The organism is Neorhizobium sp. USDA 3394, assembly GCF_056280385.1.
The window spans coordinates 683,461-905,363 of sequence record NZ_JBWCDU010000001.1 but is presented as its reverse complement, the minus strand read 5'-3'; the positions used below and the strand labels follow the sequence as shown (position 1 = coordinate 905,363).

Genomic DNA, 221,903 nt, shown 5'->3' with positions numbered 1-221,903 from the left:
CCGGCCGTGCCGCGTTCCTGCATCTCGGCGCGTTCACCGCGACGATCATGTCCGCCAACGTCTTCTTCATCATCATCCCCAACCAGAAGATCGTCGTCGCCGACCTGATCGCCGGGCGCACGCCCGACCCGAAATACGGCGCCATCGCCAAGCAGCGCTCGCTGCACAACAACTACCTGACGCTGCCCGTCATCTTCTTCATGCTCTCCAACCACTATCCGCTGGCGTTCGCGACCCATCTCAACTGGGTGATCGCCGCGCTCGTCTTCCTGATGGGCGTGACAATCCGGCACTGGTTCAACACCACCCATGCCCGCAAGGGCAAGCCGACCTGGACCTGGCTGGTAACGGTACTGCTCTTCATCGTCATCATGTGGCTCTCGACCGTGCCGAAAGTGCTGACCGGCGAAACCGAGACCTCGATGACCCCGGTTGCCCAGAAATTCGCGGCCAACGCCCATTTCGGCGCAGCCAGGGACGTCGTGCAGGCGCGCTGTTCCATGTGCCATGCGGCTGAACCCGTTTACGAGGGCGTCAATTTTACCCCCAAATCCGTCAGGCTGGAGACGGATGCCGAAATTGCCGCCCATGCGCGGGAAATCTACATCCAGTCCGGCCGCAGCCACGCCATGCCGCCGGGCAATGTCACCGCCATTTCGCCCGAGGAGCGCAAGCTGCTGGTGGCATGGTATGAAAGCGCGATATCCCAATGACAAAGTTGCTGATCCGCGGGCGGCTGCTCTCCTTCAAACGCGCACCGCTGTCGCTCACCGACACGGACAGTTACGCCTATGAGAGCGACGGCGGGCTGCTGGTGGAGGACGGCAAGATTTCGGTTGCCGGAAGTTATGGGACGGTGAAGGCGATCGCGCCCGAAGGCGTCGAGGAGATCGACCACCGTCCGCACCTGATCCTGCCGGGCTTCATCGACATGCACCTGCATTTTCCGCAGATGCAGGTGATCGCCTCCTATGCCGCCAATCTGCTCGAATGGCTGAACACCTACACATTTCCGGAGGAATGCCGCTTCGTCGAAAGCGAGCACGCGGCGCGCATCGCCACCCATTTCTACGACGAACTGCTGCGCCACGGCACGACGACCGCCGTCGCCTATTGCTCCGTGCACAAGACCTCGGCCGACGCCTTTTTTGCCGAGGCGCTGAAGCGCGGCATGTGCATGGTCGGCGGCAAGGTGATGATGGACCGCAACGCCCCGCAGGGCCTGCTCGACACGCCGCAGATGGGTTATGACGAAACGAAAGCCGTGATCGCCGACTGGCACGGCAAGGGCCGAAACCACGTCGCCATCACCCCGCGCTTCGCGATCACCTCGACGCCCGCCCAGATGAAGGCGACCCAGGCGCTGGCGGAGGAGTTTCCAGACCTGCATATCCAGACGCATCTCTCCGAAAACCACGAGGAGATCCGCTACACGGGCGAACTCTACCCGGACGCCAGGGACTATACCGACATCTACGCCCATTACGGCCTTCTCGGGCCCAGGACCCTGCTCGGCCACGCGATCCATCTCTCCGACCGCGAAGCCGACGTGCTGTCCGAGGCTGGCGCCGTCGCCGTCCACTGCCCGACCTCCAACCTCTTCCTCGGCTCCGGCCTCTTCCCGATGAAATCGCTGATGCGGCGGGAAAAACCGGTCAGGGTGGCGGTCGCAACCGATATCGGCGGCGGTTCGAGCTATTCGATGCTGCGCACCATGGACGAGGCCTACAAGATCCAGCAGCTCCTCGGCGAGCGTCTGAACCCGCTCGAAAGCTTCTACCTGATGACAAGGGGCAATGCGGAAGCGCTGTCGATGGCAGACAATATCGGCACGCTGGAGCCCGGCACAGATGCCGACCTCGTGGTGCTGAACGCCGCCCCGACGCCGGCCACGCGGCTGCGGATGGAAACGGTGAACACGCTGGCCGAGGAACTCTTCCTGCTGCAGACCATGGGCGACGACCGCACCGTGGTCGAGACCTATGTGGCGGGCAAGGCGATGAAGGGCGAGCTGGATCGACCGACCGCCTGAGAGCATTCCACCCCTTCCGGCCGGTTAGGCGCTTTCTGGCAACCTTGTAAAATTTCCGAGCGCTCGTACCTGCCGACGGCGACTACCACAACGGTAACCCTCGTTCGGCGAAAGCGCGCACGCACCGCTGTAGATCTGATCATTTCCAGTGACCGGCGCTGAAAATTTGTGCTAGTTCGTTGCCCGTCTCGTCTTCCCCGCCTTCGAAAGCCACTCCACTGATGTCCAAGCCGCTGACCATCGCAGACCTCAAAAAACTGGCCCGGCGCCGGGTGCCAAAAATGTTCTTCGACTATGCCGACAGCGGCGCCTGGACCGAGGGGACCTACCGGGCGAACGAGGAAGACTTCTCCAGGATCAAGCTGCGTCAGCGCGTGCTGGTCGACATGACCAACCGCACGCTGGAAACCACGATGATCGGCGAAAAGGCGGCCATGCCCGTGGCGCTGGCCCCAACCGGCATGACCGGCATGCAGCATGCCGACGGCGAGATGCTGGCCGCCAAGGCCGCGGAAGAATTCGGCGTGCCCTTCACGCTCTCGACCATGAGCATATGCTCGATCGAGGACGTCGCCTCGGTCACCACCAAACCCTTCTGGTTCCAACTCTACGTGATGAAGGACCGGGGCTTCGTCGAACGGCTGATCGGCCGCGCCAAGGCGGCGAAATGCTCGGCGCTGGTCGTCACCGCCGACCTGCAGATCCTCGGCCAGCGCCACAAGGACCTGCGCAACGGCCTCGCCGCTCCGCCGAAGCCGACGCTCAACGCGGCGCTGCAACTCGCGACGCGCCCGCGATGGTGCCTGGAAATGCTTGGGACCAAGCGCCGCGGCTTTGGCAATATCGTCGGCCATGCGAGCAATGTTTCGGACCTCTCCTCGCTCGGCGCCTGGACCGCGGAGCAGTTCGACCCGCGTCTTTCCTGGGACGATATCCGCTGGATCAAGGACCTCTGGGGCGGCAAGATGATCATCAAGGGTATCCTCGACGAAGAGGATGCCCGCGCCGCGGCCGACACCGGGGCGGATGCGATCATCGTCTCCAACCACGGCGGACGCCAGCTCGACGGCGCACCGTCCTCGATCAGCATGCTGCCGAGGATCGTCGAAGCGGTCGGCGACCGGATCGAAGTGCATATGGACGGCGGCATCCGCTCCGGCCAGGACGTGCTGAAGGCGGTGGCGCTCGGCGCCCGCGGCACCTATATCGGCCGGCCCTTCCTCTACGGCCTCGGCGCCATGGGCAAGCAAGGCGTCACCACGACGCTCGAGATCATCCGCAAGGAACTCGACATCACCATGGCACTCTGCGGAAAGCGCGATATCCAGCATATCGACCGCAATATTCTGGCGAACATGCCGTTCTGACGGCGGATGAGAAGGCCGCTCAGAAAAGTCACTGCAGTGTTTATCAACAATCACGTCCGTGACTGCTCTAGCGCCGTTCGATTTCGAGCGCTTCGGGACCTTCCTACCGACCGGTGAATCCGGCAACAGCTAGGTACCTTGCCGTGGCACCGGGAAGGTGACCAGGACTCTGAGGCCGGGGGAATTGTCGGATAGTTCAATCCGCGCATCGTGCAGATCGCAGATAGCCTTCACCAGGCTCAGTCCAAGACCTGAACCGACGGTGGTTCTGCTTTTTTCGAGACGATAGAAGCGTTCCAGCACGCGCCTGCGCTCCGGCTCCGGTATCCCCGGACCGTTGTCGCTGACGCTGAGAGCAACCCCTCCGGCATGAGGCGATAGTTCCAGGGATGTGCGGGTGCCGGCAGGAGTGTGACGCATGGAGTTCGCCAGCAGGTTTGCCAGCATCTGCCTGATCAGGTCCGGGTCGCAACTGATCCAGCAGTCGCCGTCCCCCAGCTTCAAATGGAGCTCGTGACCTTCTTCAGACGCGGTGACCTCGTAGATTTCGTAGATGTCGCGCACGAGGTCTCCGAAATCGACCAATCTGAAGTGCGCCGTCCTGCTTCTTGCTTCGATCTGCGCAATCCGCAGAAGCGCGTCGAAGGTGCTGGCAATCGCAGCCAGCTCCTGGAGTGCCGCGCCGACAGCGCCTTTTACTTCGTCCATATCCTCCCGGTGAAGAGCATCATCGAGGACGAGGAAGGTGCGTCCGATAGGCGTCTTGAGGTCGTGAGCAATGTCTGTCGTCACCTGCTTCAGCGCGATGACGCTCGCTTCCAGCCGTGTCAAAGCCACGTTCACCTCGCTCGACAGCACGTCGATCTCATCCATCCGCGGCGATACCGGCAAGCGTTTGGAAAGCTCTCCATGACCGATGGCGTGGGCGGTCTGCGAGAGTGCGAAGATGCGGTTGCGGGAACGATATCTCAATACTGCGGCCCCTCCGAGACCCACGGCGAACACGATGGCTGTGGTCCATCCGAAGCTTACGAGAACTATCCTCGCCAGTTGATCGGTATCTCCCTCGCTGATGCCGACGACCAGGTCATTGTCGCCGAGCTGACCCCTGAAGAGCTTGTAGCTCGTCGATGCGTCATGCTGGTCATCCGGAGCAAGGTCGGAGAACCCGCTCGGCACGCCGCTGATGGCCGCGTTTCCGGCAATGACGCCCCCCGTCCTGTCCCGGAGCGTGTATATCGTCTCCTGGCCGCGGATGGCGGGACCGTGGCTGTTGATCATGTCGATCGCCCCGGACACCCCGCGGGCGCGGAAGGTCGCCTCTATTTCGCGGTAGCGCTCCATGACGGCTGCATCGAGACGGTCGTCCAGATAGGCCAGCACCATCTGGTATGCGACGACATTCGCTCCGAGATAGGACACGACAAACAGCGAACTGTAGATGATGGCGAGTCGGACCGCCGTGCTCTTGAAGAAGCTACCGCCGCGCATGCAGGGAGTAGCCGATGTTACGGACTGTATGGAGGAGCGGAAAATCGAAAGGCTTGTCGATCTTCGCCCGGAGCCTGCTGATATGCGTCTCCACGACGGAGCTTTGTGGATCGAAGTTGAAGTTCCAGATCCTTTCGAGAAGCATCGTCTTGGTAAGCACCCTACCCTCGTTACGCATCAGGAGTTCGAGCAGCGAAAACTCTCGGGGAAGCAGGTCGAGGAGCGTCCCCGCCCGCTCGGCCGTTCGCTTGACCAGGTCCATCTCGAGATCGCCGACGCGCAGCCTCGTCTTCTCCGTGGCTATTGGCGGACGCCTGACAAGAGCATTTATCCTGGCCGTAAGCTCGGAAAAAGCGAACGGCTTTACGAGGTAATCGTCTCCACCGGACTCCAGACCCTCCACGCGGTCGTCCACGCCGCTCATGGAGGTGAGGAACAGCACGGGCGTGCGGACGGAGGCGGCGCGAAGAGTCTTGACGATGGTGAGACCATCCAGAGCCGGAACCATCCGGTCGACGACCACGATGTCATGGGACGCATCAAGCCCGGCTGCCAGTCCGTCCCGCCCGTCGCGAACCCAATCGACGACATGGCCCGCGGACGCCAGGCCTTTGACGACGTAGCCGCCCGTCTTCTCGTCGTCTTCAATGAGGAGGATTTTCATGGGGTTTCCGGGTCTGGACACGAGGGGGAGGAAGACAGGCGCCGCCGGGATTCCGAAGCCTGAGGATTGGGACTTTGTTACGGCAGGAGGCTATCTCGACTCGACGGAACGGGCCCGGGTCCAGCTTCCAGTCGCCGTTGTTCCTGCTTTCGCTTGCCATAGGGCGTGAGGCGCCGGGGTTTGTAGATCGACAGTGCAAGCGGGATGAGAAGTACGATCAGGCCAGCGGAAGCGTGGACCACCGTAGAAAGTCGGACGTGGAAGAGCTCCGGATTTTCGAGGTCCGGGGCATCCGCCAGACGGCTGATGCCCTCTAGCTGCAACAGGAGGACGCCCCCGGCGAAAGTGGTGACCATCAGCTTTGCGACAACCCACCAATGTCGGATCAAACCCCATTGGGTTGCGAGAGATTGGATTATTCCTATTGCCAGCGCAGCCAGTAACAGGGGGATGATGACGATCCACGTGATGATTTCCATTGAAGGGTAGACTGCCATCGTCACGACGGCGTCTGACGTGGCGATGCCAGTGATAGCAAGGACCAGGAACGCCGAGATCGCGCCCAGAAGCCCGACAGATGTCGCCACGTGGGTCACCAGCATCAGCCTGCGCGTCCTTGGACCTACCATAGTGTTCTCCAAACGGGTTGCACCTTACAAAAATGTAAACTGGGCGAAAGGTGGCTGACAAAGCTCCGATCTAACTTCCTCACACTGCGCCATGCAGTTGTTGAATGAGGAAACGATCATGAAGTCTAAGCTGATCATCATATCAGTCGCTCTCGCAGCCGTCGCCGGTCCAGCATTGGCGAACGGCCCCCTCGCCTCCGGCGTATCCCAGGTCGATGCGATTGTCCAAGGTCATGCCAGCCCCGGTGATGCTGCAGTCGCCACGTCGGACCGAAACGTAAAGTTCCGGGTCCTTGACAACGGTGCTGTCGAGCGCACCAACAAGCGGTTTGGCACGGTATCGGTAACGGACCCGCATGCCGAATTCCGTAAGTCCCGCGACAATCGCTGACCCCTTACGTCGCTGGCGTGGCTGACCGCACCACCTGACCGTGGACCGCGCAGCCCCGTTACCGCAGGCTATCCAACACACCCAATGATCCGTCAACCACGGTCGCAAATCACGTGGCGCGGTCAATTCTGAAGGAACACGCATTATGAACAAAGCAATCTCCGGCATCGTCGCAGCACTTATCTCGGTCGCCGGCCTGGGCACCGCTGCGCTTGCCCAGGAAGGAACTTACTACGAGGGTGCCCAGCGCGTCCCTCAGTCCGACACCGCTCGCTCCGGTGCGGAGCAGTATGGATATACAGGCTCAATCGCGCGCGGTTCCGAGTCCTACCACTCGTCCGGCGCGCAGAAGGCCCAGAATAGTGGTGATTACTACGGTGGGACCGATCGAGCCAACTAACCGCCAGATCATCGGTGATGATCATTTCACTGGCTGGCGACAGCTTTTCCGCCGTCAGCGCCGCGATGCATCTCGAAAGCTCACCCCAGATCTCGCAGATGGAGGATGATCATTCCTCTCTCCATGACCAAAATGCCATGGCCGAGACAGATCATCACGGCGACCAGGGCGATCACGGCAGCCAGGAGAAGACCAGGAACTCCTGGCTGCAAGGGTTACTGCGGCGTCGCCGCGATCACGTGTTCCGGCTCATCGTTGAGCCAGCCGCGTGTGGTTTCCATCCGCGAGTTCGTTGACGACACGGATACAGTCGGCGAAGCTCCGGGCCTTCATCGCCCACTTAACATCTGAGAACTAGACCCGCTGTGCGGGTCTTGCTGTGCCGTCGCGCAGGCTTTTGCCGCGTCGGCACAAACGCGATCTTTTCCGCAGGTTCAGGGGCCGGCTGGTCGCGGGAGCTGCCGGGCGATCAGGTGCACAATCTCGCCTTCCCGTTGGATCTTTCCGTGTATCGGCATCATCAACGCGGCTTCCGAGACGAACGTCACCTTCGCTAGGCTGCGATAGGCTGCGGTCGCCTGGTTAGCCCCGGGGGCGATCAATGTCAGACGAGGCTCCGCTGCCTCGAACCTCAGTCTCCAGTTCAACAAGGATCTCGTCGGAATCCAGGCAACTGAGGCAGATCCCGCATCCATCGTCGTCGAACTCGCTGGCCGCTTTGCGTTGCCGACAGCAGTCGCAGATGACGGTCCCTCGACACGAGGCTCGGGCAGGAGCGAGGATCTCGATCAACAGATTTTCGACAGCGTGCGCAGCAGGCTCGGGCATCGTGACCTCCCTGATATTCCTGACATTCCTGATATCAAGGAGATAGGAGTGCGCGTGGAGGTAATCCAGAGCCAAGGCGGGAAAGAAACAGATCCCGTCTTGTCAGGCACCGGACGACCGGCCCCTTTGTCCGCGCCGCGATCCCGGCGGCAAACAGCGCAGCCACCGCTCCATCGACAGTTCCGATCCACCGCCCAGGGCACACGGCCTCCATCCGAAGGGGCCGTGCTTCACCCCTGTAGATCCAGCTTGTCAATCATAAGTGGGTCGTCCGGGGACATTTCGACCGCAAGGCCGGTGGTGAATGGCTGATTGGCATGGGGTGCGGTCAGCAGCACCCATTGCGTCAGGTCGCAGCCGAACAGGGTCGGCTGGTCCGGTAGCCCCTGCTCGGCAATCTGGTGCCGGGTCAACGCCTCAAGCTCCGGAGGGCGGATCGAGATATACACGAGAGATTGCCCACGCCGTTTGAGCTCGCGCACCGTTTCAACTGCGATCGGATTGGCCTTCACCTCTTCAAAACGAGGATGGAAGAACTTCGACCCCTGTTCAAAAAGGAATCCATCCACCGCGATGAAATATTGCCGATGGGTTTTGAGGTAATCGCGCCATTCGTGGACCGTTCCCCAGTCCTGATACTGCGAGATACGCATGACCCGGAAAACATGACCGTTCATCGACAGCCAGGCAATGATCTCAGACAAGTAAAGCTCGCCCATGGACAGTCGAGACTGCCCCGTCAGCTCTTCATAGGCGCCCAGGAACGCTCGCGGACTTGTAAAAAAGTAGCCACCCACACTGAACATGTCGGAGATTACCTGTTTCTCGCGGAAATTGACGATCGCATCTTCCTGGTCGACCTGAACATAGCTCTTGTTCTGCGGGTTGACCTGACTGAAGGAGCTGAGCGACGCCACGCAGACATAGTTGTGGTTCTGGACAAGTCGATCGACCGCGAAGTAGTTGTCGCTGTCCTTGACCATAAAGGGGCCGTCTATACCCGTGCGGCGCAACGTCTCAGCGACGGTTTCCGACTGCGAGCGGGTCGGCTCATCGAGGATGACGCAATTCACATCCTGGCCGAAAGCGACGCAAAGCCCTTTGCGGGCTTGGAACTTTTCCTCGTGCTCGCGCAGTATGGTGAAAATGAACTGGTCCGCTCTCGCCCCAAGCCCGGCCACTGCCCGCCGGACCATCGGCAGCCCCTCGTGATCGGGGAGCATCCATTTCGGCGGCATGTCCGGAAAACGCGACGAACGGCCAGCGCAAGGAACAATGATATGCATGCGTCACCTCTATGAGAGCAGTTCGTTCGCGGCTCGGCCGCATTCTTCGACCCGTCTGCCAACAAAGGCTTGATCGGCATCGGTTCGGGCATAGGGCAGAATTCGCGCGAAAGTCAGCCCCAGCAGGACGTAGTGCCGTATGGGCCAGGCGGGATCGAGAGCGGTTGCCGCGGCGTAAAAGCGTTGCCGCAGCCACCAGGTCACGCCGCGGGCCAGCGGGCGGCCACGATGCGCATGCCAAAGCCCTTCGCATTCCTGAAAGAGCTTGGACCAGTCGATCCAGTAGTGGTCGAAAGGAGAGGCAATGGTGTCGATCAGCCATAATCTGCCGTGCCGGTCGACCAGAACATTTTCAAAGGTCAGATCGCCATGCACCGCGGTTGTCCTGGCCGGCTCCATCAACGTTCCCATCCGGGCGACCGCGTCCTCCAGCGGACGGAGCCTGTCAGTGAAACGACCCTGCGTTTTTGCGGCGATCTGGGCAAGCTTGTCCTCGATCAGCCCGATTGTTGGGGTCAGCGGCGATGGTGAGGACGAAGCGGTTTCCGACAGACAGGTCATCAGTCGCTCCACCCGGTCGGCAAAATCCGAAACGCAGTGAAATGGGCTGTTCGAGAGAAGGTTTATCGCATCACGCGAGGGCACATATTCCATATCGAAATAGAAGTAGCCGTCGATCTCTCCCATATCGAGGATTGCTGGCATGCGGGCACAGTCGGCGATGAGGCCAGAGAGCTGATGCTGACGCGAAGCCTGATCGCGCAATCCGGCATTGCCTTCGCGACTGTTCGCCGCCTTGCGAACGAAACTCCGTTGCCCGACAGGTACCAGCGCGACGGTGGCGCCGGAAAAGCCCGAGAGCGGTATCGCATCTTTATGGTCCTTGAGGGCCGGATGAGTTTCGACCGTCATTGCGTTCCCGCCTGGACGCTCCGACGATGGATCATACCCGGGCGGGTCACGTCGATCACATCCATCCGCGCGGCCCTTGCCGCTGAAATTCCGCTGACGGTATCCTCGAATGCAAGGCATAGCGCCGGTGAAACCTGCAGCAACTCGGCGGCCCGAAGATAGGGCGCCGGAGCAGGCTTGCCTTCGACCGTGTCATCGCCGGTTACGACCGCAGAGAGACTTGCGGTCCAACCCATGTGATCGAGAATCCGCGTCACCCCGTCGCGATTGCCCGAAGACACGACCGCCATCGCCCGCCTGCCCCGCCATTTCTCAATCAGGCTCGATGCAGGAAGCGCTCTTGCCCCATCACGGGCCAAAACCTCACCGAACCGGGCTTTTTTCAGTGCATGGATATTGGCGACCATCTGATCGTCGATCTCGCCCATGCCGGCCGCCCGGGCATAGGACCGGATCGCCACGCGGGCGGGAGGGCCGATCGCGGCAAGATAGTCCTCCATCTTCAACCGGTGTCCGAGATGCGCGAACACCTCGCCATACGCGCGACCATGGACCGTCATCGTATCGACGAGCGTACCGTCGAGATCGAAGAGAAGGGCATCGTAACCCGAGAGATCTAGGTCAGCCGGCCAGGTATCGGTGTTAAGATCAGATTCCGGCATCTCTGTTGACTTTCTAAAGACCGACACCGAATATATCTGGAATATTATACCGTTAAACACCGCATTTATACAGTCAGAGAGGCTCCAAACGTCTTACCGGCACTAATCAAAAGGAGTATACCAATGACATTCGACATTGCGTGCCAGCCGGAGGATGTCTCGGACGCAGAGCTTGCCGCCGAGCTGATCCGGACCGGCAACCATGCCGATGCATTGAAGATCCATTCGAGGCTCGTCGCTCAAGGCAGCCCCTCCAATAAGCTCCTCCAGGACGCGGCGGCGGCAGTCGTCGCAATCGTAGTCGATGACCGCCTGCCGGATCTGCCGGAAGCAGAGGAGCAAGCGCTTTTGCGGGCGCTGATCCTTCAGCCTTCAGGCGACATCGAGCCGCCTGCACTGCATTTCCAGATTATCTCGACCTATTGGGGGCGCGGCGACCGGGTGCTGGAACGGATGGCCATGATCTTGCGTCAGGCGCTGGAGCGGCTTTGGACCGAAGGTTGCCGCGAGCGAAGCTTCCTCTTGATGGTGCTCTTGCTGCGCAACCACCTCAGGCAGATGATCGACAATGCCGCGTTGCGGCAGTGGCATCAGTCGCTTCTGCCGCATTTCACCCCCGCGGAGATGACGCTCCCCTATAACTGGATGTTCGACCGCAAGGGCTTCCGCGACAATGTGGCGGATGTCCGCGCTCTGGTCCGGGAATTATCGGGCACGGAACTGACGCGCCGCTTCAAACCCTGGCAGATCGTCCAATTGCACTGGATCACCGGCGGCAAGGACATCGACCCGCTTTTGCCGCAGATGGTATTGACCGAACCCGCTGACCGTTCGCTTGCGTTGCGCGCGGCAGCGCTTGGCTTGGGTCCTGCACCGCCCGGCTGGGAAATGCAGGCCGAGCAATGGGCAGCGCTGCATGTCCCGCCGGCACAGGCATTTTCAAAAGTCTCCAAGGCCCGTGCCCTGGCGCGGCTGGAAAGTCGCCCGGTTCAGGCGCTGCAGGCCGCTCTTCAGTACGCCGCCCGAAAGGCACCAATGTTGCGTCTGAGATCGCGTCCGCGCATCGCGGTGTGCGTTTCAGGCCAGTTGCGCGGCTGGCAACGGGCGCTGCCCGGCTGGCGCAGCGGTCTGCTGCAAGGTGCCGATTGCTATTTCTTCGTGCATACGTGGGAAGATATCGGGCGTTCTGGCGCCGAGCACTTCCGAGCCCATCTTCCCTTCGACGGCGTCGCCTTCTGCGCGAGCTGGCGAGAACAAGGCCGACAGGTCGGAATGGACGAATTGGCCGCGCGCTACCCCTCCCTCTTTGCGAGACTGCGCGACAGCGGCAAGGTGACTCGTGCAGAAATCGCTGAAACCTATGGCACGGATCATGTCGTGGTCGAGGACGACAAGGCTCCGGCTTTTGCCGGATGGTCGAACAGCAAGAAGATGCACTACAAGCTGGCGGCGGCCCAGAATTTGGCGACAGAAGGCGGCGACGATTTCGATTTGATTCTCCGGATCAGGCCGGACAAGGAAACCGGCCTGGCCGCCTTTGCCTGGCGAGACCTCATCGCCGCCGCTGGTGAGCCGGCAATTTTTGCCGACCTCGCATTCGGCTTTCACTACGGAAACCCCTTGATCGGCGATCAGGTGGCAATTGGTCTGCCAAAAGCAATGACAGTCTACGCTGAAACGCTCCAGACCATAGTTAGACTCCAGTCTGAGAATTTCGATCGATCCGGAGACGGCTTCGAGGGCCACAAAAGCCTGGCGTTCACCTTGTGGCATGCCGGGATCGCGGTGCGGCGCCTGCCGGTAAAGATGGGTCGGCTCCTGGAAGCGAAGACCATGGGCTTGCAGGAAATCGCCGACTGCCTCTCCCAGGATGCCAGCGGACGACAGGACGCCATCGATCTGATCTTGCTGGAGGCCATTCGTCGCGATCTTGCTGGCAGATCCTCCCCCCATGAGGCAGATCCTCCCCATGAGAAGGTGATGTCAGCTTAACCTGGTGGAGCAGTCAAGTTCCGCTGGCTGTCATCGATATCGTCGAACCGATGTCCTGACGGAAAGATGTTTCCGCCGCCAGACGATTAGTCTTGACCTTCCCATGGTGGGAATCCCCATCTGTGTATCCCGAAACGTCTGCAGCTCGGCATCCCTGATCACCACTTGATGAAGATCAACGTGAGCCTGTCGTGCCGTGCTAGGTTGTTCCCGAGGAAACTAGGCTGAGCAAGATGAACCCGCGGAAGCTGTCACCGCTGATATTGAGTATATGCGTCGCGCTGGCCGCCGTCGCTGTTCTCTTCAGCGCGCCTGCCTCCCATGCCGCGCATCAGCGATGCTCCACAGAGATCAGCGCATCCGTCGGTCATTCTCAGCAGGACGACCACCATTCGAAATCCAAGGCGGCGCTTGGCGACGAGGCATGCTGCAGCAGCATATGTGCCATGGGCCTGCTGGTCATTCCCTTGCCGCCCGCGTCGGGGGGCGTCTCTATGCTGCTGCCCCGTGCCTTGCATCTGCAGGATCATCTCACCGGGAGAGCCCCCTCACCCGGTCTCAAGCCTCCGCAATCCGCTGCCTGATGAATCCGTCCCCGCTCCAGCGGGAATCCATCATCAGCACTGTCGGCATGCCGACAAGGACCAAGAGGCATATCATGTATCGCCGTCAATTCCTGAAGACGCTGGCCGCGGGTGCGGCAGCCGTCTCGCCCGTCCTCAATTCAACGCACGCGTTTGCAAACCCTGCCCCTGTCGATCTCATCATCGGAAAGAGAACCCTGGACGTGAACGGCAAGGCCGCCACCGTCTTCGGTCTAGCCGACCGCAGCGGCAGGCCGGGTCTCGTCCTCGATGCGGGTTCGAACTTCGATGTTCGCCTTCTCAACGAGTCCTCGGAGGACACGCTCATCCACTGGCATGGCCTGACACCGCCATGGAACATGGATGGCGTGCCGGAAAATCCCGCCGCCCTGCTTACCGCCAGGGAGAGCCGGGACTACACCTTCCCCGTCGGTCCCGGCGGCACCCACTGGATGCACGCCCACACCCTGCAGGAACAGAGCCTGCTTGCAGCACCGCTGATCGTCCGGACGGCCGAAGACCGCGCCCGCGACGAACAGGAGGTTGTGATCCTGCTGCATGATTTCTCGTTCAAATCCCCCGAGGAATTGCTCGATGCCTTGAAGAACGGGAACTCCGGCCATGGCGCGGATGCAGTCAGGCCATCAGAGCATGATGCAGATGATGACGAACATGCAGGGCCATCAGATGCCGATGACAGGAATGTCGACAATGAGCATGCCGATGAAGGGGATGTCGTCGACGGATCTCAACGACATCGAATACGATGCGTATCTCGCGAATGACCGGACTTTGGACGATCCCGAAGTCGTCAGGGTCGAGAAAAGCGGTCGCATACGCTTGCGGATCATCAACGGAGCGACCGCGACAGCCTTCACCATAGACATCGGGCAGATTTCCGGCAGCCTCATCGCAGTCGACGGCAACGATATCGTCCCTCTCTCGGCCAGCCGCTTCCCGATCTCGATGGGTCAGCGCATCGACATCAGGCTGCAGCTTCCAGCACACACCGGATCCTATCCGATACTCGCGCTCCGAGAAGGCGCGAGGGAGCGGACGGGCATCATCCTGGCGACCAGCGATGCGGCCGTGGAGAAGCTTGCCGCCAAAGCCTCCGAGGCCGGTCCTGTTCTCGACCTCGGCATGGAGCGGCAGTTCAGGGCCGCCGCGCCTCTCCCCGCGAGATCACCCGACCATCAATACACGGTAACGCTGACTGGTGACATGGCCGCCTACGCGTGGGGCATCGACCCATCCGCGCCATTGCGTGTCTCGCAGAACAAGCGGGTCCGGCTGACCATGCGCAACATGTCGATGATGGCGCACCCGATGCATCTGCACGGGCATCATTTCCAGGTCGTGCGCGCCAACGGCCAGGATATCGGCGGGGCCGTCCGCGACACCGTTCTTCTGACGCCGATGGCCGAGGTCGCGGTGGAGTTCGACACGGTCAATCCCGGCCGCTGGCCGCTTCACTGCCACCACCTGTACCACATGGCCACGGGGATGATGACGTACATCACCTACGGCGAGGCCAGACGGGGAGAATGACATGACACATGAGTATCACAATCACCCCCATCACCACGATCACGGTCATCCCGGCGAAACGGACAAGGCGGCTTCTCTCGGGGCCTCAACGCCGCCTTCCGCCGCAGAGGGAACCATCTACACGTGTGCGATGCACCCGCAGGTCAGGCAGATCGGACCGGGCAACTGCCCGATTTGCGGAATGACGCTCGAACCGGAGTCACCAACGGTCCAGTCCGGGCCGAGCGCCGAGTCGCTGGATATGCAGCGCCGCTTCTGGATCGGCCTCGTCCTATCGCTTCCGGTGCTTGCCCTTGAGATGGGCGGCCACCTGACGAACCTGCACATGCTCGTCGGACCACAGATGTCCAACTGGATCCAGATGGTCCTCGCAACGCCAGTTGTCCTCTGGGCAGGATGGCCTTTCTTCGAACGCGGCTGGCGTTCCGTGGTCACACGGCACCTCAACATGTTTACCCTGATCGCCATGGGCACTGGGGTCGCCTGGATCTACAGTGTCGTCGGCACGGTCCTGCCGGGCGCCTTCCCTGAAACGCTTCGCTCGGCCGAAGGCACGGTCGCGATCTATTTCGAGGCGGCGGCAGTGATCACCGTCCTGGTTCTGCTGGGACAGGTGCTCGAGCTGCGGGCGCGCGAACAGACCGGGGGAGCAATCCGCGCCCTGCTGGATCTGGCGCCTAAGACAGCCCGACTGGTTTCGGCTGACGGTTCGGACCAGGATATCGCGCTCGACGCGGTTGCCGTCGGAAACAGGTTGCGCGTTCGCCCGGGAGAGAAGGTCCCCGTCGATGGCACGCTCCTTGAAGGCAGAAGCTCCATCGACGAGTCCATGATCACCGGGGAGTCGATGCCGGTCACGAAGGAGGTCGGCTCCAAGCTGATCGGGGGAACGATGAACCAGACGGGCGGCTTCGTGATGGAGGCCGGGAAGGTCGGACGCGACACCATGCTGTCGCAGATCGTCCGGATGGTAGCCGAGGCGCAAAGATCCCGCGCACCGATACAGCGACTGGCGGACGAGGTGTCCGGCTGGTTCGTCCCGGTGGTGATTGCGATCGCATTCCTGTCCTTCATCGCATGGATGCTGTTCGGACCCGAGCCGCGTTTCGCCCATGGACTTGTAGCGGCCGTCGCTGTCCTGATCATTGCCTGCCCCTGCGCCCTCGGACTTGCTACCCCCATGTCCATAATGGTGGGTGTCGGACGGGGAGCAAGGATCGGCGTACTGATAAAGAATGCCGAAGCGTTGGAACGCTTCGAAAAGATCGACACGCTGGTCGTCGACAAGACCGGGACACTGACGGAAGGAAGACCCAAGGTCACCGTGATCGCTCCGCGCGAAGGCATCTCGGAGGCCGAACTGCTCCGGCTTGCGGCAACGCTGGAACGGTCGAGCGAGCACCCGCTCGCACTTGCCATCGTCAATGCCGCGAACGAAAGGAACGTGCCCCTGGGCGAGGCTTCGGAGTTCGACAGCCCGGTGGGCAAGGGCGTGACCGGGACGGTCGAAGGCAGGAAGCTGATCCTTGGCAGTCATCGTATCATGGGCGAAGCCAACGTCGATGTGTCTGTAATGGCATCGAAGGCCGAGGAACTGCGCGGCGAAGGTGCGACCGTGATCTTCATGGCAGCCGACGGTGTTTTGGCCGGTCTTTTCGCGATCGCGGATCCGATAAAGGCGACCACGCCGGAAGCCGTCCGGGCGCTGGTCGCAGAAGGCGTGCGGGTGGTGATGCTGACCGGCGACAACAGGACAACGGCCCAGGCGGTGGCGCGAAAGCTCGGCATTAGCGAAGTCGAGGCCGAGGTCCTGCCCGAAGACAAGAGCAAGATCGTCGCCCGCCTTCGGGACGAGGGGCGGATTGTCGCCATGGCTGGAGATGGCGTGAACGACGCTCCCGCACTGGCGGCGGCGGATGTCGGCATAGCGATGGGGACCGGCACCGACGTTGCGATCGAAAGCGCAGGGGTGACGCTTCTGAAAGGCGATCTCCAGGGCATTGCCCGCGCCCGGCAGTTGAGTCGGATGACGATGCGGAACATTCGCCAGAACCTGTTCTTCGCGTTCATCTACAACGCTGCAGGCATCCCCGTCGCCGCAGGCGTCCTCTATCCGACTTTCGGGCTTCTTCTCTCGCCGATCATCGCCGCAGCCGCAATGGCTCTTTCGTCGGTGAGCGTGATCGCCAACTCACTCAGGCTCAGGAGGATCGACCTATGAACTTGTCCCGCACAGGGCTGCTGATGGCGGCCTCGCTCATCATCGTGATCGCCTTCTTCATCCTCCGTGAGCACTGGGCGCACGCGCTGGGGCTGGCACCATACCTTCTGCTGCTCGCCTGCCCGCTGATGCACCTGTTCCATGGTCATGGCGGCCACGATCACAAGGATCGTTCCGACTAGCCCTGGAGCGCCTCGTCCGGCGCGGCAACGCTGCGCCGGACGATGAAGTCAGTAGATTTGCACGCCGGAACACGGATCAGCATCGAAACACCGGCCAGTTCCGGGGCTTTTTTGCATCTCACTCTATCAAATCACAGGAGTGGTCGGTGCTGCGATCAGCACCAGCCGCCCTTGCCGGCGCCCGGCCGCCTGGCCAGGCCCTCGTTGACAAGGATATCGGCGAGCGAGCGGCCGTTGCGCGTCACTTCGCGCAGCTTGTGTCCTTCGACCTCGTCTTCATTGCCCTGCCAGGTGACCAGCTCGAACGGCCCGGAATCGAGGAAGGCGCGCACCCGCAGTTCCGCATCGCTCGCCTTGATCCGCTCCGCCTCGCAACGCGGCTTCTTGATATCGGGCACCTCGATGCCGACCAGCCGGATCTTCTGGCCATGGAACATGAAACGGTCGGCGGCCACGACGCAGTCGTCCTGCTTGGCCGAGCCGCATAGATAAAATTTCGCCTCATAGGCGCCGGCAAGGCTCTCATTGCTCTTCGGCGGTTCGGCAGGTTTCTGGATCTCGTCGAGGACCGGCTTGCCGATCGGCGCCGGCGGGATGATCGCGGCGGTATGGCTCTGGTCCGGAGCGACCGCGGGCTTCGGCGTCACCGGCCGATGAGACGGCCCGGAACTCGCCTGGACAGGCTTTGCCGGCACCGGTTTTACCGCGACCTGGACCGGTCGACCGGACGTCAGGCCTTTGACAAACCGCCTCGCCTCCGCGGAATTCTCATAAAGCGCGATGCCGCCGGCCACCACCGCCAGCGCTCCGAGCCAGGGCCAGATCGTCGAGCCGGAGCCCGACGACCGCTTGGGCGCGCTTCTGCGCCGAGAACCGGATTTGCCGCGCGTTTGAGCCATGACGATCTCTCCTGTCGAATCGGAAAGAAGTATCGGAGGGAAGGATTGCCGAAAGGTTTCAGGAGGAGCGGTTCAGTAGTGGAAACGGCATTGGAGGATGATGAGCCGCGACTGATCATTGCCGGTCTCCACGCGGTAGACGAGCCGGTGTTCCTGGGATATCCGGCGGGACCAATGCCCTTTGAGCTGATTGCGCAAGGGCTCGGGCTTGCCGATGCCTTCGAACGGATGACGCAATGTGTCCCTGATCAACTCGTTGATCCGGACAACCATTTTGGGATCGGTCTCCTGCCAGAAAATATACTCGCGCCAACCATCCGGCTCCCAGACGAGCAGGTAGGCTTTCCCGGGGGGCATCAATCAGCCTTCTTGTTGGGGATATAGTCCTCAGGTTCGATCAGGTCGTGAACGATCAACTTGGAGCCGTCGTTGACATTGGCGATCGCCTCCATCAGCCGCGTCGCATTGGCGGGCGTCGACATCAGGTGCAACGTCTCGAGCATGCCTTCATACTCGTCCTTGTCGATCAGGATGGCCGACGGCTTGTCGCGGCGCATGATCTCGATTGGCGCGCGGTCGTTCGAGACCTCGTCCAGAAGGCTGGCAAGTTCCTGCCGAGCTTGGGAAAACATGACGGTGCGCATGATGGCCTCCAAATGACTTGTACGATAAATAGTACATGTCATAACCAAAATCAATCTACCCTACCCCGCCCTGCCCGTGGCGAGCGCCACCGCCCAGTCGGCGCGGCCGTTTTCGGCGGCGAGGCGCGACATCGCCAGATGATCGTAGGCCACGTTGCGGAACTGCGGTATCCAGCCCGCGGACGTCTTTTCCAGGATCGCGTAGGACGCCATCGTGTGGCCGGTCTCCACTTTGTGGAAGCAAGGCGTGTCGTCATCATAGGCCGGGCAGCCGACGCTGCCGGGATTGACGATCAGACGGCCGTCGGAGAGCTGCACCGCCCGCGGAATATGGCTGTGTCCGCAGAGGATCAGCGGCTGCTCGATGCCTTCCGCCAGCGCCTCGATCTCTTCCAGCGGCTTCAGGAAGACATGGCCTTCGCTGGATACCTGCTCCAGCCAATAGACGTTGTCCGATTGCGGCGTCGCATGGCAGAGATAGGCCTCGCTCCGATAGACGGCGCTGAACGGCAGCTTACGCAGCCATTGCAGGTGGCGCGGCGCGAGCTCGGAAAAGGCATGTACTTCCCAGGACGGCATGGCATCCGCCGGGTTCTCGATCAGATAGCGGTCGTGATTGCCGCGCACCGTCAGCGTCGCCATCGTATCGAGAAGCAGCAGCAGGTCGGCGGTGCGCCCGGCTTCGAGCGGGCCGCTCAGGCAATCGCCGAGATTGACGATGTCAGTGATGTCCTGCGCGTGAATATCGGCGAGCACCGCCTCGAGCGCTGCGCAGTTGCCATGGATATCGGCGATCGCGGCAAAGCGCATCAGCTCCCCCGATAGGTGGAATAACCGTAGGGCGAGAGCAGCAGCGGCACATGGTAATGCGCCGTCGTGTCGGCAATGCCGAAACGGATGGGGATCACGTCGAGAAAGGCCGGCTCGTCGAGCGCGATGCCGCGGGCACGAAGATAGTCTCCGGCGCGGAAGAGCAATTCGTATTCGCCGGCAAGAAACGTCTCGCCGATCAGGATCGGCCCGCCATCGACACGGCCGTCGCTATTGGTGACGACAGTCTTGAGTTTTTCGCGTGTCTCGCCGTTCAGCCGGTAGAGTTCGATCGACAACCCCTCGGCCGGTTTGCCGCTCGCAGTGTCGAGGACATGGGTGGTGAGGCCCGTCATAGGCTCGGCTCCGAGATCAGATAGGGGGTGTCGAAAAAGGCCTCCTCGTAGTTCGCGGAGGTATTATCCCTGTCCACCACCAGGAAATCGCTAACGACGCCGATCGCCATCAGCGGATGGTGCCAGGCCTTTGGGAAATAATTGACGCCCTGGTGCGGCTGCACGAGGAAGACCTGCGGCTTGCCCGGCCGGCCGTCTTCGTCATGGGAAACCGCGATCAGGAACGGCTGGCCCGATATCGGCGAAAAGCTTTGGCTGGCGAAAGGATGCCGCTCCATCATGGTGATCGCGTAAGGGAACTGCCGCGGCTTGCTGCGGAAGATGCTGAAGATCAGCCGCTCGGGCTCGCCGATCACCGCGGGCTCGGCGAGCGCGTGATAGCGCTCCGTCGTGCCGCCGTTGATCAGCCGCATGGTCGCCGGATCAGCCTCGATGACATCGCCGAAGGGAGCGAAGGCTTGCTTGGTGAGGGGCCGGATTTCCAGATATTCGGTCAATTTATTCGCCTTCAGTCATTCGGCTTCATTCATTCGCCCTGGGCACGCCAGTTGCGCAGGGAGTCGAGCTGGGAGAGAAGTTCGGGGATCATCCGGTCGACGGTCAGCCAGACCGTATCGATATCCAGGTGAAAATATTGATGCGCAATGCGGTTGCGCATGTCGCGGATGTCTTTCCACGGGATCTGCGGATGCTCCACGACGAAATCCGGGAAGCGCTCCATGATCTTGGTTGCACATTCGCCGATCGCCATGATGTTGGCGATCACGGCATCCTGTTTGATTTCATCAAGGCGGAAAGCCTCGCGATCCAGGCCCGAGACATATCTTACGGCCTTGCTTCCGGTTACGATCATCCGATCGAGATAGGCTTCGAGACGCTCTACACTCATATTGCCAAGGCTTCCGCCACGATGCGTTCGCGGATCTTGGGCGGAAAATCGCCCGGAACCTTGACATCCACCGGCACACCGAGCGCTTCTTCGAGATCTCCCTGAAGTCCGCCGAGCGTGAACAGCGACGTCGTCGGCGAGGGATCGACCAGGATATCGAGATCGCTGTCGGGCCTGTCCTCGCCGCGCAGCACTGAACCATAGACGCGGGGATTTGAGACTTCCCGGCGGGCAACGATCTCGCGAATTATATCCCGGTTCTTTTCCAGCGCTTCCGACGGTCTCATGACGGCGTCACTCCTGATGTCGCCAATATAAGCGACGGCGGGGATTGAGGAAAGCAGCGTCCAAGGCCTCAATGTCCCGGAAGCAGCGATTGCAGGCGCAGGAGCGCGATCTTTTCCACCTGGGCGGTGGCGGTGTCGAACTCCTCTTCGAGCGAGTTGTGGATACGTTTCTCGAAGGCTGCGAGAATGTCGTCCTTGGTCAGGCCCTTGACCGCGATGATGAAGGGGAAGCCGAATTTTTCCGTATAGGCGGTGTTGAGCTCGGTGAAGCGGGCGTGTTCGGCAGGGCTCAGGCGGTCCAGCCCGGCGCCGGCCTGTTCCTTTTTGCTGTCCTCGGTGAGTTCGCCGGCAATGGCGAGCTTTCCGGCGAGATCCGGGTGGGCGCGCAGCACGCCGAGGCGTTCCTCGCGGCTTGCCTTGCGGAAGATCGAGGTGAGCGCGTCATGCACGCTCTTGGACGTCAGCGGCACCAGCATCAGCCCGGAATCATAGGCCCGCTCGGCGATGAAGGGAGAATGTTCGAACACGCCGCCGAACATCTGGATGAAGTCGCCGCGGGCGGTCATAGAGCGCCCGCCGGCTTGTGGTGTTCGTGCCAATGCCTGGCAATCTCGATGCGTTGCGGGATCCAGACCTTGTCGTGGCTGAGCACGTATTCGATGAAGCGCTTCAGTGCCGCAGCGCGGCCTGGCCGCCCGACGAGGCGGCAGTGGAGGCCGACCGACATCATCTTCGGCGCGCCCTCCTTCCCTTCCTGGTAGAGCACGTCGAAGGCGTCCTTGAGATAGGTGAAGAACTGATCGCCGGCGTTAAAACCCTGCGGCGTGGCAAACCGCATGTCGTTGGTCTCCAGCGTATAGGGGATGATCAGGAACGGCTTGCCGCCGAGGCCCTTGACCCAATAGGGCAGATCGTCCGCGTAACTGTCTGAGGAATAGAGGAAACCGCCCTCCTCCATGACCAGTTTCAGCGTGTTGTCGGAAGGCTTGCCCTGGTACATGCCGTAAGGGCGCTCGCCGACGAGCTCGGTATGCAGGCACACGGCTTCGAGAATGTGTTCGCGCTCCTTCGCCTCCGGGAAATCCTTGTATTCCAGCCAGCGGTAACCGTGGCTGGCGATTTCCCAGCCGGCTTCCTTCATGGCCGCGACGGCTTCCGGGTTGCGGGCCATGGCGAGCGTCACGCCATAGACGGTGGTCTGCACCTTGAGATCGGTGAACATCCGGAAGAGCCGCCAGAAGCCGGCGCGCGAGCCGTATTCGTAGATCGACTCCATGTTGAGGTTGCGCTGGCCCGGCCAGGGCGCAGCACCGACGATTTCCGACAGCAGGTTTTCCGAGGCCGGATCACCGTCCATGATCGAGCTCTCGCCGCCCTCCTCGTAATTGATCACGAACTGGACCGCGACATGGGCGCCGCCGGGCCACTTCGGATCGGGAGTGGAACGGCCGTAGCCGACGAGTTCGCGCGGATAGTCTTTTGCCTGCATGGATCACCTTCGACGAATGAGGCCGGACGGTAGCGCACCCGTTCCGGCCATGTCGAGATGGAAACGTCGTCTCAGAGGCCGAGCGCGCGAAGGATCGCGACTGAGGCGACACCGAGTGCCACGGAAACAAGCATCGGCAGTCGAAGTGCCGCAAAAGCAGTCACGGCGCAGGCCAAGGTTTCGGCAATCCCGGTGGCAAAGGCGGTCGGCGCGACGACCGCCATCAGCACGGCGGGCGGGATCGATTCGATCGCCTTGCGGCGGCTGCCTTCGAGCGAGACATGGCGGATGAGGACGAGGCCGCTCAACCGGGTGAGCACGGTAGCGGCGGCCATGGCGAGGATCGCGACGAGCGTGGCGAGATCGACGGTCACGGCGTCACCTCCACGTCTTGAGATTTGCCGGTCAGCATGGCGGCGGCAAGGCCGGCGACGGCACCGGCGGCGATATACCAGACGCCCGGCACGAAATGCTGGGTGGCAACAGCGGCAGCACCGCTCGCCAGCAGCACGGCGCCGGTTTCCGCACCCTTCCAGAAGCCCATGACCAGAACGATGAAGACAGCCGGGAAGGCGAAATCGAGCCCGAGCACCACCGGGTCGCCGAGAAAGGCGCCGAGGGCCGCGCCGGCAAGTCCCGAAAACACCCAGGCGAGGTAGAAGGGCGCGACGAGGCCGGCGAACCAGGCGGGGGTGAGCTTTGCTACCTTTGCCCGGAACTCGGCCATCGCCCAGATCTCGTCGGCGAGGAACAGCATCGACAGATAGCGCGCCGGCTGGCTGAAACCGCCCATTCTGGTGCCCAGCGAGGCGCTCATCAGCACGTGGCGGATGTTGACGAGCAGGGCTGCGAACCCGACGCCGGTCCAGGAGGCCGGATGGGTCCAGATATCCATCGCCACGAATTGCGAGCCACCGGCAAAGACCAGCGCGCTCATCAGCCCCGCTTCGGCCGGCGACAGGCCCTTGGTGGCCGCAACCGCTCCGAAGACGAGGCCGATCGGGATGACGGCGGCGATTAGCGGCGAGATCGCCCGCATGCCGCCGAGGAAGTCCTGTAGTTTTGTGTTGTTGTTCATTCAATAACCTTGATCTGATGTCGGCGTACGTCACCCCCTCACCCGGCCTCCGCTTCGCTCGGCCACCCTCTCCCCAAGGGGAGAGGAGGAACGGCGACGGCGCGGCATCTCTCTTCTCCCCTCGGGGAGAAGGTGCCGGCAGGCGGATGAGGGGGAGGCTTAGAACGGACAACATCAGCCGTCTTGAACGAAAGTGATCAGCGCGCCCGATACTGGCCCGGCGTCAGCCCGGTGCGGGCCTTGAAATGGCGGGTGAAATGCGCCTGGTCGGCAAAGCCGCATTCGAACGCGATTTCGGCCGGCTGGCCGCCGTCCCTCAAGCGTTTGCGCGCTGCGCGGATGCGGATGTCGGTGAGGAAGGAATGCGGGGTGATGTGGAATTCCTTGCGGAAGGCACGGATGAGATGGGCACGGCTGAGGCCCGCGACCGTTGCCAACTCCTCCAGCCCCACATCGGACGCAAAATTCTCGACCAGGTAGTCGCGCGCCTCACGGACGGCGGTGCGCTCGGTGGTATCGACCGGCACGATGATCGAGCTGCCGTGGCGGCGAAACACCGCATCCAACACCAGGAACATCGCCTGGCTGGTCTCGAGCGCGCCGGAGCCCTCTTCCAGCGTCCGGTGCGCCGCGTGGAAAGCGTCGGCGAGCGCCTGATCGTGGAGGAGCTGGATGCCGAAGGCGGGCGTGCCCTCAAAGGATTTGCCGGTGACGTCTTCGAGGATCTCGCGAAACAGCGCGACATCCGGATAGATCATCCGGTAGCGATAACCGCCGTCGCCGGGCGCGCCGTCGTGGATCTCGCCGGGATTGATGAGATAGATATCACCCGGCCCCGAACTTTCGCGCAGGCCGCGGATGGTCGCCACCTGCGCGCCGCGTTCGATGGCGCCAATGCTGAACGTGTCATGCGCATGCGGCGCGAATTCATGGGTGAGGAACGTGGCGGCCAGGCATTCCATGCCCCCGAAACGGCTGTCGCGCCAGAAGCGGGTTGTTTCCGCCTGGGCGAGCGGCATGTGGTCGGCTGCCTGTTCCTGGGAGACGTTCTGCATCGCGCGGATATAGCAGATTTCTCCGACGGCCTCTTGAACAAAAGTGACCGTTTGCGCTCTTTCAGGCGATCTTGCGCGCCGCCACGCGGCCCATCGGGTGCAGCGAATGCACCTGGAAGGGCGCGCCCGGCTCTTCCTCGATGAACAGCGCCAGATTGGCGATCTCGACCGGCTTTTTGAGATAGGGCTCGAAATAATCGCGCAACGCCAGATCGAAACGCGGCATCTCGATCGCCGACAGCGGGCCGGTCAGCGTCATGTGAAAACGGAACTCGTCCATCACGTAAGGATGGCCCCAGCGATAAAGGTTGGCGAACTGAGGCGCAGAGAGATCGCCCGAATCGCTGCGTTCCAGTTCGGCCTCGGTCAGCGGCGTGCGGAAATTGTCGAATTCCTGGACGACGGAGGCGGCGAGGAACCGGGCGGTGTCGCAAGGGACGACCGGCGCAAGGCCGAAGAAATTGCCGAGCCGGACGACTTCGAGCTTCGGCAGTTCGAACGGGCTGTGGGTACCGGCGAAGCGCATCAGGTGGCGCAGCAGCATCGGTTCGGTGACGTCGGGCGCCAGCCGGAACGGCGCCTTCAGCGTCGCATGGAAACCGTAGCGACGCGGCAGCGCGGTATTGAAGGCGATGTCGTGGATGCCGATGCCGCGGATGGCCGGCGGCTCCATCGCCTCGCCCGAAAAGGCGTTGCGGCCGAGCCACTGGGCCGCGGCAAGCGTCAGCGGATCATGCGCCGGAGGCGTGAAATGAATGGCATAGCGCATGCGTCACCTTCTGAACGTCCTTTTCAGCAACCCCGTGTTTTACGCATTGCTCAACAATCCCTGCGGTGGGGGTTAAGTGATTTGCGTGACAGAATAACGACGCGAAGGACTGAAAGTTCGCGTTTAACGGGAGGCGACGGTAAGGTGACTGGCGAGCGTGAATGACGCCGGGAGCCGCATTTCCCGGCCGTTCAGGGCGTTGAGGGCTGCATCGGCCAACCTGTGGGCGATCCCGAAACTCACCTTGAAACCACCTGTGAGCGCAATCACTCGGGCGTGATCAGGATGCGGGCCGACCATCGGATCACGGTCGATCGCCTTCGGCCGCAGCCCCGCCCAGCCCTCGACGACGGGAGCCTGGGCCAGTGCCGGCACCAGCACGCGGGCGCGCGCGATCAGCTCATCCAGCTGAGAATCGGTCGAGGACGGGTCGTCGAACACATCCTCGCTGGTGCTGCCGACCGCCACATGGCCGCCCTCATGGGCGACGACATAGAGGCCGTTCAGGAAGATCACCGGCAGAGACGGATCGACATCCGCCTTGAGCAGTGCCGCCTGACCCTTGACCGGCTGGCCGAGCGGTCGCTTCAGCGGCGGCGAAATGCCTTGAAGCAGCGGGAAGGACCCGTGGCCGGCCGAGACGATGCAATGTCCGAAGGTGACGCTGTCACCGCCACGGAATATAATCCTATTTACCACGGGATCGATCGTCTCGGCCTCGATACCCTCGACGACCTGCACATGACCGGCCGAGCGCAGAAAGGCGACGAGCGCCGAGACGAGACCGCGCGGCGAAACCCGTGCGGCAAACGTGTCGTGCACCAGCCCGGCGGCAGCGAAGGAGGCATCCGGCCAGCCTTTTTGAGGCGGACGGTCGAGCACATGCCATTGGAAACGGCGGTCGCCGCGCCGCCAGCAGGCTTCCGCATCGGCGGAATGGCCAAGCGCGATCTTCCGCAAATGCGGCTTCGGCAGCGGGATCAGCCGACCGGAGCGGCGATAGCCGCAGGCCATGCCGGTCTCGGCTTCGATTTCCGCGATCTCGTCTTCCAGCGACAGAAGCGCATCGAACTGAAACTGCTTCTTGTCGTTCCACTTGTCCGGCATATGCGGCATCAGTGCGCCGAGCAGCCCGCCGCTCGCCCCCTGCCCCAACGGGCCGGCATCGACGAGCAGGGTGCGAATACCGAGCCGCTCGGCCTTGACCGCCGCCCAGAGGCCCATGATACCGCCACCGAGAATGACGAGATCGGCGGAGGATGGGAGAGCATGAGATTGACCGCCGAAGCCGGCAGGATTATCCGCATGTCCCATGAGTGACCGTGATCCTGAAATTCGTGCGACCGAAGGCCAGACTTTGGACTGGCATGACGGCGATATGCCTTATTCGCAAAAGTTTGGCGACCACTTTTATTGCCGCACCGACGGTCGGCTGGAATGCGGCCACACGTTTCTGGCGGGCAACGGCCTGCCGGAGCGCTGGGAAAAGCACCGGAACTTCCGGATCGGCGAACTCGGCTTCGGCACCGGCCTGAATTTCTGCGAGACCTGGCGGCAATGGAAGCTTTCCCGCCCCGCGGGTGGGAAGCTGCACTTCACGTCGTTCGAACTCTACCCGATGCAGCGCGACGAGATCGACCGGGCGCTCGCCCGCTGGCCGGAGATCGATGCGGAACGGCAGGCGCTGGTTGAAGCGTGGCCGGACGAGCCGGGCGGCCATGTCGTCATCGACGCCGATGCCCAAACCCGGCTGACGGTCGTCTGCGGCCCGGCGCTCGAAGGCGTCTGCGCGGCCGAGGCGGATTTCGACGCCTGGTTCCTCGACGGTTTTGCACCTTCCCGCAATCCCGACATGTGGTCGCCCGAAATCATGCAGGCAATCCACGACAAGACCTTGCCCGGCGGCACGTTCGGCACCTATGCGGCAGCCGGTTTCGTGCGGCGGAACCTGCAGGCGGCCGGCTTTACGGTGGAGCGACGTCCGGGCTTTGCGGGCAAGCGCGAGATGCTATGCGGGATCAAGCCGGCGTCCTGATCCAAGGCAGCCCAACGCAAAACAGCCGGTCCTGAGACCGGCTGCCATCCATTACATCGCACGGCCACTATTGGCAGACGCGCAGGCTTTCCATGTGCCAGCCGCCGTCATAGGCGTTGCGCACGCGGCGGTCCTCATACCAGCAGCGCGGACGGGGCGGAGGTGGCGGATCGATGTAGCGCGGCCCGCCGTCATTGGCGAGCGCGCCGCCAATCAGCCCGCCGATGACGCCCGCAGCCAGGCCGCCGGCGATTATGGCGCCGTCATTGTTATGACGCCTGCGCGGCGGAGGCGGAGGACCACGGCGATCGTATCGATCATATCGATCGTATCGGTCGTGGTGTCTGCCCCATTCCTGGGCCGCCGCTTCACCGGCCGGCACCAAGATGCTGCTGCAGGCAGCGGCCAGGATCAGCGCCGAGACAATTATCTTCTTCATCACAAGCGTCTCCGTTTCCACCGGGCCAACTGCGAACGGCAGGAAAAGGCCCGATATTCCCGAACAATGCACATCCCCTGCTTAACGGTCCCTGAACGGAAAAGCCGCTCGCGGCAGAAAGCACCTGTGACGATCGACCGGGAGGTCCCGGCCGGCTCTGCGAAAGCAGGGGGACCCAGGCGAGGCCTCGATCCACCCAACCCCGGTCCCTCGAATTACGAAATACGTACCAGCCAGTATTTTTCGTCACTCATTGTTGGGCCTTCCCGTTCGCGTAGCGCCTTCATACTTTTGCGAGAATGTGATCGCCGCATGCACGGGATCGGAGCATTAGATGAACTTCATAGACTCTCACCATATTCATATCCTGGGCGGTCAATATGCGGTGTCCGCCGATCCCGATACGATACTGATGACCGTTCTCGGCTCCTGCGTCTCGGCCTGCATCTATGATCCGGTCACCAATATCGGGGGCATGAACCATTTCATCCTGCCGACGAGTGGCGGGCAGGATATCGACGAACGTCCGGAACGATACGGCGATCTCGCCATGCGCACTCTGGTCGACGATCTTTATGGCTTCGGTGCCGAACGCCGAAATCTCAGGGCCAAGCTCTTTGGCGGCCGCACGCGAAAATCGAGCGGCTACGATCCGGGATCGCTCAATTCCGCATTCGCCAGACGGTTCCTTCTGGAAGAGGGCGTCAAGCTTGTCGATACCAGCCTCGGCGAGGATCTCGCACGCTGGATCACCTTTCACCCGACGACAGGCAGAGTGCAGATGAGGATTACCGACGCCATGCCCGCCCCCTCGATTGGCGGCACGGTGCGGGTAGCAGCGCCGGAGAGGCGATATTGACCGGCTTGGCCACGTCGTGCCCGCTCAGTTCGAAACGGAACTCACGATCGCACCGCCGAGCCAGTTGCGGACCTTGGCTTCCAGTGCCTCCGGGCTGATCGGCTTGGAAAGATAATCGTCCATGCCCACCTGGAAGCAGAGTTCGCGGTCGCTTTCGAGCGCATGCGCCGTGACGCCGATGATCGGCGTATGGGTGCCCGTCTCCTGTTCGAGCTCGCGGATCTTCTGGGTCGCCTGATGCCCGTTCATGACTGGCATCGACACGTCCATGATGATGACCGCCGGATCGTGCTTTTTCCACGCCTCGACGGCTTCCGCACCGTTCTTGACGATCTGGAACAGCCAGCCGGTGGTCTGCAGGATCTGGGTGAAGACGATCTGGTTGACCTCGTTGTCCTCGGCGACCAGCACGTCAAGCGTCGGCGCCGCCTGCATGGGCGGCGTGGAGACCGGCGCCGCCGGCTGTTCGGCAATCGCCGGCGTCGAAGCAACCAGCGTGGGTGCGGCAACCGGAGCGAGGGGCCGCGCCGTCGCCGGAGGCTGAACAGCCGCCTGCCCCGCTTCGACTGCCCGCCGCTTGGTGCGGATCGAGCGGACGACGTCGATGATCGTGCTGCGCAGCAGATTGGCGCGCGCCGGCTTCATCAGATGGGCCTGGACGTTGAGGGCGGCAAACATGCTGTCGTCGCCGGCCATGTCCATGGAGGTCAGGAAAACCACGCCGGTGCCGTCGAAACGCGCATCGCGCCTGAGATGTTTTGCGAAATCGAGGCCGTTCATCTCCGGCATGTGATAGTCGAGCACGATCGCGTCGACCGTGACGCCGATCCGCGCGGCTTCGCGGAGGATTGCCAGACCCTCGGCCCCGCTGTCGGCTGCGACCGTGTCAAAGCCCCACATGGTGAGCTGCTCGGTAAGGATACGACGATTGACCGCATTGTCGTCGACGACGAGGATGCGAGCACCGCTGGTGTTGATCGGCAGGGTGGTGAGCACATTGCGCTCGCTGACCACCTGGAACGGCAGATGCACGGTAAAGACCGAGCCGCGACCGACTTCGCTCGTCACGTCGATATAGCCGCCGAAGAGTTCGGTGAGGCCAGCGGTGATCGCCAGCCCGAGACCCGTGCCTTCGTGGCGGCGCGTCGAGGAGGTATCGACCTGCGAGAATTTATCGAAGACCGACTTCAGTTTTTCTTCCGGAATGCCGAGCCCGGTATCCTCGATGCGGATCGACAGCATCATCTCGCGGGGACCTTTTGCTTCCGACCTCAGGTCGATGAAGACATGTCCCTTTTCGGTGAATTTCACCGCGTTGCCGACGAGGTTGGTGATGATCTGGCGGAAGCGCCCCGCATCGCCCATCACCGTCTCGCGGATCGAGGCGTCGCCGCGCACGATGAGCTCGATATCCTTCTCGGCGGCCGATGAGGACAAAAGCGTCGCCACGTCCTCGATCGCCTCGACCGGATCGAACGGCGCCTTGCGCAGCTTCATCTGGCCGGCATCGATCTTGGAGAAGTCGAGAATGTCGTTGATGATCGTCAGAAGGGCGTTGCCCGATTTGACGATGATGTCGATGAAAGTCTTCTGGCGGGTGTCGAGATTGGACTTGGCGAGCAATTCCGCCATGCCGAGCACGCCGTTCATCGGCGTACGGATCTCGTGGCTCATGTTGGCGAGGAATTCCGACTTCGCGCGGTCGGCGGCCTCGGCGCGCTGCAGGAGGCGCGTCAGCTCCTCCTCGCGGCTCTTCATCTCGGTCACGTCTGTAAATACCGCCAGCCAATGGTCGCTGCCGGTAAGCTTGGCCTCGACATGGATCCACTTGCGGCCCTCGATGCGGAAAGCGGCAAAGACCGGCTTGCCGGCTGCGACATTGTCTTCCCAGGCATGGAGCGTCGCCGCCGCTTCCTCGGGCGTGCCGAGATCGCCGCGCTCGACGCAATAGCGGAAGAGATCGCGCCAGAGACCTCCGGCGCGCACCATCTCGGCCGGCATGTCGAGCATGGCCGGCAGCGCATCGTTGGAGAAGATGATCTCGCCGTCATGCAGGATGAGCAGCCCTTGCGACATGGCGCTCGTCGCGTCGCGCATCAGCGCGCCGTGGGTTTCGAGCGCCGCACGGGCCTCCTGGATCTCCTGCTCGCGCTTGCGGACAGCCGTGATGTCCATGTAGCTCAGCAGGATCTTTCCGCCGGAAAGCTGGGTGCCGGAAATGACGATCACCAGACCGTTGCGGCTTTTCACCTCGATCGGCGGCCGCTCCTGGCCATCGGTCAGGGCGGCGATGCGCTCCTGGTAGATTTCCTCAAAGCTGCTCGTCGAGCCGCTATAGATCCCGTGGTCGAAATTGACCTTGAGGAAGTCCCGGTAGGAACGCCCGGGCAGATCGAACTGCTCCCCGGCATCCCAGAAGGAATAGAAAGCCGGGTTGGCGTATTCGAACAGGAAACGCTCGTCGAGGATCGCAACGCCGACGGGCATGGCGTTCAGGATCGTCTGCAGATCCTTGCCCATCTTCTCCGCTTTGTTCTGCGCCTCCTTGATACGGGAGACGTCCATGCGCGAGCCGACGAGGTTGTGTGCGCCGTCATTAGTGGTCACCCGGCGCAGATGCGTGATGACCGGGACGACCGTTCCGTCGGGGAAGGTGATTTCCTCCGACTTCTCGATGTCCTCGCCCGTCATCACCCGATCGTTCTCGATACGGAAGCGATCGGCCGCGTCCGGGAACATCTCGATTTCGGTCTTGCCGAGAAAATGGCTTCTGGGCTTGCCCAGCATCGCCTCGTAGGCGGCATTGGCATAGGTGAGCTGGCGGTCGCCGTTGCGCACGAACACGGGCACCGGCAAATCTTCGAGGACTGCGCGAAACAGGTCCGTCTCCGAGACGTGGGCGCGCAGGAGCATTTCCTGCTCCTTGAATTCGGTCACGTCGTGGCGGATGGCGATCAACAGGCCGTTTTCGAGGCGCTTGTTGATGCTCCGCAGCCAGCGCCCGTCGGAAAGCTGGTCGACACTCTCGGAATAGGGAAGCTCGAAAGGCTTCATCCGCTCGGCGATCCACGCGTCCTTCTTCGGCGCATCGGGACCGAAACTCGCCGGAGACACCCGCTGGCGGCGATCATAGGCAAATCCGAGGATATCGTTGAGGGTGATACCCGGCTGGATATCGATCGAGATCGACGCAAAATGGTTGATGAGCTGGGAATTGCAGTAGATCAGAACGTTGTGCTTGTCGTAGATGCCGATGCCCATTTCGAGCATGTCGAGGGCATCGTCGAGAAGAGCGTTGTTGAACGGCGAAAACGGCGCGATGGGCTTTGCAGCGGTAATCGAGGGACCGGCAGCGGGGGCAACATTGTTCGGTTCGACGAGGGCATCGATGCCCGGAACCGCCGCAAACGTGCCGAAGAGATAGGTATGGTCGTCTTCCGTGAGGAAGCGCTCGATATGGATCTCGTGGCGGACAACGCCAGAACGGTCGAAGCAGAGCGACGTCTCGTCGGTGCCGAATACGATCGCCCGGCATTCCTTTTCCTTGCGATCGGCGTCTTCAGAGGCGCCTGCAAGACCGCGGCTGGTATTGCCGGCAAATTCGCTGGGATGCATACCGAAAAGGCGTGCATAGGCGGCGTTCACCGCCACGTAGATGAGGGCGCTGTCCTTGATGAAGGCGGGCTCGGCGAGATCGTTGATCCGCTCGCACGCCGTTTTCAAGAGTTCGCTTTCCGTGTCCACCTTCCCCCGCTCCTTATGCCGGCCGATATCCGGCTCGATTCGTTTGTCTCCCAATCGACTGATAACACCATAGCGAGTGTTAATATCGTGTTGTTGAAACGGTATGAGTTATCATTTCTGGCATTTGTCAAACGGAAGCACCTGCGCAGCACGGAAAATACATCCCCAGGTCGAATTCCGGTATCGGTCGAGCGCGGCCAGGATGAAGGTTGGCGCCGAGCGATCAAAAGCAAGTATCGACGGCTTGCTCGATTTGGACCGACAAATCTTTTCCATGCTATCGCCACGATCTCGCCATGATCTCCATTGGCGATTGCTCAGGCTTGACGAAAATCAACCAAAAGCGGCATGAACCTGAACGTCCGTTCAGACTATCGGGAAATCGCCTTCATCAATCCGCCGCCTTTGCGCGCCACGATTTCTGCACCCCTTGAGGACAAAAAGGGAAAGGAAAAAACATGTCGGCACTGAAGAAGACGATATCACTTGGCCTCGTCGCACTGTCCGTAGCGGGCGCCCTGACGGTGACCGCTCCTGCGGCTGAAGCCCGCGACCGCCATCGCGACGTCTGGCCGGGCGTGGCGGCTGGACTTGCCGGCGGCATCATCGGCGGCGCGATCGTCGCCGGGTCACAGCGGCCGGCCTATGCCGAGCCTGAATATGTGGAGCCGGAATACGACTATGCTCCCCCGCCCCCGCCGCCCGTTTATTACCGCCGCGCCTATTACCGCGACTACCCGCCGGTCTGCGAACTCGAATGGCGCCGCAACCGCTACGGCGAACCCTATCGCGTCGAAGTCTGCTCGCGCTGATCCGCAAGACTGATCGCGTACCTACAGAGCCTGTTTCCGCTGCCGGCGGACGCAGGCTCTTTGCTGTGGTGGAGACGTTCCGGGCAGGGTTGCGGTCGGTAGCGGGCAAGCCGCGGCATTTCGCGATTGCGAAACATCTGCTTGACTTTTGCCCGGAAAACCACCAAATGCGCTTCAGCTTTCACCTTCCGGCCGCCGCGTGAGTTGGCCCCGCGTCATTAAAGACACCGCGAAGAAGGAACAAGGCGCACAGATAGATCGCCCTCGATCCCGGAGGGTTTAAGCGCTGGAGAGCAATTTCCAACTTGCAAGTTCCCACTTCACGCGGGGTTCTTGACGCCAAAGGCAGACCGGACGGCATGGTGCCAGTCCGGCGGCACGCTTTTGGCGCCCCGAAAAGGTATTCGACTTGACGAATTTCCACGAGCTTGGTCTGTCCAAGCAGACCGTAGCCACTCTCTTTGCGCTCGGTTACGAAACGCCGACCCCGATCCAGGCCCAGGCAATCCCCCAGCTTCTCGAAGGCCGCGACATGATCGGCCTCGCCCAGACCGGCACCGGCAAGACCGCCGCATTCGGTCTCCCGATCATCGAAATGCTTGCCAAGGACCCGAAGCGTCCTGACAACCGCACCACCCGCACGCTCATCCTCGCTCCGACCCGCGAACTGGTCAACCAGATCGCCGCCAGCCTGAAGAGCTACGTGCGCGGCACGCCGATGAAGATTAACGCCGTCGTCGGCGGCGCCTCGATCAACAAGCAGCAGCTGCAGCTCGAAAAGGGCACCGACATTCTCGTCGCCACCCCGGGCCGCCTGCTCGACCTGATCGCCCGCCGTGCCATCGGCCTGACCGCGGTTCGTTACCTCGTTCTCGACGAAGCCGACCAGATGCTCGATCTCGGCTTCATCCACGATCTGCGCAAGATTTCCAAGATGGTGCCGAACAAGCGCCAGACCCTGCTCTTCTCGGCCACCATGCCGAAGGCGATCGCCGATCTTGCATCCGACTTCCTCAAGGATCCGGTCCAGGTCTCGGTCACGCCTCCGGGCAAGGCTGCCGACAAGGTCGAACAGTTCGTCCACTTCGTGGTCGGCAAGAACGACAAGACCGATCTTCTGAAGAAGTCGCTCGAAGAAAACCCGACCGGCCGCGCCATGGTCTTCCTGCGCACCAAGCACGGCGCCGAAAAGCTCTCCAAGCATCTCGAGCATATCGGCTTCAAGGTCGCATCGATCCACGGCAACAAGAGCCAGGGCCAGCGCGAACGCGCCCTCAAGGCCTTCCGTGACAACGAGATCCGCGTCCTGGTCGCTACCGACGTTGCTGCCCGCGGCATCGACATTCCCGGCGTCACCCACGTCTTCAACTACGATCTCCCGGAAGTACCGGACGCCTACGTTCACCGCATCGGCCGTACCGCGCGTGCCGGTCGTGACGGCATCGCGATCGCCTTCTGCGCTCCCGACGAAGCGCGTCTGCTACGCGACATCGAGCGCCTGATGAACATCGAGATCACCACCGCATCCGGCGAACGCCCCGAAGGCGGCCGCCAGGCACGCGGCGGTGCCGGCAACAACAACCGTGGCGGCGCAGCCAATCGCGGCCGTGGCGGCAACGGCCAGGCACGCGGTGCCGGCGAAGGCCGTCCCGAGCGCCGCGAACGTCCGGCGCGCAAGCCGTTCTTCGCAGCGGAAGGCGCAGAGGGCGGCGACCGTCCCCAGCGTCCGGCCCGACCCAATGGTGACCGCCAGCAGCGCGACAACCGCCGCAACGACGATTTTCGCGGCCAGCGCCGCGGTGAGGACGCCCCGCGCCTGGAAGTCGACAACGACCTGACGACCACGTCGGATTTCCGCCCGGCCAAGAAGCAGTTCGGCTCCCAGAACGGCGAAGGCCGCCCGGCGCGCACCGAGCCCCGCAAGGAACACCGCAAGGGCGGCAACGGGGCTCAGAACCCCCATGCCGCACACGGCGCCCATGAACTCGCTGCCCAGCGCAACAACCGCGGCCCGCGCGTCGAAGCCGCCCGGCCGGCCACTGGCGGCAACGGAGGCCCGGTAAAGTTCGGCAACGACAACCGCTCCGGCCAGCAGGGCCGCACGCGCCGCCCGGCGTAACGAGGCCCTGCATAGGGAACAAGACAAAGAGGCCGCTCGCGCGGCCTCTTTTTTTGTCATTTGACGGCCGCGTTTCCGCCGTCCGCATAGAGCGCGGACCCTGCCACGAAGCTCGCCATCGGGCTCGCCAGGAACAGTGCGGCCCGGGCGATTTCCTCGGGCTGAGCGATGCGCTTGAGGGCATGCAGGCCCGCCGCCCATTCCTTTTGTGCCGGATCGCCCGCCATAGGTGTGTCCGTGCCGCCGGGCAGCAGCGCATTGGCGCGTATGCCGCGCGCTCCGTAGTCGGCGGTGATCCCTTTCACCAGCCCCATGATCCCGGCCTTGGACGCGCCATAGGCCCCCATGCCGGGGATGCCGACGCTGGTACCGACGAAGGTGGAGGTGAAGATGATCGAGCCGCCGCCGCGTTCGAGCATGGCCGGGATCTGCGCGCGGGCGCCGAGAAAGGCGCTCGTGAGGTTCATGGCTACTGTATGCTGCCACTCCTCCAGCGTCACCTCGCCTAACGGCTTGTAGGGTCCGACCGTACCGGCATTGTTCAGTGCGATGTCGAGCCCGCCGAACCGGTCAAGCGCGGCTTCAAGCAATGCCCGGTGGGTCTCCTCGTCCGCGACGTCGCCTGCCACGGCGACCGCACGGCCACCGGCCGCCTCGATCTCGGAAACAAGTTTTTGCAATTCCGCCTCGCCGCGCGCGTTGACAACGACGGCAGCCCCTTCCCGGGCGAAGAGAAGGGCGGCGGCCCGGCCGATGCCGCTTGATGCGCCGGTGACGATGGCAACTTTGTTGGTCAGCATGATGTACCTCCTGTTGGGTTACATCCGCTGTCTAAGGCTGCCCGGCTCGCATCGACACCCGTTTCCTGACCGAATGAAAAACGCCCTCAAGCCTTCCGGTTCACCATGTAGACGCCTGCGACCACGATCACCGTGCCGACGATCATCGGCCAGGTCAGCGGCTCCCCGAAAATGATGGCCGCCTCGATCGCCACCACCGGCGGCATCAGGTAGATGAGCGAGGCGGCGCGGGACACCTGGCCCCGGCGGATGAGGTAGAGCAGCAGGCCGACGGCACCCATGGACAGGCCGAGGACGGACCAGGCCATGGCGAAGATCGCCTCATGCGTCCAGTCGAAGCGCAGGTTTTCAAGGCTGAGCGCCAGCGGGATCGTGACGATCAGCGCACCGACGAACTGCAGCGTGGCGATCGAGAACAGGTCACCTTCCTGCAGGTGCCGCTTCTGATAGAGCGTGCCGTAGGTGACCGAGGTCATGGCGACGAGATTGATCAGCACAGGCACCGCAAGTCCGGCTAGTCCGCGCTCGAAGAGATCGACAAGCTGCGGCGAGATCGCGATCAGAATGCCGGCAAACCCAAGCGCCAGGCCGACCTTCTGCAGGGGCTTGAGGCGCTCGCCGAGGAAAAGCGGCGCGACCATGGCGGTCAGCAGCGGCTGCAGCCCGGCGATGATGCCGGAAAGGCCGGCCGGCACGCCCTGCCCGATCGCATACCAGACGCCGGCGAGATAGAGCCCGTGCAGGAAAACGCCGGAGAACATCGCATGGCCGATCTGGGCCCTGCTCTTCGGCCATTTTGCCCGCGTGATCAGGCAGACCGCGAAAAACGCCACGGCGGCGAGTGCGTGCCGCCCGGCCAGGAACGTCAGGGGATCGGCGTGCACCGCCGCATATTTCGCGACGATCCAGCCCGTGGACCAGAGGAGGACGAAGAGGGCCGGAGCCAGGCGGTCGAGCATGATGGGGATGTCCGGCGGAGATTTCGGCAGCGGCCGTTTTCGTGGAAGCCGCCTGCTTATTCCCACCCCGTTTCATCGTCAAAGCAGAAAAACTGATGATTGCGATGAGCGGCGCTTGACCACTGCCTGAGCAGGACTTGGGCAGCTGATGTTTTTCAAGGCAGGAGACTTATTCATGTCCTCCTAAAGTAGGGAGCTTGCCGAGCGCCAGAATCAGCGCATTTACTGGTGGGGGGAGCGTCGAAACTGTATTTTTTTGACGCGCGGAATTCTTTTCCGCCAATTGCGCACAGTTCTTGCATTGCCTTCACTGTTGTACTCTTATGGCCAAAAAAAGGGGAATGCGTCTTTGGCATTTGATGAAATGTTGACTGCGGAAAACCTTCCGCGACCGCCATACAAGACCTACCACGAATGGTATGCCAGTCAGGATGCTGCGCACCTGATCCGCAAGACCCAGGATGCGGAAAACATATTCAGAAAGACCGGCATCACATTCGCGGTCTATGGACACGCAGACAGTTCCGAAAAACTCATCCCCTTCGACATCATTCCCCGCATCATCTCGGCTCGTGAATGGCGCAAGCTTGCGCAGGGCATCGAGCAGCGGGTTCTGGCGCTCAACGCCTTCCTCGACGACATCTACCACAAGCAGGAGATCATCAAGGCCGGCCGCATTCCCCGCGCGCTGATCGAGAGGAACGTCACCTTCCTTCCCGAGATGATTGGCTTCAAGCCGCCCGGCGGCGTCTACACCCATATCGTCGGCACCGACATCGTGCGCACCGGCGAGGACCAGTTCTACGTGCTGGAAGACAATGCCCGCACGCCGTCCGGAGTTTCCTACATGCTGGAAAACCGGGAAACCATGATGCAGATGTTCCCCGAACTGTTTACGCTGAACAAGGTGCAGCGGGTCGAGGACTATCCGCGGCTGCTGCGCCAGTCGCTCGCCTCGCTTGCCCCTCCCGGCTGCAAGGGCCGGCCACGCGTCGCGGTGCTGACGCCCGGTATCTTCAATTCGGCCTATTACGAACACTCGTTCCTCGCCGACCAGATGGGCGTCGAGCTCGTCGAAGGTGCCGATCTGAGGGTCATCGACGGACGCGTCAAGATGCGCACCACCCGCGGCTACGAGGCGATCGACGTGCTCTACCGCCGCGTCGATGACGACTTCCTCGATCCGATGACCTTCCGCGCGGATTCGGCGCTCGGCATTCCAGGCATCATGGACGTCTACCGGGCCGGCAACATCACCATCGCCAATGCGCCCGGCACCGGCATCTGCGACGACAAGGCGATCTATTCCTACATGCCCGAGATCGTCGAGTTCTATACGGGCCGCAAGGCGCTGCTCGAAAACGTGCCGACCTGGCGCTGCTCCGAGCCCGACAGCCTCAAATACGTGCTGGAGCACATCGAGGAACTGGTGGTCAAGGAGGTGCACGGTTCGGGCGGCTACGGCATGCTGGTCGGCCCGACGGCGAGCAAGAAGGAGCGCACCGACTTCGCCGAAAAACTCGCAGCCCGGCCCGACAACTACATCGCCCAGCCGACGCTGGCGCTGTCCACCGTGCCCATCTTCGTCAACAAGGGGATCGCTCCCCGCCACGTCGACCTGCGCCCCTATGTGCTCGTTTCCGACAAGGTGAAGATCATCCCCGGCGGCTTGACCCGCGTGGCCCTGAAACAGGGTTCGCTGGTGGTCAATTCCAGCCAGGGCGGCGGCACCAAGGACACCTGGGTACTGGAAGATTGAGGTCGTAGACACATGCTCGGAAGAACTGCAAACGGCCTTTACTGGATGTTCCGCTACATCGAGCGGGCGGAAAATATCGCCCGTCTCGTCGACGCGGGCCTGCGCGTATCGCTGACCCGCGCCGGCTCCTCCGACGAGGACTGGCACGGCGTACTCGAAAGCGCCGGCGTGCGCGAAGCCTATTCGGAAGTGCATGCGGAACTGACGGCGGCGGACGCCATCGACTACCTGCTGCGCGACACGTCGAACCCGTCGAGCGTCATGTCCTGCATCGAATTCGGGCGCAACAACGCCCGCATGGTGCGTACCGCACTGACTCGCGAAACCTGGGAGGCGACCAACGAATGCTGGATCGACCTTAAGGCCCGGCTTTCCCGCAAGCTGAAGCAGACCGACCTGCCGGAACTGATCGACGTCATCAAGCACCGCTGCGGCCTGATCCGCGGCGCCTTCCACGGCTCGATGCTGAGAAATGACCTCTACAACTTCTCGCGCATCGGCACTTTCATCGAGCGCGCCGACAACACCAGCCGCATTCTCGACGTGAAATATTACGTGCTTCTGCCGGCGATCAGCCAGGTCGGATCGAAACTCGACAACTACCAATGGGAATCGATTCTGCGCTCGGTCTCGGCCCACCGTTCCTACGGCTGGGTCTATGACGGCGAATATCAATCCGCCAACATCGCCGACTTCCTCATCCTGAAAGTCCAGATGCCGCGCTCGCTCGCCTATTGTTACGAGAAGATCGTCAGCAATCTCGGCTATCTTGGGGAAACCTATGGGGAGCAGGTGAAGGCCCACGAGACAGCGGCAGCGATCCACTCGACGCTGAAGCGCGGCTCCATCTCCGACATCATGGATCACGGCCTGCACGAATTCCTCGAGGATTTCGTCAGCCGCAACAACCAGCTCAGCGCCGAAATCTCCGAAGGCTACCGCTTTTATCAGTAGGCCCAACAGGCACAGGATTACCGCACATGCGGCTGAAGATCTCCCATACGACCGAATATCTCTATGACGAGCCGGTGCCCTATTCGCTGCAGCGCCTCAGGCTGACGCCGACCGACGGCCCCGGCCAGAAGGTCATCAACTGGTCGATCACCGTCGATGGCGCCAAGATCGAGGCGGGTTATGCCGACCAGTTCGGCAACCGCGTCGAGCTGGTCTCCACCGAAGGCACCGAGCACACGATCCGCATCACCGCATCCGGCGAGGTGGAGACCCAGGACCGCGCCGGCGTCTTCGGCCCGCACCAGGGGTTCTGCCCGCTCTGGCTTTTCCTGCGCGACACGGCGCTGACCAAGCCAGGCAAGCTCATCCGCGAACTCGCCAAAAGCCTCAAGGGCGACAGCGAGCTTGCCAAGATGCACGCGCTGATGGAAACGATCCACGAGACCGTAGCCTATACGCCAGGTTCGACCGGCACCGCGACCACCGCCGAACAGGCCCTGGAAGCAAAGACCGGCGTCTGCCAGGACCATACCCATATCTTCATCGCTGCCGCCCGCCTGCTGGGTATCCCGGCGCGCTATATTTCCGGTTACCTGCTGATGGAGGGCGCGACCGAACAGGCCGCTACCCATGCGTGGGCGGAAGTGCATCTGCCGGGCCTCGGCTGGGTCGGCTTCGACACGTCGAACAAGATCTGCCCGAACGACAGTTACGTGCGGGTCGCCTCCGGCCTCTGCTATCGCGACTGCGCCCCCGTCTCCGGCATGCGCCTCGGTCCCGCCGGCGAAGACCTCAAGGTTTCGCTGACTGTGGCGCAAAGCCAAAGCCAGCAGGGCCAGACGCAGTCCCAGGGGTGACAGACGTGCGCTAAGACCGGCGCACGCCGTCCGGCATGGCAGGCGTTCTCTACAAGCCGTAAAATCACCTGCTCAGGCGGCCATTGCTGCGCAATGGATCGTTAACCATAGACGGCGATCCCCGATTTCCTAACCAATTCAAGGGTTGAAAGATCGCTCCAAGGCGGATCTTTATGCTGCATTGCGACATGGATCATGCCGCAATGCGCGGGGCTGCGGGTTACCGAAACGCATGGCAATGCCATGCCTGAATGAGGATACCAGATGCTTGAGACGTCCAAGACCAAGCCGCAGGATCTCGAATCCATCGCTCGTCATGGCGGAACGTTCCGGCGAATGGCTGCACGCCTGCCAACTTATCTTACCGACCTGCGGGAAAACCCGGCTTGGCTTCCCATGTTCCTTCTGGCCCGGACAATTACGTTCAGGCGGGCGCATTGGCTGACGGCCAGGCGCGTCTCGAAATCCGCGCCGGCGGAACCATCGATGTTCGGCGATATCGAAGCCGACAAGGTCGCCGACGAACTCAGACGGAACGGGATCTTCACCGGCCTCGTCCTCCCCGATGCGGTTCGGCAGGAGATCGCCCGTTTTGCATCCGAAACCCCTTGCTTCGGCAATTTCGAGCGGAAACTCGAATTCCGTGCGGGCGAACACGCGGACGCGGAACGCCGATTCGGTCGGGCGATCTTGAGCGGCCACCATTTCGAAAGGATCGCCGGTTGCGAGGCGGCGGTCGCGGTGCAGCAGGATCCTCTGCTTCTCGATATCGCAAGGCACTATCTCGGGGGTGAAGCCAGGCTCATCACCACCCGGACGTGGTGGAGTTTTCCCACTCAGTCCGCTTCGGAGGCGGATCTCAGCCGTGCCTCCTTCAAGTTTCATTTCGACCTCGACGACTGGCGGATGCTGAAGTTCTTTTTCTACCTGTCGAACGTCGATGAGGACGCGGGACCGCACGTCTATATGCGCGGCAGCCACAAGAAGCGGCGGCTTAAGCACCAGTTCACCCTGCTCGTGGGTCATCCGGCAGAAGAAGTGCTCGAATTCTACGGAGAGGAAAGCGCCGTCACCCTGACGGGCGAGGCAGGCTACGGGTTCGTCGAAGACCCCTTCGGCTTCCACATGGGGACGGTCGCCAAACATCACCCGAGGCTCATGATGGAAGTCGGGTTCGGCGTGTCGAAACCCTCAAAGCGCAGATATCACGGCGAGCCCGTGGTACGCTGAAATGAACCTGACGGCTCGATGAGCCCTCCGACGGGGCTCATCCGACAGCCGCTCATCTGCCCGCACAAGCTCGACGCCATCTTCGCATGTTCTGGTCCCGCCCCATAAAAGAGGTGGCGCATGCTGTTTGGGCAATCGGTCTTCCAGTCGGTTCTGACGCGACTGAGGCAGGAGCACAGCGAAGACGAGGCCGAAGAGGCAGGCACGGGTTTCCGCATCAAGGGGCTCGGCATGGGTTTCGTCGCGCCGCAGGATGACGGCCCGGTGGTGACGGCCACCGGGACCGAAGCCTATTTCGCTTTCCTTCCCGACGTTGCCGAGATCGCGATCGAATCGGTGCTGGCGCAAGAGGCGCCGCATGAGCCCCCACCGGCGCCGGTCATTCCCGCCCACTTGCTGCGGCTGACGACCGAGGAGATTGCCGCGGAGCTGGACATCACGGCTGCCGACACGGAGGCGACGCTCGGCGAAAAACGCCGGCATTTCGCCAAGGCCAACCATCCCGACGGGGTCGCGCCGGAATTCCGGGAGAATGCCAATACCCGCATGAAGACCGCCAACCTGCTGATCGATACCGCGATCAAAGACCTGTTCTGGCGCTAGCTCAAATCCTGGTCCTGTGGCTCGTCGGCAGGTCTCTCCGCCGGCGTTTTTTTCCTTTCGATGAACAGCTTGTAGGCGGCGTAGGCACCCAGGGCGCCGACGATGATCGCCCAGAAGGGCTCTCCGGCAACCAGTTCGAATATCGCCCACGCGGCGCAGACCGCAGGGATCAGCACCCGGCGCCAGAGCGGCTCGTAGAAGGGATGGTTCGGATCGATCATAGTCTTAAACTCCCGGCCAGTCGTTTGCTGCCAGTCGCTCGCCATAGGTCATTCCCCGGCGGCCTGCATGCTCTGGCGTGAACCGATGATATCCTGGTCGACGATCGAAAATGCAAGGTTGAGATGCCCCTCGAATACCAGGGAAGGCTCGTCCGGCACCACGGTCAGGCCCGGCATGCCGCCGAGCCGCACCACATGCGTCTGCGCCAGCCCCTCCTCTATACCCGCCTGCAGCAGGTCCTGATAGCGGGTGCCGGGACCGGTGATGAAGACCGGCATGTGGCCATGCAGGCTGAGCAGCCGCGACAGGCCATAGCCCAACGCGGCGCCCGCATTGCGGAAGGCGAGCTGCGCCATCCGATTGCCCTGCCGGGCACGGGCGGCGATCTTGTCGATTTCGGCGACCGGCACGAATTTCGCGGGGATCGTGTCCACCGGCACCTCGAAGGCGGCGCGCAGGATGGCGTAGAAACCGGCATAGGCCTCGACGCAGCCGCGCGCACCGCAGCGACAAAGCCCGCCGCTCGGCATATGCAGCATGTGCCCGAAATTGGGCGCCGAGATTTCCGGAACCCCGCCGGCGACCCGGCGCGCGATCCCGAGCCCGATGCTGTGGCCGAGCGAAAGCGCCGCCAGAACCGGCTCGCCGCCGCCCTGCGTCTTGACCTCCCGCTCGAGCAGCGCGCCTGCCACCAGCAGCGTCTCGTTGTTGAGGATGACCTTGGCGTGCCAGCCGTCTTTCAACGCCGCAGCAAAATCGACGGGCTGGGAACCGAAGACCGGTGACCAGACGAGCACCGGCTCGCTCGGATGCGCGATTCCCTTGCTGCTGACCGAGACGAGCAGCACGCTGCCGCGATCGATGCGGGAGCGTTCGACCGCCCGTTCCAGGCCCGCCGAGATCGTTGCCAGGAAAGCTGCCGTGCCGCCCTCGCCGCGCGGTTCGCTGAACCGGTCGAGCAGCGTGCCGGCATAGTCGACCAGTGAATACTGGATCAGGTCCGACGAGATGATGACGGTGATGAGATAACCGCAATTGCGGCGCTGGCTGAACAGCACGCGGGGCCGCCCGCGGCCGACGGTCGCCTGCTGCTCGCTCTTTTCGATGATGCGGGCGCGCTCCAGGTCGGCGGTGATCGAGGAGATCGTGGCCGACGCCAGCCCGGTCGCATCCGAGATTTCCGTATGCGCGAGCCGGCCGTGGCGACGCAGCGCAGACAGCACGAGCGCGCTGTTCTGCTGCCGGACCAGTTCCGTGCTCGATTTCGCCAGCATTCCGCCTGCCGCCTCCCTCACTCCGTCTGTCGATACGGCAGTGCCTTCCCCTCCACAAGTGCCGATTGACAGCCCTCGGAATCTCTGACATCTAATTTCTCGACTGTCGAGAAAAAAGCTGAATGCTTTCTCCGGCAGATTATCTGGCGGGGGGAGAGCACGGAGGCTAGCGCCCATCCGCCGTCACTCGGGAGGACACTATGAGATCATTCGTAAAGCTGATGGCCGGCGCGGCCATCCTCGTTTCCATGCATTCCGCCGCCATGGCGGCCGATCTCGTCGTCGGCGTTTCGTGGTCCAACTTCCAGGAAGAGCGTTGGAAGACCGACGAAGCCGCCATCAAGAAAGCGCTTGCAGCTGCCGGCGCCAAGTATATTTCCGCTGATGCCCAGTCGTCCGCCGCAAAGCAGCTCACCGACGTCGAGTCGCTGATCTCCCAGGGCGCCAAAGCCCTGATCGTCCTGGCGCAGGATTCGAGCGCCATCGGCCCGGCCGTTGAAAAGGCAGCAGCCGAAGGCATTCCGGTCGTCGGTTACGACCGCCTGATCGAAAATCCGGCCGCCTTCTACATCACCTTCGACAACAAGGAAGTCGGCCGCCTGCAGGCACAGGGCGTCTTCAAGGCAAAGCCTGAAGGCAACTACGTCTTCATCAAGGGCTCCTCTTCCGATCCGAACGCGGACTTCCTGTTCGCCGGCCAGATGGAAGTGCTGAAGGCTGCGATCGACGGCGGCAAGATCAAGAATGTCGGCGAAGCCTATACCGACGGCTGGAAGCCGGAGAACGCCCAGAAGAACATGGAGCAGTTCCTGACCAAGAACAACAACAAGGTCGACGCGGTCGTCGCATCCAACGACGGCACTGCCGGCGGTGCGATCGCGGCGCTCGACGCTCAGGGCTTGGCAGGTTCGGTTCCGGTCTCCGGCCAGGACGCCGACAAGGCGGCTCTGAACCGCGTTGCTCTCGGCACCCAGACCGTATCCGTCTGGAAGGACTCGCGCGAACTCGGCAAGAACGCCGCTGAAATCGCTCTGGCGCTGGCCGGCGGCAAGAAGCTGACCGAGATCAAGGGCGTCCAGACCTTCGAAGGCGGTCCGAAGAAGGTGAAGATGCAGTCGGTCTTCCTGAAGCCACAGGCAATCACCAAGGACAACCTGAACGTCGTCATCGAGGCGGGCTGGATCAGCAAGGCTGAAGCCTGCCAGGGCGTCAAGGCCGGCGCAGTGGCTGCCTGCAAGTAACGCATGGCTTTGCGCAGACGATAAACTCACCGACGCCGCAGCACTTCTGCCGCGGCGTCGGTTTTCGGCGTAAGAGGGCGCGGCCGCGTAAAAGGGACCCCCGGCGGGTTACTCGGCGGCTGAACGTCGCGCAGGCGCGATCCGGCTCGACATCGTCGAGCTGCAGCGCCTCGCTAAAGTGGGGAACGGCGAATCATGGCCGAGACAATACAGTCCACAACGAATTCCAAGACATCGGGAGCGGCAGGACAGGCGGAAGGCAATATCGTTGCCCGCTTCTTCCGCGCGACCGAGATCGACACACGCATGCTCGGCATGATCGGCGCGCTGCTGATCATCTGGGTCGGGTTCCATATCCTGACCGGTGGCCTCTTCCTGACGCCGCGCAACCTCTGGAACCTCTCGGTGCAGACCGCCTCGGTCGCCGTCATGGCGACCGGCATGGTGCTCGTCATCGTCACCCGCAACATCGACCTTTCGGTCGGCTCGATCCTCGGTTTCACCGGCATGATCATGGGCGTTCTGCAGGCACGGCTTCTGCCGGAACTGTTCGGCTTCAACCACCCGGCCATCTGGATCATTGCGCTGGCCGGCGGACTGGTCGTCGGCGCTCTGATCGGTACGCTGCATGGCCTCATCATCGCCTTCCTCGGCGTGCCCTCCTTTATCGTCACGCTCGGCGGCCTGCTCATCTGGCGAGGCGCCACCTGGTTCGTGACGAGCGGCCAGACGGTTGCGCCGATGGACGTCAACTTCCGCCTGATGGGCGGCGGCACGGAAGGCTCGATCGGCGCCACCTGGAGCTGGGTCCTCGGCGTTATCGCCTGTCTCGCCATCATCGCGGCAATCGTCAATGCCCGCCATCAGCGCAAGCGTTTCCACTTCCCGCGCCGCCCGGTCTGGGCCGAATACGTGCTGGTCGCGCTCGGCTGCATCGTCGTGCTCGGCGCGGTTTATATCGCCAACAACTATTACTGGCCGATCGCCATTGCCCGCCGTTACGCCGAGGCGAACAACATCGCCTGGCCGGAAGGCGGGCTGCTGATCTCGCAAGGCATCGCCATCCCTGTGCTGATGGCAATCGCCGTCGGCATTGTCATGACCTTCATCGCCACCCGACTGCGCTTCGGCCGCTATGTCTTCGCGATCGGCGGCAATCCGGAGGCAGCCGAACTCGCCGGCATCAAGACGCGCTGGGTGACGGTCAAGATCTTCGCGCTGATGGGCATGCTCTGCGCCATCGCCGCGGCGATCTCCACCGCCCGCCTCAACGCCGCCACCAATGCGCAAGGCGAGCTCGACGAACTCTACACGATCGCCGCAGCAGTCATCGGCGGCACCTCGCTTGCCGGCGGCATGGGGTCGATCGCCGGCGCCATGCTCGGCGCGCTCGTCATGCAGTCGCTTCAATCCGGCATGGTGCTGCTCGGCATCGATTCGCCGTTCCAGCGCATTGTCGTCGGCATGGTGCTCGTCACGGCCGTCTGGCTCGACACCGTCTATCGTTCTCGCGCCAAATAACAGGAGTTTTCATCGTGACGGAACAAAACACTCCGCTCGTGGAAATGAAGAACATTTCCATCTCCTTCGGCGGGATCCACGCTGTCGAGAATGCATCGGTCGATCTCTTCCCCGGCGAGGTCGTGGCGCTGCTCGGCCATAACGGCGCCGGCAAATCGACGCTGATCAAGGTCCTGTCGGGCGCCTACAAGCGCGACAACGGCGAGATCATGATAAACGGCGAGACCGTCGATATCCGCAACCCGCGCGACGCCAAGAAATACGGCATCGAGACGATCTACCAGACGCTCGCCGTTGCCGACAATGTCGATGCCGCCGCCAATCTCTATCTCGGCCGCGAGTTGCAGACCAAGTGGGGCACGCTCGACGACGTCGCCATGGAGGCCAGCACCCGCGAGGTGATGGGTCGTTTGAACCCCAACTTCAAGCGCTTCAAGGAGCCGGTGAAGGCGCTGTCCGGCGGCCAGCGGCAATCGGTGGCGATCGCCCGCGCGATCCTGTTCGACGCCCGCATCCTGATCATGGACGAGCCGACCGCAGCGCTCGGACCCCAGGAGACGGCGCAGGTGGGCGATCTCATCAAGCAGCTGAAGCGCGAAGGCATCGGCATCTTCCTGATCAGCCACGACATCCACGATGTCTTCGACCTCGCCGACCGCGTCTTCGTGATGAAGAACGGCAAGGTGGTCGGCCATGCCCGCACCGAAGACGTTACCAAGGACGAAGTGCTCGGCATGATCATCCTCGGCAAGGTGCCCCCCGGCGCCACGCCCGGCCCCGGCGCCATGAAAGTGGCATGACTGCCAGACCGAATTGCGCCGCCCTTTGAAGCCCGCCGCTGACGAAGGGTAGTGCAGTGGCGGAACCGGGCTCTCTCCCGGTTCCGCTTATCTCCCGTCACGGCAGGCCGCGTCCCGCTGCTAGATCGGCAAGCTGTTGTCAGTCCTGCATCTGGGAACTCCTTTCCTCCCCCAACGTTGGTTTTCTGAGACCCCAACAAGGAGGACCAAAATGCCTGAAGAACGGACTGCACAGGAAGTCATCGAGCACAGGGGAAAACCGGTGAAAACGGCAAGACATTCGCCGGCCGGCCCGTATGCCAAGGAGCATCTGATCGACAGGGAGAAGACGCCCGGCGCCGGCTCGCTGGCCGAACCCAATGCCAAGGAAGTGGAGACAGGGTCGGATTGACCGGGTCCCTCGTCGAGCGAACCTGAACGCTTGCATGAGTTGACTGAGACCCGGTGGCCCTGATCTGCGACGCCTTGGCGCTTGCCCGCTCCGGCACGGATCGGTAACACCGTTCGGAACGATCAGAACGAACGGGCCGAACGGCATGGCGGACGACACCATCACACTTTACGAGGCGATCGGCGGTGATCCCACGGTGCGGGCGCTGGTGAAGCGCTTCTACGAGCTAATGGATACGCTGCCGGAAGCAGTCCATTGCCGCGCGGTTCATCCGCCGAGCCTCGCAGGCAGCGAAGCGAAACTCTACGATTATCTGACCGGCTATCTCGGCGGCCCGCCGGTCTATGTGGAAAAACACGGCCACCCGCGGCTGCGCTCGCGCCATTTCGGCGCGGCGATCGGGCCTCTCGAGCGCGACGAATGGATGCTCTGCTTCCGCCGCGCCATGGACGAGACGATCGAAAATCCAAAGCTTCGCGAGATCATCTGGCCGCCGATCGAACGGCTTGCCTTCCATATGCAGAACAAGGAATAGGCCGTTGGAAAGACTCCATAAACTGCGGCCGTTGATTCTGTTTGTGAGCGGCCTGATGGGCGCCGCCGGCGTTGCCCTGGCGGCGGCGGCAAGCCATGGCGGCGATACTGTCTTCCTCGGCTCCGCCTCGACCATGTGCCTGGCGCATGCGCCAGTCCTGCTGGGGCTCTATCTAGGTTACCGGTATTTTCGCACGGCGACGCTTGCCGCGCTGGTGCTGGGTCTCGGCACGATCGTCTTCGCCGGCGACCTCGTCTCGCGCCACTATCTCGGCGACCGGCTGTTTCCGATGGCCGCACCGGTCGGCGGGACGGGGATGATGCTGGGCTGGCTGATCGTCGCGGCGGGAGCGTTTTTGAGGGTGCGGGAGGTTTAAGGCCTCTCGGGTCTCTTCTCCACGGAGAGAAGAAAAGAGGAGGAACGCCACCGCGTATTCCCTCTTCTCCCCAGCGGGGAGAAGTGCCGAGCGCATGCGAGGCGGCCACGCGTTCGATGCTTACGATATGGCGGCGCCCCCCTCATCCGACCCTTCGGGCCCTCTTCTCCCCGCTGGGGAGAAGAGGGAGCTCCAATCGTCCCTACCGCTTAAACGCCAGCACCCGAGCGCTCTCGGCCGGAGCGGCTTCCACCACCGTCCCCCGCACAGCCCTCGGCATCGTCACCACATTGGTCATATCCGCCGCAGCCTCGGCGCGGGCCGTCAGCAGCGCGTAAAGTTCCGGCACCAACCCGTCGCCATTCTGTGCGGCGAGCTTGTGCAGGCCGATGAAAAGGCTGGTGTCACGACGTTCTTCGTTCATCATTGCGTTCCTTCATGGTCTGGAGCGCCCGCTCCAGACTGGATTTGGAGCCGTTGCGGAGCGGCACGAAGGTGACACCGAACTTCTTGCAGCCGGTCTTCACCCTCAGGCACGCATCGTGGCTGATACAGTCGATGGGGCAGAAGACGCAGTCGACCGACGGCAGCACCGTGTCGATACGGGAGACCGCCTCGCGAAGCCCGCCGTCGTGGTGGATCAGTTCGGCGCCGAAATTGCTGGCGATCTCCCTCAGGTGCGCCACCTGACAGTCACGGCCGCCGACATAGAGAAAACTGCGGACGTCGGTCACTGCCGGTCCCCGCGTTTCGGCGCTCTTCGCCTCCGCGCCGGAATTGCCGTTTTTCTGCTTCTGCTTCTTGGCCATACGCCCCTCGCCGCCGATTCCGCTCACGCTTCGGTTCCTCGATGGCCGGCACCATATTAAAGTTGATTTTCGGAGTAAAGATTAAAGTGGACTCTTTTTATCATGATATGTCGGGCGACCTGATGAAGCCCCGCTCTTTTCAAAAATTTACCGTTTGATAAATTTTTATGCTGTGGTACCTTTTGCCCAATAGTTGTCCATGAATCCATAAAAGAGGGAACTTAGGATGGAACGACTGGGAAACGGTCCGCAGGCCGGCATTGAAGCCGGTCGTCTTTCATCGGCGGAGTATGAGACGAATTTCGCCGATCTCCACCCGCGTCTCGACAGGCACGAGGCGCTGGTCGAATCCGATCGCTGTTATTTCTGCTACGACGCGCCGTGCATGACGGCCTGTCCCACCTCCATCGATATCCCGCTGTTCATAAGACAGATACAGACGGGCAATCCGATTGGGTCGGCGAAGACCATCTTCGACCAGAATATTCTGGGCGGCATGTGCGCCCGCGTCTGTCCCACCGAAACGCTGTGCGAACAGGCCTGCGTGCGCAATACGGCCGAAGATAAGCCGGTCGAGATCGGCAAGCTGCAGCGTTATGCGACCGACATCGCCATGGAACAGGGCCGGCAGTTCTATAGCCGCAAGGCCCCGACCGGCAAGACGATAGCCGTCGTCGGCGCAGGCCCTGCCGGCCTTGCCGCCGCGCACCGGCTCGCCATGCACGGCCATTCGGTCGTCGTTCTCGAAGCCCGCGAAAAGGCCGGCGGCCTCAACGAATACGGCATCGCCACCTACAAGGCGGTCGACGACTTCGCCGCCCGCGAAGTGGACTACGTTACCGCGATCGGCGGCATCGAGATCAGGAACGGCCAGGCGCTCGGCCGGGATTTCTCGCTCTCCGACCTGACCGCCCAGTATGACGCCGTCTTCCTCGGCATGGGCCTTGCCGGCGTCAACGGCCTCGGCATCGAGGGCGAGAGCCTCACCGGCGTCGAGGATGCGGTGGATTTCATCGCCGCCCTTCGCCAGGCAACGGACAAGAGCGTGCTGCCGATCGGCCGGCGCGTCGTCGTGCTCGGCGGCGGCATGACCGCCATCGACGCCGCGATCCAGTCAAAGCTGCTCGGCGCCGAAGAGGTGACGATCTGCTATCGCCGCGGCAAGGACAACATGAACGCCTCCCCTTACGAGCAGGATCTGGCGACCGCCAACGGCGTCATCATCCGCCACTGGCTGGCGCCGAAATCGATCATCGGCAAGGACGGCCCCAATGGCGCTCATGTCGCCGGCATCGAGGTGGAATATACCGCGATGCGTGACGGCAAGCTGATCGGCACCGGCGAGACCGGCGTCATCGCCGCCGACCAGATCTTCAAGGCAATCGGCCAGACCTTCTCCGCCTCGGGCCTCGGCGCGCTGCAGTTCGAGAAGGGCAAGATCGTCGTCGATGCCGAGGGCCGCACCTCGATCGAGGGCGTCTGGGCCGGTGGTGACTGCATCGGGTCAGGCGAGGACCTGACTGTGTCGGCCGTCGCGCAAGGGCGCGACGCCGCAGAAAGCATCGCAAAAGCCCTGGCTGCCGAAGCGCAGCCGGCAACCGCAGTGGCTTGAGGGGAGAACGATCATGGCTGATATCCGCAACAATTTCGTCGGCATCAAATCCCCCAACCCGTTCTGGCTGGCGTCCGCGCCGCCGACCGACAAGGCCTACAATGTCGAGCGCGCCTTCAAGGCGGGCTGGGGCGGCGTGGTCTGGAAGACGCTCGGCGAGGAAGGCCCGCCGGTCGTCAACGTCAACGGCCCGCGCTACGGCGCCATCTGGGGCGCCGACCGTCGCCTGCTCGGCTTGAACAATATCGAGCTGATCACCGACCGCGACCTCTACACCAACCTTCGCGAAATGAAGGAAGTGAAGAAGAACTGGCCGGATCGGGCGATCGTCGCCTCGATCATGGTCCCTTGCGAGGAACAGGCCTGGAAGGCGATCCTGCCGCTGGTCGAAGAGACCGAAGTCGACGGCATCGAGCTCAATTTCGGCTGTCCGCACGGCATGTCCGAGCGCGGCATGGGTTCCGCGGTCGGCCAGGTACCGGAATATATCGAAATGGTGGTGCGCTGGTGCAAGCAGTATACCCGCATGCCGGTCATCACCAAGCTGACGCCTAATATCACCGACATCCGCCACCCTGCCCGTGCCGCCAAGCGCGGCGGCACGGATGCGGTCTCGCTGATCAACACGATCTCGTCGATCGTCTCGGTCGATCTCGACACGTTCTCGCCCAACCCGTCGGTCGGCGGCAAGGGCAGCCATGGCGGTTATTGCGGCCCGGCGGTCAAGCCGATCGCGCTGAACATGGTGGCCGAGATCGCCCGCGATCCGGAAACCTACGGCCTGCCGATCTCCGGCATCGGCGGCATCACCACCTGGCGCGATGCGGCGGAATTCCTGGCGCTCGGCGCCGGCAACGTGCAGGTCTGCACCGCGGCGATGACCTACGGCTTCAAGATCGTCCAGGAAATGATCACCGGTCTATCCGACTGGATGGACGAGAAGGGCCACCGCTCGCTCGACGACGTCATCTGTCGCGCGGTCCCCAACGTCACCGACTGGCAGTACCTGAACCTCAACTACATCGCCAAGGCGCATATCGACCAGGACGCCTGCATCAAGTGCGGCCGCTGCCACATCGCCTGCGAGGACACGTCCCACCAGGCGATCACCAGCATGGTCGATGGCGTGCGCCATTTCGAGGTGATGGAAGAGGAATGCGTCGGCTGCAATCTGTGCGTCAACGTCTGTCCCGTCGAGAACTGCATCACCATGGAAGCCCTCCCCGCCGGCGATCTCGACAAGCGCACCGGCAAGGTGGTCGACCCGACCTACGCCAACTGGACCCAGCATCCGAACAACCCGATGGCACGGCAGGCCGCGGAATAAAATGGCATGGAGAAAGGAAGGCGGCCGGACCGCCTTCCCTTTCACGCCACTTCTGAAAACTGATCCCAGGCGCGCAACGTATCTGCTGCATACATCAGTGCAGGACCGCCGCCCATATAGGCGCCCATCGCCGCAACTTCGGCAATCTCCTGTCGCGTAGCGCCGAGCCCGTGTAACGCCTTGGCATGAAAGCCGATACAGCCGTCGCACCGCTGGGTGATGCCGATCGCGAGCGCAATCAGTTCCTTCGTCTTCCTGTCCAGCGCCCCATCGGCGCTGGCCCCCTTCGACAGAGCGTAAAATCCCTGCATCGCGTCGGGCGTCAGCTTCCGCATCTCGGCGGTATAGGTGGATATGTCCCTGGTGATCTGGCGATAGTCTTTCGTCATTCCGGCCTCCTGCCATCTTTACAATTCATAATTTCATGATATAAGGAAAACATGAATTGTAAAGAGACCTCCCATGGACCTGACAGACGAAATGCCCGTAAAGGCCGAGGAAGTAGCGAACTTCCTCAAGGGCCTCGCCAATTCCCACAGGCTGCTGGTTCTTTGTGCCTTGGCGGAAGGGGAACGCAATGTCTCCGAGCTCATAGAGGCGACAGGGATAGCCCCGACCTCGATGTCGCAGCATCTGGCGAAGTTGAAGGAGGAAGGCATCGTCGACTTCCGACGGGAACACCGCACGCTTTTTTACTTCATCGCCCATCCGGCCGTCAGCGAACTGATGGGCATCCTCTACCAACATTTCTGCAAGGGAAATTGAGATGAGCACGGAAACCACGAGAACCGTATCCGCGACGCAGGCGGCCGACTGGCTGGCTGCAGGCGATGCGATCCTGATCGATGTGCGCGAGCCGGACGAGTTCCGGGAGGAGCATATCGGCGCCGCCGCCTCGCTGCCCCTTGGTTCCGTGGCCGGCCTGCGGCAGAATTTCACCATCCCGGAAAACCGGAAGATCGTCGTGCATTGCCTGAAGGGCGGGCGCGGCGAACAGGCCTGCCGTAAACTCGAGGATATTCTGCCGGCTCACCAGATCTACAATCTCGAAGGCGGCATCACCGCATGGAAACAGGCAGGCTTGCCTGTCGTCGGACTTGCCACAGGTGGGCCGTCGATCTTTCGCCAAGTGCAGATGATCGTCGGGAGCCTGGTGCTGCTTTTCGTCGCTCTCGGCTTTGTCGGCCTGACGCCTGCCTTCGCGCTCGCCGGTTTCTTCGGCTTCATGCTCGCTTTTGCCGGCTTCAGCGGCTGGTGCGGCCTCGCCCTCCTGCTTCAGCGCATGCCTTGGAACCGGACGGCCTAGCGCGAACCTGGAAGCGGCGGAGGGCTTTTCGCCGTCCTGGTTCTGGCGCTCCTGATCAGCGATGCCATGCGATCACGGGCGAGTGCGGCCTTGTCGAGCTTGAGGTGTTCGCTGAATTCCACGGAACCGTGTTCCGGCGTCTTCAGAAGACAGCGGTAGTGCATGCCGCCCTCCCCGTCGCTTTCCGCCTCCACCGTTGGCGGCGGCAGGCGATCGGGATCAATGCGCTCCTCGTCATGGGTCCAGAGCCAACGACGAGTGACGATCCAGCTGCCGTCGCCTTCCTGCCGGACAGAGACGATCGGCCGGCCAAGGGATCCGGACGCCAGCCAGCCTCCCAGCCCCCAGAAGAAGGCGAGGATGAGCGCCCTGAACGGCTCTTGCGCAATGCCGCTGTTGCGGAAAAACACCCAGGTCATCAATCCGAGAATGGCGAACCAGGCGACGATGAAAAACCAGCCGTAGAGCGGCCGCAGGTTCCTAAAAAGCAGTCTCTCCATGGCTTTTGCCTCCCAAGACTTCTTTCGATGCAGCGATTATATCACGACCCGGAACACATGCGAATTGCCTGAAGAACGAGTACAAAAACAAAGAGGCCCGGCGGTTGCCGGGCCTTCTTCGTTTCAGTCATGCGATGCACGTTAGCTCGGGCGATTTGCGCCGTCGAAATAATCGCCGCTATTGACGTCGGCCTGGATGTTGGCCTTCTGAGCGTCGGCCTTCTGGCCGATGCTGCCGGTCTGGACCTGGTCGATGGTGGCGGAAGCCTTGGAGGCGCCGTCATAATAATCGCCTTCAGCGAGAGCTGCGGTGGCGAACGAAGCCGAAGCGATGAAGGCTGCGGCGATGGCGGAAGTGATCTTGGTCATTGTGGTAGTCCCTTCAGAGTTACCCGCGGCTTCAAAGTTTGCGACCTGGCCTGCGGAGATTGTTTCGGTATCTTGAGTGAGCTGCAGTTAGTTCGGGCGGTTGGCGCCTTCAAAGTAGTCGCCACGGCCGATCGGAGCGGGGATCTGGTTGGCGTTCTGCTGGTCCTTGGCAATGCTGCCGGTCTGCATCTGGTCGACCATGGCAGAAGCCTTGGAAACGCCCTGGAAATAGTCGCCTTCGTCAGCGAAAGCTGCGCCGGCAAACGAAACCGAAGCGAAGAAAGCTGCGGCAATTGCGGAAGTGATCTTGGTCATTGTCTTTGTCCTTTTAGGTTTGGAAGTCCGGTCTGCGTTACGTTCGGTGTGGGATACGGAGCCGGATGGATTTCAGTTTCACGGCGCGCACGATTTTTAGTTCGGGCGGTTGGCGCCGTCGAAATAGTCACCGCTGTTGACGTCGTCCTGGATGTTGGCCTTCTGAGCGTCGGCCTTCTGGCCGATGCTGCCGGTCTGAACGTGGTCGACGGTAGCGGAAGCCTTGGAGGCGCCTTCATAATAATCGCCTTCGGCGAGGGCGACGGAAGCGAACGAAGCCGAAGCGATCAGGGCTGCGGCGATAGCGGAAGTGATCTTGGTCATGATGGTAGTTCCTTCAGAGTTACCCGCGGCTTTCAGTTTGCGACCTGGCCTGCGGAGATTGTTTCGGTGTCTTGAATGAGCTGCGGTTAGTTCGGACGGTTTGCGCCGTCGAAATAGTCGCCGCTGCTGACGTCGGCCTGGACCTTGTCGTTCTGGCTGATGCTGCCGGTGCTGATGCGGTCAACGGCGGCCGAAGCAGCAGGAGCGTTCTGGACGCCCTGGTAATAGTCGCCTTCGGCAAGAGCGGCAGTGCCGAATGAGGCCGAAGCGATGAGGGCTGCAGCGATAGCGGAGGAAATTCTGGTCATTGTCTTGTTCCTTGCATGGGGTGGAGCCGAGTTTCTCGAAGCCCCTCTCTGTGTTTGATCTTGTCTTCGAAGCTCGTTGCCGCGCTTCTGATGCTCAAGATGGTGCAAGTCGGCCGCCGCGAATAGGCAGCAAGTTGCAGACGTATCGTTCGATAATATTGAACGACTTAAATTTTATCGTTCACACATAGGATATGTAAATCTGGGGCGGATCCGGCCGGAGATCAGCGGGAGCCGTCTTTCGCCGGCTCGTTCAGCAGGTCGAGCATGGCGCGCAGCGCCCGGGTGACGTGGCGTTCGCCATGAAAGATCGCCGAGAACTGACGGAGCGGCATCGGGAAATCGGCAATGTGAAACCGGCCGGAGAAGGAGTGGGACGATGCTGCCCGGCTTGAAAGCACCGTTGCGCTCAAACCCGCCTCCACCGCCGCCATCGCCGCTTCGTTCGACGGCATTTCAAGCACAACGGACAATGACTGCGGCTCGATGCCGAGATTGATGAGCTGTGCCTCGAAGGCCGAACGGGTGCCGGATCCCCGTTCGCGCATGATCCAGTTGGTTTCAAGAAGATCGCTGGAGCGGATCTTGCGGCCGTCCGCCCAGGGGTGGCGGCTGCCCACGACCAGGACCAGCCTGTCCTCCGCCACCTTGCGGCGTTTGAGCCCCACCAGAAACACCTCGCCCTCGACGACCGCGAGTTCCGCCGCCCCCGTCAGCACCGCTTCGGCCGCGCTCTGGGTATTGCCGACGGTGAGCCGCAGATCGACGCGCGGAAACCGCTCGTGATAGCTGACAAGGCGAGCCGGCAGCCAATAGCTCGCCACCGTCTGGCTGGCATGGACGCGCAGGATGCCCGAGGCCGAGCCGCCGAGATCGGCAAGCACGTGCTCGGCAGTCTGTGCCCGTTCCAAAACGGCGCGCGCCTCCGGCACGAAGAGTTTTCCCGCTTCGGTAAGCTCGATCCGCCGCCCGACCCGGTTGAACAGGATCACGGCATGCCGCGCCTCCAGCGCCGAGATCGCCGCGCTCACCGCCGACTGCGTCAGGTTCAACGCCTCGGCCGCGCGGGTCACATGTTCGCGTGCGGCGACTTCCAGAAAAATTCGGAGCTGATCAAGAGTCATCGTCCAAAACCATTCGCTTTTAGCGAACGATATCAGAAAACTTATCGATTGGATTTGTGTTTCTGTAAAAGAGAGAATGGTTTTCGACGAATAGAGACTATCGTGGAAAAATCATGAAGCCGATCCAACCAACTGCGGAACAGCGCGCCCACCTCTCCTCGCCCCATTGGCCGGCTTTCACCCAGCTTCTTCCCGGACTTCTGCTGACCGCCGCGATCGCCACGGCCTCCCTCACCATCCGCAACCTGACCGGATGGATGACGCTGAGCCCGCTGATCCTGTCGATCGTTTTCGGCATGCTGATCCGCAATCTGGCGCCGGTCCCGGCAGCCGTCGAACCCGGCATCGGCTTTTCGCTGAAGCGCATCCTGCGATTCGGCATCGTGCTGCTCGGCCTGCAGGTGACGGCAGGCCAGATCCTCTCGCTCGGCAGCGCCGGCCTTGCGATGGTGGCATTGACGCTCGTGGCCACCTTCGTGGCAATCCGCGTGGTCGGCCGGGCGATGGGGGTCGATCGCTCGCTGACCGACCTGATCGCCGCCGGCACCTCGGTCTGCGGCGCCTCGGCCGTCATCGCTGCCAATACGGTGGTGCGCGGCAAGCAGGAGCATGTGGCCTATGCGGTCGCCTGCGTGACGCTGTTCGGGTCGCTGTCGATGCTCGCCTATCCGCTGCTGGCCGCCCCGCTCGGGCTCGACGCCCGCGGTTATGGCCTATGGACCGGCTCGACCATCCATGAAGTCGCCCAGGTGGTGGCCGCTTCCTTTCAGGGCGGCGATGTCGCCGGCCAGTACGGCACCATCTCCAAGCTCGCCCGCGTCGTCATGCTGGCGCCGCTGATCATGACGCTGGCGCTCGCCATGCGCTCCGGCGCGGAAGGCGCATCGAAGGCCTCGGCGCCGATGCCGTGGTTCGTTCTCGGCTTCATCGGGATGATGCTGGTCAACAGCGCGATCGCCATTCCCGCAGGGGTGAGCCAGACGCTCGTGACCTTTACAAGCTTCCTGCTGTCGATGGCGCTGGCCGCCATGGGCCTGCAGACCGATATACGCAAATTGAAGGCGGAAGGCTGGCGGCCGCTGGCGCTCGGCGCGTTCGGCTGGCTGTTCATCGCGGTTTTCGGCTACGCAATGCTGAAGCTGTTCGCATTCTGAGGAAAAACAGATCGAAGAGACAGGGGCCGCGTCATCATTGGCGCGGCCTTTTATCATCTATGGGTCAGCAGGGCTTCGGCTGGTCGTTCTTCGGCTCCGAATCCCGCACTGCCTCGTCGTGGTACCAGCAATTGGTATCGACGACGCTCAGTGCAACATCATGGATTCCGGTCGGCACGGTCCGGCCGTTATCCAACCGCCGTCTCGGACGAACCGGAAACTGGTAGATGGTTGCTGACTCACGATGGATGTGAATTGTCATCCTATCGTCTCCTAACTTCAAAAGTGCATTCAAACACGCACAGAGCACAAATCTGCACATTTTTTGTGCTTATTGCATGATTTTATATCATTTTATCGACCAGCGCTAGGCGCTAATTTAGCGGCATGGCTATCCCTGCGGTCTATTTTGCTCGCAGGAACCTGCGACGGGGAAACGTGTGCCAACCGACCCCGGTTCCGGGCAATCGTCACAGAGCCGTCAAAACCCGTGGATTTTTATGAGAGCGTCCTCATTTACGGGACTGCTGCCCTCTTTCGGCGCTCCGGCGACCGGCGGTCATTCACACTTTTTTAACCCAGAACCGCCTCTTGCGCGTAAACTGGCACGGGAAATGCGTTCTCTCAGATACCCCGGAGGCACGGTATCCTGTCGATGCCGCTCCTCAGGATGGCTCAACCATGAACGTCACGGCCTGAGAGATAAAATATGACCAAGTATAAGCTCGAGTACATCTGGCTCGACGGGTATACCCCGGTACCGAACCTGCGTGGCAAGACGCAGATCAAGGAATTCGACACCTTCCCGACGCTCGAACAGCTGCCGCTGTGGGGCTTCGACGGTTCGTCGACCATGCAGGCCGAAGGCCGCTCGTCCGATTGCGTGCTGAAGCCGGTTGCGCTTTATCCGGATCCGGCCCGCACCAACGGCGCGCTGGTCATGTGCGAAGTCATGATGCCGGATGGCGTCACGCCGCATGCTTCGAACGCCCGTGCGACCATTCTCGACGATGAGGATGCATGGTTCGGCTTCGAACAGGAATACTTCTTCTACCAGAACGGCCGTCCGCTCGGCTTCCCTGAACAGGGTTATCCGGCCCCGCAGGGCCCGTATTACACCGGCGTCGGCTACTCGAACGTTGGTGACGTCGCCCGCGAAATCGTCGAAGAGCATCTCGACCTTTGCCTCGCTGCCGGCATCAACCACGAAGGCATCAATGCCGAAGTGGCCAAGGGCCAGTGGGAATTCCAGATTTTCGGCAAGGGCTCCAAGAAGGCCGCCGACCAGATCTGGATGGCACGCTACCTGCTGCAGCGCCTGACTGAAAAGTACGGCATCGATATCGAATATCACTGCAAGCCGCTCGGCGACACCGACTGGAACGGCTCGGGCATGCACTGCAACTTCTCGACCAAGTACATGCGCGAAGTTGGCGGCAAGGACTATTTCGAAGCGCTCATGGCTGCCTTCGACAAGAACATGATGGACCACATCGCCGTCTACGGCCCGGACAACGACAAGCGCCTGACCGGCAAGCACGAGACCGCTCCGTGGAACAAGTTCTCCTACGGCGTTGCCGACCGCGGTGCCTCGATCCGCGTGCCGCACTCGTTCATCAAGAACGACTACAAGGGCTATCTGGAAGACCGCCGTCCGAACTCCCAGGGCGACCCCTACCAGATCGCTTCCCAGGTTCTGAAGACGATCGCCGAAGTCCCGACCAACCGGGCTTCCGCTGCCGCCTGATAAAGGCCGCACGCGACAATACGGAAACGCCGGCCTTGCGCCGGCGTTTTTCGTTTCCGGCTTTGAGGTGAAGATCAGGCTTTGCGCGCCCGCAGCCCGTCGATGAAGAGCTGTTCGAGAAACCGGGCCGCATCCTCGAAACGCCCCTCGCCTGCATAGTCCTGGCCGAGCACGGCGCGCACCTGCACGTCGAAGTCGGCATAATGCTGGGTGGTCGACCAGATCGAGAAGATCAGGTGATAGGGATCGCATCTGGCGATCTTCCCCGATCGCGCCCAGGCGCGGATCACCTCCGCCTTTTCATCGACCAGCGCCTTCAAGGGGCCTTTCAGCTCGTCCTCGATATGCGGTGCGCCCTGCAGCACTTCGTTGGCGAACAGCCGGCTTTCGCGCGGGAAATCGCGGGCCATTTCGAGCTTGCGGCGGATATAGGAGCGGATCTCCGATTCCGGATTGCCCTCTGCATCGAAGGCGCGCAACGGCTCCAGCCAGGTGGACAGGACCCGGTCGATCAACTGGCGGTGGATCGCCTCCTTGGTGCGGAAATAATAGAGGAGGTTCGGTTTCGACATGCCGGCTGCCTCGGCGATCTGGTCGATCGTGGCGCCGCGGAAACCGTTCTGGGAAAACACGTCGAGCGCCGCTTCGAGGATGCGCTCCTCCTTCTCCTCCTGGATGCGCGTGCGTCTCTGCGTCTTCGCCGCCCTCGGGATGGCCATGCCTGTCCTTGTCCTCTTCCGCGTCCACCCGGCGCTTTCGAAATTCCTCTGGATTTTTCGTGATTTTCGTCTTGAGTGGAGCCGAGGAAATTGTAATGTTTTACCAAGCGGTCAAATTATCGGCGACAAGCGGAATAAACGCAATGCCGATCTTCGCATGCCTCTTTTCAAAACGGGCGCGCGGAGGATCGATGGGAACGAAAAGCATGCCGCCCGCTCGGGTGGCCGTAAAAACAGGCGAGGACTGAAAAATGGTGGCAGCACCCGGCGAGAACTTGCGCATCAACGGCGATCGTCTGTGGGACATGCTCATGGACATGGCGAAGATCGGCCCCGGCATTGCCGGCGGCAACAATCGCCAGACGCTGACGGATGCGGACGGCGAAGGCCGCCACCTCTTCAAGACATGGTGCGAGGCCGAAGGAATGACGGTCGGCGTCGACAGGATGGGCACGATGTTCGCCACCCGCGCCGGCACCGATCCGGACGCACTGCCCGTCTATGTCGGCAGCCATCTCGACACCCAGCCGACCGGCGGCAAATATGACGGCGTTCTCGGCGTGCTCGGCGCGCTGGAAGTGGTGCGCACCATGAACGACCTCGGCATCAGGACCAAGCACCCGATCGTCGTCACCAACTGGGCGAACGAGGAAGGCGCGCGGTTTGCGCCGGCCATGCTGGCATCCGGCGTCTTCGCCGGCGTGCATTCGATCGACTATGCCTATGGCCGCAAGGATCCCGAAGGCAAGACCTATGGCGACGAGCTGAAGCGCATCGGCTGGCTCGGCGACGAGGAGGTCGGCGCGCGAAAAATGCATGCCTATTTCGAATATCATATCGAGCAGGGGCCGATCCTCGAAGCCGAGAACAAGCAGATCGGCGTCGTCACCCACTGTCAGGGCCTGTGGTGGCTGGAATTCACGCTCACCGGACGCGAGGCGCATACCGGCTCGACGCCGATGAACCTGCGCGTCAATGCCGGCCTTGCCTTCGGCCGCATCCTGGAAATGGTGCAGGCGGTGGCGATGTCCGAACAGCCGGGCGCCGTCGGCGGCGTCGGCCAGGTGTTCTTCTCGCCGAACTCCCGCAACGTGCTGCCGGGCAGGGTGGTGTTCACCGTCGACATCCGCACGCCCTCCCAGGAAAAGCTCGACCGCATGCGGGCGGTGATCGAGAAACAGGCGGCTGAAATCTGCGAGCCGCTCGGTGTCGGCTGTTCGGTCGAGGCTGTCGGCCATTTCGACCCGGTGACCTTCGATCCGGTCCTGGTCGGCCGTGTTCGCGAAGCTGCCGAAAAGCTCGGCTACAGCCATATGAACATCATCTCCGGCGCCGGCCACGACGCCTGCTGGGCCGCCAGGGTTGCGCCCGCGACGATGATCATGTGCCCCTGCGTCGGCGGGCTCAGCCACAACGAGGCCGAGGAGATTTCCAAGGAATGGGCGGCGGCCGGAGCGGACGTGCTGTTCCATGCCGTGCTGGAGACGGCGGAGATTGTGGAGTGAGCTGATGCGTTTGTCGGAGAACACGTCCGCATCTTTGATGGACAGTGGCTCATCTTCGATGAGCACCCCCTCATCCGACCCTTCGGGCCACCTTCTCCCCGCTGGGGAGAAGAGGAAGTGCGCCGCGCTGGCGCCTTTAAATCCACATCGTCGCATGCGAGGTTCAGGCCGGTTCGGAAACGGTTCGGCAAGAAATATCTTCTCCCCAGCGGGGAGAAGATGGCCCGAAGGGTCGGATGAGGGGGTGCTCAGCATGCCAGCTGATGACATTACAAAACGACGCCCCGGAAAAACAACGCAGGCACGCCGGCTCCGCCGGAACGAAACAGAAGAAGAGTACCGTCTCTGGAGTGATCTCCGGAACCGCCTTCTCAATGGCTACAAATTTTCGCGGCAGGTTCCATTGGGACCGTATGTCGTCGATTTCATCTGTCGCGAAGAACGCCTGATAGTCGAAATAGACGGCTTCCATCACGCGGAAAACCAATCCGATATAGCGAGGACACAATGGCTCAACGCCCAAGGCTATTCCGTCCTGCGCTTCTGGAACCACGAGATCACCCGTGAACGACACGCCGTGCTGGACACGACACTGGCCGCATTGAATGGTCAAATGACCGAGCGCTGCGACACCACGCGCTTTTATCCCTCAAATCTCACCGACATTGAAAAGACAGGGGAACAACAATGACCACAGTCATCAAGGGTGGAACCATCGTCACGGCCGACCTGACCTACAAGGCGGACGTGAAGATCGATGGCGGCAAAATCATCGAGATCGGACCTAACCTTTCCGGCGACACCACGCTGGACGCGGCGGGCTGTTATGTCATGCCGGGCGGCATCGATCCGCATGTGCATCTCGAAATGCCGTTCATGGGCACCTATTCCTCCGACGATTTCGAGAGCGGCACGCGGGCAGCGCTTGCCGGCGGCACGACCATGGTGGTCGATTTCTGCCTGCCCGAGCCCGGCCAGTCGCTGCTCGATGCGCTGAAGCGCTGGGACAACAAGGCGACCCGCGCCAATTGCGACTATTCCTTCCACATGTCGGTCACCTGGTGGGGCGAGCAGGTCTTCAACGAGATGAAGGCGGTCGTTTCCCATCACGGCATCAACACCTTCAAGCATTTCATGGCCTACAAGGGCGCGCTGATGGTGAACGACGACGAGATGTTCGCCTCCTTCCAGCGCTGCGCCGAGCTCGGCGCCCTGCCTCTGGTGCATGCGGAAAACGGCGACGTCGTCGCCGCCATGCAGACCAAGCTGATGGACGAGGGCAATAACGGCCCCGAGGCGCATGCCTATTCGCGCCCAGCCTCCGTCGAGGGCGAGGCGACCAACCGCGCCATCATCATCGCCGACATGGCAGGCGTCCCCCTCTATGTCGTCCACACCTCCTGCGAACAGGCCCATGAAGCGATCCGCCGCGCCCGCCAGAACGGCATGCGCGTTTATGGCGAGCCGCTGATCCAGCACCTGACGCTCGACGAAACGGAATATTTCAACAAGGACTGGGACCATTCGGCCCGCCGGGTCATGTCACCGCCCTTCCGCAGCAAGCAGCATCAGGACAGCCTCTGGGCAGGCCTTGCCTCCGGCTCGCTGCAGGTGGTGGCGACCGACCACTGCGCCTTCACGACCGACCAGAAGCGCACCGGTCTCGGCGATTTCCGCAAGATCCCGAACGGCACCGGCGGCCTCGAAGACCGCCTGCCGATGCTCTGGACCTATGGCGTCGCAACCGGCCGCATCACCATGAACGAGTTCGTGGCGGTCACCTCCACCAACATTGCCAAGATTCTCAACGTGTATCCGAGGAAAGGCGCCATCCTGGTCGGCGCCGATGCCGATATCGTCGTCTGGGACCCGAAGCGCTCCAAGACCATCACCGCCAAGAGCCAGCAGTCGGCGATCGACTACAACGTCTTCGAGGGTAAGGAAGTGACCGGCCTGCCGCGTTACACATTGACCCGCGGCGTGGTCGCAATCGAGGACGGGGCGGTCAAGACGCAGGAAGGCCATGGCCAGTTCGTCAAGCGCGAACCTTATCCTGCGGTCAACAAGGCGCTGTCGACCTGGAAGGAGCTGACCTCGCCGCGCAAGGTGGAACGCACGGGCATTCCGGCCAGCGGGGTTTGAACGGAAACGATGTGTCCCAGGAATACCCCCCTCTGCCCTGCCGGGCATCTCCCCCTCAAGGGGGGAGATCGATATGCCGCGCCGGTTTCGCCAATTGTCGAACGAATTCGAATTGGTTCCGGCAGGCTCCAGATTTTGTGGAGAGCGAGGCCTCGCTGCTATCCGATCTCCCCCCTTGAGGGGGAGATGCCCGGCAGGGCAGAGGGGGGTGAAGCGACGGGGCCGTTACCCCTTCACCAGCCCGTCAAGCTCCGGCAGCAGCACGACGCTTTCCTGTTCGTTCGGGTCGGTGCGGGCGATCACCGCCGAACAGGGCGCGTCGGAAAGGTTGGCCGGCAGGTGCGGCACGCCGGCGGGGATATACATCATCTCGCCGGCCGAGAGTTCGGCGCATTCCTCCAGCCGGTCGCCATACCAGGTGACAGCGGAGCCGGAGAGGACGTAGATGGCCGTCTCGTGGGTTTCATGCAGGTGGGCCTTCGCCCGCGCGCCCGGCGGAATGGTAATGAGATGCATGCAGATGCCCTTGGAGCCGACCGTTTCCGCCGCGATCCCCTCGAAATAGCTCAGGCCCTGCTTGCCGTCATAAGCAGCGCCGGGCTTCACCACACGGCAGGTAGGTTTTGATGCACTGTCCATTGCAAAATTCCTCTGTCGAACGGGATCTGCCGCCAGCATATCATGGCGGTTCGAGGACGGGAGCCGGGGGGACCGAAAAGCGAGGGCTCCCGCACGCGGCAATGATCGATATCCTGCGCAGCGGCGATGTCTATGCTGTACGCTTCGCAGACGGACTTGAATGGGGGGCTTTCGAGACATGTCATTGAATACGATCGCATCGGCGGTCCTCGCGGCGATATCGATCGCCGCTCCGGCCCAGGCCGCAACCTTCCTCGACGGCGCCTATGGCAGCAAGGAAGGCTGCACCTACGCCAGGACCGGCGAATCGTCCGGCGCCGACGACTTCCTGCTGCTCAACGACGAGGGCGTCACCACCTCCGTTTCCGCCTGCGAATTCAAGGGCGCGGCGAAAAAGACAGCAAACGGCTTTACCATCAAGGCGCAATGCGACGCCGAAGGGGAAAAGGGGCCGGAAGACACGGCGACGCTCACCAAATCCGCCAAAGGCTACACCGTCGGCTTCACGGACGGCACCAGACTGGGACCCATGCCGAAATGCCGATGAACAATCCTCCATCCTCCGTCGTCTCGGCCAGCAAGCTCGGCCTCACCTTCGAGACCAGTGACGGGCCAGTCCATGCGCTGTCGAATGTCGACCTCACAGTGAACAAGGGCGATTTCGTCTCCTTCATCGGCCCGTCCGGCTGCGGCAAGACGACGTTCCTTCGCGTCATCGCCGATCTCGAAAAGGCGACGGCCGGCGAGATCACCGTCAACGGCATGACGCCGGAAGAGGCGCGCAAGTCGCGCTCCTACGGTTACGTCTTCCAGGCGCCGGCGCTCTATCCGTGGCGGACGATCGAGAAGAACATCGCCCTGCCGCTCGAAATCATGGGCTATTCGGCAGCCGACCGCAAAGCCCGCATCGAGCGCACCCTCGATCTCGTCAACCTCTCCGGCTTCGGCAAGAAATACCCCTGGCAGCTGTCCGGCGGCATGCAGCAGCGCGCCTCGATCGCCCGCGCACTCGCCTTCGACGCCGACCTGCTGTTGATGGACGAACCCTTCGGCGCACTGGACGAGATCGTCCGCGACCACCTGAACGAACAGCTTCTGAAACTCTGGGCGCGCACCGAAAAGACCATCTGTTTCGTCACCCACTCCATTCCGGAGGCGGTCTACCTCTCGACCCGCATCGTCGTCATGTCGCCGCGGCCGGGCCGAGTAACGGATGTGATCGAATCGACCCTGCCCAAGGAACGCCCGCTCGAAATCCGCGAGACACCAGAGTTCCTGGAGATTGCCCATCGGGTGCGCGAGGGGTTGAGGGCGGGGCATAGTTATGAGGAGTAGAGCTTCCCATTCCGCGGTTACCCCCCTCTGTCCTGCCGGACATCTCCCCCTCAAGGGGGGAGATCGGCTGGGCGTGCCGGCTTCGCAAAGCATCGAACGCCACCGGCGCGGCAAATTCAAATCCGAATTGAGGGCAAGGCAATGCTACTATTCGATCTCCCCCCTTGAGGGGGAGATGTCCGGCAGGACAGAGGGGGGTGGCCACGCCCCGAAACCTTGGAGGACAGCGGCATGAAACCCGACTCCCTCACGCAACGCATCATCCCCGTCCTCACCATCCTCGTCGCCATCGTCGCCATCTGGTACGTTGCCGCCTATTTCATGAACGCGCCGTTCCAGCGCGATCTCGACCGACGGGCTGACGTCACCTCCACCACCATGGAATTCATCGGCAAGACCATGGCGCAGCCGAAGCCGATTTTGCCGGCGCCGCATCAGGTGGTCAGCAACGTCCTCGAGAACACGTTTCTGCGCAGCGTCACCTCCAACCGCAGCCTTGTCTACCATGCCTGGGTGACGCTCTCCTCGACCGTCCTCGGCTTCACCATGGGCACGCTGACCGGCATCCTGATCGCGGTCGGCATCGTGCATCTGAAGGCGCTCGACCGCAGCCTGATGCCGTGGATCATCGCTTCGCAGACCGTGCCGATCCTGGCGGTCGCGCCGATGGTGATCGTCGTACTCGGCGCGATCAACATTACCGGCCTCCTCCCCAAGGCGCTGATTTCGACCTACCTCTCCTTCTTCCCCGTCGCGGTCGGCATGGTGAAGGGACTGCGCTCGCCCGAGATCATCCAGCTCGACCTGATGCGCACCTATTATGCCAGCGGCGCCCAGACCTTCTGGAAACTGCGCGTGCCCGCCTCCATCCCGTTCCTGTTCACCTCGATGAAGGTGGCGATCGCCGCAAGCCTGGTCGGCGCCATCGTCGGCGAGCTGCCGACAGGAGCCGTCGCCGGCATTGGCTCGAAACTGCTGGCCGCGGCCTATTACAGCCAGACGATCGATATCTGGGCGGCGCTGATCGCCGGTTCGGTGCTGGCAGCACTTCTGGTCACCATCGTCGGCATCATTGCTAAGATCGTCGATCGCTCGATGGGCGGGAGACCGGCATGACCCTGGTTCTTCGCTCCTGGCAGGGCGCCGTTGCCCTGATCCTCTGCCTCGTCGCCCTTGCCTCCCTACCGTTGATGGCGGCGGATGCCCCCGCCCCCTTCGGCGCCGGCGCCGTCACTGTGATCTTCCTGGTCGTCGCCAGCGCAGCAGTGGTGTCGTTCACGACGCTCTCCCCACCCCTCCTCGCCACGATCCTGTTCGTCGCGGCCCATCTTGCCGTCTGGCTGCTGCTCGCCGGCATTACCGGCAACGAGGGCAAGGCGACGCTTGCCTTCTTCCTGCTGGTCGCGGCCTCATGGCTGCTCGCCTGGCGCTGCGTCTCGGTACTCTCCGGCATCCGCGCAAAATCCCAGGCGGGCGACACGTTCCTGCGGCTGCTGATCCCGGCCATCTTCGGCGCCTGGATCCTGATCCTCTGGGAGGCGGCGACTCGCGGTGCCGGCATTCCCTTCATCATCCTGCCGCCGCCGTCCTCGATCGGTGCAAGGCTCGCCTCCTCGGTGCCGATCCTCTGGGCCGACGTGCAGCAGACGATCTTCAAGGCGGTGCTCTTCGGTTACGTGGTCGGCTGCGCCTCCGGCTTCGTCGTCGCGATCCTTGCCGACCGCATCGCCTTCCTGCGCCGAGGGCTGCTGCCGATCGGCAATCTGATGTCGGCGCTGCCGATCATCGGCGTCGCGCCGATCATGGTCATGTGGTTCGGTTTCGACTGGCAGTCCAAGGCGGCCGTCGTCATCATCATGACCTTCTTCCCGATGCTGGTGAACACGGTGGCGGGGCTCGGCGCCTCGGGCGCCATGGAACGCGACCTGATGCGCTCCTACGCGTCCGACTACTGGCAGACGCTGATCAAGCTGCGCCTGCCGGCCGCCATGCCCTTCATCTTCAACGCGCTGAAGATCAACTCGACTTTGGCGCTGATCGGCGCGATCGTCGCGGAATTCTTCGGCACGCCGATCGTCGGCATGGGGTTCCGGATCTCGACCGAGATCGGCCGCATGAATGTCGACATGGTCTGGGCCGAAATCGCTGTTGCAGCGCTCATCGGATCGGTTTTTTATGGTGTCGTGGCGCTTGGCGAAAGAGCGACGACGTTCTGGCATCCGTCTAACCGCGGTGGTTAAACGCGAAAAATCCGGCCCGTTTCGGCGGAGCCGGCAAACCTCAGAGGGAAGGATAAAAAACATGAGAAAAATTCTCGTTGCGCTGATGGCAGGCGCCATGTCGCTTGCAGCAGCCCAGGCGGCGATGGCCGCCGACAAGGTGACCCTGCAGCTGAAATGGGTCGCACAGGGCCAGTTCGGCGGCTATTACGTCGCCAAGGACAAGGGCTTCTACAAGGATGAAGGCCTCGACGTCACCATCAAGCCGGGTGGCCCGGATATCGCGCCCGAACAGGTGATCGCCGGCGGCGGCGCCGACGTGATCGTCGACTGGATGGGCGGCGCGCTGGTTGCCCGCGAAAAGGGCGTCCCGCTGATCAACATCGCCCAGCCCTACCAGAAATCCGGCCTGCAGATGATCTGCCCCAAGGACGGCCCGGTAAAGACCGAGGCCGACTTCAAGGGCCGCACGCTCGGCGTCTGGTTCTTCGGCAACGAATATCCGTTCTTCGCCTGGATGAACAAGCTCGGCCTGAAGACCGACGGCGGCAAGGACGGCGTCACCGTCCTGAAGCAAAGTTTCGACGTGCAGCCGCTCATCCAGAAGCAGGCGGACTGCATCTCAGTCATGACCTATAACGAATACTGGCAGGCGATCGATGCCGGCTTCAAGCCGGAACAACTCGTCGTCTTCAACTTCTCCGCCATGGGCAACGACCTGCTTGAGGACGGCCTCTACGTGATGGACACCAAGCTCAAGGACCCGAAGTTCAAGGAGACCATGGTGAAATTCGTCCGCGCTTCGATGAAGGGCTGGAAATACGCCATCGCCAATCCGGCTGAAGCCGCCGAAATCGTCATGGACAATGGCGGCCAGGACGAGAACCACCAGAAGCGGATGATGGGCGAAGTGGCCAAGCTGATCGGCACCGGAACCGGCAAGCTGGACACCGCCACCTACGACCGCACGGTCAAGGCTCTGCTCGACCAGAAGATCATCACCAAGAAGCCGGAAGGCGCCTATACGAGCGAGATCACCGACGCGGCATTGAAATAATAATCGCCGCTGGGTCCCAAAAGGAGAACGCGCGGCTACTCACCGCGCGTTTTTGAAATTTTTCTTATTCAAAACATAACTAAAACTCATTCGTCTCATAAGGGCGACGGATTGATTTGCGCAACGCAAACACGTAAAAGTGCAGCGTTGATGAATCTTTCGCTGTCGGTCTTGTAACCGTTTTGCGCGGTTACCACCTTGATCCGGGTTATCGTACGCTGAGGGGGCGTTACGTGACCGGAGCGGTTCCCAGCGGAATATTTGCCCCTTACCTTCAGTTTGAAAGTAATCGCATGTTTCGCAAGTCTACCAAGTCTGCCGGTATCCCGGCTCTTCGCCTTGCACTCGGCGTCAGCATCGCGCTTGCAGCGGGCTCCTCATTGATCCCCAATTCTGCCGTTGCGCAGGACGCGGCCACGCAGGCCCCCGCGCAGACCGAAATCAAGCTGCCCTCGATCATTGTGACGGAAGCGGTCGAAAAGCCGCTCGTCGATCGCGTCATCGCGACCGGCACCGTCAGGCCCGTCGAGGAAGTCTATGTCCAGCCCCTCGTCGAGGCCCTGTCGATCAAGACGCTGAATGCCGATGTCGGCGACGAGGTAAAGGCAGACAGCGTGCTCGCCACGTTGAACGACGACGCGCTGCTTCTGGAGAAGAGCCAGCTCCAGGCCAACAAGGCGAAAGCCCAGGCTGCCGTTGCGCAATATCAGGCGCAGGTGATCGAGGCCCAGGCCAATGTCGCCGATACGATCCGCCAGCGCGACCGCCTCCAGAAACTCAGCCAGAGCGGCACCGGCACGGTGTCGCAGCTCGAACAGGCATCCGCTGCCGTCGAGGTCGCCCAGGCGCGGCTCAACGCCGCCAAACAGGCCGTGACGGTCGGAGAATCCGACACCAAGGTCGTCGAGGCACAGATCGAGGACGTCAACCTGAAGCTCGCCCGCACCGGCGTGAAGACGCCTGTCGCGGGCGTGATCTCGGTGCGCAATGCCAAGGTTGGGGCGATCGCCAGCGGCACCGGCAATCCGCTCTTCACGATCATCAAGGACGGCGCGATCGAACTCGTCGCCGACCTTTCCGAGACCGACATCCAGAAGATCAAGGCCGGTCAGAAGTCGATCGTCACGGTTGCCGGCGGCAAGGTGAAGATCGAGGGCAAGGTTCGGCTCGTCTCCCCGACGGTCGATCCGGTCACCCGCCTCGGCGCCGTGCATATCGTCATCGACGACGACAGCGGCGCCCGCGCGGGCATGTATGGCAGCGCCGAGATAGTCATCGCCGAGACCAATGCTCTCGCGCTGCCGCTTTCTGCCGTCACCACCGGGCGGAACGGTTCCACCGCCCGCAAGGTCGAGGATAATGTCGTCAAACAGGTGAAGATCGAGACCGGCATCCAGGATGGCGGTTTCGTGCAGGTCGTCAGCGGTCTCGACGCCGGTGACATTGTCGTTGCGAAGGCCGGCGCCTTCGTTCGGGACGGCGACAAGATCGCCCCGGTCCCGGCCGAACCCGCCGCTATTGCGAACTGAGGTTGAGCCGCATGAACTTCTCCGCCTGGTCGATCCGCAATCCGATTGCGCCGCTGCTCGGTTTTGCCCTGCTGCTTGTTGTCGGCATCCAGTCGTTTTACGCGCTGCCGATCACCCGTTTCCCGAATATCGACGTGCCGGTCGTGTCGATCACCGTCACCCAGAGCGGAGCCGCGCCCGCCGAACTGGAAATGCAGGTGACGAAGGAGATCGAGGACGCTGTCGCCTCGATCAGCGGCATTGACGAAATCCAGTCGACGGTAACGGACGGCCAGTCTCAGACGGTCGTCGTGTTCCGCATCGAAAAGCCGACCGCAGAGGCCGTTCAGGACACCAAGGACGCGATCGACAAGATCCGCAGCGACCTGCCCGCCGGCATCGAGGAGCCCGTCGTCACCAAGGTCGACGTCGAAGGCCAGGCGATCCAGACATTCGCCGTCTCCTCGCCGAACATGACCCTCGAGGAACTCTCCTGGTTTGTCGATGACACGGTCAAGCGCGCCCTGCAGGGCCAGGCCGGTATCGGCCGTATCGACCGTTACGGCGGTTCCGACCGCGAAGTCCGGGTGTCCTTGAACCCCGCCAAGCTCGACGCCTATGGCATTACCGCTGCCGATGTCAGCACCCAGCTGCGTGGCACCAACGTCGACCTCGGCTCCGGCCGCGGCCAGGTGGCCGGCAACGAACAGACGATCCGCACGCTGGGCGACGCGCGCAGCGTCGCCCAGCTTGCCGACACGACGATCACACTGCCCAACGGCCAGTTCGTCAAGCTGACCGAACTCGGCGACATCACCGACACCTACGAGGAGCCGAAATCCTTCTCGCGCTTCAACGGCACGCCGTCGGTCACTTTCGCCGTGTTCCGCGCCAAGGGTGCGAGCGAAGTCTCGGTCGCCGAAACCGTCGCCGCCAGCCTCGACGACGTGCGCAAGGCCAATCCGAACGTCGCGATCGAAATGGTCGACGACTCGGTCTACTTCACCTACGGCAATTACGAGGCCGCCCTCCACACGCTGGTGGAAGGCTCGGTCCTCGCGGTCATCGTGGTGTTCCTGTTCTTGAGGAACTGGCGCGCCACCCTGATCGCCGCGGTCGCCCTGCCGCTGTCGGCGATCCCGACCTTCTGGATCATGGACCTCATGGGGTTCTCGCTGAACCTCGTAAGCTTCCTGGCGCTGACGCTCGCGACCGGGATTCTCGTCGATGACGCGATCGTCGAGATCGAGAACATCGCGCGGCATATCAAGATGGGTAAATCGCCCTACCGCGCCGCGATCGAAGCTGCCGATGAAATCGGCCTCGCCGTCATCGCCACCAGCTTCACGATCATCGCCGTGTTCGTGCCGGTCTCGTTCATGCCGGGCGTTCCGGGCCAGTACTTCATCCAGTTCGGCCTGACGGTCGCCTTCTCGGTGTTCTTCTCGCTCGCGGTAGCGCGACTGATCACGCCGCTGATGGCCGCCTATCTGATGAGCCCCGAAGACGGGATGGAAGACGATCACGACAACGACGGCTGGATCATGAAGGCCTATACGCTGACCGTTAGAGCGACGACCGGCGGATGGGCTCCCCGGTTTGCTGCCGCTTGGGCGGAACGCGTGAAGCGTAGCACCGAAAATTCGGCACATATTGTCGCGAAACTAATACACTACGTATTCGCGCATATCGGTTTCAGATGGCTTCCGCGGCTTTTAACACTCGCTGCGGCAATAGCGTTTCTCTACTATTCGGTCGAGTTGCTTAAGCAGGTCCCCGGCAGCTTCCTGCCGCCGGACGACAACTCGCGCGTCGTGCTGTCGGTCGAACTGCCGCCGAATGCGACGCTCGAAGAGACGGCTGCGAGCACCGACGTCATCTATGACGCGGTGCGCCATATCGACGGTGTCGAGAGCGTCTTCATTCTCGGCGGCGCTTCGCCGAAGGGCGACCTCGAACTGCGCCGCGCAACCGTGCGCGTCATCCTGCAGAACATCGACCATTCGCTGGTAAAGACCCTGGTCAACAAGGGCCTGGGAGCGATCCCCTTGATCCGCGACGTCGTGCCGAGGATCAAGGAAAACGGCCGCACGCGCCCGCAATGGGATGTCGAAAAGGACATTTTCGCCGCCATTCGCTCCATTCCGGACGTGCGGATCTCCAAGGTCAACGACCGCGCCGAGCGTGACCTTTCGTTCAACTTCCTCTCCACCAACGAGGCGGACCTGAACGAAGCCGTCAGCGTGCTGGAATCGAAGCTGCGGGCCTCGCCGGTGCTTTTCAACGTCTCCTCGGAAGGCGCCCTGCCCCGTCCGGAACTGCAGATCCGGCCGCGCATGGCGGAGGCCTCGCGCCTCGGCATCACCCCGCAGCAGATCGCCCAGACCGTCCGCGTCGCGACGATCGGCGACGTCGATGCCAACCTTGCCAAGATCTCGCTCGACGACCGGCAGATCCCGATCCGCGTCCAGGCCTCGCTCGACGTCCGCCGCGATCTGGCCTCGATCCGGGCGCTCAAGATCAAGACCGCGGCCGGCGCCAGCGTGCCGCTCTACAGCGTTGCCGACGTCGACTATTCGGAAGGCCCGAGCTCGATCAAGCGCAACGACCGCAACCGCGTCGTGGCAATCGGTTCCGACGTACCCTTCGGCACGGCGCTCGACACCGCATCGGCCGAATTCAAACGCATCGTCGGTGAAACCGAATTCCCGAAGACGGTTCGTCTGGCCGAAAGCGGCGACGCGAAGGTGCAGGCCGAAATGCAGCAGAGCTTCGGCAATGCGATGCTGATGGGTCTGATGCTGGTGCTCGTGGTGCTGATCCTGCTCTTCAAGGACGTCATCCAGCCCTTCACCATCCTGTTCTCGCTTCCGCTGGCAATCGGCGGCGTGGCGGTGGCGCTGATTATCACCCAGAACGCGCTGTCGATGCCGGTCCTGATCGGTATCCTGATGCTGATGGGCATCGTCACGAAGAACGCCATCCTTCTGGTGGACTTCGCGATCGAGATGAAGCGGCAAGGCCTGGAACGGGTCCATGCCATGGTCGAGGCCGGCCGCAAGCGCGCCCGTCCGATCATCATGACCTCGATCGCCATGTCGGCGGGCATGCTGCCCTCGGCGCTCGGCGTCGGCGAAGGCGGCTCCTTCCGCGCGCCGATGGCGATCGCGGTGATAGGCGGCATCATCGTCTCGACGGTGCTCTCGCTTCTCGTCGTGCCGTCCTTCTTCCTGATCATGGACGACCTGTCGCGCCTGCTCGGCAAGATCTTCGGCCGCATGGTCGGCAAGAAGGAAGAGGAGGATTTCGGTCTCTCCAGCGAGGAGCTCAGCCAGGAGGCTCGCAAGAACGCCCAGTCGATCGCGTCCCTGGAAGAACGCCTCAACCAGATGGAACGGCAGACGAGCGCGAACGACGATCGTTCTCCCGGCGCTCAAGCCAGCAGCAAGGTGTTGCGCCTGCCGCCGCTGGCCGCCGAATAACCGCAGTTCCGGAACCGGATCTTCGACAACGCCGGGCCCTTGGGCCCGGCGTTTTTCGTTGGAACAGCCCAACTCGCGGAGATTGTAGAAAAAAATCGCAGATTTGATCGATGTCAAATTCAGATTTCACGAACCTGTTATTTTAGCGATATCGGGAATGCGCGGCGGTTCAGGTTATGGAAGAGACGGCGGACATGATGAACAGCAATTTCAAGCTCAACAACAGGGATCGGGCCGTCCTGATGAAGACGCCTTTCCTGTCCAGCCTGACCGGCAATTCTCTCGTCCGGATGATGTCGACCATGAGTGTCATCAGTCTGGCGAACCGCAAGTCGATCTTCCGCGAGGGCGAGAATGCCGACGCTTTTTACTGCGTTCTCAGCGGCTACGTACGGCTCTACCAGCTCAATCGGGACGGTCGCGAGGCTGACATCCGCATCTGCAGCCCTGGGGACACTTTCGCCGAATGTCTTCTCTATGGCGGCACCAAGTACCGCCATCATGCCCAGACGGCCGAAGCCACGACGCTTGCCCGCTTCGACATGCAGGCGGTGCGGGATCTGGCCGAGCAGGAACGGGATATCGCCAAGGCGGTGATCACCTCGCTATCGAAACACCTCATAACCACGATGGACTGCGTCGCCAACGACAGGTTGCATACCGCGCCGCAACGGGTGGCAAATTATATCCTGACGCGGTGCCCGGTGGACGGCGGCCCGGCTTCCATTCGCCTGCCTTTCCAGAAGAACCTGCTCGCAGGCATGCTGGGCCTCGCTCCCGAGGCGCTTTCCCGAGCATTCTCCACTCTCCGGCGGACCGGAGTGACGGTGCGCGGGCGTGTGATCCAGGTCGGCGACGTGCAGGCCCTGCGCGAGATATGACGTTAAACGAAGCGAGACCGGACAGGCGGGTCCGGACTTTCTTTGCATGCATGTTGCGACACTGGCGGCGGGACCGCGACATGCAGATAAGGCCGGTGGCTTCGGGGGGCCACCGGCCTCAATTTTTTAAAGCATGTCGCGCAAAAGTGTGCGGCGGTTTTGCGATAACGACATGCGTAAAACAAGGAGTTAAAGCGTGTCGAGCGAATCCGAAGGATCGCGACACGCTTTAGAGACCGCCCTGCTCCTTCAGGAACCGGACCACATGGTCCACGCCGACGCCGCGCTTCAGATCGGTAAACAGATGCGGCTTGGCCTCGCGCATGCGGTAGGCGTCGCGGTCCATCACATCGAGATCGACGTCGACGTAAGGAGCGAGATCCTTCTTGTTGATGATCAGCAGGTCGGAGCGGGTGATGCCCGGGCCGCCCTTGCGCGGGATTTCCTCGCCCTGGCAGGTGGAGATCACATAGATGGTGAGGTCGGCAAGATCGGGCGAAAAGGTCGCCGCGAGATTGTCGCCGCCGGATTCGATGAAGACCACGTCGAGCTCCGGGAAACGCTCGTTCAGGCCCGCGATCGCCTGCAGATTGATCGTCGCGTCCTCGCGGATGGCGGTGTGCGGGCAACCGCCGGTCTCGACGCCGACGATGCGGTCCGAAGACAGAGCCTGCATACGCACCAGTGCCTCGGCATCTTCCTTGGTGTAGATGTCATTGGTGACGACCGCGACGGAATAGTCCGCGCGCATCGCCTTGCAGAGCTTCTCGGTCAATGCCGTCTTGCCCGAGCCGACAGGGCCGCCGATGCCGACGCGCAAGGGTCCGTTCGCCGATTTCATATGTCGTCCTTTCATTCTTTCAGATCCCAGCTTAGGCCCGCTTTTACGAGCGGAAAAGCCGCGAGTGCTGTGTTTCATGCCGCAGAGAAGCAATTTCCGCCTGCACTGCCGCGCCGCCCAGATCGTCGAGCGTCGTCCGGCTGGCCTGTTCCGCAACCTGGCTGATCAGGTTCTCGATGTCAGCGAGCACGGCCACCCCTTCCACCTGGCCGGAAACCCCAAGCCTGATACCGGCAGACACCGATTGCGACACGGCGGCATGCAGATAGGCGGCAAGCGCCTGGGCTGCCGGCACGCCATGCCCTGCCGCAATCGCACCGACAGCGACGGGGAACGGCACGGCCGGCGGCAGGCGTTCCAGAACCGGATGAGGCCACGCGGACGCAGCAGCGGCGAATGCCTTGCCGAGCGACAATGTCTCCGTATGACGCTCTGCGGAGCCGGCAAGCGCCAGCCCCAGTTCGGCTACCTCTTTCAACGCGGCCTCGTTTTCATACCGCCGCCAGGCTTCGCCGAACAGCACGGCGTCGTTCCACAGGGAGCCGTACCGCAGCAGGCTCGTCAGCCAGGCGATCAGGCTTGCCGCATCCTTGACGAGGCCATCGTGCACCGCCCGTTCGAGCCCGCCCGAATAGGCGAAACCGCCGATCGGAAAGGCCGGCGAGAGCCAGGCCATCAGCCTCAGAAGTACCTTGGTATCGAGGTTTTCGCTCACCGAGACTCAGTGTCCGTGATGGTCGTGGCCGTGGGAACCATGCGCATGATAGGCGCCGCGGGCCGGCTGAAACCCTTCCTCGACCTCGGCAACCGCGGCACCAAGGCCTTCCAGCATGGCGCGGATCACGTGGTCGCGCAGGATGAGGATACGCCCCTCCTCGATCTGCGCCGGAAGATGCCGATTGCCGAGATGCCAGGCGAGTTCGATCAGGTGCAGCGTATCGCGCGCCTTGATCTCGAAGAGCTTTTCCGGAGCCGCCTGCACTTCGATCGTGTCGCCGTTGTCGAGCACCAGCCGGTCGCCATGATGGAAAAGCACCGCCTCCTTGAGATCAAGCATCACCATCTCGCCATTGGAGAGATGCAACAACTTGCGGCGCAGATGCCGCAGATCATGGGGCAGCGTGACGATATCGATCGGCGGATCGGAGACCACACCGGCGGGTTGATAGGAATGGATGTGCTGCATGGAATGCTCCGGGATCAATTGAAAAGCTTGAGGGATAGCGTAAGCGTCTGCGGCAGCGGATTCCAGAGGCCGGTGCGCAATCCGGCGGCGCGAAGTGCCGCAGCGGTCCAGGTGTTGCAGCCGGCAAACGCGTTGAAATAGCCGTTCGCCTCGAAGAACCGGTCGTAGTCGCCATAACCCGCATCCGGCACCACAGCCACCTCGCCTGCCTGACGGATGAAACTCGTCTGGATGAACGTCAAAAGCCGCTGGAATTCCAGCGGGCCCAAGTCGAACGGCATCACCGCCGGGTGGCCTTCATCGATCCCGCCGGCGATATCCACATGCATGACCGAACTGTCGATCGTCAGCGCACGAAACACCGGCAGCGGCTTTAAGTCTGCCCAGGTCGGCGTTTCCAGATAGAAGGCCCGCCCGCCCCAGCCGAGCACCAGCCATTGCGCACCCGGATCCGTTACCGGAACGCCCGAGCGTCCCAGGAATGCGAAGGCAGCGCGGGTGTCTTCGGAAAGCGGAATGGCGATATCCGTGTGGATGGGGTTGGAGAGCAGCAGGACGCGCCTCTGCGCCGCCGGTTCCGCCGCGCGGCTCGGACTGAACAGCGGCCGTGGAACCAATGTTCCGACGGCCACGGCGAGGACCACAAGCAGCACCGCGGCGATGAGCCTGCGAAAAACCTTCTTCATTCAGGGGCTCCGAGGCGCCAGCGCCTCAGAACAGGAAATAGCGCTGCGCCATCGGCAGCACGGTCGCTGGCTCGCAGGTGAGCAACTCGCCATCGGCGCGCACTTCATAGGTCTCCGGGTTGACCTCCACATGCGGCGTCAGCGAATTGTGGATCATTGAGGCCTTGGAAATACCGCCGCGGGTGTTTTTGACCGCCACCAGCCTCTTGGCGACGCCCAGGCGTTGCGTCAGGCCGGCATCGAGCGAGGCCTGGCTGACGAAGGTAACCGAGGAATTGGTCCTGAGCTTGCCGTAGGCGGCGAACATGGGGCGATAATGCATCGGCTGCGGGGTCGGGATCGAGGCGTTCGGATCGCCCATCGGGGCGGCCGCGATCGAGCCGCCGAGCAGCACCATTTCCGGCTTCACGCCGAAAAAGGCCGGGTTCCACAGCACGAGGTCGGCCCGCTTGCCGACTTCGACCGAACCGATCTCATGGGAAACGCCATGGGCGATGGCCGGGTTGATCGTATATTTGGCGATATAGCGCTTGACGCGGAAATTGTCGTTGTTGCCCGTCTCCTCCTTCAGGCTGCCGCGCTGGCGCTTCATCTTGTCGGCGGTCTGCCAGGTGCGGATCGCCACTTCCCCGACCCGGCCCATGGCCTGGCTGTCGGAGGAGATGATCGAGAAGGCGCCGAGATCGTGGAGGATGTCTTCGGCGGCGATCGTCTCCTTGCGGATGCGGCTTTCGGCAAAGGCGATGTCTTCCGGGATCGACGGCGACAGATGATGGCAGACCATCAGCATGTCGAGATGTTCAGCAAGCGTATTGATCGTGTAGGGCCGGGTCGGGTTGGTCGACGACGGGATGACGTTCGGATTGCCGCAGACCTTGATGATGTCGGGCGCATGACCGCCGCCCGCCCCTTCCGTGTGGAAGGCATGGATGGTGCGGCCCTTGATGGCCGCGACCGTATCCTCGACGAAGCCGCTTTCGTTCAGCGTATCGGTGTGGATCATCACCTGCACGTCGAAGGCATCGGCGACCGTCAGGCAATTGTCGATCGCGGCAGGCGTCGTCCCCCAATCCTCGTGCAGCTTCAGCGACGAGGCACCGGCGAGGATCATTTCTTCCAGCGGTGCGGGAAGCGACGCATTGCCCTTGCCGGCGAGCGCGAGGTTCATCGGGAAGGCGTCGAAGCTCTCGATCATCCGCTCGATATGCCAGGCGCCGGTGCAGGTGGTGGCAAGCGTGCCATGTGCCGGACCCGAGCCGCCGCCGAGCATGCAGGTGACGCCCGACATCAGCGCTTCCTCGATCTGCTGCGGGCAGATGAAATGGATATGCGCGTCCATGCCGCCGGCCGTCAGGATCTTGCCTTCGCCGGCAATCGCCTCCGTGGACGGACCGACGATGATCGTCACGCCCGGCTGCGTATCCGGATTGCCGGCCTTGCCGATCGCATGGATGCGGCCGTTCCTCAGACCGACGTCCGCCTTGTATATGCCCGAATGGTCGACGATCAGCGCATTGGTGATGACCGTATCGACCGCACCTTCCGCCCGCGTCGCCTGGCTCTGGCCCATTCCGTCACGAATGACCTTGCCGCCGCCGAACTTCACCTCTTCGCCATAGATGGTGAAATCCTTCTCCACCTCGATGAAGAGTTCGGTATCGGCAAGCCGCACCCGATCGCCCGTGGTCGGACCGAACATGCTGGCATAGGAGGCGCGGGACATCTTGTGGGGCATGGGCGGTCTACCTCGTAAGCTCGGTAAAATGGGAGGATTTCGATGCGGCTTTGTCGAATGTCATCGTGGTGCGGCAACCGTTGCGGCTGTTGATTTCACCGATCAGGTGATCGGAGAAGTCGCCGGGAAACTCGGAATAGGCTTGAAGCGCAGCGCTCAATATGTCGCGGTCCTTCACGACCGCATTCTCCAGATTCAGCAGACCCCAGATGATCTCGGCGATCCGGGCCTTTGGCAGGCGGACGCGCTGTTTCAGGACCCAGGCAATTTCGACGACGACAATCTCGTTGATGAAGAATGCTTCCTCGCTCTTGTCGAAGAGCGCAGAAAGCGCCTCGCTCTGCGCCGATGCCGGCTCCCCGATCAGTTGATCACGCACAAGCCAACGAAGGAGGACATTGGTGTCGATTCCGATCATAGATCGTTGCCGCCTTCCGGAATCCGGCCGCGCGCCTCGGCAACCCATTCATCCAGTTCGCCGGCGGTAATCGGCCTGTCCAGCTTTACGATCCCTTTCAGGTCCGCGAATGTCCAACGTTTGGGCCGGATTTCCAGATGGCCGTCCTGACTGGGTACGATATCCACCTGATCTCCAGCTTTGACGCCAAGCAAAGCGAGCGCTTCGGCAGATAGGGTTATCTGGTTTTCAGGGCTGATCTTGACTGTTTCGGTCATATCGCTCTCCTTCCCGCCCCCATAACTACCACAAACACGCGCAACGTTCAGTTCCCCATCGCCTCGGTCAACTCCTTCAATTCCGCGGTGCGCTTGCGGGTGAGGTCCGCCTGGCATCCCGAAATCAGCATCGGCTCCATGGAGCCGCCATGGGCCTGGAAACCATAGGAGACGCACTGCGCATCGCGATAGGCGACCCAGGCGCGCTGGGCTTTCACGAGCGCATCCTCGGCCCCTTTGAGGTCGGCCGAACTATCCGTGTCCCAGTTTTTCATCGCCTTGCGCGTTGTCTGATACTGGGCATTGAGCGCCTTGTCGGCCGCATCAAAATCCCGTTGCGAGCAGATGTTCATCTCGATCTGCGTCTGCGGGTTCTTGCAATTGGCCTTCGGCTCCTGCGCCCCTGCCGGCAAGGCGAAGAAGCCCAGGCAGACCGCAGCAGCCGCGAAAACGGATTTCACAGCGCACCCATGATCTTCTGCTGGAATCCGTAGACCTCGCGCTTGCCCGACAGCGGGATCAGCGTCACCGAGCGGGTCTGGCCGGGTTCGAAACGAACAGCCGTTCCGGCCGGAATATCCAGCCGCATGCCGCGCGCCTTGTCGCGGTCGAAGGAAAGCCCGTTATTGGTCTCGAAGAAATGGTAATGGCTACCCACCTGCACCGGCCGGTCGCCGGTATTGGAGACCTCGATGGTCACGATCGGAGCACCGGAATTGAGCTCGATTTCGCCTTCTGCGGCAATCACTTCACCCGGAATCATGAATCTCTCCTTCAAGCCGCCTTGGGCGCACAGCCCTCGGCCTTGAGAACACGTTTGGTGGATGCCGGATGGCGTGCGAGTGCGGCCGCCGGACGCACCGGCCGGCGCACCAGTTCACCTGAACAATTCGGGCAGATGCCCTTCAGCACCGCGGTGGCGCAATCGCCGCAGAACGTGCACTCGAAAGTGCAGATCATCGCCTCGCGGCTCTCCGGGGCAAGGTCCTTATCGCAGCATTCGCAATTGGGGCGCAGTTCCAGCATGGGCCGCCTCCTCAGCGGATCGGTTCGTGCACGGTGACGAGCTTGGTCCCGTCCGGAAAGGTCGCCTCCACCTGCACGTCGTGGATCATCTCGGCAATGCCTTCCATCACCTGATCGCGGGTGACGACATGCGCACCGGCCTCCATCAGGTCGGCGACCGAGCGGCCGTCGCGCGCGCCTTCCACCACATAGTCGGTGATGAGAGCGATCGCTTCCGGGTAATTGAGCTTGACCCCGCGTTCCAGCCGGCGGCGGGCGACGATCGCCGCCATGGAAATCAGCAGTTTGTCTTTTTCTCTGGGCGTCAGGTTCATGGGAATCCCGCAGTATGATCAGATGTTCCAGACTTTCGGCACTGGCGCGCCGTTACGCAATACGGAAATTGCCGGTGTCAGGATTTTTCTCAAGTCAAATCCTGTCGGCGCCACCAGCCGGGCGATCAGCTTGCCGTTCCAGTGGCTGGCGCCGCCGTTCCACAGGCCGGCTTCGCCGGGCGCGTCGTCGAGAATCTGGCGAAGTTTCGGGAAGAGCATTTCGGCGAGCGGGCCGGTGTAAAACAGCGTCGCAAAGGCGACCTGGCCGGAGAGCACGGCGGTAGCCTGGGAAAGCTGCTCGATCTCACCCTCGAACTTCATCTCTTCCGCATGGATCAACTGGCCCGACCGGCGCACCCGCCAGCGGTCGCGGAAGAAGCCGTTCGCGACCGCCTCGCCCATCGCCTTGCGGCCGAGCAGGACCGCTTCGACGGCCAGGAATTCGGAGGTTTCGGAGAGATCGACGTCGAGCCGTCGGGTCAGCGAGGACTGGTCGAAAAGGATGGTTTCCTGGGGAAGCCAGTGGACCGAAGCGTCTTCGCCGACCGTGACATGGGTAGAGACGGAGGCCGTGCCGGACGAGGCCTTGTAGATCTTCTCGTTCGCCTGGGTGGTGACCGACAGCCTTGTGGAAGCGGCAGCGGCGACGGACCATTCGATCACGTCGCCGCCCGTCAGCCCCCCCGACGTATTGATTAAAATCGCCTCCATTTCAGGCGAAAATGTTTCCGGAAGGCGAATTTTTGCGCAGCCTTCCTGGTAGAATTCGGCGAGCCGTGTTCGCCCGCCGAAAGCCTTGGTTACAAGGCGTCCTGCACCCCTTGCCCGCTGCGGCGCATGTCGATCGGCTGGTTGCTGCTGCACGTCGTCCCCTGAAGATCAGCTTCGGTTCCGCAGTCCAAAGCAACGCCCGTGCCAGACTTGCCCCCGGAACCGATCTTGGCCGGGGCGGCGGTCGCGATCACGTCGGTGCTGTCGGCCTTGCCGAAGAAGTCCCACATCCGCGAGGCCGGATCAATATTGGCGTCGAATGCGGGTTTGGCAACGTTGACCGCAGCCACCTTGGTGACGCTCGCGGCACCGTCCTTGGCGGCAGCGATCACGGCTTCCGTGGCGGCTACCGGTTTCGGCCAGTCATGCGTGCCGTTGGCGAAGACGTAGGATGCGACACGCGCACCGTTCTTGCAGGTACCGTAGAGGCTGAAGGTCACGCCGTCGACCGTCTTTACGTCGCCATTACCCTTGCAGCCATCGAGTTCGGACCAGCGCTGGATCGCGGTTTTGAAGCCGTACTGCCAATAGGCACTGCCGCCGCCCGCGTAAGGGTTGGCTGCATCCTTGACGCCGGCAAACGCCACGATCGAGATGGGCTTGGCAGGATTGCAGCCTTGCGTATCGGGACCCCATTTGCCGTCGGTCTCGACCGGGCGTCCGGCGCGCAGCGAATGCACGAAGCCGGCGGCGGCGAAATCATCATGTCCGGAGCAGAGGTAGGCCGACAACATGCGGCCGCCGCCGGAATAACCCGAGGCATAGATGCGGGCCGGATCGACGCAGAATTGCTGCTTTGCGGTGTCCAGGGCCTGCTTGATATAGGCAATCTCATCGAGACCGCCCTGCTGCACGGTAACGAAGGGCACGTTCCAGGCATAGGTTCCCGCGGAGCTTCCCGGCAGGCTGCCCTGCAGCGCCAGAACGATGAAGCCGTTTTTCTCCGCGACCTTGTCCCATGAGCTCCTGTTCAGCTGCCCTTCAGGGTTGCTGTGGCTACCATGGAGATCGAAAACCAGCGGAACCTTGTCCTTGCCGGTATAGGACGATGGAATGAAATAGATGGCCGAACGGGCAATACCGCCGGTCTCGATGGTGATCCGGTGGCGACCGGCTTCCATCGGCTGGCCGCAGCCTGCGGCAAGAGCGCTGCCGGTCATTGACCCCAGGAAGGTCGTGGCGCCCAAAAAAACAGCTCCTACAGCAACCATGCGTGTAAGAGCGGAACGAGAGAAGAAACCAGCAACGCGTACAAAGACCATCAGCGCCTCATCATGGGGTGCGGGGGTTTTCAACAAAGATGCGGAATGCCCTGAAAACGCAGTGTTGTTAACATATATTAGCGGCCTTTGAAACGCACGAAGTGCTGCAACGCGATACAAACATTCACCAGTAAAAATACTAGTCTCACACGGTCAGATGCCGCCTTGCTTCTGCCGTATCCAGAGTCTCGGCCGCTCCTTCGTGCACAATCTCGCCACGATCCATGATGTAGACCTGGTCGGCAAGCTCCCGGCAGAAGTCCAGATACTGTTCCACCAGAAGAATGGCCATGCCGGTTGAATCCCGCAGGTAGCGGATCGCCCGGCCGATATCCTTGATGATTGACGGCTGGATGCCTTCGGTCGGCTCGTCGAGCACGAGGATCTTCGGACGGGTGACCATGGCGCGGCCGATCGCCAATTGCTGCTGTTGGCCACCGGACAGGTCGCCGCCGCGCCGGCCGAGCATGGATTTCAGCACCGGAAACAGCGAGAAGATCTCGTCGGGAATGAACTTGTCCTTGCGGGCGAGCGGCGCATATCCGCTTTCGAGGTTTTCCTGGACGGTGAGCAGCGGGAAGATTTCGCGGCCCTGCGGCACGTAGCCGATGCCGTGCTTGGCGCGGTTATAGGGCGCAAGCCCGTTCAGCACCTCCCCCTGAAAGCTGATCGTGCCGGCGCTGACCGGATGCTGGCCGGTGACGGCGCGGAGAAGAGAACTCTTCCCCACGCCGTTCCGCCCCAGCACGCAAGTGATCTTGCCCATATCCGCATGAATCGAGACACCCCGCAGCGCCTGCGCTGCGCCATAGTGAAGATTGACGTTGTTGACTGTCAGCATGGCAGTTCTCCCAAATCTTCCAGCGCGCGCGGCTCACCCCCCTCTGTCACTTCGTGACATCTCCCCCTCAAGGGGGGAGATTGGTGGCAACCGGCAGCGCCCCAGCCGATCTCCCCCCTTGAGGGGGAGATGCCCGGCAGGGCAGAGGGGGGTAACATTGGCGCAACGTTCATCATCGTCCCCTCACCGCCCCAGATAGTTCTCGATCACCTTCGGATCGTTCGAGACGAAATCGATCGAGCCTTCGGCGAGCACCGACCCTTCCGCCAGACACGTCACCTTGACGCCGAGCTCGCGGATGAAGCCCATGTCGTGTTCGACGACCACGACCGAGCGTGTCTTGGCGATTTCCTTCAAGAGCACTGCCGTCTCCGCCGTTTCCGCATCGGTCATGCCGGCGACGGGTTCGTCGACCAGAAGGAGCTTCGGCTCCTGGGCGAGCAGCATGCCGATCTCCAGCCACTGTTTCTGGCCATGGCTGAGATTGGCGGCGTATTCGTCCTTGCGGTGGGTCATGCGGATCGTCTCGAGGATCTCCTCGATGCGCGCCTTGTCTTCCGGCGACAGCGTGTAGAACAGCGTCGCGAACACGCCGCGCGACCGGTTGAGCGCCAGTTCCAGGTTGTCCCAGACGGTATGGCTTTCGAACACGGTCGGCTTCTGGAATTTGCGGCCGATGCCGAGCTGGGCGATATCGGCCTCGTCCTTCTTGGTCAGATCTATGGTGTCCTCGAACAGGACCGTGCCGGTATCGGGCCGCGTCTTGCCGGTGATGATGTCCATCATCGTCGTCTTGCCGGCGCCGTTCGGGCCGATGATCGCCCTCAGTTCCCCGGGTTCGACGACGAAGGACAGCGAGTTCAGCGCCTTGAAGCCGTCGAAGGAGACCGAGACGTTTTCGAGATAGAGCAGGCTTTTCTGCCGGGTTTCGGAAATCGTGTTCATGGTGTCGTCTCCCCGCCTATTCCGCCGCCTGGGCCTGGGTCTGAGCCGCCGCTACAGCGTCGCCCCTGCCCTTTTCCGCATCCGCTGCAGCCTTCATCGCTTGCCGAGCCTTGAAGCCGTGCTGGATGGTTCCGACGATGCCCTTCGGCAGGAAGAGCGTGACCGCGATGAACAGGCCGCCGAGCGCAAACAGCCAGATTTCCGGGAAGGCGCCGGTAAAGAAGCTCTTGCCGCCATTGACGAGGATCGCGCCGATGATCGGGCCGATCAGCGTGCCGCGGCCGCCGACGGCCGTCCAGACGACCACTTCGATCGAGTTGGCCGGCGCGAATTCGCCCGGATTGATAATGCCCACCTGCGGCACGAACAGCGCGCCGGCAATCCCCGCCATCATGGCGGAGACGACGAAGGTGAAGAGCTTGATGTTCTCGACCCGGAAGCCGAGGAAACGTACCCGGCTTTCCGCATCACGGACGCCAACCAGCACCTTGCCGAATTTCGAACGGACAATGGCAGAGGCGAGGATCAGGCAGAGCGACAACATCAGCGCCGACATGAAGAACAGCACCGCACGCGTGCCGTCCGCCTGGACGGAGAAGCCGAGGATGTCCTTGAAGTCGGTCAGGCCGTTATTGCCGCCGAAACCCATGTCGTTGCGGAAGAAGGCGAGCAGCAATGCGTAGGTCATCGCCTGGGTGATGATCGACAGATAGACGCCGTTGACGCGGGAGCGGAAGGCGAACCAGCCGAACACGAAGGCGAGCAGGCCAGGCACCACGAGCACCATGACCATGGCGAAGACGAACCAGTCGAAACCGTGCCAGAACCAGGGTAGTTCCTTCCAGTTGAGGAAGACCATGAAGTCCGGCAGGATCGGGTTGCCGTAGACGCCGCGGCTGCCGATCTGGCGCATCAGGTACATGCCCATCGCATAACCGCCGAGCGCGAAGAAGGCGCCGTGGCCGAGCGAGAGGATGCCGCAATAGCCCCAGACGAGATCGAGCGCCAGCGCCAGCAGCGCGTAGCAGAGATACTTGCCGAACAGCGACATAGCATAGGTCGGGATGTGCAGGGCGCTGTCGGGCGGCGTCAGCAGGTTGAGCGCCGGCACCAGGATGCCGATGCCGAGAAGGATGCCGACGGCGACGACGATACGGCCTTCGAGGGCGCGGAAAACAAAGCCGGAAATCATGCTTCCACCGCCCTTCCCTTGAGCGCGAAGAGACCGCGCGGACGTTTCTGGATGAAGAGGATGATCAGCACCAGGACCAGGATCTTGCCGAGCACGGCGCCGACCGAAGGCTCGAGGAACTTGTTGAGCACCCCGAGCGACAGCGCGCCGACCAGCGTGCCCCAGAGATTGCCGACGCCGCCGAACACCACGACCATGAAACTGTCGATGATGTAGCTCTGGCCGAGGTTCGGCGAGACGTTGTCGATCTGGGAAAGCGCCACACCCGCGATGCCGGCAATGCCGGAGCCGAGCGCGAACGTGAAGGCGTCCACCCAGGGCGTCTTGATGCCCATCGAGGACGCCATGCGGCGGTTCTGGGTGACGGCGCGCATGTTGAGGCCGAAGGAGGACTTCTTCATCACCACCAAGAGCGCCACGAAGATCGACAGCGAGAAGGCGATGATCCACATGCGGTTCCAGGTGATCGTCATGCCGCCGACCGGGAACGAGCCGGACATCCAGGACGGGTTGCCGACTTCCTGGTTGGTGGGGCCGAAGATCGAGCGGATGGTCTGCTGCAGGATGAGAGAGACGCCCCAGGTGGCGAGCAGCGTTTCGAGCGGCCGGCCGTAGAGGAAGCGGATGACACCGCGTTCGATGACGAAGCCAACCGCGCCGGTGACGAGGAAGGCGACCGGAAGCGCAATTGCCAGCGACCAGTCGAACAGGCCGGGCGCATTGTCGCGGATGAGCTGCTGCACCACGAAGGTGGAATAGGCGCCGAGCATGACCATTTCGCCATGCGCCATGTTGATGATGCCCATGACGCCGAAGGTGATCGCAAGCCCGATCGCCGCCAAAAGCAGGACCGAACCGAGCGAGACGCCGTACCAGACGTTCTGGCCGATATCCCAGAGCCGCTGGCCGCTTTCGATGCTGGCGATCGCCGCATCGACATCCGCCTTGAGGCTCGGGTCGAGCGCGGCGGACGCGCCCATCAGGATGCCGATCGCGTTGCGGCCACCATAATTCTTGATCGTCTGGATCGCGGCCCGCTTTTCGTCGATGGAGCGATCGGAGGAGAGCAGCGACACGGCGCGCGCCTCTTCCATGCGGGCTTTGACCTCGCCGTCCGTCTCCTTGGAGATTGCGGTTTCGAGGAGTTCGAGGTTTTCGGCGCTCGGCGAGCGGAGCACCGCATCGGCCGCCTGCAGCCGCACGCCGCGATCCGGGCTCAATAGCGTCAGGCCGCCCATGGCCGAGCGGATGACGCGGCGCAGGCTGTTGTTGATCTTGATCTTGGTGACCGCGTTCTTCGCGGCCTGTCCGGCGGAGGCGCCGGTGACCGGATCGATCAGCTCGTAATTCGAGCCGGCCGCCTTGCCGATGAACACCAGGTTGTCGGACTTGCGGAAATAGAGGTCGCCCTCGGAAAAGGCATTCAGCGCCGGCACGAGCCGGGCATCGCCGGTGGCGGCAAGCTGGCCGATCAGCTTTTCAGCTTCGCCGAAATCGGCTTTGGAAAGCGCGTCGATCAGCGGCCTGGGATCGGCGCCTGCACTCGACTGTGCATAAGACGGCGAAGCCAGCGCGGACACCACGCAAAGAAAAAATACGCGAAGAAAAAATCTTATCATCATAACATCGCCCCTCATCCGCCTGCCGGCACCGTCTCCCCGCAAGCGGGGCGAAGGAGATCCGTGGCGACCTCCTGCCCGTCAGTGGACGTTCAGGAAATGTTGTGCCGAAAGGCACTCCCCTCTCCCCGCGAGCGGGGAGAGGGTTAGGGTGAGGGGCAATGACTGCCCCATCAAATCAGCAGAGACTGGGATCAGCTGCCCTTGCCGCCGCACTTGCCGGAAGCAACGTTGAAGTTGCCGCAGGACATCGGCTTGCGCCAATCGGAGATCAGGTTCTTGCTGTCCGGCAGGTAATCGGACCACTCGTCGCCGACCACAGGTGCGGTTTCCTGAACGATGTCGAACTGGCCGTCAGCCTGGATTTCACCGATCAGCACCGGCTTGGTGATGTGGTGGTTCGGCATGACGGTGGACGTGCCACCCGACAGGTTCGGAACGGAGACGCCGATGATGCTGTCCAGCACGGCGTCGGTGTTGGTGGTGCCGGCGGCTTCGACGGCCTTTACCCAGGCGTTGAAGCCGATATAGGCGGCTTCCATCGGATCGTTGGTGACGCGCTTGTCGTTCTTGGTGAATGCCTTCCATTCCTTGATGAATTCGGCATTCACATCGGCATCGACGGACTGGAAGTAGTTCCAGGCAGCCAGATGGCCGACGAGCGGCTTGGTGTCGAGACCGGCGAGCTCTTCTTCGCCGACCGAGAAGGCGACGACCGGGATGTCTTCAGCCTTGATGCCCTGGTTGCCGAGTTCCTTGTAGAAAGGAACGTTGGCATCGCCGTTGATGGTCGAGACGACGGCGGTCTTCTTGCCGGCCGAGCCGAACTTCTTGATGTCGGAGACGATCGTCTGCCAGTCGGAATGACCGAACGGCGTGTAGTTGATCATGATGTCGGATTCGGCAACGCCCTTCGACATCAGATAGGCTTTGAGGATCTTGTTGGTCGTCTGCGGATAGACGTAGTCGGTACCGGCCAGAACCCAGCGCTTGACGCCTTCTTCCTTGGCCAGGTAGTCGACGGCCGGGATGGCCTGCTGGTTCGGGGCGGCGCCCGTGTAGAAGATGTTGCGCGAGGATTCTTCACCCTCGTACTGGACCGGGTAGAACAGGATCGAGTTCAGCTCTTCGAAGACCGGCAGGACCGACTTGCGCGAAGACGAGGTCCAGCAACCGAAAACGGCGGCAACCTTGTCCTTGGAAATCAGCTGGCGGGCCTTTTCGGCGAACAGCGGCCAGTCGGAAGCCGGATCGACGACGACGGCTTCGAGCTTCTTGCCGAGCACGCCGCCCTTCTTGTTCTGCTCGGCGATGAGCATCAGCATGACATCCTTGAGGGTGGTCTCAGAGATGGCCATGGTGCCCGAAAGCGAGTGGAGAACACCGATCTTGATGGTGTCGTCAGCGGCGAAAGCACCCTGCAGCGCCGTCGTCGACATTACGGCGGCGAGCAGCGCGCCACCCAGTTTGGATTTGAATGTCATTGGTTCGAACCCCTCTTCTCGTTCGTCCGCAACGAAGAACTTAACCGTTGCTTAAGCGACTATCGGTTGCTGCATCGCAAAACCGTATACGTCGAATGACGTACCGGAGGGGGAGAAGGGGGAAGACCGCGCTCTTGGCGGGATCTTCGGGGTGAAACAGCATCGGCACGGCCAGTGTCGCGTGCTCATTATATATTAACTATATATGATATATTAACCATATTTCGATTGTATAGTCCGACGCTTAAATAGGGCGTGAGGAGTTGTTTCCGGTGTAGAGTACGATGAGTAGCATCCTCACAAATACTGGAGCTACTTCTGCGCTCCAAATGCTTCGCTCCCTCGACAGCCAGATGTTCGGGGTGGAGCGGCAGGCCGCGACCGGCTTGCGTATCGAACAGGCCTCCGACAACGCCGCCTACTGGTCGATCGCCACCACGATGCGATCGGACAGTGGTGCGCTCTCGGCCGTGCAGGACGCCCTTGGCCTCGGTGCCGCAAAGGTCGACACGGCCTATGAAGGCATCGCCGCGACCACCGATATCCTGGCTGCGTTCATGGCCAGGCTCGTTTCCGCCCAGCAGGACGGAATAGACAAGAACAAGATCCAGGAAGAACTGGAGCAGTTGAAGCAGCAGATCGTCTCGATATCCAACTCCGCGACCTTCGCAGGTCAGAACTGGTTGCAGTCGGACATGCGGGGCCAGGCCGGCGAAACAGGCGCGAAGACGTCTGTCCTATCATCGTTCAATCGCAGCGAGGATGGAACCGTCTCCCTCGAGACCATCGACGTCGATCTGTCGAAAATCGCGCTGTTCAAGGATAGCGGCGGCGGAATTCTGCAGAAGGAACCTGATCCGGATCTCGGTTATGGCCTCGGCACGCTCGGTGGATTGCTCGGATTTTCGACATCGGGGTATGGCGACGTGCCGGGCCCGGCATTCGACCAACCCTTTACGATCACGAAATTCGACGTCATCACGGTCGACTTTTCGGTCGGTACGTCCAACGATACGTTCGTCATCACCAAGAATGTCGTCGACCAGGCGCTCGGAGGCCAGTTAGGATACGGCTTCGACGGAGATATCGAAAGCGCGGCCGATTGGACGAAAGTCCTCCTTCAGGCAACGTTTCTCAACAAGGCGCCCTCCGACGCCTTGTTGACGGCTGAGGGCGGGACGCCGAATATCTTCTTTCGGGCCATCATTCCTCTCGCCGCGGAACTGATCACCATTCAGCCGCCTGTCCACACCCGGACGCTGCCGCCGGAGGGTATCGATATTCTCGATATCGACGTCACCGATCCCGACATCGATTTCCCGACCATTACCCTCGTTCTCGACGAGATGCAGCAGAAGGTCATATCGGCCGGCGCCTACCTTGGCTCGCTCAGGTCGAGGATCGCGATGCAGGACGCCTTTGCAAACAGGCTCACGGACAGTCTCGACAGAGGCATCGGACGCCTCGTCGACGCGAATATGACCGAGGCATCGAGCAGGCTGAAAGCACTACAAGTCCAGCAGCAACTGGCGATCCAGTCGCTTTCCATCGCCAATTCGGACTCGCGGAACATCCTGTCTCTCTTCCAGCCGTGACACCGTCAACGGCAGGACAGAAACGGCGGGTCGATTACCCCGGAGGTGATTGAACGCAGCGATGATCGGTTCAGCCGTTACCTAGCGGACTTCGTATCCAGTAGCTTGATGGCGGGAAAACTCAGGCGTGCATGATTTCGGCCTTCGTGCCGGGGTTAAGGCTTTGAAGAATGAATCTCGCATCGAGCTGCTTTGCCATGGCTTCGACAATCCCCGTACCAAGTCCGGGCTGCGAATGCGCCGGATCATCTGGAATGCCGACGCCGTCGTCGCCCACCGAAAGCGACCAAGCCCCGTTGTCGGAATGGTAATCGACCACGATCTTGCCATTTCGCTGGTCGGGAAATGCGTGCTTCAGCGCGTTGATGACAAGTTCCGTGACGATAAGGCCGAGACTGGCCGACACATTCGCCGACGCAACGCTGTCGTCCACATTCACTTTGATGGATATTTCCTCCGGATCAAAAATCATCGATGCGGCGAGGCTTTTGCAAAGTTGCGTGAAGTAGGTCCGCAGTTCAACATCGCCGGCATTTGCTGCCGCGAGCTGTCGCTGAACGGCAGCAATCGACATGACGCGTCCATGCGCGAGCGTTAAGTGCGAACGGGTTTCTTCCGACTGAACCCTGCGGGCGCTTTGCAACAGGATGCTCGCGATGATCTGGAGACTGTTGGCGACCCGATGCTGGACCTCCCGCAGCAGGATTTCCTTTTCCCGGAGAAGGTCGTCCCTGAGCTTCTCGGCGAGGCGCACGTCGGTCACATCGGCGATGGAAAGGAGCACGCGGACCCCTTCAACGTCGCCGTAATCGAGTTTCTGGGCACTCAATACCAATTGTCGGGAGGGGCGGTCTTTTCGTTTCAGGTCCATTTCATAAGCGTGGACATCTGCACTCCCCGACGCCGTGGCCTCCAGCAGCGACAAAAGGCTTCGTACATTCCACTCACCATCACCAAGATCGGAAAACGGTCGGTTGGAAACTGTTGCAGGATCGATCTCAAATTCGCGGCAGAACGAAGAACTACCGGCAAGCACCATCAACGCCCCGTCCAGCAGCAAAAGCGGCGCGGCGGAGGTGGAAACGATTGCGATGCCAAGGCTCATCGCACCTGTTGGCGGAAGAGGAGCGGCGATACTCATGGATAGTGTCCCTTTGGGGGACCGGAGGCTCGCGCAGCGAAAGCCTTCCCCGGCATGGAATTCGCTCAAGCGAGCGTCTGCCTTTTTATAGTTCTACCGACATTACCACAGATGGGTGAAATGCGTAGAGAAATCGACCTATGGGAGCAATCCTAAGGTGTCAGGCATTCGCCAGTGCGAATTGGCGTATTGCGACCACGCTCCCGAGGAGCATCCAGCGCGCGATATATGACCTCCAACGTAATCGACCGGACGACCGATGGGATCTATCAGGAGATCCAGCTTTGCAGCGCGAAAGGATCAGCCCATGCCCGTCACCTATGTCATTCGGTTCGATATCCTCCCAGCCCAGCGCGAGCGCTTCATGACCCTGCTCAACGGCGTGCTCGATGCGATGCGGCACGAGCCGATGTTCCACAATGCCGTGCTTCACGCCGATCCCGAGAACGAGAACCACATGATGCTCTACGAGACATGGGAGGATCATCAGGACGTCCTGGAGGTGCAGTTGCAGCGCCCCTATCGCCAGGCATGGCACGCGGCCCTTGCCGATCTCCTCGCCGGGCCTCGCGACATTTCGGTCTGGCATCCGATCCGCGGCGACCGCTCGGCATCACCTCGCTCCTGACGGGGAGCTGTCGCAGGCCTGTCTGGCAGATTGATGTCCCTGCCCCTTTGGTTCATTGTTCGGGATCATCCTTGGCTTCGAGGACTTCACAATGAAGCGCGGTCTATTTTTCGGCATGATCGCCGCCGCCGGCCTCTTCGCCGGAGCGGCATTCGTCTTGGTCGGCCAGACAAAGGTCCCGCCGGAAGCGATCCAGTCGTCCGTCATCCGTTCTCCCCAATTGATGGACCGGGCCTGGACACTGCCCGTGGCGGCAACATTTGGCCGGAACGTGACCTTTCAATCGAATGGCTCGCGATGCGGTCCCGCAAGCATTGCCAATGCGCTTCGCTCCGTCGGCGAGGAGGAAACGACCGAGGCCGAGGTTCTGGACGGAACCGGCATGTGCTGGACCGGGTTCTGCATCATCGGCCTGACGCTGGATGAACTTGCCGACCTCGCCCGCATGAAAACCGAGCGAAAAATTTCGGTTCTGCGCGACCTGACCGCCGATGAGTTCCGCGAGCATATGAAGCACGCCAACGACCCGGGTCGCCGCTACATCGTCAACTTCACGCGCGAAAAGATCTTTGGAGCAGGCGCCGGTCACCATTCTCCGATCGGGGGATATCTGGAAGCCGAGGATCTGGTGCTCGTCCTCGATGTCAACGAGGACTACAAGCCCTGGCTTGTCGAGCGGCAACGGTTGTTCTCGGCGATGGACACGCTCGATGGAGACAGGAAGCGCGGCCTGCTGCTGATCGAATGACCGCGTCAACCTCGGCGCCTTGCGACGAGGTGACGGTCGCGCCTGTCCGCTTTGGGTCGTGACCGTTCCCGTGTCCTGAATTCGTTCCTTGCAGGGAACATTTCCCCGCCTCACGCAATTGCCTCCCCGGACCGCCAACCACCCGAGGAGCTCAAACCCGTGATCAACGACCTCTGGTACAAGAACGCCGTCGTCTATTGCCTCTCCGTCGAGACCTTCATGGATGCCAATGGCGACGGGATCGGGGATTTCCAGGGGCTGCAGCGGCGGCTGGATTATCTCTCCGGCCTCGGCGTCAGCGCCATCTGGCTGATGCCGTTCCAAACCTCGCCCGGCCGCGACGATGGTTACGACGTCTCGGATTATTACAATGTCGATCCCCGCTACGGCACGCTCGGCGATTTCGTAGAATTCACCCATGGCGCCAAGCAGCGCGGTATCCGGGTGCTGATCGACCTTGTGGTCAACCACACGTCCAACGAACATCCCTGGTTCCAGGACGCCCGCAGCGATCCGAAATCCCCCTATCGCGACTGGTATGTCTGGTCCGACAAGAAGCCGGCCAATGCGAATGAGGGCATGGTGTTTCCGGGCGTCCAGAAGACCACCTGGACCCATGACGAGAAGGCCAAGCAGTATTATTTCCACCGCTTCTACGAGTTCCAGCCGGACCTCAACACCTCCAACCCGCATGTCCAGGCGGAGATCCTGAAGATCATGGGGTTCTGGATCCAGCTCGGCGTGTCCGGTTTCCGCATGGATGCGGTGCCCTTCGTGATCGCCGAAAAGGGCGCCGAGGTGAAAAAGCCGAAGGAGCAGTTCGAGATGCTCCGGACGTTTCGCGAATTCCTGCAATGGCGGCTCGGCGAAAGCATCATCCTTGCCGAGGCCAATGTCGTGCCCAAGGAAAACCTCGCCTATTTCGGCGAGGACGGCGACCGCATGCAGATGATGTTCAACTTCCACGTCAACCAGGCGCTCTTCTATGCGCTGGCCTCGGCCGACAGCCGGCCGCTCGTCAAAGCGATCCACGACACCTACGAGCGTCCCGCCACCGCCCAATGGGGCCTGTTCCTGCGCAATCACGACGAACTCGATCTCGGCCGGCTGACCGAAAAGCAGCGCCAGAAAGTGTTTTCGGAATTCGGCCCGGACAAGCACATGCAGCTTTACGACCGCGGCATCCGCAGGCGGCTGGCGCCGATGCTGCAGGGCGACCGCCGCCGGCTGGAGCTTGCCTACAGCCTGATGTTCTCGCTGCCCGGCACGCCGGTCATCCGCTATGGCGACGAGATCGGCATGGGCGACGACCTGTCGCTGCCGGAGCGCAATTGCGCCCGCACGCCGATGCAATGGTCGACCGAGCCGCATGGCGGCTTCACCAAGAACGACAAGCCGGTACTGCCGGTCATCAGTGGCGGCCCGTTCGGTTTCGAGCACCTGAACGTCGCCCACCAGCGGCGCGATCCCAACTCGATGCTGAACTGGATGGAACGGCTGATCCGCATGCGCAAGGAAGCGCCGGAGATCGGCTGGGGCGAATGCGTGCCGCTGCAGACCAGCGACCCAGGCGTGCTGGCGCTGCGCTACGACTGGCGCAACAATTCCGTGCTGGTCGTCCATAACCTGCATTCGACGCCGGTGGAGGTGGAGTTCTCCGTGGGTCTCGGCGACCATGGCGAGCGGCTGATCGACATCGCCGACAGCGGCAACAGCAAGGCCGAGAAAAACGGCAAGCACACGCTCCTGCTCGATGCCTATGCCTATCGCTGGTATCGCGTCGGTGGCCTGGATTATCTGCTGAAGCGCAAGGAGGTCTGACCTATCCCCCCGCCCTCACCTCGCGCACGCCCCGCCCGGTCTTCTGCCGCAGCAAGGCCCGCAGCGTGACGCCGTCGGCATAACCGACGAGGGCGGCGATCTCGTCCGGGCTCTTGTCGCTGGTCTTCAGGAGATGCACGGCGCGTTCGACCCTCAGATCCTGGAAATAGGAGAGCGGCGTCTTGCCGAGCACCTGCTGCATGCGCCGCGCCAGCGTCCGCTTGCTGGCGCCCACCGTACCGGCAGCATCGTCGAGCGAGAACCCTTCCGAAAGCCTGCCGCGTGCCCAGCGCTCGAAACGCTGCACCAGCGGATCGGCATGCGAAAGATGGTCGGTGATCACGTAAGCGGACTGGGACGGCCGGTTGTCGACGATGAGGTAGCGCGCCACGAGGCCAGCCAGCTCCGGGCTCACCTGCCGTACCAGCCAGAGCGCCATGTCCATGTGGCCGAGCGCGGCACCCGCCGTCACCAGCGCGCCGGATTTCACCAGCATGCGGCCTTCTTCCAGCTGCACGGACGGATATCGCTGGCGGAAGAGCGGTGCGAGCCACCAGCTCGTTGTCGATTTCTCCCCGTCGAGAAGACCGGATTCGGCGAGAACGAACGTGCCGACGCAGGCAGCCGCGATGTTCATTCCGGCCGCCTTCGCCTCGCGCAGCAGCGCCCCGGCGTCCCGGATTTCGGGACGGTCAAGCGCCGGCACCAGCACGTCCGGCATCTGGCAGGCGATCGCCGGCACGACCAGCCAGCCGCCGGCCTTCGGATCGAAGCTTCCCGAGATCGGCACGGCAAGTCCGTGCGCCGTCCTGACCCGCTTGCGCACGCCGACGACGGACACGTCAAAGGCCGGCACCCCGAGCGACAGCATAGCCGACAGCGCGTTCGCCATCGAGAACACGTCGAGCATCGTGGAGAGGCCGGTATCGAAGACGGGGTCGAGGGCGAGGACTTGCAGCTTCATGGCAAGAACACTATCAACAATGTCAATATTGACAATAGGCAAGCGGGCCTGCGTGGGGGAATATCGGGCCCTGAAAACGTCGCCCGAGCGACACCGCTGCGGTAAGAAGAGACACATGAACATGGATGTCACCACGATCGGCTTCACCAAGACGACCGCCGAGGATTTCTTCGGCCGCATCAAGGCGGCCGGCGTCAAACGGGTCCTGGACGTGCGCCTCCACAACACCTCGCAGCTTGCCGGTTTTGCAAAGTCCGACGACCTCGCCTTCTTCCTGAAGACGATCTGCGGCGCCGGTTATGTGCACGAACCGCTGCTGGCGCCGACCGAGGAGATCATGACCGCCTTCAAGAAGCAGAAGGGCGACTGGACGATTTTCCAGAACGATTTCATGGGCCTGATGGCGGAACGTCAGGTGGAAAGTCACCTGAAGCCGGAAGCCTTCCACGGGTCCTGCCTGCTCTGTTCCGAAGACACGCCGCATCATTGCCACCGCCGGCTCGTCTGCGACTACCTGAACGGCAAATGGGGCGGCAAGCTCAGCGTCCGCCATCTCTGAACCAGTCCGATCAACCTGATCCTATGCAACGCCGGGTGACAGCCTCCCCGCGCGGGGAGCGCCTTGCCATGACCTACGACACCATCCTTGCCATCGTCCTCTTCTCGCTTGTCGGTTCCGTATCGCCGGGGCCGAGCAATTTCATGCTGCTCGCCTCGGGCACCAATTTCGGCTTCCGGCGCACCGTGCCGCAGATCCTCGGCATCACCATCGGCTTTTCATCGGTGCTGCTGGCGGTCGGCTTCGGTCTCGGCGCGCTTCTGACGGCCTATCCGCCGCTTGGATTGGCGCTGAAGATCGCCGGCGGCGCCTACCTGCTCTACCTCGCCTGGCGGATTTCCATGTCCCGCTCCGTCTCCCACGATAGCGCGAGCGCCGGCCGCCCCCTCACTTTCCTCGAATCCGCCGCTTTCCAATGGGTGAACCCGAAGGCCTGGGTCGGCGCGCTGACCGCCATGGCAGCCTATGCCAGCGCCGAGAACCCGTTCGTCTCGGTGGTGCTGATCACGCTCATCGTCGCCGTCGTCAACCTGCCGACCGTCGCCGTCTGGGCCGGCTTCGGCGTGGCACTGCGGCAGTTCCTGTCCGATCCGGTGCGGCTCAAATGGTTCAACATCGTCATGGCGCTGCTGCTGGTCGCAACGCTCTGGCCGCTTTTGAAATAGCGGCGGTTGGAAAAGTCTCCCCATTTAGGCAGCGCTATCGCCTATGGGGCGCGAAACGGTGCGGCATCCCTAACCCTCCCCCCTGTGGGGAGGGTGGCCGGCAGGCGGGAGGGGTTTTGATGCGGAGTGAAGACCCCTCCCCAACCCCTCCCCACAATGGGGAGGGGCTCCCCGCACCGCTACACACTCTCATATGCGATTACCCTTTCCGCTGCCTTGAAAAGCAGGCTCGGACGATCGTGCAAGAACTGCGGAGGACCTTGATACCGGTCGGCCGGGCATCCGTTGCATAGATCCCGTGCCTGCAGCGGCATGCCGCCGCTGCCTCGTACAGAGGATCAGCAATATGACTCAAATCACTGAAAAAGTGGTTCTTATCACCGGCGCCAGCAGCGGCATCGGCGAAGGTACGGCGCGTACCCTCGCTGCCGCCGGCGCCAAACTCGTGCTCGGCGCCCGCCGCACCGACCGGCTGGAAGCGCTGGCCGAAGAGATCGCCGCCCAGGGCGGCACCGTCCGCATCCGCGGCCTCGACGTCACCGACCGCAAGGACTTTCAGGCCTTCGCCGATTTTGCGCTGGCCGAATTCGGCCGCATCGACGTCATCATCAACAATGCCGGCCTGATGCCGCTGTCGCTGATGTCGTCGCTGAAGGTCGAGGAATGGGACCGGATGATCGACGTGAACATCCGCGGCGTGCTTTACGGCATCGCTGCCGTCCTGCCGGTCATGAACGGCCAGGGTTTTGGCCAGATCATCAACATCTCGTCCGTCGGCGGCCTCGGCGTGGTGCCGACCGCGGCGGTCTATTGCGCCACCAAATACGCGGTGCGGGCGATCTCCGACGGGCTGCGCCAGGAGAACGACAAGATCCGCGTCACCTGCGTCTATCCGGGCGTGGTGGAATCGGAACTCGCCGGCACGATCACCGATCCGGTAGCAGCGGACGCGATGAAGACCTATCGCAGCATCGCGATCACCCCCGATGCGATCGGCCGCGCCATCCTGCATGTCATCGACCAGCCGGAAGACGTGGATACAAACGAGATCGTCATCCGCCCGACCCGCACGGTGTAAGCAGGCGCATAGATGCGGTGGGGATTTACCGCACCGCATCATACTTTGCTTGCAAAACGCCGCGCCACAGCCGAAAGTGCACAATTGACGGTCTTTCCTCAAAGGGTGCTAGAAATTAGGCATGGCAGCGCGGCAACGCATCATTCCCGTCCGGCGTGAATACAATCGTTGGGTCGCCAACCAGACGCTGGAAGACTACGCGCTCCGTTTTACCGCCAAGAGCGCCCGCCGGTTTTCGTCCAGCCGCATTTCCCAGACCGCCATCGGCGCAATCTCCTTCCTCGCGCTGGAGGCGATCGGCGGCACGATCACGCTCTCCTACGGCACCACCAACGCCTTTTTCGCGATCGTCGCCGCCGCCATCGCCATGCTGGTGATCGGCTGGCCGATCAGCCGCTATGCGATCCGCCACGGCGTCGATATCGACCTGCTCACCCGCGGCGCGAGCTTCGGTTACATAGGCTCGACCATCACCTCGCTGATCTATGCGAGCTTCACCTTCATGCTGTTTGCGATCGAAGCCTCGATCATGACCGGCGCACTGGACCTCGCCTTCGGCATTCCGCCCTGGATCGGCTATATCATCAGCGCCGTGGTGGTGATCCCACTGGTCATCTACGGCGTGCAACTGATCTCCCGCTTCCAGCTCCTCACCCAGCCGTTCTGGATCATCCTGAACATCCTGCCCTTCGTGTTCATCGCCTTCATGGACTGGGAGAAGTTCGATCTCTGGCGTGCCTTCGCCGGCATCGGCCATTCGAACGCCCAGGTCGGCGGCCCGGCGCCCTTCAACCTCGTCGAGTTCGGCGCGGCGTCGGCCGTCATCCTGGCGCTGATGCCGCAGATCGGCGAACAGGTCGACTTCCTGCGCTTCCTGCCCCCGGAGGGCCTGCAGAAATGGCGGCACCGGTTCGCAGTCTTCCTCGCCGGTCCCGGCTGGGTGGTGGTCGGCGTGCCGAAGCTTCTGGCGGGTTCTTTCCTGGCGGTGCTCACGCTCTCGACCGCCGTGCCGATCCGCGAGGCGGCCGACCCGGCGCATATGTATTTCGCGGCCTTCGGCTACATGATCCCGAACGATACGGCCGCCCTGCTGCTGATGGCGGCCTTCGTGGTCGTCTCGCAGCTGAAGATCAACGTGATGAATGCCTATGCGGGCTCACTCGCCTGGTCGAACTTCTTCTCGCGCCTCACCCACAGCCATCCCGGCCGCGTCGTCTGGCTGGTCTTCAACGTGGTGATCGCGCTGCTGCTGATGGAGCTCGGCATCTACCGGCTGCTCGAGGCGACGCTCGGCATCTTCTCGATCATCGCCATGGCCTGGCTCTGCACCATCTCGGCCGATCTGATGATCAACAAGCCGCTCGGCCTGTCGCCCGAGGGCATCGAGTTCAAGCGCGCCCATCTCTACGATATCAACCCGGTGGGCTTGGGCTCGATGTTCGGCTCGGCAGCGGTGGCGCTCGCCGCTCATTTCGGCCTGTTCGGCCCTCTGATGGCCTCGCTCGCCACCTATGTGACGCTGATCGCCTTCCTGATCTCTCCGGCGCTCGCCTTTGCCACCAAGGGCAAGTTCTATCTCGCCCGCAAACCGCGCCAGAGCTGGAAAAGCGTCGGCTCGATCACCTGCTCGATCTGCGAGCACCCGTTCGAGCACGAGGACATGGCCTGGTGCCCGGCCTATGCCGCGCCGATCTGCTCGCTCTGCTGCTCGCTCGACAGCCGCTGCCACGACATGTGCAAGCCGCATGCGCGGCTGAACACGCAAGTCGGCGCCGTCGCCCGCTCCTTCCTGCCGGAGAGCGTCATCACCCGCCTGACGACGCGTCTCGGCCGTTATGCGACGACGGCGGTGCTGTCGATCTCGGCAATCGGGGCGATCCTCGGCATGATCGCCTATCAGGTCAGCCAGGCGACGCCGGTCAATGCCGAGGTGATCTATGGCACGGTGCTGATCGTCTTTTTCGTGTTCGCCATCATCGCCGGCATCGTCTCGTGGTTCTATGTGCTCGCCCATGACAGCCGGGTGGTGGCGGAAGAGGAATCCTCCCGCCAGAACACCCTGCTCTTGAAGGAAATCGCCGCCCACAAGAAAACCGACGCCGCCCTTCAGGATGCCAAGGAAACCGCCGAGGCCGCCAACCGCGCCAAGAGCCGTTATGTCGTCGGCCTCTCCCACGAACTGCGCACGCCGCTCAACGCCGTGCTCGGCTACGCCCAGATCCTCGAGCGCGACGAGACCATCCCTGCACCGCGCCAGTCGGCGATCAAGGTGATCAAACGCTCCGCCGACCATCTCTCGGGCCTGATCGACGGGCTGCTCGACATTTCCAAGATCGAGGCCGGCCGGCTGCAGGTCTATTCCAACGAGATCAACATCCAGGATTTCCTCGACCAGATCGTCGAGATGTTCGGCCTGCAGGCGCAGGCCAAGGGCCTGACCTTCGAGCACGAACGCGCTCGCTCCCTGCCGCAATATGTTCGTACCGACGAGAAACGGCTGCGCCAGATCCTCGTCAACCTGCTCTCCAATGCGATCAAGTTCACCGACGAGGGCACGGTGAAATTCGATGTCGCCTATCGCAGCCAGGTCGCGACCTTCACCATTTCCGATACCGGCCGGGGCATTGCCGAAAAGGATCTCGGCCGCATCTACGAACCCTTCCAGCGCGGCGAAGCGGAGAGCATCAGACCGATGCCCGGCCTCGGCCTCGGCCTCACCATCACCCAGCTGCTGACCAACACGCTCGGCGGCGAGATCGCGGTCGCCAGCACCAAGGGCGAAGGTTCGATCTTCAAGGTGCGGCTGATGCTGTCCGCCATCGAGCGGCCGAACACGGCGCCGGCTGCCGAAAAGAAGATCGTTTCCTATACCGGCCCGCGCCGCACCATCGTCGTCGTCGACGACAACGAGGACCACCGCGACCTGATGCGCGAAGTGCTCTCGCCGATGGATTTTGTCGTGCTGACGGCAAACAGCGGCCCGGACTGCCTGACGCTGATCGAGGGCGTCAAGCCGGACCTCTTCCTGGTCGACATTTCCATGCCCGGCATGAGCGGCTGGCAGCTCGTGGCCAAGCTGCGCGAGAACGGCCAGGTGGCGCCGATCGTCATGCTTTCAGCCAATATCGGCGACGGGATTGCGGTGCATTCCGGCGACGAAGGCCATAGTGACGCGATCGCCAAGCCGGTGGACATCCGCAGCCTCGCCGACAAGCTCGCCGCCCATCTCGGCCTCGTCTGGGTCTATGAGAACGAAACCTTGCTTCCCGCCGTGGTCGGCCCGAAGAAACCGATCAGAAGTCCGGGGACGAACCATGTCCAGGACCTTTTGCGGCTCGGCGAAATCGGCTACGTGCGCGGTATCGAAGCAAAACTTGCCGATCTCGCCCGGGAGGAGGAACACCGCCCCTTCGCGGAAGAACTCGGCACCTACGTGCAGGCCTTCGATCTTGCCGGCTATATGAAATTCCTGAGCCGCCTTGAGGCAGAAAGGACGAGTGATGGCTGAAACTGCTCTGCCGCGCGACATCGTCCTTCTGGTGGACGACAGCCCAGAAACGCTGGGCTTCCTCACCGAGGCGCTCGAAAAATCCGGCTTCTCCGTGCTGATCGCCACGACCGGCCACTCGGCGCTCAATATCGTCGAACGGATCACGCCCGACCTCATCCTGCTCGACGCGGTGATGCCCGGCATGGACGGGTTCGAGACCTGCCGGAAGCTCAAGACCAATGGCGGCGTGACGCAGGTGCCGGTCATCTTCATGACCGGCCTCACCGAGACCGAACATGTGGTCAACGCGCTCGATTCCGGCGGCGTCGACTACCTCACCAAGCCGATCAATATCGACGAACTGCGCGCCCGCATCCGCGTGCACCTCTCCAATGCCCGTTCGGCCCAGAGCGCCCGCGTAGCGCTCGATGCCGCCGGCCGCCACCTGCTGGCCGTCAAGGCGAGTGGCGCCATCCACTGGTCGACACCGCAGGCGACACGGCTGATCAATGCGGCGACCAACAGCGACGACGGGCTCGACATCGTCTCCCGCCGGATTTCCGCCTGGATGGCCGAGCGCGACAAGCCCGGCTTTGCCCGCGACGCCGCCTTCGCCCTCTTCCAGAACGGCCAGGCAAGCCTGCAGTTCTCGTTCCTTGGCGCGATCGGCGCCGACGAACATCTCTTCCGCCTGACAGCCGCCAACAAACGCCCGGACGACGAGGTGCTGCGCCAGCATTTCCCGCTGACCCAGCGCGAATCCGAAGTGCTGCTGTGGATCGCCAAGGGCAAATCGAACCGCGACATCGGCGATATCCTCGGACTGTCCGCGCGCACGGTGAACAAGCATCTGGAACAGATCTATGTGAAGCTCGGCGTCGAGAACCGCGCCTCGGCAGCGGTCAAGGCCGCGCATGTGCTGCACGAAATGTGAGCTCACCCTCCATAGTAGGGCCAGAGCGCTTCAGCTCGCTCTTCTTCTCCCCGATGGGAGGAGAAGAGCTTTCCAAACGCAAAGAAGCCCGGCTTTTGACCGGGCTCCCTTTTAAAACGCGGCTTGGCCGATAACGGCTCAGCCCTGCGGGAAGTAGCTGTACTTGCCGTCCGGGCCCTTCTTCCACTCGTACATGATGTAGCCGGGAAGCTTCGGGTCGCCCTTGGCGTCGAAGGCCATGTCGCCGAGAACGGTCTTGAACGGACCCTTTTCGTGCAGCGTCTTGGCAACGGCTTCTGCGTCGTCAGCCTTGCCGGTTGCCTTGATGCCGGCAGCGATGACCTGCACGGCTGCGTAGGAATACAGCGTGTAGGCTTCCGGGTTGAAGCCGGCGGCCTTGAACTTGGCAACCAGATCCTTGTTTTCCGGACGCAGCGTCGGGTCCGGGCCGAAGGTGTTGAGCGTGCCTGCGACGGCGTCGCCGGCGATCGAGGCAAGTTCGTTGGAGACGATGCCGTCACCCGAAACGAGGGTCGCCTTGAGGCCCTGGTCCTTGGCCTGGCGGATGATCAGGCCGGCTTCGGTGTGGAGACCGCCCCAGTAGATGATCGTGACGCCGGCTTCCTTCATCTTGGAGATGAGCGCCGAGAAGTCCTTGTCGCCGACGTTGACGCCTTCGCGGATGACTTCCTTGAGGCCCTTGGCGTTCATAGCCTTCTTGGTTTCTTCGGCAAGGCCCTGGCCGTAAGGCGTCTTGTCGTCGATGATGGCGATCTTGGCAGTCTTGAACTTGTCGGCGAGGTAGGCGCCGGCAACGCCGCCCTGCTGGTCGTCACGACCGCAGGTACGGAACACGTTCCACAGGCCACGCTCGGTGAAGACCGGGTTGGTCGCAGCCGGGGTGATTTCCAGCATGCCGTTTTCGGCATAGACTTCCTTGGAAGCCGGGATGGAAACGCCCGAGTTGAAGTGGCCGACCACGTACTTGACGCCGTCGGAAGCAAACTTGTTGGCAACCGAGATGCCCTGCTTGGGGTCCGACACGTCGTCGCCGAGGACGATTTTGATCTTTTCGCCGTTGATGCCGCCAGCGGCATTGATATCGGCTGCAGCCTGTTCGGCACCCTTCTGGAGCTGTGCACCGAAGGCGGCGTTCGGACCCGTGAGCGGACCGCCGACGCCAATAACGATGTCGGCCCATGCGCTACCGCTGAAGGCGACCATGGCCGTCAGCGCAACCGCGGAAAGAAGAGACTTCTTCATCGAGTTACTCCCAATTTTTTAGGTGAGCTGATTTTTCGAAACCGGGCGCAATACCCACCATCACTGCGCCGGAAATGTTCCACTCTAGGTTACTTATGGTTTCAACCCGAGCTAATCTGAGGGCAGAAAAGTTCGGCTGTCAATCTTTCTTCTTGAAGGAGAAAGCGGAAGTCGGCTCGTAGAGCCAATAGTAATTCTGCACCATCTGGCGCGTCCGGCGAATGCGGAATCCGGCGCTCGAAAAGACGAGCAGGATGGCCACGTCGAGGATGTAGTAGAACGGGCTGATGAACGGCCCCTGGAACAGCGCGAAGTGCAGAAAACGCATCGCGACGCCGAGCAGAAGCGTATAGACGACCACCGTCGGATAGCCGTTCCAGCCCTCGGCGGCGGCCCTGCCCGAGCGCCAGGCAGTCCAGAAACCGATGATCAGCACGAGGAAACGCAAGAGGTACCGCACGCCGCTGTCGCTTTCGAAAAACAGTCCCTGCATCCTAAATTCCTCCGGCTGCCATTAACACAACCTTAGCGATCAATGCCGTCCACCTTCAAGGTAGGCGGCGCGCACTTCCGGATTGGCGAGAAGCTCTTTTCCGGAACCGCTCATCGTCACCTTGCCGTTGACCATCACATAGCCACGGTCGGAGAGTTTCAGTGCCGCGAACGCGTTCTGCTCGACGAGGAAGACGGTCAACCCCTCTTCCTGGTTCAGCTTCTTGATCGCCTCGAAAATGCCCTTGACGATCAGCGGCGCCAAGCCCAGCGAGGGCTCGTCCAGCAGGAGCAGCTTCGGCCGCGCCATCAGCGCGCGCCCGATCGACAGCATCTGCTGCTCGCCGCCCGAAAGCGTGCCGCCGCGCTGGCTCTGGCGTTCCTTGAGGCGCGGGAAGAGCGTGAAGATCTTCTCGACGTCCTCGCTGAAATATTTGAGGTTGTCGAGACCGGCGCCCATCTGCAGGTTTTCGTAGACGGTCATGCGCGGAAAGATGCGCCGGCCTTCGGGAGACTGCGCGATGCGGCGCCGCGCAATCAGGTGCGTCGGCAGCTTGGTGATGTCCTCGCCGTCGAAGATGATCGAGCCGGTTCGGGCCTGCGGGCTGCCGCAGATGGTCATCATCAGGGTCGACTTTCCGGCGCCGTTGGCGCCGATCAGGCTGACGATCTCACCCTTGTTGACTTCGATATCGACGCCTGCGAGCGCACGGATATTGCCGTAGTAGGTCTCGACAGACTCGACTTTCAGGAGGGATTCGGCCGCCATCAGTGATTGCCTCCCTCGAGTTCTACCGCAATCACCTCTTCCACCTCGTCATCCTCGACGCCGAGATACGCGGCGATCACTCGTGGGTCGTTCTTCACATGGTCCGGCGAGCCGTCGGATATCTTCTGGCCGTATTCCAGCACCACGACATGGTCGGAAATCTCCATGACCACCGACATGTCGTGCTCGATCAGCAGGATCGAAGCGCCCTCGTCGCGGATCAGATGCAACAGCGCGTTGAGCGCCGCAGATTCACGCGGGTTGAGGCCGGCAGCCGGTTCGTCGAGGCACAGCAGTTCCGGGTTGGTGCACATCGCGCGGGCGATTTCCAGGCGCCGCTGGGCACCGTAGGGGAGGTCGCCGGCAGGGTCGTCGGCACGATCCGTCAGATCTGCCTTGTCGAGCCAGTATTTCGCCTTCTCGATCGAGGCATCGACGGCCTTGTTATAGGCCGGCAGACCGAGAAGCCCGAGGATCGTGTAGCCCGACGCCTTCATCAGCGCATTATGCTGCGCGACCAGCAGATTTTCGAGAACGGTCAGGCCCGAGAACAGGCGGATGTTCTGAAAGGTGCGGGCGACGCCGGCGAGCTTCGGGATTTCGAAATCGCGCAGCCGTTCCAGCAGGAATTCCTTGCCGTCCCTGCGCTGCAGGGTGAGCATGCCCATGGTCGGCTTGTAGAAGCCGGTGATGCAGTTGAACACCGTGGTCTTGCCAGCGCCGTTCGGCCCGATCAGCGCGGTGATCTCGCCGCGCCGTACCTCCAGCGAGAGATCGTTGATGGCCATCAGGCCGCCGAACTTCATCGACAGGTGTTCGACCTTGAGGATCGTATCGTTCGTCATTGTCGTCGTTCCGAGAGCCATCAGCCGTGGCCCTCCTTGGTAAAGCTTCCGGAGACCGCCCTGCGTTCCTTGAGGAAGGCCGTCGGTTCTCGCGATCCGACGAAGCCGCGCGGCTTGAACAGCATGACGATGATCATCGCCAAGCCGAAGAGCAGCATGCGGTAGAGTTCAGGCGTGAAGTCAGGCCCGAATACGGCCTTGAGGAAGGACATTTCGCGCAGCACCTCGGTACCGCCCACCATCACCACCGCGGCGATCGCGATGCCGGTCAGCGAGCCCATGCCGCCGAGGACGACGATTGCCAGGATCACGGCCGATTCCAGAAAGACGAAACTCTCCGGCGACACGAAACCCTGGCGCGCGGCGAAGAAGGAGCCCGCGAAACCGCCGAACATCGCGCCGGTCGCAAAGGCGGTCAGCTTGGTGGTAACGGTGTTGATGCCGAGCGAACGGCAGGCGATCTCGTCCTCGCGCAGCGCTTCCCAGGCCCGACCGATCGGCATGCGCCGAAGCCGGATGGTGACGTAGGCGGTGAGCATGCAGAGCGCCAGGATGATGTAGAACAGGAAAATCTTGTAATAGACCGAGGAAGCCGACAGGCCCCAGGCCTTGACGAAACTGTTCGCGCTGCCGGTATCGAAGGACCAGATACCGAAGAACGAGGCCTTGGCGATACCCGATATCCCGAATGTTCCCTTGGTCACCTCGGTCCAGTTGATCAGCACCAGGCGGATGATTTCCCCGAAGGCGAGCGTCACGATGGCGAGATAGTCGCCCCTGAGCCTCAGAACCGGGAAGCCGAGGATGATGCCCCAGAGCGCCGCGAGAATGCCCGACATCGGCAGCAGCAGCCAGAAGGAAAAGCCGAAATAGGAGGACAGCAGCGCGTAGGAATAGGCGCCGACCGCATAGAAGGCGACATAACCTAGGTCGAGCAATCCGGCGAGGCCGACAACGATGTTCAGGCCCCAGGCGAGCATCACGTAGATGAGGATCTGGATGCCGAAATTGTCGACATATTTCAGCGAACCCTGCTTGCCGACGATGAGCAGCGACAGGAAGGGATAGACCAGCAGGAAGATCAGCGCGATCTTCAGGAAATGCCGGTGGAAGAAGTTCTTCTGCTCGGAAACTTCCAGAACGCCGCTTTTTGCCTTGGCGAGCTTGCGACGGTCGATATGCGGTTTGATGAACGCGACGGTGAGGAAGCGGCTGACCGCCGCAACCAGCACGAAGATCGCCAGAAGACCCCAGCGGGTGCGCCAGACGAGCGCGTTGTTGATGTCCTGATAGGTCTCGACCCCGACGAACAGCAGGAACATGAAGAAGGAGATGACGCCGGCGAAAATCCCTTCCCGTACCGCCTTGGCAAGTACGTTCGGATGACCGGTTTCGGTTGCAGCTGTCATGTTACACCTTCTCCACTTCCGGCCGGCCGAGAATGCCGGTCGGCTTGAAGATCAGCACGAAAGCGAGGATCGCGAACGTGGCGACGTCCTTGTAGGCGATGGAGAAATAGGCCGACCACAGCGACTCGATGAGGCCGATCAGCAGCCCGCCGAGAACCGCGCCCGGCAGCGAACCGATGCCGCCGAGAACCGCCGCCGTGAACGCCTTGACGCCCGGGATGAAGCCGTCGTTGAACGAGGCGACGCCGTAATACATCAGGTACATCGCACCGGCGACGGCCGCGAGTGCCGCACCCATGATGAAGGTGATCGAGATCGTCCGGTCGACGTCGACGCCGAGCAGCGCCGCCATCTTGCGGTCCTGTTCGGTCGCCCGCTGGGCGCGTCCGAGCGGCGTCTTGTTGACGATGTACCAGAAGGCGAACAGCAGCACCGCCGTGATGATGACGATGAGCACCTGCTTCAGCGATACGGTGATGCCACCGATATGGAAGACGTCGGTCACCATCGGCGGGATCGGCTTGTTGCGCGGTCCCTGCGTCACCTGGATGAAGTTGGACAGCACGATCGACATGCCGATCGCGGTGATCAGCGGCGCAAGCCGGAACGAACCGCGCAACGGCCGGTAGGCGACCCGCTCGATAGTCCAGTTCCACAACCCCGTCATCAGCATGCCGACGAGCAACATCAGCAGCAGAAGCAACGCCACCGGAATGCCGGCGAAGAAGGAGGTTGCGATCAGGAAGACGACGAGAGCGGCAAAACCGCCGAGCATGAAAATATCGCCATGGGCGAAGTTGATCATGCCGATGATGCCGTAAACCATCGTATAGCCGATTGCCACAAGGCCATAGATGGATCCAAGAGTCAGCCCGTTGATGAGCTGCTGGATAAAATACTCCATATATTTTCCCCTGGATGCGATCCCGGAAGGGCCGCATCTCGTTTATTTGCCCCTTGCGGGATCTTACGTTCTTTGGCGCATTCCATAACGTTTTCGCAAGGAATGTGAAGACAAAAAGGCGCGAGATCGACAAAATCGCGGCATTTCTCAACAGCGTGGCAACACAAAGATCAGAAATTCCAAAAAACCGGCAACTTCTGTCGAAAAATTAGCCAAGCTGCTGGGTTTTCGAAATTAAAGATCGTCCCGCGGTTAACGTCAAATCCAGATCGACCCGTCGCCCCGCAGGTTCCGCGTTCAGCCAGCGAAGCCGCGGGTCAGCGCATGCTCCCGGCCCATTTCCATCAGCAGTTCGAAGACCGAGCCGGCAAGCGAGCGCGGCACGATGATCTCGAACGTGTCGGCTCCGGTGCGGGCGACATTCGCCTCCGCGTGGCAGCACAGCATCGAGGCTGAATGGCCCTCCTCGAAGACCTCCGGATGCAGGTCGATCGCCACGCATTTGGCCAGAATCGTTCGCACGCTCGGACCGGAGATTTCCATGAGCACGCGGCCGTCGCTCTGGTCGACGACGGACGCTCCGGCGATTTCGGACAGCGTGCCGGCGACCGTCCCGGCTCCGAGCGTCCGCGATACGGCGAACCATTCGGACGGGCTGCAGAAGCGCGGCGCCACATCCTCGGCATTCCACAAGGCCTCGGCGACGGCTGTCTCCTGGCCCGCGTGGGCGAGAACCGAGAAGATCACCGGCCGGCGGATGACGCAGAGGTGGTTCGGATTGGGATCCGTCTCGAAACCGGAGATATGATCCTCGAGGGCATGCCGGTGGAGAAGATTGATCGACATCACGCAGCCCTCAGAGATGCAGTTTGCTGTTTTCGGGATCGACGAACACCGGCGAGCAGACTTCGCTGAGCACTTCCGAGCCGCGCAACCCATCCCAGACCATGACCCGTTCGCCGATCCGCTCGCGCCCGGATTTCAGCATGGCGAGCCCGATGAAATGCCCGAGCGTCGGCGAAAAGCAGGCCGAGGAGACGAAACCCTGGTCGTTCGCCGTCGACGGTTTTGCGCCGTCTTTGAGCAGATGCGCACCGGCCTTGATCTCCTTGTCGGCCTCGACCGGCTTCAATCCGACGAGTTGCAGACGGTCGGCGGCTGTCAGCCCGAATCGCATCGAGAGCCGCTTGCCGATGAAATCCGGCTTCTGCATCGCCATCATTCGGCCAAGCCCGACATCGTCCGCGGTGGTGCGGCCGTCGAGCTCGCTGTGGGTGACATGCCCCTTCTCGAGGCGCAGCACGTTCAAGGCCTCGACGCCATAGGCGCAGATGCCCTCCTCGCGGCCCGCATCCATGATCGCATCGGCGACCGCCTCGCCGTAACCGGCCGGAACCGCGAGTTCGTAGGCGAGTTCGCCGGAGAAGGAGATGCGGAAGAGCCGCGCCTTCAGCCCGCCGCGCAGCACCACCTCCCTGGCGGCGAGGAAGGGGAAGGCCGCATCGGAAATATCGTCCTGCACGACGCGGCTCATGATGATTCGCGCCTTCGGTCCGGCAAGCGACATCTGCGCCCACTGATCCGTCGAGGAGACGAAGCGCACGTCGAGTTCCGGCCAGAAGGTCTGGGCCGAAAATTCGAGATGAGTGAGAACTTCAACGGCATAGCCCGTCGTCGTGGTCATCACATAGTGGTTTTCGGAAAGCCGGCTCGCAGTGCCGTCGTCGAAGACGATGCCATCCTCGCGCAGCATCAGCCCGTAACGCGCCCTTCCGACCGGCAGTTTCAGAAAACTGTTCGAATAGATCCGGTCGAGGAATTCCGCCGCACCTCGACCGAAGATTTCGATCTTGCCGAGGGTGGAGACATCGCAGAGCCCGGCATTGGCGCGAACGTTCAGGACCTCGCGATCGACGCTTTCCCGCCAGGTCTTTTCGCCATCCTTCGGGAACCAGGCGGAACGGTACCAGAGGCCGGATTCCACGAAGGTCGCGCCGTTCTTCCTTGCCCAGCCATGCAGTGGCGAGGTGCGCACCGGAGCTGCATGTTCGGCCCGAGCCGTGCCGGCGAGAGCGCCGAAGGAGACCGGCGTGTAGAACGGCCGGAATGTCGTGGTGCCGATCTCGGCCGGCGACACGCCACGCATCCCGGCGACGATACCGGCCGTGTTGACATTGCCGAGCTTGCCCTGGTCGGTCGCCATGCCGGCGGTCGTATAACGCTTGGTGTGCTCGATATGGCGGAAACCTTCCCGCTGGGCGAGGCCGAGATCGCCGACATGCACGTCGTTCTGGAAATCGACGAAGGCCTTGTCCCGGGCGCCCGGCACGTACCAGAGCGGCGCGAAGGACGGATCGTATTCGCCCTCGACCTCGGGCGTTTCGAGCGTGCCGACCAGCCTGCCCAGTGCATCGAGCGCCGCATGCGCCTTGGCCGAACCATCCTTAAGGCAATCCCCAAGCGACGCATGGCCGGCAGCCGCACCGGCAGCCACGAAAGCGCCACCCACGTCGGGCGCCAAAAATGCCTGCTTCTCGTCGGACCAAAAGGGTTTGGCGCCGCGCTGGCACATCAGATGCACGATCGGAGACCAGCCGCCGGACATCGCCAGCGCATCGCAGCCGATCACTTCCTCGAAGCCGGAACGCTCGGCGATCAGCCCCTCGATGCGATAGCGCCCCTTGGTGGCGATGACCGAGCCGTTGCGGATGACGCGAACACTCTCCGGCACCGGATCGGCCGAGTGAGGCCGCGCGTCGATGATCGCGGTGACGTCGAGGCCATGCGCAAGGAGATCGGCGGCCGTGCGGTACCCGGAGCCGCCATTGGTGAAGATCGCGACCTTGCCGCCGACAGCGACGCCGTAGCGGTTGAGATAGGTGCGCGCAGCCCCTGCCATCATCACTCCCGGCTTGTCATTGCCGCCAAAGACGAGAGGTCGTTCCTCCGCCCCGGTGGCGAGGATCGCGCGTTTGGCAACGATGCGCCACAGCCGCTCCATCGGCAGGTCCGGCGATGGCGAGGCCACATGTTTCTGCACCCGCTCGACCGCACCGAACACCATGTCGTCATACCAGCCGAACACGGTCGTGCGCGGCATCAGCGTCACGTTCGGCAGCGACGCCAGTTCCTCGACGACCTCAGCGGCGAATTCCGCCGCCGGCTGGCCGCCGACCGCAGCGCTTTCCGACAGCAGCGAACCGCCGAACCTGAACCCCTCGTCGGCCAGAATGACCCGAACCCCGGCCCGGCCGGCAGTAAGCGCCGCCATCAGGCCGCTCGGCCCCGCGCCGATCACCAGCAGGTCGCAATGCGCCCAGGACTTTTCGTAACGGTCGGGATCGGCCTGCATCGTGGCCTTGCCGAGCCCCGCGGCATGGCGGATCAGCGGCTCGTAGAGTTTTTCCCACAGCACGCCCGGCCACATGAAGGTCTTGTAGTAGAAACCGGCGCCGAGAAACGGCGAGAAGAGATCGTTCACCGCGCCGAAATCATGCTTCAGCGACGGCCAGCGGTTCTGGCTGGCAGCAGTGAGGCCATTGTAGAGCTCCACCACGGTGGCTCGGGCGTTCGGCTCGGCCCGCGCGCCGGACCCGATCGTCATCAGCGCATTGGGTTCGGCGGAACCTGCCGTCACCACGCCGCGCGGACGGTGGTACTTGAAGCTGCGGGCCATCAGCATCTGATCGTTGGCAAGCAGCGCCGAGGCGAGCGTATCGCCGTCGAAACCCTTGTAGCTACGGCCGTCGAAGGTGAAAGTGAGCGACTGGCCGCGATTGATCGCGCCGCCGGACCCAAGACGATAGGAGGTCATTCGTCAGCTCCCGCGCGCTCTAATTCGGCGGCATCGGTCACGCCGAATACCTCGTGGGTGAAGTTGTCCCGCTCGACCACCAGAAAACGGCGGCAGCCTGCGACGTGATGCCAATACTCCTGATATCGTCCTTTGGGATTGTCCCGTACATAGACATAAACGTGCCAGGCCTCGTCCTTGGCGGTCGGCGAAGGACGCTTCGGCGCGGCTGCGCCGCGGATCGAAAACTCTTCCTTGGGTCTGGTGCCGCAATGCGGACAGGTGATCAGGCTTGCCATGGGGGATCTTGCTCAGTGGAGGTTCGGCTGGGGGCCGCGGCCCGCTTCGTCGATCGTGTAGCCGCGCTCGAACCGGTCGAGCCGCATGAAGCGGGTGACGTGATGCGTCTCGTTTTTGGCGATCAGGTGGGCGAAACAGAAACCGGAGGCCGGCGTCGCCTTGAAGCCGCCGTAACACCAGCCGCAGTTCAGATAGAGATTGTCGATCGGCGTGCGGTCGATGATCGGCGATCCGTCCATCGACATGTCCATGACACCGCCCCAGCTTCTCAAGACCTTGGCGCGCGACAGGCCGGGGATCAGCGACACCCCCTCCTCCATCGTGTGCTCGACGGTCGCCAGATTGCCGCGCTGCGCATAGGAGGAATAGAAGTCGATCTCGGCGCCGAACACCAATCCGCCCTTGTCCGACTGCGATATGTAGAAATGACCGGCGCCATAGGTGATCACATGGTCGACCACCGGCTTCAGTCCTTCCGAAACGAAGGCCTGCAGCACATGCGTCTCGATCGGCAGTTCAAGATCGGCCATCCGCCCGACGGTGGTCGTATTGCCGGCAGCGGCGAGCGCCAGCTTGCTGCAGCCGATGAAGCCCTTGGTCGTCTCGACCCCGACGACGAGACCGTTCTCGCGGCGGATGCCGGTCACCTCGCAATGCTGGATCAGATCGACGCCCCGGGCGTCCGCCCCGCGGCCGTAACCCCAGGCGACCGCATCGTGCCGCACCGTGCCGGCGCGCTTCTGGTAGAGCGCACCCATGATCGGGAACCGGGCGTGGTCGAAATTGAGATAGGGCGCTTTCCGGCGCACCTGCTCGCGGTCGAGCAGTTCGGCATCGACGCCATGCAGGCGCATGCCGTTGCCCTTGCGGGCATAGGCGTCCCGCTGGCCGTCGGAATGAAAGAGATTGAGCATGCCGCGCTGCGAGACCATGGCGTTGTAGTTGAAATCCCGCTCCAGCCCTTCCCAGAGCTTCAGCGAAAATTCGTAGAACGGGTTGTTGCCTTCGAGCAGGTAGTTGGAGCGGATGATCGTCGTGTTGCGTCCCACATTGCCCGATCCCAGATAGCCCTTTTCGAGCACCGCGACATTGGTGATGCCGAACTCCTTGGCGAGGTAATAGGCAGTCGCCAGCCCGTGCCCGCCGCCGCCGACGATGATCACGTCGTAATGAGGTTTCGGCTGCGGTTCGCGCCAGGCCGGCTTCCACATCCGGTTGCCGGACAGCGCTTCCTTGAAGATCGAATAGGCCGAATAACGCATGCTCTTCCCTGTCTCTCGCCGCGCTCACATTCGCATATGCGAGACAAAGGACAAGCGCAATCAGGACATCGAAAAGCCCGCATGCGACGAAACGCCCAGGCGTTGCGCCAAAGGCACGGCGCGTCGAAACGAGCATGTTTCTCAAGGGCCGCTCCAGGCTTTTCAAAGGCTTGGCCGCTTCCGCCTCCCCGTCTCCGCCACCGGCCTTAGACTTGGGGCGACCGAACGGAGACAGCCATGGCCGATACGACCGCAAATCTGAACATGCCCTTCATCCTGCCTTCGCAGGCGCAGAAACACGTGACCCACAACGAGGCGCTGCTGCGGCTCGATGCGCTGGTGCATCTGACGATCATCGCGGAACTCGCGGACCCGCCCGGCGCATCCGAGGAAGGCGCCTGCTACCTGGTGGCGACCGGAGCGACCGGCGCCTGGGCCGGCAAGACGGGACGTGTCGCCTCCTGGCAGGACGGCTATTGGGCATTCCTGGCCCCACGCGTCGGCTGGCGGGCCTGGTTCGCCGCTCCCGAGAAGCTCAAGGTGTTCTCCGGCACGCTCTGGCAGGAGATCCCCCTGCCCGCCATCGGCCGCGTCGACGAACTCGGCATCAATGCGACGCCCGACAGCACCAACCGGCTCACGCTCGCCTCGCCGGCAAGCCTGTTCAACCACGCCGGCAACGGCCACCAGATCAAGGTCAACAAGGCCGCGTCGACCGACACGGCCTCGCTGCTCTTCCAGTCGAACTGGACGGGTCATGCGGAAATGGGCCTGGCCGGCAACACCGAGTTCTCCGTCAAGGTCAGCGACGGGACCACATGGAAGACCGGGCTGTCGATCTCGCCCAGCGGCCGTGTCTCGCAACCCAACCAGCCGGCTGCCCGCGCTTACCGCACCGGCACGAGTTTCACCCCGACCGCCGGCCAGCAGAGCGGCTTCACCACGCTCGCCCTCGATCGCGGCGGCGTTTCGCTGGGCGGCGCGGTCGGTGGCGGCGGCAACCGTGTCGTGGTGCCGGCCGATGGCGTTTATCTCGTCGCCCTCAATCTCGCGGTGCTCTCGTCGTCCGGCCATGCGACCAGCCTGATGCTCAATGCAACGCAGACACTTATTCTGATGAATGGCGCCGCCGGTGGAGCACAAATGCAGTCCGCAACGGGAATTTTTTCCTTTTCCGCGGGAGATTACGTGACGCTCGGGCATGCAGGAACGGCACAACTGGAACTGGGCGCCGGAAAAACGGAATTATCTTTGGCGATGCTGCAATAACAGCAATCGCTAAAATTCTATTCATCCTTAATAGACGGTTAACTTGGCTGATGACTCCGGACTGGAGGTATTCTATTAAGAGCGACCGCCGCCCTCAGGGCTTCGGGCGTAGGGTGGGGTGGCTGGTTTTGAGTGTTCCTGATCTGCATGACGACGCCACCGACGGATCGATGGGCTGGCGCCACATCGAGCCGCCAATCCTCATCAGGCATTCGGTTTTACCCCGTCAATCCGGCGGCAGCCTTCGGGCGCAGCTCGCGGCAAAGCGGGCGATCGACATCGGCGCCTCGCTCTCCGCACTGATCCTGCTCCTCCCCCTGATGTTGCTCGTCGCGCTGGCGATCCGCATCGACAGCGACGGGCCGGCGCTCTTCACCCAGATGCGCTGGGGCAAGGATGGCCGCAGGTTCCGGGTCTACAAGTTCCGTTCGATGCGCACCAATCTCGGAGATGCCCGTGGGATAACCCAGACGATCAGAGACGATCCGCGCATCACCCGCGTCGGCGCCCTCATCCGCAAGGCCAATGTCGATGAACTGCCGCAACTCCTGAATGTCCTGAAAGGCGACATGTCTTTGGTTGGGCCGCGTTGTCACGCGATCGACATGCTGGCGGCCGGCATTCCTTACGAGGACCTGGTTCCGGACTATCATCGCCGCCATTCGATGCGGCCGGGCATGACTGGTCTTGCACAGATGCGCGGTCTTCGCGGCCCGACGGACCGTCCCGGCAAGGCGCGCGCCCGTATCGCATGCGACCTGCACTACATCGACAATTTTTCCGTTTTCCTCGATCTGCGTATCATGCTCGGCACGCTGCTTGCCGAATTTCGGGGCGGCAAAGGCTTCTGACCCGCCACATTCAAGCGACCGCCCAATCGCCGAAACGCCTTCTTTTCCCGGACAATCGGCCCCTTTTCGTCTTGCCTTAGGACACGCGGCGCGATTGTTGCCACAGTCGGAACAAATGCTGCTGCCTGTTTAGTCAAATATTAAAACTGGGCAGATAGGCTCACCGACGTGGTCTTGCGTTGTGTAGAGAGTCCAATGACCGAATTGATACGTCCCCGAGTGAAATATGTCATCGGCCCCGATGGCAGCCCCCTGACGATCGCCGATCTGCCGCCGGCCAATACGCGCCGCTGGGTCATCCGGCGCAAGGCAGAGGTGGTAGCCGCGGTTCGCGGCGGCCTGTTGAGCTTGGAAGAAGCCTGCGAGCGTTACACGCTTACCGTCGAGGAATTCCTGTCCTGGCAATCCTCCATCAACGACCATGGCCTGGCCGGCCTGCGCACCACACGTATCCAGCAATATCGCCACTGACGCCGAAATCGCGGGCGTCAAACCCGCACCGGAAACCAAAAGGTGCCGCTGCAACGAACGCAACGGCACCTTTCGGTTTCTGAAAGACGGCTCAATGCTGCCCGGATCCGATCCGGGACAGCGACGGCAGCAGCCCGGCGATGATGGCCGAGGCGGCGTAGAACCAGAGGCCCGGCTGCGAGACCGCAACAGCCAGGCCACTGCTCTTTGCCGCAAACACCACGATTGCCACCAGCATCACGTCCATCATCGACCACTTCGAAAGATGCGGCATCGCGCGGCGGAAGAATCCTGCCTCCGCCGCCCGTCCGGAGAACTGCATCGCCAGCCCGGCGAGCTTGACGATCGGAAAGACGATCGAAAACAGGCCGACCACCAGCGATAGCGCCAGATCTCCCTCCCGGAACAGCACCGCGACAAGCTCCAGCAGAGACGGTGTTTCGCTGAAGAAATACAGCCGCTCGAATCGGATGATCGGCAGGAAAAGCCCGAGCGCTAGGAAGATTGCAGCCAGCACGAGAAGAAGCGGCCGTAGCCAGTTCATCGCTCTCTCCGTTGACGATGTGTCACCCTTGGGTCGGCCGCGCGCCTATTTCCCTTCGGCCCTTCCCGTATTACATCATCGGCGGAAGCACAAAAGCGGGGTCATCATGAATATCACCCACGAAGAATCGCGATCGGGCGGCCGTTATCTGGCCGAAGTGGAAGGTCACCTTGCCGAAATGACCTATTCGCGCGCATCGCCACAACTTGTGATCGTCGATCATACCGGCGTTCCCGGCGAACTCCGCGGCAAGGGTGTCGGCCAGGCCCTGGCGTTGCATGCGGTCGAGGAAGCCCGCAAGGGTGGCTGGAAGATCATACCGCTCTGCCCGTTCTTCAAGGCGCAAGCGGAACGCCACCCCGACTGGCAGGACATTCTTCGTTAACACGGGATGCCGAGCCCGAATCAAAAACGCTAACGAGAGCCGAAAAATACGGAAATGGGGGCCCGGCGCCGCGGCACCGCCCCAGATTATGGCATTTCCGTCGATGATGCCGCCCGACTTTGTTAAGCCCGGGCGCGCATTCCGCCATCGCGCTCTTCGAGCGCCGAAGCCTTGGCGAATTCCGCTTCCGCTTCCTCAAGCGCCAGTTCGGCACTTTCCTCCTGGACCTTCAGCTCGCGAATCGAGACCTGAAGATTGTCCGCACGCTGGCGGGCTGCCTTTGCAAAGGTCGGATAAGCGAAGTGATTCCGGTCGGTAATGCCGGATTTCTTCTCTTCCAGAGTGATCTGATGCTCGAGTTCTTTAGACATTCTCTCGAATTCGGCCATCATCATCTGCAATTGCTGCAGTTGACGGCGCTTTTCGGTGACCTGAAAGCTTTTCAGGCGAACCATGCTGTCACGCGACTTCATACGCAATACTCCGTGGATAGCGAGACCCAGGCCCGTGTATCCGGATTGGTACACTCCGGATCAAAAAATTCTCGCGACGTTAATAAATTGGGCGTCGCGTTAACCTTTCGTTTACGGGCATCATTAATGATAAACCGGATCGTTTAAGGGTCGGTAAATGCCAGGGCCTAAATTGGCCGCGACAATGTATGAGTCGAATGAATCACTTAGCGGAATTTCCTCATCCGCTGATTCAATCCTGGTGATGGCCAAACTTGAAGGGAAAACAGGTTGCTACTAATCTTGCTTAACGAAATCATGAACCTTGCCAGGTTGAATCATAATTTGTTAACCATTTAGTGGCAGCTTCCAAATCAGGCTCAGTCTGGATCCGTATCGAGTAAGGGGGCAAAAATACCTTACGCGGCGGTAAAGGGGAAAAATATGCGGGTTCTACTCATCGAAGATGACAGCGCGACTGCCCAGAGCATCGAGCTAATGCTGAAATCGGAAAGCTTCAACGTCTATACGACCGACCTCGGTGAGGAAGGCGTCGACCTCGGCAAGCTCTACGACTATGACATCATTCTCCTCGACCTTAACCTGCCCGACATGTCGGGTTATGAAGTGCTTCGCACTCTGAGGCTTTCGAAGGTCAAAACACCGATCCTTATCCTGTCCGGCATGGCCGGCATCGAAGACAAGGTCCGTGGTCTCGGTTTCGGCGCCGACGACTACATGACCAAGCCCTTCCACAAGGATGAACTGGTCGCTCGCATCCACGCGATCGTCCGCCGTTCCAAGGGTCATGCACAGTCGATCATCGTCACCGGCGAACTGATCGTCAATCTCGACGCCAAGACCGTCGAAGTCGGCGGCCAGCGCGTTCACCTGACGGGCAAGGAATACCAGATGCTGGAGCTGCTCTCGCTCCGCAAGGGTACCACGCTCACCAAGGAAATGTTCCTGAACCACCTTTACGGCGGCATGGACGAGCCGGAACTGAAGATCATCGACGTCTTTATCTGCAAGCTGCGCAAGAAGCTCGCCAACGCCGCCGGCGGCGCAAACTATATCGAAACCGTCTGGGGCCGCGGCTACGTGCTGCGCGAACCGGAGGCGGAATACGCCGAAACCGCCTGAGCTGCCTGAAAATCCCCTTTCGAAACGTCCGCCTGGTCTACCCGGCGGACGTTTTGTTTTGAGCCGCCTACGGACCCAAAACGAAACGTGACGGGAACGGAAAAGCGGCCGCGGGGCGGGCCACCATGGGTCGAACGGATGTCGCGGAGCGGGAATCAGGCGGCCTGCGCCAGCGCCGAGAAGACGGACGTCAGGATCTTGCGATCGAATGGCTTCAGCAGAAAATCGTCCGCACCGGCGCGCTTGCCGGCCATCATCTTCTTCAGGTCCGCTTCGATGACGCAATAGAAGATGCGGATGTTCTTGCCGTTCGGCATCGCCCGGATGGTGCCAATGAGTTCAAGCGCGCCTTCAAGCGCTGCATCGACGATCAGGAAATTGGGAAGCTCGGCATTGCAGCGCGTCGTCGCCTCGCGCGCTGTGGCTGCCTCGACCACGAGGAAGCCCAGTTCCGACAGGATTCGCTTTCCGACCGTGCGTACGATGTCCGATCCGTCGGCAATCATTAAACGCTGCATCGTATCCCCTTGACGCTGAGCCCGCTCTGGTTCCGAGCATCTATCATTAAGGGGATGGCACTAATGAATGGTTACCCTCGGGCACCAAACAACTACAGATCGTCTCAAGCAGCCACGGTTTCGGCGATGAAAACGATCTTGTCTTCAGAAACCACATGGCTCAGTTCCATGCCGGATTCTTCCGCGAGCAGCACCGTGTAATAGGGCTGGATCGAATGAGCATCGATCGGCTCTTCGAGCGTACCGCTGGCGATCTCGACGAACTTGGCCGGCACGCGCATCATCCGTCCCTTGATGGTCAGGATGAATTTCGCGTCGTATTCCGGATTTTCCAGCGTCACGTCGATCGAGCCGCCGCGGGGAATGCCGGCATAGGCGACCAGGAAGAGGTTGAGGAGCAGCTTGACCCGGTTCTTGGCGATGATCGCCCGCGGACCGTTCCAGGTGACCTCGGTCTTCTTTTCGGCGATGGCAAAGTCCTTGGCGGCCTTCTCGGCCTCGCCCGTATCGATCGAGGCGCCGACCGAACCGGAAGCACCGAAGGCGAGCCGCGCGAACTTGAGGCGTACCGAGGCATTCAAGGCGGAGGTGCGGATGAGGTCGAGCGCGTCGCTATCGGCCGCACCTTCGTCGAGAAGCTCGAGGCCGTTGTTGATCGCGCCGACCGGGGAGATCACGTCATGGCAGACACGGCTGCACAGAAGTGCCGCGAGATCTGGCCCGGCAAGGGTAAGATTCGGATTCTTCGGCATGTAGGTCTCCTGTTTGGGAATGCTCCGCCCGTGTTCGCCTTGCCATCTGAAGGTTGCGCGAGGGTGTAGCACTGTTCCTGGTCATAATGACACCATATTTGGTAAACCGATTATTAAGATCATGGCTTCAAAATGTCCCGGCCTTAAGCATGACGCAAAAGGCGTGCCCCTGGATGATACAATCATGGATCTGACAATGCGCATCCACACCCATTCCGCCCTCGCCCGTTTCGCAGCGACGGTGTTTGCCGTGATCGCAGCCGTGGCGGTCTTTGCAGGCCCGGCATCCGCCCAGCAGGGCTCCAACCAATATTCGGCCCAGGAAATCGTCGATGCCGGCCACGGCTTCTTCGGCTCCACCAGCGGCGGCCTTGCCAAGGTCGTTGAGAACGCCTTTTCCCAATACGGCCTGCCGAACGGCTATATTCTCGGCCAGGAAGGCTCGGGCGCGTTCATCGCCGGCCTGACCTATGGCGAGGGCGAGCTTTATACAAAGAACGCCGGCCAGCACCCGGTCTTCTGGCAGGGCCCTTCGCTCGGCATCGACTACGGCGGCCAAGGCACCCGCGCGATGATGCTGGTCTACGACCTTCCTTCGGTGAACAGCCTCTATGCCCGCTTCGGCGGCGTGTCGGGCTCCGCCTTCGTGGTCGCCGGCGTCGGCATGACGGTCCTGCGCAACAACAACATGATTCTCGTGCCGATTCGCACCGGTCTCGGTGCTCGCCTCGGCATCAACGTCGGTTATCTGAAGCTCACCCAGTCACCGACCTGGAACCCTTTCTGAAATTCGCCATTTTCCCCTCGGGACACCGGAGGGAAATTCATGTTTTGCGCCACAGCGGCCGGTAATCCGGCCTTCAGCCTGAAGGGCGCTTGCCGGGTGAATGTGACCATGCTTAAACAGCCTGCGCATTCCCATCCAGACCGCGAAACGGCCTCATCGTGATCCAGTTTGCTCTTCTGTTCGGCTTGGGTTTCCTGAGCGCCGCGCTTGCGGTGATGCTGGTCGCACCGGCAGTCCACAATCGCATCGTGCGCTACACCGAAAACCGCATCAAGGCGACGCTGCCCATCAGCCCGCAGGAAGTCCGCGCCCAGCGGGACATGGCCCGTGCCGTCTATGCGGCAGAGAATGCCCGCACCAAGCAGGAACTGGTCCAGGAAAGGGACAAGGCGGTCGCGCTGCAGATCAAGAGCGACAGGCTGGCCGAGGAAGCCGCCCAATTGCTGTCCGAGATCACCGACCTGCGCGCCCAGATCGACACAATGGATGTCGAGGCTGCCGACGCCCGTTCGCGCCTGCGTCAGGAGGACAGTTATATCCAGCAGTTGAAGGCGGCGCTCGAAACCGCCGAGAAAACTGTCGCAGCCAAGGAACTGGAGATCGAGAAGCTCCAGCAGCGTCAGCTTCTGATGATCGCCGACGCCGACAATTTCCGGATCGATCTGTCCACCCGCGATACGGAGGTCGAGAACCTCAAATTCCGCGTCACCGCCTTGCGCGACGAACGGGATACGCTGCGCAACGACGTCCGGCAACAGACTGCCCGCGCCAAGGACGCCGAAACACGGCTCGCCCAGGAAGAGCACCGCGTCCAACGGCTCGAGGACAAGCTTGCCAAGGAAATCGCCGACCGTGCCGACAGGGAGACGGCGCTGGAACGCCGGCTTGCCGAGATCGGGCGGCTGCGGGACAAGCTGAAAGGCGCGAGTGCCGAAGCCCGCGATTCCAGCCGCGCCCTTCGCGATGCGGTGGCTGTCCGCCCGGTGATAAAAGCAACGCCGAAAAAGAAGATCACTCCGGAGGACATCAACCTGCGCGAAATTCCGCATGCTCCGCCTCCCAGACAGGCTCGAGTTTCCGGACAGCCGGACGTCGATCCCGTGGTGGCCGAATTGGCTGATGATGCCCGCAACCGGGCAGCGGCGCTCTCCGAACGCCTGCAGAAGGGCAGCGGCAGCGACGACGCCATCCGCCAGGAACTGGCCTCCATAGCCGCCAGCATGGTGGCCATGACGGCGGCATCCGAAGGATCGGTCTCGCCGATCCACAAGATCCTGTCGGGCAAATCCGGAAACGGCAACCGGGAGAGCCTGGCCGCGAGGTCGAAGAAGACGCTCGCAACCCGTCAGGACGCAAACACCTGAGATCTTTATAGACGACCCTGGGATAGGCGACCTTGGGCCATGGCGATCTCGTAGAGCGCGATGCCGGTCGCGGTTGCCGCATTGAGGCTGTCGAGGCCCGGCGCCTGGGCGATCCGCGCCGACTGGATGCGGGCAAGCACCTCAGCGGGCAGTCCCTCGCCTTCCGTGCCGGTGATCAACACCATGCGGTCGCAGGCTGGCACATCGCGGATTTCCACCGAACCCGCCGGCGAAAGCCCCCAGACGGCAAAACCACTCTCCATCAGCGCCGCCAGAATGTCCGACATCGTGCCGTGCCGCGCATAAGGCACCGACAACACCGCTCCGACGGAAACCCGCAGCGACTTGCGGTAGAGCGGGTCGCAGCAGCCCTGATCGAGCAGCACCGCATCGGCGCCGAAGGCGGCGGCGTTGCGGAAGATCGAACCGATATTGTCGTGATTGGAAATGCCGAAGGCAGCAACCACCAGCGCCTTTTCCGGCAGCGCGGCGACCAGTTCGGAAGCCGTCCTCTCCCGCCGGCGGCGTCCAAGCGCCAGCACGCCGCGATGCAGGTGGAAACCGGCGATCTGATCCAGCACCGCGGCCGAGGCCACGTAGACCGGAACATCTGCCGGAAAACCTGCGAGGATCTCCGAAACCCCCGCAACCCGGTTTTCGAGCAGCAGGATCTTCTCGGTCAGAAAATCGCCACCGGAACCATGCGCCGCGGCGAGCATCCTGAGCACCACCGTACCCTCGGCGATAAACCGCCCTTGCCGTCCCGTGAGGTCCCGCTCGCGGATCGACCGGAACTCGGCGATCCGCGGATCGTCCGCGTCGTCGATGCGGATCGGCGCCATTATTGCGGTATCGCCACCGTCACATCGGCGACGATGCGGCCGGCAGCGATATCGTAGATCAGCACCTTCTGGTCGCCGGTCAGCATTCCGTAGAACAGGATCTGGCTGCCGGAGAGCGATACGCCCTGCACCACGAAGCCGGCAGGCAGTTCCGCGGTTGCCGCAAGCGGCTGGCCGGCGGGCACCGAGAACCCGCCTGTCGAGGCGATCGTCCCGGGCGTCGCAGGCCGCTGCGTGACCTTGTAGACAATGGCGCCAAGGACCGCCATAAAGCAGACGAACAAGATCCCGCCCGAAACGAGTATCAGAAGCACCATCTTCCGGCGGATTTTCTCCATTGCCGGATCAAGCGGCTCTTCCTGTTCCTCGATTTCGGGTTGGGGCATGAGGGCGACGTCCTTGTTCTTGTCGAATGCTATCGGAATGATTGAATGAACGATCCCTTTAAAGAAGCCGAGCGCCCAAGGAAAGTCCTCACCGCCTCCGAAGAGGCCGAAGGGCGGCTGGATGCCTGGCTGACCTCGGTGCTGGACGGCGAGTTTTCGCGAAACCGGATCAAGGCGCTGATCGAACAGGGCGCCGTCAGCCTGAACGGCAAGGTCATCACCGAGCCGAAGAAGAAGATCAATGCCGGCGACACGGTCGAGATCGACCTTCCGGAACCCGAGGACCCGGAGCCGAAGGGCGAGGATATCCCGCTTGAGGTTCTCTACGAGGACGACGACCTGATCGTCATCGCCAAGCCGGCCGGCCTCGTCGTCCATCCCGGCGCCGGCAACTGGACCGGCACGCTGGTCAACGCGCTAATTTATCACTGCGGCGCGAGCCTCTCGGGCATCGGCGGCGTCAAGCGCCCCGGCATCGTCCACCGGCTCGACAAGGATACGAGCGGCGTCATGGTCGCCGCCAAGAACGATATCGCCCACCGCCACCTTGCCGACCAGTTCGCCGACCACGGCCGCTCAGGCCCGCTGGAGCGCGCCTACCAGGCGGTCGTCTGGGGTCGTCCGCGCGGGCTCAAGGGTACGATCGACGCGCCGCTCGGCCGCGCCGGCGACCGCACCAAGCGCGCCGTGCAGAAGGAAGACAGCAGCGACGCTCGCGAGGCCATCACCCATTACCAGGTGATCGAGCGCTTCCACGAAAAGCCGGATGCCACGGCGCTTGCCGCGCTGATCGAGTGCCGGCTGGAAACCGGCCGTACCCATCAGATCCGCGTCCACATGGCCCATATCGGCCATCCGCTGATCGGCGACCAGGACTATTCCGCCGGCTTCAAGACCAAGGCGAACCTGCTTCCGGATTTTGCCAAGGGCGTCGTCAACCGCTTTCCGCGCCAGGCGCTGCACGCCTTCCTGCTCGCTTTCGAACATCCCCGCACCGGCGAGGTGATGGAATTCGAAGCGCCGATGCCCGAAGACATGGCGGAGCTGATCGAAGCGCTGAAGGCATGAAACGGGTGGCTTGAGGCACTGTCGGGGAGTATATGACTCCACGACATTCACGAGGGCCCCATGAGCCAGTTCGCCGTCAAGAAGCTCCTCGACACGGACCTGATCCAGGTCCGCGACGTCGTGTGCGGCGGCGAATGCCGGCATCGCAGCGGCGAGGAATGCTCCCACGCGACGAGCCTTGTCTTCCCCTATCGCGGCGTCTTCATGCGCCATGTCGGCGGCGACGACACGGTGGCGGAAGCCAACCAGGTCCTGTTCTTCAACTGCGACGAGGCCTACCAGATCAGCCACCCGGTCGAAGGCGGCGATTCCTGCCTGAGCATGGACGTGCCGGAAGCGATGCTGGAGGAACTGGTCCCGGCCGAGCACCGCAATCCCAAGGGCTCGCGCTTCGTCTTCAACAAGCAGCGGCTGAGGATCGACGAACGCGCCCAGGCGCTGGTGGCGCTGCTGCGCCACAGCCTGATGCGCGGTGCGGCCGAGACGCTGGAAGCCGAGACGCTCGCCATGACGCTGGTGCGCCGTTCCGTCGGCGTGCGCACCGCACGCGCGGCGACCGCCAGCGCCGGGCGCCAGAAGCTGGTGGATCGCGCCAAGCTCGCCCTCTCCTCCGATCTGGCCCGCCGCTGGACGCTCGCCGAGATTGCCGGCGAAACCGGCGTCTCGCCGGTCTACCTCACTCAAGTCTTCCAGCAGGTGGAGGGCACGCCGCTCTATCGCTACCAGCTTCGCCTGCGGCTGGCCCGGGCGCTCGACCTGCTCGGCACCTATGACGACCTGACCGACCTTGGCCTCGAGCTCGGCTTTTCCAGCCACAGCCACTTTTCCTCGGCTTTCCGCCAGGCCTATGGCCGCACGCCGGCGGAATTCCAGAGATTTGCGGGCTTAAGATAGCCGGGCGCAAAGTCGCTAAAGATTCTGACAGCGGAAGACCCCGGCAAAATGTTTTTCTTCTCCCGTAACGTCCACATCGGGAGATGCCACCATGAAAGAGAACACCTGCGCCGCCTGCGACTGCGAACTCGATTCGACCCGGATCGCGGTGAAGATCGGCGGCAAGACGGTCGAGGTCTGCTGCGAGGAATGTGCCCAAGCATTGCGGGAAGCGGAAGTCGCAACCCGCACGGCCCAGGCCGCCAGCAAGTAAAATCCAGCACCGGTAACCGACATCGAGGCGGGCGGCAGCCGCCCGCCTCCTGAACGCCAGCCGCGGATCGGCCGGCATCCCTTCAGGAGAAAGATCATGAAGAACGAGAACCGGGCGGTCTTTGACCGCGCATCGGAACGCTACCACCTTGTCTTGGACCTGTCGCCTGCGGCGTGCCAACCGCCCGTTGATGCATTGGCCAGGTCATCGCTGCTGCAACGCGTCGTCGCCGGCATCGTCAGAAAAATTCGCCAGCGTAGCAACCGGCTGGCGCTGCTTGAGCTGACCGATGATCAGTTGAAGGATATCGGCGTCTCGCGCAGCGGGGCCTATGGCGATATCAGCCGCTACCGCCGCAGCGAGGCGCACGGGCTGGAACGCAAATGCCTTTGAAGTTCTGTAGAACTAGGCAAAGCAAAGACATGTCGAAATAAATCCGAGTCATGATCGGAATCATCGCGACTGTCCACAAGTCAAATCGCCGTCAAAGTTTTGCTTTATTTGTCCCTATTGCTGCAGTGCAAAATAAATGTCTGCACTACCAAAATAAATCTCCGGCCCAAGCCGTGCATCGTGCGCGATGTATTTATCAAAAGCACAACAAATAGAATAATGAGGGACGCGCACGATATGAACTCAAGCCTCCGGAAGTTCATCTTTCATGACCTGCAGACGATCGAGGGCTATATCGACCCACCCGACGCGCTGGTTTTCCTGAATCTTCTGCAGGCACAAAAGAAAAATGGGTTAGGCGGGGGCATTGCCGAGATCGGCGTCTTTTACGGACGCTCCTATTTCCTTATGAAGAAGGTCAATAACGGCGGGGACAAGATCCTGGCGATCGATCTCTTCGATATCGGCCAGGCGTCGGACGGGGCGCCGACGCAATACGGCCAGTTTCTCGCCAATGGTCGCCGGCTGGGTCTGGACGTGGACGAGGAGCTGATCATCAAGGGTGACAGCACCCTGATGCAGGCCGACGAGATCACCAGCAAGGTCGGCCGCACCCGCTTCTTCAGCATCGACGGCGGCCATACGCTGCAGCACATCACGGCCGACAGCCGGCTTGCGACGGACACGCTCGCCGACCACGGCATCATTGCCTTCGACGATACGTTCAATCCGGCCTGGCCGGAGGTGACCGTCGGTGTCGCGGACTTCCTGCGGGAGCGCAAGGACACGTTCTCGACCTTCTGCATGACCAAGTACAAGACCTATGTCTGCCGCAAAGAATTCCACGAATTCTATTTGAAGGTGATCGCCGAGGCCGCAGACCTCATCGCCTTCGACCATGTGGAAACGGAATTTCTCGGCTCGAAAGTAGCACGGTTGCACAATCCGATGAGCCGTCGCATGGTCTATGAACTGATGGTACGGTCGGGCATGCGGGCCTTTTCGGAGCGCGTCTATCGGTAGGCGCAGTCCGCCACGGATTCGCTGAAAATCTCGGCGATTTGCCCTTGTGACGAGGACAACCCCATCCTGCCCTTCACCTTTTCGGTGTCTTGTGAAAGCCATTCGGATTTGCTCTATTTCCGATTGCATGGCTGCGCGGACCGGATATGCGCCCAGCCACGCAATCATTGAGGTCGTTGGCTGTCCATCGACGTCTTCCAGGGCGAATAGGCGGGAGGGCATGTTGCGGATTGGGGGATGGCATCGGCGATACCGGCTGTCTATATCCGGTCGATGGCTCACGGCCGCTCTCCTGTGGCTCGCGCCCATAACCTCCGTGCCGGCATTCGCGCAGGAGGTCGCCGTCGCCACGCCGGGGGAAAATTTCCGCGAGAGCTATGACGAAAGCGCTGCGGTCTCAGGAGGCGTGGTCGTCGGCCTGAGGCTCGGCGATACGCCCGGAAAGCTCGATCCCGAAAACGTACGCTTCGCCATGACGCAAAAAACGCTGGTGTGCGTCCGCGCCCTCACCCGCGACGGCCGCTACTCGGCCAACAACGAATATACAATCACGAGTACGCAGACGGCGAAAAGCGTCCGGATTTCTCCGGTAACGCGAAAACATAGAGCAGCTCTGTCCGGCTACGACGGCAGGGACTACGCTCTCAAGGTCTTCGAGGCGAAAGGCAGCGACTGCATTCCGGATGGCGCGCTGCATTTCCCCCAGCTCGGAACCGGCGCGAACGCCGATGTGCTAACCATCATGATCAATGCGAGCTCCCGAAGGGTCACCCTGGAGGCGCCGGCAGGCGCCAGCGACATCGCCTGCGGCGCCCCCGCGAGCGGAGCGCGAATCGCCTTCGACCAGGAATGCCGGGTCAACGTTCGCGGCGTCCAGGATGAGAACGCCCGCTTCGTTATCGCCATGGATGACGGCTTCGCGACCGAAAAGGAACCGGTGCTCGTATCGCTGAGACGCAATAGATGAAGATCGTGGGCAAGCGCGTTTCGACCGGAGCGAAATGGCTGGCAACCAAGGTCGCCAAGTACCTGACTACGAAAGGCGCGACGAACCTGATCGTCATCGCGCTTATCCTGACCTCCATCGCATTCCTCGCGCTTCGGCAACTGTCCAGATCGGAGCTCTATGCGTCCGTCGATGCCGTGTCCGAACTGGTGCGCTACCGCGCGGTCAGGCCGCTGATCGCCACGATCCCGCTGACCAATGCGACGCTGATCGCGTCGGCGGAAGGCTGCGTCGCATTGGCCGGCGATCCTTCACCGCGCGTCACCGGCCTCTTGCAGCCCTCGGAAGGCGCTATCGTCAGCTATCGCGCCGGCGCCGGCCGGATCGCCATTCAGATCGTCGGCGGCAGGCTTGTCAGCGAAAAGGGAACGAGGGTCGCGGCCACCTTCCAATCTTCTGGCAGGGCAGACTGCGACCTCGTGGAGCCCGTGACGGTGCGGATCACCAACGCCGCCGAACTGGTCCGGCCGCTACCGATCGCCGGCCCGGCCGATATCGGGCAGGAATTCGGCGTGCCCGTCATGCCGACCGGGACGACTTCCCGCATCTACGACATCCTGTGGGAAGGGCGCGTCAGGGTCTTCAACCGCACCTATTTCAGCGAACTACTAGTGCCCGTGGCGGACGCCGAGTTTCCGCTTCCCATCGGCAGCCGCCTGTCCGGCGGCGATAACCTGGACCCGAAGCAGCCGGTTGATCCGGCGATTGCCGCCTGGTACGGCGCAGCGATTCCGGTCGAGCAAGGATTGCAGGTTTCGGCGACGACCATATCGAACACACTTCAGCTCTACCGGCCCGGCACCCGCCGGGATGAGATGGAAACGCTCGGCCTCAGCCTGCTGACCAGCACATTCGCGGATTCGCACGCAATCGTCATTACCGGCTTCGTCATCGTCTTCGGCGGCGTGCTGGCAGCGGTCGCGAGCTGGATGGGCCTTTGGCGGGATCCGGAGAAGAAGCAGTAATGAGGCGCTTTACCCGTCCAATCGGCATTGCATTGGGCCTTGCGGCTCTGCTTCTCTCCGATGCCAGGGCGGAACCCGTATCGGTCCGCTCGCGCAATGGCGAGATCGGGCAGGCCTGGCTGTTCGGCTCGGCAGGCATCAATCCCGGCGAGTGCTGGCTCGCCGTTCCCGCCCATGTTGTCGCCTCGCCGGAAACCAAGGAGTTGCAGCCGTTCTTCTTCACCGATCGGAATGCGGTGGGCGGAGAAAGCGTACGACCGGTCTCCGGCGCCATCGATGCTCCAAAGACGCCCATGGAGGAGCGCGCCGCCGACCTCGCCTTCGCCCGCGTCGCAAGCGGACGCAAGGACGGCGCCTGTCTGTCCCGGCTCGGCCCGCCGACATTCGTCTACAACAACCTGCTCGCTTCGGCTCCGCGCATGAATGTCTTCAGCATGCTGAGGACCAGCTACGGCAATTTCGAGGTCGCCCTGAAGCGCGGCGGCGTCGACGAGTATGGCGGTGCCATCCTGCAGTTCCAGGTGCCGGATGCATCCGACAAGGGCTTTCTCCAAAAGGGGCTGAGCGGGGCGATCGTGATGAGCGAGCGTTCGGGAAGTCCGGTACCTTTCGCGATGATCACGCGGGTACCGGCCGACCAGTCCGGGGTCATGGCGATACGCTTCGACTACATCCGCGAGCGGTTTGCAGCCATCGACAGCAACGACTCCGCCAAGCGGCGCGGTAGCCGCGCCGCAGCGGATGGCGTGCCCTATACCGTGCTTGGTTACGTCGCCCTGCTTCTCAAGGGCAGCGACGGCCCCTCCGCTCTCCAGTCCGGGTCCGGCTGTTTTCGGGCCGCGGCAGATGGCGGACGCGGCGACGTCGAACTGACGATCGAACTCGCCGACACGCTCGACCGGGTCGAGACGATAGAGTTCCAACACCAGGGGAACTGCACGGGCGGCATGAGAACCTTCTGGGTCGAGGAGCGACGGCCGGGAGACAGCGCCTGGAACTATGTCGGCAAATGCCAGACCGGCAGCGCCGGAGCATCGCCCTGCCGCGTCAACCTCAACGGGCCTCGGCAGCTTCGCCTGCGAATCGAGGCGAAGGAACCGGTGAACCTGTCCGGCCTGAAGCTTCGCTGACCTCCGCGCGTCAAAGCAGCTTGGCGGACACCGCGAAAGGCCAGGCGTCGGCGCATTGGAACGTTCCGGCAAGTTCGGAACCGGCCTTCAACTGGATGTTGAGCGAACACTCCCCCTGCGGCAGGTTGGCTCGTCCGAGCCAGTTCAGGCGGGAGCCGACAATGGTCGTCTTTCCCTTGTAATTGTTGTTTCGGTCATTGAGGCCCACCATCGGATACCAGACTGAATTGCTCGTACCCGGTTCGGCTCCGTCGATCTCGAAGACCAGGCCGTTCTGCATCAGCTGCCAGCTGCGCATGATGTACGAGCGCTCCAGTTCGGCCATCTTCTTCTCGTTGCCGGACGCTGCCTTGATGGCCGCCGTGAGCTGGGGCGGGATCTCCACCGAGAAGCGGATCTGCGGCAGGGTCGCCACGGCGGTGCGCAGTCCGAGATTGCGGATATCGGCATTGTCGCTGTCGAGCGCGAGGCGGGTACAGATGCGCTGGATGGCAGCGTCACCCCCGGCGACCGCCTTCTCTACATAGGCAAGCCGCAGGTCCGGATCCGGATCGTTACATTGCTCCCGCCAGGCCTTGAGCTCTCCGGCCCGATCCTGAGCATCCTGCGCCAATGCCAGCGTCGGCGCAGCCAAAACGAAAAAAATCGCCAGGCCACTGGCGCGGCGCATCCTGGAGGCACGTTTTTTCATAGCTCTTGTCCCCTCGTAGTAAGCCGTTGCTGGCCCAGATCCCCTCCCATGGTTAAATTGCAAGTCGGGCGCTTTCAATACCAACAATTGAAGCAGGTATATTACCAATACGTAATGATATAACGCTTCTGTGATGACTTGAATCACTGTTCTGCCGTACTTATCTGTCACTTGGGTCGGTGCGGGGTCGAAAATGACCCGCGCCGCTTGGCTCGCCTTCAGCATGCACAGCTAGATCAAAAAGGGAGCCGATATATAGATCGGAAAGGGGTGCTTTATGGCCCGCAATACTCTGCCTTCCATTACCGCCGGTGAAGCCGGCCTCAACCGCTATCTCGACGAAATCCGCAAGTTTCCCATGCTGGAACCGCAGCAGGAATACATGCTGGCGAAACGGTATGCCGAACATGCCGACCGGGATGCGGCCCACAAGCTGGTCACCAGCCATCTGCGTCTCGTGGCGAAGATCGCCATGGGTTATCGCGGTTATGGCCTGCCGATCGGCGAAGTCGTGTCCGAAGGTAACGTCGGCCTGATGCAGGCCGTCAAGAAGTTCGACCCGGAACGCGGCTTCCGTTTGGCGACCTACGCCATGTGGTGGATCAAGGCCTCGATCCAGGAATATATCCTGCGTTCGTGGTCGCTCGTGAAAATGGGCACCACCGCCAACCAGAAACGCCTGTTCTTCAACCTGCGCCGGTTGAAGGGCAAGATCCAGGCGATCGACGAAGGTGATCTGAAGCCCGACCAGGTGGCCGAAATCGCCACCAAGCTGAACGTCTCCGAGGAGGAAGTGGTTTCCATGAACCGCCGCCTTTCGGGCGACGCTTCGCTGAATGCACCGATCCGCGCCACCGAAGGCGAATCCGGCCAGTGGCAGGATTGGCTGGTGGACGACCACGAAAGCCAGGAAGCCGTGCTGATCGAGCAGGACGAGCTCGATACGCGCCGCCGCATGCTGGCCAAGGCCCTGAGCGTGCTGAACGACCGCGAACGCCGCATCTTCGAAGCCCGTCGTCTTGCCGACGATCCGGTGACCCTCGAAGAATTGTCGGCCGAGTTCGATATCAGCCGCGAACGCGTCCGCCAGATCGAAGTCCGCGCCTTCGAAAAGGTGCAGGAAGCGGTCCAGAAGGAAGCGCTCGCCCAGGCGAACGCTCTGCGCGTCGTCGACGCGTAAAGCGGGTTCAACGCCGACTATAAAACAGGGGCTGCTTCGGCGGCCCCTTTTCTTTTGGCGCATCGGCAGATGTTGAAGCCAGCGGACGGAAAATTCTCCGCGAAGCATATCGAACACCTGAGGCCGTCGCAGAATATCCCGATTCTGCGTCGCAGATATCGGCGCGGGCCCGGCTGGAAGCCGAGATTCTGCGCAATGGTCCAATGGGAAGGATATTCATGACCGATATTTCAAAGAGATTGCGTATCTGTGTGTTGTTTGGCGGGCGCTCGGCGGAGCATGACGTATCGGTGCTGTCAGCCACCAATGTCATGCATGCGCTGGATCCGGAAAAATACGATGCCGTCCCGGTCTTCGTCACGCGTGAGGGACGATGGCTGCTGAGCGCCTTCGAGAACGGTGCGCTCGCAAAGCCCACCAGCGGCACGGAACTGTGCTTCATCCCTGGAGGACGTGGCCGGGCGATTGCATCTCCCGAGCATGGTTCTCCCTACGAATTGCCGGGGATGGACATCGTCTTCCCCGTCCTGCATGGCATCCACGGCGAAGACGGTGCGATCCAGGGACTGGCCGAGGTGGCATGCGTGCCGCTCGCGGGATGCGGCATTCCCGGCTCCGCCAACGCCCTCGACAAGGACATCGCCAAGCGCCTGTTCAACGAGGCCCGCATCCCGGCGGCGCGATCGGTCACGGTTCATAAAGGCGCGGCGCCGGACTTCGAGGAACTGGAAGAGGCGCTCGGTCTTCCCCTCTTTATCAAGCCGGCTCGTCAGGGGTCCTCGGTGGGAGTCAGCAAGGTTTCGACCAGGGCGGATTATGAAGCGGCGCTTTCGGAAGGTTTCCGCCATGATCGCAAGCTTCTGGCCGAGGAATTCATTCACGGCCGTGAGATCGAATGCGCCGTTCTTGAAGATGCCCAAGGCGGGCTGTTCGTGTCCCGGACCGGCGAAATCATTCCCGCCAAGACCCACGGCTTCTACACCTATGATGCCAAATATATCGATGGTGACGGTGCGGCGCTGAAGGTGCCGGCGGAATTGCCCCAAGAGGTCGAGGATGAAATCCGCGCCATTGCCAGGAGAGCATTTCGCGCGCTCGGCTGCGACGGCATGGCGCGAGCGGACTTCTTCGTCACGCCGGACATGCGGATCCTCGTCAACGAACTCAACACGATCCCCGGTTTCACCGATATCAGCATGTATTCCAAGGTGATGGGCGCAAGCGGCGTCAGCTATCCCGAAATCATCGATCGCCTGGTCGCGCACGGCTTGGCGCGGGCAAGCCAGTCCCTCTAGGCTTCTGGTATGAGTGTCGCGAAGATCCAGATTTTCGCGACACTCCCCGGTTCACTGCCCGCTGACGGTTGCCCCGAGCGTGGCCCATTCGCGGATCGCGTCGTTGAAGGCGCGTTCGCCTTCCGGGCCCTTCTGGAGGGTCAGCAGCGCGCGGCGGCCGTTGCGATAGGCGATCGGGATGTCGATCCAGTTGCGGCTGCGCAGGAGTTCCAGATTTGTCGAGCGTGCATCCGGGAAATCGTTGAGCGCGATCATGTGGAAGTCATCGGTGATCTTGGCAGGCACCGCGATCAATGCGTTACCGCGATCCTGCTCGCTCGCCTTCATGGCGATGCGCTGCACGCTTTCGATCGCACCGCCTTCGAAATCCGGCGGCACGGCGAAGACGATCTCGACCAGGTGGCTCGCCGGCAGCGAAGGGTCGGTATTGCGCTTGAAGGTCATCAGCGCCGTCAGGCCCCTGCCCGGCACGTTGATACGTCCCTGTACGACCGGTTCCTGCCGACCGTTGGCACCTGCCTCGCGCTGCAGCGACCAGGAGACCGAGCCGTCGATGGCCGTCGGCGCCGTCTGGCCGATCCGCTCCTCATAAAGGAACATCTTTTCGCCTGCGACCGCCGGAGCATTCGCGGGGGCTGCCGAGGGCGGGTTGGCCGGCGGCGTGGCGGCATTCGGCGCCGGCACCGCCGGTGGCGTCTGAGCCGGGGCAGCGTTGGCGCTGCCGTTCGGAGCGCGGGGGGCTGCAGCCGGTGCGCCCGGAGCGGTCGCCGGAGGATTGGCGGGCGGAGCGTTGAGCTGCGCTACCGACTGGCCTTCCGCATTCTGCGCCAGGCCGGCGGTAACGCCCGGCCCCTCGTCGACCTCGCGGCCATCGGCCATCAGCCGCTGCGTGAATTTGGTTCCGGCCGTCGATCCGTCCGCCGTTCGCGGTGCCGCAGGCGTATTGGCAGCACCGTTCTGTGGCGGTGTCGAAGGGTTGGAAGGCGTCGAAGGGGTAGGGTTGGGCTGCGGTGTCGCGGGTGCGGGCGCCGGTGTCTGCTGCGCGCTCTGGCTTCCGGGCAGGCTCGACTGGATCAGGCCGTCGACCATGTCGTTCAGCGAGTCGCGGTTCAGCCAGATCGCGTAACCGCCGCCGCCGACAAGTGCCAGACCGACGATCGCCAGCACGATCCCGGCATAGTTGCGCTTGCGCACGGGAGTGACCCGATAGGGCCTCGCCGGCGCATGCATCAGATCGTCCGCATCGGCATCGGTGTGCAGCGGGCTGTGCGCACCACCGCCTGAAGAGGACGGAGCATCCTTGTTGAAGCCGATCAGTTCCTCGAGATCACCCCATGGATCGCTGTCGGCCGGCTTCGCCGGCGCGGCGGTGACCTTCTTGGACTGTTGCTGATCGAGATATTCGGCGAAGGGATCGATACCGGCAGCCGTTGCCACCCCTGCCGCTGCGCCGGATTGCTCGGCGAGCTCAGGGAGATCGGCGACCGGCGGCATGCGGACCGAATCGGCCGACACATGGGTCTCCGGATCGAAATGAGCTTCGGCCGGAGCTGCGGTTCCGCCGTGCCCGTGATCGATCGGCACGACAGGACCGGCCGTGATCAGTTCCGGCACATCGTTCCATGCAGCGGCAGCAACCGTCTCCTGGCTCGACATCGGAGGCTCGGCCGGAGCCGGCACCTCCCAGCCCCAATCCTCGTCTGCCGGCTTGGCCGGTTCCGGCGCCTGATAAGCTTGGGCAGGCTGCTCGACCTCCATCCGGTCCTCGACCGGATGCGGATCTTCAAACGGATCTGGTTCGCTGTGCCGCCATGCCTCCACGAACTCCGGAGCGTCCTGCTGAACAGTCTGCTCGCCGCGTGTCGGATAGGGGAAATCGTCGTCGGTCGATTCGCTCTCGGCAGTATCGACCGGCTCGGCAGCAGCATTGACCGGTTCCGCTACGACCGGCTCCGAGGCCGGCAGGGGTGCGGCTGTCGGGAATTCGATCGTGCTCTCGTCGAAAGCCTGCGAAGGCTCGGGCACCTGTTCGGAATGATCGTAGGGGGCCGGCTCGACGGGTGGCTCTTCCGACGGCACGTCGTCCCGCCAGTCGCCATATTGCTGGGCGGGTTCCGGCTGATGGGCGGGTTCCGGCTGATCGGAAACCGCCGTTACCTCTTCCTCCTCGTGGAGTACGGCTGGCTCGGAGACCGGAGGCTCCACGTCGGCAGGTTCCTGCGCGACCGGCTCCGGCTCGGCGGGTTCGGCATGGGCGACGGCCGGTACCGGCTCTTCATAACCGTCTTCGTAAAACACGGGCCGTTCCACGCGAACGGCGGGGGCTGATTCGGATGCGGCCGGCGCCTCGGCGGGCTCATGTGCTTCCGGCGCCTGAGCCGGTTCGGCAGCGCGCTGCTGATCGTCCTCGTATTCCGAGACCCGCTCGGCCGGAGCAGCCTCATCGCCCGTCTGGGCATCGGCGGCGCTTGCGCCGTCGGCTATGGGTTCCAATGCTTCGGCATGTTCGCTCTCGACGTCGACGATGGCGGCTTCGAGCTTGTCGAGCTGCCGCCGCAGCATGTCTTCAGGCGGACGCGGCTTCATGTTCTCGAGTTGCCGCTGCACGGCGCCACGAGCCTTGTCATAAACCTTCGCGCGCATCTCCGGCGTGTTGTTCGCCAGACCGTCAACGGCGCGGCGGATCACCGCTACAAAATCAGCCATCAGCACTTTCTCATGTAAGCCGGCCCGAAGGCCGGCCGAATGGTAATCAATTCTTGACTTTAATCTTCAAACGGGTCGGTCACAAGTATGGTGTCGTCCCGCTCCGGGCTGGTGGAAAGTAGTGCAACCGGGGCGCCGATCAATTCCTCGACCTGGCGGACGTATTTGATCGCTTGGGCCGGCAGGTCCGCCCAGGAGCGAGCTCCTACCGTCGATTCCTTCCAGCCTTCGAGGGTAACATAGACCGGCTCTACACGAGCCTGGGCACCCTGGCTTGCAGGAAGATGATCGATCTGCTGGCCGTCGAGCATATAGCCGACGCAGATCTTCAACTCGTCGAGGCCGTCGAGCACGTCGAGCTTGGTGAGTGCGATGCCGGTAATGCCGTTGGTCGCGACCGACTGGCGTACCAGCGCTGCGTCGAACCAGCCGCAACGGCGCTTGCGGCCCGTGACCGTGCCGAATTCATGGCCCTTCTCGCCGAGGAACTGGCCGATCTCGTCCTTGAGCTCGGTCGGGAACGGGCCCTCGCCGACACGAGTCGTATAGGCCTTGGTGATGCCGAGAATATAGCCGAGTGCGCCCGGCCCCATGCCCGAGCCGGCAGACGCCTGGCCGGCGACCGTGTTGGACGAGGTGACGAACGGATAGGTGCCATGGTCGATATCGAGCAGGGACCCTTGCGCGCCTTCGAACAGGATGCGAGCGCCCTTGCGGCGCTGCTTGTCGAGCAGTTCCCAGACGGTTTCGCGGAAGGGCAGCACACGGTCGGCGATCGAGGTGAGTTCCTGCATGATCGCCTCGTGGGAGACTTCCTTCTCTCCGAGACCACGGCGCAGTGCGTTGTGATGGGTGAGGATGCGGTCGACCTTGCCCGGCAGCGTTTCCAGGTCGGCAAGGTCCATGACGCGGATCGCGCGGCGACCGACCTTGTCCTCATAGGCCGGGCCGATGCCACGGCGGGTGGTGCCGATCTTGGTGCCGCTGTTGGAGGCGGCATCCTCGCGCATGCCGTCGAGTTCGCGGTGCAGCGAGAGAATCAGTGTGGCGTTATCGGCGACGCGCAGGTTCTCGGGCGTGACCTTCACGCCCTGCGCGCCGAGTTTTTCGATTTCGGCCAGCAGCGCATGCGGATCCAGCACGACACCGTTGCCGATCACCGCGATCTTGCCGGGACGGACGATGCCCGAGGGCAGCAGCGACAGCTTATAGCTGACGCCGTCGATGACGAGCGTATGGCCCGCATTGTGACCGCCCTGGAAACGCACCACGATATCGGCACGTTCGGAAAGCCAATCGACAATCTTGCCCTTGCCTTCGTCACCCCATTGCGAACCAACCACGACTACGTTCGTCATCTGTGTTTCCTGTATTGCGGGCAAAGCCCCACGCGACCACACGCACACCTTCCGTAGATCAATATTGATATACGGTCGATGCGCCAGTTTGATTTTACATGCACTGCCTTTGGCGGAGAGAACTCGTTCAAGGGCATTGCAAACGGCCGCATCTATAAAGCCTCGGCCGATGGAAAGCGACCTGTTTGTCACTTAGGCGTGGTTTTTACGTGACAAAAGCGTGGATCGCACGCTATTTCCCGCCCGCCATCCCTGAAATCGCCGCCATTTTCCGGCGCCGGAGATCATCTTGCATAAAAAGGCCTATCTTTCGCTCATCATTGCAACCCTGGCCTGGGGCGGCAATGCGGTAGCGGGCAAGCTCGCCGTCGGGCATGTCAGCCCGATGATGCTGACCTTCTGGCGCTGGTTCTTCGCCGTCGCCATCATCTTCGCCATCTCCCTGCCCCAGCTCATCAAGGACTGGCCGGTCGTCAGGAAGAACCTGCCGATTCTCCTCTTCCTCGGCGTCGTCGGTTATGTCGTCTTCAACGCCGCGCTCTATACCGCCGTCAACTACACGACGGCGATCAACGTGACGGTCGAGCAGGCAGTCATTCCGATGCTGATCTTCGTCATCAACTTCGCCCTGTTCCGGATGAAGGTCTCCTGGGCGCAGATCCTTGGCTTCACCCTGACGCTTCTCGGCGGCGTCCTCACCGCCGTCCACGGCGACTTGAGCGCGCTGGTGACGCTGACCGTCAATTCCGGCGATGCGATCATGATGATCGCGATCGTCGCCTATGCGATCTATACGGTGGCGCTCAGATGGCGCCCGAAGGTCAATTGGCGCACACTGATGGCGGTCCCCGCCTTCTTCGCGATGATCTTCTCCCTGCCCCTGGCCTTCTGGGAATATTCGATCGACCGCCTGATCTGGCCCGACACGGAAGGCTGGATCGTGGTGCTCTATACGGCGGTCTTCGCCTCGCTGATCGCCCAGGTGCTCTACATCAAGGGGGTCGAGGAGATCGGCGCCAACCGGGCCGGGCTGTTCATCAATCTCGTGCCGGTGTTCGGCACGCTGCTCTCGGTCGCCATCATCGGCGAAAGCCTGCAGCTCTTCCATGTCGTCGCGCTGGCACTGGCACTCGGCGGCATCGCCATCGCCGAATGGGGAAAACCCCATATGGACCGGTAGTCCTGCTGAAAACGAAAACCGCCGGCCCCTGCAAACGGGCCGGCGGTTTTCAGATCATCGACCGGTGATTCCCGCCGCCTGCAGAGGCATTTGGGGAGCCGGCTGGTCCGGAAGTGCTCCTCAGCTGGCCATCGCCAGTCGTCCGGGGGCGAACGAGCGCTGATCGCGCACGCTGTTTCGGCTCACTTCGAAGCGCGCCAGCAGTTCGGAAAGACGGCTGCTTTCCTGCGCCAGAGAGGCGCCGGCCGCATTCATCTCCTCGACCATGGCGGCATTCTGCTGGGTCATCTGGTCCATGTGGTTCACGGACGTGTTGATTTCCGAGAGACCCACTGCCTGCTCGTTTGCAGCGATGGCGATCGCCTCCATATGCTGGTTGACCGCCGCGACAAGCTTGGCGATCTCCTTGAGACCGTCGCCGGTATCATTGACGAGAACCACGCCCTGGTTGACGGCGGCTTCGGAATTGCCGATCAGCGTCTTGATCTCCTTGGCGGCCTTCGCCGAGCGCTGTGCCAGCTCGCGGACTTCCTGGGCAACGACGGCAAATCCCTTGCCAGCCTCGCCTGCGCGGGCGGCTTCGACGCCTGCATTGAGGGCCAGCAGGTTGGTCTGGAACGCGATCTCGTCGATGACGCCGATGATCTGACTGATCTGGTTCGAGGCCATCTCGATCTTCTGCATCGCATTGACCGCATTGGAAACGACGGTGCTGGAGTTTTGCGCGCGGGAGCTCGCATCGCGGACGATTTCCCGTGCCTCGCTCGCCCTTTCCGAGGTCTGCTTCACATTGGTGGTCACTTCTTCAAGCGCCGCGGCCGTCTCTTCCAGCGATGCGGCCTGCTGTTCCGTGCGCTTCGAAAGCTGGTCGGAAGCGGTCGAGATTTCGTCGCTGCCGCTGCGAACGCTCTGGGCGGTCCGGTTCACGCCTTCGAGCGCGGTGCGCAACTGGCGGACCGAACTGTTGAAGTCGTGACGCAGGGTTTCGAACTGCTCGGAAAATTCCTTGTCGATCTCACACAGCAGATCGCCGGCAGCAAGGCGCTTCAGACCCTGCGCAAGTTCCGACGTGGCCTGGGTCAACCGCTCCTCGGCTTCGGACTCTGCCCGGCGCTGGAATTCGATGCGTTCGGCCTCGGCCGCCTTGCGGGAGTGTTCGGCATCCGCCTCGAGCTGGCGGTTCTGCTGCGCAGCCTCGCGGAAGATTTCCACCGCGCGCGCCATGTCGCCGATCTCGTCAGTGCGGGCAGCACCCGGGATCTCGACGGAAAGGTCGCCGCCTGCGAGCGTGCGCATCACACCCGTCAACCGGCCGATCGGATTGGCGATCCGCACGATGACCGTGTAGATGCCGAGAAGCGAAAGCGTAAAAGCAAGAACGGTCGCAACACTGTAGATGATGATGGATTGTTTTGCGGAAGCAGCCTCTTCTGCCGTCAGCCTCGTCATCTCGTTGAGCGAGGCGGAGGCCATATCGGCGATCGAAGACTGTGCCGGCGCGGCGGGCTTGCGCCAGTCGTCAACCGCCATGTCGAAGGGTTTGCCGGCTTGGAATGCCTTGAGGGCAGCATTGCGCTGCTCGGCATACGGCCCGGCGAAATAGGTCGCTTGCGCTGTCCGGTGGAGCGCCTTGATCTTTTCCGGGGTCGTCTCCGCGTTGGAAAGCTGGGTGATGACATCCCATGCCGTTGCCACACGCGCATCCTGAACGGCAATTTCCGTCAGCTTGTCCGCCGCAAGCGGCTGTTTGGCGATCAGGGCATTGACGAAGGTGGAGTTTGCGGTGCCGAGTTGCGTGCGCGCCGTCCAGGCAAGGGAGCGTATCTGGGTGAACATGATCATCCCGGGCCCGCGCGCATTGATGGTGGCCTCGGCCTGATTGGCGGCCTTTTCGAGATCGGCCAGCATCGTATCGGCAAGTCCGAGCACGGCTTTGCCGAGCGCCGGATCGCGGTCCTTGACCGCCTGCGTGAGCGCGGTGTCGACATTTGGACGATAACCCGCCCACTGCGTGTAGGCGTTGAGAACCGGAGATATTGCATTGCGCAGGCTCGCCGATTCGATTTCGGCCGTCAGGGTCTTCACCTCCGAGAAGGCTTTATCCATCGACTGCCGGCCGGTATCCATGTTCTTGCGGCTGGATGCGATCTCGGCAGGTTCCAGCTTGATCGCCGAGGATATGCCGCCGCGCTCGCCGCGCAGCCCGATCAGCGCATTGAACAGCGCTTCGTCAAGCTGTGCCAGTTCCGAGAGCTGGGTGGAATTTTGGTAGCGGCCGATTTCCTGAGACAGCATTCTGCCCATCAGGCCCAGTATGCCCAAGCTAAGAACAACAAACGCCAGTATCAAAGTATGCTTGATTGAAATCCGCACCTGCATCACTCCTTATTTAATACACTCGCCGCTGGGTTTGCGGGCAATCAGCAATTCGGATAATTGCTGAACCACCCGGCAGCGTCTCCCGACCTGGACGGGAGAGATAATACAACCTCGTATAAAACATTAAATATTCGATTAAATACAAGGCGTTCCGGAAGCCTGTGGAATCGTTTCCGCAACTTAGGCATCACATTCACCGAATCGCGAAAACCCGCCTCCCCGTATGAGGGAGACGGGCCGGTCCGTCGTGCTGCAACGGACGGGAGCGAGGAGAGCCGCTCCAGATCAGATAAGATGACAGGTTGGAATGATCATACCTCACCCGGCGGTGGGGCGCCGCACCTGATCGCGGGACACGTCGATCATGGCGCCGCCATGGCCGAGGATCATCTCGCCGCGGCCGGTCGCAATCGCCAGCACCCGTTCGATGCGGCCTTCGTCGCCGATCGCGTATTCGATCCGCAGAACCTCCGGCGGCCAGCCGAGCGAAATCAGGTGATCGCGCTTGAGGTCGGCGCAATCGAGGCAGGCATTGGCGCGCATCTTGGCCAAAGGTACGCCGGCGACCGTATCGAAATAACCGTCGAGCTCGGAGATGGCGCTATTCACCGCGGAATTGACCCGCTGCAATTCGCGCCGCTTGGAAAATGTCAGCGCCGTATCACCCTTGACGCCGTCTTGGCGCTCGAGCGCCGTGCGTTCGGTCAATATGCCCGCAAAACCAGTGACGCCGGCTGCACGTGATTCCTTGCCGACAATCAGCGCCGTCAGGACAACGGCGGAAATGATGAGCTTCTTGATCATGGCTGCACCCTTCTCTTCAGACGGCTTGGATGCCGTTTCTTGGATGAGTTCACCCTAGCCCTCGGGTTCTTCGGGGCGCTTAAGCCGATAGCTGCAATTTTAGTGAAATCGGCTTTTTTCCCGACTTGATACAGAAGGTTCGAAAAAGCGTGCTCAAAAAGGCAGCGGAGCAGGCGGAAATTGATGCTTTTCGAGATGTGCCCGATCTCCTACCCCTCAAAAACGAGATGCAGAAAGGCAGGACAGCATGGGCAAGCCATTTTACTGGAACGAACTCAATACACTCGATTTCGCCGGCCTTTCGCCCGAAAAGACCATCGCCATCCTGCCGATCGCCTCGACCGAACAGCACGGCCCCCATCTGCCGATCGCAACCGATGTGGCAATCGCCAACGGCATGCTGGCGGAATTGAAGGCGCAGCGCCCCGACGATCTCGATTTCCTCGTTCTCCCAACCCAAGAGATCGGCAAGGCGAACGAACATGTCTACGGCCCCGGCTCGCTGTCCTTCGGCCCGGAGATCCTGATCCCCGCCTGGACCGCGATCGGCGCCAAGGTGGCGGAAGCCGGGGTGAAGAAGCTCGTCTTCGTCAACTCGCATGGCGGCAACGTCGATATCATGAGCATCGTCGGCCGGGAGCTGCGCGTCCGCCACAAGATGGCGGTGATCGGCACGCAATGGGGACGCTTCGGCCACCCGCCGGGCCTGATCAGCGAGCACGAGCAGAAATACGGTATCCATGGCGGCGAAGTCGAAACCTCGCTGATGCTGCATTTCCGCCCCGAACTGGTGCGGATGGAGAACGCACAGAACTTCGTCTCCAAGGCGGAAAGCCGCTCGAAATACATGCAGCCGGCCCCGCCGCACGTGCTGTCCTGGGTGGCGCACGACCTGAACCCCAACGGCGTCGTCGGCGACGCCTCCAAGGGCACCGCGGAAAAGGGCGCGCTCATCTGCCGCCATCAGGTTGCGGGCTTCATCGAGATGCTGCGGGAATTCCAGACATTCCCCCTCGACGAACTGTATTCCCGCTAACCTTCGTCGCGTTGCGCGTCCCGGCCATGCGGCTGGGGCGGCAGGTGGCCCTTGGCTTGCAATTCGGCCACCATCGCCGCAAGTTCCGACAGCAGGAACTCCACGAACAGGCTGGTCGCCGTATCGAGCGTCGTCCGCGCGCGGGCGAAAAGCTTCATTGGCTGGTGACGCGCATGCGGATTGGCGATCGGCCGGAAGATCAGCTCGCCGCGGCGGCATTCCGACAGCACGTCGAGCGGATTGAGCAGCGTCAGGCCGGTGCCCGCCTTGACCAGCTTCTTCAGCATTTCCGAGGCGTTGCTTTCCACCAGCGGCTCGACCGCGACCGACAGCGGCGATAGCGCCAGATTGATGATGTTGCGCAGGCTGGTGCCCGATTGGGCAAGTACCAGCGGCTCCTGCACGACATCCGCAAGGTCGACCGGCCCCTCTTCCGCCGCCAGCCGATGCCCTGGCGGCATCACGACCCCGATCGGTATGTCGAAGTTGGCGAGCGTGCGGATGCCGGGCGTCGCGGGGATGTTGAAGCCGAGCCCGAAATCCACCTCCCCCGTGATCACCGGCTGCATCGTGTTCGACGGCCCGTCGTTGCGCAGGAGAACCCGCACGCGCGGATGCTGCGCGACGAAGCGGGCTATGATCTCGGGAAGCGGCCCAGCGGCAAGCCCCACGGTCGAAACCAAGGTCACCTTGCCGGCCTGCGGCATCTTGAGGCCGCGGATGCGCGCTTCCATCCGCTCGTAGGTTTTCAGCACCTCCCGGATATGTTCGATGCAGAGCTCGCCCGCTGCCGTCAGCTTCAGCCCGCGCGGCATCCGCTCGAAAAGCGGCGCCCCGAACTCTTCTTCCAGGGCCAGAATCTGCCGGTTGATCGCCGAAGACGCGACGTTCAGCCGGGCTGCCGCCTTGCGGATCGATCCGCACCGGGCGATTTCGTCGATATATTGAAGTTTTCGCGAGTGCAGCATTTTCTTCGAAGCCCCTCATTGCATGTTTTTTGATCACGCACCACAATTTAGCAGATTAAAATTAGAGCGCTGCCCTAAAGGCATCAATGTGAACGAATTTTGATGCTTTTCAAAGAGCAACGCAACCGTACAAATGTCCATCATAAGCTGCTCTCACGATGCCGCACGGTTTAACAGGGGAACAAAGCAACATGTCCAAATCCTTGATGATGAAGAGTTTTTTTGCTGCCGTCGGCCTTTCGGCGGTGGCGCTGGCCGCTCAGCCGGCCGCGGCTCTCGATGAAGTCTCCTATGGCACCAACTGGCTTGCCCAGGCTGAGCACGGCGGCTTCTACCAGGCCGTCGCCGACGGCACCTATGAAAAGCGTGGCCTGAAGGTGAAGATCGTGCAGGGCGGGCCGAATGCCGCCAACCGTGCACTCCTGATCGCCGGCAAGGTCGATTTCTACATGGGCGGCCCGCTCGGCGACATGGATGCCGTCAAGCAGGGCATCCCGCTGGTCAGCGTCGCTTCGATCTTCCAGAAGGACCCGCAGGTCCTGCTCGCCCATCCCGACGCGGGCGTCGAAAAGTTCGAGGACCTCGCCAAGATGAAGACCATCTTCATGGGCAAGGAAGGCTACACCACCTATTTCGAATGGATGAAGAAGAACTTCAAAGGCTTCAAGGACGAACAGTTCAAGCCCTACACGTTCAACCCAGCCCCCTTCATCGCCGACAAGGCCTCCGCGCAGCAGGGTTACCTGACCTCCGAACCCTACGAGATCGCCAAGCAGGCCGGCTGGACGCCGAAAGTCTTCCTGATCGCCGATGCCGGTTACGGCCCCTATTCGACGATGATCACCACCACGCAGACGATGATCGACAAGAAGTCCGACGTCGTGCAGCGCTTCGTCGATGCCTCGATCGAGGGCTGGTACACTTACCTCTATGGTGACAACAAGGCCGCCAACGATCTGATCAAGAAGGACAATCCGGAAATGACGGATGGCCAGATCGCCTATTCCATCGCCAAGATGAAGGAATACGGGATCGTCATGTCGGGCGACGCCGAGACCAAGGGCATCGGCTGCATCACCGACGAGCGCTACAAGAAGTTCTTCGAGTCCATGGTATCGATCGGTGTCCAGCCGGCCAGCCTCGATTACAAGAAGGCCTATTCGACAAAGTTCGTCTGCAAGGGCGTCGGCATGGCGCTGAAGAAGTAGTCTCGGAAGAGCGCAATGGTTCATTCCCTCTTTGCTGTGCCTGTCACGGGAAAGAGGGAATTGCCGCCCTGTCCCGACTAAGTTCAAGGCCCGCAATGAGCATGTCCCAAGCCCCGCTGATACCCGCCCCCGGGGAGACACGCAGACGCCCGCTGGTCGTCATGCGCTCCGTCTCGAAAACGTTCTCCAGCGGCACGCTGGCGCTCTCCGACATGTCGCTGACGGTCGAGGGGGGTGAGTTTGTCAGTCTGCTCGGTCCTTCCGGCTGCGGCAAATCGACGGCACTGCGCATCATTGCAGGTCTCGGCGACGTCTCGACCGGCACGATCGACTGGCCGAGTTCGCGTATCAACTCCAAAGGCCTGCCGGAAGGCGACATTTCCTTCGTCTTCCAGGAGCCGACCCTGATGCCTTGGCAGACGGTGTTCGGAAACGTCTATCTGCCGCTGAAACTGCGCGGCGTCTCCAAATCGGCGGCCCGTGACGAAATCATGAAGACGCTGGCGACCGTCGGCCTCCAGGACTTCGCAGACGCCTATCCGCGCGAACTTTCAGGCGGCATGAAGATGCGCGTCTCGATCGCCCGTGCGCTGGTCACCAAGCCGAAGCTGCTCTTGATGGACGAGCCCTTCGCGGCGCTCGACGAAATCACCCGTCAGAAACTCAACGACGACGTGCTGCGTCTGTGGCGCGAGACCGGCATCACGGTGATTTTCGTGACCCATTCCGTTTTCGAATCCGCTTACCTCTCCAACCGCATCGTGGTCATGAAGGCACGCCCCGGCCGGGTCCATGCGGATTTCCCGTTGGTGACGAGCCTCGAGCGCGATGCCCGTTACCGCACCTCGGAAGAATACCGCCAGGCCTGCGAAAAGGTCTCGACCATGCTTATCGAAGCAATCGGCGGGGAGGAACATTGATGGCCGACACCGATACCGCCCTCGTGCCGCCGAAGCCGGGCTTCCTTAGCCGCAACCGCGATACGCTGCTGCGCACCCTCGTCCCGATCTGCGTGGTGGTCTGCCTCGTCCTCCTCTGGCAGTTCATCATCACCGTCAACAGCATCCCTCAATACATCCTGCCGGGGCCGCTGGCGGTCGCGAGCTCGCTCTACAACGACTGGGGCACGCTCTCGCCCGCTCTCTGGGTGACGACGCAGATCACCATGCAGGCGCTCGCACTGGCGCTGATCGGCGGCGTCGGCATCGCCGTCTTTCTGATCCAGTCGAAATGGATCGAGACCGCCTTCTATCCGATCACGGTCATTCTGCAGGTAACGCCGATCGTGGCGATCGCGCCGCTGATCCTGATCTATGCGCCGACCACCCAGGTGGCGCTCTTGATCTGCGCCTTCCTCGTCGCCTTCTTCCCGATCCTGTCGAACATGGTCCAGGGCCTGAAGAGTGTCGATCACAACCTGCTCAACCTTTTCGATCTCTACGGCGCCTCCCGCTGGCAGACGCTGCTCTACCTGAAACTCCCCTCCTCGCTCCCCTATTTCATGACGGGCCTGAGGATCGGCGGCGGCCTGGCACTGATCGCGGCCGTTGTTGCGGAATTCGCGGCAGGCTCGGCGGGCGCAGGTTCCGGCCTTGCCTTCCGGCTGCTCGAATCCCAGTATCGCCTCAACATTCCGCGCCTGTTCGCGGCATTGATCCTGCTCTCCTTGCTCGGCGTGGTGATTTTTGCGATCACCTCCTTCATCTCGTGGTTTTTCCTGCATCGCTGGCATGAAAGCAGCCTGAAAAGAGAAAACTGATGACTGCCTTCATGACGCTCCCCGACGCCCGCCGTTTCGCGCTCACCAATGCGACGCTGCCGGCCGTTCTCGTCAAAGGTCCGCCGGCTGCCGCGAAGGACGGCCTCATGGAGGCTGATCTCGTCATCGCGGACGGAAAGATCGAGGCAATCCTGCCGAAAGGCTCGGCGCCCGCCGATCTGACGATTGCGGATATGCGCGGCGGCATGATCTGGCCCTGTTTCGCGGACATGCATACGCATCTCGACAAGGGGCATTTCTGGGACCGCCGCCCCAACCCGGACGGCACGTTCGAGGGCGCGCTGATGAACGTGCGCGAGGATCGGATCGCCAACTGGTCGGCTGAGGACATTCGCGCCCGCTTCGAGTTTTCGCTGAAAAGCGCCTATGCCTACGGCACGAAACTGATCCGCACCCATCTCGACAGCATTCCGCCGCAGCCGGACATCTCCTTCCCGCTCTTCGACGAGCTCCGCTCGGAATGGAAGGACCGTATCGCGCTCCAGGCGGTCGCCCTGCTGCCGCTCGAATGCGTGCTCGACGAAGGCGTTTTCGGCGGCATCGTTGCGACGACGAAGCGTTATGGCGGGCTGCTGGGCGGCGCCACCCGCATCCTGCCGGATTTCGAGCGTATCCTCGACACCCTCTTCAAGGCGGCCGCCGACAACGGCCTCGATATCGACCTGCATGTCGACGAGACGGAAGACAAGCAGGTCCTCACCCTGGAACAGATCGCCGAGGCGAAAATCCGCAACCGCTTCGAAGGTTCGGTCACCGTCGGCCATTGCTGCTCGCTGGCAAGACAGGACGACGAGACCGCAAGGCGCGTCATCGACAAGGTCGCCCAGGCTGAAATCTCGGTAGTCTCCCTGCCGATGTGCAACATGTACCTTCAGGACCGCCATGCCGGTCGCACCCCCCGCTGGCGCGGCGTGACGCTGTTCCACGAACTGACAGCCGCCGGCGTGAAAACCGCCGTCTCCTCCGACAATACCCGCGATCCGTTCTACGCCTATGGCGACATGGATCCAGTCGAGGTTTTCCGCGAGGCGGTCCGCATCCTGCATCTCGATCACCCCCTCGATACCTCCGCCCGCGTCGTCACCTCGACGCCCGCCGAAATCCTTGGCCGGCCGGATATCGGCGTCATCGCCGAAGGTGGTCCCGCCGACCTCGTGCTCTTCAGCGCGCGCCGCTGGAGTGAATTCCTTTCCCGTCCGCAGGCCGACCGCATCGTGATGCGGAATGGCATGGGCATCGACCGTCGCCTGCCGGATTACCGTGACCTGGACCCGATTTTGGACAAGTGAACATGCCGGATTACGCACAGATCAAGAAAGAACTCGAGGGCCTCGCAATCGAGGACAATCCGGCGCTGGTGCGCCAGAAGAGCCGCGATTTCTACTGGTACTCGCCGATCCTGAAGGAAGAGCTCGAGAGCGTCACCGCCGATCTCGTCGTCTCGCCGAAAAGCGAGGAAGAGGTGATCCGGGTGCTGAAGGTCGCCTATGCCCATGGCGTACCGGTCACCCCGCGCGGCGCCGGCACCGGCAATTACGGCCAGGCCATGCCGCTCTCCGGCGGCATCGTGCTCAACCTCATCAACATGAACAAGGTCAAGGAAATCCATCCGGGCCGCGTCATCGCCGAACCAGGCATCGTGATTGCCGAACTCGACCGCCAGACCAAGGCCCATTCCGGCCAGGAACTGCGCTTCCACCCCTCCACCGCCCAGACGGCGACGATCGGCGGCTTCGTCGCCGGCGGTTCCGGCGGCGTCGGCTCGATCCACTGGGGCGGCCTGCGCGACCTCGGCAACATCCTGCGCCTGCGCGTCGTCACCATGGAAGCCGAGCCCCGCGTCCTCGACCTGACCGCCTGGGACCTGCAGAAGGTCACCCATGCCTATGGCACCAACGGCATCATCGTCGAAGTCGAGATGCCCCTCGCCCCGGCTTATGACTGGGTGGACGTGCTGGTGGGCTACGACGACTTCATGGATGCGGTGCGCTTCGGCGATGCGCTGGCCCACAAGAACGGCCTGCTGATCAAGGAGATCGCCCCGATCGCGGCACCCATCCCCTATGATTATTTCCCGCGCCACAAGCCCTTCCTGCGCGACCGCAACCAGTCGATCGTCGTGCTGATGGTAGCGCCGCATTCGATGGATGCCTTCACCGCCTTTGCCGAGCGCCAGAAGGGCGAAATCCTGTTCCGCTCCGACAAGGTGGAGAGCATGAAGGGCATCCCGCATGCCTATGAGCTTGCCTGGAACCACACGACCCTGCGCGCCCTGAAAGTCGATCCCGGCTTCACCTACCTGCAGGTCCAGTATCCGGGGCCGGACCATGTCGCCAAGGTCGAGAAGATGACGAAACTGTTCGGCGACGAAGTGCCGGGCCATCTGGAATTCATCAAGTTCGACGGCCGCATGCAATGCTCCGGCCTGCCGCTGGTGCGCTACACGACCAGGGAGCGGCTGGAGGAGATCATGCAGATCCACCGCGACAACGGCTGCCCGATCTTCAACCCGCACCGCTACACTCTGGAAGAAGGCGGCATGAAGCAGACGGACGTGGTCCAGCTCGCCTTCAAGAAGGAGACCGATCCCAAGGGTCTCCTCAACCCCGGCAAGATGATCGCCTGGGACAATCCCGATTTCGATTTTTCCGCCGGCAAGAACTACCTCTTTCCGGGCCTTGCCGCAGCAGGTGGCTGATGCGTGTCCTGCTCGTCCATTCGCATCCGGTCGAGGAAAGTTATGGCGCCGCCCTGCACCGGCAGGCACGCGAAAGCCTACTGAAGGCCGGGCACGAGGTGGATGACTGCAACCTTTATGCCGAAGGTTTCGATCCGGTCATGTCGCGCCATGACCGGATGACCTATCACGACTACCCGAACAACCTGTCGCTGGTGAAACCCTATGTCGACCGGCTGCAGGCGGCAGAAGGGCTGGTGATCGTCACGCCGGTCTGGAATTTCGGCTGGCCGGCCATGCTGAAGGGCTATTTCGACCGCGTCTGGCTGCCGGGCATCACCTTCGAACTGAAGGACGGCAAGCTGACGCGAAAGCTGCATATCGACAAGGTGGCGGTAGTCACCACCTACGGCGCCACTCGCTGGCGCGCCTTCCTCGCCGGCGACCCGCCGAGAAAGCTGTCGAAACGCGTGCTGCGGGTGCAGACCAACCCGGCCCGTCCGGTGACGTTTCTCGCTCATTACAACATGAACAACTGCACGCCGCAGACGCGTGCAGCGTTTCTGGACAAGGTGAAGCGCGAGATGGAGCGGTTCTAGCTCTCCGTTTCGCGGCGGCGCATCAACAGGAGAGCGTCTCCTTCCACCAAGGCGACACGGGCTTCTGCGCTCGGCACGTGATCGGCTGCTTCACCGACATCCCGCTCGGAGATGAACAGAAACCGATCCACCTCCGCCCCGGCCGCCGTCACCGTCCGATATTTTTCCCATCGCTGATGGATCCTCGCCGCAACCCGGAGCGACGGAACATTTTCCGGGCTTACGATCGAGACGATCCGCTCGAAACCGAGGCTGGCGAGACCAAAATCACGGCAGGCAGCCGCGGCCTCGGCGGCATAACCACGACCGAGCCATTCGCGCCGGAGATGATAGCCGATCTCCGGCTCCAAGCCCCTGGGCGTCTGCTGAAGGGTAAGACCGCAATCGCCGATCAGCTCGCCGGTAGCCCTCTCGACGATGCCCCAGAGACCGAAACCTTGTTCCTTGTAACTCCGGAAGGCCAGCTTTTCGAACCATGCTTCCGTTTCTTCGAAGCTCTTGGCGCGGGGATAGAAGCCCATACTCTGCACATCGCCGAAGATGCCAAACAATATCGGCAGATCGGCTTTGGTGATCTCCCTTAAGGTCAGCCTTTCCGTCTCAAGAATCTCACGCATCCTACGCTCTCGATCATCGCCATATCGCCCCGCCACTCTTTACTTGAACACGCTTTTTTGCGCTATTTTCCTCGATCGCGAATCTTCATGTTCAGGGGCAGACAGACGATGACGAACCAGGTTTCACCACTCGCCAGTATCCTGCGTCCTCTGCATCCCCGCAATCCGGACGAGCATCACCGGGTCGCGACCCCGCTCGAACTTCTGTTCGACCTCGTTTCGGTGATCGCGATCGCTTCCGCCGCGGCCGGGCTGCACCACGCGATTGCTGAAAACCATGCGGCGCAGGGGGTGATGACCTTCATCATGGCCTTCTTCGCCATCTGGTGGGCCTGGATGAACTTCACCTGGTTCTCGTCTGCCTATGACAATGACGACGTCGTCTATCGGCTGCTGACCATGGTATTGATGGGCGGCTCGCTGACGATTGCCGCCGGCATTCCGTCCCTCTTTACGGAGGCGCCGGACTTCACTCTGGTGATCTATGGATACGCCGTCATGCGCATCGCCATGATCATCCTGTGGCTGCGGGCGGCCTATCACGACCCTGGCTGCCGCCCCACCGCGCTCGGTTATGCGATCGGGATCTTCCTCGTCCAGCTTCTCTGGCTGAGCTTCCTCTTCCTGCAACCCCTTACCTTCGGCGTATCCTATATCCTCTGGGCGTTCGCCGTAGCTCTTGAACTGGCCGTGCCGGCCGTTGCCGAACGGCTGACCGCCAACACGCCCTGGCACCGCCACCACATCGTCGAACGTTACGGCCTGCTCAACATCATCGTGCTCGGCGAGACGCTGCTTGCCGGCTCCATCGCGTTGCGCCAGTTCGCCGGTGAATTCAACCTCATGCTGGTGCATACGGCGCTCTCGGCCCTGGTCATCGTCTTTTCGCTCTGGTGGGTCTATTTTGCCCGAGAGGAACAACTCGGCAGCCACCATCTGAGGCGATCGCTGCTTTGGGGTTACGGCCATTTCTTCATCTTCACTTCCGGCGCCGCGGTCGGCGCGGGTTTTGCCGTGCTCGTCGATATCATCACCCACCATTCCAAGGTTTCCATCCTGGTCGGCGATTACGCGGTGGCGATCCCGGTTGCTATCTATCTGGCGAGCCTGTGGTTCGTCCGCGACCGTTATGTCTGCATCGGCCCGGCGCGTTACACGCTCGTTTTGTTTGCCGCCCTGACGCTCGTCGCGCCGGCAATCGGGCTCGGTCTGGAAGGCATCGCCGCCGCGACCGCGCTCGGCGTCATCGTCAGAAACCTGTTTGCCGGGCGCGCTTATTTAGCGCCACCGACATCTCATCCCGACCATTAAACTTTTCCTTAAATTTTACCGGTTATTAATCTCTGGAAACCGAGAGATTAAGCGATGCGTATTGCGTTTTTCATCGCCCTCCTGACGCTGTCCCTGTCTGCCTGCGCGTCTGCGCCGAGCAGGGTCACCAATGCCTGCGCGATCTTCGAGCAGCGCGACGGGCTGTTCGACAACTGGGCGCGTGACGCCAAGAAGGCCGAGCGGGAATTCGGCGTGCCGGTACCGATCCTGATGGCGACGATCTATGTGGAATCCGGCTTCCAGCCCTATGCGCGGCCGCCGCGCACCAAGCTGCTCGGCTTCATCCCGTGGACGCGCGCCTCGACGGCCTATGGTTACGCCCAGGCTCTCGACGGCACGTGGCTGAGCTACAAGAAGGATACAGGCCGCTGGAGCGCCAGCCGCACCGACTTCGGCGATGCCGTCCATTTCGTCGGCTGGTATCACAACCAGAGCCACCTCAAGAACGGCATCCCGCTCGCCGACAGCTACAACCTCTACCTCGCCTACTACACCGGCCAGGCCGGCTACGCGCGCGGCCAGTTCGGCAACGGCGTCAAGCAGACCGCCCAGAAATCCGCCGGCATGGCCGCCAAATATGAAGCCCAGCTTAGAAGTTGCGGTTATTAAAGCGGAAATCTAACGGCTGACGACGATGCGTGTGTTCGACACTCCGTGCCGGCTGGCGAGCGAGAAGAATGTCGCTGCATTTTCAGGATGCAGGCGGATGCAGCCATGCGAGGCAGGTCGGCCGAGGCGCTTCGTCTCGAAGGTCGCATGGACGGCATAACCGCCGTTATAGAACACCGCAAAGGGCATCGGCGCGTTGTCGTATTTGCGCGAACGGTGATCCCTGGACAGCCACTTGGCCCCCCAGTTCCCGGTCGGCGTCGAATAACCCGGACGCGCGGTCGAGACCTTCCATTCGTAAACCACCACGCCGTCCTGTTCGACGGTCATGGTTTGCGACGAGAGGCTGACGCTGGCAACAAGACTTGCAGAAAAGGCAGCGGGTGCGAGAAATTGCGCACAGAAGAGCGCCATGGCTCCCATTACGATACGACGCATAGAAAACCCCCAATAAAAAACCCTGGAGCAAGAGATACCTCATTCAGCTCAAGGAATATTTAAAACCGAGGACGGTATTCGGCGTAAAATCCAAAATGCGTCCGCCATCGCCGCAACAAGACAATACGTGATCAACAAAGACTGAATATGTGCGGCCTGCCCGCAATGCGGACGACCCGAGAGAGGTATCTCTATTCGGCGTTGCTTCAAAACACCTTCGCCGCCGTCACTTCCACTTCGACCAAGAATTCGGCGCGGGTGAAGCCACCGACAACGATCAGGGTCGAGACCGGTTTCGGATCGAGCGTATAGCGGTCCCGCACCGCCATGTAGGCGGGAAAATCCTCGCGGCTGGTCACGAAGCCGGAAATGCGGATGACGTCCGCGTAGGTCATGCCCGCCTCTTCGAGGATCGCACCGATCGCCTTGAAGCAGAGTTCGGCCTGGCCTGCCACGTCCGGCGGGATCCTGTCTTCCGGCGAAATGCCGAGCTGGCCGGAGGTCACCAGCAAGCTTGCGCCCGGCGGCACAAGCAGTCCGTGATTGTAGCCGCCGAACGGCTTGCGGACGGAAGGAGGATTGAAGGTCTTAAACGCCATAACCGACGATACCCTTGATTTCGAGGAAGTCGTGGATGGCCCAGTCGGCATATTCGCGGCCGTTGCCGGATTGCTTGAAGCCGCCGAAGGGCGCGAAGAGATCCCATTCGGGATAGTTGATGAACACCGAACCGGCGCGCAACCGCGCCGCTACCTTGCGGGCATGAGCAAGGTCGCCGGACTGGACATAGGCCGCAAGCCCGTAGGGCGTGTCGTTGGCGATCTCGATTGCCTGCTCCTCGGTTTCGTAGGGGAGGATAGACAGGACCGGCCCGAAAATCTCGTCGCGGGCGATGGTCATGTCGTTGGTGACGTTTCCGAACACGGTCGGGCGGATGTAATAACCGCGGTTGAGGTTTTCCGGGCGTCCGGGGCCGCCGGTGACCAGCGTGGCACCTTCGGTGATGCCGGCCTCGATCAGCCGCTGGATCTTGTCGAACTGGATTTGGCTGACCACCGGGCCGAGATCGATGCCATCGGCCCGCGGGTCGCCTGTTTTCAGTTTCTCGGCCGCGGCGTTGGCAACTTGAAGCGCCTCGTCGTGACGCCTGGCCGGCACCAGCATGCGGGTCGGCGCATCGCAGGATTGGCCGGAATTGGCAAAGCAGGCGGTCACGCCCTCCGCCACCGCCTTTTCGAATTCTGCATCCGCCAGGATGATGTTGGGCGACTTGCCGCCAAGCTCCTGCGCCACCCGCTTCACGGTATCGGCGGCGGTCTTGGCGACGATCACCCCGGCGCGGGTCGAGCCGGTGAAGGACACCATGTCGACATCCGGATGCCCGGCCATCACTTGGCCCACATCCGGCCCGGTGCCGTTGACGAGGTTGAAGACGCCCTTCGGCGTGCCGGCCGCCTCCATCACTTCCGCAAAGATGATGCCGCTGATCGGCGCAATCTCGGAGGGTTTCAAGACCATTGTGCAGCCGGCGGCGATCGCCGGTGCCACCTTGCAGACGATCTGGTTGAGCGGCCAGTTCCACGGCGTGATCAGAGCACAGACGCCGATCGGCTCTTTCACGATGGTCGTCGTGCCGCGCGTCTCGGTGAATTCGTAGGCTTCGAACGCTTCGATCGTCGCCTTGAGATGCCCCTGCCCGGCGGCGGCCTGCGCGTCCCGGGCAAAGCCGATCGGCGCGCCCATCTCCTGGGAAACGGCTTGCGCGATGTCCTCATAACGCTTTTCATATTCGGCAAGGATACGGCGAAGCAGCGCCAGCCGCTCCTCCTTAGACCACTGGGAGAAAGACGCGAAAGCCGCCCTGGCGGCTGCCACGGCCTTGTCCACATCCGCCTTGGAGCCGAGCGCGATCCGCGTATAGGCCTCTTCGGTGGACGGGTCGATGACGTCCAAGGCAACCGGAATGGCCGGCTCGACCCAGGCACCGTCGATGAAGAATTTCAAGTGGTTGCTCATGGAAAACCTCCGCGCGGTCGAGGGAATGGTGAACCACTATCGGCCATCGCCATCTCCCTCGCAAGCCCGCCGGATATGTCGAAAAGGCGACGTGCGGAGGCTTCTTCCATCGCCACGTAGAGATCGGCAGCCGGCGCTTTGTTCTTGCAGGCAAGAGAAAGCCGGGGAATTTCAACAAGCCTTAAATGTTCGTAAAAACCGTCGAAACATATCAGCAACAATACCGCTTCATCCGAACTTAAAAGCTCAATGTTACGGAATAGATCGACCTTGCGACGACCCAGGGAACTTCCGCAGCGCTGGGCATGGACGCGACAGATCAACCCGGCTTTCAGAAAGCAGGCAGGCCCGATGCGACGCAGCCTTCTCCCTCTCGCCCTTCTCGGGCTTTTTGCGCTGCCCATGCCCGGCGCACAGGCGACGGCCCTCACCGACGACCTTCAGGGTCTCTCCAAGCAGCAGGTCGAGGACAGCGTCGAGTTCGCATTCGGCAATGCGCTGTTTTTCCTGTTCCATGAAGCCGGACACATGCTGGTTTCAGAATTCAACCTGCCGGTTCTTGGTCGGGAGGAGGATGCGGTGGACACCCTTTCCACGCTGCTCCTGCTGGAGGCCGACGATGAGGTTTTCGATACGGCGCTGACCGATTCCGTCGATGGCTGGACATTTTCCGCAGAGGCCAGCGAGGCTGCCGAAGAGGAACTGGCCATGTGGGACGTCCACGCGCTCGACCGCCAGCGCGCCTTCAGCATGGTCTGCATGATGGTCGGCAAGGATGCGGAGAAATTCAAGGAATCGGCCGACAACCTCGAATTTCCGGAGGAACGCCGCAGGCAGTGCGTCAGCGAATATCTGAAAGCCCATGACAGCTGGTTCGGCGTCCTGAAACCGCATCTGCGGACCGACGGGCAGAACAACAAATTTACGATCACCTACAAGAACCCGAGCAACAAGGAACTCGAGGACTACGCGGACCTGACGAAGACGGCGAAGGTTCTGGATATCCTCGCCGAGCTTCTCTCCGGGCTCTACAAGCTGGAAGACGGCATCAAGCTGACGGCCGCCGAATGCGGTGAGCCGAATGCCTATTGGTCGGCGGGCGAACGGGAAGTGATATACTGCTATGAGCTGATGCAGTGGCACATGCAGACCGTCGCCAAGTATTTCAAAGAGGACGAGGGCAAAACGGGCGACCGTGATGAGGCGGCCGACGACGAGAAAAAGCCCACCCTCCAGAACCTGTTCGGCAAGGCAACGGCCCGCTGGTAGAGAGCGCCCGCAAAAACACGCCCGGCATCAGCCTTCACAAGCCTGATGCCGGGCGTTTTCATTGTCGCGTTCAAGCACCATAGGGCGCAAAGAACGTCTTGGCAGCTTCGATCTCGTTGGGACGGATCTCGTGCCCGCCGCCGTGCCATTCCAATGTCACCGCATCGCCCTGCTTCCTGAAATAGTCGGCAAGGTCGGTGGTCTGCTCGACGGAACTGATCGGATCGTGCTGGCCGGCCGTGATCAGGACATGGGCCTTGGCTTCGGCCTTGCGGTCCTTGGGCTTGAACGGGATCAGCGGATGCATCAGCACGCCCGCTTCGAACAGGCCGGGCTTCTCGATCATGATGTTGGCGAGAATGTTCGCGCCGTTCGAGAAACCGAGGCCGAGCACGGTCGAGGAACCGTAGCGCTCGCGGTTTGCGGCAACGAATTCGCTCATCCGCTCGGTCGCCCGTGCCAGATCCTCACAGTCGTAGACGCCTTCGGCCTTGCGGCGGAAGAAGCGCGCCGCACCGTGTTCGGAAATGTCGCCGCGCGGCGAGATCACCGTGGCACCCGGCAACAGCCTGCCGCCGAAATCGAAGAACTGGTTTTCATCGCCGCCTGTGCCGTGGAAGACGAACAGGATCGGCGCTCCGGGAGCACCGGGGCGCGCCCGGTGCACATAACTGTCGTAACTCATGATGGTCTCCTTGGACGCGTCGTCTGGTTAGGCGTCCAGCGGTTCGAGATGTTGTTCGAGCGTTGCCCGCAGATGTGCATGCTGTGCGGGCAGCTTCAGGGCTTCACCGAGATGGGCGGTATCCTCGTCGCGATCGAAGCCGGGTTCGTTGGTGGCGATTTCGAACAGCACGCCGCCCGGCGTGCGGAAATAGATCGCCCAGAAATAATCGCGGTCGATGACCGGAGTGACCTGGTAACCGGTATCCATCAGCGCCTTGCGGACTTCGAGCTGCTTTGCGCGGTTCTCGACGGCAAAGGCGATGTGGTGGACCGAGCCAGCACCGAGATTGGCGCGGGCGATGTTCGGCATGGTTTCGATGTCGATGACATCGGCACCGTTGCCGTCCGGCATGATCAGGCGGGTCACACCATCCTGAACATCGGCTTGGCTGTAGCCCATGAACTTCAGGAGTTCGGCGGTGGCGCCTTCATCGCGAAGACGAAGCGAAGCGGAATGGAAACCGCGGATCGCATGATCTTCGGTAATGCCGTTGCCGATGAACTGCTTGCGGGCATCGTCCTTGACTTCGACGAGCGCGAAACCGTCGCCATCGGGGCCGGCGAAATGCAGGCGGTTTTCACCGAATGCGGTATCGGCCTTGATGCCTTCGGCGCCAGCTTTCGTCAGGCGGTCGGTCCAGAAACCGAACGAACCTTCCGGAACCGAGAAGAGCGTGGTGCCCACTTCGCCGGTGCCCTGACGGCCGCGGGCGATATGCGGGAACGGGAAGTAGGTCATGACAGAGCCGGGCGAACCGACTTCGTCGCCGTAATAGAGATGGTAGACATCCGGAGCGTCGAAGTTGACGGTCTTCTTGACCCGGCGAAGGCCGAGCGTATCGGTGAAGAACTTGTTGTTGGTGCTGGCGCTGGCAGCCATCGATGTGACGTGGTGCAGGCCTTTGATCTGGTCGAGCATTTTAAACCCCTTGTCTGGGAGCCGCCTGTGCGGCCCGCTTTCTGAGGTAAAGATGGTGGAACGACCGGGAATTGGATAGACGCGACCATCCGAACGCATTGTTCACTCTGCGTAGACGACCATTGACTAATCGTTCACAGAACTAGACTTGTTCCGGCAGGCGCCAGTCGACCGGATCCTTGCCGATCGACTGCAGATAGGCATTCGCCTTGGAAAATGGCCGCGAGCCCAGAAAGCCGTTATGGGCCGAAAGCGGCGACGGATGTGCCGATTTCAGCACCAGATGCCGCTGATGATCGACGAAGGCCGCTTTCTTCTGGGCATAGGAGCCCCAGAGGATGAAGACGACGCCGTCGCACTCGTCGTTGACCGCGCGGATGACCGCATCGGTAAACCGCTCCCAGCCCTTGCCCTGATGGGCCGCCGCCCTGCCCTCCTCGACCGTCAGCACGCTGTTCAGCAGCAGCACGCCCTGCTCCGCCCAATGTTCGAGGAAGCCATGCTTGGCTGGCGGAATGCCGAGATCCGTCTCCATCTCCTTGTAGATGTTGACGAGCGACGGCGGGGTGCGGACGCCGGGCTTCACGGAAAAGCAAAGCCCATGCGCCTGGCCCAAGCCGTGATACGGATCCTGGCCGAGGATCACGACCTTGACCTCGTCGAGCGGCGTCAGATCGAGCGCGCGGAAATATTCCGAGCCTTTCGGAAAGATGCGTTTGCCCGCTTCCTTTTCGGCAACCAGGAAGCGGCGCAATTCGCTCATATAGGGATTGGAAAACTCAGGCCCGAGCGCGTGCTTCCAGCTTTCCTCGAGCTTGACCTCGCCTTCCGCCATGTCTTGGCCCTTCAGATCACATGATGGTTCGAGCGGGAATGCCAGTCCCAGGCCGAACGGATGATATCGTTCAGGCTGTATTTCGGCCCCCAGCCGAGCACCGCCCGCGCCTTGTCGTTATTGGCGACCAGCGAGGTGGAATCACCTTCGCGCCGGCCGACATAGTCCACGGGGAAAGGCTTTCCGGACACCTCCGAAATCGCTGCCAGCAGTTCCTTCACCGTGGTGCCGGTGCCCGTGCCGAGATTGAGTTCGACCGTTTCGCCCCCGGCGAGCAGATAATCCACCGCCCGCACGTGCGCGTCCGCCAAATCGAGCACATGGATATAGTCGCGCACGCAGGTGCCGTCGCGGGTATCGTAATCGTCGCCGAACACCTTGAACCCCTGGCGGCGGCCGAGCGCCGCTTCGATCGCGAGCGGAATGGCGTGGGTTTCCGGCGTGTGCCATTCGCCGATCCGGCCCTCGAAATCAGCACCAGCGGCATTGAAATAGCGCAGCATCACCGACTTCAGGTTCTTGTAGGTGCCGTAATCCTTCAGCGCCTGCTCGATGATGAACTTGGTGCGACCATAGGGATTGATCGGCGCCTGTTTGTGCGTCTCGTCCATCGGCACGCGGTCCGGCAGGCCGTAGGTCGCGCAGGTCGAGGAGAACACGAAGGCTTTCACACCCGCATCGATCGCCGCCGATAAGAGCGTCAGCGCCCCGATGACATTGTTGTCGTAGAAGGCGACCGGGTTCTTGACCGATTCCCCGACCTCGATCAGCGCCGCGAAATGCAGCACGGCATCCGGCTTGTGCTTGGCAAAAACCTCGTCGAGCCGGGCGCGGTCACGGATATCGCCCTGTTCCAGCTCACCCCAGCGCACGAATTCCGCATGCCCGTTGGAGAGATTGTCGAAGACGATCGGCTGATATCCCCGCTCGGCGAGCACCAGGCACGTATGGGAACCGATATAGCCGGCCCCGCCGACCACGAGCACTTTCTGTTTCGACATCATTTTCCCTGCGGTTATTGAAGCCGGCGGCACTATAACCGGCGGCGCTTAAATGGGAAGGGCGGACGACCATGAGAAATTTGGGTGGAGACGCCGTTCCCGAACTTGTCTATCTTACTCAGGATATCCATAGGTCATTTCATGCGTCTCCTCTTTCTCGCCCTCGGATGGCTGTTCGTCGCAATCGGCGTTGTCGGGGCTTTCCTGCCTGTCCTGCCCACCACGCCATTCCTGCTTCTGGCCGTCGCCTGTTTCGCCCGCTCCTCGCCACGGCTGGAGGCATGGTTGCTCGAGCACCCGAAATTCGGACCGTCGCTCCGCAACTGGCGGGAAAAGGGTGCGATCGCCCGCAAGGCGAAGATCGCCGCCATTTCGTTGATGGCGGCAAGCTACGCGGTCTTCTGGTTCGGCACCTCGCCGCCGTTGTGGCGGGCGGCACTCGTGGCCGCGGTCATGCTCGGCTCGGCGACCTTCATCGTCACCCGCCCGGATACATGACCGTTCAGCGATGCCGCGATTGCGGCAATACGTAGGGGATATGGGCGGCCGGCAGGCGGCCGACGGCGCCGGCGATACCGTAGACGCTGGCGATGATCTCGTCGTTCACGGTATCCGTGCAGGCGCCTTCCGCGACCACCCGGCCGTGGTTCAGCACCACCAGATGGTCGGCGAACTCAGCTGCCAGGTTGAGGTCGTGCAGGATGGCGAGCACGATGCCGCCGGCATTGGCGAAGTCGCGGGCGATTTCCAGCACCGAGATCTGGTGGCCGAGGTCGAGGCTGGCCGTCGGCTCGTCGAGGAACAGCGCCCGCGGCACGCCGTCCGCGACCGGCTGCGGCACCTGGGCAAGGGCCCGGGCGAACTGCACCCGCTGCTGCTCGCCGCCCGACAGCGACGGATAGGGCCGGCTTTCGAAACCTCGAAGCCCGACGCGGGAAAGCGCCTGTCGCGCCTGCTCCGTCGGATTGAGCGTCCCTTGCGCCACCGCCCCCATGCGGACGATTTCGAGCGCGGTGAACGGGAAGGCAAGCTGCGTCGCCTGCGGCAGAACCGCCCGGCGTTTGGCAAGTTCGACCGGCTGGCAGAGGTCGACGCTGGTGCCGTGATAGCTGACGAAGCCGATATCGGGTTTCATCTCGCCGGAGATCACCTTCATCAGCGTCGATTTGCCGGCGCCGTTCGGACCGATGACGACGGTGAACCGACCCGGTTCGAGATCGAGGCCGATATTGTCCAGCAGTTTGCGGCCCGAGCGGGTGACGGTGACGTGTTCGGCGGAAATCATGGCATGTCCCGGGTGGTGATGCCGTTCTTGCCGAGCAGCAGGAAGAGGAAGACCGGCGCGCCGAACAGAGCGGTGATAACGCCGATCGGCAGTTCCGCCGGAGCGGCCACGGTGCGCGCGACGCTGTCGGCAATCAGAAGCAGTGCTCCTCCCCCGAGCGCCGAGCCCGGCAGCAGGAAGCGGTGCGACGGCCCCATGACGAGGCGGAGCAGATGCGGCACGACGATGCCGACGAAACCGATCGAGCCGGCGACCGCAACCGTCGAGCCGCAGGCGGCGGCGACCGCGACGATGACGATCTTCTTCAGCCGCTGCACAGGTATGCCCATGTGGAAGGCGGCCGCGTCGCCAAGCACCAGTGCGTCAAGCCCGCGCGCCACGAAGGGCATAACCACCATCACCGCGCCGACGAAAGGCAGAATGGACAATACCCGCCCGAACGTGGCGCCGCCGAGCGAGCCGAGGTTCCAGAACGTGATGTCGCGCAGCTGGCGGTCGTCCGCCATGACGATCAGCAGGCCCATGAGTGCCGCCGAAAGTGCGCCGATCGCGATGCCCGACAGGATCAGCGTCGTCGTCGAGGTCCGCCCGTCGCGAGTGGCGATGATGTACAGCGCCCAGGTGTTGAAGAGACTGCCGAAGAAGGCCATCAGCGGCAGGAACTGGTTGCCGAGCAGCATGGCGACCGGCGCCAGAATGCCGTTGCCGAGCACGATCGCCGCAACGGCGGCAAGTCCAGCGCCGGACGTGACCCCGACGATGCCGGGGTCGGCGAGCGGATTGCGGAACAGGCCCTGCATCATCGCACCGGAGACGGCAAGCCCGGCACCGACCAGAAGGCCAAGCGCGGTGCGGGGCAGGCGCACCGCCTCGAGGATCACCCTGTCCTGGGTCGAAAGGCTGGCGCTGTCGCCGGTCGCATAGGTCCAGAGATCCCGCAGGCCGACGCCCGTCGGGCCGATGCCGAGCGAAAGCAGGCAGGCGGCAAACAGCATCACCGCCAGCAGAAGAAGCACGACGACGCCCTGGCGCGTCCGGTCTCCATCGGCAGCAACGCGGAAGGGCATCGCCAGCGCCTTCATCATCAGTTGATCGCTCCGGGATAGATCCGGGCGGCAAGCGCGCGGGCCGCCTCCGGGGTGCGCGGCCCGAAACCGAGCAGCAGCAGGCCATCCATGGTGACCAGCGCCTTGCTGGCGGCAGCCGGCGTCGTCTGCATCGACGGTATTGCGAAAACCTGTTCCGGCGTGATCGTGTGGTCGCCGCGTGACATGGAAAGCACGACATCCGGCTTCGTGGCGATGACGGCTTCGTCGGCGAGCGGCTTGTAGCCGTTGATCGTCGGCGCGGCATTGATACCGCCGGCCATTTCGATCACCGCACCGGCTTCGGTATCGGCGCCGCCGGCCATGACGCGGCCATTCGCCAGCGACAGCACGAACAGAACCTTCTTTTTCGGGCCGGGGATCTTGGCAACGTCGGTGGCAAGCTTCTTCAGCCCCTCTTCCGTCTTGACGGCAAGCGCCTCGGCCTGGTCGGAAAGTCCGACGGCCGCCCCCACGTCACGGATCTTCCTGCCGATCGCGCCCACCTTCGGTGGCGTCGGGATGACCACCATCGGCACTTCGCTGGCTTTCAGGATTTCGAGGACCGGCGGCGGGCCGGACCCCTCCTCCATCAGGATCAGATCAGGCTTCTGGCCGAGAATACCCTCCGCAGACAGGGCGCGCATGTAACCGACATCGGGCTTGGAAGTGGCCGCATCCGGATAGAAGCTCGTCGAGTCCCGTGCTACGATCCGGTCCTCGGCGCCGAGCGCATACAGGATCTCGGTGATCGTGCCGCCGATGGAGACGATCCGCTTGGCCTCCGGATTGCCCTTGTCGGATGCAGAGGCAACGCCCGCGACGAGACCGGTGCCGAGGAGAACGGTCGCGAAAAGCCGTCTGAAGGTGAAGAAAGACCCCATGATACTCAACCCCTTGCCTGTCCGAGCAGGCGCGTAAAATGCCTTAGGTCCGCCTCGCGGCGGCGATAACTTGAGTTGACTACGCAAGTTTTTTAGGCTTTTCAAGGGGACCGGCCGCATATATCTTGAGCCGAAAGTGAAACTTTAAGTGAGGGACAATTCATGTATATCGCGATGAACCGATTCCGCGTCGTGCCGGGCTATGAAGAAGCGTTCGAAGCCATCTGGCGCGGCCGACAGGGCCGCCTCGCTGAGCTGCCCGGCTATGTGGAATTCCACATGCTCAAGGGCCCGAAGGCGGAGGATCACACCCTCTACGCATCCCATACCGTGTGGGAAACCTTCGAGGATTTCCAGGCCTGGACGAAGTCGGAACAGTTCCGCGCGGCGCACGCGAATGCCGGCAACAACCGCGCCAAGGTTGAATACCTCTCCGGTCCGCATTTTGAAGGTTTCGAAGTGATCATCCACGAAGACAAGAACGGCGTGCGCGCCGACGCTGCCGCTTGAGGTCCTGATGAACGCCGTTTCCGAAATCAAGCCGGACCGTCGCGAACGGGCTCTCGCCGCTCTTGCGGAGAAGCCCGACGGCGTCGTCGAGGCGATCGCCGCCAATGCCGACGTGACGCCCGCCGAGATCCTCGAAATCCTGCCGAAGGGCGCGGCGGTTATCGCCGACAAGGAGAAATTCGCAGACATCTGGGCCGAGATGACCACCTGGGGCGAGGTGCTGTTCATCGTCCATACCGAAGACATCGTGCTGGAAGCCGAAGGGAGCCTGCCGATGGGCTCGGAAGGCCATGGCTGGTTCAACATCCACGGCGACAGCCCGATCGGCGGTCATATCAAAAAGGAGAACTGCGCCTCCGTGACCTTCGTCGACCGTGCCTTCCACGGCCGCCGTTCTTGTTCGGTCTGGTTCATGAACGCCAAGGGTTCGGCGATGTTCAAGGTCTTCGTCAAGCGCGATGCCGCCCGCGAACTGATCGCCGAGCAGCTTCAGAAGTTCGAAGCACTGCGCGACAGTTACGCTTGAGCAATGGCGGTTCCGTGAGTTTTGGTGATTCGGGCGAAAAACAACCGTCCGAATCATTTTCCGGAACCTTTCATTTTCTCATGCATTTCGCTGTCATGGCAGGCCTTGCAAAGCGGTCTGGCGGCTGCGTCCCGATCGTTTCAGCCACGTGCCACTGCTTGAGGTGATTGTCATTGAATGAGGCGCCGCCGCGCCAAATAGGCGGACCGGTCGCTTGCCCGAGGCTAGGAGAGCGATCTTAGCGGCGCGGCGCGCCTCATCGACTTTCAGGTCTCGTCGAGGCCCGACAGGGTGCTAAAGGGCCGGCACCCATTTCCAGAAAACGCCTTCCATCCGCTCAGGATAATATTTGAACTCGCATTCGAAGCGGCGTCCATAGGCCTCGGCGGCCTTCAGGGCGGCCTCACTCACCGGCTTCATGCCCGTGCCCGGCGCAAACCAGTCTTCCATCAGATCATCGGGAATATAGACGCCGATCCTCAACGGCAGGGCGGTCAGGGTCGTATCGAGTTCTTCAGGCGGCATGGCTTTTCCTCCTACACGAAAAGACGAGCGTTCCGCAGAACGTCCGTCTCTCCGCGAAGTTCCGGTCTCGGACCGGAAGCCCGATCGGGGGCGTCTCGGCAAATCGGGCATCTCGTCAATGATGGGAGACGTGATCCGGCTTGCCCTTGCGCTTGGTCGAGGCGAAGTCTTCGAGCTGCTTTTCGCTCATGGACTTTTCCATGCCCTTCGAAGCACCCTTGAGTTCACCCTTCTTGATGTCGCCGCGCTTGGCGGCAAGTGCTGCGCCGGCCGCCTTCTGCTGTGCCTTGGATTTCGCTGGCATATCTGCCTCCTCGAGTTTGCACGCCAAATCCAACAGCCAATCGCGGCTTTGGTTCCCCGACAATCCCGAGCGCTGACACAGCCCATATGTCGAAAACGACGCAAAGCGGAACCTCCCGGCATGTCCGGGTGTTCCTCTGCGCGAGTTCAAGATTCGGAGATCCTCGATGAATGCTGAAGCGAATGCCGCGCAGAACCTGCCGAGGGAGAAGGCCACCCATCCGGTCGACACCATGCCGGGGATGGAAGTGAAGGCCGCGCCGACGCTTGCCGATGCGGATGCGGAGGCCTTTGTCGCCGAAGCGGTCGAGGATCTCGCCAACTGCCATATCCCGTTCCTGCTGGCCGGCACGTTCGCGATCAGCGCCTATACGGGCATCACCCGCCAGACGAAGGACCTCGACATCTTCTGCAAGGCCGGCGACTACGCCCGGATCCTCGCGCACTTTAAGGACAAGGGTTATCATATCGAGGTGGAGGACGACCGCTGGCTCGGCAAGGTGAAGAAGGGCCGGCATTTCTTCGACGTCATCTTCGCCGCCTCGAACGGCACCATGCCAATCAGCGACGCCTGGTTCGAAAACGCCCGCCAGATCGAGATGAACGGCCACAAGGTGCGCATCATCGCGCCGACCGAACTCATCTGGTCGAAATGTTTCGTCCAGCTCCGCCATCGCTACGACGGGGGCGATATCGTCCACATGATCCTGCGCGCCCATGACCAGATCGATTGGGAGCGGCTGCTCAGCCATATGGAAGTGCATTGGGAAGTGCTGCTGATCCACCTCCTGAACTTCCGCTGGATCTACCCGACCGAGCGCGACAAGGTGCCGGACTGGCTGCTGGACGAACTGCTCGACCGCCTGAAGGCGCAGCGCGAACTGCCGCTGCCGCAGATGAAGATCTGCCGCGGCCGCATGTTCAGCCGGGTGGATTTCGAGATCGACGTCAAAGAATGGGGTTTTGCCGACGTGGGCGGCGAAGGCGACCTTCGCGACGGCGTCGAAGAGGAAATGGCCCAGGGAGGCCTGGCGTGAGCAAAGCGACCGACGCGAAGAACGACACCGCCAGGAAAGCAAACGGCAAGCTCAGGATCGCCGCCATGGGCGACCTGCATGTCAAGGAACACGGCACGGCGTCCTACAAGGAGCTGTTCACCGAGATTTCCCAGGCTGCCGACATCCTCGTCCTGACCGGCGATCTCACCGACCTCGGCAAGGTCAAGGAAGCGGAAATCCTGGCTTCCGACCTGCGCGCCTGCTCCATCCCGATCGTCGGCGTGCTCGGCAACCACGATTACGAATGCGGCTGCGTCGAGGAAGTCACCCATATCCTGAAGGAGGCCGGCATCCACCTGCTGGAAGGCCAGGCGGTCGAGATCAACGGCGTCGGCTTCGCCGGCGCCAAGGGCTTCGCCGGCGGCTTCGGCCGCCACATGCTCGGCTCCTTCGGCGAGCCGGCGATCAAGGCGATGGTGACCGAAAGCGTCGAGGAAACGATGCGCCTCGAAAACGCACTGCGCCAGGTGCGCTCGGAGCGGGCCATGGTGGTGCTGCATTACGCGCCAATCCGCGAGACCGTGGTCGGCGAACCGGAGGAGATCTATCCGTTCCTCGGTTCTTCACGGCTGGCCGAAACCATCGACCGGTTTCCGGTGAAAGCCGTGGTTCATGGCCACGCGCATCGGGGTACCTACGAAGGCAGGACGCCGGGCGGCGCCCCTGTCTACAACGTAGCCTCGCATATCGAGAAGCCGACCGGGAAGCCGTATGCGCTGCTCGAGCTTTAGGCCGTTATCGCGACCAAACGCCTCTGGACAGGACACCGGGCGGGAAGCCTAATTGTTCATCTAGGCTCGCTGAGTGCAGGATCGCGTCGGCATTTTGAAAGGGGCAGCTGACGGGTGGAGAAAATCTGCTTGATGCTTCCGTCCTTGTCGCTCGAAACGTTCATGCAGAAGCAGGCGTAGCCGTGACTGTAGTTTATCGTCACATGCTCGCCCTCGGCCATGTCCTTGATCTTCTCCATGCCTTTGGCTTCATAGCCGCCCTGAAGCATGATCAGCCATTCATTCTGGGCATCAACCAGCGTCCAGTTGCGGGGCGTCGGATTGATCAGCCAGCCGCAACGCGTTTCGGCAAGCGCCGCTGCCGGCACAAGCATGCACGAGAGGCATATCGCAAGCAGTTTCTTCATCATCGCCTCCCGTTTAACCCACGAGTAGCCTGCGGTGATCCGGCTGTCCACGGCGATTTGGGGGCCGATACGCTCAGATATGCAGCGCATGCCCCAACGCCTTCAGCGCCGCCTCGGCAAACGCTTCCGACTGTGTCGGATGCGCATGGATCGTCCCGGCGACATCCCCAGTCGTGCCACCGTCTCCGTAGTAGAACCGAAACGGCGCAAAACGAGGAAATCCCTGCCACTACTCGAAGAGTACGTCCCACATCAGCGAACCGAATAGGAATAGAAAGCATAGGACCGCGAAACCAACATTCGCGTGACGACTACCAAAATCCAGGTTTCCATACAGAAGCCGGCGGAGAGCCATGTGGCCGATAATCAGGAGGGCAACGAAAATCGCCAGCACTACCTTTTGGCCATCAATCATGGGAACACTCTCCGAGAAATGTCGCCGACACACCTAGCGAAATAGTGTTAACGGCCAGTCCTCGTTGAGAGCCTGCTCCTCCCAAGGCTCGAACGGCGGCTGATCCTCGTCAGCCTCACACATGCAGCGCATGTCCCAGCGCCTTCAGCGCCGCCTCGGCAAAGGCCTCCGACTGCGTCGGGTGGGCATGGATCGTCCCCGCAATATCCTCCAGCCGCGCCCCCATCTCGATCGCCAGCGAGAACGCCGCCGAGAGTTCGGAAATCCCCGCCCCCACGCCCTGGATGCCGAGGACGAGGTGATTGTCGGCCCGCGCCACGACGCGCACGAACCCCTCTTCCGCCGACAGCGTCATCGCCCGGCCATTGGCGGAAAACGGGAACTGGCCGATCTTGATCTCACGGCCCGCCGCCTTCGCCTCGTCCGGGGACATGCCCACCGAGACGATTTCCGGGTCGGTGAAGCAGACGGCCGGGATGGCCCGTTTGTCCCAGGAGCGCCGCTTGCCGGAAACGATTTCCGCCACCATCTCGCCCTGGACCATCGCCCGGTGCGCCAGCATCGGCTCGCCGGTCACGTCGCCGACCGCATAGATGCCGCGCATCGAGGTGCGGCACTGTTCGTCGACCTTCAGGAACCGGCCGTCCATGTCCAGTTCCAGCTCCTCCCGGCCCCAGCCCTCGGTAACCGGCTTGCGGCCGACGGTGACGAGGATCTTGTCGGCGGCGATGCGCCTTTCCTCGCCGGAACCGGTCTCGGCCAGCAGAGCCTCGCCGTTCGAGGAAATGCCCTTGACCTTGGTGCCGAGCAGGACCTCGACGCCCAAAGCCGCCAGCCGCTTGGCGACAGGCTGGGTAAGTTGCGTATCGTAGAGCGGCAGGATGCGGTCGAGCGCCTCGACGATCGTCACCTTCGATCCGAGCTTGGCAAACGCGAGCCCAAGTTCGAGGCCGATATAACCGGCGCCGACCACTGCCAGCCGCTGCGGCACCTCGGTCAGGGACAATGCGCCGGTCGAGGAGACGACCTTGCCCCCGAACGGCAGCATCGGCAGCTCGACTGGCGCCGACCCCGTGGCGATGACGATGTTTTCGGCGCGGATGACCTGTTCGCCCGTTTCGGTTTCCACCGCGACCGTCTTGCCGTCCCGGAATTTTGCCCGGCCGACCACGATCTTGACGCCTGCCTTCTTCAACAGACCGGCAACACCGAGCGTCAGCCGGCCGGTAATGCCGTCCTTCCAGGCCATGGTTTTGGCAAGGTCGATGGTCGGATTGTCGGCCTTGATGCCCATGGCATTTTTGCCAGCCGCCATCGCGACGGTCTTCGCAAAATCGTCGGCCGCATGGATGATCGCCTTCGACGGAATGCAGCCGATATTGAGGCAGGTGCCGCCCGGCTTCGCCATTTCGACGATGGCGGTATCGACCCCCAGCTGGCCGGCCCGGATGGCGCAGACATAGCCCCCCGGACCGGCCCCGATGACGAGAAGCTTGCAGGTGATCTCTTTCATTGTTCTTTTCTCACCTCACTCCTCGACGAAGATTAGCGCCGGCGTTTCCATCAGCGCCTTCAGGCGCTGCACGAATGTCGCGGCATCCCAGCCGTCGATCACCCGGTGATCGAAGCTGGAGGACAGGTTCATCATCTTGCGCGGCACGAACTGCGTCCCGTCCCAATGCGGCCGGACGGCGAGCTTGTTGACGCCGATGATCGCCACTTCCGGATGGTTGATGACCGGCGTCGACACGATGCCGCCCATCGCGCCGAGGGAGCTGATGGTGATCGTCGAGCCCGACAGTTCCTCGCGCAGTGCCGTGCCGTTCTTGGCGGCATCGCTAAGCCGCGCCACCTCACGGGCGCAATCAAAGATATCGCGTGCCTCGGCATGCCTGACCACCGGCACCACGAGCCCCGAGGGCGTCTGCGCCGCGATGCCGATATGCACGCCGCCATATTGGCGGATGATGCCGGCCTCGTCGTCATAAAGCGCGTTGATGCCCGGCTGCTCGGAGATCGCCTTCACCATCGCCCGCATCAGGAAGGGCAGGATGGTGAGTTTCGGCCGGCCGGGCTTCTGGGTGCCGTTCATACGGGTCCTGAGCTCTTCCAGCGCGGTCATGTCGATCTCCTCCACATAGGTGATGTGGGGGATGCGGGATTTCGACAGCGCCATCTTCTCGGCGATACGGCGGCGCAGCCCGACAACTTTGACCTCCTGCACCGCCTTGTTCGGCTGCAGCCCGGTAGTGATGGTCGCACCGCTACCTTGGCTGTTCAGGAAAGCATCCAGATCCTCATGGGTGATCCGGCCGGCCGGGCCGGTGCCTGGGACCTGCCGAAGGTCGATCCCCGCCTCCTTCGCCCGAAGGCGGACGGCCGGCGGGGCCAGCGGTTTTTCACCTTCCGCGCGGGGTGCGCCGGTGGCATGGGACAGCGGTCTGGCGACGGGCGGTGATGCGGCAATCTCAGCTTTTGGTTTAAGAGGCTCAACCTTTTTCTCAGGCACCTGTTCGAGAGCTGCAACGGGCGGAACAGCCGGTTTGACCCGTGGCTCCTCGCCACTATTGCCGCCCTCGATCTCTTCTTCGTCGCCACCCTCGCCCGCGATCCTGATCTTGAGGATGACGGTGCCGGTGGCGATGATATCGCCGATCTCGCCGTGCCGGAAGATTACCTCCCCATCCACGGGCGACGGGATCTCCACCGTCGCCTTGCCGGTCATCACGGCGGCGAGCACCATGTCCTCGCGCACCAGGTCGCCGACATTGACATGCCATTCCACCAGTTCGGCTTCCGCGACACCTTCGCCGACATCCGGCAGCTTGATGAGTTTTTCCGCCATGTCTCAGGCCTCCATCATGTCGCGCAGCGCCCGGCCGACGCGGGCCGGCCCGGGAAAATAATCCCATTCCTGCGCATGCGGATAAGGCGTGTCCCAGCCCGCCACCCGGATGACCGGCGCTTCGAGATGGTAGAAGCAGTGCTCCTGCACCAGCGCCGCCAGTTCCGCGCCGAAGCCGGAGGTGAGCGTCGCCTCGTGCACCACGAGGCAGCGGCCGGTCTTCTTCACCGAGGTGACAATGGTATCGAGGTCGAGCGGCATCAGGGTACGCAGGTCGATCACCTCCGCGTCGATGCCGGTCTCCTCAGCCGTCGCTTCGGCCACATGCACCATCGTGCCGTAGGCGAGCACGGTGACCGCCGAACCCGGCCGCCGCACCACCGCCTTGCCGAGCGGCACGACATAGTGCTCTGCCGGCACTTCGCCGAGCGGATGGCCGGCCCAGGACGTCACCGGCCGATCGTGATGGCCGTCGAACGGGCCGTTATAGAGCCGCTTCGGTTCGAGGAAGATCACCGGGTCGGGGTTTTCGATCGAGGCGATCAGCAGGCCCTTGGCGTCATAGGGATTGGAGGGCACCACCACCTGCAGGCCGCAGACATGCGTGAACAGCGCCTCGGGGCTCTGGCTGTGCGTCTGGCCGCCAAAGATGCCGCCGCCGGTCGGCATCCGCACGGTGATGCCGCAGGTGAAATCGCCGTTGGAGCGATAGCGCAACCGCGCCGCTTCCTGGGTGAGCTGGTCATAGGCCGGATACATGTAATCGGCGAACTGGATCTCGACGCAGGGTTTCAGACCATAGGCCGCCATGCCGATCGCGGCCCCGACGATGCCGGATTCGTTGATCGGCGCATCGAAGCAGCGCGTCTTGCCGTATTTCTGCTGCAGCCCCTGGGTGCCGCGGAAGACGCCGCCGAAATAACCCACATCCTCGCCGAACACGACCACATCGTCGTCGCGCTCCATGGAGACATCCATGGCACTGCGGATCGCCTCGATCATCGTCATGCGCGGCATGGGCGGGCCTCCGATATAGCAATGCTGGAGCAAGCCACCCCCTCACCCGGCCTCCGCTTCGCTCGGCCACCCTCTCCCCGCCGGGGAGAGGAGGATCGGAGACCTCGCGGCATATCCTCTTCTCCCCGGCGGGGAGAAGGTGCCGGCAGGCGGATGAGGGGGAGCCACGCCCGGGAAAAGAAATGATGGAAAACGCCAATCATCCTCACACCCCCGCCTGCTGCCGCTGCCGCTTCAGATGCGGCGGCATTTCCGCATAAACGCCTTCGAACATGTCCCGCATCGAGGGCCGGCCGCCGGAATGCAGCGTGCCGTGGCGCTCCGCCTCCTTCTGGGCGGCGACGACCGTGTCGCGGATTTCCGCCTCCATCTGCTTGTGGCGTTCCTCGCTCCAGGTGCCGATGCGGATCAGGTGGTTCTTCAGCCGGATGACCGGATCGCCGAGCGGCCAGGCCTCCGATTCTTCCTTCGGGCGATAGGCGGACGGATCGTCGGAGGTGGAATGGGCGCCGACGCGGTAGGTGACGTATTCGACCAGCGTCGGGCCGATATTGCGCCGCGCCCGCTCCGCCGCCCATTTGGCGACCGCATGCACGGCGAGATAGTCGTTGCCGTCGACGCGAAGCGACGGCAGGCCGTAACCGAGGCCGCGGGCGGCAAAGGTGCCCGACCCGCCGCGGGCGACGCCCTGGAAGGTCGAGATGGCCCACTGGTTGTTGACGACATTGAGGACAACAGGCGCCCTATAGGTGGAGGCAAAGACCAGCGCCGAATGAAAATCCGACTCGGCGGTCGATCCGTCGCCGATCCAGGCAGCCGCGATCTTCGTGTCGTTCTTGATCGCCGACGCCATGGCCCAGCCGACGGCCTGCACATATTGCGTGGCGAGATTGCCGGAGATGGTGAAGAAGCCGTAGTCCTTCGCCGAATACATGATCGGCAACTGGCGGCCCTTCAGGGGGTCGGCATCGTTGGAATAGATCTGGTTCATCATCTCGACCATCGGATAACCGGCGGCGATCAGCAGGCCGGCCTGGCGGTAGGTCGGAAAGTTCATGTCACCGGGCAGAAGCGCCTTGCGGAAGGCGCAGGAGACCGCCTCCTCGCCGAGATGCTGCATGTAGAAGGACGTCTTGCCCTGCCGCTGCGCCATCAACATGCGGCTGTCGAAGACCCGCAGCAGCATCATGTGCTTGAGGCCTTCCATGAGTTCCTCCGCGGTCAGCGACCCGGCCCAGGGACCAACCGCCTCGCCCTCGCGGTCGAGCACGCGGATGATCGAATAGGCGAGGTCGCGGATCTCCTTCGGATCGACATCCACCTCCGGCCGCCGCACCGAGCCGGCCTTGGGGATCGGCACATTGGAGAAATCCGGCTTGCCGCCCGGCCGCACTTCCGGCTCGGGCACATGCAGGCTCAGTCTCTGTCCATCCGTCATTCGTTTCTCCTCCCAAAGAACCGATCAAAATCCGTCGTTCAACGCGGCGCCATCCTGAGCGCTCCGTCGAGGCGGATCACTTCGCCGTTCAGCATCGGGTTTTCGATAATGTCGCGCACAAGCCGTGCGAATTCAGCCGGCCGCCCGAGCCGCGGCGGGAACGGCACCGATTTGCCCAGCGAGGCACGCACCTCGTCGGAAAATCCGGCCATCATCGGCGTCTCGAATATGCCGGGCGCGATCGTCATCATGCGGATGCCGTCGCGGGCAAGCTCGCGGGCGATCGGCAGGGTCATGCCGGCCACCGCCGCCTTGGAGGCCGAATAGGCGGCCTGGCCGATCTGCCCGTCATAGGCGGCAACGGAAGCCGTGGCGACCAGCACGCCGCGCTCGCCCTCCTGGTTCGGCTCGGTTCTCGCAATCGCCTGCGCCGCCAGCCGGATCACGTTGAACGTGCCGATCGTGTTGATCTCCAGCGCGCGGGCAAAGCTTTCCAGCGCATGGACGCCTTGCTTTCCAAGCACCTTTTCCGACGGCGCGATGCCGGCGCAGCAGACGGCCCCGCGGATCGGCCCATTGGCGGCCTCCGCCTTGGCGACCGCATTTTCGACCGCTTCTCCGCTGCGTACATCCGTCTTCACGAAGATCGTGCCCTTGCCGAGTTCCTCGGCTCTCGCCTGCCCGCCGGCCTCATCAAGGTCGAGCAAAGCCACGCAACCGCCGGCTTCGACAAGCATTTTAGCTGTCGCAAGCCCAAGGCCGGAAGCGGCACCGGTGACCAGAAAGTTTCCGCCGTCTATGCGCATCCCGATCCTCCTCAGTTCGCCAGGCCGCGGGCGATGATGATCTTCTGGATGTCGGACGTGCCCTCGTAGATCTGGCAGACGCGGACATCGCGATAGATGCGCTCGACCGGGAAATCGGAGATATAACCGTAGCCGCCGAGCGTCTGGATGGCCGCCGAACAAACCTTCTCCGCCATTTCGGAGGCAAACAATTTCGCCATGCAGGCCTCGTCCAAGCACGGCTCGCCGCGATCCTTCAGCCGTGCCGCATGCAGCACGAGCTGCCGCGCCGCCTCGATCTGTGTCTTCGCATCCGCCAGCCGGAAGGCGACCGCCTGGTGGTCGAGAAGCAGCTTTCCAAAGGTCTTGCGCTCCTTGGCATAGGTGAGCGCCACGTCGAAGGCGGCCTGCGCCATGCCGACGCATTGGGCGGCGATACCGATCCGGCCCGCCTCCAGCCCCGACAGCGCGATCTTCAAACCGGCGCCTTCGGCCCCGATCCGCTGGCTTTCGGGAACGCGCATATTGTCGAACATCAGTGCCGCAGTGTCCGAAGCCTTCTGGCCGAGCTTGTCCTCGACCTTGGAGATCGAAAATCCAGGCACATCCGTCGAGGTCACGAAAGCAGAGATGCCGCGCTTGCCGGCGCTCGGATCGGTGACCGCAAAGATGATCACCGTGCCGGCGATCTTGCCGGACGTGATGAACATCTTCGAGCCATTGATGATGTAGTCGCTGCCATCTCGGGTGGCGCGGGTGCGGATCGCCGCGGCATCCGAGCCGGTATCGGCCTCGGTCAGCGCAAAGGCGCCGATATGGCGGCCTTCGGCGAGCGGCCGGAGAAACCGTTCCTTCTGATCGTCGGAAGCATGCATGTCGAGGAGGGAGCAGACCGGCGAATTATGAACGCTGACGAGTGTCGAGACTGCGCCGTCGCCCGCCGCGATCTCCATCAGCGCGCTGGCATAGGCCACATAGGAGCAGCCGACGCCGCCCCATTGCTCCGCGGTTCGCATGCCGAGGAAACCGAGCTCACCGAGCTGTTTCAGCACATCCGGCTCGATCGCGTGCGACTTGTCGCGCGCTGCGGCGCCTGGTTTCAGGACCTCCCGGGAAAACTCCGCGGCAGTCGAGCGGATAAGCTCTTCTTCCTCAGTCAGCATGCACTGATCTCCTCCCCGAAACCGCCTGCATGAGTACTAAATTAGGACTGAACCGGTCCGCCGACCACTCCCTGGAACTTGTTATTTGTTGCTCCCCCGCGCAATTTTATTGCGCCTGCGCCCCACAATGGAACCGGAAGCCAGTTCGACCGTTTGCCGCTCTCTCTCAACCAGGGGCTGGCCAGCATGTCGGAATTGAATGCCGTTACCGAGTTTCGTGCGTTTCCAAAGACTTGGGGCGCCGAATACGTCGCGGCCGGCGAGGTGCGGTTCCGGCTCTGGGCACCGGGCCAGGAGACCGTGACGCTGAGGCTGAACGGCGAAGATACCGAGATGAGCCGCAGCGAAGACGGCTGGTTCGAGCTGCTCGCCACCGGCATCGCCCCCGGCGCCGAATATAACTACGTCCTGGCCGAGGGCATGGTCGTTCCCGATCCCGCGTCGCGCGGCCAGAAGGACAGCGTCAACGGTCCCTCGCTGGTGATCGATCCGACCAGCTACACATGGCAGCATCCCGAATGGCAGGGCCGGCCGTGGGAAGAAACGGTCGTCTACGAAATCCATATCGGCACCTTTACCGAGGAAGGCACGTTCCGCGCCGCGATCGACAAGCTGCCCTATCTCACTAAGCTCGGCGTCACCATGATCGAGGTCATGCCGGTCGCCCATTTCGGCGGAAACCGCGGCTGGGGTTATGACGGCGTTCTCCTTTACGCGCCGCATGCCGCCTACGGCCCGCCGGAGGATTTCAAGGCGTTTATTGACGCGGCCCATGGTCATGGGCTGACGGTGGTGCTCGACCTCGTGCTCAACCATTTCGGCCCGGAAGGAAACTACCTGCCGATGCTGGCGCCCGGTTTCTTCCACAGGGAGAAGATGACCCCCTGGGGTGCGGCGATCGCCTATGATGTCGAACCGGTCCGGCAATATATCGTCGAATGCGCGCTCTACTGGCTGGAGGAATTCCACCTCGACGGGCTGCGCTTCGACGCCATCGACCAGATCGAGGATTCATCCGAAAAACATGTGCTGATCGAGATCGCCGAACGCATCCGCGCCGAGATCCCCGAACGCGCCATCCATCTGACGACCGAGGACGCCCGCAACGTCACTTTCCTGCATCCCCGCGACGAGGACGGCAAGGCGCCGCTCTTCACCGCCGAGTGGAACGACGACCTCCACAACGCCGTGCATGTCTTCGCGACCGGCGAGACGCATGCCTACTACAAGGATTTCGCCAAGGAGCCCGAAAAGCTGGTGGCGCGGGCGCTCGCCGAAGGTTTTGCCTATCAGGGCGAAGTCTCGCACCAGAGCCGCAAAAAGCGAGGCGTTTCGAGCCTCGATCAGCCCCCGGTCGCCTTCGTGGATTTCATCCAGAACCACGACCAGGTCGGCAACCGCGCCGAGGGCGAAAGGCTGATCGAACTCGCCGGCCCCGACAAGGTGAAGCCGCTGCTCGCCATGCTTCTCCTCTCACCGCATATTCCGCTGCTCTTCATGGGCGAGGAATATGGCGAGACCAACCCCTTCCTGTTCTTCACCGATTTCCATGGGGATCTCGCGAAAGCCGTGCGCGACGGCCGCCGCCGGGAGTTTGAAGGCCATGCGGGCCACGAGGGCGAGACCGTTCCCGACCCGAACGCCAGAAAGACCTTCGAGGTATCGAGGCTCGACTGGAAGAAGCTGGCTTCGGCTAGTGGCAAGGACTGGCTGGAATTGACGCGGACGCTTCTGAAGCTGCGGCAGGACATCGTCGTTCCCCTGCTCGGCTCCGCGGGCGGTCGCTCCGGCAAGGTGCTGAGGACCGACAAGGGTTTCCTTGCCGTATCGTGGAATTTTCCGAAGGGCACGCTCTCGATGGCGATGAATATCGGCGAGAAGGCGCAGGCGCTGCCGGACATGCCCGGCAGGGTGATCTTTGCATGGCCTGAACAGGCGAAGGACCTGCCACCCAACTCCATCCTCGTCCGTTTCGAAGCTGTCGGAGACGCCGCATGATGATCCCGACCGCCACCTACCGCATCCAGTTCCGCAACGGCATGACCTTCGATCGGGCGAGCAGCCTGGTGCCCTATCTGAAGGGGCTCGGCATCAGCCACCTCTACGCCTCGCCGATCTTTACCGCCACGACTGGCTCCACCCACGGCTACGACGTGACCGACGCCAACGAGATCGACCCTGCGATCGGGGGCCGCGACGGTTTCGAGCGGATGGTGAAGGCATTGCAGGCCGAGGGCCTTGGCCTGATCATCGACATCGTCCCGAACCACATGGCGGCATCGCTCGAAAATCCCTGGTGGCGCGATGTCGTCGAGAATGGCGAGAATAGCCGATATGGACGGCATTTCGATATCGACTGGACCAGGCGACTGACATTGCCCTTCCTCGGCGACACGTTCGAGAAGGTGCTGGAAGCCGGCGAGATCTCCGTCACAGCTGATCCGAAAAGCGGCAAACCGGCCTTGACCTATTTCGACACCTTCTATCCGCTGACACCGGCGAGCTATGCCGGCCGAGAGACGGAAGCGCTGAAAATCACCGATCGCGCCGCGATTGCCAAACTGCACGACCAGCAACACTACCGGCTGATGTCCTGGCGGGATGCGCCGCGTGAACTCTCCTATCGCCGTTTCTTCGAGATCACCGGACTTGCCGGCGTGCGTGTGGAGGATGGCGCCGTATTCGACGATACGCACCGGCTGATCCTCGAACTCGTCCGCGAAGGCAAGGTAGACGGCCTTCGCGTCGATCATGTCGATGGCCTTGCCGATCCCAAAAGCTATCTCGAACGCCTGCGGCACGAGGCCGGGCCGGATTGTTACATCACCGTCGAAAAGATCCTCGGAGAAGGCGAACAGATCCCGGCGGAATGGCCGATCTCCGGCACGACCGGTTACGAGTTTATCGCAGCCGTTAGCGACGTCCTGGTCGATGGCGGCAGGTTGGACGAGCTGCGCGGCGCCTACGAAAGGATCGTCGGCCGACCGGTCGACATGGAGGCTGAACTGCGCGCCGCAAAGCTGCTGATGGCCGACAACAATTTTGCGGGCGAGGTCTCGACCCTGCTGAATATCGCCATGCAGATCCAGCCGACGGAGGACCGCGAGTCCGCGCTATCGGAGGCGTCGGTAAAATCGGCGCTGCGGGAACTGCTTGTCGCCTTCCCGGTCTACCGCACCTATGGCACGCGGGAGGGCATTCCGCCCGAAGGCCGGGAGATGTTGGCGAAAGTTCTGGTCAAGGTGCGCAACGGCCCCAACCGGCCGGAGGACGCGGCCCTCGCCTTTCTCGAACGTATCCTGGTCGGCGACGTCGAGCAGGCGGCAGCCAGCAGCGCGTCGATCTTCCGCACCCGCTTCCAGCAGCTTACCGGCCCGTTGATGGCGAAATCCGTGGAAGATACGCTGTTCTTCCGGCAGCATATGGCGCTGGCGTTGAACGAGGTCGGAGCCGAACCCCTGCCCCGCAGCTTCTCGCTCGATCGTTTCCATGCGGAAATGCAGGTGCGGCTGGAAAGGCAGCCCGATGCGCTGTCGGGCACCTCGACCCATGACACCAAGCGCGGCGAGGATGCCCGCACCCGACTTTATGCGATCACCGAGGTCCCGGACCTCTGGGCCGATGCCGTGGATCGCTGGCGCAGGATGAACAGCCAAGCCGTCCGCGCGCTGGATGACGGGCCCGCGCCGGAACCCGCGGTCGAATGGATGCTCTACCAGGCGCTTGCCGGTACATGGCCGAACGAACTCCACACGGAAGACGCAGCCGGCCTCAAGGCGCTGGAGACCCGTTTCCTTGGCTTTGTCGAAAAGGCGCTGCGCGAGGCGAAGCTGCGCACCAATTGGGGCGACCCAAATGAGACCTACGAAAAGGCGGTCCTCGACTATGTCAGCGCGCTGCTCTCTCCGGGCAACCAGACCTTCCTGACGGACTTCGCCGACACGCTCCGCCCCTTCATCCGTGCGGGCCTGGTGAACGGCATCACCCAGACGATCATCAAGCTGACGGCGCCAGGCGTACCCGACATCTATCAGGGCAGCGAAGGCCTCGACCTCAGCCTCGTCGATCCGGACAACCGCCGCGAGCCGGATTTCGGCAGGCTGCAGCAACGGCTGACGGAGAGGGAAAAGCTTGTCTCGACCGGGGAGGAGGAATGGCAGAGCGGCCGGCTGAAGCAGCACGTCATCGCCACCCTGTTGCGCGTTCGCCAGGAGGCACCGACCTTGTTTCGCCGCGGGGAATATCTGCCGCTTCGAGCGTCGGGCAAGCGCGCCGACAATATCATAGCCTTCGCCCGCGCCGACATGGATGACGCCTTTATCGTCATCGCCCCGCGGCTCGTGTTCAGCGCGCTGCATGCGGGCCTTGCTCCGTCTCGATCCGAACGTTGGGCGGAAACGGAGATAATTCTGCCCGAAAGGCTGGGAGACCGCCGCTATCGCGATGTCTGCACCGGCAAGGCCGTCGATCCCAAGGATCGCATCGCCGTCAACTGGGCGTTTGGCGACCACCCTTTCGCGCTCCTGCTGGCGGAATAATGCCGCTACGCCCAAACAGCCTCACAAAGATAAGGCGCCGGTCCTTACGGGACGGCGCCTTATCAGTATGCTTCAGCTTTGCTTCTCACCGATCAGCCAAGGCCGATGAAGGACAGAACGGCGAGAACGATGACGACGGCTCCAACGAGCCATACGATACTGTTCATGACTGTCTCCTTTCTCAGTTCGCGACAGGTGGAAGCAAGGCTTCCGTTTGATTCCATTTAATAAATCAAGCAAACCCAACGAGATTCAGAACGGCGATGACGATGACGACCGCGCCGACCAACCAAACGATGCTGTTCATGACTTTCTCCTTTTGATGTCGTGAAATTGAACGGCGACAGGCGTAAAAGGTTCCGGTGAAACATGCCTGGAACAAACACGCCCGGCATGGGTTGAACGAGCGTCCAGCGGAGTTCTGCTCCGCCAACAGGGTGGGACAAAATGGCGGGTGAGAATTTTCAGAACGGCACGACGGAGGGCGACACCAAACCACCACACGTCGTCATAGTCGGTGCCGGCTTCGGCGGGCTTGCGACTGCCGGAGCGCTCGGCAACAGCCCCATCGACGTGACCGTCATCGACCGGCGCAACCACAATCTTTTCCAGCCGCTCCTTTATCAGGTCGCGACCGCCGCACTGTCTCCCGCCGACATATCGGAACCGATCCGCCGCACGCTCGGGCGCTTCAAGAACATCAACGTGATGCTGGCGGAAGTCACCGGCGTCCATGCGGCAACCAAGACCGTAATGCTCGACAATGGCTCCACCGTCCCTTACGACCGCCTCGTCATCGCCACCGGCTCGGATTACAATTATTTCGGCCATGACGACTGGCGCGCCTGGGCGCCGGGCCTGAAGACCATCCACGAGGCGCGGCTGATCCGCCAGCGCCTGCTGCTCGCCTTCGAGAAAGCCGAGCTTTCCCATGATCCGGAAGAGAAGAAGGCGCTGCTTACCAGCGTCATCATCGGCGGCGGTCCGACGGGTGTCGAAATGGCCGGCGCGATCGCCGAGCTCGGCCACTTCATGATCACCCGCGATTTCCGCAGGCTCGAGCCTGATCACATGCGGGTCATCCTCATCGAAGCCGGCCCGAAAATCCTCGCCACCTTTCCCGACAACCTCACCCAATACGCCATGAAGGCCCTTGAAAAGGCAGGTGTCGAGGTGATGACCAATCTTGCGGTCGAATCCGTCACCAAGGATGAGGTCGTCGCCGGCTCGCAGCGTTTCCGCACCAGCTGCGTCATCTGGGGTGCAGGCGTCAAGGCGTCGCCCTCGGCCAAATGGCTCGGAATCGAGGGCAAGGCGGGCGGCCGTATCCCGGTCGAACCGGACCTCTCCATCACCGGCTTTCCGGATATCTTCGCGGTTGGCGATACGGCGCTGGGCCTTGCCGAGGACGGCAAGCCGCTGCCTGCCCTTGCCCAGGTCGCCAAGCAGCAGGGCCAGTATCTCGGCAAGGCGCTGCGGGCAAAACTCCTTGACGGCACGCCGGCCGCGCCGTTCCGTTTCCAGAATCGCGGCAATACCGCCGTCATCGGCCGCGATGCGGCGATCTTCGACTTCGGCAAGTGGACGCTGAAGGGCCGGCTTGCGTGGTTCCTCTGGGCGCTCGTCCACGTCTATCTGCTCGTCAATTTCGAAAAGCGCCTGCTCGTCAGCGTCCAATGGATCTGGCGTTACCTGACCCGGCAGCGCGGCGCCCGCCTGATCGACGAAAATGCCGCCACTTCCGTTCCGTCTTCCACGCAAAGGACCGAGACATGAACACCGCCAATCCGCAGCTCGAAGGCCTCTATCTCGCCGTTGCCGCGATCAACCGGCTCCTCGTCGAAAAAGGCGTCCTCTCCCATGAAGAGATCCAGGGCGCCCTGCAGGCGGCCGAACGCACGGTGCTTGCCGACGACAAGCCCCTCGCCGTCTCGACGTCCCACCAGAAGGCGATCGCCTTCCCGATCCGGCTGCTGCTTCTGGCCAACGAGGCGAGTGAACAGGGCACCAAATTCTGTTTCGAGGATCTGGCGCGGGAAGTCGGCCGCCGCACCTGAGAAAATCTACTCCCCAAACATGAACGGCGGCATGAGCCACGCCGCCGTTGTTTTTGTGGGAGGAGAGCTTGACTACAGGATGGGCTTGCCGCCGGTAACGGCGATCGTCGTGCCGGAAACGTAGCTGGAGAGGGGATCGGCAAGCATGACATAGGCTGTCGCCAGTTCCGCCGGCTGGCCCGGGCGCTTCATTGGCACTTGCTTGCCGAAATCCTTTACACGGTCCTCCGTCATGGTCGAGGGAATGAGCGGCGTCCAGATCGGCCCGGGTGCGACCGCATTGGCGCGGATGCCTTTTTCGGCCAGCAGCTGTGCGAGGCCCGCCGTGAAATTCTGGATCGCGCCCTTTGTCGTCGCATAGGCGAGCAGCGTCGGGTTCGGATTGTCGGAATTGATCGAAGCGGTGTTGATGATGGCACTACCGGGCTTCATATGGGGCACGGCCGCCTTGGTGAGATAGAACATCGCATGGATGTTGACCTGGAAGGTCAGTTCCCATTCCTGGTCGCTGATGTCGCCAATGTCGGAAAAAGTGGCCTGGTGTGCGGCGTTGTTGACGAGAATATCGATCCCGCCGAACTCCTGAACCGCCTTGTCGATGATCGCCCGGCAATGTGCCGCCGTCTTGATGTCGCCCGGCACCAGCACCGCCTTGCGGCCAGCTTCCTCGACCAGGCGTTTGGTGTCCTCGGCATCCTCGTCTTCATCCAGATAGGAAATCAAGAGATCGGCGCCTTCGCGCGCATAGGCGATCACCACAGCCCGGCCGATGCCGCTGTCGCCGCCCGTGATCACCGCCTTCTTGCCAGCCAGCCGGCCGGAACCCCGGTAGGAGAGCTCCCCGTGATCCGGCACCGGATCCATGCGCCGTGTATAGCCCGGCATCGGCTGCTGCTGTTCGGGAAACGGCGGAGTGGGATACTGGGCCATCAAGATCTTCCTTGTTATCGAGGTAGCGAACTGATCGCCCCAACTGGCCTCGTCCGGAGATGTTCCCGACCAAAATGCACAATCAAAAAGGAGAAAACGCGACGCGCCCCCCACTTCCGGCTCAAGCTCCGGGCGTGATTGCTCCGTCGCCGCGCCGCAGGCGTTTCAGCTGATTGACGATCCGGAGCGAGCTCCCAGCCCGTGCCGCCGAGGAATCTGAGCTCTTCGACAGGATCCGCAACATGTCCTCCGCCTCGTCTGCGGAAATGGTGCCGCGGGCGGCCAGACCGTCGATCAGCATGAGCATCGCCCCTTCGATCGCGAGCGAGCGACGGCGCGTTTCCATTTCGATTTCATTGGCATCGGACATTGCAGGCTCCTTGAATTGTCACCTGCCGAATGGTTTGGGGAGAAGATTGTTCCTCACCATCCTGCCCGGTCTTTTCGCAAGCCTCGAGGTCCCGTCGGCAGTCAGCCGCCGTTCTGGGCGTCATCGGGCGGTGACGGGCTCGTGTCGACCTTGCCGGGACCTGCCTTGTAAAAGTACTGGCTCGCGACGAGCCAGCCCTTCAGCGGCCGCATGGGCGCGAGACACGTCAGGAGCAGAAAGGGAAGCGAGACCAGCAGATGCACCCAGAATGGCGGCTGGAAGCTGGTCTCGATCCAGACCGCAAGCGCGATACTCGGAATGCAGCCGAAGCACATGACGAAAAAGGCTGGACCGTCTCCCGGGTCGGCGAAGGAATAATCGAGGCCGCAGACCTCGCAGGCCGGCCGCATCGACAGGAACCCGTTGAACAGATGCCCCTGGCCGCAACGCGGGCAACGGCCGCGCAGACCGGTATCATAGGGAGAAAGAGGCGCCCAGTTCGCGTCGTGGGACATGGAAAACTGCCTTTCGTGACAGGAGACAAAGTTTGTTTTTCGGATACTTATCCGGCAGACCTCTATAACAAGCCGTTCCCTGCCGGGCGCAATCCCGGCTTTTGAGGTTCGGCACGAAACTTCTGTCATCGATCTATGGCAGGCAGCTCCAAAACAATAGTCTGGCGTCGATCGAATCGCTGCCTTCACCTTGGACGGTATTTCATGGCTTCAGAATTTTCAGGCCTCGGCATCGCCCACCAGGGCCGTTTCACCCGGCTGAAGTGGCATCGCCTGCGCCGCAGCTTCAAGGATCCGCTGTTTTCCGCCGGCGTCATGGCAGAGGGTTTTCGTCTTGGAGCATCGACCGAACTCGATCTGCGCGTCCGCGCCGATGGCGGCTTCGTCGTCCTGCATGACGAGGAACTCGAAGGTGAAACCACCGGCCATGGCCTCATCCGCGAGGCCTTACCCGAAACGATCCGCGGCCTGACGCTGCTGGAGGGCGGCCATCCGCCCATTCTCAGCGAGGATCTTGCGACAATGCTTCAGACCGCCCATCCGGACGCCCTGCTGCAGTTCGACGTGAAGGACGAGCTTGAGGCGATCGGCCCGCGTGGCATGGACCATCTCGCCGACCATTTCGCCGGCTCCAGTTCCTCGATCATCGTCAGCGGCGCCGATCTCGACCTGATCGTCGCCGTCAAGCATAGACTGCCGGGCGTCAAGCGCGGCATCGACCCGACGGGCAAGCTCATGGATATCTACCGCAACCATGGCCTGAACGCCGTTGAAACGGATCTCCGTGCCGATATTGCCGGCCCGACCGAGCCGGACACCATCTATCTCGCCTGGCCGCTGGTGCTGCAGGCCGCGAGGGACGGGCTCGACCTGGTCGGCCTCTGCCACGATGTCGGCAGGCTGGTGGATGCCTGGACCTTCAATCTCAAGACCCCGGACGCCGGTTTCGACGAGGCCGAAGCCCGCAACTTCTCAGCCCTGATGGCGCTGAAGCCGGATCAGATCACCACCGACGAACCGATCGCCACCGAACGGGCCTGGGCGGCCATCTCCGCTTGAAGTTCATCAATCGTCGAACCCGAACGGATCGCGAAACACCCGCCGGCTGACCAGCTTGAGACTGCGGTCCGGCTGGATGATATAATTTTCCTCGACCCGCTGGCCGAGTTCGTTGCGGAACTCGTGCGGCACGACGCTGCCGATCGGCGCCTTGGTGAGCTTGGTGCGCGGCTGGCCACGATAGGTGATGCTGCCGGGGATCGGCCGGATGCCCGGTCCGATGTCGATTGCCCCGGTGGTTCCGCCGCCGTCCGTGCTGCAGCCGGCAAGTGCGATCACGAGACCGACGGTGGCGATGATGTTTCTCATGGGCTGATCCTTCCCGATATCCCGCTGACGCGGTGGACTCACTGAACTTCGCGAATATGCGAGAAGTTCCATGCCATCAGCCGAGCCGATAAATCCTCTACCCATCGCCAAAATATCCGATACATCTGTTCCCCGCCAGTAACGGAATGGAGAATGACTGCCGTGACGAAATCCTTTGGAGCGATGTCGATCGCCGAGCTTTCCGCGCTCATCCAGATGGGCAAGGTCGATCCCGTCGAAATCACGGAATCGGTGCTGTCAGGCATCAACGCCTATCCAGACAAGGCCGTGTTCATATCGCTGCTCGAAGACCGCGCCACTGCGGAAGCCCATGCCGCCTCCAAGCGCCTCAAGGAAGGCCGCTCGCTCGGCCTCCTCGACGGCATTCCGATCGCCTGGAAAGACCTCTTCGACATCGAGGGCCTGCCGACCACCGCCGGCTCGAAAGTGCTGAAGAAGGCAGCCCCCGCCGCGAAGGACGCGGCGATCGTCGATCTCCTGAAACAGGCCGGCATGGTCGCGATCGGCCGCACCAATATGAGCGAATTCGCCTTTTCCGGCATCGGCATCAATCCGCATTACGGAACGCCGCACAATCCGCATGGCAAGGATGCGCCGCGCATTCCGGGCGGCTCCTCCTCCGGTTCCGGCGTCGCCGTCGCAGCCGGCCTCGTGCCCGTCGCGATGGGCACCGATACGGGTGGCTCGATCCGCATTCCGGCGGGTTTCAACGGCATCGTCGGTTACAAGGCGACCCGCGGCCGCTACCTCATGGACGGCGTCTATCCGCTGGCAACCAGCCTCGATTCGCTCGGCCCCCTCTGCCGCACGGTGCAGGACGCGGTGTGGGTGGATGCGGCCATGCGCGGGCTTGCAGTACCGCAGACGACCCGCCGGCCGGCGCAACCGCTCGATATCGTCATCCCGACCAACATCGTCCTCGACGGCGCCGAGCCGGGCGTCGTGGCTGCCTTCGAAGCTGCGATCGAGCGGCTTGCCAAGGCCGGAGCCAAGATCACCCGCCTCGCCTTCCCGACCTTCGACGAACTTCCGAAGCTGATGGTCAAATACGGTCCGATGGTCACCGCCGAAGCCTTCGCCCTGCATCGGGAAAAACTGGCAGGGCCGGATGCCGAGGAGATGGACCACCGGGTGGTCGCCCGCACCCGCCTCGGCGAAAAGACCAGCCTGTCCGACTATATCGCCATCGTCGAAAACCGCGCCCGGATGATCGCCGAAACCGAGGCACTGGTCGGCGACCGCTTCGTCGCCATGCCATCGGTCGCCCATGTGGCCCCGCCGATCGCGCCGCTCGAAAAGGACGACGAGATGTTCTTCGCCACCAACGGCAAGACGTTGCGCAATACCGGCTTCGGCAATTTCCTCGACTGGTGCGGCGTCTCCATCCCGTGCGGCACCGGCGACGCCGACATGCCGGTCGGCTTCCTCCTGTCCGCCAACGCCAATTGCGATGAAACACTGCTGCAGGCCGCGATGGCGTATGAGGAGATCATCCGCGGCTAGAAGCGGTGCAGAAGATCGCCTTGCGGAGGACAGTCGGTTGTCGGCACAGGCGGAAAAGTGTGCCTGGCGTGCTGATAGAAGAGTTGCCTCCCACGGCAGCTAACTAAGGAACCGTTTCCCCGTAACCGGGACCGCGGCAGTTGCCTTTTGCTTGTTCCGATATCCCCGAGAGCCTAGCCTCTTCTGCGGATTTGAGGAAAGCGGCATACCATGCAACTCGATTTGAACGGCAAGACGGCACTGATCACCGGCGGCTCCAAAGGCATCGGCCTTGCCTGCGCCCAATCCCTTCTGTCCGAAGGCGCCCGCGTCGTCATCTGTTCGCGCTCCCAGGCGAATATCGATGTGGCTCTGTCAAAACTGCCGGGCGCCATCGGCTTTACGGCCGATCTGATATCGGAAAGCGAAGCGCTGGCTCTCGTCGACAAGATCGAAGCTGAAGTCGGCGCGCTGGATATTCTCGTCAATTGCGCCGGTGCCGCGCGGCGCACGCCGCCACAGGACCTGAGCCCGGCTCACTGGCGGGCCGCGATGGACGCCAAATATTTCTCCTACATCAATGTCATCGACCCTGTGGTCAAGCGGATGGCTGCCCGCAGGGCGGGCGTGATCGTCAACGTCATCGGCGGCGGCGGCAAGGTCGCATCGCCGATCCACCTTCCGGGCGGGGCCGCCAATGCGGCGCTGATGCTTGCGACGGTCGGCCTCGCAAATGCCTATGCCGCCAGCGGATTGCGCATCCTCGGCATCAATCCCGGCAATACCGAAACCGAACGGGTCACCGAGGGCCTCCGGGCGGAGGCGGCTCTCCACGGCATCAGCGAACAGGCGGCGCTCGAAAAACTGATCCAGCGCATCCCGCTCGGCCGCATGGCGACGCCTGACGAGATCGCCAATGTCGTCACCTTCCTGAGTTCGTCGAAGGCGAGCTATGTCACCGGCGTCGTAATCGGCATGGACGGCGCCCTCAACCCGATCGTCGTCTGACGGAACCTCTCGGACCAGGCCGGCGTGCGGCGGTGCCGCGTGCGCCGTCGGTCACATCGAGGAACCACGATCAGAACGTCTTCCACTCATTCCCTAGTCAGCCATAGAGATGCAGGTCGATAACATGAGCAGTTCCGAGTTCCTCTGGTATATCCCGAACGACGTCAAGGCCGGCCATCGCGGCGATGCCGCCGCCGAGAACCACAACAGCCTGGAAACGCTGACCAGCCACGCCAAGGCGCTGGAGGATCATGGCTGGAAGGGCGCGCTCGTCGGCACCGGCTGGGGTCGGCCGGATACGTTCACCATCGCAACGGCTCTTGCCGCCCGCACCACCACGTTCGAACCGCTGATCGCGATCCGCCCCGGCTATTGGCGGCCAGCGAACTTCGCCTCCGCCGCGGCAACGCTCGACCACCTGAGCGGCGGCCGCGTGCGGGTCAACATCGTCTCGGGCCAGGATAATCTCGCCGCCTATGGCGACAGCGAGGGTGACCAAGCGCATCGTTATGCGCGCACCAGGGAATTCATGCGGCTGGTCCGCCGTCTGTGGACCGAGGAGAACGTCACGTTCAAGGGCGAGCATTTCCAGGTTGCCGGTTCCACGGTCGAGCCTCGTCTCCAGACCCGCGGCGAGCGCAAGCACCCGAAACTCTATTTCGGCGGTGCTTCCGAAGCCGCCGAGCAGGTGGCCGCGACGGAAGCCGATATCCAGCTCTTCTGGGGCGAACCTCTCGACGGCGTGCGGGAGAGGATCGAACGGCTGAAGACACTGAGCAGGCAGCTCGACCGCGACCTTCCTCCGCTTCAATTCGGGCTTCGGATCACCACCCTCGTTCGCGACACGACGGAACAGGCCTGGGCCGATGCCGAGGCGAAGGTCGCCGAAATGGCCAAGGGCAAGGCCGGCAACTGGAACGACCACGGAAAGCCGGTCGCCGTCGGCCAGCGCCGGCTGCTCGAACTGCACGAGCGCGGCGATGTCCTCGACGACAACCTTTACACGGCGCCCGGAAAATTCGGCGGTGGCGGCGCCGGCACCACCTGGCTCGTCGGCTCGGCCGAGGACGTCGCCCGTTCGCTGCGCAAATACGAGGATCTCGGCATCACCCATTTCGTGCTCTCCGACACGCCTTATCTCCAGGAGATCAAGCGGCAGGGCGATCGACTGCTTCCCCTTTTGCGCGGTTGAAGCGCAACAGCGGTTTACTGCGGGAAGCGGCCGCCTCTCCTCAGGCCCCCAGACGCTTCCGGTCTCGGGATCGAAAATATGGACATGCGGGACATCGATATCGATCCCGATTGATCGCGCCTCGCCGGGTGACTTCGGGTGGCCACACAATTTCAGTGGGTCTCGATCATACCTTTGGATAGGGGAACAATCCCCTTGTCCAATAGTCTCACCGCCTGCCTCGGCGTTAAACTCCGATCTTCGACGAAGCACACGAAGAATGGAGGAGACATAGGATGCTGATCGCACAGCCAGTGAAGGCATCGCCTGCCGACCCTTCGGCAAAACGCACCGACGTTTCAAGATATCGGACGTCGGAGATAGACCTCGAACGGCTTGTCGCCAGACACGTCCCGCGAGATCCCGATCAATCCGATCCGCAACCCAACCTCCGTCAAATCGCTGTCGGCGGCCTGGCCCCGTGGCAAATGCGCAATGTGCAGACCTATGTCGACATGTACCTCCGCTCGACAATCCGCGTCGAGGCCTTGGCCGGTCTCTGCAACCTGAGCAGCGGCCATTTCCAGCGGGCCTTCAAGGCAAGCCTTGGCGAGACGCCGCACAAATACGTCACCCGCAGGCGCATGGAAATGGCCTGCCGGATGATGACCGGCACGGACGAACCCCTCTGCCGGATCGCCCTGGAATGTGGCATGACCGACCAGGCGCACCTTACCAACAGCTTCCGCCGCCTTTACGGAATTGCTCCCAATGCATGGCGAAAGCGGATGCTGCTCGAAAGATCCGGACATGGCGTCCGCGAGACTGCCGTTGCTCGGCGCAACTGACAAACAGGACGAAGCTGCGCGCCAACCGCGAATTTCATTGCCGTTGACGGTGCGCGTTATTCCGGGCTGCCGTCACTGATGGCAGTCGCCTGCAACCAAACGGCAAGCCAGCGACCGTCTCGCCATTCGTAGATATCGGTGTGCCAATAGCCGCTCAAGGGCACATGAATCGGCAGCTGGATACGTTGCGGCCTGGTCCAACATTCAACGCCCCGCGATCCAATCGGCAGCAAACCACATCCACTTGGCAAGCTGTCGAAATCCCCCCCCCGATTTTCAGGGGTCTTTCATGCTTTCTTAACATTCGTCAGTTTCTAATTAAGACGATTAGTGAACTCCGGCGAATGTGGCCGGGAGCATACCTAAAGATATTTTTTAAGGTGGATATATTGCAGGCGCATGTTCTCTTGAGCAGGAAAATTGCAGCACGTAACCCGGGAGAGCGCCGGAGGCTGGCCAGGCGGCACTGGTACTTCTCGACTGTTCCGGCGGGGGCACTTGTGGTGCTGTCTGCAGGGGCGGCTCAAACCGCTGACTGGCACGGACTGACAAGCAGTGACTGGACAGACGGGAGCAATTGGACCGGCGGCGTCGCCCCCGGTGCCGGTGTAACCGCCAACATCAGCACGCCGGGTGCACCGAGCAACATAACAGCCGTCATCGGCGTCACCGGCCCCGTCAGCGTGTCGGTGGGTGCCACAAATGTTGGCCAAGACGCGACTGTGCCTGGGATTTTGAGGATCCAGAATGGCAGCAGCCTAACCAGCACCGGCAACGGCCGGCTTGGGACCGTCGGCACAGGGGCCGGAGTTGTCACCGTTACGGGAGCCGGGTCACTGTGGAATGTCACCGGCGGTGCAAATATCACGCTCGGACATCTCGGCACCGGTACGCTGAACATTGAGAATGGCGGGCAGGTCAACACGAACACGGCGCTCCTAGGAGGCCCTGGTCCCTTAACTTCGGGCACGCTCAACATCAGCAGCGGCGGCACGTTGCAGGCTCAAACCTTGCGTAGCGGCTCCGGCGCGAGCCAGGCCAATTTCGACAATGGCATTCTGCGCGCGACGGCCGCCAACGCGACCTTCATCGACGGATTTTCCGGCACCGAACTCAATCTGCTTGCCGGCGGGCTGACGATCGATACCGCCGGCTTTGCCGTGGGAACCGACGCAACGTCGGGCTTTACCGGCGTCGGCGGATTGAGCAAGATTGGCGCCGGCGTCTTCACTCTATCGGGCAGTAACATCTATTCGGGTGAGACGATCATCCAGGCCGGCACGCTCGCGCTGGCGGGTGCGGGTTCGATCGCCAACTCCGCCCGTGTCGTCACCACAGGCATTTTCGACATTTCAGGCGTCACTCCGGCCGGCACCGACATCCAAAGCCTGGCCGGCGGCGGCACCGTGGCGCTGGGCACCAAGAACCTGACGATCACCAATGCCAACGACACGTTCGCGGGCGTCATCGGCGGCACGGGCGGACTGACCGTCACCGGCGGCAGCCAGACGCTTTCGGGCGTCAACACCTATACCGGCGCGACGACGGTGAGCGGTGGCCGGCTTGCCGTCAACGGCTCGATCACCAGCCCGGTCACGACATCGGGGGCCGGCATTCTCGGCGGCAACGGCACGATCTTCGGCGATGTGACCAATGCCGGAACGATTGCGCCCGGCAATTCGATCGGCACGCTGACGATCGCCGGCAACTATACCGGCACGGGCGGCACGCTCGAAGTCGAGGCCGTGCTCGGCGGCGACGCTTCGCCGACCGACCTCCTCGTGGTGACCGGCAATACGGCCGGCACCACGAACGTCAAGGTCATCAACCTTGGGGGCGGCGGCGCACAAACCGCCGAGGGCATCAAGATCGTCGATGTCGGAGGCGTGTCAGCCGGCTCCTTTTCGCTGCTTGGCGACTATGTGTTCGAGGGCGATCAGGCCGTGGTCGGCGGGGCCTATGCCTACCGACTCTATCAGGGCAGCGTCAGCGCGCCCGCAGACGGCGACTGGTATCTGCGTTCGACCCTGCTTAATCCTGCAGGCGTGGGGATCGGGATGGTCTATGCGCCGAGTGTTCCGCTCTACGAGAGCTACGCCGGCGTGCTGCAGACGCTCAACGAGTTCGGTACACTGCGCCAGCGCACCAGCGGCCGGGCGATCGAAGAGCCCCATGCCGAGAATGATCCTGCCAAGGCGATCTGGATCCGCATCGACGGCACGCATGCGCATTTCAATCCGAAAACCTCGACGACCGGCACGGAATACGATGTGGACACATGGACGCTGCAGGCGGGCATCGACGGAATGCTGCATGAAAGCGGGGCCGGCGCGCTGATCGGCGGCGTCAGCTTCCATTTCGACACAGCCTCGGCGGACGTCTCCTCGCGCTTCGGCAAGGGCAACATCGATACGACCGGCTACGGCCTCGACGGCACCTTGACCTGGTACGGCAATAGCGGCTTCTATGTCGACGCTCAGGCTGCCTTGACCTGGTATGACAGCAATCTCAACTCCTCGACCCTTAACGACACGCTCGCCGACGGCAATGATGGCTTCGGCTACGGCCTGAGCGTCGAGACCGGGCAGAAGATCGCCCTGACGCGCCAGTGGTCGCTGACCCCGCAGGCGCAACTGGCCTATTCGTCCGTGCGCTTCGACGACTTTACCGACGCCTATGGCGCCGCCGTCTCGCTTGACGATGCCGACAGCCTGACCGGTCGCCTCGGGATCTCGGCCGATTACGACAGCGACTGGAAGGACGCCGCCGGAAGGACCAGCCGCGCGAAGTTCTACGGCATCGCCAATCTCTATTACGACTTTCTCGACGGCTCGAACGTGGATGTCTCCGGGGTCAGGGTCGCCAGCGAGAACCAGCCGCTCTGGGGTGGCCTCACCCTGGGCGGCTCGCTCAGCTGGTCCGACGACCGATATGCGGTCTACGGGGAGGCCTTCGCTCGCACCAGCCTCAAGGATTTCGGCAACAGCAACGCCATCGGCGCCAAGGTCGGGCTTAGTATGAAGTGGTAGGTGTGGTCGGGAAACCTGACCCCACCCTTCCCCTCGCCGAAGACGAGAAAAGCCCCGCAGCCGGTTAAGGCCAAGGGGCTCAGGTCCGCTTGGAGGAGGAGATAGAAGGAAGCTTTCAGCGATCGCCGGATTGGAATTCTCGGCTGGTCCGATGGTAGCGGGAGGCAGAATTGAACTGCCGACCTCAGGGTTATGAATCCTGCGCTCTCACCAACTGAGCTACCCCGCCACAGGGACTGCGGAAGTTCCGGCGTGGCCGGTTCCGCTTTGGTCGTGCGGCTTATAAGTCCCCCGTCACCAAAGTGTCAAGCAGGGTTTGGGCAAAAACCGGTGGCAATTTTGTGCCTTACGGTTAGCGCCGGTCTCAGGCCGCGACCGGCGTCGAAAGCAGGGCCTTCAGAGCGGTTTCCGCCTCGGCCGCCCGTTCCGAACGTTCGATGAAACCGCCGCCATAAACCCGCGCATCCGCCCCTTCGGCGGAATAGAGCACGCAGGCCTGACCCGGCGCTACGCCCGCCTCTCCGATTGCCAGATCGACATAGACGCCGTGATCGTCGCAGTGGAGGATGGCCGGTGTCGGCGGACGCGTCGAGCGCACCTTGGCGAAACAGGCGAACCCGCCCTTCGCATCCTCGTCGAGTACACCGTCGCCGATCCAGTTGACGTCGCGCAGGTAGACGCGGTGGGTATCGAGCGCTTCCTTCGGCCCGACGATCACCCGGCGCGAGCGGGCATCGAGATAAACGACGTAGAGCGGCTCGCCGGTGGCAATGCCGATGCCGCGGCGCTGGCCGATCGTGTAATGCACGATGCCCTCGTGGCGGCCGAGCACGCGCCCGTCCATATGCACGATATCGCCGGCGAGTGCCGCGTTCGGCTTCACCTTGTTGATGATATCGGCATATTTGCCCTGCGGTACGAAACAGATGTCCTGGCTGTCGGCCTTCTTGGCGACCACCAGGCCCATCTCCTCGGCGAGATCGCGCACCTGCGCCTTCGACATGCCGCCAAGCGGGAAGCGCAGATAGTCGATCTGCTCCTGGGTCGTTGCGAACAGGAACCAGCTCTGGTCGCGATCACTGTCGATCGGCCGGAACAGGGCGCGGCGGTTCGGATTGCCCGGAGAAGGGTTGGCGGAGGAGCGGATATAGTGGCCGGTCGCCAGCGCATCGGCGCCGAGATCCTTGGCGGTCGCCAGAAGATCGGCGAACTTGACCGTCTGGTTGCAGGCAACGCAGGGGACCGGCGTTTCGCCCATCGCATAGGCCTCCGCGAACGGATTGATCACCGTCTCGCGGAACCGCTTTTCGTAGTCGAGCACATAATGGGGAATGCCGAGCGTTTCGGAGACGCGCCGCGCATCGTCGATGTCCTGGCCGGCGCAGCACGAACCGGCGCGGTGCACGGCCGCGCCATGATCGTAAAGCTGCAGCGTGATCCCGAGCACGTCATAGCCCTGGCGTTTGAGCAGACCTGCAACGACGGAGGAATCCACTCCCCCCGACATGGCAACGACAACACGTGTGTCTTCCGGCCTCTTGTCAAAATCCAGCGTATTCACGAGTAACTCTCTCGGTCTCTCAAGCGCCGGTCCATGATGGGAGGGCGACATGTTCAGGGCCTGCGGCGGGATCGGCCGTCGGAGGCAATTCTTGCCGGATATAGAAAGGATTTGCGGCCTGCGCAAGGAGGAGCGCGAATCGCAGGCGCGGCGCATGCAGGAACGGACAAGGCCTCAACCGCGAAGACCGATGCAGTTTCCCCATGGATCGCGGACCTGACACATGCGCAGGCCGTTCTGGATGTCGATCGGTCCCCGATAAAGCGTCGCGCCAATCGCGGTGAAATGCTCGACCGCCGCGTCAAGATCATCGACCTGCCAATAGACGACGGATCCGCTGGCGCCGCTTCCCACCTTCTCGTCAGCCGCCACGATCTCGAGGCAGATCCCGCCGATATCGAGAAACTGAAATTCGAAAGCCTCGAGGTGACGCCGCACCGATTGCGGGAACGCCGCCTGATACCAATCCAATGCCCGTGCAACATCCGCGACATGGACAAGGATGGCGCATATCGGCTTTGCTTCGGTGTTCAATGCGATCGTCCGACGGAGGTTTGCATGGCCGACTGTCTATGCCCATGGAATGGTTTTGTAAAACACTTGGGGCTGTCCCGGCGGGACTCAGCACTCCGAAAAGCAGCCTGCCCGAAGCCGGGAGGCCGGAATTCAAGACTGCAGCGCTCCATGCCGTACGACCTTGCCGGCTGCCGTCCTGGCGCCGCTGGCCGCACCTTCCGCCCGCACCCGCGGCAGGCTTGCCGGATATTCGCGCTGGATGAAGTCGATGATCTTTTCGCGCACCTCGCACCGGAGGTCGAAGGTCCGCGGGGCATTGGAGGCGGAGACGAGGATGCGGATCTCCATGACGTTTTCCCTGAAATCCGTCACCTGCACGGCCACCACCCGCTTGTCCCAGAGCTTTGACGTTGCGGCAATCTCCTCGCCCTTGCGACGGACCGCGTTCACCGGAACCGAATAGTCGAGATAGATCATCACCGTGCCGATCAGCTCCGAACTGTCGCGCGTCCAGTTCTGGAACGGCGTCTCGATGAAATAGCTGAGCGGCAGGATCATCCGCCGCCAGTCCCACAGTTTCACCACCACATAGGTCGAGGTAATCTCCTCGACATTGCCCCACTCACCCTCGACGATCAGCGCGTCGTCGATGCGGATCGGCTGGGTGATCGCAAGCTGGATGCCCGCGAAAATGTTCTTCAGCACCGGCTGCAGCGCAAGGCCCAGCACGACGCCCGCCACGCCGGCGGAGGCAAGCAGGCTGACGCCGTATTGCTGCACCGCCGGAAAGGTCATCAGCATGGCGGCGATGGTGATCGCCACGATCATGACGCTTGCGATCCGCTCGGCGATCCGCGACTGGGTGACATGGGTGCGGGCGAGCAGATTGTCTTCCGCATCGAGCTTGAAGCGGCGCAGATAAACGATCATCCACACATGCAGGGCGATCTTCGCCATCCAGCCGACGACGACGATGAAGCCGAGCAGCAGCAGGTGACGTATCACCTGCCCCTGCCCGGCACTGAGCGGCGCGATCGTCGCGCCGAGCGACAGCGTCCAGGTGAGGATGGCCAGCCGCATCGGCCGCCGCGTACGCGACACCAGCGACCGCCAGAACAGGTCCCTGTTCTCGACCAGCCGCGTCAGAAAGCGAAATCCGAAGCGCTGGATCGCAAGGCCGATCAGAAATGCGACGGCCATCACACCACAACTGACGAGCCAGTCCGGCAGCCAGGCCGTATCATTCCGGAATTCCTGAATGAAGCGTTCCATGCCCCCTCAGCTAGGGTGCGATGCAACATCGAAAAGAGCGGCCGCAAAAATTTCATGTTTTGGGAGTCATCTGGGCGCGGGGTGATTTGTGGCAACAGGGCGATCAGGGACGGAGAGACGATGCAATTCGACCTCATGCGCTTTGTCGACGCGCAAGCGCCGGTCTATGGGCGCGTCATCGGCGAGCTTCGCGATGGCAAAAAGCGCTCCCACTGGATGTGGTACGTCTTCCCCCAGGTCGCGGGGCTCGGTTTTTCGATCATGTCCCAGCGTTTCGCAATCGGCTCGAGGGCGGAGGCGACAGCCTATCTGGAACATCCCCAGCTTGGCCCCAGGCTCATCGAATGCACCGAAGCGATGCTCTCCCATTCGGACCTTTCGGCGCACGCCATCCTCGGTTCACCCGACGACATCAAGTTCAAAAGTTCGATGACGCTGTTCGAGGCAGTCAGCAAAAAGGGCTCGCCTTTCGAGCGAGCCCTTGAACAGTTCTTTGATGGCGAGCGCGATGAAAAGACCATCGCGCTGCTTCGGGTTTAAGCGGCTGCCTGGATCGCCGAAAGCTTCCAGTCCGTGGCGGGCTTGCGCACGAAGGTCCAGACTTCGACGGTTTCCGTCACCGCGTTCGGATCGCCTTCGGCAACTGCGCCGGTATTGCGGTCCTTCATGTAATCGACGCTGGAGTAACGCATCGCGACGGTCGCGTAGTCCTGGCCGTTTTCACGCCAGGCTTCCGCCAGGTCGCCCTGCAGCAGCTTGACGTCCTTCACCTCGTTCTTGACGCCGTTGGTGGCGTTCTCGCCGAGTTCTTCGGCCAGGTAGGACATCGCTTCCGGCGTCGTGAGGCTGCGGAGCTTGGCATAGTCTTCGTCGCCATAGGCAGACTGGACATTGGTCAGCAGCTTCTCGAACTGGTCGAGGTCGCGGTTGGTTATGCCGATCTCGTCGGTCTCGGGGCCGGCCTGGCGCGGAGCGGCATTGGAACCGCCACCGAAACCGGTTGGCGCACTGCCGCCTCCCAGCGAGCCGATCTTCGGGATCTGGAAGGACGACGTATTCTGGCTCGGCGCATCATAGGCGTTGCGCGACTGGCCAAAGCCGGTATTCATCCCGCCTGCCGGGCCGCCAGCCGTCTGCTGACGGCGCGCGAACCAACGGAAAGCCAGCATCGCGAGACCGCCGATCAGCGCGATCTGCAGCAGCATGCCCAGCATGCCGGCCATGCCGCCGAACCCGGTACCCATCAACATGCCGATCAGGCCACCAAGGGCGAGACCGCCGAGCAGGCCGCCGAACATGCCACCGAAGAGACCCCGGCGAGGCTGCTGCGCCGCCTGCTGGCCAAGGCCGTTCTGCGGCGTCGTGGCGTTCTGCTGCGTATTGGGCGTCATCGACCGGTTGATGCCGGTCGGCGCCGTGGGCGCGGTATTGGTGGTCGCCGGGGCTGAATACGTGCGCGTGCCGCGGCTGCCGAAGCCGCCGCTGGCGCGACGCGCCTCAGCCATATCCACGGCGGTCAAGGAAACCGCCATTCCGATCGCCAGGATCGCGAACAGGTTCTTGAAACGCCGAAGGTTGGATAACATCGTTTTCTCCTCATAAACCGCTCAAGCGCGGTATTCCCTGACTATATAGAGAGGCGGCCATCCGAATTTTAGGCCCATCCTCCATTTTTCCCGTCGAAGTAGATAACGGAGTTTGAAACGGGAGCCAAGCGCCAAAAATACAATCAAAAGTAGATTATCCCGATATCAGCCTGCGACATCGGGCGCGGCATCTCTGTGCCAAAAGACGATCCCGCAGATCGGATTGCGCCGCGTGCAGAATGCCACTACCTTCTTACGAGGCACACAAACGCAAAGGAGGTTGCCTATGTCACCGCGGGACGCCTGATCCAGAACTATCAAGACTTCTGCCTTTCAAAGGGCATCGACTTCACACGCATTCAATCCGTAAGGCCGCATGACGCCACCACGCTCTTCTGCAGCGCTGGCATGCAGCAGTACAAACCCCTCTTCTCCGATCCCTCCCACAGAGGAACCGTCGCAAACAGCTAGGCATGCCTGCGTCTGGGCGACCTGGACGAAATCGGAGACGGAACCCACTTCCTTCACTTCACCATGCTCGGCCTCTTCTCTTTCCGGGAGATGAGCGTTGGCGATGCCATCGATTTCTGGCTCGAGTTCCTGCGAACGCTCGGCCTCACGCCGGATCATGTCACCATTCATCCGGACCGCCTCACCGAATGGACGCCGCTTTACCGCGGACGTTTTCCGATCGTCCCGGATCCGGAATGCACCTGGAGCGACGGCAGCATCACCGGATACAGTACCGAGTTCTACAAGGACGGGGTGGAGATCGGAAACATCGTCAATCCGTTGGGAACCTGCATCGATGTCGGCTTCGGCGCCGATCGTCTCGACATGCTCATCAACGGCACGCCGCCGGAGGATGTGCTCGAAACGCTAAGCAGCGCGATCATGAAGATCATCGAAAGCGGCTACCCTCCGGGCAACAAGGAGCAGGGTTACGTCCTGCGCAAACTGCTCCGCCGCCTGCATCGGATGGGCGGCGCGCTCGACCATCCTTTCTTCATCGAGGAGGTCGCACGTCAGGAACGGCTTCGGGCCAGATATCTGCGCCTGCGGGAAAGGCATCCCGGCATGAGCCCTGAATGGTGGTTCGATACGCATGGCATCGAGCTCTCCGACATGCCGGACGGATAAAATGAAGAAGGCCTCCGGCATACTCGCCGGAGGCCTTCGTCTTGTCCAGGAAACCCTCACGACCACGACAGGCATGAGCAGCTTCGGTGATTGTTACTCGACGTTGAACGCCAGCGGCTTGGCCTGGCGGATCGCCGGGTTGGCGGTCAGTTTTGCCAGAACCTCGGCCGGAACCGGACCGTCGACATAAAGGAGAGCGATCGCGTCGCCGCCTTCCTGGTCGCGGCCGAGATGGAAGTTGGCGATGTTGACGCCGGCATTGCCGAGCGTCGTGCCGATGAAGCCGATCATGCCGGGAACGTCTGTATTGGCGATATAGACCATGTTGGTGCCGACATCCGCATCGAGGTTGATGCCCTTGATCTGGATGAAGCGCGGCTTGCCGTCCGAGAAGACCGTGCCGGCAACCGAGCGGGTCCTCGTGTCGGTGGTGACCGTCAGCTTGATATAGCCGTCGAAGACGCCCGACTTGTCGCGCTTGGCTTCAGACAGGATGATGCCCTTTTCCTTGATCATGATCGGCGCCGAAACCATGTTGACGTCGGAGACCTGGCTGCGGATGAGGCCGGCGAGCAGCGCGCTCGTCAGCGCCTTGGTGTTCATGCCGGCGGTCGAGCCGTCATAGAGAATCTCGATTTCCTTGATCGCATCTTCGGTGACCTGGCCGACGAAGGCGCCGAGCACGTCGGCGAGCCGGATGAACGGCTTCAGGCGCGGCGCTTCTTCCGCCGTGATCGACGGCATGTTGATGGCGTTCGAGACCGCACCCTTGATCAGGTAGTCCGACATCTGCTCGGCGACCTGAAGTGCGACGTTTTCCTGCGCTTCCGTGGTCGAGGCGCCGAGATGCGGCGTGCAGACGACGTTTTCGAGGCCGAAGAGCGGGCTTGCCGTGGCGGGCTCGACTTCGAACACGTCGAAGCCGGCGCCGGCGACATGGCCGGACTTGATGGCTTCGGCGAGTGCTGCCTCATCGACGAGGCCGCCGCGGGCGCAGTTGATGATGCGAACGCCGGGCTTGGTCTTGGCGAGCGCTTCCTTGCCGAGGATGCCGCGGGTCTTGTCGGTCATCGGCACGTGCAGGGTGATGAAGTCGGCCTGGGCCAGCAATTCGTCGAGCTCGACCTTGGTGACGCCCATTTCCTCGGCGCGTTCGGCCGAGAGGAAGGGGTCATAGGCGAGAACATGCATGCCGATGCCGATCGCCTTCTTGCAGACGATGCCGCCGATATTGCCGGCGCCGATGACCCCGAGGATCTTGCCGGTGATCTCGACGCCCATGAAGCGCGACTTTTCCCACTTGCCGGCCTGGGTCGAGGCGTCGGCTGCCGGAAGCTGGCGGGCGACGGCGAACATCAGGGCGATGGCGTGTTCGGCCGTGGTGATCGAGTTGCCGAACGGCGTGTTCATGACGATGATGCCGCGGCGCGAAGCGGCCGGGATGTCGACATTGTCGACGCCGATGCCGGCGCGGCCGATGACCTTGAGGTTGGTCGCGGCCGCGATCAACTTTTCGGTCGCCTTGGTGGCGGAACGGATCGCAAGGCCGTCATAGTTGCCGATGATTTCGGCAAGCTTTTCCTTGTCCTTGCCGAGCTTCGGCTGGAAATCGACTTCGACGCCGCGGTCGCGAAAGATCTGGACGGCGGTTTCCGACAATTCGTCGGATACGAGAACGCGAGGTGCCATCAGTGGGCCTCCTGAAAAAGTTTCTGTCGTGAATGAGGAAATGGGCTCCGCTTCGTCAGCGGAGCCGATACGCGACTTGGCTAAGCGGCGGCCTTGGAAAGCGCAGCCTTCTGCGTTTCGAAAGCATAGGTCAGCCAGGGCATCAGAGCCTTCATGTCGGCCGCGTCGATCGTGGCACCAGCCCAGATGCGAAGGCCGGACGGCGCATCGCGATAAGCACCGATGTCGAGCGCGACGCCTTCCTTTTCGAGGATCGACACCATGCCCTTGGCAAAGGCTTCCTGCGCGTCCGCGTCGAGAGCGGCGACATCCGCGTCGGCGATCTTGAGGCAGACCGAAGTGTTGGAGCGCGTTGCCGGGTCGACGGCGAGGTTGTCGATCCAGGCGTTGGCGGCCACGAAATCGTGGATGACTTTGGCATTGGCATCGGCGCGGGCGATCAGGCCTTCAAGGCTGCCGACCGACTTCGCCCAGACGAGCGCATCGATATAGTCCTCGACGCAGAGCATCGACGGCGTGTTGATCGTCTCGCCGACGAAGATGCCTTCGATCAGCTTGCCGCCCGAGGTGAGGCGGAAGATCTTTGGCAGCGGCCAGGCCGGAACGTAGGTCTGCAGACGCTCGACAGCACGCGGGCTGAGGATCAGCATGCCGTGACCGCCCTCGCCGCCCAGAACCTTCTGCCAGGAGAAGGTGACGACGTCGAGCTTGGCAAAGTCCATGTCCTGCGCGAAAGCCGCCGAGGTGGCGTCGCAGATGGTCAGGCCCTTGCGGTCTGCCGGAATGAAGTCGGCGTTCGGAACGCGGACGCCCGAGGTGGTGCCGTTCCAGGTGAAGACCACGTCGCGGTCGAAATCGACCGTGGAAAGGTCCGGAAGCAGGCCGTAGCCGGCTTCGATCTTGCGGACGTCCTTGAGCTTCAGCTGCTTGACGACGTCGGTGACCCAGCCGGCGCCAAAGCTTTCCCAGGACAGCATGTCGACGCCGCGCTCGCCGAGCAGCGACCACAGCGCCATTTCGACGGCGCCGGTATCGGAAGCCGGCACGATGCCGATGCGGTAATCCGCCGGCACGTTCAGAATTTCACGGGTGAGGTCGATGGCCTGCTTGAGCTTCGCCTTGCCGACCTTGGCGCGGTGCGAACGACCGAGCGGGGCATCGGAGAGCGCTTCGAGCGACCAACCGGGGCGCTTCGAGCAAGGGCCAGAAGAAAAATGGGTGTTGTTCGGACGCAGGTCCGGCTTTGCGGCGTTTGCCATATGGCTATCCTTCCAGATAGATGGCCCTTCGTTGGGGAAGGGTGTCCCGCCGCTGTGGTTATGCCCGAGCGCCTTCACAGTCAAGAGGGTCATGTCGCCCCCGGACAAATTTTTGCCGCAGCTTTGTCGCCGCAAACGCAAAAAGCCGCCCGGAGGCGGCTTTCGCTTGGAGACGAGGTGATCTTACTTGTAGACGATCTGCTGCGGCGGGGGCTCGTAGGCCGGCGGCGTGTCGCAGCCGCCGAAGATGTAGCGGGCGCCGACGCGGGCTTCATGCGAATAGAAACCCTTGTCCTTGCCCGGGCCGCCGCCCGAGGCGAAGCCGAACATGTCGCCGCCCGTGACATGGCGGAAGCGGTAGCCGACATCGGCCTTGACGTTGCAGGTGACGTCGATCGACGCGCCGGCCATGAGCGCATAGGTGAAGCGCCAGCTCTTTTCGCCGCCATGCGTGACTTCCGGGTCACAACCCGCACCGCTGTCGGCGCAGGAGGTGTTGCGCAGGTTCGACCACTTGACGTAGGTGCCGCCGATACCGCCACCGACATAAGGGGTGAAGTAGCCATAGGTGCCGAGATCGACATAAGCGTTGGCCATGAGCGAATAGGCGTGCATCGAGGCCAGGTCGGTCGAGGTACACGCGGCGGCTACACCGCAACTGCCGGAGGTCGAGCCGCGGAACTTGCTGTTGAACATGTAGTCGAGGGTGACGTCGGTGCGCAGGTAGCTGTTGATCTGGTAACCGACACCGCCCCCGAGCGTGAAGGCATCACGCAGATCGGAACGACCGAATTCGGCGATCGCCACGCCGGGCGTACCGGTACCCTGGTAGAATTCGGTACCGCGCGACTTCTTGAAGGAATAGCCGACGTCACCGCGAAGGTACCAGCCGGTCGCCTCCTGAACGGTTACTTCGGGCGCATCCTGATAAGGCTCCGGCTGCGGCTGGTAAAGATCGGCGGAATTGGCGGCACTCACAGTCAGTGTCAGCGCAAAAGCGCTGGCCAGCAACTTTCTCATGGGTTCATCTCCAAAGCTCGTATCGCGTATGGCATGCAAAGCGGGCAGCCAACGGGTTGATCCGCTGTGGATGATGATCGACAAAGGTTAAGTCTCGCTTAACCATGCTTGTTTACCGCACGTTTTCCTAAAACAGCAGGGATTTCTACAAGTAAAGGCATGATCCAAGACTTGCGGAAGCCACCCCGTCTCAAAGTGGGCCGCCCCGTCATCCGCCTGCTGCACCGGGTAGCGGCAGCCGCGGCCTCCGCAAAATACTGACCGGGTTACTTCAGTAGAAAAATGTAATTTAAGCTTAAATAAACAATTAATGCTTTGTAAACTATAGAGGGCTATATTTAGCCTATCCGAGCTGGGGAAATATCGGGGAATCGGTAGAGCCGAATAATGGGGAAGTACGACTCGAGCGGAGTGGGTTCTTAAGCTCGAGGTTTGGGCTGACACAGGTCAATCCGGCAATATCTCGTCCACCAACGAAGCAATCCCGTCGTCAAATCACGGCGGTGAGATTGCCATCATGCCCTTCCGGAAAAATTTGACCATGTGGAACCGCGGCGCGAGGCGCCGCGGAGGAAGGGACTGTCTGTGAACAAGTTCAGAACATTCGGCATAGCATTCCGACTGGCCATCGGGTTCGGCTTTCTGCTTCTCCTGATGATCGGCCTGACTTTTTACTCTACCGGTGAAGTCAAGATGATCGACGACAATCTCGCAACCGTCAACGACGTCAACAGCGTCAAGCAACGGTATGCCATCAACTATCGCGGCAGCGTGCACGACCGGGCGATCGCGATCCGCGACGTGACGCTCGTGACGTCCGAGGCCGAGCGCAAGGAAGCGGAAGCGCTTATCGCCAAGCTCGCGGCATCCTATGCGGAAAACGAAAAACGCATGGCGGAAATGGTCGGCGCCCCTTCCGGTGCAACGGATCGTGAAAAGACGATATTGACCGAGATCGCCGACATCCAGTCGAAGACCAATCCCCTGGTCGCCCAGATCATCTCGCTACAGCAAAAAGGCGATGGCGAGGCGGCCCGCAAGATACTGCTGGAACAGGCCCGCCCGCTCTTCGTCTCCTGGCTTGGCGCGATCAACAAATTCATCGACTATCAGGAGGCGCTCAACAAATCGATCGGCGGCGATGTCCGCAATGCGGCGAGTGGCTTTAGAAACCTTGCGCTGGCCGCCCTCGGCATAGCCGCGGTGCTTTCGATCATAGCGGCCTTCGTGACGGCCCGCTCGATCATCGGACCGCTCTCCAAGCTGCAGCAATCGCTGAAAGCCATGGCCGCGGGCAACCTCGAAGGCGACCGGACGATCGAGGCGCGCGGCGACGAGATCGGCATGCTCGCCCGCGCCGTGGCCGCTCTCCGGGAGGCCATCTCCGTCAAGGCGGAGCGTGAAGCGGATGCCGAGGCGAAGCGGACCGTTGGAGAACGCCACAGGCTGGAACAGGAAGCGGCCGAGCGCAGCGCGCTCGCAGAACAGACGAGCCAGGCGGTTCGCCAGCTCGCCGACGCTCTGCAGGCCCTGGCAAACGGCGATCTGACCCGGGAGATCAACACCCCGTTCACGCCCTCGCTCGACCAGTTGCGGGCCGACTACAACGCGGCCGTGGCGAAACTCCGCGAAGCGATGCAGAAGGTTGCCGCAAACGCGAGTGCAATCGCCGCCGGAGCCCAGGAAATCCGTTCCGCCTCCGACGACCTCGCCAAGCGCACCGAACAGCAGGCGGCCTCGGTCGAGGAGACCGCGGCGGCACTGGAAGAGATCACCACGACGGTTTCCGACTCGAGCCACCGCGCTCAGGAGGCCGGTAACCTGGTGCGCATGACCAAGGACAATGCCGAGCGCTCCGGCCGGGTCGTCCGTGACGCCGTCGAGGCGATGGGCAAGATCGATTCGTCTGCCGTCGAGATCGGCAACATCATCGGCGTCATCGACGAAATCGCTTTCCAGACCAACCTGCTCGCTCTCAACGCCGGCGTCGAGGCCGCCCGTGCCGGCGAGGCCGGCAAGGGCTTCGCGGTGGTAGCGCAGGAAGTGCGCGAACTCGCCCAGCGTTCCGCCAAGGCGGCAAAAGAGATCAAGGAACTGATCCACACCTCCAACGACCACGTGAAGAGCGGCGTGGCGCTGGTCGGGGAAACCGGCAAGGCCCTGCAGGAGATCGTCGTCCAGGTCCAGCAGGTCAACGGCAATGTCGAGGCCATCGTCGAGGCCTCGAAGGAACAGGCCACCGGCCTGAAGGAGATCAACACCTCGGTCAACACGATGGATCAGGGAACGCAGCAGAACGCGGCCATGGTCGAGGAGTCAACCGCGGCGGCCCACAACCTCGCCCGCGAAGCCGAAGACCTTTTCCAGCTTCTGTCGCAATTCCATATCGGCGGCGCAGCCGTGGCCGGAACCCCGTCGCGCCGGGTCTCGCCCGCGCCGGCATCCTTCAGCAGCCGCCCGGCGGAGTCGCCGGCCCGCAGAATGGTGGCGAAAGTCACGCAGTCATTCCAGGGCAATGCCGCTGCCGCAAAGCAGGATTGGGAAGAGTTCTAGAGGCGGCAAACCCGAGGGTTTCCGCCATTCGGAATTCCGCATAAAAATAAAGCCACCCGCGAAAACCGCGGGTGGCCTTTTCATTGGGATTGCGTCTTCAGGCCGCGTTGCGGACGTTGGCGATCACGCCGACCAGTCCATCGACGATGCGCTCGATCTGTCCGCGGTCGTCGCCTTCCGCCATCACCCGGATCAGCGGTTCGGTACCGGACGGCCGGATAACCAGGCGGCCCCTGGCAGCGAGCTCGGCTTCCGCATCGGCGATGGCCTGACGGACGATCACGTCCTCCAGCGGCTTGCCGCCCTGGAAACGAACGTTCTTCAGAAGCTGCGGCACGGGATCGAAACGGCGGCAGATCTCGCTGACGGGGCGGCCGAGGCGTTTCGCGCGCGCCAGGACCTGCAGACCGGCGACGAGGCCGTCGCCGGTCGTGCCGAAATCGGAGAGTACGATATGGCCGGACTGTTCGCCGCCGACGTTGAAATCATGCGTGCGCATATGCTCGACCACATAGCGGTCGCCGACCTTGGTGCGCGCGAGGTCCAGGCCCTTGCCGTTGAGAAACCGCTCCAGGCCGAGATTGGACATCACGGTCGCGACGATGCCGCCGCCTTTCAGCTTCTGGTCCTCGGCCCAGCTCTCGGCGATGACTGCCATCAGCTGGTCGCCGTCGACGATCTCGCCGCGCTCGTCGACGATAATCACCCGGTCGGCGTCACCGTCGAGCGCGATGCCGATATCGGCGCGCACTTCATGCACCTTCTTCTGCAGCGCTTCCGGGCTGGTCGAGCCGCAGTCGAGGTTGATGTTCGTGCCGTTCGGCTCGTTGCCGATCATCACCACCTCGGCGCCGAGCTCCCAGAGCGCCAGCGGAGCCACCTTGTAGGCCGCGCCATTGGCGCAATCGATCGCGACGCGCAGGCCATGCAGGGTAACGTCGCGCGGCAGCGTACGCTTCACGTGTTCGATATAGCGGTAGATGTCGCCCTCGACGCGCTTCGCCCGGCCGATATCGCCGGACTTGGCGAGCTGGGAATGCAGGTCGCTGTCGAGCAGGTCCTCGATGCGCATTTCAAGCTCGTCGGAAAGCTTGTAGCCGTCGGGTCCGAACAGCTTGATGCCGTTGTCCTCGTAAGGATTGTGCGAGGCGGAGATCATCACGCCGACATCGGCGCGCAGCGAGCGGGTGAGCATGGCGACAGCCGGCGTCGGAATCGGCCCGAGCAGGAAGACGTCGAGGCCGGCAGCGGTGAAACCCGCCACCATGGCGTTTTCCAGCATATAGCCCGAGAGACGCGTATCCTTGCCGATCACCACCCGGTGGCGGTGATTGCCGTTACGGAAGATCGTGCCGACGGCGATGCCGACGCGCATCGCGAGATCCGGGGTCATCGGATGGATATTGGACTGTCCGCGAATGCCATCGGTGCCAAAATAGCGGCGTGTCATATAAGCTCCTTCGTCATCGCGCCTGAACGTCGCGGTCCTTGCAGGGATCGAACCTGCAGCATGTTAGACGGTAAAACCGGCCTGAAGCTTGGCTCATGCCATAGTTTGACGGCACAAGCACATAAATTAGCATCAAAATCGATTATATCCCGTTACTCATAACAAAACCTTCCAAGCAAAAGCCGCCGTGAATTGCTCCACGGCGGCTTTTGGATTCCAGTCGTCGAAGGATCAGTGCGGCTGCGGTTCCAGACCGCTTTCCGGCTCTCCGCCCTTTGGTTCGTCCTTCTTGGAGCCAGCCGAGGGAACAGCCGAACCGCGGGTCGGAGGCGCATCGTCGCCGAGATCGCGCGACGGCTTCTGGCCCTTGATCAGCGCCTTGATCTCCTCGCCCGAAAGCGTCTCGTATTCGAGCAGGCCTTCGGCAATCGCGACGAAGTCGTCGTGCTTCTCGGTAAGAATGCGGCGCGCCTCGGTATAGGCTTCGTCGATCAGACGGCGAACCTCGGTGTCGATCTTCTGGGCCGTCGATTCCGAGACGTTCTTCGACTGCGAGACGGAATGGCCGAGGAAGACTTCCTGCTGGTTCTCACCATAGGCGACCTGGCCGAGCATGTCGGAAAAGCCCCACTGGGTGACCATCGCGCGGGCAAGCTTCGTCGCCTGCTCGATGTCCGAGGACGCGCCGGAGGTGATGTTTTCCTTGCCGAAGGTCAGTTCCTCAGCGACGCGGCCGCCCATCATGATGACCAGACGCGAGACCATCCACTTATAGCTCATCGAGTAGCGGTCGCCTTCCGGCAACTGCATGACCATGCCAAGCGCGCGGCCGCGCGGAATGATGGTCGCCTTATGCAGCGGATCGGCGACAGGCACGTTGATCGCAGTCGTCGCGTGGCCGGCTTCGTGATAGGCGGTGAGCTTCTTTTCCGCTTCCGTCATGGCGGACGAGCGGCGCTCGGCGCCCATCATGATCTTGTCCTTGGCGTCTTCGAACTCGCTCATGGTGACCATGCGCTTGTTGCGGCGCGCGGCCATCAGGGCTGCTTCGTTGACGAGGTTCATGAGGTCGGCACCGGAGAAGCCGGGCGTACCGCGGGCCAGAACCTTGAGGTCGACATTCGGAGCCAGCGGCACGTTACGGGCATGGACCTTGAGGATGCGCTCGCGGCCGACGATATCCGGGTTCGGCACGACGACCTGACGGTCGAAACGGCCTGGACGCAGCAGCGCCGGGTCGAGAACGTCCGGACGGTTGGTCGCGGCGATCAGGATGATGCCTTCATTGGCTTCGAAACCGTCCATCTCGACGAGGAGCTGGTTGAGGGTCTGTTCGCGTTCGTCGTTACCGCCGCCAAGACCGGCGCCACGATGACGGCCGACCGCGTCGATTTCGTCGATGAAGATGATGCAGGGTGCATTCTTCTTCGCCTGCTCGAACATGTCGCGCACGCGGCTTGCACCGACGCCGACGAACATTTCGACGAAGTCGGAACCGGAAATGGTGAAGAAGGGCACGTTGGCTTCGCCGGCAATCGCACGGGCGAGCAGCGTCTTACCGGTACCCGGAGGGCCGACAAGCAGCACGCCGCGCGGGATACGGCCGCCGAGACGCTGGAATTTCTGCGGATCGCGGAGGAATTCGACGATTTCTTCGAGATCCTGCTTGGCTTCGTCGACACCGGCAACGTCTTCAAACGTCACGCGTCCATGCGCTTCGGTGAGAAGCTTGGCCTTGGACTTGCCGAAGCCCATCGCGCCGCGCGAACCGCCCTGCATCTGCCGCATGAAGAACAGCCAGACGCCGAGGATGAGCAGCATGGGCAGCAGCGTGCCGAGATAGCTGAGGAAACCCGAGGAACCGTCCGTTTCCGGACGTGCGACGATGGTGACGTTCTTTGCCTGCAGCCGATCCATCAGAGAATCGTCGATGACGGGCGAATAGGTCTGAAATCCCGATCCGTTTTCGGTGTAGGTGCCGAGCACCCGGTTGCCTGTGACGACGACATCCCGCACTCGCCCCGAATCCACATCCCGCAGGAACTGCGAATATGGGACCTCACGCGAACTGGTCTGCGACGGTGCCGTCTGGAACATGCTGAACAATGCGACCAGCAGGAGGGCTATGATGACCCAGAGGGCGATATTACGAAAGTTTGGGTTCATTGAACTCCCCGGACTGCGACGGCCAGCTTCTTGGCGGCCGCCTTGCTTGCCGCATAACATAGGGTTGCGGCAAGACCTTGCCAAGGCGAACCGGAGCCCCCGCCTACCTTTTCCGCCAGGAATCCTTAACTGGCAGCCGGGGAAAACCGTCGCATCCGAGCAAAACCGCTAACTCGATGCCAAATCTAAGCTCGAACTGCGGCAAAAAACGGTCGAAAGGCGCAAGCACGGGGCGGACGATACTTCGTTCGGTCACGTCCCTGTTTTCGCGATCCTCCACCGAAATGACGGCGTTGGCTTCGATGAAAGGCATCGCTGCCACGGCGCGCATGGCGATCGCGGGCGGGACGCCGGGAAACAGCGTCAGCGCTTCGTCACGATCCGGAGCGGTCGGGCCGACGATGATCTCATGCGCGCCGGTGTTCGTGATGCGGTAGCGACCGTCCCAGATCGCCGTATCGCCCGGAGGAAGGTGCAGCGGCAGAATGCCGCGGTTTTCGCGCATGAGATACAGCCCGTCGCGGCGCCGGTCGAAGATCACCCGGCCGGCGGTGATGCGGCCCGGCTGGCCACCGTCGAGAAAGGCCATGACCCGGTCCATGCTCTCGCTCCCGAGCGCATGTGCCCTGCCCCCGAGCACCGCGGCAAGCAGCGACAGTGCATGACGGCGTGACGCCTCGTCCTCCTGCAGGCCCGCTGGGGCAAGATGCGCCAGAACGCCCTGGCGGATCGTCACATGCTCACGGACAAGCCGCGCCGCCTCGTCGGAAAGCGCCGTGCGCCGCGCGGCGGCCATGGCCTGGGCGGCGGCATCGAACGGGCTTTCCTGCGCCAGTCGCCCGCGGACCCGCACCCGCTCGTAATGCGGGTCGATATTGCTGGGATCGTCGATCCAGCCATGCCCTTCCCTGATCAGGAAGTCACGGATATCGGACCGACGCGTCTCAAGGAACGGCCGCAGCAGCCACCGGCGGCGATCGAGGAGCACCGCGCGGGCCATGCCGGCAAGTCCGGAATTTTCATCGCCCTCGCCGCGGGCCGCACGCATGGCGATCGTTTCGGCCTGGTCGTCGAGCGTGTGGCCGGTAGCGATTGCCGTCGCATCGACCTCGTCGGCGACCTCGAGCAGCAGCCGGTAGCGCGCCTCGCGGGCCGCCGCGGAAATGCCGGTCCGAGGCTTCTCGCCCTCCCACCGGCGAATGAAATGAGGAATACCGAGACGATCGCAAAGGGCTGCAACGGCGTGCGCCTCGTCCGCGGATTCGGGTCTCAGCGCATGATCGATCGTCGCCGCGAAAAGCGACAGGCCGGAGCCTGGGAGATTGAATTTCGAAAGGGCGATCAGAAGCCCGCAGGAATCGCTGCCCCCGGAAACTGCGACGAGAAGGCGTGCGGGTCTGACGAGATTGGCGATTAGCCGTTCGGCCGCCTGTTCGGGCGACGGGAAATTCGGGCCCGTGGTCACGGGAGGATCAGCAGGCTAGGCGCTTCTGTTCGCTGCCCACCTTTTCGAGCACGGCCTTGGGCGCGCTCGGATAACGCCGGGTGACTTCCTTGAGGGTTGCGCAGGCCGTGTCGGTATTGTCGAGTGCCGCAAGCGACATGCCGAGCTTCAGCAGCATTTCAGGTGCCTTGGGCGACTTGCCATAGGTCTGGTGCGCGTTGAGGAAGGTCTTGGCGGCGTCGTTATATTTTCCCTGGGAATACTGCGACTCGCCGAGCCAGAAGCTCGCATCCGCCACCTTGGCGCCCTTCGGATAGGCGGCCAGATAACCGTTGAATTCCTTCTCGGCGAGCGGGTAGTCGCCGGCGAGTACATGATTGTAGGCGGTCTGATAGGCATCGTTTTCGCTGCCGAGCGACGCGGTCTGCTGCGGATCGGTTCTACCCGTCGGTGCCGGCGTCCTGCCGGTCGTCTGCGGGCCGGTCTCGACGCCCGGAAGCCCGGCGGCATTGTTGGCCCGGTCGTTGCGGCTTGCGCCACGCGGATTGCCGTTCTGGTCGAGATCCATCGAACCGAGCGTCGTCGGAGGCGGCGCGCGGCCGGGTGCGGTTGCTCCGCCGACGGCCTGACCGGACGGCGATTCGATGATCCGTGCGACATCGTCGGAGGACTGGGCGGGAGCAGTCGTTGTCGGCAACGGGGGCTGGCCGGCGGGAGCGCGGTTGGACGCCACGGCCGGTTTCCCGGCCGCGTCGTCCACTTCGGTGCGCTTCTTCTTTTCCAGGTCCTGGAAGCGGAATTCGTTGTCTTCCTGCGTCTTGCGCAGCTGCTCCTGCATCTGCAGAAGCTGAAAACTCATTTCCTCGATCCGGCCGTTCAACTGCCGGACTTCTTCCTGGAGCTGCTGGATACGGACGGCATCATTGCTCTGCGCCAGAATGACCGGGGGCGGAGTGGTTTCCCGCGGCTGTTCTGCAGCAGGCTGATTGCTGCCCTGGAAGAGTTTCGGCAGCGACAAAGCCCCGGCCGGGGCGCTCGTCGCCATCAGCCCCAGCATCGCTGCCAAGACAAGTTTCTTCATCTTTGTCCGTCCTGCTCTTTAGTCTGCGCCGGATTGGCGCGAGAGGAGATTTTTCCAACTACCGGCAAAAAGCAACCGAGCTCCCGGTCAAAAATCCCGGAAAACAGGGCTAAACTATGGAAAAAACAAAAAGGCGGCCCGAAGACCGCCTTTTATTATCGAGCTGTTGCTCGGATCACATGCCGGCGCCGCCGAGGACGGTGACCGCGCGACGGTTCTGCGACCAGCAGGAGATGTCGTCGCAGACGGCAACCGGGCGTTCCTTGCCGTAGGAGATGGTCTTCATGCGATTCGCCGGAACGCCGCGCGAGGCGAGATATTCCTTGGCGGCGGCAGCGCGGCGGGCGCCGAGCGCCAGGTTGTATTCGCGCGTGCCGCGTTCGTCGGCATGGCCTTCGACGGTGATCGCATAGTTCGGATAGCGGGCCAGCCACTGAGCCTGACGGTCGAGCGTCTGCTGAGCGTCGGCGCGGATCGAGGTGCTGTCGGTATCGAAGAAGATGCGGTCGCCGACATTGACGGTGAAGTCCTGGGTCGAACCGGGCGTTGCGGCGCCGGCACCATTGAGGCCGAGCTCACCGGCATTGTTCGGCAGGTTCTTCTTGTTGGCGCAGCCGGCGAGCGCAAGTGCCAGCGTCAGCGCGATGACGGCAGGATTGCGGGCGAGGATCTGCATGCGGCTCATCGCCGAAGTATCGATGCGGCTCATGGCCGGTCTCTCCTTGATCAGTATTTCAGAGTTTCCAGATTCTAACCGGGTTCGGTTAACCATGATCAAATTCTTATGGTTAACAAAGTATTCCCGATGACCATTTTCGTTCATTTTCAGCAGATTGGGGCGGGAAAGAGGCGGGAATCCGCCTCTTTTGCCTCAATCACCTATTCGAGCAGCGGCGACCAGGCCGGGTCCGAGCCGTAGGACGGCGTCTTGACCTGGAGTTCGTTATAGCCGGTCAGGTCGATGGAATAGAGCTGCGGACCGCCGGCGCCGGCGTTCTGGCGGAAGAACATCAGCACGCGGCCGTTCGGCGCCCAGGTCGGGCCTTCGTTGTGGAAGCCGCTCGTCAGGATGCGCTCGCCCGAACCGTCCGGCTTCATGACGCCGATCGAGAACTTGCCGCCCGACTGCTTGGTGAAGGCGATCAGATCGCCGCGCGGCGACCAGACCGGCGTCGAATAGGAGCCGTCGCCGAAGGAGATGCGGGTCTGGCCCGAACCATCGGCATTCATCACGTAGATCTGCGGCCGTCCGCCGCGGTCGCTTTCGAACGCGATGCGGCCACCATCCGGGGCATAGGAGGGCGATGTGTCGATCGCAGCCGTGGAGGTGAGCCGCGTCGTGGTGCGCGACCGCAGGTCCATCGTATAGATGTTGGAATTGCCTTCCTGCTGCAGGCTCATGATGACTTTCTGGCCATCCGGAGAGAACCGCGGCGAGAACGTCATGCCCGGGAAATTGCCGACTACCTCGCGCTGTCCGGTCTCCAGCTGCAGCAGGTAGACCCGCGGCTGGTTGCCCTCAAACGACATGTAGGTGACTTCCTGCCGGCTCGGCGAGAAGCGCGGCGTCAGCACGATATCCTTGGTGTTGGTCAGCATGCGGACGTTGAAGCCGTCCTGGTCCATGATCGCCAGCTGGCGCTGGCGGGCGGTCTTCGGCCCGCTTTCGGAAACGAACACGACGCGGGTATCGAAATAACCGTTCTCGCCGGTGATCTGCTTATAGATCGCATCGGCGATGATATGCGCGACGCGGCGCCAGTTTTCCGGCTGGGTAAAGAACTGCTGGCCGGTCATCTGGCTGCCGGCAAACGTATCCCAAAGGCGGAACTCGGCACGCAGGCGCCCATCGCCTTCGCGGGTGATACGGCCCGTCACCAGCGCCTGCGCATTGATGACCTTCCAGTCTTCGAAGCGCGGTGCCTTGTTGGGATCGGAGATCTTTTCGATGAACGCGCTTTTGTTGATCGGCGCGAAAAGCCCGGAGCGTTGCAGGTCCGCGGCGATCACCTGGGAAATCTGCGCACCGAGATCGTTGTTCGACAGGAAATCCGTCACCGCGATCGGCAGCGGCTGAACATTACCCTTGTTGATGTTGATCTCGACAACAGCGTTGGCCGGGGTGGCGGCCATGAAGGCCGTCAACATCCCCGCGGCCACCATCACGGCGCGGAAAAAAGAGCTCTTGATCATTTACACAAGCCTTTCAGCTTAACACGAGAGTTTCGGGGCAGGTTCCGCGTCATCTGTTTCTGCATCGGTTCCATACCTGCCGGCTCACAATGCGAACTCCGACGGATCGAAGTTCAGCACCAAAACGTTCCAACCTTTTTCGCCTTCATATTTTGCGGCGGGCAAATTCTTGAGCGGCGCGGATTTCAGAAGGGCGCGGCGCGTGCTGCCCTCGACCGCACGCCGGGTTCCTTCCGGTCCACCGGTCGCCGTCACCTCCGGCTCGCCGACGATATTGCCGGACTGATCGAGCTGGACGCGGATCTTCACACGCACTTCGGAAACGCCGGTCAGCCCGCCGACGAGCGACCAGTTGCCCTGGATCTGCCCCTTGACGTTGTCGATCTCGCTGGAGCTGAGGCCGGTGCCGATCGTCTTGGTATCGCCGCGGCTGGCGACCTGCGTCGAACGCTTGGCGCCACCGCCGGCGGCCTCTTGCTTATTGAGCATAGCGGCGATCTGGTCGGCGTTGAAATCGCTCGCCATGGAAGACGAAGACTTGGCGGTTTCCTGCTGCTTGCCTTCCTTCTTGTCGGACGGCTTGACGGATGCGGTCGCCTTGTTGTCGGTCTTGGCCGTCTCGGCTGCCTTGGCCGTATCCGGCTTCGTCTCGGCCGGCTTTTCAACGGGCTTGGCCTGCTCCTTCGGCGGTTCGGGCTTCGGCGGCTGCGGCTTCGAAACAGGCGTCGGAACCGCTTGCGGCAGTTCACCCGTTTCGGACACGTTTTCGGTCTGCACCGGCGCGGGGGTCGGCTTGGCGGCCTCCGGCTTTGGCGGCGTAGGCTCGGGCTTCGGCGGAGTAGGTTCCGGCTTCGGAGGCGTGATCTCCGGCTTGGGCTGCGGCAGGGCAGCCATCTCGGTCGGCTTCGGAGCCGTCTCCTCCTTGACGATGTCCTTGACCTGGTTCTGTTCCGGCGTCGGGGTCGGCGTCGGCCGTTCCACCGGCTTCGGAGCCGCCGTGGTTTCGGTCGGCTGCGGCTTGGTGGTCGGCGTCGGAGGCGTCTTCAGGTCGACGTCGTTCTCGCCGGCGTTCTGGGCGTTCTCGACGATCTTCTGGTTCTTGGTTTCCTTGGGCGAAGGCTTCTGGCTGGCAGGCGCCTTCTTGTCACCCTGCTGGGTCTGGGTGATCGATTCCACGGAGACGATGTCGACCGGAAGCGCATCGACTTCGGCCACGTCGAAAGTCGCGGGCGCGCTCAGCGAAACGAGCGCCAAGCCGAGTACCAGCGTGTGTAGGACCAGCGATGTGCCGAGACTGACCTTCATGGCGCCGCGATCACTTCTCCTGTTCCTGCAGGGTCACGAGGCCGATATTCTTGTACCCGGCAGAAGAAATGCGGGCCATGACCTTCATGACAACGCCGTAGGCCGCGGTCGTATCGCCGCGCACATAGATACGTTCGTTATAGCCTGTGGTGGCGATCGCCTGAAGCTTCGGCACGATCTCGTCGAGGCCGATCGGCGTTTCCTGCAGGTAGATCTCGCCCTTCGGATTGACCGAGACGGTGATCGGCTGGGTATCGGCGTTCATCGCCTTCGCCTGCGTTTCCGGCAGGTCGATCGGCACGCCGACGGTCATCATCGGTGCCGCCACCATGAAGATGATGAGCAGCACGAGCATGACGTCGACGAGCGGCGTCACGTTGATTTCGCTGATCGCACCGCCGCGACGTCCGCCGCGCCTGCGACGACCGCCACCCGATGACTTTGCTCCTCCGGCCGACATACCCATGAGACGTTACTCCTTGAGCCCGAGAGGCTTTTACTGCGCCGCCTGGCGCGGCTGCAGCTTCTCGTCGATCTGGCGCGACAGGATGGCGGAGAATTCGTCCGCGAACCCTTCCATGCGGCCGGAGAGCTTGCCGGCATCGGCTGTGAACTTGTTGTAGGCGATGACCGCGGGAATAGCGGCAACGAGGCCGATCGCGGTGGCGAGCAGCGCTTCGGCGATACCCGGTGCGACGACGGCGAGATTGGTGGACTTCGACCCGGCGATCGCCTGGAACGAGGTCATGATGCCGACGACCGTGCCGAACAGACCGATGAACGGACCGGCCGAGCCGATCGTCGCCAGAGACCCGAGGCGCGCCTCGTAGGTTTCCGCTTCACGCGACATGGTGACGTCCATCGCCCGGTCGATACGCATCTGCAGGCCGATCGGCGAGCGCGCGCCGCGCTCGAAACTCTTCTTCCACTCGCGCATGGCGGCGACGAAAATCGCGGCAAGACCGGTGTTGGTCCGTTCCGAGAGGGTCCGGTAAAGCTCTTCCAGCGACTGGCCGGACCAGAAGACCTGCTCGAACTGGTCGAACTGGCGCTTGGCCTTGCCGAAGCTGATATATTTGTCGATCACGATCGCCCAGGTCCAGATCGATGCGCCGATGAGACCTATCATCACCAGCTTGACGACCAGACCGGCCTGCATGAACAGCGACCAGAGGCTCACTTCGCTTGCCGCTGCCGCCAAACCTACCTGTTCCATCTACTATCCCCGAATCCAAACGCCCGGCTTTAAGGACCGGGCGGTTCAAAAGCGCGCTCTCGCGAGTATGTCTTTGATCGCCGGAAGCGCTTAGCCCTAACCCCAAGATACCCTGAGCTTCAAGCTTGGCTTCTCGCTTTCAATTTTGGTCAAAGGAAGGCGTGCGTTGCACAAATTCCTCATGTGTCAGTAAGACACCATTATCGTTAACGAAAGGTTTAGGCGGGCCTTGCAATCGCGAGTTCCCAGATCACTTGAAGTTGGAACAAGGAAAGCCGGCAACTTCCAACTTAGTTTTTTCTCATTCACGGGTTATGACACTGTGAGAATCGGATTCTCGGGGACACACCATGTGGCGCGCAGTGATGATAGCCTTGACGATGTTGATCGCGGTGCCGGCCCATGCCGCCTCGTTCGACTGCAAGGGCGTCCCCTCGCCTGATGAACTGGTAGTCTGCAACGATCCCCTCCTTTCGGCGCTCGACACGATGCTTCCGCGGGTCGAGGAAAAGGCTAAACAGGAGAAAAGCGCGGAGACCCGCCAGGTTATGCGCGACTTCACCAGCGACCGGTCAGCCTGCGGCTCCGACCGATCCTGCGTTCTGAGCACGTATATTGCCGTCCTTGGAGAGCTCGGCGGGCCTAAGAGCATTCCCGCTGACATCACCGCCAGCACGATCGCCGGCGGCCGGGCCAAGCCCTCCCCCACATTGCCCGCGAAGATCGGCCAATGCTCCGTGACCAACGTCACCGGCGTCCATCCGCGCGTCGGCCAGGATCCCATCAAGGACGAGGATTTCAACGCCGGAACCGGCATCGAATATGCCAATGAGGGCTATCAGGTCTCCTACGCACGCGAGGAGGCGCTGATCGCCTCCAAGCCCGGCGACAAGGTGACCATGTGCCTGATTTCCATTCCCAAACGCTGCCCGGAGGGCGACGAACGGGGCCGCGAATATTTCGTCACCAACGCCCGCACCGGGCAGAGCTGGGCGATGGCCGATTCGCAACATGCCTGCGGCGGCCCGTAGGCCCTTTCTAAACCGGATCCACCTGCTCGGCCCGGCGCGCCAGAAACTTTTCCGCCACGCTTTCCGGAAGCCGGCGCGGACGACCGTGCCTGTTGATCACGGCGATCACCACCTTCGCGGCGATCAGCAGCGTGTCGCCGCGGCGGATCTCCTGGTTGAGCACCATCTTGGCGCCGCCCGCCTTTTCCGTGACCGTCTGGATGATCAGGATGTCGTCCATGCGGGCCGGCTGCTTGAAGTCGATCTCCATCCGGTGGACGACGAAGACCAGGCCCTCCTCGTCGGCGGAAAGCAGCGCGCTCTGTTCGCAGCCGAGGCAGCGCAGATAGTCGGTGCGGCCGCGCTCCAGGAAATGCAGGTAGCGGGCATGATAGACGAGGCCGGAAAAATCCGTGTCTTCATAATAGACGCGCTGGGCCAGGCGATGGCCGCCTTCCATCAACTCGCCCGATAACAAAAAATTGTGTTCCTTCATGGCCTTGCCTTGGAAATTTCCCCTACTCCACTGGATAAGCGCGCAATGCCGCCCCAGTTTTGACGTCCTGTCACATATCCTCCCTATCAGGAAACAAGTCGAAAACCAGCGGAGAGTAACTCATGAAGATTGCAGTCCTGGGCGGCGACGGCTTCGTCGGCTGGCCGACATCGCTTCACCTGTCCGACGCCGGTCACGAGATCCATATCCTCGACAACCTCTCCCGCCGCTGGATCGATACGGAGCTTGGCGTCCAGTCGCTGACGCCGATGGACAGCATCCAGGAACGCACCCGCATCTGGCACGCCGAAACCGGCCGCCGCATTCATTTCCATCTGATCGATCTTGCGAAGGACTACGAGCTCCTGAAGGGCTGGCTGGCGAAACACCGCCCCGACGCCATCATCCACTTCGCCGAACAGCGCGCCGCGCCCTATTCGATGAAAAGCGACCGGCACAAGAACTACACCGTCAGCAACAATGTAAACGCCACCCATAACCTCTTGAACGCGCTGGTCGAACTCGATCTCGACGCGCATCTCGTGCATCTCGGCACGATGGGCGTCTACGGTTATTCGACGGTCGGCGCGGCGATCCCGGAGGGGTACCTGCCGGTCGGCATCGAGACCGCCGACGGCCGCACCGTCTCCCAGGAAATCCTCTATCCGAGCAATCCCGGCTCGATCTACCACATGACCAAGTGCCTCGATCAGCAGCTCTTCCAGTTCTACGCGAAGAACGACGGATTGCGGATCACCGACCTGCACCAGGGCATCGTCTGGGGCACCCATACCGAACAGACCCGCCGCCACCCGCAATTGATCAATAGATTCGACTATGACGGGGATTACGGGACGGTCTTGAATCGTTTTCTCATCCAGGCGGCCATCGGTTATCCGCTCACCGTCCACGGTACCGGCGGCCAGACCCGCGCCTTCATCCACATCCAGGATTCGGTCCGCTGCATCGAGATCGCACTCGACAATCCACCGGCGCGCGGTGGCCGTGTCGAGATCTTCAACCAGATGACCGAGACCCACCGGGTGCGCGATCTTGCCGAGATGATCGCCAGGATGACCGGCTCCAAGATCGCCTGGCTCCCCAACCCGCGCAAGGAAGCGCCGGAAAACGAGCTGGTGGTGAAGAACGAAAAATTCCTCGGCCTCGGCCTTGAGCCGACGACGCTCGGCGAAGGGCTGCTCGGCGAGATCGTCGACGTCGCGAAGAAATACGCCTATCGCGTTGACAGATCCCGCGTTCCGGCCGTCTCCGCCTGGACCAGGGACATTGCCGCGAAGGTGGAACATGATCCGGAGGGTGTGAGGTTGAAGTCGGTCTCGTGAAGAAATGAGGTCTGCGCCGCAACAGATGATCGCAAGGTTATGCTGCGCGGCCCCTCATCCGCCTGCCGGCACCTTCTCCCCGCTGGGGAGAAGAAATCTGCCGCACGCATTCCCTCCAACCAAATGCGACTTCACATAGGATCGCGACGCAACCACAAATCTCTTCTCCCCTCGGGGAGAAGGTGCCGGCAGGCGGATGAGGGGGCCAACCGAACAATGACCTTGATCCTTTGGATGCCACCCTCATGACCAACGCCTTCGTCACCCTCGTTACCAATGCCGACTACGCCATGGGCGCCACCGCGCTGGCCCGTTCCATCCGCCGCACCGGCACCGAGGCCGATATCGTCGTCCTCCATACCGGCGGCGTCGAGCGCCCTGCCCTCGCCGCGCTCGATACCCTCGGCTGCCGCATGGTCGAGGTCGGCCATCTGCCCCTTTCCGACGCCTTCAACGAACGGCATGCGCGAAAAAACCTGCATGGCGCCGCACCCTTCACCAAGGGCCGAAAGCCGGACTTCCACACGCCGCTCGACAATTTCTGCAAGCTCAGGCTCTGGCAGCTCACCGACTACGAGACCTGCGTGTTCATCGATGCAGATGCCCTGGTGCTGAAGCCGATCGACAAGCTGTTTTCCTATCCGGAATTCTCCGCCGCCCCCAACGTCTACGAAACCCTCTCCGACTTTCACCGACTGAATTCCGGCGTCTTCGTCGCCAAACCTTCCGCCGGGACATTCGACAGAATGCTCGCGGCGCTCGACCAGCCGAACGCCTTCTGGCGGCGCACCGACCAGACGTTTCTGGAGACCTTCTTCCCCGACTGGCATGGACTGCCGGTCTTCATGAACATGCTGCAATATGTCTGGTTCAACATGCCGGATCTCTGGAACTGGGAAAGCATCGGGGTGCTGCACTACCAGTATGAGAAGCCATGGGAGAGGGATCACCCGAAGGCGGACCGGCTGCGGCCGCTGATCGACCTCTGGCAGGCGTTTTACGAGGGCCGCGAGATCCCCGCACTCTCCACGCTGCCGAAACCGGGAGAGACGCCATGAAGGTGCTGGTCTCCGGCGGAACCGGTCTGGTCGGGCGCTACATCGTCGAAGGCCTGCTCGATGCCGGATATCAGGTGATTGTCGGAGGCCGCACGCCGCCGGCGCCTGACTTCTTTTCCAAACCCGTCGAATTCGCGCCCCTCTCGCTCGATCCCGCCCTCGACCAGATCGAGGCTTTCGACGAGGCGTATTTCTTCGTGCATGCCGCCTTCGACCATCTGCCCGGAAAATACCGCGGCGGCGAAGGCGACGATCCAGGTCGCTTCCGCTGGCTGAACCTCGATGGCACCGTCAAGCTGTTCGAGACCGCCAGGAAGGCCGGCACCCGCCGGGCGGTCTTCCTCTCGAGCAGGGCCGTTTATGACGGACAACCGGCCGGAGCGGTGCTTGACGAAGATATGGTCTTGGAGCCCGGCAGCCTCTACGGCGAGATCAAGCTCTCCGCCGAGCGGGCATTGGCACACCTGTCGGCCCCGGGCTTTGCGACATCCTCTCTCAGGCTTACCGGCGTCTACGGCAATCTTCGCCCCAACAAATGGGACGCTCTCTTTTCGGATTACCTGGCCGGCCGGCCGGTTCCGTCGCGTGCGGCCACGGAAATCCACGGCCGCGATGTTGCAGCCGCCGTTCGTCTCATGCTGGAAACGGAAACCGGCAAGATCGCCGGCCAGGTTTTCAACGCGTCGGACATCCTGACCGATACCCGCGAAATCCTCAGCCACCTGCCGGCTCGCCATTTGCCGCCGCCCGCAGAACGCGGTTCGGTCAGTCTCATGTCGACGGACAAGTTGAGAGCGATCGGCTGGCAGCCCGGCGGGGCCGACCTACTGCGCCAGACGGTCGAGGATCTTGCCCGCTCCTTCAGTGCGACTGCTTGAAGCGCCGCATCTTCGCCTCGTTCTTCGCGTTTTCGATCGCCTTCTTGTGCTCCTCGGCCCATTTCTGGCCCGCATCGCCGCCCCAGAGCAGCCAGGCTATGTAACCGGTGGACGGATTTTCGTCGTCGCCGAAATTCTCGGCCCGCTTGTCCGCCTTGTGGCGGGAAAAATAGCTCACCATCCGCCGCACCGTCTTTTCCGAGATCGACTTGCGGTTCTTGAGGTCCCGGGCTCTGGCCACGCCCACCATCGTGCCGCCGCGGCGATGCTGGGAGCGGAGTTTCAAGCCTTTTTCAGCGGCCTGTGCCACTTCGGCAGGCGGGATGTGATCGGGGATTTCGCTATCCATGGGACTTCCTCAGCTCGGACTCACTCTTGAGAACGCGGTCGCCATCATTCTGTCGGATGAGGAACGCAGGCTCGTCGGCATCCGCCTTGCGCCTGATCGTCTTGCCCTTGATCCTGCGCTCCACGTCGCTGGTGAATTTTTCGGCGACCTTGCCCTTGGCCTCGGATCGCCCCCAGGTCCACACGACCTCGTTTCCGATCTCGATCTTCTGCATGGCGTTCTCCTTTCGGGGGAGAAACGGCAAGCGATGCACAGATGTTCCAGCCGG

General features: G+C 62.3%; 225 protein-coding genes, 1 tRNA gene and 3 pseudogenes (1 of these 229 running past the window's edge). 102 read left to right on the top strand and 127 right to left on the bottom strand.

Translation table 11 applies throughout. The annotated features are described in order from the left end of the window. From puuD to ACZ9EJ_RS04175, 3 genes are all read left to right on the top strand, one after another. Positions 1–713, top strand: partial view of a urate hydroxylase PuuD gene (puuD, locus tag ACZ9EJ_RS04185; protein ID WP_046638924.1) — the 3' portion only. 514 nt of this gene lie to the left of the window's left edge; only the last 713 of its 1,227 coding nucleotides appear in the window; the start codon falls outside the window, past its left edge; it ends in the stop codon at positions 711–713. Then, positions 710–2,032, top strand: coding sequence for a guanine deaminase (gene guaD / locus ACZ9EJ_RS04180; RefSeq protein ID WP_046638923.1), 1,323 nt, complete (start codon positions 710–712; stop codon positions 2,030–2,032). The genes puuD and guaD overlap by 4 nt, the downstream gene beginning before the upstream one ends. Before the next feature lie 221 nt (positions 2,033–2,253). Continuing rightward, complete coding sequence (locus tag ACZ9EJ_RS04175; protein WP_046638922.1) at positions 2,254–3,399, top strand: alpha-hydroxy acid oxidase; 1,146 nt, start codon at positions 2,254–2,256, stop codon at positions 3,397–3,399. A 129-nt stretch (positions 3,400–3,528) separates the two neighbouring features. Here the strand turns inward: ACZ9EJ_RS04175 and ACZ9EJ_RS04170 are convergent, their stop codons facing one another. The 3 genes from ACZ9EJ_RS04170 to ACZ9EJ_RS04160 form a co-directional block, all read right to left on the bottom strand. Next, positions 3,529–4,890 carry a sensor histidine kinase gene (locus ACZ9EJ_RS04170; protein ID WP_046638921.1) on the bottom strand — a complete coding sequence of 454 codons (1,362 nt, stop codon included), beginning with the start codon at positions 4,888–4,890 and terminating at the stop codon, positions 3,529–3,531. Further along, a complete protein-coding gene (locus ACZ9EJ_RS04165) occupies positions 4,877–5,554 on the bottom strand; it encodes a winged helix-turn-helix domain-containing protein (protein WP_046631385.1) in 678 nt (225 codons plus the stop codon). The genes ACZ9EJ_RS04170 and ACZ9EJ_RS04165 overlap by 14 nt, the downstream gene beginning before the upstream one ends. Before the next feature lie 77 nt (positions 5,555–5,631). Then, positions 5,632–6,156, bottom strand: a complete 525-nt coding sequence (locus ACZ9EJ_RS04160; RefSeq protein WP_251089495.1) for a hypothetical protein — start codon at positions 6,154–6,156, stop codon at positions 5,632–5,634. Between the two features lie 145 nt (positions 6,157–6,301). Between ACZ9EJ_RS04160 and ACZ9EJ_RS04155 the strand changes: the two genes are divergently transcribed. The 3 genes from ACZ9EJ_RS04155 to ACZ9EJ_RS04145 all read left to right on the top strand — a co-directional run bounded on the left by ACZ9EJ_RS04155 (position 6,302) and on the right by ACZ9EJ_RS04145 (position 7,270). Then, positions 6,302–6,574, top strand: a complete 273-nt coding sequence (locus tag ACZ9EJ_RS04155; RefSeq protein ID WP_251089496.1) for a hypothetical protein — start codon at positions 6,302–6,304, stop codon at positions 6,572–6,574. 145 nt (positions 6,575–6,719) lie between these two features. Then, positions 6,720–6,974 (top strand): hypothetical protein, encoded by a 255-nt coding sequence (locus tag ACZ9EJ_RS04150; RefSeq protein ID WP_046638918.1) that lies wholly within the window; start codon positions 6,720–6,722, stop codon positions 6,972–6,974. Positions 6,975–6,991: 17 nt separating this feature from the next. Then, a complete protein-coding gene (locus tag ACZ9EJ_RS04145; protein ID WP_046638917.1) occupies positions 6,992–7,270 on the top strand; it encodes a hypothetical protein in 279 nt (92 codons plus the stop codon). Positions 7,271–7,856: 586 nt separating this feature from the next. Here the strand turns inward: ACZ9EJ_RS04145 and ACZ9EJ_RS04140 are convergent. From ACZ9EJ_RS04140 to ACZ9EJ_RS04125, 4 genes and pseudogenes are all read right to left on the bottom strand, one after another. Then, positions 7,857–8,004: pseudogene (locus ACZ9EJ_RS04140) on the bottom strand (damage-inducible mutagenesis protein); the annotation flags it as partial. Between the two features lie 28 nt (positions 8,005–8,032). Continuing rightward, positions 8,033–9,088, bottom strand: coding sequence for a glycosyltransferase family protein (locus tag ACZ9EJ_RS04135; RefSeq protein ID WP_255737705.1), 1,056 nt, complete (start codon positions 9,086–9,088; stop codon positions 8,033–8,035). A gap of 9 nt (positions 9,089–9,097) precedes the next feature. Then, positions 9,098–10,000, bottom strand: a complete 903-nt coding sequence (locus tag ACZ9EJ_RS04130) for a phosphotransferase (protein ID WP_046638915.1) — start codon at positions 9,998–10,000, stop codon at positions 9,098–9,100. Next, the gene (locus ACZ9EJ_RS04125; protein ID WP_046631399.1) at positions 9,997–10,662 is read right to left on the bottom strand and encodes an HAD family hydrolase; all 666 of its coding nucleotides are present in this window, start codon (positions 10,660–10,662) and stop codon (positions 9,997–9,999) included. Before ACZ9EJ_RS04125 ends, ACZ9EJ_RS04130 begins: the two co-directional genes overlap by 4 nt. A gap of 123 nt (positions 10,663–10,785) precedes the next feature. Between ACZ9EJ_RS04125 and ACZ9EJ_RS04120 the strand changes: the two genes are divergently transcribed. From ACZ9EJ_RS04120 to ACZ9EJ_RS04100, 5 genes and pseudogenes are all read left to right on the top strand, one after another. Next, entirely contained in the window at positions 10,786–12,654 is a 1,869-nt protein-coding gene (locus ACZ9EJ_RS04120) for a hypothetical protein (RefSeq protein WP_046638914.1), read from the top strand. 233 nt (positions 12,655–12,887) lie between these two features. Then, on the top strand, positions 12,888–13,238 hold the full coding sequence (locus ACZ9EJ_RS04115) for a hypothetical protein (protein WP_255737338.1): 351 nt from the start codon (positions 12,888–12,890) through the stop codon (positions 13,236–13,238). Between the two features lie 74 nt (positions 13,239–13,312). Next, positions 13,313–14,789: pseudogene (locus ACZ9EJ_RS04110) on the top strand (multicopper oxidase family protein). Position 14,790: 1 nt separating this feature from the next. After that, positions 14,791–17,010 (top strand): copper-transporting P-type ATPase, encoded by a 2,220-nt coding sequence (locus tag ACZ9EJ_RS04105; RefSeq protein ID WP_080955865.1) that lies wholly within the window; start codon positions 14,791–14,793, stop codon positions 17,008–17,010. Continuing rightward, the gene (locus ACZ9EJ_RS04100) at positions 17,007–17,192 is read left to right on the top strand and encodes a DUF2933 domain-containing protein (RefSeq protein ID WP_046631407.1); all 186 of its coding nucleotides are present in this window, start codon (positions 17,007–17,009) and stop codon (positions 17,190–17,192) included. The genes ACZ9EJ_RS04105 and ACZ9EJ_RS04100 overlap by 4 nt, the downstream gene beginning before the upstream one ends. A 155-nt stretch (positions 17,193–17,347) precedes the next feature. On the opposite strand, the gene ACZ9EJ_RS04095 is transcribed toward ACZ9EJ_RS04100, so the two are convergent. From ACZ9EJ_RS04095 to ACZ9EJ_RS04025, 15 genes are all read right to left on the bottom strand, one after another. Further along, entirely contained in the window at positions 17,348–18,091 is a 744-nt protein-coding gene (locus ACZ9EJ_RS04095; protein WP_046631409.1) for a hypothetical protein, read from the bottom strand. 72 nt (positions 18,092–18,163) lie between these two features. Continuing rightward, positions 18,164–18,448, bottom strand: a complete 285-nt coding sequence (locus tag ACZ9EJ_RS04090) for a Txe/YoeB family addiction module toxin (protein ID WP_046642434.1) — start codon at positions 18,446–18,448, stop codon at positions 18,164–18,166. After that, positions 18,448–18,735 carry a type II toxin-antitoxin system Phd/YefM family antitoxin gene (locus ACZ9EJ_RS04085; protein WP_046642435.1) on the bottom strand — a complete coding sequence of 96 codons (288 nt, stop codon included), beginning with the start codon at positions 18,733–18,735 and terminating at the stop codon, positions 18,448–18,450. The genes ACZ9EJ_RS04090 and ACZ9EJ_RS04085 overlap by 1 nt, the downstream gene beginning before the upstream one ends. A gap of 60 nt (positions 18,736–18,795) precedes the next feature. Next, a complete protein-coding gene (locus ACZ9EJ_RS04080) occupies positions 18,796–19,545 on the bottom strand; it encodes a metallophosphoesterase family protein (RefSeq protein ID WP_046642436.1) in 750 nt (249 codons plus the stop codon). Beyond that, positions 19,545–19,901: a hydroxyisourate hydrolase gene (gene uraH, locus ACZ9EJ_RS04075; RefSeq protein ID WP_046642437.1), complete on the bottom strand. Its 357-nt coding sequence runs from the start codon at positions 19,899–19,901 to the stop codon at positions 19,545–19,547. The genes ACZ9EJ_RS04080 and uraH overlap by 1 nt, the downstream gene beginning before the upstream one ends. Then, the gene (locus ACZ9EJ_RS04070) at positions 19,898–20,398 is read right to left on the bottom strand and encodes an ureidoglycolate lyase (protein WP_046642438.1); all 501 of its coding nucleotides are present in this window, start codon (positions 20,396–20,398) and stop codon (positions 19,898–19,900) included. Before ACZ9EJ_RS04070 ends, uraH begins: the two co-directional genes overlap by 4 nt. A 29-nt stretch (positions 20,399–20,427) precedes the next feature. Continuing rightward, positions 20,428–20,790 (bottom strand): HepT-like ribonuclease domain-containing protein, encoded by a 363-nt coding sequence (locus ACZ9EJ_RS04065; RefSeq protein ID WP_046642439.1) that lies wholly within the window; start codon positions 20,788–20,790, stop codon positions 20,428–20,430. Further along, positions 20,787–21,077 (bottom strand): nucleotidyltransferase family protein, encoded by a 291-nt coding sequence (locus ACZ9EJ_RS04060; protein ID WP_046642440.1) that lies wholly within the window; start codon positions 21,075–21,077, stop codon positions 20,787–20,789. Before ACZ9EJ_RS04060 ends, ACZ9EJ_RS04065 begins: the two co-directional genes overlap by 4 nt. Before the next feature lie 68 nt (positions 21,078–21,145). Further along, the gene (uraD, locus tag ACZ9EJ_RS04055; RefSeq protein ID WP_046642441.1) at positions 21,146–21,643 is read right to left on the bottom strand and encodes a 2-oxo-4-hydroxy-4-carboxy-5-ureidoimidazoline decarboxylase; all 498 of its coding nucleotides are present in this window, start codon (positions 21,641–21,643) and stop codon (positions 21,146–21,148) included. Continuing rightward, entirely contained in the window at positions 21,640–22,566 is a 927-nt protein-coding gene (puuE, locus tag ACZ9EJ_RS04050) for an allantoinase PuuE (protein ID WP_046642442.1), read from the bottom strand. The genes uraD and puuE overlap by 4 nt, the downstream gene beginning before the upstream one ends. 71 nt (positions 22,567–22,637) lie before the next feature. Continuing rightward, on the bottom strand, positions 22,638–22,940 hold the full coding sequence (locus ACZ9EJ_RS04045; protein ID WP_046631428.1) for an AzlD family protein: 303 nt from the start codon (positions 22,938–22,940) through the stop codon (positions 22,638–22,640). Then, the gene (locus ACZ9EJ_RS04040) at positions 22,937–23,644 is read right to left on the bottom strand and encodes an AzlC family ABC transporter permease (protein ID WP_046642443.1); all 708 of its coding nucleotides are present in this window, start codon (positions 23,642–23,644) and stop codon (positions 22,937–22,939) included. The genes ACZ9EJ_RS04045 and ACZ9EJ_RS04040 overlap by 4 nt, the downstream gene beginning before the upstream one ends. A gap of 197 nt (positions 23,645–23,841) precedes the next feature. Beyond that, positions 23,842–24,699 (bottom strand): AraC family transcriptional regulator, encoded by an 858-nt coding sequence (locus ACZ9EJ_RS04035; RefSeq protein ID WP_046642444.1) that lies wholly within the window; start codon positions 24,697–24,699, stop codon positions 23,842–23,844. Positions 24,700–24,760: 61 nt separating this feature from the next. Beyond that, positions 24,761–25,468 (bottom strand): DUF1045 domain-containing protein, encoded by a 708-nt coding sequence (locus tag ACZ9EJ_RS04030; RefSeq protein WP_046642445.1) that lies wholly within the window; start codon positions 25,466–25,468, stop codon positions 24,761–24,763. A gap of 123 nt (positions 25,469–25,591) precedes the next feature. Further along, entirely contained in the window at positions 25,592–26,782 is a 1,191-nt protein-coding gene (locus ACZ9EJ_RS04025; RefSeq protein ID WP_046642446.1) for an NAD(P)/FAD-dependent oxidoreductase, read from the bottom strand. Here ACZ9EJ_RS04025 and mnmC2 point away from each other — a divergent pair. After that, complete coding sequence (mnmC2, locus tag ACZ9EJ_RS04020; RefSeq protein WP_046642447.1) at positions 26,781–27,503, top strand: tRNA (5-methylaminomethyl-2-thiouridine)(34)-methyltransferase MnmC2; 723 nt, start codon at positions 26,781–26,783, stop codon at positions 27,501–27,503. The genes ACZ9EJ_RS04025 and mnmC2 overlap by 2 nt on opposite strands. A 67-nt stretch (positions 27,504–27,570) precedes the next feature. Here the strand turns inward: mnmC2 and ACZ9EJ_RS04015 are convergent, their stop codons facing one another. Continuing rightward, on the bottom strand, positions 27,571–27,942 hold the full coding sequence (locus tag ACZ9EJ_RS04015; protein WP_046642448.1) for a hypothetical protein: 372 nt from the start codon (positions 27,940–27,942) through the stop codon (positions 27,571–27,573). Positions 27,943–28,276: 334 nt separating this feature from the next. Between ACZ9EJ_RS04015 and ACZ9EJ_RS04010 the strand changes: the two genes are divergently transcribed. Continuing rightward, a complete protein-coding gene (locus ACZ9EJ_RS04010) occupies positions 28,277–28,801 on the top strand; it encodes a chemotaxis protein CheD (RefSeq protein WP_046631441.1) in 525 nt (174 codons plus the stop codon). Positions 28,802–28,825: 24 nt separating this feature from the next. Here ACZ9EJ_RS04010 and ACZ9EJ_RS04005 read toward each other — a convergent pair whose 3' ends face one another. Beyond that, positions 28,826–32,545 carry a PAS domain-containing hybrid sensor histidine kinase/response regulator gene (locus ACZ9EJ_RS04005; RefSeq protein WP_046642449.1) on the bottom strand — a complete coding sequence of 1,240 codons (3,720 nt, stop codon included), beginning with the start codon at positions 32,543–32,545 and terminating at the stop codon, positions 28,826–28,828. 458 nt (positions 32,546–33,003) lie between these two features. Here ACZ9EJ_RS04005 and ACZ9EJ_RS04000 point away from each other — a divergent pair, with 458 nt between their 5' ends. Both ACZ9EJ_RS04000 and ACZ9EJ_RS03995 read left to right on the top strand, forming a co-directional pair. Continuing rightward, positions 33,004–33,357 carry a hypothetical protein gene (locus tag ACZ9EJ_RS04000; RefSeq protein ID WP_046631445.1) on the top strand — a complete coding sequence of 118 codons (354 nt, stop codon included), beginning with the start codon at positions 33,004–33,006 and terminating at the stop codon, positions 33,355–33,357. Between the two features lie 409 nt (positions 33,358–33,766). Then, a complete protein-coding gene (locus ACZ9EJ_RS03995; protein WP_255743056.1) occupies positions 33,767–35,476 on the top strand; it encodes a DEAD/DEAH box helicase in 1,710 nt (569 codons plus the stop codon). A gap of 56 nt (positions 35,477–35,532) precedes the next feature. Here ACZ9EJ_RS03995 and ACZ9EJ_RS03990 read toward each other — a convergent pair whose 3' ends face one another. Continuing rightward, positions 35,533–36,276, bottom strand: a complete 744-nt coding sequence (locus ACZ9EJ_RS03990; protein ID WP_046640783.1) for an SDR family oxidoreductase — start codon at positions 36,274–36,276, stop codon at positions 35,533–35,535. Between the two features lie 86 nt (positions 36,277–36,362). Continuing rightward, positions 36,363–37,238 carry a DMT family transporter gene (locus ACZ9EJ_RS03985; RefSeq protein ID WP_046640893.1) on the bottom strand — a complete coding sequence of 292 codons (876 nt, stop codon included), beginning with the start codon at positions 37,236–37,238 and terminating at the stop codon, positions 36,363–36,365. Between the two features lie 346 nt (positions 37,239–37,584). On the opposite strand from ACZ9EJ_RS03985, the gene ACZ9EJ_RS03980 reads away from it, so the two are divergent. The 5 genes from ACZ9EJ_RS03980 (at position 37,585) to ACZ9EJ_RS03960 (ending at position 42,638) form a co-directional block, all read left to right on the top strand. Then, complete coding sequence (locus ACZ9EJ_RS03980) at positions 37,585–38,994, top strand: circularly permuted type 2 ATP-grasp protein (RefSeq protein WP_046632401.1); 1,410 nt, start codon at positions 37,585–37,587, stop codon at positions 38,992–38,994. Positions 38,995–39,006: 12 nt separating this feature from the next. Continuing rightward, a complete protein-coding gene (locus tag ACZ9EJ_RS03975) occupies positions 39,007–39,948 on the top strand; it encodes an alpha-E domain-containing protein (RefSeq protein WP_046603713.1) in 942 nt (313 codons plus the stop codon). A 26-nt stretch (positions 39,949–39,974) separates the two neighbouring features. Further along, positions 39,975–40,805, top strand: a complete 831-nt coding sequence (locus ACZ9EJ_RS03970; protein ID WP_046632399.1) for a transglutaminase family protein — start codon at positions 39,975–39,977, stop codon at positions 40,803–40,805. Between the two features lie 264 nt (positions 40,806–41,069). After that, positions 41,070–42,035 carry a hypothetical protein gene (locus ACZ9EJ_RS03965; RefSeq protein ID WP_046640784.1) on the top strand — a complete coding sequence of 322 codons (966 nt, stop codon included), beginning with the start codon at positions 41,070–41,072 and terminating at the stop codon, positions 42,033–42,035. A 120-nt stretch (positions 42,036–42,155) separates the two neighbouring features. Beyond that, the gene (locus tag ACZ9EJ_RS03960) at positions 42,156–42,638 is read left to right on the top strand and encodes a hypothetical protein (RefSeq protein ID WP_046640785.1); all 483 of its coding nucleotides are present in this window, start codon (positions 42,156–42,158) and stop codon (positions 42,636–42,638) included. Here the strand turns inward: ACZ9EJ_RS03960 and ACZ9EJ_RS03955 are convergent. Continuing rightward, positions 42,635–42,859 (bottom strand): hypothetical protein, encoded by a 225-nt coding sequence (locus ACZ9EJ_RS03955; protein WP_046632393.1) that lies wholly within the window; start codon positions 42,857–42,859, stop codon positions 42,635–42,637. The genes ACZ9EJ_RS03960 and ACZ9EJ_RS03955 overlap by 4 nt on opposite strands. A 48-nt stretch (positions 42,860–42,907) precedes the next feature. Beyond that, positions 42,908–44,134 carry an ROK family transcriptional regulator gene (locus ACZ9EJ_RS03950; RefSeq protein ID WP_046632391.1) on the bottom strand — a complete coding sequence of 409 codons (1,227 nt, stop codon included), beginning with the start codon at positions 44,132–44,134 and terminating at the stop codon, positions 42,908–42,910. A gap of 200 nt (positions 44,135–44,334) precedes the next feature. On the opposite strand from ACZ9EJ_RS03950, the gene xylF reads away from it, so the two are divergent. The 6 genes from xylF (at position 44,335) to ACZ9EJ_RS03920 (ending at position 48,998) form a co-directional block, all read left to right on the top strand. Continuing rightward, a complete protein-coding gene (gene xylF / locus ACZ9EJ_RS03945) occupies positions 44,335–45,375 on the top strand; it encodes a D-xylose ABC transporter substrate-binding protein (protein ID WP_046640786.1) in 1,041 nt (346 codons plus the stop codon). 195 nt (positions 45,376–45,570) lie between these two features. Continuing rightward, the gene (locus tag ACZ9EJ_RS03940) at positions 45,571–46,896 is read left to right on the top strand and encodes a sugar ABC transporter permease (protein WP_046640787.1); all 1,326 of its coding nucleotides are present in this window, start codon (positions 45,571–45,573) and stop codon (positions 46,894–46,896) included. Between the two features lie 14 nt (positions 46,897–46,910). After that, positions 46,911–47,696, top strand: a complete 786-nt coding sequence (locus ACZ9EJ_RS03935) for an ATP-binding cassette domain-containing protein (RefSeq protein ID WP_046632385.1) — start codon at positions 46,911–46,913, stop codon at positions 47,694–47,696. A gap of 211 nt (positions 47,697–47,907) precedes the next feature. Beyond that, a complete protein-coding gene (locus ACZ9EJ_RS03930; protein WP_046640788.1) occupies positions 47,908–48,087 on the top strand; it encodes a hypothetical protein in 180 nt (59 codons plus the stop codon). A gap of 145 nt (positions 48,088–48,232) precedes the next feature. After that, positions 48,233–48,622, top strand: coding sequence for a group II truncated hemoglobin (locus ACZ9EJ_RS03925; RefSeq protein ID WP_046640789.1), 390 nt, complete (start codon positions 48,233–48,235; stop codon positions 48,620–48,622). A 55-nt stretch (positions 48,623–48,677) separates the two neighbouring features. Then, on the top strand, positions 48,678–48,998 hold the full coding sequence (locus ACZ9EJ_RS03920) for a DUF423 domain-containing protein (RefSeq protein ID WP_251091009.1): 321 nt from the start codon (positions 48,678–48,680) through the stop codon (positions 48,996–48,998). 202 nt (positions 48,999–49,200) lie between these two features. Here ACZ9EJ_RS03920 and ACZ9EJ_RS03915 read toward each other — a convergent pair whose 3' ends face one another. Beyond that, positions 49,201–49,422 (bottom strand): hypothetical protein, encoded by a 222-nt coding sequence (locus tag ACZ9EJ_RS03915; RefSeq protein WP_046640895.1) that lies wholly within the window; start codon positions 49,420–49,422, stop codon positions 49,201–49,203. Beyond that, positions 49,403–49,807 (bottom strand): DUF2325 domain-containing protein, encoded by a 405-nt coding sequence (locus ACZ9EJ_RS03910; protein WP_007769752.1) that lies wholly within the window; start codon positions 49,805–49,807, stop codon positions 49,403–49,405. Before ACZ9EJ_RS03910 ends, ACZ9EJ_RS03915 begins: the two co-directional genes overlap by 20 nt. A gap of 226 nt (positions 49,808–50,033) precedes the next feature. On the opposite strand from ACZ9EJ_RS03910, the gene ACZ9EJ_RS03905 reads away from it, so the two are divergent. Continuing rightward, on the top strand, positions 50,034–51,419 hold the full coding sequence (locus ACZ9EJ_RS03905) for an NAD(P)-dependent oxidoreductase (RefSeq protein ID WP_046640790.1): 1,386 nt from the start codon (positions 50,034–50,036) through the stop codon (positions 51,417–51,419). A gap of 13 nt (positions 51,420–51,432) precedes the next feature. Next, complete coding sequence (gene preA, locus ACZ9EJ_RS03900; protein WP_046632375.1) at positions 51,433–52,746, top strand: NAD-dependent dihydropyrimidine dehydrogenase subunit PreA; 1,314 nt, start codon at positions 51,433–51,435, stop codon at positions 52,744–52,746. Positions 52,747–52,787: 41 nt separating this feature from the next. On the opposite strand, the gene ACZ9EJ_RS03895 is transcribed toward preA, so the two are convergent. Continuing rightward, positions 52,788–53,135, bottom strand: a complete 348-nt coding sequence (locus tag ACZ9EJ_RS03895; RefSeq protein ID WP_046640791.1) for a carboxymuconolactone decarboxylase family protein — start codon at positions 53,133–53,135, stop codon at positions 52,788–52,790. Between the two features lie 73 nt (positions 53,136–53,208). Here ACZ9EJ_RS03895 and ACZ9EJ_RS03890 point away from each other — a divergent pair, with 73 nt between their 5' ends. After that, positions 53,209–53,511: an ArsR/SmtB family transcription factor gene (locus tag ACZ9EJ_RS03890; protein ID WP_046640792.1), complete on the top strand. Its 303-nt coding sequence runs from the start codon at positions 53,209–53,211 to the stop codon at positions 53,509–53,511. Position 53,512: 1 nt separating this feature from the next. Then, positions 53,513–54,052: a rhodanese-like domain-containing protein gene (locus ACZ9EJ_RS03885; RefSeq protein ID WP_046640793.1), complete on the top strand. Its 540-nt coding sequence runs from the start codon at positions 53,513–53,515 to the stop codon at positions 54,050–54,052. Here ACZ9EJ_RS03885 and ACZ9EJ_RS03880 read toward each other — a convergent pair. From ACZ9EJ_RS03880 to ACZ9EJ_RS03855, 6 genes are all read right to left on the bottom strand, one after another. Next, positions 54,049–54,552 (bottom strand): hypothetical protein, encoded by a 504-nt coding sequence (locus ACZ9EJ_RS03880; RefSeq protein ID WP_046632367.1) that lies wholly within the window; start codon positions 54,550–54,552, stop codon positions 54,049–54,051. The genes ACZ9EJ_RS03885 and ACZ9EJ_RS03880 overlap by 4 nt on opposite strands. 141 nt (positions 54,553–54,693) lie before the next feature. Next, a complete protein-coding gene (locus ACZ9EJ_RS03875; protein WP_046640794.1) occupies positions 54,694–54,921 on the bottom strand; it encodes a hypothetical protein in 228 nt (75 codons plus the stop codon). An 87-nt stretch (positions 54,922–55,008) separates the two neighbouring features. Continuing rightward, positions 55,009–55,236, bottom strand: a complete 228-nt coding sequence (locus ACZ9EJ_RS03870) for a hypothetical protein (RefSeq protein ID WP_046640795.1) — start codon at positions 55,234–55,236, stop codon at positions 55,009–55,011. A gap of 96 nt (positions 55,237–55,332) precedes the next feature. Then, positions 55,333–55,560: a hypothetical protein gene (locus ACZ9EJ_RS03865; RefSeq protein WP_046640796.1), complete on the bottom strand. Its 228-nt coding sequence runs from the start codon at positions 55,558–55,560 to the stop codon at positions 55,333–55,335. 86 nt (positions 55,561–55,646) lie between these two features. Further along, the gene (locus tag ACZ9EJ_RS03860) at positions 55,647–55,868 is read right to left on the bottom strand and encodes a DUF680 domain-containing protein (protein WP_046640797.1); all 222 of its coding nucleotides are present in this window, start codon (positions 55,866–55,868) and stop codon (positions 55,647–55,649) included. A 224-nt stretch (positions 55,869–56,092) separates the two neighbouring features. Further along, positions 56,093–56,992, bottom strand: a complete 900-nt coding sequence (locus ACZ9EJ_RS03855; protein ID WP_046640798.1) for a LysR substrate-binding domain-containing protein — start codon at positions 56,990–56,992, stop codon at positions 56,093–56,095. 113 nt (positions 56,993–57,105) lie between these two features. On the opposite strand from ACZ9EJ_RS03855, the gene ACZ9EJ_RS03850 reads away from it, so the two are divergent. Then, positions 57,106–58,146, top strand: a complete 1,041-nt coding sequence (locus tag ACZ9EJ_RS03850; RefSeq protein WP_052764615.1) for a YeiH family protein — start codon at positions 57,106–57,108, stop codon at positions 58,144–58,146. A 64-nt stretch (positions 58,147–58,210) separates the two neighbouring features. Here the strand turns inward: ACZ9EJ_RS03850 and ACZ9EJ_RS03845 are convergent, their stop codons facing one another. Continuing rightward, entirely contained in the window at positions 58,211–58,408 is a 198-nt protein-coding gene (locus ACZ9EJ_RS03845; RefSeq protein WP_080954159.1) for a DUF2735 domain-containing protein, read from the bottom strand. A 447-nt stretch (positions 58,409–58,855) separates the two neighbouring features. Here ACZ9EJ_RS03845 and ACZ9EJ_RS03840 point away from each other — a divergent pair, with 447 nt between their 5' ends. Next, positions 58,856–59,893, top strand: a complete 1,038-nt coding sequence (locus tag ACZ9EJ_RS03840; protein WP_046632353.1) for a glutamine synthetase beta-grasp domain-containing protein — start codon at positions 58,856–58,858, stop codon at positions 59,891–59,893. Between the two features lie 74 nt (positions 59,894–59,967). Here the strand turns inward: ACZ9EJ_RS03840 and rutR are convergent, their stop codons facing one another. Further along, complete coding sequence (gene rutR / locus ACZ9EJ_RS03835; protein WP_046632352.1) at positions 59,968–60,612, bottom strand: HTH-type transcriptional regulator RutR; 645 nt, start codon at positions 60,610–60,612, stop codon at positions 59,968–59,970. Between the two features lie 251 nt (positions 60,613–60,863). Here rutR and ACZ9EJ_RS03830 point away from each other — a divergent pair, with 251 nt between their 5' ends. The 3 genes from ACZ9EJ_RS03830 to hydA are packed head-to-tail and all read left to right on the top strand — an operon-like array spanning position 60,864 to position 64,259. After that, positions 60,864–62,117 (top strand): Zn-dependent hydrolase, encoded by a 1,254-nt coding sequence (locus tag ACZ9EJ_RS03830; protein ID WP_046640799.1) that lies wholly within the window; start codon positions 60,864–60,866, stop codon positions 62,115–62,117. A gap of 58 nt (positions 62,118–62,175) precedes the next feature. Next, positions 62,176–62,808, top strand: coding sequence for an endonuclease domain-containing protein (locus ACZ9EJ_RS03825; RefSeq protein WP_046640897.1), 633 nt, complete (start codon positions 62,176–62,178; stop codon positions 62,806–62,808). After that, positions 62,805–64,259, top strand: coding sequence for a dihydropyrimidinase (gene hydA, locus ACZ9EJ_RS03820; protein ID WP_046640800.1), 1,455 nt, complete (start codon positions 62,805–62,807; stop codon positions 64,257–64,259). Before ACZ9EJ_RS03825 ends, hydA begins: the two co-directional genes overlap by 4 nt. 225 nt (positions 64,260–64,484) lie before the next feature. Here hydA and ACZ9EJ_RS03815 read toward each other — a convergent pair whose 3' ends face one another. Next, a complete protein-coding gene (locus ACZ9EJ_RS03815; RefSeq protein WP_046640801.1) occupies positions 64,485–64,898 on the bottom strand; it encodes a cupin domain-containing protein in 414 nt (137 codons plus the stop codon). Positions 64,899–65,076: 178 nt separating this feature from the next. On the opposite strand from ACZ9EJ_RS03815, the gene ACZ9EJ_RS03810 reads away from it, so the two are divergent. The 8 genes from ACZ9EJ_RS03810 (at position 65,077) to ACZ9EJ_RS03775 (ending at position 75,380) form a co-directional block, all read left to right on the top strand. Beyond that, positions 65,077–65,445 (top strand): hypothetical protein, encoded by a 369-nt coding sequence (locus ACZ9EJ_RS03810; RefSeq protein WP_052764616.1) that lies wholly within the window; start codon positions 65,077–65,079, stop codon positions 65,443–65,445. Next, positions 65,442–66,233: an ABC transporter ATP-binding protein gene (locus ACZ9EJ_RS03805; protein ID WP_007773836.1), complete on the top strand. Its 792-nt coding sequence runs from the start codon at positions 65,442–65,444 to the stop codon at positions 66,231–66,233. Before ACZ9EJ_RS03810 ends, ACZ9EJ_RS03805 begins: the two co-directional genes overlap by 4 nt. Before the next feature lie 231 nt (positions 66,234–66,464). After that, on the top strand, positions 66,465–67,349 hold the full coding sequence (locus ACZ9EJ_RS03800) for an ABC transporter permease (RefSeq protein ID WP_046640802.1): 885 nt from the start codon (positions 66,465–66,467) through the stop codon (positions 67,347–67,349). Then, positions 67,346–68,473 (top strand): ABC transporter permease, encoded by a 1,128-nt coding sequence (locus ACZ9EJ_RS03795; protein ID WP_046640803.1) that lies wholly within the window; start codon positions 67,346–67,348, stop codon positions 68,471–68,473. The genes ACZ9EJ_RS03800 and ACZ9EJ_RS03795 overlap by 4 nt, the downstream gene beginning before the upstream one ends. A gap of 61 nt (positions 68,474–68,534) precedes the next feature. After that, on the top strand, positions 68,535–69,509 hold the full coding sequence (locus ACZ9EJ_RS03790; RefSeq protein ID WP_046640804.1) for an ABC transporter substrate-binding protein: 975 nt from the start codon (positions 68,535–68,537) through the stop codon (positions 69,507–69,509). Between the two features lie 293 nt (positions 69,510–69,802). After that, entirely contained in the window at positions 69,803–71,038 is a 1,236-nt protein-coding gene (locus tag ACZ9EJ_RS03785; RefSeq protein ID WP_251090786.1) for an efflux RND transporter periplasmic adaptor subunit, read from the top strand. 11 nt (positions 71,039–71,049) lie between these two features. Beyond that, positions 71,050–74,499 carry an efflux RND transporter permease subunit gene (locus ACZ9EJ_RS03780; protein WP_046640899.1) on the top strand — a complete coding sequence of 1,150 codons (3,450 nt, stop codon included), beginning with the start codon at positions 71,050–71,052 and terminating at the stop codon, positions 74,497–74,499. Between the two features lie 197 nt (positions 74,500–74,696). Further along, positions 74,697–75,380: a Crp/Fnr family transcriptional regulator gene (locus ACZ9EJ_RS03775; protein ID WP_046632470.1), complete on the top strand. Its 684-nt coding sequence runs from the start codon at positions 74,697–74,699 to the stop codon at positions 75,378–75,380. Positions 75,381–75,609: 229 nt separating this feature from the next. On the opposite strand, the gene ureG is transcribed toward ACZ9EJ_RS03775, so the two are convergent. The 18 genes from ureG to urtA form a co-directional block, all read right to left on the bottom strand. Further along, positions 75,610–76,221: an urease accessory protein UreG gene (ureG, locus tag ACZ9EJ_RS03770; protein ID WP_046632331.1), complete on the bottom strand. Its 612-nt coding sequence runs from the start codon at positions 76,219–76,221 to the stop codon at positions 75,610–75,612. Between the two features lie 43 nt (positions 76,222–76,264). After that, positions 76,265–76,936, bottom strand: a complete 672-nt coding sequence (locus ACZ9EJ_RS03765) for an urease accessory protein UreF (RefSeq protein ID WP_046640805.1) — start codon at positions 76,934–76,936, stop codon at positions 76,265–76,267. 6 nt (positions 76,937–76,942) lie between these two features. Beyond that, positions 76,943–77,407, bottom strand: a complete 465-nt coding sequence (gene ureE / locus ACZ9EJ_RS03760; RefSeq protein WP_046640807.1) for an urease accessory protein UreE — start codon at positions 77,405–77,407, stop codon at positions 76,943–76,945. 14 nt (positions 77,408–77,421) lie between these two features. Next, positions 77,422–78,093: a TIGR02117 family protein gene (locus tag ACZ9EJ_RS03755; RefSeq protein ID WP_046640808.1), complete on the bottom strand. Its 672-nt coding sequence runs from the start codon at positions 78,091–78,093 to the stop codon at positions 77,422–77,424. 25 nt (positions 78,094–78,118) lie between these two features. Then, entirely contained in the window at positions 78,119–79,828 is a 1,710-nt protein-coding gene (ureC, locus tag ACZ9EJ_RS03750; protein ID WP_046632322.1) for an urease subunit alpha, read from the bottom strand. A 7-nt stretch (positions 79,829–79,835) separates the two neighbouring features. Further along, complete coding sequence (locus tag ACZ9EJ_RS03745; RefSeq protein ID WP_046640809.1) at positions 79,836–80,246, bottom strand: PIN domain-containing protein; 411 nt, start codon at positions 80,244–80,246, stop codon at positions 79,836–79,838. After that, on the bottom strand, positions 80,243–80,503 hold the full coding sequence (locus tag ACZ9EJ_RS03740) for an AbrB/MazE/SpoVT family DNA-binding domain-containing protein (RefSeq protein ID WP_007773816.1): 261 nt from the start codon (positions 80,501–80,503) through the stop codon (positions 80,243–80,245). Before ACZ9EJ_RS03740 ends, ACZ9EJ_RS03745 begins: the two co-directional genes overlap by 4 nt. Before the next feature lie 47 nt (positions 80,504–80,550). Beyond that, complete coding sequence (locus ACZ9EJ_RS03735; RefSeq protein WP_052754134.1) at positions 80,551–80,964, bottom strand: lysozyme inhibitor LprI family protein; 414 nt, start codon at positions 80,962–80,964, stop codon at positions 80,551–80,553. Then, complete coding sequence (locus tag ACZ9EJ_RS03730) at positions 80,961–81,266, bottom strand: urease subunit beta (protein WP_046632318.1); 306 nt, start codon at positions 81,264–81,266, stop codon at positions 80,961–80,963. The genes ACZ9EJ_RS03735 and ACZ9EJ_RS03730 overlap by 4 nt, the downstream gene beginning before the upstream one ends. A gap of 11 nt (positions 81,267–81,277) precedes the next feature. Beyond that, positions 81,278–81,529: a DUF1272 domain-containing protein gene (locus ACZ9EJ_RS03725; RefSeq protein ID WP_046632316.1), complete on the bottom strand. Its 252-nt coding sequence runs from the start codon at positions 81,527–81,529 to the stop codon at positions 81,278–81,280. 11 nt (positions 81,530–81,540) lie between these two features. Continuing rightward, a complete protein-coding gene (locus tag ACZ9EJ_RS03720; RefSeq protein WP_007773806.1) occupies positions 81,541–81,843 on the bottom strand; it encodes an urease subunit gamma in 303 nt (100 codons plus the stop codon). Positions 81,844–81,861: 18 nt separating this feature from the next. Next, positions 81,862–82,707, bottom strand: a complete 846-nt coding sequence (locus ACZ9EJ_RS03715; protein ID WP_046640810.1) for an urease accessory protein UreD — start codon at positions 82,705–82,707, stop codon at positions 81,862–81,864. Further along, the gene (locus ACZ9EJ_RS03710; RefSeq protein ID WP_251090785.1) at positions 82,644–83,801 is read right to left on the bottom strand and encodes a CE1 family esterase; all 1,158 of its coding nucleotides are present in this window, start codon (positions 83,799–83,801) and stop codon (positions 82,644–82,646) included. Before ACZ9EJ_RS03710 ends, ACZ9EJ_RS03715 begins: the two co-directional genes overlap by 64 nt. Before the next feature lie 220 nt (positions 83,802–84,021). Further along, positions 84,022–84,717, bottom strand: a complete 696-nt coding sequence (urtE, locus tag ACZ9EJ_RS03705; protein WP_007762131.1) for an urea ABC transporter ATP-binding subunit UrtE — start codon at positions 84,715–84,717, stop codon at positions 84,022–84,024. 183 nt (positions 84,718–84,900) lie between these two features. Then, on the bottom strand, positions 84,901–85,662 hold the full coding sequence (gene urtD / locus ACZ9EJ_RS03700) for an urea ABC transporter ATP-binding protein UrtD (RefSeq protein ID WP_046640811.1): 762 nt from the start codon (positions 85,660–85,662) through the stop codon (positions 84,901–84,903). Between the two features lie 16 nt (positions 85,663–85,678). Then, positions 85,679–86,854 (bottom strand): urea ABC transporter permease subunit UrtC, encoded by a 1,176-nt coding sequence (gene urtC / locus ACZ9EJ_RS03695; RefSeq protein WP_046640812.1) that lies wholly within the window; start codon positions 86,852–86,854, stop codon positions 85,679–85,681. After that, complete coding sequence (gene urtB, locus ACZ9EJ_RS03690; RefSeq protein ID WP_046640813.1) at positions 86,851–88,476, bottom strand: urea ABC transporter permease subunit UrtB; 1,626 nt, start codon at positions 88,474–88,476, stop codon at positions 86,851–86,853. The genes urtC and urtB overlap by 4 nt, the downstream gene beginning before the upstream one ends. Positions 88,477–88,667: 191 nt before the next feature. Then, positions 88,668–89,957 (bottom strand): urea ABC transporter substrate-binding protein, encoded by a 1,290-nt coding sequence (gene urtA / locus ACZ9EJ_RS03685; protein ID WP_046603671.1) that lies wholly within the window; start codon positions 89,955–89,957, stop codon positions 88,668–88,670. A 284-nt stretch (positions 89,958–90,241) separates the two neighbouring features. Between urtA and ACZ9EJ_RS03680 the strand changes: the two genes are divergently transcribed. Continuing rightward, entirely contained in the window at positions 90,242–91,552 is a 1,311-nt protein-coding gene (locus ACZ9EJ_RS03680; protein WP_046640814.1) for a flagellin N-terminal helical domain-containing protein, read from the top strand. A 121-nt stretch (positions 91,553–91,673) separates the two neighbouring features. Here the strand turns inward: ACZ9EJ_RS03680 and ACZ9EJ_RS03675 are convergent, their stop codons facing one another. After that, entirely contained in the window at positions 91,674–92,693 is a 1,020-nt protein-coding gene (locus ACZ9EJ_RS03675) for a sensor histidine kinase (protein WP_046640815.1), read from the bottom strand. Positions 92,694–93,000: 307 nt separating this feature from the next. On the opposite strand from ACZ9EJ_RS03675, the gene ACZ9EJ_RS03670 reads away from it, so the two are divergent. From ACZ9EJ_RS03670 to ACZ9EJ_RS03660, 3 genes are all read left to right on the top strand, one after another. Then, complete coding sequence (locus tag ACZ9EJ_RS03670; RefSeq protein ID WP_046640816.1) at positions 93,001–93,321, top strand: putative quinol monooxygenase; 321 nt, start codon at positions 93,001–93,003, stop codon at positions 93,319–93,321. 91 nt (positions 93,322–93,412) lie between these two features. Further along, on the top strand, positions 93,413–94,069 hold the full coding sequence (locus tag ACZ9EJ_RS03665) for a phytochelatin synthase family protein (RefSeq protein WP_251090784.1): 657 nt from the start codon (positions 93,413–93,415) through the stop codon (positions 94,067–94,069). A 159-nt stretch (positions 94,070–94,228) separates the two neighbouring features. Then, positions 94,229–95,890, top strand: a complete 1,662-nt coding sequence (locus ACZ9EJ_RS03660; RefSeq protein WP_046640817.1) for an alpha-amylase family protein — start codon at positions 94,229–94,231, stop codon at positions 95,888–95,890. A gap of 1 nt (position 95,891) precedes the next feature. Here the strand turns inward: ACZ9EJ_RS03660 and ACZ9EJ_RS03655 are convergent, their stop codons facing one another. Then, complete coding sequence (locus tag ACZ9EJ_RS03655) at positions 95,892–96,854, bottom strand: GlxA family transcriptional regulator (protein ID WP_046640818.1); 963 nt, start codon at positions 96,852–96,854, stop codon at positions 95,892–95,894. Positions 96,855–96,969: 115 nt separating this feature from the next. Between ACZ9EJ_RS03655 and ACZ9EJ_RS03650 the strand changes: the two genes are divergently transcribed. The 5 genes from ACZ9EJ_RS03650 to ACZ9EJ_RS03630 all read left to right on the top strand — a co-directional run bounded on the left by ACZ9EJ_RS03650 (position 96,970) and on the right by ACZ9EJ_RS03630 (position 103,580). Beyond that, a complete protein-coding gene (locus ACZ9EJ_RS03650) occupies positions 96,970–97,413 on the top strand; it encodes a DUF488 domain-containing protein (protein ID WP_441931572.1) in 444 nt (147 codons plus the stop codon). 68 nt (positions 97,414–97,481) lie between these two features. Then, positions 97,482–98,078 (top strand): LysE family translocator, encoded by a 597-nt coding sequence (locus ACZ9EJ_RS03645; RefSeq protein ID WP_046640819.1) that lies wholly within the window; start codon positions 97,482–97,484, stop codon positions 98,076–98,078. A gap of 346 nt (positions 98,079–98,424) precedes the next feature. Further along, the gene (locus tag ACZ9EJ_RS03640; protein ID WP_046640820.1) at positions 98,425–99,156 is read left to right on the top strand and encodes an SDR family oxidoreductase; all 732 of its coding nucleotides are present in this window, start codon (positions 98,425–98,427) and stop codon (positions 99,154–99,156) included. 121 nt (positions 99,157–99,277) lie between these two features. After that, a complete protein-coding gene (locus ACZ9EJ_RS03635) occupies positions 99,278–102,664 on the top strand; it encodes a hybrid sensor histidine kinase/response regulator (RefSeq protein ID WP_046640821.1) in 3,387 nt (1,128 codons plus the stop codon). After that, complete coding sequence (locus tag ACZ9EJ_RS03630; RefSeq protein ID WP_046640822.1) at positions 102,657–103,580, top strand: response regulator transcription factor; 924 nt, start codon at positions 102,657–102,659, stop codon at positions 103,578–103,580. The genes ACZ9EJ_RS03635 and ACZ9EJ_RS03630 overlap by 8 nt, the downstream gene beginning before the upstream one ends. Positions 103,581–103,718: 138 nt before the next feature. On the opposite strand, the gene ACZ9EJ_RS03625 is transcribed toward ACZ9EJ_RS03630, so the two are convergent. The 10 genes from ACZ9EJ_RS03625 to ACZ9EJ_RS03580 all read right to left on the bottom strand — a co-directional run bounded on the left by ACZ9EJ_RS03625 (position 103,719) and on the right by ACZ9EJ_RS03580 (position 114,617). Further along, the gene (locus ACZ9EJ_RS03625) at positions 103,719–104,843 is read right to left on the bottom strand and encodes a branched-chain amino acid ABC transporter substrate-binding protein (protein ID WP_046632284.1); all 1,125 of its coding nucleotides are present in this window, start codon (positions 104,841–104,843) and stop codon (positions 103,719–103,721) included. 139 nt (positions 104,844–104,982) lie between these two features. Next, complete coding sequence (locus ACZ9EJ_RS03620) at positions 104,983–105,336, bottom strand: DUF6867 family protein (protein ID WP_046632282.1); 354 nt, start codon at positions 105,334–105,336, stop codon at positions 104,983–104,985. A 39-nt stretch (positions 105,337–105,375) separates the two neighbouring features. After that, on the bottom strand, positions 105,376–106,104 hold the full coding sequence (locus ACZ9EJ_RS03615; RefSeq protein WP_046632280.1) for an ABC transporter ATP-binding protein: 729 nt from the start codon (positions 106,102–106,104) through the stop codon (positions 105,376–105,378). Continuing rightward, positions 106,104–106,970: an ABC transporter ATP-binding protein gene (locus ACZ9EJ_RS03610; protein ID WP_046640823.1), complete on the bottom strand. Its 867-nt coding sequence runs from the start codon at positions 106,968–106,970 to the stop codon at positions 106,104–106,106. Before ACZ9EJ_RS03610 ends, ACZ9EJ_RS03615 begins: the two co-directional genes overlap by 1 nt. Further along, positions 106,970–108,358: a high-affinity branched-chain amino acid ABC transporter permease LivM gene (livM, locus tag ACZ9EJ_RS03605; RefSeq protein ID WP_046632276.1), complete on the bottom strand. Its 1,389-nt coding sequence runs from the start codon at positions 108,356–108,358 to the stop codon at positions 106,970–106,972. The genes ACZ9EJ_RS03610 and livM overlap by 1 nt, the downstream gene beginning before the upstream one ends. 1 nt (position 108,359) lies before the next feature. Beyond that, the gene (locus ACZ9EJ_RS03600; RefSeq protein WP_046632274.1) at positions 108,360–109,262 is read right to left on the bottom strand and encodes a branched-chain amino acid ABC transporter permease; all 903 of its coding nucleotides are present in this window, start codon (positions 109,260–109,262) and stop codon (positions 108,360–108,362) included. 297 nt (positions 109,263–109,559) lie between these two features. Then, the gene (locus tag ACZ9EJ_RS03595) at positions 109,560–110,108 is read right to left on the bottom strand and encodes a sarcosine oxidase subunit gamma (RefSeq protein ID WP_046640824.1); all 549 of its coding nucleotides are present in this window, start codon (positions 110,106–110,108) and stop codon (positions 109,560–109,562) included. A gap of 10 nt (positions 110,109–110,118) precedes the next feature. Beyond that, positions 110,119–113,076: a sarcosine oxidase subunit alpha family protein gene (locus ACZ9EJ_RS03590; protein ID WP_046640825.1), complete on the bottom strand. Its 2,958-nt coding sequence runs from the start codon at positions 113,074–113,076 to the stop codon at positions 110,119–110,121. Continuing rightward, positions 113,073–113,354 (bottom strand): sarcosine oxidase subunit delta, encoded by a 282-nt coding sequence (locus tag ACZ9EJ_RS03585; protein ID WP_046640826.1) that lies wholly within the window; start codon positions 113,352–113,354, stop codon positions 113,073–113,075. The genes ACZ9EJ_RS03590 and ACZ9EJ_RS03585 overlap by 4 nt, the downstream gene beginning before the upstream one ends. Positions 113,355–113,366: 12 nt before the next feature. Beyond that, positions 113,367–114,617, bottom strand: coding sequence for a sarcosine oxidase subunit beta family protein (locus tag ACZ9EJ_RS03580; protein WP_046640827.1), 1,251 nt, complete (start codon positions 114,615–114,617; stop codon positions 113,367–113,369). 237 nt (positions 114,618–114,854) lie between these two features. On the opposite strand from ACZ9EJ_RS03580, the gene ACZ9EJ_RS03575 reads away from it, so the two are divergent. From ACZ9EJ_RS03575 to sciP, 3 genes are all read left to right on the top strand, one after another. After that, positions 114,855–115,886 (top strand): DUF2793 domain-containing protein, encoded by a 1,032-nt coding sequence (locus tag ACZ9EJ_RS03575; RefSeq protein WP_046640828.1) that lies wholly within the window; start codon positions 114,855–114,857, stop codon positions 115,884–115,886. Positions 115,887–116,014: 128 nt separating this feature from the next. Continuing rightward, a complete protein-coding gene (locus tag ACZ9EJ_RS03570) occupies positions 116,015–116,737 on the top strand; it encodes a sugar transferase (protein WP_046640829.1) in 723 nt (240 codons plus the stop codon). A 195-nt stretch (positions 116,738–116,932) separates the two neighbouring features. Further along, on the top strand, positions 116,933–117,208 hold the full coding sequence (gene sciP, locus ACZ9EJ_RS03565) for a CtrA inhibitor SciP (RefSeq protein ID WP_007769470.1): 276 nt from the start codon (positions 116,933–116,935) through the stop codon (positions 117,206–117,208). A gap of 91 nt (positions 117,209–117,299) precedes the next feature. On the opposite strand, the gene ACZ9EJ_RS03560 is transcribed toward sciP, so the two are convergent. Further along, complete coding sequence (locus tag ACZ9EJ_RS03560; protein ID WP_046640830.1) at positions 117,300–117,752, bottom strand: paraquat-inducible protein A; 453 nt, start codon at positions 117,750–117,752, stop codon at positions 117,300–117,302. 106 nt (positions 117,753–117,858) lie between these two features. Between ACZ9EJ_RS03560 and ACZ9EJ_RS03555 the strand changes: the two genes are divergently transcribed. Then, complete coding sequence (locus tag ACZ9EJ_RS03555; protein WP_046632258.1) at positions 117,859–118,137, top strand: GNAT family N-acetyltransferase; 279 nt, start codon at positions 117,859–117,861, stop codon at positions 118,135–118,137. Between the two features lie 122 nt (positions 118,138–118,259). Here the strand turns inward: ACZ9EJ_RS03555 and ACZ9EJ_RS03550 are convergent, their stop codons facing one another. Continuing rightward, entirely contained in the window at positions 118,260–118,610 is a 351-nt protein-coding gene (locus tag ACZ9EJ_RS03550) for a hypothetical protein (RefSeq protein WP_046603647.1), read from the bottom strand. A 423-nt stretch (positions 118,611–119,033) separates the two neighbouring features. Between ACZ9EJ_RS03550 and ctrA the strand changes: the two genes are divergently transcribed. After that, positions 119,034–119,732 carry a response regulator transcription factor CtrA gene (gene ctrA, locus ACZ9EJ_RS03545; protein WP_007769464.1) on the top strand — a complete coding sequence of 233 codons (699 nt, stop codon included), beginning with the start codon at positions 119,034–119,036 and terminating at the stop codon, positions 119,730–119,732. Between the two features lie 155 nt (positions 119,733–119,887). Here ctrA and ACZ9EJ_RS03540 read toward each other — a convergent pair whose 3' ends face one another. Then, positions 119,888–120,250: a response regulator gene (locus ACZ9EJ_RS03540; RefSeq protein ID WP_046632256.1), complete on the bottom strand. Its 363-nt coding sequence runs from the start codon at positions 120,248–120,250 to the stop codon at positions 119,888–119,890. 104 nt (positions 120,251–120,354) lie between these two features. Then, on the bottom strand, positions 120,355–121,002 hold the full coding sequence (gene chpT / locus ACZ9EJ_RS03535) for a histidine phosphotransferase ChpT (RefSeq protein ID WP_046632254.1): 648 nt from the start codon (positions 121,000–121,002) through the stop codon (positions 120,355–120,357). Between the two features lie 184 nt (positions 121,003–121,186). On the opposite strand from chpT, the gene ACZ9EJ_RS03530 reads away from it, so the two are divergent. Both ACZ9EJ_RS03530 and ACZ9EJ_RS03525 read left to right on the top strand, forming a co-directional pair. Beyond that, entirely contained in the window at positions 121,187–121,789 is a 603-nt protein-coding gene (locus ACZ9EJ_RS03530; RefSeq protein ID WP_370649817.1) for a DUF1134 domain-containing protein, read from the top strand. A 158-nt stretch (positions 121,790–121,947) separates the two neighbouring features. Beyond that, positions 121,948–123,153 (top strand): coiled-coil domain-containing protein, encoded by a 1,206-nt coding sequence (locus ACZ9EJ_RS03525; RefSeq protein WP_046632252.1) that lies wholly within the window; start codon positions 121,948–121,950, stop codon positions 123,151–123,153. A gap of 5 nt (positions 123,154–123,158) precedes the next feature. Here the strand turns inward: ACZ9EJ_RS03525 and ACZ9EJ_RS03520 are convergent, their stop codons facing one another. Together ACZ9EJ_RS03520 and ACZ9EJ_RS03515 are read right to left on the bottom strand one after the other, a co-directional pair. Then, positions 123,159–123,995, bottom strand: coding sequence for a TrmH family RNA methyltransferase (locus tag ACZ9EJ_RS03520; protein WP_046632250.1), 837 nt, complete (start codon positions 123,993–123,995; stop codon positions 123,159–123,161). Then, positions 123,995–124,381, bottom strand: a complete 387-nt coding sequence (locus ACZ9EJ_RS03515) for a hypothetical protein (RefSeq protein ID WP_046632248.1) — start codon at positions 124,379–124,381, stop codon at positions 123,995–123,997. Before ACZ9EJ_RS03515 ends, ACZ9EJ_RS03520 begins: the two co-directional genes overlap by 1 nt. A 45-nt stretch (positions 124,382–124,426) precedes the next feature. Between ACZ9EJ_RS03515 and ACZ9EJ_RS03510 the strand changes: the two genes are divergently transcribed. The 8 genes from ACZ9EJ_RS03510 to ACZ9EJ_RS03475 all read left to right on the top strand — a co-directional run bounded on the left by ACZ9EJ_RS03510 (position 124,427) and on the right by ACZ9EJ_RS03475 (position 131,113). Continuing rightward, a complete protein-coding gene (locus ACZ9EJ_RS03510; RefSeq protein ID WP_046632246.1) occupies positions 124,427–125,449 on the top strand; it encodes an RluA family pseudouridine synthase in 1,023 nt (340 codons plus the stop codon). 60 nt (positions 125,450–125,509) lie between these two features. Further along, positions 125,510–126,343 (top strand): helix-turn-helix domain-containing protein, encoded by an 834-nt coding sequence (locus ACZ9EJ_RS03505; RefSeq protein WP_046632244.1) that lies wholly within the window; start codon positions 125,510–125,512, stop codon positions 126,341–126,343. 91 nt (positions 126,344–126,434) lie between these two features. Continuing rightward, positions 126,435–126,596 carry a hypothetical protein gene (locus tag ACZ9EJ_RS03500; protein ID WP_251091011.1) on the top strand — a complete coding sequence of 54 codons (162 nt, stop codon included), beginning with the start codon at positions 126,435–126,437 and terminating at the stop codon, positions 126,594–126,596. A 96-nt stretch (positions 126,597–126,692) separates the two neighbouring features. Then, a complete protein-coding gene (locus tag ACZ9EJ_RS03495; protein WP_046632242.1) occupies positions 126,693–126,989 on the top strand; it encodes a DUF1127 domain-containing protein in 297 nt (98 codons plus the stop codon). A 237-nt stretch (positions 126,990–127,226) separates the two neighbouring features. Further along, positions 127,227–128,012, top strand: a complete 786-nt coding sequence (locus ACZ9EJ_RS03490; protein WP_046640904.1) for a class I SAM-dependent methyltransferase — start codon at positions 127,227–127,229, stop codon at positions 128,010–128,012. A 316-nt stretch (positions 128,013–128,328) separates the two neighbouring features. Next, entirely contained in the window at positions 128,329–128,979 is a 651-nt protein-coding gene (locus ACZ9EJ_RS03485; RefSeq protein ID WP_046632240.1) for a hypothetical protein, read from the top strand. Continuing rightward, positions 128,976–129,983, top strand: coding sequence for a hypothetical protein (locus ACZ9EJ_RS03480; RefSeq protein WP_046632238.1), 1,008 nt, complete (start codon positions 128,976–128,978; stop codon positions 129,981–129,983). The genes ACZ9EJ_RS03485 and ACZ9EJ_RS03480 overlap by 4 nt, the downstream gene beginning before the upstream one ends. Beyond that, a complete protein-coding gene (locus ACZ9EJ_RS03475; RefSeq protein ID WP_046640831.1) occupies positions 129,983–131,113 on the top strand; it encodes a hypothetical protein in 1,131 nt (376 codons plus the stop codon). Before ACZ9EJ_RS03480 ends, ACZ9EJ_RS03475 begins: the two co-directional genes overlap by 1 nt. Positions 131,114–131,123: 10 nt before the next feature. Here the strand turns inward: ACZ9EJ_RS03475 and ACZ9EJ_RS03470 are convergent, their stop codons facing one another. Further along, positions 131,124–131,804, bottom strand: a complete 681-nt coding sequence (locus ACZ9EJ_RS03470; protein ID WP_251091013.1) for a hypothetical protein — start codon at positions 131,802–131,804, stop codon at positions 131,124–131,126. Positions 131,805–132,081: 277 nt separating this feature from the next. Here ACZ9EJ_RS03470 and rpoH point away from each other — a divergent pair, with 277 nt between their 5' ends. Both rpoH and ACZ9EJ_RS03460 read left to right on the top strand, forming a co-directional pair. Continuing rightward, entirely contained in the window at positions 132,082–132,984 is a 903-nt protein-coding gene (gene rpoH, locus ACZ9EJ_RS03465; RefSeq protein WP_038544637.1) for an RNA polymerase sigma factor RpoH, read from the top strand. A 218-nt stretch (positions 132,985–133,202) separates the two neighbouring features. After that, complete coding sequence (locus tag ACZ9EJ_RS03460) at positions 133,203–134,279, top strand: D-alanine--D-alanine ligase family protein (protein ID WP_046640832.1); 1,077 nt, start codon at positions 133,203–133,205, stop codon at positions 134,277–134,279. 51 nt (positions 134,280–134,330) lie between these two features. Here the strand turns inward: ACZ9EJ_RS03460 and ACZ9EJ_RS03455 are convergent, their stop codons facing one another. Then, entirely contained in the window at positions 134,331–136,985 is a 2,655-nt protein-coding gene (locus ACZ9EJ_RS03455; RefSeq protein WP_046640833.1) for a hypothetical protein, read from the bottom strand. Positions 136,986–137,044: 59 nt separating this feature from the next. Next, the gene (locus tag ACZ9EJ_RS03450; protein WP_046632228.1) at positions 137,045–138,343 is read right to left on the bottom strand and encodes an adenylosuccinate synthase; all 1,299 of its coding nucleotides are present in this window, start codon (positions 138,341–138,343) and stop codon (positions 137,045–137,047) included. Between the two features lie 289 nt (positions 138,344–138,632). Between ACZ9EJ_RS03450 and ACZ9EJ_RS03445 the strand changes: the two genes are divergently transcribed. Beyond that, positions 138,633–139,523, top strand: a complete 891-nt coding sequence (locus ACZ9EJ_RS03445) for a DMT family transporter (protein ID WP_046640834.1) — start codon at positions 138,633–138,635, stop codon at positions 139,521–139,523. Positions 139,524–139,643: 120 nt separating this feature from the next. On the opposite strand, the gene ACZ9EJ_RS03440 is transcribed toward ACZ9EJ_RS03445, so the two are convergent. Next, positions 139,644–141,818 carry a methyl-accepting chemotaxis protein gene (locus tag ACZ9EJ_RS03440; RefSeq protein WP_251089948.1) on the bottom strand — a complete coding sequence of 725 codons (2,175 nt, stop codon included), beginning with the start codon at positions 141,816–141,818 and terminating at the stop codon, positions 139,644–139,646. A 402-nt stretch (positions 141,819–142,220) separates the two neighbouring features. Further along, positions 142,221–142,706, bottom strand: a complete 486-nt coding sequence (locus ACZ9EJ_RS03435; protein WP_046640836.1) for a transglutaminase-like cysteine peptidase — start codon at positions 142,704–142,706, stop codon at positions 142,221–142,223. Between the two features lie 247 nt (positions 142,707–142,953). On the opposite strand from ACZ9EJ_RS03435, the gene ACZ9EJ_RS03430 reads away from it, so the two are divergent. Then, positions 142,954–143,742 carry a creatininase family protein gene (locus ACZ9EJ_RS03430; protein ID WP_046640837.1) on the top strand — a complete coding sequence of 263 codons (789 nt, stop codon included), beginning with the start codon at positions 142,954–142,956 and terminating at the stop codon, positions 143,740–143,742. On the opposite strand, the gene ACZ9EJ_RS03425 is transcribed toward ACZ9EJ_RS03430, so the two are convergent. Next, positions 143,739–144,710 (bottom strand): LysR family transcriptional regulator, encoded by a 972-nt coding sequence (locus ACZ9EJ_RS03425; protein WP_046603629.1) that lies wholly within the window; start codon positions 144,708–144,710, stop codon positions 143,739–143,741. The two genes, ACZ9EJ_RS03430 and ACZ9EJ_RS03425, sit on opposite strands and share 4 nt — an antisense overlap. 191 nt (positions 144,711–144,901) lie before the next feature. Here ACZ9EJ_RS03425 and ACZ9EJ_RS03420 point away from each other — a divergent pair, with 191 nt between their 5' ends. The 6 genes from ACZ9EJ_RS03420 to ACZ9EJ_RS03395 all read left to right on the top strand — a co-directional run bounded on the left by ACZ9EJ_RS03420 (position 144,902) and on the right by ACZ9EJ_RS03395 (position 150,974). Further along, positions 144,902–145,918 carry an ABC transporter substrate-binding protein gene (locus ACZ9EJ_RS03420; RefSeq protein ID WP_046640838.1) on the top strand — a complete coding sequence of 339 codons (1,017 nt, stop codon included), beginning with the start codon at positions 144,902–144,904 and terminating at the stop codon, positions 145,916–145,918. A gap of 95 nt (positions 145,919–146,013) precedes the next feature. Then, positions 146,014–146,838 carry an ABC transporter ATP-binding protein gene (locus ACZ9EJ_RS03415; protein WP_046603627.1) on the top strand — a complete coding sequence of 275 codons (825 nt, stop codon included), beginning with the start codon at positions 146,014–146,016 and terminating at the stop codon, positions 146,836–146,838. Beyond that, on the top strand, positions 146,838–147,677 hold the full coding sequence (locus ACZ9EJ_RS03410) for an ABC transporter permease (RefSeq protein WP_046640839.1): 840 nt from the start codon (positions 146,838–146,840) through the stop codon (positions 147,675–147,677). The genes ACZ9EJ_RS03415 and ACZ9EJ_RS03410 overlap by 1 nt, the downstream gene beginning before the upstream one ends. Beyond that, positions 147,677–148,987 (top strand): cytosine deaminase, encoded by a 1,311-nt coding sequence (locus tag ACZ9EJ_RS03405; RefSeq protein WP_046640840.1) that lies wholly within the window; start codon positions 147,677–147,679, stop codon positions 148,985–148,987. The genes ACZ9EJ_RS03410 and ACZ9EJ_RS03405 overlap by 1 nt, the downstream gene beginning before the upstream one ends. 2 nt (positions 148,988–148,989) lie before the next feature. After that, on the top strand, positions 148,990–150,396 hold the full coding sequence (locus ACZ9EJ_RS03400) for an FAD-binding oxidoreductase (protein WP_046640841.1): 1,407 nt from the start codon (positions 148,990–148,992) through the stop codon (positions 150,394–150,396). Continuing rightward, complete coding sequence (locus tag ACZ9EJ_RS03395; RefSeq protein ID WP_046640842.1) at positions 150,396–150,974, top strand: NAD(P)H-dependent oxidoreductase; 579 nt, start codon at positions 150,396–150,398, stop codon at positions 150,972–150,974. Before ACZ9EJ_RS03400 ends, ACZ9EJ_RS03395 begins: the two co-directional genes overlap by 1 nt. Here the strand turns inward: ACZ9EJ_RS03395 and ACZ9EJ_RS03390 are convergent. Beyond that, on the bottom strand, positions 150,971–151,591 hold the full coding sequence (locus ACZ9EJ_RS03390; protein ID WP_080955752.1) for a GNAT family N-acetyltransferase: 621 nt from the start codon (positions 151,589–151,591) through the stop codon (positions 150,971–150,973). The genes ACZ9EJ_RS03395 and ACZ9EJ_RS03390 overlap by 4 nt on opposite strands. A 108-nt stretch (positions 151,592–151,699) precedes the next feature. Here ACZ9EJ_RS03390 and ACZ9EJ_RS03385 point away from each other — a divergent pair, with 108 nt between their 5' ends. Next, entirely contained in the window at positions 151,700–152,902 is a 1,203-nt protein-coding gene (locus ACZ9EJ_RS03385; RefSeq protein ID WP_046640844.1) for a low temperature requirement protein A, read from the top strand. A gap of 54 nt (positions 152,903–152,956) precedes the next feature. Continuing rightward, on the top strand, positions 152,957–153,532 hold the full coding sequence (locus ACZ9EJ_RS03380; RefSeq protein WP_046640845.1) for a transglycosylase SLT domain-containing protein: 576 nt from the start codon (positions 152,957–152,959) through the stop codon (positions 153,530–153,532). A gap of 9 nt (positions 153,533–153,541) precedes the next feature. Here ACZ9EJ_RS03380 and ACZ9EJ_RS03375 read toward each other — a convergent pair whose 3' ends face one another. The 4 genes from ACZ9EJ_RS03375 to ACZ9EJ_RS03360 all read right to left on the bottom strand — a co-directional run bounded on the left by ACZ9EJ_RS03375 (position 153,542) and on the right by ACZ9EJ_RS03360 (position 156,309). Beyond that, positions 153,542–153,970: a L,D-transpeptidase gene (locus ACZ9EJ_RS03375; protein ID WP_046640846.1), complete on the bottom strand. Its 429-nt coding sequence runs from the start codon at positions 153,968–153,970 to the stop codon at positions 153,542–153,544. A gap of 206 nt (positions 153,971–154,176) precedes the next feature. Further along, positions 154,177–154,569 (bottom strand): RidA family protein, encoded by a 393-nt coding sequence (locus ACZ9EJ_RS03370; protein ID WP_046603617.1) that lies wholly within the window; start codon positions 154,567–154,569, stop codon positions 154,177–154,179. Beyond that, positions 154,559–155,986 (bottom strand): aldehyde dehydrogenase family protein, encoded by a 1,428-nt coding sequence (locus ACZ9EJ_RS03365; protein WP_046640847.1) that lies wholly within the window; start codon positions 155,984–155,986, stop codon positions 154,559–154,561. The genes ACZ9EJ_RS03370 and ACZ9EJ_RS03365 overlap by 11 nt, the downstream gene beginning before the upstream one ends. After that, complete coding sequence (locus ACZ9EJ_RS03360; protein ID WP_255743060.1) at positions 155,983–156,309, bottom strand: hypothetical protein; 327 nt, start codon at positions 156,307–156,309, stop codon at positions 155,983–155,985. Before ACZ9EJ_RS03360 ends, ACZ9EJ_RS03365 begins: the two co-directional genes overlap by 4 nt. Before the next feature lie 28 nt (positions 156,310–156,337). Here ACZ9EJ_RS03360 and ACZ9EJ_RS03355 point away from each other — a divergent pair, with 28 nt between their 5' ends. After that, positions 156,338–157,255: a DUF4344 domain-containing metallopeptidase gene (locus tag ACZ9EJ_RS03355; RefSeq protein ID WP_052764619.1), complete on the top strand. Its 918-nt coding sequence runs from the start codon at positions 156,338–156,340 to the stop codon at positions 157,253–157,255. Positions 157,256–157,325: 70 nt separating this feature from the next. Here the strand turns inward: ACZ9EJ_RS03355 and ACZ9EJ_RS03350 are convergent, their stop codons facing one another. The 4 genes from ACZ9EJ_RS03350 to galE form a co-directional block, all read right to left on the bottom strand. Continuing rightward, the gene (locus tag ACZ9EJ_RS03350; protein ID WP_046640848.1) at positions 157,326–157,940 is read right to left on the bottom strand and encodes an alpha/beta hydrolase; all 615 of its coding nucleotides are present in this window, start codon (positions 157,938–157,940) and stop codon (positions 157,326–157,328) included. A gap of 27 nt (positions 157,941–157,967) precedes the next feature. After that, positions 157,968–158,900: a VOC family protein gene (locus ACZ9EJ_RS03345; RefSeq protein WP_046640849.1), complete on the bottom strand. Its 933-nt coding sequence runs from the start codon at positions 158,898–158,900 to the stop codon at positions 157,968–157,970. A gap of 142 nt (positions 158,901–159,042) precedes the next feature. Further along, the gene (ung, locus tag ACZ9EJ_RS03340; RefSeq protein ID WP_046640850.1) at positions 159,043–159,735 is read right to left on the bottom strand and encodes a uracil-DNA glycosylase; all 693 of its coding nucleotides are present in this window, start codon (positions 159,733–159,735) and stop codon (positions 159,043–159,045) included. Between the two features lie 11 nt (positions 159,736–159,746). Continuing rightward, on the bottom strand, positions 159,747–160,736 hold the full coding sequence (galE, locus tag ACZ9EJ_RS03335; RefSeq protein ID WP_046640851.1) for a UDP-glucose 4-epimerase GalE: 990 nt from the start codon (positions 160,734–160,736) through the stop codon (positions 159,747–159,749). 141 nt (positions 160,737–160,877) lie between these two features. On the opposite strand from galE, the gene ACZ9EJ_RS03330 reads away from it, so the two are divergent. Then, positions 160,878–161,234, top strand: coding sequence for a YbaN family protein (locus ACZ9EJ_RS03330; protein WP_046640852.1), 357 nt, complete (start codon positions 160,878–160,880; stop codon positions 161,232–161,234). Positions 161,235–161,238: 4 nt separating this feature from the next. Here the strand turns inward: ACZ9EJ_RS03330 and ACZ9EJ_RS03325 are convergent, their stop codons facing one another. Genes ACZ9EJ_RS03325 through ACZ9EJ_RS03315 form a run of 3 tightly spaced genes read right to left on the bottom strand, consistent with a single transcriptional unit; the run spans position 161,239 to position 163,990 of the window. Beyond that, the gene (locus tag ACZ9EJ_RS03325; RefSeq protein WP_046640853.1) at positions 161,239–162,021 is read right to left on the bottom strand and encodes a heme ABC transporter ATP-binding protein; all 783 of its coding nucleotides are present in this window, start codon (positions 162,019–162,021) and stop codon (positions 161,239–161,241) included. Further along, positions 162,018–163,106, bottom strand: coding sequence for a FecCD family ABC transporter permease (locus ACZ9EJ_RS03320; protein ID WP_251089957.1), 1,089 nt, complete (start codon positions 163,104–163,106; stop codon positions 162,018–162,020). Before ACZ9EJ_RS03320 ends, ACZ9EJ_RS03325 begins: the two co-directional genes overlap by 4 nt. Next, positions 163,106–163,990 carry a heme/hemin ABC transporter substrate-binding protein gene (locus ACZ9EJ_RS03315; protein ID WP_046640854.1) on the bottom strand — a complete coding sequence of 295 codons (885 nt, stop codon included), beginning with the start codon at positions 163,988–163,990 and terminating at the stop codon, positions 163,106–163,108. Before ACZ9EJ_RS03315 ends, ACZ9EJ_RS03320 begins: the two co-directional genes overlap by 1 nt. Before the next feature lie 162 nt (positions 163,991–164,152). Here ACZ9EJ_RS03315 and hmuQ point away from each other — a divergent pair, with 162 nt between their 5' ends. Both hmuQ and hutX read left to right on the top strand, forming a co-directional pair. Then, complete coding sequence (gene hmuQ, locus ACZ9EJ_RS03310) at positions 164,153–164,500, top strand: heme-degrading protein HmuQ (protein ID WP_007754949.1); 348 nt, start codon at positions 164,153–164,155, stop codon at positions 164,498–164,500. A 7-nt stretch (positions 164,501–164,507) separates the two neighbouring features. Continuing rightward, positions 164,508–165,026 carry a heme utilization cystosolic carrier protein HutX gene (gene hutX, locus ACZ9EJ_RS03305; protein ID WP_046640855.1) on the top strand — a complete coding sequence of 173 codons (519 nt, stop codon included), beginning with the start codon at positions 164,508–164,510 and terminating at the stop codon, positions 165,024–165,026. Positions 165,027–165,320: 294 nt separating this feature from the next. Here hutX and ACZ9EJ_RS03300 read toward each other — a convergent pair whose 3' ends face one another. After that, positions 165,321–165,551, bottom strand: a complete 231-nt coding sequence (locus tag ACZ9EJ_RS03300) for a hypothetical protein (protein ID WP_046640856.1) — start codon at positions 165,549–165,551, stop codon at positions 165,321–165,323. A gap of 115 nt (positions 165,552–165,666) precedes the next feature. Then, the gene (locus ACZ9EJ_RS03295) at positions 165,667–165,855 is read right to left on the bottom strand and encodes a DUF3008 family protein (protein ID WP_046640857.1); all 189 of its coding nucleotides are present in this window, start codon (positions 165,853–165,855) and stop codon (positions 165,667–165,669) included. 241 nt (positions 165,856–166,096) lie between these two features. Between ACZ9EJ_RS03295 and ACZ9EJ_RS03290 the strand changes: the two genes are divergently transcribed. Next, positions 166,097–166,891, top strand: a complete 795-nt coding sequence (locus ACZ9EJ_RS03290; protein ID WP_046640907.1) for a nucleotidyltransferase family protein — start codon at positions 166,097–166,099, stop codon at positions 166,889–166,891. Beyond that, on the top strand, positions 166,888–167,643 hold the full coding sequence (locus ACZ9EJ_RS03285) for a metallophosphoesterase family protein (RefSeq protein WP_255737329.1): 756 nt from the start codon (positions 166,888–166,890) through the stop codon (positions 167,641–167,643). Before ACZ9EJ_RS03290 ends, ACZ9EJ_RS03285 begins: the two co-directional genes overlap by 4 nt. A 56-nt stretch (positions 167,644–167,699) precedes the next feature. On the opposite strand, the gene ACZ9EJ_RS03280 is transcribed toward ACZ9EJ_RS03285, so the two are convergent. From ACZ9EJ_RS03280 to ACZ9EJ_RS03250, 7 genes are all read right to left on the bottom strand, one after another. Next, complete coding sequence (locus tag ACZ9EJ_RS03280; protein ID WP_370651214.1) at positions 167,700–168,101, bottom strand: DUF4087 domain-containing protein; 402 nt, start codon at positions 168,099–168,101, stop codon at positions 167,700–167,702. 479 nt (positions 168,102–168,580) lie between these two features. Next, entirely contained in the window at positions 168,581–169,978 is a 1,398-nt protein-coding gene (gene lpdA, locus ACZ9EJ_RS03275) for a dihydrolipoyl dehydrogenase (protein ID WP_046640860.1), read from the bottom strand. A 15-nt stretch (positions 169,979–169,993) separates the two neighbouring features. Further along, complete coding sequence (locus ACZ9EJ_RS03270; RefSeq protein ID WP_046640861.1) at positions 169,994–171,310, bottom strand: dihydrolipoamide acetyltransferase family protein; 1,317 nt, start codon at positions 171,308–171,310, stop codon at positions 169,994–169,996. Between the two features lie 3 nt (positions 171,311–171,313). Then, positions 171,314–172,327 (bottom strand): alpha-ketoacid dehydrogenase subunit beta, encoded by a 1,014-nt coding sequence (locus ACZ9EJ_RS03265; protein ID WP_007756126.1) that lies wholly within the window; start codon positions 172,325–172,327, stop codon positions 171,314–171,316. A gap of 205 nt (positions 172,328–172,532) precedes the next feature. Further along, entirely contained in the window at positions 172,533–173,765 is a 1,233-nt protein-coding gene (locus tag ACZ9EJ_RS03260) for a 3-methyl-2-oxobutanoate dehydrogenase (2-methylpropanoyl-transferring) subunit alpha (RefSeq protein ID WP_046640862.1), read from the bottom strand. 38 nt (positions 173,766–173,803) lie between these two features. Then, entirely contained in the window at positions 173,804–174,571 is a 768-nt protein-coding gene (locus ACZ9EJ_RS03255; RefSeq protein ID WP_046640863.1) for a 3-hydroxyacyl-CoA dehydrogenase, read from the bottom strand. 11 nt (positions 174,572–174,582) lie between these two features. Continuing rightward, on the bottom strand, positions 174,583–175,713 hold the full coding sequence (locus ACZ9EJ_RS03250) for an acyl-CoA dehydrogenase family protein (protein ID WP_046632161.1): 1,131 nt from the start codon (positions 175,711–175,713) through the stop codon (positions 174,583–174,585). A gap of 186 nt (positions 175,714–175,899) precedes the next feature. Between ACZ9EJ_RS03250 and treZ the strand changes: the two genes are divergently transcribed. The 4 genes from treZ (at position 175,900) to ACZ9EJ_RS03230 (ending at position 182,308) form a co-directional block, all read left to right on the top strand. After that, a complete protein-coding gene (treZ, locus tag ACZ9EJ_RS03245; protein ID WP_046640909.1) occupies positions 175,900–177,711 on the top strand; it encodes a malto-oligosyltrehalose trehalohydrolase in 1,812 nt (603 codons plus the stop codon). After that, complete coding sequence (treY, locus tag ACZ9EJ_RS03240) at positions 177,708–180,251, top strand: malto-oligosyltrehalose synthase (protein ID WP_080955754.1); 2,544 nt, start codon at positions 177,708–177,710, stop codon at positions 180,249–180,251. Before treZ ends, treY begins: the two co-directional genes overlap by 4 nt. A gap of 447 nt (positions 180,252–180,698) precedes the next feature. Further along, a complete protein-coding gene (locus ACZ9EJ_RS03235; protein ID WP_046640864.1) occupies positions 180,699–182,027 on the top strand; it encodes an NAD(P)/FAD-dependent oxidoreductase in 1,329 nt (442 codons plus the stop codon). Beyond that, positions 182,024–182,308: a hypothetical protein gene (locus ACZ9EJ_RS03230; RefSeq protein WP_046610083.1), complete on the top strand. Its 285-nt coding sequence runs from the start codon at positions 182,024–182,026 to the stop codon at positions 182,306–182,308. The genes ACZ9EJ_RS03235 and ACZ9EJ_RS03230 overlap by 4 nt, the downstream gene beginning before the upstream one ends. A 72-nt stretch (positions 182,309–182,380) precedes the next feature. Here ACZ9EJ_RS03230 and ACZ9EJ_RS03225 read toward each other — a convergent pair whose 3' ends face one another. The 3 genes from ACZ9EJ_RS03225 to ACZ9EJ_RS03215 all read right to left on the bottom strand — a co-directional run bounded on the left by ACZ9EJ_RS03225 (position 182,381) and on the right by ACZ9EJ_RS03215 (position 184,123). Next, positions 182,381–183,238 (bottom strand): SDR family oxidoreductase, encoded by an 858-nt coding sequence (locus ACZ9EJ_RS03225; protein ID WP_046640865.1) that lies wholly within the window; start codon positions 183,236–183,238, stop codon positions 182,381–182,383. A gap of 121 nt (positions 183,239–183,359) precedes the next feature. Then, positions 183,360–183,608 (bottom strand): hypothetical protein, encoded by a 249-nt coding sequence (locus tag ACZ9EJ_RS03220; protein ID WP_046632150.1) that lies wholly within the window; start codon positions 183,606–183,608, stop codon positions 183,360–183,362. Positions 183,609–183,709: 101 nt separating this feature from the next. Further along, positions 183,710–184,123 carry a DUF983 domain-containing protein gene (locus ACZ9EJ_RS03215; protein WP_046640866.1) on the bottom strand — a complete coding sequence of 138 codons (414 nt, stop codon included), beginning with the start codon at positions 184,121–184,123 and terminating at the stop codon, positions 183,710–183,712. A 204-nt stretch (positions 184,124–184,327) separates the two neighbouring features. On the opposite strand from ACZ9EJ_RS03215, the gene ACZ9EJ_RS03210 reads away from it, so the two are divergent. Further along, entirely contained in the window at positions 184,328–185,182 is an 855-nt protein-coding gene (locus ACZ9EJ_RS03210) for a glycerophosphodiester phosphodiesterase (RefSeq protein ID WP_046632146.1), read from the top strand. Between the two features lie 6 nt (positions 185,183–185,188). On the opposite strand, the gene ACZ9EJ_RS03205 is transcribed toward ACZ9EJ_RS03210, so the two are convergent. Further along, positions 185,189–185,491: a hypothetical protein gene (locus ACZ9EJ_RS03205; protein WP_046632144.1), complete on the bottom strand. Its 303-nt coding sequence runs from the start codon at positions 185,489–185,491 to the stop codon at positions 185,189–185,191. 162 nt (positions 185,492–185,653) lie between these two features. Between ACZ9EJ_RS03205 and ACZ9EJ_RS03200 the strand changes: the two genes are divergently transcribed. From ACZ9EJ_RS03200 to ACZ9EJ_RS03180, 5 genes are all read left to right on the top strand, one after another. Further along, positions 185,654–187,015 (top strand): amidase, encoded by a 1,362-nt coding sequence (locus ACZ9EJ_RS03200; RefSeq protein WP_046632142.1) that lies wholly within the window; start codon positions 185,654–185,656, stop codon positions 187,013–187,015. Between the two features lie 210 nt (positions 187,016–187,225). Continuing rightward, the gene (locus tag ACZ9EJ_RS03195) at positions 187,226–188,002 is read left to right on the top strand and encodes an SDR family NAD(P)-dependent oxidoreductase (RefSeq protein ID WP_046632140.1); all 777 of its coding nucleotides are present in this window, start codon (positions 187,226–187,228) and stop codon (positions 188,000–188,002) included. A gap of 124 nt (positions 188,003–188,126) precedes the next feature. After that, positions 188,127–189,194 carry an LLM class flavin-dependent oxidoreductase gene (locus tag ACZ9EJ_RS03190; RefSeq protein ID WP_046632443.1) on the top strand — a complete coding sequence of 356 codons (1,068 nt, stop codon included), beginning with the start codon at positions 188,127–188,129 and terminating at the stop codon, positions 189,192–189,194. Positions 189,195–189,469: 275 nt separating this feature from the next. Then, positions 189,470–190,021, top strand: a complete 552-nt coding sequence (locus tag ACZ9EJ_RS03185) for a helix-turn-helix domain-containing protein (RefSeq protein ID WP_046632138.1) — start codon at positions 189,470–189,472, stop codon at positions 190,019–190,021. A gap of 734 nt (positions 190,022–190,755) precedes the next feature. Next, complete coding sequence (locus tag ACZ9EJ_RS03180; RefSeq protein WP_046632135.1) at positions 190,756–193,050, top strand: autotransporter family protein; 2,295 nt, start codon at positions 190,756–190,758, stop codon at positions 193,048–193,050. 152 nt (positions 193,051–193,202) lie between these two features. Here the strand turns inward: ACZ9EJ_RS03180 and ACZ9EJ_RS03175 are convergent. The 4 genes from ACZ9EJ_RS03175 to ACZ9EJ_RS03160 all read right to left on the bottom strand — a co-directional run bounded on the left by ACZ9EJ_RS03175 (position 193,203) and on the right by ACZ9EJ_RS03160 (position 196,399). After that, positions 193,203–193,279, bottom strand: a tRNA-Met gene (locus ACZ9EJ_RS03175). A 135-nt stretch (positions 193,280–193,414) separates the two neighbouring features. Further along, entirely contained in the window at positions 193,415–194,611 is a 1,197-nt protein-coding gene (gene mnmA / locus ACZ9EJ_RS03170) for a tRNA 2-thiouridine(34) synthase MnmA (protein ID WP_046640867.1), read from the bottom strand. 174 nt (positions 194,612–194,785) lie between these two features. Next, positions 194,786–195,145 carry a VOC family protein gene (locus ACZ9EJ_RS03165; protein WP_046640868.1) on the bottom strand — a complete coding sequence of 120 codons (360 nt, stop codon included), beginning with the start codon at positions 195,143–195,145 and terminating at the stop codon, positions 194,786–194,788. A 132-nt stretch (positions 195,146–195,277) separates the two neighbouring features. Then, positions 195,278–196,399, bottom strand: coding sequence for a mechanosensitive ion channel family protein (locus ACZ9EJ_RS03160; RefSeq protein ID WP_052764620.1), 1,122 nt, complete (start codon positions 196,397–196,399; stop codon positions 195,278–195,280). Positions 196,400–196,519: 120 nt separating this feature from the next. On the opposite strand from ACZ9EJ_RS03160, the gene ACZ9EJ_RS03155 reads away from it, so the two are divergent. Next, entirely contained in the window at positions 196,520–196,939 is a 420-nt protein-coding gene (locus tag ACZ9EJ_RS03155) for a DUF1810 domain-containing protein (protein WP_046632124.1), read from the top strand. Here the strand turns inward: ACZ9EJ_RS03155 and ACZ9EJ_RS03150 are convergent. Beyond that, positions 196,936–197,985 (bottom strand): Tim44 domain-containing protein, encoded by a 1,050-nt coding sequence (locus tag ACZ9EJ_RS03150; protein ID WP_046640869.1) that lies wholly within the window; start codon positions 197,983–197,985, stop codon positions 196,936–196,938. The two genes, ACZ9EJ_RS03155 and ACZ9EJ_RS03150, sit on opposite strands and share 4 nt — an antisense overlap. A 408-nt stretch (positions 197,986–198,393) precedes the next feature. On the opposite strand from ACZ9EJ_RS03150, the pseudogene ACZ9EJ_RS03145 reads away from it, so the two are divergent. Beyond that, a pseudogene (locus ACZ9EJ_RS03145) lies at positions 198,394–199,125 on the top strand (alanine--tRNA ligase-related protein). Positions 199,126–199,218: 93 nt separating this feature from the next. Here ACZ9EJ_RS03145 and serA read toward each other — a convergent pair. The 3 genes from serA to ACZ9EJ_RS03130 all read right to left on the bottom strand — a co-directional run bounded on the left by serA (position 199,219) and on the right by ACZ9EJ_RS03130 (position 203,093). Next, on the bottom strand, positions 199,219–200,814 hold the full coding sequence (gene serA / locus ACZ9EJ_RS03140; RefSeq protein WP_046632121.1) for a phosphoglycerate dehydrogenase: 1,596 nt from the start codon (positions 200,812–200,814) through the stop codon (positions 199,219–199,221). An 80-nt stretch (positions 200,815–200,894) separates the two neighbouring features. Continuing rightward, positions 200,895–202,073, bottom strand: a complete 1,179-nt coding sequence (locus tag ACZ9EJ_RS03135; RefSeq protein ID WP_046632119.1) for a phosphoserine transaminase — start codon at positions 202,071–202,073, stop codon at positions 200,895–200,897. Between the two features lie 183 nt (positions 202,074–202,256). After that, the gene (locus tag ACZ9EJ_RS03130; protein ID WP_046640870.1) at positions 202,257–203,093 is read right to left on the bottom strand and encodes an outer membrane protein; all 837 of its coding nucleotides are present in this window, start codon (positions 203,091–203,093) and stop codon (positions 202,257–202,259) included. Between the two features lie 585 nt (positions 203,094–203,678). Here ACZ9EJ_RS03130 and ACZ9EJ_RS03125 point away from each other — a divergent pair. Then, positions 203,679–205,646: a HAMP domain-containing methyl-accepting chemotaxis protein gene (locus ACZ9EJ_RS03125; protein WP_046640871.1), complete on the top strand. Its 1,968-nt coding sequence runs from the start codon at positions 203,679–203,681 to the stop codon at positions 205,644–205,646. Positions 205,647–205,743: 97 nt separating this feature from the next. Here the strand turns inward: ACZ9EJ_RS03125 and glmM are convergent, their stop codons facing one another. The 9 genes from glmM to tolQ form a co-directional block, all read right to left on the bottom strand. Next, complete coding sequence (gene glmM / locus ACZ9EJ_RS03120) at positions 205,744–207,096, bottom strand: phosphoglucosamine mutase (protein ID WP_046640872.1); 1,353 nt, start codon at positions 207,094–207,096, stop codon at positions 205,744–205,746. A 231-nt stretch (positions 207,097–207,327) separates the two neighbouring features. After that, positions 207,328–209,262, bottom strand: a complete 1,935-nt coding sequence (ftsH, locus tag ACZ9EJ_RS03115; protein WP_046632114.1) for an ATP-dependent zinc metalloprotease FtsH — start codon at positions 209,260–209,262, stop codon at positions 207,328–207,330. 103 nt (positions 209,263–209,365) lie between these two features. Beyond that, positions 209,366–210,727: a tRNA lysidine(34) synthetase TilS gene (gene tilS / locus ACZ9EJ_RS03110; RefSeq protein WP_046640873.1), complete on the bottom strand. Its 1,362-nt coding sequence runs from the start codon at positions 210,725–210,727 to the stop codon at positions 209,366–209,368. 7 nt (positions 210,728–210,734) lie between these two features. Then, on the bottom strand, positions 210,735–211,787 hold the full coding sequence (gene ybgF, locus ACZ9EJ_RS03105; RefSeq protein WP_046640874.1) for a tol-pal system protein YbgF: 1,053 nt from the start codon (positions 211,785–211,787) through the stop codon (positions 210,735–210,737). A gap of 175 nt (positions 211,788–211,962) precedes the next feature. Next, on the bottom strand, positions 211,963–212,496 hold the full coding sequence (pal, locus tag ACZ9EJ_RS03100; RefSeq protein WP_046632108.1) for a peptidoglycan-associated lipoprotein Pal: 534 nt from the start codon (positions 212,494–212,496) through the stop codon (positions 211,963–211,965). Positions 212,497–212,666: 170 nt separating this feature from the next. Next, a complete protein-coding gene (gene tolB, locus ACZ9EJ_RS03095; RefSeq protein WP_046632106.1) occupies positions 212,667–213,980 on the bottom strand; it encodes a Tol-Pal system beta propeller repeat protein TolB in 1,314 nt (437 codons plus the stop codon). Between the two features lie 84 nt (positions 213,981–214,064). Next, positions 214,065–215,285, bottom strand: coding sequence for a hypothetical protein (locus ACZ9EJ_RS03090; protein ID WP_046632104.1), 1,221 nt, complete (start codon positions 215,283–215,285; stop codon positions 214,065–214,067). A gap of 10 nt (positions 215,286–215,295) precedes the next feature. Next, entirely contained in the window at positions 215,296–215,751 is a 456-nt protein-coding gene (gene tolR, locus ACZ9EJ_RS03085; protein WP_037076984.1) for a protein TolR, read from the bottom strand. 30 nt (positions 215,752–215,781) lie between these two features. Beyond that, the gene (tolQ, locus tag ACZ9EJ_RS03080) at positions 215,782–216,501 is read right to left on the bottom strand and encodes a protein TolQ (RefSeq protein WP_037076986.1); all 720 of its coding nucleotides are present in this window, start codon (positions 216,499–216,501) and stop codon (positions 215,782–215,784) included. Positions 216,502–216,875: 374 nt separating this feature from the next. Here tolQ and ACZ9EJ_RS03075 point away from each other — a divergent pair, with 374 nt between their 5' ends. Then, positions 216,876–217,532, top strand: a complete 657-nt coding sequence (locus tag ACZ9EJ_RS03075; protein ID WP_476098681.1) for a lysozyme inhibitor LprI family protein — start codon at positions 216,876–216,878, stop codon at positions 217,530–217,532. Positions 217,533–217,539: 7 nt separating this feature from the next. Here the strand turns inward: ACZ9EJ_RS03075 and ybgC are convergent, their stop codons facing one another. Next, positions 217,540–218,007, bottom strand: coding sequence for a tol-pal system-associated acyl-CoA thioesterase (gene ybgC / locus ACZ9EJ_RS03070; RefSeq protein WP_046640875.1), 468 nt, complete (start codon positions 218,005–218,007; stop codon positions 217,540–217,542). 122 nt (positions 218,008–218,129) lie between these two features. On the opposite strand from ybgC, the gene ACZ9EJ_RS03065 reads away from it, so the two are divergent. The 3 genes from ACZ9EJ_RS03065 to ACZ9EJ_RS03055 all read left to right on the top strand — a co-directional run bounded on the left by ACZ9EJ_RS03065 (position 218,130) and on the right by ACZ9EJ_RS03055 (position 221,286). Then, the gene (locus ACZ9EJ_RS03065; RefSeq protein WP_046640876.1) at positions 218,130–219,350 is read left to right on the top strand and encodes an NAD-dependent epimerase/dehydratase family protein; all 1,221 of its coding nucleotides are present in this window, start codon (positions 218,130–218,132) and stop codon (positions 219,348–219,350) included. 245 nt (positions 219,351–219,595) lie between these two features. Further along, entirely contained in the window at positions 219,596–220,408 is an 813-nt protein-coding gene (locus ACZ9EJ_RS03060; protein WP_046640912.1) for a glycosyltransferase, read from the top strand. Further along, positions 220,405–221,286: an NAD-dependent epimerase/dehydratase family protein gene (locus ACZ9EJ_RS03055; RefSeq protein WP_046640877.1), complete on the top strand. Its 882-nt coding sequence runs from the start codon at positions 220,405–220,407 to the stop codon at positions 221,284–221,286. The genes ACZ9EJ_RS03060 and ACZ9EJ_RS03055 overlap by 4 nt, the downstream gene beginning before the upstream one ends. Here ACZ9EJ_RS03055 and ACZ9EJ_RS03050 read toward each other — a convergent pair. Next, on the bottom strand, positions 221,270–221,635 hold the full coding sequence (locus ACZ9EJ_RS03050; protein WP_046632096.1) for a hypothetical protein: 366 nt from the start codon (positions 221,633–221,635) through the stop codon (positions 221,270–221,272). The two genes, ACZ9EJ_RS03055 and ACZ9EJ_RS03050, sit on opposite strands and share 17 nt — an antisense overlap. Continuing rightward, a complete protein-coding gene (locus ACZ9EJ_RS03045; protein WP_046632094.1) occupies positions 221,628–221,849 on the bottom strand; it encodes a hypervirulence associated TUDOR domain-containing protein in 222 nt (73 codons plus the stop codon). Before ACZ9EJ_RS03045 ends, ACZ9EJ_RS03050 begins: the two co-directional genes overlap by 8 nt. Positions 221,850–221,903 lie beyond the last annotated feature (54 nt).

Bases quoted from the DNA above. Each gene is read 5' to 3' on its own strand.
- ACZ9EJ_RS04090 (WP_046642434.1), bottom strand. From the start codon at position 18,448: ATGCCCCCCGGGAAAGCCTACCTGCTCGTCTGGGAGCCGGATGGTTGG.
- hutX (WP_046640855.1), top strand. From the start codon at position 164,508: ATGAACGCCGTTTCCGAAATCAAGCCGGACCGTCGCGAACGGGCTCTC.
- ACZ9EJ_RS03950 (WP_046632391.1), bottom strand. From the start codon at position 44,134: ATGCTGGCGAAATCGAGCACGGAACTGGTCCGGCAGCAGAACAGCGCG.
- ACZ9EJ_RS03630 (WP_046640822.1), top strand. From the start codon at position 102,657: ATGGCTGAAACTGCTCTGCCGCGCGACATCGTCCTTCTGGTGGACGAC.
- ung (WP_046640850.1), bottom strand. From the start codon at position 159,735: ATGGCGGAAGGCGAGGTCAAGCTCGAGGAAAGCTGGAAGCACGCGCTC.
- guaD (WP_046638923.1), top strand. From the start codon at position 710: ATGACAAAGTTGCTGATCCGCGGGCGGCTGCTCTCCTTCAAACGCGCA.
- ACZ9EJ_RS03270 (WP_046640861.1), bottom strand. From the start codon at position 171,310: ATGGCGGAAAAACTCATCAAGCTGCCGGATGTCGGCGAAGGTGTCGCG.
- ACZ9EJ_RS03650 (WP_441931572.1), top strand. From the start codon at position 96,970: ATGAACATGGATGTCACCACGATCGGCTTCACCAAGACGACCGCCGAG.
- mnmC2 (WP_046642447.1), top strand. From the start codon at position 26,781: ATGAGTGACCGTGATCCTGAAATTCGTGCGACCGAAGGCCAGACTTTG.
- lpdA (WP_046640860.1), bottom strand. From the start codon at position 169,978: ATGAAAGAGATCACCTGCAAGCTTCTCGTCATCGGGGCCGGTCCGGGG.
- ACZ9EJ_RS03855 (WP_046640798.1), bottom strand. From the start codon at position 56,992: ATGACTCTTGATCAGCTCCGAATTTTTCTGGAAGTCGCCGCACGCGAA.
- ACZ9EJ_RS04040 (WP_046642443.1), bottom strand. From the start codon at position 23,644: ATGAACAACAACACAAAACTACAGGACTTCCTCGGCGGCATGCGGGCG.
- ACZ9EJ_RS03800 (WP_046640802.1), top strand. From the start codon at position 66,465: ATGAAACCCGACTCCCTCACGCAACGCATCATCCCCGTCCTCACCATC.
- ACZ9EJ_RS03295 (WP_046640857.1), bottom strand. From the start codon at position 165,855: ATGCCAGCGAAATCCAAGGCACAGCAGAAGGCGGCCGGCGCAGCACTT.
- ACZ9EJ_RS03655 (WP_046640818.1), bottom strand. From the start codon at position 96,854: ATGAAGCTGCAAGTCCTCGCCCTCGACCCCGTCTTCGATACCGGCCTC.
- urtB (WP_046640813.1), bottom strand. From the start codon at position 88,476: ATGATGATAAGATTTTTTCTTCGCGTATTTTTTCTTTGCGTGGTGTCC.
- ACZ9EJ_RS03615 (WP_046632280.1), bottom strand. From the start codon at position 106,104: ATGGCGGCCGAATCCCTCCTGAAAGTCGAGTCTGTCGAGACCTACTAC.
- ACZ9EJ_RS03675 (WP_046640815.1), bottom strand. From the start codon at position 92,693: ATGAGTATCGCCGCTCCTCTTCCGCCAACAGGTGCGATGAGCCTTGGC.
- ACZ9EJ_RS03895 (WP_046640791.1), bottom strand. From the start codon at position 53,135: ATGACGAAAGACTATCGCCAGATCACCAGGGACATATCCACCTATACC.
- ACZ9EJ_RS03490 (WP_046640904.1), top strand. From the start codon at position 127,227: ATGAACTCAAGCCTCCGGAAGTTCATCTTTCATGACCTGCAGACGATC.
- ACZ9EJ_RS03825 (WP_046640897.1), top strand. From the start codon at position 62,176: ATGAGCACCCCCTCATCCGACCCTTCGGGCCACCTTCTCCCCGCTGGG.
- ureC (WP_046632322.1), bottom strand. From the start codon at position 79,828: ATGCCCCACAAGATGTCCCGCGCCTCCTATGCCAGCATGTTCGGTCCG.
- ACZ9EJ_RS03540 (WP_046632256.1), bottom strand. From the start codon at position 120,250: ATGCAGCGTTTAATGATTGCCGACGGATCGGACATCGTACGCACGGTC.
- rpoH (WP_038544637.1), top strand. From the start codon at position 132,082: ATGGCCCGCAATACTCTGCCTTCCATTACCGCCGGTGAAGCCGGCCTC.
- ACZ9EJ_RS03060 (WP_046640912.1), top strand. From the start codon at position 219,596: ATGACCAACGCCTTCGTCACCCTCGTTACCAATGCCGACTACGCCATG.
- ACZ9EJ_RS03610 (WP_046640823.1), bottom strand. From the start codon at position 106,970: ATGGCTCTCGGAACGACGACAATGACGAACGATACGATCCTCAAGGTC.
- ACZ9EJ_RS03830 (WP_046640799.1), top strand. From the start codon at position 60,864: ATGGTGGCAGCACCCGGCGAGAACTTGCGCATCAACGGCGATCGTCTG.
- hmuQ (WP_007754949.1), top strand. From the start codon at position 164,153: ATGTATATCGCGATGAACCGATTCCGCGTCGTGCCGGGCTATGAAGAA.
- ACZ9EJ_RS04065 (WP_046642439.1), bottom strand. From the start codon at position 20,790: ATGAGTGTAGAGCGTCTCGAAGCCTATCTCGATCGGATGATCGTAACC.
- ACZ9EJ_RS03500 (WP_251091011.1), top strand. From the start codon at position 126,435: ATGAAAGAGAACACCTGCGCCGCCTGCGACTGCGAACTCGATTCGACC.
- ACZ9EJ_RS03845 (WP_080954159.1), bottom strand. From the start codon at position 58,408: ATGACAATTCACATCCATCGTGAGTCAGCAACCATCTACCAGTTTCCG.
- ACZ9EJ_RS03625 (WP_046632284.1), bottom strand. From the start codon at position 104,843: ATGAAGAAGTCTCTTCTTTCCGCGGTTGCGCTGACGGCCATGGTCGCC.
- ftsH (WP_046632114.1), bottom strand. From the start codon at position 209,262: ATGAACCCAAACTTTCGTAATATCGCCCTCTGGGTCATCATAGCCCTC.
- ACZ9EJ_RS03925 (WP_046640789.1), top strand. From the start codon at position 48,233: ATGGCGGACGACACCATCACACTTTACGAGGCGATCGGCGGTGATCCC.
- ACZ9EJ_RS04025 (WP_046642446.1), bottom strand. From the start codon at position 26,782: ATGGGACATGCGGATAATCCTGCCGGCTTCGGCGGTCAATCTCATGCT.
- ACZ9EJ_RS03235 (WP_046640864.1), top strand. From the start codon at position 180,699: ATGGCGGGTGAGAATTTTCAGAACGGCACGACGGAGGGCGACACCAAA.
- ACZ9EJ_RS03130 (WP_046640870.1), bottom strand. From the start codon at position 203,093: ATGAGAAAGTTGCTGGCCAGCGCTTTTGCGCTGACACTGACTGTGAGT.
- ACZ9EJ_RS04145 (WP_046638917.1), top strand. From the start codon at position 6,992: ATGATCATTTCACTGGCTGGCGACAGCTTTTCCGCCGTCAGCGCCGCG.
- ACZ9EJ_RS04115 (WP_255737338.1), top strand. From the start codon at position 12,888: ATGAACCCGCGGAAGCTGTCACCGCTGATATTGAGTATATGCGTCGCG.
- ACZ9EJ_RS03960 (WP_046640785.1), top strand. From the start codon at position 42,156: ATGCTGTTTGGGCAATCGGTCTTCCAGTCGGTTCTGACGCGACTGAGG.
- ACZ9EJ_RS03790 (WP_046640804.1), top strand. From the start codon at position 68,535: ATGAGAAAAATTCTCGTTGCGCTGATGGCAGGCGCCATGTCGCTTGCA.
- ACZ9EJ_RS04085 (WP_046642435.1), bottom strand. From the start codon at position 18,735: ATGCGCACCGTCATGTTTTCCCAAGCTCGGCAGGAACTTGCCAGCCTT.
- tolB (WP_046632106.1), bottom strand. From the start codon at position 213,980: ATGATCAAGAGCTCTTTTTTCCGCGCCGTGATGGTGGCCGCGGGGATG.
- ACZ9EJ_RS03755 (WP_046640808.1), bottom strand. From the start codon at position 78,093: ATGAAGAAGGTTTTTCGCAGGCTCATCGCCGCGGTGCTGCTTGTGGTC.
- ACZ9EJ_RS03415 (WP_046603627.1), top strand. From the start codon at position 146,014: ATGAGCATGTCCCAAGCCCCGCTGATACCCGCCCCCGGGGAGACACGC.
- ACZ9EJ_RS03395 (WP_046640842.1), top strand. From the start codon at position 150,396: ATGCGTGTCCTGCTCGTCCATTCGCATCCGGTCGAGGAAAGTTATGGC.
- ACZ9EJ_RS03515 (WP_046632248.1), bottom strand. From the start codon at position 124,381: ATGCCCCAACCCGAAATCGAGGAACAGGAAGAGCCGCTTGATCCGGCA.
- ACZ9EJ_RS03425 (WP_046603629.1), bottom strand. From the start codon at position 144,710: ATGCTGCACTCGCGAAAACTTCAATATATCGACGAAATCGCCCGGTGC.
- pal (WP_046632108.1), bottom strand. From the start codon at position 212,496: ATGAGCCGCATCGATACTTCGGCGATGAGCCGCATGCAGATCCTCGCC.
- ybgC (WP_046640875.1), bottom strand. From the start codon at position 218,007: ATGAAGGAACACAATTTTTTGTTATCGGGCGAGTTGATGGAAGGCGGC.
- ACZ9EJ_RS03370 (WP_046603617.1), bottom strand. From the start codon at position 154,569: ATGGCGTTTAAGACCTTCAATCCTCCTTCCGTCCGCAAGCCGTTCGGC.
- ACZ9EJ_RS03725 (WP_046632316.1), bottom strand. From the start codon at position 81,529: ATGCTGGAACTGCGCCCCAATTGCGAATGCTGCGATAAGGACCTTGCC.
- uraH (WP_046642437.1), bottom strand. From the start codon at position 19,901: ATGACGGGCCTCACCACCCATGTCCTCGACACTGCGAGCGGCAAACCG.
- uraD (WP_046642441.1), bottom strand. From the start codon at position 21,643: ATGACCGCCCGCGGCGACTTCATCCAGATGTTCGGCGGCGTGTTCGAA.
- ACZ9EJ_RS03850 (WP_052764615.1), top strand. From the start codon at position 57,106: ATGAAGCCGATCCAACCAACTGCGGAACAGCGCGCCCACCTCTCCTCG.
- ACZ9EJ_RS04080 (WP_046642436.1), bottom strand. From the start codon at position 19,545: ATGCGCTTTGCCGCGATCGCCGATATCCATGGCAACTGCGCAGCGCTC.
- ACZ9EJ_RS04125 (WP_046631399.1), bottom strand. From the start codon at position 10,662: ATGCCGGAATCTGATCTTAACACCGATACCTGGCCGGCTGACCTAGAT.
- ACZ9EJ_RS03555 (WP_046632258.1), top strand. From the start codon at position 117,859: ATGAATATCACCCACGAAGAATCGCGATCGGGCGGCCGTTATCTGGCC.
- ACZ9EJ_RS04165 (WP_046631385.1), bottom strand. From the start codon at position 5,554: ATGAAAATCCTCCTCATTGAAGACGACGAGAAGACGGGCGGCTACGTC.
- ACZ9EJ_RS03135 (WP_046632119.1), bottom strand. From the start codon at position 202,073: ATGGCAAACGCCGCAAAGCCGGACCTGCGTCCGAACAACACCCATTTT.
- ACZ9EJ_RS03265 (WP_007756126.1), bottom strand. From the start codon at position 172,327: ATGCCGCGCATGACGATGATCGAGGCGATCCGCAGTGCCATGGATGTC.
- ACZ9EJ_RS03330 (WP_046640852.1), top strand. From the start codon at position 160,878: ATGCGTCTCCTCTTTCTCGCCCTCGGATGGCTGTTCGTCGCAATCGGC.
- ACZ9EJ_RS03955 (WP_046632393.1), bottom strand. From the start codon at position 42,859: ATGATCGATCCGAACCATCCCTTCTACGAGCCGCTCTGGCGCCGGGTG.
- ACZ9EJ_RS03345 (WP_046640849.1), bottom strand. From the start codon at position 158,900: ATGCTCGACCAGATCAAAGGCCTGCACCACGTCACATCGATGGCTGCC.
- ctrA (WP_007769464.1), top strand. From the start codon at position 119,034: ATGCGGGTTCTACTCATCGAAGATGACAGCGCGACTGCCCAGAGCATC.
- galE (WP_046640851.1), bottom strand. From the start codon at position 160,736: ATGTCGAAACAGAAAGTGCTCGTGGTCGGCGGGGCCGGCTATATCGGT.
- ACZ9EJ_RS04120 (WP_046638914.1), top strand. From the start codon at position 10,786: ATGACATTCGACATTGCGTGCCAGCCGGAGGATGTCTCGGACGCAGAG.
- ACZ9EJ_RS03645 (WP_046640819.1), top strand. From the start codon at position 97,482: ATGACCTACGACACCATCCTTGCCATCGTCCTCTTCTCGCTTGTCGGT.
- ACZ9EJ_RS03510 (WP_046632246.1), top strand. From the start codon at position 124,427: ATGAACGATCCCTTTAAAGAAGCCGAGCGCCCAAGGAAAGTCCTCACC.
- ACZ9EJ_RS03385 (WP_046640844.1), top strand. From the start codon at position 151,700: ATGACGAACCAGGTTTCACCACTCGCCAGTATCCTGCGTCCTCTGCAT.
- ACZ9EJ_RS03050 (WP_046632096.1), bottom strand. From the start codon at position 221,635: ATGGATAGCGAAATCCCCGATCACATCCCGCCTGCCGAAGTGGCACAG.
- ACZ9EJ_RS03595 (WP_046640824.1), bottom strand. From the start codon at position 110,108: ATGTCGATCAATCTTCTCCACCGGCATGCCCTCGAGGATCATATCTCC.
- ACZ9EJ_RS03680 (WP_046640814.1), top strand. From the start codon at position 90,242: ATGAGTAGCATCCTCACAAATACTGGAGCTACTTCTGCGCTCCAAATG.
- ACZ9EJ_RS03670 (WP_046640816.1), top strand. From the start codon at position 93,001: ATGCCCGTCACCTATGTCATTCGGTTCGATATCCTCCCAGCCCAGCGC.
- ACZ9EJ_RS03400 (WP_046640841.1), top strand. From the start codon at position 148,990: ATGCCGGATTACGCACAGATCAAGAAAGAACTCGAGGGCCTCGCAATC.
- ACZ9EJ_RS03215 (WP_046640866.1), bottom strand. From the start codon at position 184,123: ATGTCCCACGACGCGAACTGGGCGCCTCTTTCTCCCTATGATACCGGT.
- ACZ9EJ_RS04160 (WP_251089495.1), bottom strand. From the start codon at position 6,156: ATGCTGGTGACCCACGTGGCGACATCTGTCGGGCTTCTGGGCGCGATC.
- ACZ9EJ_RS03740 (WP_007773816.1), bottom strand. From the start codon at position 80,503: ATGACCGAAACAGTCAAGATCAGCCCTGAAAACCAGATAACCCTATCT.
- ACZ9EJ_RS03780 (WP_046640899.1), top strand. From the start codon at position 71,050: ATGAACTTCTCCGCCTGGTCGATCCGCAATCCGATTGCGCCGCTGCTC.
- ACZ9EJ_RS03065 (WP_046640876.1), top strand. From the start codon at position 218,130: ATGAAGATTGCAGTCCTGGGCGGCGACGGCTTCGTCGGCTGGCCGACA.
- treY (WP_080955754.1), top strand. From the start codon at position 177,708: ATGATGATCCCGACCGCCACCTACCGCATCCAGTTCCGCAACGGCATG.
- ACZ9EJ_RS03430 (WP_046640837.1), top strand. From the start codon at position 142,954: ATGGGCAAGCCATTTTACTGGAACGAACTCAATACACTCGATTTCGCC.
- urtE (WP_007762131.1), bottom strand. From the start codon at position 84,717: ATGCTGACAGTCAACAACGTCAATCTTCACTATGGCGCAGCGCAGGCG.
- treZ (WP_046640909.1), top strand. From the start codon at position 175,900: ATGTCGGAATTGAATGCCGTTACCGAGTTTCGTGCGTTTCCAAAGACT.
- ybgF (WP_046640874.1), bottom strand. From the start codon at position 211,787: ATGAAGAAACTTGTCTTGGCAGCGATGCTGGGGCTGATGGCGACGAGC.
- ACZ9EJ_RS03580 (WP_046640827.1), bottom strand. From the start codon at position 114,617: ATGCGTTATTCGGCCTATTCGATCTTCAAGGAAGCGCTGTCCGGCAAC.
- ACZ9EJ_RS03860 (WP_046640797.1), bottom strand. From the start codon at position 55,868: ATGACCAGAATTTCCTCCGCTATCGCTGCAGCCCTCATCGCTTCGGCC.
- ACZ9EJ_RS03160 (WP_052764620.1), bottom strand. From the start codon at position 196,399: ATGGAACGCTTCATTCAGGAATTCCGGAATGATACGGCCTGGCTGCCG.
- serA (WP_046632121.1), bottom strand. From the start codon at position 200,814: ATGGCACCTCGCGTTCTCGTATCCGACGAATTGTCGGAAACCGCCGTC.
- ACZ9EJ_RS03185 (WP_046632138.1), top strand. From the start codon at position 189,470: ATGCTGATCGCACAGCCAGTGAAGGCATCGCCTGCCGACCCTTCGGCA.
- ACZ9EJ_RS03745 (WP_046640809.1), bottom strand. From the start codon at position 80,246: ATGATCGGAATCGACACCAATGTCCTCCTTCGTTGGCTTGTGCGTGAT.
- puuE (WP_046642442.1), bottom strand. From the start codon at position 22,566: ATGCAGGCAAAAGACTATCCGCGCGAACTCGTCGGCTACGGCCGTTCC.
- ACZ9EJ_RS04150 (WP_046638918.1), top strand. From the start codon at position 6,720: ATGAACAAAGCAATCTCCGGCATCGTCGCAGCACTTATCTCGGTCGCC.
- ACZ9EJ_RS03405 (WP_046640840.1), top strand. From the start codon at position 147,677: ATGACTGCCTTCATGACGCTCCCCGACGCCCGCCGTTTCGCGCTCACC.
- ACZ9EJ_RS04105 (WP_080955865.1), top strand. From the start codon at position 14,791: ATGACACATGAGTATCACAATCACCCCCATCACCACGATCACGGTCAT.
- ACZ9EJ_RS03440 (WP_251089948.1), bottom strand. From the start codon at position 141,818: ATGCTGTCTCAGGAAATCGGCCGCTACCAAAATTCCACCCAGCTCTCG.
- ACZ9EJ_RS03155 (WP_046632124.1), top strand. From the start codon at position 196,520: ATGCAATTCGACCTCATGCGCTTTGTCGACGCGCAAGCGCCGGTCTAT.
- ACZ9EJ_RS03290 (WP_046640907.1), top strand. From the start codon at position 166,097: ATGGAAGTGAAGGCCGCGCCGACGCTTGCCGATGCGGATGCGGAGGCC.
- urtC (WP_046640812.1), bottom strand. From the start codon at position 86,854: ATGATTTCCGGCTTTGTTTTCCGCGCCCTCGAAGGCCGTATCGTCGTC.
- ACZ9EJ_RS03205 (WP_046632144.1), bottom strand. From the start codon at position 185,491: ATGAGAAACATCATCGCCACCGTCGGTCTCGTGATCGCACTTGCCGGC.
- ACZ9EJ_RS03880 (WP_046632367.1), bottom strand. From the start codon at position 54,552: ATGGAGAGACTGCTTTTTAGGAACCTGCGGCCGCTCTACGGCTGGTTT.
- ACZ9EJ_RS03220 (WP_046632150.1), bottom strand. From the start codon at position 183,608: ATGTCCGATGCCAATGAAATCGAAATGGAAACGCGCCGTCGCTCGCTC.
- urtA (WP_046603671.1), bottom strand. From the start codon at position 89,957: ATGACATTCAAATCCAAACTGGGTGGCGCGCTGCTCGCCGCCGTAATG.
- ACZ9EJ_RS04095 (WP_046631409.1), bottom strand. From the start codon at position 18,091: ATGGCTCAAACGCGCGGCAAATCCGGTTCTCGGCGCAGAAGCGCGCCC.
- ACZ9EJ_RS03355 (WP_052764619.1), top strand. From the start codon at position 156,338: ATGCGACGCAGCCTTCTCCCTCTCGCCCTTCTCGGGCTTTTTGCGCTG.
- ureG (WP_046632331.1), bottom strand. From the start codon at position 76,221: ATGAAATCGGCGAACGGACCCTTGCGCGTCGGCATCGGCGGCCCTGTC.
- ACZ9EJ_RS03520 (WP_046632250.1), bottom strand. From the start codon at position 123,995: ATGGCGCCGATCCGCATCGACGACGCGGACGATCCGCGGATCGCCGAG.
- ACZ9EJ_RS03495 (WP_046632242.1), top strand. From the start codon at position 126,693: ATGAAGAACGAGAACCGGGCGGTCTTTGACCGCGCATCGGAACGCTAC.
- ureE (WP_046640807.1), bottom strand. From the start codon at position 77,407: ATGCAGCACATCCATTCCTATCAACCCGCCGGTGTGGTCTCCGATCCG.
- ACZ9EJ_RS03620 (WP_046632282.1), bottom strand. From the start codon at position 105,336: ATGCAGGGACTGTTTTTCGAAAGCGACAGCGGCGTGCGGTACCTCTTG.
- preA (WP_046632375.1), top strand. From the start codon at position 51,433: ATGGCTGATATCCGCAACAATTTCGTCGGCATCAAATCCCCCAACCCG.
- ACZ9EJ_RS03150 (WP_046640869.1), bottom strand. From the start codon at position 197,985: ATGTTATCCAACCTTCGGCGTTTCAAGAACCTGTTCGCGATCCTGGCG.
- ACZ9EJ_RS03920 (WP_251091009.1), top strand. From the start codon at position 48,678: ATGGGCGCCGCCGGCGTTGCCCTGGCGGCGGCGGCAAGCCATGGCGGC.
- ACZ9EJ_RS03600 (WP_046632274.1), bottom strand. From the start codon at position 109,262: ATGGAGTATTTTATCCAGCAGCTCATCAACGGGCTGACTCTTGGATCC.
- tolR (WP_037076984.1), bottom strand. From the start codon at position 215,751: ATGGGTATGTCGGCCGGAGGAGCAAAGTCATCGGGTGGCGGTCGTCGC.
- ACZ9EJ_RS03965 (WP_046640784.1), top strand. From the start codon at position 41,070: ATGCTTGAGACGTCCAAGACCAAGCCGCAGGATCTCGAATCCATCGCT.
- ACZ9EJ_RS03795 (WP_046640803.1), top strand. From the start codon at position 67,346: ATGACCCTGGTTCTTCGCTCCTGGCAGGGCGCCGTTGCCCTGATCCTC.
- ACZ9EJ_RS03730 (WP_046632318.1), bottom strand. From the start codon at position 81,266: ATGATTCCGGGTGAAGTGATTGCCGCAGAAGGCGAAATCGAGCTCAAT.
- ACZ9EJ_RS03560 (WP_046640830.1), bottom strand. From the start codon at position 117,752: ATGAACTGGCTACGGCCGCTTCTTCTCGTGCTGGCTGCAATCTTCCTA.
- ACZ9EJ_RS03885 (WP_046640793.1), top strand. From the start codon at position 53,513: ATGAGCACGGAAACCACGAGAACCGTATCCGCGACGCAGGCGGCCGAC.
- ACZ9EJ_RS04015 (WP_046642448.1), bottom strand. From the start codon at position 27,942: ATGAAGAAGATAATTGTCTCGGCGCTGATCCTGGCCGCTGCCTGCAGC.
- ACZ9EJ_RS03480 (WP_046632238.1), top strand. From the start codon at position 128,976: ATGAAGATCGTGGGCAAGCGCGTTTCGACCGGAGCGAAATGGCTGGCA.
- ACZ9EJ_RS03915 (WP_046640895.1), bottom strand. From the start codon at position 49,422: ATGAACGAAGAACGTCGTGACACCAGCCTTTTCATCGGCCTGCACAAG.
- ACZ9EJ_RS03930 (WP_046640788.1), top strand. From the start codon at position 47,908: ATGCCTGAAGAACGGACTGCACAGGAAGTCATCGAGCACAGGGGAAAA.
- ACZ9EJ_RS04060 (WP_046642440.1), bottom strand. From the start codon at position 21,077: ATGAGACCGTCGGAAGCGCTGGAAAAGAACCGGGATATAATTCGCGAG.
- ACZ9EJ_RS03805 (WP_007773836.1), top strand. From the start codon at position 65,442: ATGAACAATCCTCCATCCTCCGTCGTCTCGGCCAGCAAGCTCGGCCTC.
- ACZ9EJ_RS03990 (WP_046640783.1), bottom strand. From the start codon at position 36,276: ATGCTGACCAACAAAGTTGCCATCGTCACCGGCGCATCAAGCGGCATC.
- ACZ9EJ_RS04175 (WP_046638922.1), top strand. From the start codon at position 2,254: ATGTCCAAGCCGCTGACCATCGCAGACCTCAAAAAACTGGCCCGGCGC.
- glmM (WP_046640872.1), bottom strand. From the start codon at position 207,096: ATGACACGCCGCTATTTTGGCACCGATGGCATTCGCGGACAGTCCAAT.
- ACZ9EJ_RS03315 (WP_046640854.1), bottom strand. From the start codon at position 163,990: ATGGGGTCTTTCTTCACCTTCAGACGGCTTTTCGCGACCGTTCTCCTC.
- ACZ9EJ_RS03420 (WP_046640838.1), top strand. From the start codon at position 144,902: ATGTCCAAATCCTTGATGATGAAGAGTTTTTTTGCTGCCGTCGGCCTT.
- ACZ9EJ_RS03635 (WP_046640821.1), top strand. From the start codon at position 99,278: ATGGCAGCGCGGCAACGCATCATTCCCGTCCGGCGTGAATACAATCGT.
- ACZ9EJ_RS03190 (WP_046632443.1), top strand. From the start codon at position 188,127: ATGAGCAGTTCCGAGTTCCTCTGGTATATCCCGAACGACGTCAAGGCC.
- ACZ9EJ_RS03460 (WP_046640832.1), top strand. From the start codon at position 133,203: ATGACCGATATTTCAAAGAGATTGCGTATCTGTGTGTTGTTTGGCGGG.
- ACZ9EJ_RS03910 (WP_007769752.1), bottom strand. From the start codon at position 49,807: ATGGCCAAGAAGCAGAAGCAGAAAAACGGCAATTCCGGCGCGGAGGCG.
- ACZ9EJ_RS03590 (WP_046640825.1), bottom strand. From the start codon at position 113,076: ATGACCTCCTATCGTCTTGGGTCCGGCGGCGCGATCAATCGCGGCCAG.
- ACZ9EJ_RS04130 (WP_046638915.1), bottom strand. From the start codon at position 10,000: ATGACGGTCGAAACTCATCCGGCCCTCAAGGACCATAAAGATGCGATA.
- ACZ9EJ_RS03665 (WP_251090784.1), top strand. From the start codon at position 93,413: ATGAAGCGCGGTCTATTTTTCGGCATGATCGCCGCCGCCGGCCTCTTC.
- ACZ9EJ_RS03320 (WP_251089957.1), bottom strand. From the start codon at position 163,106: ATGATGAAGGCGCTGGCGATGCCCTTCCGCGTTGCTGCCGATGGAGAC.
- ACZ9EJ_RS04170 (WP_046638921.1), bottom strand. From the start codon at position 4,890: ATGCGCGGCGGTAGCTTCTTCAAGAGCACGGCGGTCCGACTCGCCATC.
- urtD (WP_046640811.1), bottom strand. From the start codon at position 85,662: ATGAACACGATTTCCGAAACCCGGCAGAAAAGCCTGCTCTATCTCGAA.
- ACZ9EJ_RS04100 (WP_046631407.1), top strand. From the start codon at position 17,007: ATGAACTTGTCCCGCACAGGGCTGCTGATGGCGGCCTCGCTCATCATC.
- ACZ9EJ_RS03455 (WP_046640833.1), bottom strand. From the start codon at position 136,985: ATGGCTGATTTTGTAGCGGTGATCCGCCGCGCCGTTGACGGTCTGGCG.
- chpT (WP_046632254.1), bottom strand. From the start codon at position 121,002: ATGCCGAAGAATCCGAATCTTACCCTTGCCGGGCCAGATCTCGCGGCA.
- ACZ9EJ_RS03435 (WP_046640836.1), bottom strand. From the start codon at position 142,706: ATGATCAAGAAGCTCATCATTTCCGCCGTTGTCCTGACGGCGCTGATT.
- sciP (WP_007769470.1), top strand. From the start codon at position 116,933: ATGACCGAATTGATACGTCCCCGAGTGAAATATGTCATCGGCCCCGAT.
- ACZ9EJ_RS03720 (WP_007773806.1), bottom strand. From the start codon at position 81,843: ATGAACCTGACGCCCAGAGAAAAAGACAAACTGCTGATTTCCATGGCG.
- ACZ9EJ_RS03055 (WP_046640877.1), top strand. From the start codon at position 220,405: ATGAAGGTGCTGGTCTCCGGCGGAACCGGTCTGGTCGGGCGCTACATC.
- hydA (WP_046640800.1), top strand. From the start codon at position 62,805: ATGACCACAGTCATCAAGGGTGGAACCATCGTCACGGCCGACCTGACC.
- ACZ9EJ_RS04035 (WP_046642444.1), bottom strand. From the start codon at position 24,699: ATGCAGAACGTCTCCCAGGAACAGGCAGCCGACCACATGCCGCTCGCC.
- ACZ9EJ_RS03390 (WP_080955752.1), bottom strand. From the start codon at position 151,591: ATGCGTGAGATTCTTGAGACGGAAAGGCTGACCTTAAGGGAGATCACC.
- ACZ9EJ_RS03785 (WP_251090786.1), top strand. From the start codon at position 69,803: ATGTTTCGCAAGTCTACCAAGTCTGCCGGTATCCCGGCTCTTCGCCTT.
- tolQ (WP_037076986.1), bottom strand. From the start codon at position 216,501: ATGGAACAGGTAGGTTTGGCGGCAGCGGCAAGCGAAGTGAGCCTCTGG.
- ACZ9EJ_RS03300 (WP_046640856.1), bottom strand. From the start codon at position 165,551: ATGCCGCCTGAAGAACTCGATACGACCCTGACCGCCCTGCCGTTGAGG.
- ACZ9EJ_RS03775 (WP_046632470.1), top strand. From the start codon at position 74,697: ATGAACAGCAATTTCAAGCTCAACAACAGGGATCGGGCCGTCCTGATG.
- ACZ9EJ_RS03970 (WP_046632399.1), top strand. From the start codon at position 39,975: ATGCGGCTGAAGATCTCCCATACGACCGAATATCTCTATGACGAGCCG.
- xylF (WP_046640786.1), top strand. From the start codon at position 44,335: ATGAGATCATTCGTAAAGCTGATGGCCGGCGCGGCCATCCTCGTTTCC.
- ACZ9EJ_RS03470 (WP_251091013.1), bottom strand. From the start codon at position 131,804: ATGAAAAAACGTGCCTCCAGGATGCGCCGCGCCAGTGGCCTGGCGATT.
- ACZ9EJ_RS03255 (WP_046640863.1), bottom strand. From the start codon at position 174,571: ATGCGCATAGACGGCGGAAACTTTCTGGTCACCGGTGCCGCTTCCGGC.
- ACZ9EJ_RS03940 (WP_046640787.1), top strand. From the start codon at position 45,571: ATGGCCGAGACAATACAGTCCACAACGAATTCCAAGACATCGGGAGCG.
- ACZ9EJ_RS03365 (WP_046640847.1), bottom strand. From the start codon at position 155,986: ATGAGCAACCACTTGAAATTCTTCATCGACGGTGCCTGGGTCGAGCCG.
- ACZ9EJ_RS03195 (WP_046632140.1), top strand. From the start codon at position 187,226: ATGCAACTCGATTTGAACGGCAAGACGGCACTGATCACCGGCGGCTCC.
- ACZ9EJ_RS03815 (WP_046640801.1), bottom strand. From the start codon at position 64,898: ATGGACAGTGCATCAAAACCTACCTGCCGTGTGGTGAAGCCCGGCGCT.
- ACZ9EJ_RS03550 (WP_046603647.1), bottom strand. From the start codon at position 118,610: ATGAAGTCGCGTGACAGCATGGTTCGCCTGAAAAGCTTTCAGGTCACC.
- ACZ9EJ_RS03575 (WP_046640828.1), top strand. From the start codon at position 114,855: ATGGCCGATACGACCGCAAATCTGAACATGCCCTTCATCCTGCCTTCG.
- ACZ9EJ_RS03865 (WP_046640796.1), bottom strand. From the start codon at position 55,560: ATGACCAAGATCACTTCCGCTATCGCCGCAGCCCTGATCGCTTCGGCT.
- ACZ9EJ_RS03870 (WP_046640795.1), bottom strand. From the start codon at position 55,236: ATGACCAAGATCACTTCCGCAATTGCCGCAGCTTTCTTCGCTTCGGTT.
- ACZ9EJ_RS03350 (WP_046640848.1), bottom strand. From the start codon at position 157,940: ATGAGTTACGACAGTTATGTGCACCGGGCGCGCCCCGGTGCTCCCGGA.
- ACZ9EJ_RS03260 (WP_046640862.1), bottom strand. From the start codon at position 173,765: ATGACGGATGGACAGAGACTGAGCCTGCATGTGCCCGAGCCGGAAGTG.
- ACZ9EJ_RS04030 (WP_046642445.1), bottom strand. From the start codon at position 25,468: ATGCGCTATGCCATTCATTTCACGCCTCCGGCGCATGATCCGCTGACG.
- ACZ9EJ_RS03325 (WP_046640853.1), bottom strand. From the start codon at position 162,021: ATGATTTCCGCCGAACACGTCACCGTCACCCGCTCGGGCCGCAAACTG.
- ACZ9EJ_RS04010 (WP_046631441.1), top strand. From the start codon at position 28,277: ATGAACTTCATAGACTCTCACCATATTCATATCCTGGGCGGTCAATAT.
- ACZ9EJ_RS03210 (WP_046632146.1), top strand. From the start codon at position 184,328: ATGGCTTCAGAATTTTCAGGCCTCGGCATCGCCCACCAGGGCCGTTTC.
- ACZ9EJ_RS03045 (WP_046632094.1), bottom strand. From the start codon at position 221,849: ATGCAGAAGATCGAGATCGGAAACGAGGTCGTGTGGACCTGGGGGCGA.
- ACZ9EJ_RS03505 (WP_046632244.1), top strand. From the start codon at position 125,510: ATGAGCCAGTTCGCCGTCAAGAAGCTCCTCGACACGGACCTGATCCAG.
- ACZ9EJ_RS04155 (WP_251089496.1), top strand. From the start codon at position 6,302: ATGAAGTCTAAGCTGATCATCATATCAGTCGCTCTCGCAGCCGTCGCC.
- ACZ9EJ_RS03840 (WP_046632353.1), top strand. From the start codon at position 58,856: ATGACCAAGTATAAGCTCGAGTACATCTGGCTCGACGGGTATACCCCG.
- rutR (WP_046632352.1), bottom strand. From the start codon at position 60,612: ATGGCCATCCCGAGGGCGGCGAAGACGCAGAGACGCACGCGCATCCAG.
- ACZ9EJ_RS03475 (WP_046640831.1), top strand. From the start codon at position 129,983: ATGAGGCGCTTTACCCGTCCAATCGGCATTGCATTGGGCCTTGCGGCT.
- ACZ9EJ_RS04135 (WP_255737705.1), bottom strand. From the start codon at position 9,088: ATGCATATCATTGTTCCTTGCGCTGGCCGTTCGTCGCGTTTTCCGGAC.
- livM (WP_046632276.1), bottom strand. From the start codon at position 108,358: ATGACAGCTGCAACCGAAACCGGTCATCCGAACGTACTTGCCAAGGCG.
- ACZ9EJ_RS03225 (WP_046640865.1), bottom strand. From the start codon at position 183,238: ATGGCCCAGTATCCCACTCCGCCGTTTCCCGAACAGCAGCAGCCGATG.
- ACZ9EJ_RS03975 (WP_046603713.1), top strand. From the start codon at position 39,007: ATGCTCGGAAGAACTGCAAACGGCCTTTACTGGATGTTCCGCTACATC.
- ACZ9EJ_RS03090 (WP_046632104.1), bottom strand. From the start codon at position 215,285: ATGAAGGTCAGTCTCGGCACATCGCTGGTCCTACACACGCTGGTACTC.
- ACZ9EJ_RS03875 (WP_046640794.1), bottom strand. From the start codon at position 54,921: ATGACCAAGATCACTTCCGCCATCGCCGCAGCCTTCATCGCTTCGGCT.
- ACZ9EJ_RS03450 (WP_046632228.1), bottom strand. From the start codon at position 138,343: ATGACGAACGTAGTCGTGGTTGGTTCGCAATGGGGTGACGAAGGCAAG.
- ACZ9EJ_RS03905 (WP_046640790.1), top strand. From the start codon at position 50,034: ATGGAACGACTGGGAAACGGTCCGCAGGCCGGCATTGAAGCCGGTCGT.
- ACZ9EJ_RS03230 (WP_046610083.1), top strand. From the start codon at position 182,024: ATGAACACCGCCAATCCGCAGCTCGAAGGCCTCTATCTCGCCGTTGCC.
- ACZ9EJ_RS03250 (WP_046632161.1), bottom strand. From the start codon at position 175,713: ATGCTGACTGAGGAAGAAGAGCTTATCCGCTCGACTGCCGCGGAGTTT.
- ACZ9EJ_RS03640 (WP_046640820.1), top strand. From the start codon at position 98,425: ATGACTCAAATCACTGAAAAAGTGGTTCTTATCACCGGCGCCAGCAGC.
- ACZ9EJ_RS03410 (WP_046640839.1), top strand. From the start codon at position 146,838: ATGGCCGACACCGATACCGCCCTCGTGCCGCCGAAGCCGGGCTTCCTT.
- ACZ9EJ_RS03530 (WP_370649817.1), top strand. From the start codon at position 121,187: ATGGATCTGACAATGCGCATCCACACCCATTCCGCCCTCGCCCGTTTC.
- ACZ9EJ_RS03890 (WP_046640792.1), top strand. From the start codon at position 53,209: ATGGACCTGACAGACGAAATGCCCGTAAAGGCCGAGGAAGTAGCGAAC.
- ACZ9EJ_RS03380 (WP_046640845.1), top strand. From the start codon at position 152,957: ATGCGTATTGCGTTTTTCATCGCCCTCCTGACGCTGTCCCTGTCTGCC.
- ACZ9EJ_RS04000 (WP_046631445.1), top strand. From the start codon at position 33,004: ATGTCGGCACTGAAGAAGACGATATCACTTGGCCTCGTCGCACTGTCC.
- ACZ9EJ_RS03810 (WP_052764616.1), top strand. From the start codon at position 65,077: ATGTCATTGAATACGATCGCATCGGCGGTCCTCGCGGCGATATCGATC.
- ACZ9EJ_RS03375 (WP_046640846.1), bottom strand. From the start codon at position 153,970: ATGCGTCGTATCGTAATGGGAGCCATGGCGCTCTTCTGTGCGCAATTT.
- ACZ9EJ_RS03585 (WP_046640826.1), bottom strand. From the start codon at position 113,354: ATGGCAAGCCTGATCACCTGTCCGCATTGCGGCACCAGACCCAAGGAA.